General features: G+C 57.1%; 184 protein-coding genes, 9 tRNA genes and 1 pseudogene (2 of these 194 cut by a window edge). 135 read left to right on the top strand and 59 right to left on the bottom strand.

Annotation, left to right across the window (positions count from 1 at the left end; all coding sequences use genetic code 11):
- Both Q1A74_RS06355 and Q1A74_RS06350 read right to left on the bottom strand, forming a co-directional pair.
- A protein-coding gene (locus tag Q1A74_RS06355) for a carbohydrate-binding protein (protein WP_299593697.1) crosses the window boundary here: on the bottom strand, positions 1-916 show its 5' portion. Its footprint begins 3,182 nt before the window's first position; only the first 916 of its 4,098 coding nucleotides appear in the window; the start codon lies at positions 914-916; the stop codon falls past the left edge of the window.
- Positions 917-1,351: 435 nt separating this feature from the next.
- Entirely contained in the window at positions 1,352-3,781 is a 2,430-nt protein-coding gene (locus Q1A74_RS06350; RefSeq protein ID WP_299593694.1) for an agarase, read from the bottom strand.
- 291 nt (positions 3,782-4,072) lie between these two features.
- Here Q1A74_RS06350 and Q1A74_RS06345 point away from each other — a divergent pair, with 291 nt between their 5' ends.
- The 4 genes from Q1A74_RS06345 (at position 4,073) to Q1A74_RS06330 (ending at position 10,401) form a co-directional block, all read left to right on the top strand.
- On the top strand, positions 4,073-5,551 hold the full coding sequence (locus Q1A74_RS06345; protein WP_299593691.1) for an aldehyde dehydrogenase: 1,479 nt from the start codon (positions 4,073-4,075) through the stop codon (positions 5,549-5,551).
- A gap of 2 nt (positions 5,552-5,553) precedes the next feature.
- The gene (locus tag Q1A74_RS06340; RefSeq protein ID WP_299593688.1) at positions 5,554-6,546 is read left to right on the top strand and encodes a phosphotransferase; all 993 of its coding nucleotides are present in this window, start codon (positions 5,554-5,556) and stop codon (positions 6,544-6,546) included.
- The gene (gene eno, locus Q1A74_RS06335; RefSeq protein WP_299593685.1) at positions 6,543-7,859 is read left to right on the top strand and encodes a phosphopyruvate hydratase; all 1,317 of its coding nucleotides are present in this window, start codon (positions 6,543-6,545) and stop codon (positions 7,857-7,859) included. Before Q1A74_RS06340 ends, eno begins: the two co-directional genes overlap by 4 nt.
- A 79-nt stretch (positions 7,860-7,938) precedes the next feature.
- On the top strand, positions 7,939-10,401 hold the full coding sequence (locus Q1A74_RS06330) for a hypothetical protein (protein WP_299593682.1): 2,463 nt from the start codon (positions 7,939-7,941) through the stop codon (positions 10,399-10,401).
- A 163-nt stretch (positions 10,402-10,564) separates the two neighbouring features.
- Here the strand turns inward: Q1A74_RS06330 and Q1A74_RS06325 are convergent, their stop codons facing one another.
- Positions 10,565-12,376 carry a carbohydrate-binding protein gene (locus tag Q1A74_RS06325; protein WP_299593678.1) on the bottom strand — a complete coding sequence of 604 codons (1,812 nt, stop codon included), beginning with the start codon at positions 12,374-12,376 and terminating at the stop codon, positions 10,565-10,567.
- A 192-nt stretch (positions 12,377-12,568) separates the two neighbouring features.
- Here Q1A74_RS06325 and Q1A74_RS06320 point away from each other — a divergent pair, with 192 nt between their 5' ends.
- The 4 genes from Q1A74_RS06320 (at position 12,569) to Q1A74_RS06305 (ending at position 19,413) form a co-directional block, all read left to right on the top strand.
- Positions 12,569-13,873: an MFS transporter gene (locus Q1A74_RS06320; protein WP_299593675.1), complete on the top strand. Its 1,305-nt coding sequence runs from the start codon at positions 12,569-12,571 to the stop codon at positions 13,871-13,873.
- A gap of 66 nt (positions 13,874-13,939) precedes the next feature.
- A complete protein-coding gene (locus Q1A74_RS06315) occupies positions 13,940-16,327 on the top strand; it encodes an agarase (RefSeq protein WP_299593672.1) in 2,388 nt (795 codons plus the stop codon).
- Entirely contained in the window at positions 16,327-18,324 is a 1,998-nt protein-coding gene (locus tag Q1A74_RS06310) for a CRTAC1 family protein (protein WP_299593669.1), read from the top strand. The genes Q1A74_RS06315 and Q1A74_RS06310 overlap by 1 nt, the downstream gene beginning before the upstream one ends.
- 195 nt (positions 18,325-18,519) lie before the next feature.
- Complete coding sequence (locus Q1A74_RS06305) at positions 18,520-19,413, top strand: SMP-30/gluconolactonase/LRE family protein (RefSeq protein WP_299593666.1); 894 nt, start codon at positions 18,520-18,522, stop codon at positions 19,411-19,413.
- A 101-nt stretch (positions 19,414-19,514) separates the two neighbouring features.
- Here Q1A74_RS06305 and Q1A74_RS06300 read toward each other — a convergent pair whose 3' ends face one another.
- Both Q1A74_RS06300 and Q1A74_RS06295 read right to left on the bottom strand, forming a co-directional pair.
- A complete protein-coding gene (locus Q1A74_RS06300; RefSeq protein ID WP_299593663.1) occupies positions 19,515-20,957 on the bottom strand; it encodes a sulfatase in 1,443 nt (480 codons plus the stop codon).
- A gap of 52 nt (positions 20,958-21,009) precedes the next feature.
- On the bottom strand, positions 21,010-22,044 hold the full coding sequence (locus Q1A74_RS06295; RefSeq protein ID WP_299593660.1) for a hypothetical protein: 1,035 nt from the start codon (positions 22,042-22,044) through the stop codon (positions 21,010-21,012).
- A gap of 136 nt (positions 22,045-22,180) precedes the next feature.
- Here Q1A74_RS06295 and Q1A74_RS06290 point away from each other — a divergent pair, with 136 nt between their 5' ends.
- Positions 22,181-23,140, top strand: a complete 960-nt coding sequence (locus Q1A74_RS06290) for a DUF4862 family protein (protein WP_299593657.1) — start codon at positions 22,181-22,183, stop codon at positions 23,138-23,140.
- A 97-nt stretch (positions 23,141-23,237) separates the two neighbouring features.
- Here the strand turns inward: Q1A74_RS06290 and Q1A74_RS06285 are convergent, their stop codons facing one another.
- The 5 genes from Q1A74_RS06285 to Q1A74_RS06265 are packed head-to-tail and all read right to left on the bottom strand — an operon-like array spanning position 23,238 to position 29,188.
- The gene (locus Q1A74_RS06285; RefSeq protein WP_299593655.1) at positions 23,238-24,698 is read right to left on the bottom strand and encodes an aldehyde dehydrogenase family protein; all 1,461 of its coding nucleotides are present in this window, start codon (positions 24,696-24,698) and stop codon (positions 23,238-23,240) included.
- A 55-nt stretch (positions 24,699-24,753) separates the two neighbouring features.
- A complete protein-coding gene (locus Q1A74_RS06280) occupies positions 24,754-25,548 on the bottom strand; it encodes an enoyl-CoA hydratase/isomerase family protein (protein WP_299593652.1) in 795 nt (264 codons plus the stop codon).
- A gap of 26 nt (positions 25,549-25,574) precedes the next feature.
- A complete protein-coding gene (locus Q1A74_RS06275) occupies positions 25,575-26,735 on the bottom strand; it encodes a CaiB/BaiF CoA-transferase family protein (protein ID WP_299593649.1) in 1,161 nt (386 codons plus the stop codon).
- Positions 26,732-27,970, bottom strand: coding sequence for a CaiB/BaiF CoA-transferase family protein (locus tag Q1A74_RS06270; protein ID WP_299593646.1), 1,239 nt, complete (start codon positions 27,968-27,970; stop codon positions 26,732-26,734). Before Q1A74_RS06270 ends, Q1A74_RS06275 begins: the two co-directional genes overlap by 4 nt.
- Positions 27,971-28,006: 36 nt before the next feature.
- Positions 28,007-29,188 carry an extracellular solute-binding protein gene (locus tag Q1A74_RS06265; protein WP_299593643.1) on the bottom strand — a complete coding sequence of 394 codons (1,182 nt, stop codon included), beginning with the start codon at positions 29,186-29,188 and terminating at the stop codon, positions 28,007-28,009.
- Positions 29,189-29,386: 198 nt separating this feature from the next.
- Here Q1A74_RS06265 and Q1A74_RS06260 point away from each other — a divergent pair, with 198 nt between their 5' ends.
- The gene (locus Q1A74_RS06260) at positions 29,387-30,187 is read left to right on the top strand and encodes an IclR family transcriptional regulator (protein ID WP_299593640.1); all 801 of its coding nucleotides are present in this window, start codon (positions 29,387-29,389) and stop codon (positions 30,185-30,187) included.
- A 170-nt stretch (positions 30,188-30,357) separates the two neighbouring features.
- Here Q1A74_RS06260 and Q1A74_RS06255 read toward each other — a convergent pair whose 3' ends face one another.
- Entirely contained in the window at positions 30,358-31,014 is a 657-nt protein-coding gene (locus Q1A74_RS06255) for a 2-dehydro-3-deoxy-6-phosphogalactonate aldolase (RefSeq protein WP_299593638.1), read from the bottom strand.
- A 243-nt stretch (positions 31,015-31,257) separates the two neighbouring features.
- Here Q1A74_RS06255 and Q1A74_RS06250 point away from each other — a divergent pair, with 243 nt between their 5' ends.
- From Q1A74_RS06250 to aldA, 9 genes are all read left to right on the top strand, one after another.
- On the top strand, positions 31,258-32,823 hold the full coding sequence (locus Q1A74_RS06250) for an MFS transporter (RefSeq protein ID WP_299593635.1): 1,566 nt from the start codon (positions 31,258-31,260) through the stop codon (positions 32,821-32,823).
- Between the two features lie 42 nt (positions 32,824-32,865).
- Complete coding sequence (locus Q1A74_RS06245) at positions 32,866-33,639, top strand: SDR family NAD(P)-dependent oxidoreductase (protein WP_299593632.1); 774 nt, start codon at positions 32,866-32,868, stop codon at positions 33,637-33,639.
- 13 nt (positions 33,640-33,652) lie between these two features.
- A complete protein-coding gene (locus Q1A74_RS06240; RefSeq protein ID WP_299593630.1) occupies positions 33,653-34,807 on the top strand; it encodes a mandelate racemase/muconate lactonizing enzyme family protein in 1,155 nt (384 codons plus the stop codon).
- 63 nt (positions 34,808-34,870) lie between these two features.
- A complete protein-coding gene (locus tag Q1A74_RS06235; RefSeq protein ID WP_299593627.1) occupies positions 34,871-37,291 on the top strand; it encodes a beta-galactosidase in 2,421 nt (806 codons plus the stop codon).
- Positions 37,292-37,658: 367 nt separating this feature from the next.
- On the top strand, positions 37,659-40,013 hold the full coding sequence (locus tag Q1A74_RS06230; RefSeq protein WP_299593624.1) for an agarase: 2,355 nt from the start codon (positions 37,659-37,661) through the stop codon (positions 40,011-40,013).
- 101 nt (positions 40,014-40,114) lie between these two features.
- Positions 40,115-41,254, top strand: coding sequence for a mandelate racemase/muconate lactonizing enzyme family protein (locus Q1A74_RS06225; RefSeq protein ID WP_299593621.1), 1,140 nt, complete (start codon positions 40,115-40,117; stop codon positions 41,252-41,254).
- Between the two features lie 12 nt (positions 41,255-41,266).
- Positions 41,267-42,298 carry an alcohol dehydrogenase catalytic domain-containing protein gene (locus Q1A74_RS06220; RefSeq protein ID WP_299593618.1) on the top strand — a complete coding sequence of 344 codons (1,032 nt, stop codon included), beginning with the start codon at positions 41,267-41,269 and terminating at the stop codon, positions 42,296-42,298.
- 92 nt (positions 42,299-42,390) lie between these two features.
- The gene (locus Q1A74_RS06215) at positions 42,391-43,155 is read left to right on the top strand and encodes an SDR family NAD(P)-dependent oxidoreductase (RefSeq protein ID WP_299593615.1); all 765 of its coding nucleotides are present in this window, start codon (positions 42,391-42,393) and stop codon (positions 43,153-43,155) included.
- 2 nt (positions 43,156-43,157) lie between these two features.
- Positions 43,158-44,612, top strand: a complete 1,455-nt coding sequence (gene aldA, locus Q1A74_RS06210) for an aldehyde dehydrogenase (protein ID WP_299593612.1) — start codon at positions 43,158-43,160, stop codon at positions 44,610-44,612.
- A gap of 152 nt (positions 44,613-44,764) precedes the next feature.
- Here the strand turns inward: aldA and Q1A74_RS06205 are convergent, their stop codons facing one another.
- The gene (locus Q1A74_RS06205) at positions 44,765-45,373 is read right to left on the bottom strand and encodes a GntR family transcriptional regulator (protein WP_299593609.1); all 609 of its coding nucleotides are present in this window, start codon (positions 45,371-45,373) and stop codon (positions 44,765-44,767) included.
- 397 nt (positions 45,374-45,770) lie between these two features.
- Between Q1A74_RS06205 and Q1A74_RS06200 the strand changes: the two genes are divergently transcribed.
- The 3 genes from Q1A74_RS06200 to Q1A74_RS06190 all read left to right on the top strand — a co-directional run bounded on the left by Q1A74_RS06200 (position 45,771) and on the right by Q1A74_RS06190 (position 51,263).
- Positions 45,771-46,691, top strand: a complete 921-nt coding sequence (locus Q1A74_RS06200; protein WP_299593606.1) for a 2-dehydro-3-deoxygalactonokinase — start codon at positions 45,771-45,773, stop codon at positions 46,689-46,691.
- Between the two features lie 437 nt (positions 46,692-47,128).
- Entirely contained in the window at positions 47,129-48,079 is a 951-nt protein-coding gene (locus Q1A74_RS06195; protein WP_299593603.1) for an efflux RND transporter periplasmic adaptor subunit, read from the top strand.
- Between the two features lies 1 nt (position 48,080).
- The gene (locus Q1A74_RS06190; protein ID WP_299593600.1) at positions 48,081-51,263 is read left to right on the top strand and encodes an efflux RND transporter permease subunit; all 3,183 of its coding nucleotides are present in this window, start codon (positions 48,081-48,083) and stop codon (positions 51,261-51,263) included.
- 79 nt (positions 51,264-51,342) lie between these two features.
- Here Q1A74_RS06190 and Q1A74_RS06185 read toward each other — a convergent pair whose 3' ends face one another.
- From Q1A74_RS06185 to Q1A74_RS06175, 3 genes are all read right to left on the bottom strand, one after another.
- Positions 51,343-52,311, bottom strand: a complete 969-nt coding sequence (locus Q1A74_RS06185) for an L-carnitine dehydrogenase (protein ID WP_299593597.1) — start codon at positions 52,309-52,311, stop codon at positions 51,343-51,345.
- 9 nt (positions 52,312-52,320) lie between these two features.
- Positions 52,321-53,217 carry a 3-keto-5-aminohexanoate cleavage protein gene (locus Q1A74_RS06180; protein WP_299593594.1) on the bottom strand — a complete coding sequence of 299 codons (897 nt, stop codon included), beginning with the start codon at positions 53,215-53,217 and terminating at the stop codon, positions 52,321-52,323.
- 149 nt (positions 53,218-53,366) lie between these two features.
- Positions 53,367-54,383: a GlxA family transcriptional regulator gene (locus Q1A74_RS06175; protein ID WP_299593591.1), complete on the bottom strand. Its 1,017-nt coding sequence runs from the start codon at positions 54,381-54,383 to the stop codon at positions 53,367-53,369.
- 141 nt (positions 54,384-54,524) lie between these two features.
- Here Q1A74_RS06175 and Q1A74_RS06170 point away from each other — a divergent pair, with 141 nt between their 5' ends.
- From Q1A74_RS06170 to Q1A74_RS06145, 6 genes are all read left to right on the top strand, one after another.
- The gene (locus tag Q1A74_RS06170) at positions 54,525-56,735 is read left to right on the top strand and encodes a TonB-dependent receptor (RefSeq protein WP_299593588.1); all 2,211 of its coding nucleotides are present in this window, start codon (positions 54,525-54,527) and stop codon (positions 56,733-56,735) included.
- 86 nt (positions 56,736-56,821) lie between these two features.
- The gene (locus tag Q1A74_RS06165; RefSeq protein WP_299593585.1) at positions 56,822-58,423 is read left to right on the top strand and encodes a BCCT family transporter; all 1,602 of its coding nucleotides are present in this window, start codon (positions 56,822-56,824) and stop codon (positions 58,421-58,423) included.
- A complete protein-coding gene (locus Q1A74_RS06160) occupies positions 58,416-59,336 on the top strand; it encodes a dienelactone hydrolase family protein (protein WP_299593582.1) in 921 nt (306 codons plus the stop codon). Before Q1A74_RS06165 ends, Q1A74_RS06160 begins: the two co-directional genes overlap by 8 nt.
- Positions 59,336-59,758 (top strand): thioesterase family protein, encoded by a 423-nt coding sequence (locus tag Q1A74_RS06155; RefSeq protein ID WP_299593579.1) that lies wholly within the window; start codon positions 59,336-59,338, stop codon positions 59,756-59,758. The genes Q1A74_RS06160 and Q1A74_RS06155 overlap by 1 nt, the downstream gene beginning before the upstream one ends.
- Positions 59,759-59,878: 120 nt before the next feature.
- Positions 59,879-61,099: an MFS transporter gene (locus tag Q1A74_RS06150; RefSeq protein WP_299593576.1), complete on the top strand. Its 1,221-nt coding sequence runs from the start codon at positions 59,879-59,881 to the stop codon at positions 61,097-61,099.
- Positions 61,096-61,788, top strand: coding sequence for an alpha/beta hydrolase (locus Q1A74_RS06145; protein WP_299593573.1), 693 nt, complete (start codon positions 61,096-61,098; stop codon positions 61,786-61,788). Before Q1A74_RS06150 ends, Q1A74_RS06145 begins: the two co-directional genes overlap by 4 nt.
- A gap of 23 nt (positions 61,789-61,811) precedes the next feature.
- Here Q1A74_RS06145 and Q1A74_RS06140 read toward each other — a convergent pair whose 3' ends face one another.
- Positions 61,812-64,964: an efflux RND transporter permease subunit gene (locus Q1A74_RS06140; protein WP_299593570.1), complete on the bottom strand. Its 3,153-nt coding sequence runs from the start codon at positions 64,962-64,964 to the stop codon at positions 61,812-61,814.
- Positions 64,965-64,976: 12 nt separating this feature from the next.
- Entirely contained in the window at positions 64,977-66,152 is a 1,176-nt protein-coding gene (locus tag Q1A74_RS06135) for an efflux RND transporter periplasmic adaptor subunit (RefSeq protein WP_299593567.1), read from the bottom strand.
- Between the two features lie 349 nt (positions 66,153-66,501).
- Between Q1A74_RS06135 and Q1A74_RS06130 the strand changes: the two genes are divergently transcribed.
- The 6 genes from Q1A74_RS06130 (at position 66,502) to Q1A74_RS06105 (ending at position 72,201) form a co-directional block, all read left to right on the top strand.
- Entirely contained in the window at positions 66,502-67,101 is a 600-nt protein-coding gene (locus Q1A74_RS06130) for a PepSY-associated TM helix domain-containing protein (RefSeq protein ID WP_299593564.1), read from the top strand.
- Between the two features lie 24 nt (positions 67,102-67,125).
- Entirely contained in the window at positions 67,126-67,659 is a 534-nt protein-coding gene (locus tag Q1A74_RS06125) for a DUF2271 domain-containing protein (protein ID WP_299593561.1), read from the top strand.
- A 31-nt stretch (positions 67,660-67,690) separates the two neighbouring features.
- Entirely contained in the window at positions 67,691-68,524 is an 834-nt protein-coding gene (locus Q1A74_RS06120) for a DUF4198 domain-containing protein (protein WP_299593558.1), read from the top strand.
- Positions 68,525-68,561: 37 nt separating this feature from the next.
- The gene (locus Q1A74_RS06115; RefSeq protein WP_299593555.1) at positions 68,562-70,109 is read left to right on the top strand and encodes an NADPH cytochrome P450 oxidoreductase family protein; all 1,548 of its coding nucleotides are present in this window, start codon (positions 68,562-68,564) and stop codon (positions 70,107-70,109) included.
- Between the two features lie 80 nt (positions 70,110-70,189).
- On the top strand, positions 70,190-71,098 hold the full coding sequence (locus Q1A74_RS06110; RefSeq protein WP_299593552.1) for a dienelactone hydrolase family protein: 909 nt from the start codon (positions 70,190-70,192) through the stop codon (positions 71,096-71,098).
- A gap of 77 nt (positions 71,099-71,175) precedes the next feature.
- Entirely contained in the window at positions 71,176-72,201 is a 1,026-nt protein-coding gene (locus Q1A74_RS06105; protein ID WP_299593549.1) for an isoaspartyl peptidase/L-asparaginase family protein, read from the top strand.
- Between the two features lie 38 nt (positions 72,202-72,239).
- On the opposite strand, the gene Q1A74_RS06100 is transcribed toward Q1A74_RS06105, so the two are convergent.
- Positions 72,240-72,315 (bottom strand) — tRNA-Arg (locus tag Q1A74_RS06100).
- A 465-nt stretch (positions 72,316-72,780) separates the two neighbouring features.
- Between Q1A74_RS06100 and Q1A74_RS06095 the strand changes: the two genes are divergently transcribed.
- The 13 genes from Q1A74_RS06095 (at position 72,781) to Q1A74_RS06035 (ending at position 86,341) form a co-directional block, all read left to right on the top strand.
- On the top strand, positions 72,781-72,954 hold the full coding sequence (locus tag Q1A74_RS06095; RefSeq protein WP_299593546.1) for a PA3496 family putative envelope integrity protein: 174 nt from the start codon (positions 72,781-72,783) through the stop codon (positions 72,952-72,954).
- 274 nt (positions 72,955-73,228) lie between these two features.
- The gene (locus Q1A74_RS06090) at positions 73,229-73,573 is read left to right on the top strand and encodes an STAS domain-containing protein (RefSeq protein WP_299593543.1); all 345 of its coding nucleotides are present in this window, start codon (positions 73,229-73,231) and stop codon (positions 73,571-73,573) included.
- A gap of 16 nt (positions 73,574-73,589) precedes the next feature.
- Positions 73,590-75,368 carry an ATP-binding SpoIIE family protein phosphatase gene (locus Q1A74_RS06085; protein WP_299593540.1) on the top strand — a complete coding sequence of 593 codons (1,779 nt, stop codon included), beginning with the start codon at positions 73,590-73,592 and terminating at the stop codon, positions 75,366-75,368.
- Between the two features lie 36 nt (positions 75,369-75,404).
- Positions 75,405-76,091, top strand: a complete 687-nt coding sequence (gene ccmA / locus Q1A74_RS06080; RefSeq protein WP_299593537.1) for a cytochrome c biogenesis heme-transporting ATPase CcmA — start codon at positions 75,405-75,407, stop codon at positions 76,089-76,091.
- Positions 76,081-76,815, top strand: coding sequence for a heme exporter protein CcmB (gene ccmB / locus Q1A74_RS06075; RefSeq protein ID WP_299593534.1), 735 nt, complete (start codon positions 76,081-76,083; stop codon positions 76,813-76,815). Before ccmA ends, ccmB begins: the two co-directional genes overlap by 11 nt.
- Before the next feature lie 68 nt (positions 76,816-76,883).
- The gene (locus Q1A74_RS06070; RefSeq protein WP_299593531.1) at positions 76,884-77,642 is read left to right on the top strand and encodes a heme ABC transporter permease; all 759 of its coding nucleotides are present in this window, start codon (positions 76,884-76,886) and stop codon (positions 77,640-77,642) included.
- 9 nt (positions 77,643-77,651) lie between these two features.
- Positions 77,652-77,885 (top strand): heme exporter protein CcmD, encoded by a 234-nt coding sequence (gene ccmD, locus Q1A74_RS06065; RefSeq protein WP_299593528.1) that lies wholly within the window; start codon positions 77,652-77,654, stop codon positions 77,883-77,885.
- 50 nt (positions 77,886-77,935) lie between these two features.
- Entirely contained in the window at positions 77,936-78,385 is a 450-nt protein-coding gene (locus tag Q1A74_RS06060; protein WP_299593525.1) for a cytochrome c maturation protein CcmE, read from the top strand.
- On the top strand, positions 78,382-80,382 hold the full coding sequence (locus tag Q1A74_RS06055) for a heme lyase CcmF/NrfE family subunit (RefSeq protein WP_299593522.1): 2,001 nt from the start codon (positions 78,382-78,384) through the stop codon (positions 80,380-80,382). Before Q1A74_RS06060 ends, Q1A74_RS06055 begins: the two co-directional genes overlap by 4 nt.
- A 71-nt stretch (positions 80,383-80,453) precedes the next feature.
- Positions 80,454-81,035 (top strand): DsbE family thiol:disulfide interchange protein, encoded by a 582-nt coding sequence (locus Q1A74_RS06050; RefSeq protein WP_299593519.1) that lies wholly within the window; start codon positions 80,454-80,456, stop codon positions 81,033-81,035.
- Positions 80,998-81,621, top strand: coding sequence for a YigZ family protein (locus Q1A74_RS06045; protein WP_299593516.1), 624 nt, complete (start codon positions 80,998-81,000; stop codon positions 81,619-81,621). Before Q1A74_RS06050 ends, Q1A74_RS06045 begins: the two co-directional genes overlap by 38 nt.
- A gap of 513 nt (positions 81,622-82,134) precedes the next feature.
- The gene (locus Q1A74_RS06040) at positions 82,135-84,627 is read left to right on the top strand and encodes a glycosyl hydrolase family 18 protein (protein ID WP_299593511.1); all 2,493 of its coding nucleotides are present in this window, start codon (positions 82,135-82,137) and stop codon (positions 84,625-84,627) included.
- Positions 84,628-84,718: 91 nt separating this feature from the next.
- Complete coding sequence (locus Q1A74_RS06035; protein ID WP_299593508.1) at positions 84,719-86,341, top strand: glycosyl hydrolase family 18 protein; 1,623 nt, start codon at positions 84,719-84,721, stop codon at positions 86,339-86,341.
- A 141-nt stretch (positions 86,342-86,482) separates the two neighbouring features.
- Here Q1A74_RS06035 and Q1A74_RS06030 read toward each other — a convergent pair.
- Both Q1A74_RS06030 and Q1A74_RS06025 read right to left on the bottom strand, forming a co-directional pair.
- Positions 86,483-86,559, bottom strand: a tRNA-Asp gene (locus Q1A74_RS06030).
- Between the two features lie 47 nt (positions 86,560-86,606).
- A tRNA-Val gene (locus Q1A74_RS06025) sits at positions 86,607-86,682 on the bottom strand.
- A 185-nt stretch (positions 86,683-86,867) separates the two neighbouring features.
- Between Q1A74_RS06025 and Q1A74_RS06020 the strand changes: the two genes are divergently transcribed.
- The 13 genes from Q1A74_RS06020 (at position 86,868) to Q1A74_RS05960 (ending at position 105,365) form a co-directional block, all read left to right on the top strand.
- The gene (locus tag Q1A74_RS06020; RefSeq protein WP_299593505.1) at positions 86,868-87,398 is read left to right on the top strand and encodes a cytochrome c-type biogenesis protein; all 531 of its coding nucleotides are present in this window, start codon (positions 86,868-86,870) and stop codon (positions 87,396-87,398) included.
- The gene (ccmI, locus tag Q1A74_RS06015; RefSeq protein ID WP_299593502.1) at positions 87,391-88,677 is read left to right on the top strand and encodes a c-type cytochrome biogenesis protein CcmI; all 1,287 of its coding nucleotides are present in this window, start codon (positions 87,391-87,393) and stop codon (positions 88,675-88,677) included. The genes Q1A74_RS06020 and ccmI overlap by 8 nt, the downstream gene beginning before the upstream one ends.
- Before the next feature lie 238 nt (positions 88,678-88,915).
- Entirely contained in the window at positions 88,916-92,419 is a 3,504-nt protein-coding gene (gene smc / locus Q1A74_RS06010; protein ID WP_299593499.1) for a chromosome segregation protein SMC, read from the top strand.
- 25 nt (positions 92,420-92,444) lie between these two features.
- Positions 92,445-93,896: a cell division protein ZipA gene (zipA, locus tag Q1A74_RS06005; RefSeq protein ID WP_299593496.1), complete on the top strand. Its 1,452-nt coding sequence runs from the start codon at positions 92,445-92,447 to the stop codon at positions 93,894-93,896.
- Between the two features lie 97 nt (positions 93,897-93,993).
- Entirely contained in the window at positions 93,994-96,030 is a 2,037-nt protein-coding gene (ligA, locus tag Q1A74_RS06000; RefSeq protein WP_299593493.1) for an NAD-dependent DNA ligase LigA, read from the top strand.
- 231 nt (positions 96,031-96,261) lie between these two features.
- On the top strand, positions 96,262-96,696 hold the full coding sequence (locus tag Q1A74_RS05995; RefSeq protein WP_299593490.1) for a hypothetical protein: 435 nt from the start codon (positions 96,262-96,264) through the stop codon (positions 96,694-96,696).
- A 115-nt stretch (positions 96,697-96,811) separates the two neighbouring features.
- Entirely contained in the window at positions 96,812-98,248 is a 1,437-nt protein-coding gene (locus Q1A74_RS05990; RefSeq protein ID WP_299593487.1) for an aspartate ammonia-lyase, read from the top strand.
- A gap of 476 nt (positions 98,249-98,724) precedes the next feature.
- On the top strand, positions 98,725-98,931 hold the full coding sequence (locus Q1A74_RS05985) for a hypothetical protein (protein WP_299593484.1): 207 nt from the start codon (positions 98,725-98,727) through the stop codon (positions 98,929-98,931).
- A 33-nt stretch (positions 98,932-98,964) separates the two neighbouring features.
- Positions 98,965-100,029, top strand: coding sequence for an AraC family transcriptional regulator (locus Q1A74_RS05980; RefSeq protein ID WP_299593481.1), 1,065 nt, complete (start codon positions 98,965-98,967; stop codon positions 100,027-100,029).
- 298 nt (positions 100,030-100,327) lie between these two features.
- The gene (locus Q1A74_RS05975; protein ID WP_299593477.1) at positions 100,328-102,121 is read left to right on the top strand and encodes an acyl-CoA dehydrogenase C-terminal domain-containing protein; all 1,794 of its coding nucleotides are present in this window, start codon (positions 100,328-100,330) and stop codon (positions 102,119-102,121) included.
- A 103-nt stretch (positions 102,122-102,224) separates the two neighbouring features.
- Complete coding sequence (locus tag Q1A74_RS05970; protein ID WP_299593474.1) at positions 102,225-102,575, top strand: SCP2 sterol-binding domain-containing protein; 351 nt, start codon at positions 102,225-102,227, stop codon at positions 102,573-102,575.
- A gap of 412 nt (positions 102,576-102,987) precedes the next feature.
- Positions 102,988-104,625, top strand: coding sequence for an AMP-binding protein (locus Q1A74_RS05965; RefSeq protein WP_299593471.1), 1,638 nt, complete (start codon positions 102,988-102,990; stop codon positions 104,623-104,625).
- A gap of 209 nt (positions 104,626-104,834) precedes the next feature.
- On the top strand, positions 104,835-105,365 hold the full coding sequence (locus Q1A74_RS05960; RefSeq protein WP_299593468.1) for a phosphate-starvation-inducible PsiE family protein: 531 nt from the start codon (positions 104,835-104,837) through the stop codon (positions 105,363-105,365).
- A gap of 80 nt (positions 105,366-105,445) precedes the next feature.
- Here the strand turns inward: Q1A74_RS05960 and Q1A74_RS05955 are convergent, their stop codons facing one another.
- The 3 genes from Q1A74_RS05955 to Q1A74_RS05945 all read right to left on the bottom strand — a co-directional run bounded on the left by Q1A74_RS05955 (position 105,446) and on the right by Q1A74_RS05945 (position 109,654).
- The gene (locus Q1A74_RS05955; RefSeq protein ID WP_299593465.1) at positions 105,446-107,266 is read right to left on the bottom strand and encodes a M28 family metallopeptidase; all 1,821 of its coding nucleotides are present in this window, start codon (positions 107,264-107,266) and stop codon (positions 105,446-105,448) included.
- Positions 107,267-107,356: 90 nt separating this feature from the next.
- On the bottom strand, positions 107,357-108,493 hold the full coding sequence (locus tag Q1A74_RS05950; RefSeq protein ID WP_299593462.1) for a M14-type cytosolic carboxypeptidase: 1,137 nt from the start codon (positions 108,491-108,493) through the stop codon (positions 107,357-107,359).
- A 585-nt stretch (positions 108,494-109,078) separates the two neighbouring features.
- A complete protein-coding gene (locus Q1A74_RS05945; protein ID WP_299593459.1) occupies positions 109,079-109,654 on the bottom strand; it encodes a YSC84-related protein in 576 nt (191 codons plus the stop codon).
- A gap of 243 nt (positions 109,655-109,897) precedes the next feature.
- Here Q1A74_RS05945 and Q1A74_RS05940 point away from each other — a divergent pair, with 243 nt between their 5' ends.
- On the top strand, positions 109,898-110,431 hold the full coding sequence (locus tag Q1A74_RS05940; RefSeq protein WP_299593456.1) for a hypothetical protein: 534 nt from the start codon (positions 109,898-109,900) through the stop codon (positions 110,429-110,431).
- Positions 110,432-110,504: 73 nt separating this feature from the next.
- On the opposite strand, the gene Q1A74_RS05935 is transcribed toward Q1A74_RS05940, so the two are convergent.
- Complete coding sequence (locus Q1A74_RS05935) at positions 110,505-111,500, bottom strand: AraC family transcriptional regulator (RefSeq protein ID WP_299593451.1); 996 nt, start codon at positions 111,498-111,500, stop codon at positions 110,505-110,507.
- 165 nt (positions 111,501-111,665) lie between these two features.
- Here Q1A74_RS05935 and Q1A74_RS05930 point away from each other — a divergent pair, with 165 nt between their 5' ends.
- The 6 genes from Q1A74_RS05930 (at position 111,666) to Q1A74_RS05905 (ending at position 118,623) form a co-directional block, all read left to right on the top strand.
- The gene (locus tag Q1A74_RS05930) at positions 111,666-113,012 is read left to right on the top strand and encodes an NAD(P)-binding domain-containing protein (RefSeq protein ID WP_299593448.1); all 1,347 of its coding nucleotides are present in this window, start codon (positions 111,666-111,668) and stop codon (positions 113,010-113,012) included.
- A 12-nt stretch (positions 113,013-113,024) separates the two neighbouring features.
- The gene (locus tag Q1A74_RS05925; protein ID WP_299593445.1) at positions 113,025-113,984 is read left to right on the top strand and encodes a bile acid:sodium symporter family protein; all 960 of its coding nucleotides are present in this window, start codon (positions 113,025-113,027) and stop codon (positions 113,982-113,984) included.
- A 57-nt stretch (positions 113,985-114,041) separates the two neighbouring features.
- Positions 114,042-115,043 (top strand): SDR family oxidoreductase, encoded by a 1,002-nt coding sequence (locus Q1A74_RS05920; protein ID WP_299593442.1) that lies wholly within the window; start codon positions 114,042-114,044, stop codon positions 115,041-115,043.
- Entirely contained in the window at positions 115,040-115,903 is an 864-nt protein-coding gene (locus Q1A74_RS05915; protein WP_299593439.1) for an SDR family oxidoreductase, read from the top strand. The genes Q1A74_RS05920 and Q1A74_RS05915 overlap by 4 nt, the downstream gene beginning before the upstream one ends.
- Positions 115,904-116,155: 252 nt before the next feature.
- Positions 116,156-116,944: a TatD family hydrolase gene (locus Q1A74_RS05910; protein ID WP_299593436.1), complete on the top strand. Its 789-nt coding sequence runs from the start codon at positions 116,156-116,158 to the stop codon at positions 116,942-116,944.
- On the top strand, positions 116,941-118,623 hold the full coding sequence (locus Q1A74_RS05905; RefSeq protein WP_299593433.1) for an aminotransferase class V-fold PLP-dependent enzyme: 1,683 nt from the start codon (positions 116,941-116,943) through the stop codon (positions 118,621-118,623). Before Q1A74_RS05910 ends, Q1A74_RS05905 begins: the two co-directional genes overlap by 4 nt.
- Here the strand turns inward: Q1A74_RS05905 and tcdA are convergent, their stop codons facing one another.
- The 3 genes from tcdA to Q1A74_RS05890 form a co-directional block, all read right to left on the bottom strand.
- Positions 118,624-119,433, bottom strand: a complete 810-nt coding sequence (gene tcdA, locus Q1A74_RS05900) for a tRNA cyclic N6-threonylcarbamoyladenosine(37) synthase TcdA (RefSeq protein ID WP_299593430.1) — start codon at positions 119,431-119,433, stop codon at positions 118,624-118,626.
- Between the two features lie 100 nt (positions 119,434-119,533).
- On the bottom strand, positions 119,534-119,998 hold the full coding sequence (locus tag Q1A74_RS05895) for a peptidylprolyl isomerase (RefSeq protein ID WP_299593427.1): 465 nt from the start codon (positions 119,996-119,998) through the stop codon (positions 119,534-119,536).
- 208 nt (positions 119,999-120,206) lie between these two features.
- Entirely contained in the window at positions 120,207-120,650 is a 444-nt protein-coding gene (locus Q1A74_RS05890; protein ID WP_299593424.1) for a hypothetical protein, read from the bottom strand.
- 431 nt (positions 120,651-121,081) lie between these two features.
- Here Q1A74_RS05890 and Q1A74_RS05885 point away from each other — a divergent pair, with 431 nt between their 5' ends.
- The 4 genes from Q1A74_RS05885 (at position 121,082) to Q1A74_RS05870 (ending at position 125,133) form a co-directional block, all read left to right on the top strand.
- On the top strand, positions 121,082-121,513 hold the full coding sequence (locus Q1A74_RS05885; RefSeq protein WP_299593421.1) for an HIT family protein: 432 nt from the start codon (positions 121,082-121,084) through the stop codon (positions 121,511-121,513).
- Positions 121,514-121,591: 78 nt separating this feature from the next.
- A complete protein-coding gene (locus Q1A74_RS05880) occupies positions 121,592-122,386 on the top strand; it encodes a DUF2807 domain-containing protein (protein ID WP_299593418.1) in 795 nt (264 codons plus the stop codon).
- Between the two features lie 96 nt (positions 122,387-122,482).
- The gene (locus Q1A74_RS05875) at positions 122,483-123,952 is read left to right on the top strand and encodes a YcjX family protein (RefSeq protein ID WP_299593415.1); all 1,470 of its coding nucleotides are present in this window, start codon (positions 122,483-122,485) and stop codon (positions 123,950-123,952) included.
- Positions 123,952-125,133: a TIGR01620 family protein gene (locus Q1A74_RS05870; RefSeq protein ID WP_299593412.1), complete on the top strand. Its 1,182-nt coding sequence runs from the start codon at positions 123,952-123,954 to the stop codon at positions 125,131-125,133. Before Q1A74_RS05875 ends, Q1A74_RS05870 begins: the two co-directional genes overlap by 1 nt.
- A gap of 93 nt (positions 125,134-125,226) precedes the next feature.
- Here the strand turns inward: Q1A74_RS05870 and Q1A74_RS05865 are convergent, their stop codons facing one another.
- Complete coding sequence (locus tag Q1A74_RS05865; protein ID WP_299593409.1) at positions 125,227-125,778, bottom strand: hypothetical protein; 552 nt, start codon at positions 125,776-125,778, stop codon at positions 125,227-125,229.
- A gap of 287 nt (positions 125,779-126,065) precedes the next feature.
- Between Q1A74_RS05865 and gorA the strand changes: the two genes are divergently transcribed.
- Positions 126,066-127,427, top strand: coding sequence for a glutathione-disulfide reductase (gene gorA, locus Q1A74_RS05860; RefSeq protein WP_299593406.1), 1,362 nt, complete (start codon positions 126,066-126,068; stop codon positions 127,425-127,427).
- Between the two features lie 147 nt (positions 127,428-127,574).
- On the opposite strand, the gene raiA is transcribed toward gorA, so the two are convergent.
- Positions 127,575-127,943, bottom strand: coding sequence for a ribosome-associated translation inhibitor RaiA (gene raiA / locus Q1A74_RS05855; protein WP_299593402.1), 369 nt, complete (start codon positions 127,941-127,943; stop codon positions 127,575-127,577).
- 511 nt (positions 127,944-128,454) lie between these two features.
- Here raiA and Q1A74_RS05850 point away from each other — a divergent pair.
- A complete protein-coding gene (locus tag Q1A74_RS05850) occupies positions 128,455-129,480 on the top strand; it encodes a hypothetical protein (RefSeq protein WP_299593399.1) in 1,026 nt (341 codons plus the stop codon).
- A gap of 94 nt (positions 129,481-129,574) precedes the next feature.
- On the opposite strand, the gene thpR is transcribed toward Q1A74_RS05850, so the two are convergent.
- On the bottom strand, positions 129,575-130,171 hold the full coding sequence (gene thpR, locus Q1A74_RS05845) for an RNA 2',3'-cyclic phosphodiesterase (RefSeq protein WP_299593396.1): 597 nt from the start codon (positions 130,169-130,171) through the stop codon (positions 129,575-129,577).
- Positions 130,172-130,376: 205 nt separating this feature from the next.
- On the opposite strand from thpR, the gene Q1A74_RS05840 reads away from it, so the two are divergent.
- Positions 130,377-130,877, top strand: a complete 501-nt coding sequence (locus Q1A74_RS05840; RefSeq protein WP_299593393.1) for an Hsp20 family protein — start codon at positions 130,377-130,379, stop codon at positions 130,875-130,877.
- Between the two features lie 41 nt (positions 130,878-130,918).
- Positions 130,919-131,563 carry a class I SAM-dependent methyltransferase gene (locus tag Q1A74_RS05835; protein WP_299593390.1) on the top strand — a complete coding sequence of 215 codons (645 nt, stop codon included), beginning with the start codon at positions 130,919-130,921 and terminating at the stop codon, positions 131,561-131,563.
- 21 nt (positions 131,564-131,584) lie between these two features.
- On the opposite strand, the gene Q1A74_RS05830 is transcribed toward Q1A74_RS05835, so the two are convergent.
- The gene (locus Q1A74_RS05830; protein WP_299593387.1) at positions 131,585-132,643 is read right to left on the bottom strand and encodes a GlxA family transcriptional regulator; all 1,059 of its coding nucleotides are present in this window, start codon (positions 132,641-132,643) and stop codon (positions 131,585-131,587) included.
- Positions 132,644-132,874: 231 nt separating this feature from the next.
- Here Q1A74_RS05830 and Q1A74_RS05825 point away from each other — a divergent pair, with 231 nt between their 5' ends.
- The 11 genes from Q1A74_RS05825 (at position 132,875) to Q1A74_RS05775 (ending at position 148,885) form a co-directional block, all read left to right on the top strand.
- Positions 132,875-134,734, top strand: coding sequence for a beta-ketoacyl synthase (locus Q1A74_RS05825; RefSeq protein ID WP_299593384.1), 1,860 nt, complete (start codon positions 132,875-132,877; stop codon positions 134,732-134,734).
- Between the two features lie 75 nt (positions 134,735-134,809).
- Positions 134,810-135,400 carry a cupin domain-containing protein gene (locus Q1A74_RS05820; protein ID WP_299593381.1) on the top strand — a complete coding sequence of 197 codons (591 nt, stop codon included), beginning with the start codon at positions 134,810-134,812 and terminating at the stop codon, positions 135,398-135,400.
- A gap of 352 nt (positions 135,401-135,752) precedes the next feature.
- The gene (fadB, locus tag Q1A74_RS05815; protein WP_299593378.1) at positions 135,753-137,909 is read left to right on the top strand and encodes a fatty acid oxidation complex subunit alpha FadB; all 2,157 of its coding nucleotides are present in this window, start codon (positions 135,753-135,755) and stop codon (positions 137,907-137,909) included.
- A gap of 11 nt (positions 137,910-137,920) precedes the next feature.
- On the top strand, positions 137,921-139,096 hold the full coding sequence (gene fadA / locus Q1A74_RS05810; RefSeq protein ID WP_299593375.1) for an acetyl-CoA C-acyltransferase FadA: 1,176 nt from the start codon (positions 137,921-137,923) through the stop codon (positions 139,094-139,096).
- 206 nt (positions 139,097-139,302) lie between these two features.
- Positions 139,303-139,387 (top strand) — tRNA-Leu (locus Q1A74_RS05805).
- A 175-nt stretch (positions 139,388-139,562) separates the two neighbouring features.
- Positions 139,563-140,876, top strand: coding sequence for a trigger factor (gene tig, locus Q1A74_RS05800; protein WP_299593372.1), 1,314 nt, complete (start codon positions 139,563-139,565; stop codon positions 140,874-140,876).
- 298 nt (positions 140,877-141,174) lie between these two features.
- Entirely contained in the window at positions 141,175-141,819 is a 645-nt protein-coding gene (gene clpP / locus Q1A74_RS05795; RefSeq protein WP_299593369.1) for an ATP-dependent Clp endopeptidase proteolytic subunit ClpP, read from the top strand.
- Positions 141,820-142,046: 227 nt separating this feature from the next.
- The gene (gene clpX, locus Q1A74_RS05790; protein ID WP_299593366.1) at positions 142,047-143,345 is read left to right on the top strand and encodes an ATP-dependent Clp protease ATP-binding subunit ClpX; all 1,299 of its coding nucleotides are present in this window, start codon (positions 142,047-142,049) and stop codon (positions 143,343-143,345) included.
- A 376-nt stretch (positions 143,346-143,721) separates the two neighbouring features.
- The gene (lon, locus tag Q1A74_RS05785) at positions 143,722-146,127 is read left to right on the top strand and encodes an endopeptidase La (protein WP_299593363.1); all 2,406 of its coding nucleotides are present in this window, start codon (positions 143,722-143,724) and stop codon (positions 146,125-146,127) included.
- A gap of 391 nt (positions 146,128-146,518) precedes the next feature.
- Positions 146,519-146,791 carry an HU family DNA-binding protein gene (locus Q1A74_RS05780; protein ID WP_078083765.1) on the top strand — a complete coding sequence of 91 codons (273 nt, stop codon included), beginning with the start codon at positions 146,519-146,521 and terminating at the stop codon, positions 146,789-146,791.
- A 201-nt stretch (positions 146,792-146,992) separates the two neighbouring features.
- Positions 146,993-148,885, top strand: a complete 1,893-nt coding sequence (locus Q1A74_RS05775; protein WP_299593358.1) for a SurA N-terminal domain-containing protein — start codon at positions 146,993-146,995, stop codon at positions 148,883-148,885.
- Positions 148,886-148,976: 91 nt separating this feature from the next.
- Here the strand turns inward: Q1A74_RS05775 and Q1A74_RS05770 are convergent, their stop codons facing one another.
- The gene (locus Q1A74_RS05770) at positions 148,977-150,557 is read right to left on the bottom strand and encodes a LysM peptidoglycan-binding domain-containing protein (protein WP_299593355.1); all 1,581 of its coding nucleotides are present in this window, start codon (positions 150,555-150,557) and stop codon (positions 148,977-148,979) included.
- Between the two features lie 201 nt (positions 150,558-150,758).
- The gene (gene gloB / locus Q1A74_RS05765; protein ID WP_299593352.1) at positions 150,759-151,517 is read right to left on the bottom strand and encodes a hydroxyacylglutathione hydrolase; all 759 of its coding nucleotides are present in this window, start codon (positions 151,515-151,517) and stop codon (positions 150,759-150,761) included.
- Positions 151,518-151,696: 179 nt separating this feature from the next.
- On the opposite strand from gloB, the gene Q1A74_RS05760 reads away from it, so the two are divergent.
- From Q1A74_RS05760 to dnaQ, 3 genes are read left to right on the top strand one after another with little or no spacing between them, the layout of a single operon-like run.
- The gene (locus Q1A74_RS05760; RefSeq protein ID WP_299593349.1) at positions 151,697-152,515 is read left to right on the top strand and encodes a class I SAM-dependent methyltransferase; all 819 of its coding nucleotides are present in this window, start codon (positions 151,697-151,699) and stop codon (positions 152,513-152,515) included.
- A 60-nt stretch (positions 152,516-152,575) separates the two neighbouring features.
- Positions 152,576-153,013, top strand: coding sequence for a ribonuclease HI (rnhA, locus tag Q1A74_RS05755; protein WP_299593346.1), 438 nt, complete (start codon positions 152,576-152,578; stop codon positions 153,011-153,013).
- Between the two features lie 4 nt (positions 153,014-153,017).
- Complete coding sequence (gene dnaQ / locus Q1A74_RS05750; protein ID WP_299593343.1) at positions 153,018-153,743, top strand: DNA polymerase III subunit epsilon; 726 nt, start codon at positions 153,018-153,020, stop codon at positions 153,741-153,743.
- Between the two features lie 98 nt (positions 153,744-153,841).
- On the opposite strand, the gene nhaB is transcribed toward dnaQ, so the two are convergent.
- Positions 153,842-155,374, bottom strand: a complete 1,533-nt coding sequence (nhaB, locus tag Q1A74_RS05745; protein ID WP_299593340.1) for a sodium/proton antiporter NhaB — start codon at positions 155,372-155,374, stop codon at positions 153,842-153,844.
- 320 nt (positions 155,375-155,694) lie between these two features.
- On the opposite strand from nhaB, the gene Q1A74_RS05740 reads away from it, so the two are divergent.
- The 7 genes from Q1A74_RS05740 (at position 155,695) to Q1A74_RS05710 (ending at position 163,437) form a co-directional block, all read left to right on the top strand.
- Positions 155,695-157,392 (top strand): hypothetical protein, encoded by a 1,698-nt coding sequence (locus Q1A74_RS05740; RefSeq protein WP_299593337.1) that lies wholly within the window; start codon positions 155,695-155,697, stop codon positions 157,390-157,392.
- A 53-nt stretch (positions 157,393-157,445) separates the two neighbouring features.
- Positions 157,446-158,267: an NAD(+) diphosphatase gene (gene nudC / locus Q1A74_RS05735; protein ID WP_299593334.1), complete on the top strand. Its 822-nt coding sequence runs from the start codon at positions 157,446-157,448 to the stop codon at positions 158,265-158,267.
- A gap of 44 nt (positions 158,268-158,311) precedes the next feature.
- Positions 158,312-158,962, top strand: coding sequence for a cation/multidrug efflux pump (locus Q1A74_RS05730; RefSeq protein WP_299593331.1), 651 nt, complete (start codon positions 158,312-158,314; stop codon positions 158,960-158,962).
- Positions 158,963-159,009: 47 nt separating this feature from the next.
- Positions 159,010-160,227 (top strand): protease SohB, encoded by a 1,218-nt coding sequence (gene sohB / locus Q1A74_RS05725; protein ID WP_299593328.1) that lies wholly within the window; start codon positions 159,010-159,012, stop codon positions 160,225-160,227.
- A 56-nt stretch (positions 160,228-160,283) separates the two neighbouring features.
- A complete protein-coding gene (locus Q1A74_RS05720; protein WP_299593325.1) occupies positions 160,284-161,288 on the top strand; it encodes a YhdH/YhfP family quinone oxidoreductase in 1,005 nt (334 codons plus the stop codon).
- Positions 161,289-161,495: 207 nt separating this feature from the next.
- Positions 161,496-162,758 carry a patatin-like phospholipase family protein gene (locus tag Q1A74_RS05715; protein WP_299593322.1) on the top strand — a complete coding sequence of 421 codons (1,263 nt, stop codon included), beginning with the start codon at positions 161,496-161,498 and terminating at the stop codon, positions 162,756-162,758.
- A 112-nt stretch (positions 162,759-162,870) separates the two neighbouring features.
- The gene (locus Q1A74_RS05710; protein ID WP_299593319.1) at positions 162,871-163,437 is read left to right on the top strand and encodes a DUF4919 domain-containing protein; all 567 of its coding nucleotides are present in this window, start codon (positions 162,871-162,873) and stop codon (positions 163,435-163,437) included.
- 23 nt (positions 163,438-163,460) lie between these two features.
- Here the strand turns inward: Q1A74_RS05710 and Q1A74_RS05705 are convergent, their stop codons facing one another.
- From Q1A74_RS05705 to Q1A74_RS05685, 5 genes are all read right to left on the bottom strand, one after another.
- Positions 163,461-165,734, bottom strand: coding sequence for an ATP-dependent helicase (locus tag Q1A74_RS05705; RefSeq protein WP_299593316.1), 2,274 nt, complete (start codon positions 165,732-165,734; stop codon positions 163,461-163,463).
- 68 nt (positions 165,735-165,802) lie between these two features.
- Positions 165,803-167,545, bottom strand: a complete 1,743-nt coding sequence (locus tag Q1A74_RS05700) for a SulP family inorganic anion transporter (RefSeq protein ID WP_299593313.1) — start codon at positions 167,543-167,545, stop codon at positions 165,803-165,805.
- 88 nt (positions 167,546-167,633) lie between these two features.
- A complete protein-coding gene (locus Q1A74_RS05695) occupies positions 167,634-168,056 on the bottom strand; it encodes a DUF6691 family protein (protein WP_299593310.1) in 423 nt (140 codons plus the stop codon).
- A 4-nt stretch (positions 168,057-168,060) separates the two neighbouring features.
- Positions 168,061-168,504 carry a YeeE/YedE family protein gene (locus Q1A74_RS05690; protein WP_299593307.1) on the bottom strand — a complete coding sequence of 148 codons (444 nt, stop codon included), beginning with the start codon at positions 168,502-168,504 and terminating at the stop codon, positions 168,061-168,063.
- 9 nt (positions 168,505-168,513) lie between these two features.
- The gene (locus Q1A74_RS05685; protein WP_299593304.1) at positions 168,514-168,828 is read right to left on the bottom strand and encodes a helix-turn-helix transcriptional regulator; all 315 of its coding nucleotides are present in this window, start codon (positions 168,826-168,828) and stop codon (positions 168,514-168,516) included.
- A 179-nt stretch (positions 168,829-169,007) separates the two neighbouring features.
- Between Q1A74_RS05685 and Q1A74_RS05680 the strand changes: the two genes are divergently transcribed.
- From Q1A74_RS05680 to Q1A74_RS05670, 3 genes are read left to right on the top strand one after another with little or no spacing between them, the layout of a single operon-like run.
- A complete protein-coding gene (locus tag Q1A74_RS05680; RefSeq protein WP_299593301.1) occupies positions 169,008-169,886 on the top strand; it encodes an MBL fold metallo-hydrolase in 879 nt (292 codons plus the stop codon).
- Between the two features lie 16 nt (positions 169,887-169,902).
- Entirely contained in the window at positions 169,903-170,313 is a 411-nt protein-coding gene (locus tag Q1A74_RS05675; protein ID WP_299593298.1) for a TIGR01244 family sulfur transferase, read from the top strand.
- Between the two features lie 54 nt (positions 170,314-170,367).
- Positions 170,368-172,125: a SulP family inorganic anion transporter gene (locus Q1A74_RS05670; RefSeq protein ID WP_299593295.1), complete on the top strand. Its 1,758-nt coding sequence runs from the start codon at positions 170,368-170,370 to the stop codon at positions 172,123-172,125.
- Between the two features lie 20 nt (positions 172,126-172,145).
- Here Q1A74_RS05670 and Q1A74_RS05665 read toward each other — a convergent pair whose 3' ends face one another.
- The 5 genes from Q1A74_RS05665 to ahpC all read right to left on the bottom strand — a co-directional run bounded on the left by Q1A74_RS05665 (position 172,146) and on the right by ahpC (position 176,688).
- Positions 172,146-172,700, bottom strand: a complete 555-nt coding sequence (locus Q1A74_RS05665; protein WP_299593292.1) for a DUF1415 domain-containing protein — start codon at positions 172,698-172,700, stop codon at positions 172,146-172,148.
- Between the two features lie 31 nt (positions 172,701-172,731).
- The gene (locus Q1A74_RS05660) at positions 172,732-173,280 is read right to left on the bottom strand and encodes a DUF2058 domain-containing protein (RefSeq protein ID WP_299593289.1); all 549 of its coding nucleotides are present in this window, start codon (positions 173,278-173,280) and stop codon (positions 172,732-172,734) included.
- A 180-nt stretch (positions 173,281-173,460) separates the two neighbouring features.
- A complete protein-coding gene (locus tag Q1A74_RS05655; protein ID WP_299593286.1) occupies positions 173,461-174,039 on the bottom strand; it encodes a YceI family protein in 579 nt (192 codons plus the stop codon).
- A gap of 276 nt (positions 174,040-174,315) precedes the next feature.
- Entirely contained in the window at positions 174,316-175,917 is a 1,602-nt protein-coding gene (ahpF, locus tag Q1A74_RS05650; protein WP_299593284.1) for an alkyl hydroperoxide reductase subunit F, read from the bottom strand.
- A gap of 204 nt (positions 175,918-176,121) precedes the next feature.
- Positions 176,122-176,688 carry an alkyl hydroperoxide reductase subunit C gene (ahpC, locus tag Q1A74_RS05645; RefSeq protein WP_078083780.1) on the bottom strand — a complete coding sequence of 189 codons (567 nt, stop codon included), beginning with the start codon at positions 176,686-176,688 and terminating at the stop codon, positions 176,122-176,124.
- Positions 176,689-177,154: 466 nt separating this feature from the next.
- On the opposite strand from ahpC, the pseudogene Q1A74_RS05640 reads away from it, so the two are divergent.
- The 3 genes and pseudogenes from Q1A74_RS05640 to Q1A74_RS05630 form a co-directional block, all read left to right on the top strand.
- Positions 177,155-178,012, top strand: a pseudogene (locus tag Q1A74_RS05640) (RimK family alpha-L-glutamate ligase); the annotation flags it as partial.
- Positions 177,986-178,369, top strand: a complete 384-nt coding sequence (locus Q1A74_RS05635; RefSeq protein WP_299593867.1) for a cation:proton antiporter regulatory subunit — start codon at positions 177,986-177,988, stop codon at positions 178,367-178,369. The pseudogene Q1A74_RS05640 and the gene Q1A74_RS05635, both read left to right, overlap by 27 nt.
- A 189-nt stretch (positions 178,370-178,558) precedes the next feature.
- Positions 178,559-179,875, top strand: coding sequence for a mechanosensitive ion channel domain-containing protein (locus tag Q1A74_RS05630; RefSeq protein WP_299593267.1), 1,317 nt, complete (start codon positions 178,559-178,561; stop codon positions 179,873-179,875).
- A 27-nt stretch (positions 179,876-179,902) separates the two neighbouring features.
- Here Q1A74_RS05630 and Q1A74_RS05625 read toward each other — a convergent pair whose 3' ends face one another.
- From Q1A74_RS05625 to Q1A74_RS05615, 3 genes are read right to left on the bottom strand one after another with little or no spacing between them, the layout of a single operon-like run.
- Positions 179,903-180,508 (bottom strand): exopolysaccharide biosynthesis protein, encoded by a 606-nt coding sequence (locus Q1A74_RS05625; protein WP_299593264.1) that lies wholly within the window; start codon positions 180,506-180,508, stop codon positions 179,903-179,905.
- Positions 180,505-183,678, bottom strand: coding sequence for an efflux RND transporter permease subunit (locus Q1A74_RS05620; protein WP_299593261.1), 3,174 nt, complete (start codon positions 183,676-183,678; stop codon positions 180,505-180,507). The genes Q1A74_RS05625 and Q1A74_RS05620 overlap by 4 nt, the downstream gene beginning before the upstream one ends.
- Positions 183,678-184,805 (bottom strand): efflux RND transporter periplasmic adaptor subunit, encoded by a 1,128-nt coding sequence (locus tag Q1A74_RS05615; RefSeq protein ID WP_299593258.1) that lies wholly within the window; start codon positions 184,803-184,805, stop codon positions 183,678-183,680. The genes Q1A74_RS05620 and Q1A74_RS05615 overlap by 1 nt, the downstream gene beginning before the upstream one ends.
- Before the next feature lie 268 nt (positions 184,806-185,073).
- Here Q1A74_RS05615 and katG point away from each other — a divergent pair, with 268 nt between their 5' ends.
- Positions 185,074-187,305, top strand: a complete 2,232-nt coding sequence (gene katG / locus Q1A74_RS05610) for a catalase/peroxidase HPI (protein ID WP_299593255.1) — start codon at positions 185,074-185,076, stop codon at positions 187,303-187,305.
- Positions 187,306-187,430: 125 nt separating this feature from the next.
- Positions 187,431-188,588 (top strand): MipA/OmpV family protein, encoded by a 1,158-nt coding sequence (locus tag Q1A74_RS05605; protein WP_299593252.1) that lies wholly within the window; start codon positions 187,431-187,433, stop codon positions 188,586-188,588.
- Positions 188,589-188,608: 20 nt separating this feature from the next.
- Here Q1A74_RS05605 and Q1A74_RS05600 read toward each other — a convergent pair whose 3' ends face one another.
- Complete coding sequence (locus Q1A74_RS05600) at positions 188,609-189,454, bottom strand: DUF72 domain-containing protein (protein ID WP_299593249.1); 846 nt, start codon at positions 189,452-189,454, stop codon at positions 188,609-188,611.
- A 175-nt stretch (positions 189,455-189,629) separates the two neighbouring features.
- Between Q1A74_RS05600 and Q1A74_RS05595 the strand changes: the two genes are divergently transcribed.
- Complete coding sequence (locus Q1A74_RS05595; RefSeq protein ID WP_299593246.1) at positions 189,630-190,199, top strand: hypothetical protein; 570 nt, start codon at positions 189,630-189,632, stop codon at positions 190,197-190,199.
- A 55-nt stretch (positions 190,200-190,254) separates the two neighbouring features.
- Here Q1A74_RS05595 and Q1A74_RS05590 read toward each other — a convergent pair whose 3' ends face one another.
- The 3 genes from Q1A74_RS05590 to acnB all read right to left on the bottom strand — a co-directional run bounded on the left by Q1A74_RS05590 (position 190,255) and on the right by acnB (position 193,888).
- A complete protein-coding gene (locus Q1A74_RS05590; RefSeq protein WP_299593243.1) occupies positions 190,255-190,725 on the bottom strand; it encodes a hypothetical protein in 471 nt (156 codons plus the stop codon).
- 12 nt (positions 190,726-190,737) lie between these two features.
- Positions 190,738-191,169 carry a hypothetical protein gene (locus Q1A74_RS05585; RefSeq protein ID WP_299593240.1) on the bottom strand — a complete coding sequence of 144 codons (432 nt, stop codon included), beginning with the start codon at positions 191,167-191,169 and terminating at the stop codon, positions 190,738-190,740.
- A gap of 103 nt (positions 191,170-191,272) precedes the next feature.
- Positions 191,273-193,888 carry a bifunctional aconitate hydratase 2/2-methylisocitrate dehydratase gene (gene acnB, locus Q1A74_RS05580; RefSeq protein WP_299593237.1) on the bottom strand — a complete coding sequence of 872 codons (2,616 nt, stop codon included), beginning with the start codon at positions 193,886-193,888 and terminating at the stop codon, positions 191,273-191,275.
- Positions 193,889-194,266: 378 nt separating this feature from the next.
- On the opposite strand from acnB, the gene Q1A74_RS05575 reads away from it, so the two are divergent.
- The 3 genes from Q1A74_RS05575 to Q1A74_RS05565 all read left to right on the top strand — a co-directional run bounded on the left by Q1A74_RS05575 (position 194,267) and on the right by Q1A74_RS05565 (position 196,317).
- Complete coding sequence (locus Q1A74_RS05575) at positions 194,267-194,734, top strand: DUF1289 domain-containing protein (protein ID WP_299593234.1); 468 nt, start codon at positions 194,267-194,269, stop codon at positions 194,732-194,734.
- A 76-nt stretch (positions 194,735-194,810) separates the two neighbouring features.
- The gene (locus Q1A74_RS05570) at positions 194,811-195,764 is read left to right on the top strand and encodes a lipid kinase (RefSeq protein ID WP_299593231.1); all 954 of its coding nucleotides are present in this window, start codon (positions 194,811-194,813) and stop codon (positions 195,762-195,764) included.
- 97 nt (positions 195,765-195,861) lie between these two features.
- On the top strand, positions 195,862-196,317 hold the full coding sequence (locus Q1A74_RS05565; RefSeq protein WP_299593228.1) for a hypothetical protein: 456 nt from the start codon (positions 195,862-195,864) through the stop codon (positions 196,315-196,317).
- 15 nt (positions 196,318-196,332) lie between these two features.
- On the opposite strand, the gene Q1A74_RS05560 is transcribed toward Q1A74_RS05565, so the two are convergent.
- Positions 196,333-197,259, bottom strand: coding sequence for a hypothetical protein (locus Q1A74_RS05560; protein WP_299593225.1), 927 nt, complete (start codon positions 197,257-197,259; stop codon positions 196,333-196,335).
- Positions 197,260-197,445: 186 nt separating this feature from the next.
- Here Q1A74_RS05560 and Q1A74_RS05555 point away from each other — a divergent pair, with 186 nt between their 5' ends.
- Entirely contained in the window at positions 197,446-198,066 is a 621-nt protein-coding gene (locus Q1A74_RS05555; RefSeq protein ID WP_299593222.1) for a tRNA-(ms[2]io[6]A)-hydroxylase, read from the top strand.
- A 54-nt stretch (positions 198,067-198,120) separates the two neighbouring features.
- Here Q1A74_RS05555 and Q1A74_RS05550 read toward each other — a convergent pair whose 3' ends face one another.
- Positions 198,121-199,062 carry a hydrogen peroxide-inducible genes activator gene (locus tag Q1A74_RS05550; protein WP_299593219.1) on the bottom strand — a complete coding sequence of 314 codons (942 nt, stop codon included), beginning with the start codon at positions 199,060-199,062 and terminating at the stop codon, positions 198,121-198,123.
- 124 nt (positions 199,063-199,186) lie between these two features.
- Here Q1A74_RS05550 and Q1A74_RS05545 point away from each other — a divergent pair, with 124 nt between their 5' ends.
- A complete protein-coding gene (locus tag Q1A74_RS05545; RefSeq protein WP_299593216.1) occupies positions 199,187-199,861 on the top strand; it encodes a carbonic anhydrase in 675 nt (224 codons plus the stop codon).
- A 95-nt stretch (positions 199,862-199,956) separates the two neighbouring features.
- Complete coding sequence (locus tag Q1A74_RS05540; RefSeq protein WP_299593213.1) at positions 199,957-201,606, top strand: SulP family inorganic anion transporter; 1,650 nt, start codon at positions 199,957-199,959, stop codon at positions 201,604-201,606.
- Between the two features lie 146 nt (positions 201,607-201,752).
- On the opposite strand, the gene Q1A74_RS05535 is transcribed toward Q1A74_RS05540, so the two are convergent.
- Genes Q1A74_RS05535 through Q1A74_RS05525 form a run of 3 tightly spaced genes read right to left on the bottom strand, consistent with a single transcriptional unit; the run spans position 201,753 to position 204,292 of the window.
- Positions 201,753-202,922: a saccharopine dehydrogenase family protein gene (locus Q1A74_RS05535; protein WP_299593210.1), complete on the bottom strand. Its 1,170-nt coding sequence runs from the start codon at positions 202,920-202,922 to the stop codon at positions 201,753-201,755.
- A gap of 59 nt (positions 202,923-202,981) precedes the next feature.
- Positions 202,982-203,725: a UDP-2,3-diacylglucosamine diphosphatase gene (locus Q1A74_RS05530; RefSeq protein ID WP_299593207.1), complete on the bottom strand. Its 744-nt coding sequence runs from the start codon at positions 203,723-203,725 to the stop codon at positions 202,982-202,984.
- Between the two features lie 57 nt (positions 203,726-203,782).
- Entirely contained in the window at positions 203,783-204,292 is a 510-nt protein-coding gene (locus Q1A74_RS05525; protein ID WP_299593204.1) for a peptidylprolyl isomerase, read from the bottom strand.
- Positions 204,293-204,458: 166 nt separating this feature from the next.
- Here Q1A74_RS05525 and Q1A74_RS05520 point away from each other — a divergent pair, with 166 nt between their 5' ends.
- From Q1A74_RS05520 to Q1A74_RS05475, 10 genes are all read left to right on the top strand, one after another.
- Entirely contained in the window at positions 204,459-206,132 is a 1,674-nt protein-coding gene (locus Q1A74_RS05520; RefSeq protein WP_299593201.1) for a glutamine--tRNA ligase/YqeY domain fusion protein, read from the top strand.
- A 45-nt stretch (positions 206,133-206,177) separates the two neighbouring features.
- Positions 206,178-207,551 carry a cysteine--tRNA ligase gene (cysS, locus tag Q1A74_RS05515; RefSeq protein ID WP_299593198.1) on the top strand — a complete coding sequence of 458 codons (1,374 nt, stop codon included), beginning with the start codon at positions 206,178-206,180 and terminating at the stop codon, positions 207,549-207,551.
- A gap of 56 nt (positions 207,552-207,607) precedes the next feature.
- Positions 207,608-207,796 (top strand): DUF3012 domain-containing protein, encoded by a 189-nt coding sequence (locus Q1A74_RS05510; RefSeq protein WP_299593195.1) that lies wholly within the window; start codon positions 207,608-207,610, stop codon positions 207,794-207,796.
- Positions 207,797-207,822: 26 nt separating this feature from the next.
- Positions 207,823-209,265, top strand: a complete 1,443-nt coding sequence (locus Q1A74_RS05505) for a Wadjet anti-phage system protein JetA family protein (RefSeq protein WP_299593192.1) — start codon at positions 207,823-207,825, stop codon at positions 209,263-209,265.
- Positions 209,258-209,959, top strand: coding sequence for a DUF4194 domain-containing protein (locus Q1A74_RS05500; RefSeq protein ID WP_299593189.1), 702 nt, complete (start codon positions 209,258-209,260; stop codon positions 209,957-209,959). Before Q1A74_RS05505 ends, Q1A74_RS05500 begins: the two co-directional genes overlap by 8 nt.
- 53 nt (positions 209,960-210,012) lie before the next feature.
- A complete protein-coding gene (locus Q1A74_RS05495) occupies positions 210,013-213,651 on the top strand; it encodes an ATP-binding protein (RefSeq protein ID WP_299593186.1) in 3,639 nt (1,212 codons plus the stop codon).
- Positions 213,652-213,764: 113 nt separating this feature from the next.
- Positions 213,765-214,211: a hypothetical protein gene (locus tag Q1A74_RS05490; RefSeq protein WP_299593183.1), complete on the top strand. Its 447-nt coding sequence runs from the start codon at positions 213,765-213,767 to the stop codon at positions 214,209-214,211.
- Positions 214,212-214,304: 93 nt separating this feature from the next.
- The gene (locus tag Q1A74_RS05485) at positions 214,305-214,769 is read left to right on the top strand and encodes a GAF domain-containing protein (protein WP_299593180.1); all 465 of its coding nucleotides are present in this window, start codon (positions 214,305-214,307) and stop codon (positions 214,767-214,769) included.
- Between the two features lie 33 nt (positions 214,770-214,802).
- Positions 214,803-215,549 (top strand): class I SAM-dependent methyltransferase, encoded by a 747-nt coding sequence (locus tag Q1A74_RS05480; protein WP_299593177.1) that lies wholly within the window; start codon positions 214,803-214,805, stop codon positions 215,547-215,549.
- Between the two features lie 117 nt (positions 215,550-215,666).
- Complete coding sequence (locus Q1A74_RS05475; protein WP_299593174.1) at positions 215,667-216,122, top strand: hypothetical protein; 456 nt, start codon at positions 215,667-215,669, stop codon at positions 216,120-216,122.
- A gap of 48 nt (positions 216,123-216,170) precedes the next feature.
- On the opposite strand, the gene Q1A74_RS05470 is transcribed toward Q1A74_RS05475, so the two are convergent.
- Genes Q1A74_RS05470 through folD form a run of 3 tightly spaced genes read right to left on the bottom strand, consistent with a single transcriptional unit; the run spans position 216,171 to position 218,812 of the window.
- Positions 216,171-217,220, bottom strand: coding sequence for a methyltransferase (locus Q1A74_RS05470; protein ID WP_299593171.1), 1,050 nt, complete (start codon positions 217,218-217,220; stop codon positions 216,171-216,173).
- 13 nt (positions 217,221-217,233) lie between these two features.
- A complete protein-coding gene (rsuA, locus tag Q1A74_RS05465; protein WP_299593168.1) occupies positions 217,234-217,974 on the bottom strand; it encodes a 16S rRNA pseudouridine(516) synthase RsuA in 741 nt (246 codons plus the stop codon).
- Entirely contained in the window at positions 217,967-218,812 is an 846-nt protein-coding gene (folD, locus tag Q1A74_RS05460; protein WP_299593165.1) for a bifunctional methylenetetrahydrofolate dehydrogenase/methenyltetrahydrofolate cyclohydrolase FolD, read from the bottom strand. Before folD ends, rsuA begins: the two co-directional genes overlap by 8 nt.
- Before the next feature lie 255 nt (positions 218,813-219,067).
- Here folD and Q1A74_RS05455 point away from each other — a divergent pair.
- From Q1A74_RS05455 to Q1A74_RS05390, 14 genes are all read left to right on the top strand, one after another.
- Positions 219,068-219,144: transfer RNA gene (locus Q1A74_RS05455), tRNA-Pro, on the top strand.
- 17 nt (positions 219,145-219,161) lie between these two features.
- A tRNA-Arg gene (locus Q1A74_RS05450) sits at positions 219,162-219,238 on the top strand.
- A 27-nt stretch (positions 219,239-219,265) separates the two neighbouring features.
- Positions 219,266-219,341: transfer RNA gene (locus Q1A74_RS05445), tRNA-His, on the top strand.
- A gap of 205 nt (positions 219,342-219,546) precedes the next feature.
- Positions 219,547-220,170: an adenylyl-sulfate kinase gene (cysC, locus tag Q1A74_RS05440; protein ID WP_299593162.1), complete on the top strand. Its 624-nt coding sequence runs from the start codon at positions 219,547-219,549 to the stop codon at positions 220,168-220,170.
- A gap of 418 nt (positions 220,171-220,588) precedes the next feature.
- Positions 220,589-222,940, top strand: coding sequence for a DUF6351 family protein (locus Q1A74_RS05435; RefSeq protein ID WP_299593159.1), 2,352 nt, complete (start codon positions 220,589-220,591; stop codon positions 222,938-222,940).
- A 112-nt stretch (positions 222,941-223,052) separates the two neighbouring features.
- Positions 223,053-223,128 (top strand) — tRNA-Val (locus Q1A74_RS05430).
- Positions 223,129-223,176: 48 nt separating this feature from the next.
- A tRNA-Asp gene (locus tag Q1A74_RS05425) sits at positions 223,177-223,253 on the top strand.
- Positions 223,254-223,411: 158 nt separating this feature from the next.
- Positions 223,412-223,774, top strand: coding sequence for an MbcA/ParS/Xre antitoxin family protein (locus Q1A74_RS05420; RefSeq protein WP_299593157.1), 363 nt, complete (start codon positions 223,412-223,414; stop codon positions 223,772-223,774).
- Positions 223,771-224,553: an RES family NAD+ phosphorylase gene (locus Q1A74_RS05415; RefSeq protein WP_299593154.1), complete on the top strand. Its 783-nt coding sequence runs from the start codon at positions 223,771-223,773 to the stop codon at positions 224,551-224,553. Before Q1A74_RS05420 ends, Q1A74_RS05415 begins: the two co-directional genes overlap by 4 nt.
- The gene (locus Q1A74_RS05410) at positions 224,550-225,494 is read left to right on the top strand and encodes a 1-aminocyclopropane-1-carboxylate deaminase/D-cysteine desulfhydrase (protein WP_299593151.1); all 945 of its coding nucleotides are present in this window, start codon (positions 224,550-224,552) and stop codon (positions 225,492-225,494) included. Before Q1A74_RS05415 ends, Q1A74_RS05410 begins: the two co-directional genes overlap by 4 nt.
- Positions 225,495-225,729: 235 nt before the next feature.
- Positions 225,730-226,602: an NAD(+) kinase gene (locus Q1A74_RS05405; RefSeq protein ID WP_299593149.1), complete on the top strand. Its 873-nt coding sequence runs from the start codon at positions 225,730-225,732 to the stop codon at positions 226,600-226,602.
- A 21-nt stretch (positions 226,603-226,623) separates the two neighbouring features.
- A complete protein-coding gene (locus tag Q1A74_RS05400) occupies positions 226,624-228,036 on the top strand; it encodes a mannose-1-phosphate guanylyltransferase/mannose-6-phosphate isomerase (protein WP_299593146.1) in 1,413 nt (470 codons plus the stop codon).
- A 122-nt stretch (positions 228,037-228,158) separates the two neighbouring features.
- Positions 228,159-229,553, top strand: coding sequence for a glycosyltransferase family 4 protein (locus Q1A74_RS05395; protein ID WP_299593143.1), 1,395 nt, complete (start codon positions 228,159-228,161; stop codon positions 229,551-229,553).
- Positions 229,546-230,686, top strand: the 5' portion of a protein-coding gene (locus tag Q1A74_RS05390) for a glycosyltransferase family 4 protein (protein ID WP_299593140.1). 68 nt of this gene lie beyond the right edge of the window; the window shows 1,141 of its 1,209 coding nt (coding positions 1-1,141); the start codon lies at positions 229,546-229,548; its stop codon lies off the right edge, out of view. The genes Q1A74_RS05395 and Q1A74_RS05390 overlap by 8 nt, the downstream gene beginning before the upstream one ends.

The raw sequence follows: 230,686 nt of genomic DNA, 5'->3' as shown, positions 1-230,686 counted from the left end.
ACACACGGATTTGCTGGGTGCCAGCCGGCAAATACACGCTGCCAGCGGTCAGTGTCTGGAAGTTGTCCCAGCCATTGTTGGGCACGCTGGTTTGCGCCAGCGTCTGCCAGCTACCACTGCTATTGTGCTGGAAGTCGATGCGGCCACCGTCAATGGCGGTGCCGGCAAAGTAGGTAAGATCGTAGTTGCCCGCCTGCGGAACAGAAATGGTGTATTCCGCGTAGTCACCTTTGTTGACGTAGTTGATCGCCGTCGCGCCGTTAACGGCGTAGGTGCTGATCTTCTGCGGTTGGCCATCGGCGTAGGTGCCGCCAACCTGTGTGAAGCTTTCCGCTTCCACGGTGAACGCACTGCTGCCACCGCCACTGGAGCTGCCACCGCTACTGCTGGAGCTGCTCGAACCACCACCGGTGGTTACCTGAGTCAGTTCCAGCGCATCCAGGTTCCACTGCCAGTCGTTGCTGCCGGAGCCCGCCACGCGCAGGTTCACGGTGCCCGATGGGAGCGCAACATTACCCGCATCCAGAGGCTGGAAATTATCCCAGTTTCCGGCGGGAACGGCTTTCTTGACCAGTGAAGTCCAGCTGCTGCCGCTACCGATCTGGAAATCGATCTCTGCGCCGGAGGCGACACTGGTACCGATCAGGTACTGGAGGTTGTAGGTGCCTGCTTCCGCGACCTGTAAAGAATACTCCGCGTAGTCGCCGCGGTTCACATAGTTGATGGCGGTAATGCCATTGACTGAGTAGGTGCTGATTTTTTGAGGCTGGCCATCTGCGTAGGTGCCGCCCACGCTGCTGAAGGCTTCCGCTTCAATTCGATAGTCTGCAGCGGTCGCGGCAGTACTGAAGGCGATACCAGCGGCCAGCACAGACTGTGCCAGCGCCAGTGGGCGCCTGGGGTAGGGGAGTTTCATCGCTTGCTCCGAGATTTAGACACGGTACATCTGGTGTCGTTATTATTTTTTGAACCGCTCGGGCGCTTGCCGGTACCTCGGATTGGCGAAGCGCCTGGACGGCGGCTCCAGATCGACTGCAGTTGCCGCGAGTGCATCCTGTTGATGCAGGTTTTGGGGTGCGGCGCTGTTAGCGTTATGTCTGCCGTCATATTTATTAAACAATAAACTGTTAACAATCGACAATATGAGGGTGTTGGTTTGTCGTGCTTTTTTCCCTGATTCTTTCGGGGATGAGAACTGTCTCTACAAACGCGCCGGCAAACGGGAAGCAAACGGGAAGCAAGTGGGAAGCAAGTGGGAATAAAAGAAGCAGGCCGGCAGTGAGTGCCGGCCTGTGAAATGGAAGAATACTGGCGGTTTTGTTGAAATAACCGGCCGAAATCCGGTGGTTGGTTAGTCCCGTGCACCGCGCGCCAGGGTTTCGGTGGTGTTGAATACTTGCAGGGTTGCGGTGCTCACGAAGCCGCCGTCGTCCTCAAACGCGATTTCAATGTTGTTGTCTTCGCTCAAGAAGCTGAGATCGACCGGAACTTCGAGCACACCGAAATACTGGGCGCGCCCTTTACCGTCGTAGTACTGATCGTAACCCTGGTAGTCTTCCGGCACTGTGACCGCATTACCGTTGATGGTAACCATTGGCGTGAGGGATTTACCGTGATCGCGCCCAACGCCCAGGCGCAGTATCGCCTCGCCATTGCCGCCCACCGTTACATCATTAATTGCGAACTGCAGTTTGGCATCGGCACTGATAGCCTGCTTGTACTTGTCGGCGTAGTACTTGGTTTCTGTAGCATCGCCATCGATTGCAATTGCATCTGCATAGGTCAGCTGAAGAATGGTCGTGCCTTCGGATTTCAGTGTGTAGACTTCCGGCAATTCTGTCGTGTCACTTATATCCAGCACCGGCTTGCCATTGTTGCCGTAGTGCAATGCTTTGATCGTTGCGCTTTGCAGGCTGTTTCCATCTACCCCCAGTGCTGCCAGATTCAGCGCGGTATCTTCCTGCTCCAGATTGTTCAGCACCAAGAACGCCGTATTGCCATCGACATAGGCGTTTACCTGAATGTCCAGATCGCTGGCCCAGCTATCTACACGTGTGCCTTTTATGTCAGACCATAGTTGATAGAATTTTACGAACTCCGTGTAAACCCAGGCATTGCCGGTCTCGCCGCTGGCTTCCTTTTTCTGGCGCATCAGTCGATTGGTGTAGGGAATGGTTTCGGACTGGCGGCCCCATTCAGCCTTGACGGTAACGAATGGAATGGACTTCAGAATCTGGTCTGGGCGTTCCAGCATATTCATGGTCAGGCCGTTGAGGGCGCGCAGCTTGTAGCCGTCCCGCTCCGGAGACCAGGGATCATTCATCATGCTGTGCACGGTGGCACCGATCTCGGATACCAAAAATGGCATGCGCTCGCCGGTGGCCATCAGGCTGTATTGTTCCAGCATGTCGAAGGTGGCTTCGATGTTGCTACCGCGGCGCAGTTGGCGGGTGCCGTTGAAGGCAGGGAAGTCATAGAAGTGTACCGACAGGAAATCCATGTTTGCACCGGCGATGTCGATAAACAATTTGTCCCGTTCTTCCCAGCGATTGAAATTATCCTTTTCAAAATCCGGGAAGGCGACGGTGTAGCCACCGATCTGTACGTTGTCGTGGGAGGCCAAATCCCATTGGTCGCGATATGCGCGGACTTCATTGGCCACTGCATTGTGGAACTTGAATACGGCTTCTGGTGTGGTCGCGGTATTGTCATCTTTCGGATAGTCGACCAGCTCGTACAGCGGTTCGTTCATCACCTCCAGATACAACGGCTTGGGTTGGCCGTATTCGTCGCTCTCACCGCGGTTGAAATACTCGTAAAGATAGTTGGCCATGAAGTGGCCGACCGCAGTGCCGAATGGTTCAACTTCGGTATCTGTGGTTGAGAAGGACCAGCCCATGCCGGTGTCGTCGCCGTTTGGCCAGTAGGGGTGTTGTTGGCCGCCCACGACCATATCGATGGCTCTGTGCTCATGCTTCCGCGCAAGCTGCCAGCGATCATCTTCGTTTTTGGTGTAAGTCCAGCGAACACCGCCGGCGTTGGTAGCCGCCGAAGCAACGTCAATGAAGCCTGGGCGCGCGCCATCTTCCGTCAATTGGCTCAGTTGCCATTTCATGTCACCGGTATCGCGCCCGAGATAGACGTCGTAGCCTTCCAGGAAGTTGGTCATCAAGTCCGGATCTTCGTTGGGGGCGTTCTGTCCGGTGGTGTAGTCGAACCACTCATTTTCCTTGTTCGACGCGTGCATGGTAATAAATTTGCGGCGATCAAATTCTGATTCTCCGCCCACGGTGTGGCGCATATTCAGATTGAAATCGACTTTAACGGCACTCTCGGCCGGCGGTTCAGGATCCATCGGCTCTGCTTTGGTGGTTACGGTGTAATCCGCGCTGATGCCGCCAATGGTGAGTGAGGCGGTGACTGCGGTGCTGTATTCGGTGCTGGTGGTTACCCGAACCGATACGCTATCCCCATTCTCCACAGTAGCGGCGTCGCTGCTGAAGGCCCCTTCATTAATCGAGTACTCACCGCCACTGACACTGATATTTGCTGCGGTATTAATACCGGAAACCGTAATCGCACCGGAGGTATAAGCCGTACCCATTTCTGCATCGGCAACGCCAGTGAATGAAAACGCATCCGGCCGTGTGTCCTGCTGCGTTTCTCCGCCATCTTCAGGGGGCGGGTTATTGTTGGAACCGCCGCTGCCGCCACCACAGGCAACCAGTGCTGCGGTCAGTGTCAGTAAGGCAAAGCGGGCGGGCAGGGAATGGGGCTTCATCCGTTCTCTCCAAGTGTCTTATTTTTTATCGACCTGAATACTAGGGGTGAAGCGAACATCTTGTAAATGGTAAATTGTTGACAAAATTGATCTAGGTTCGAACAATCGTGCCATTTGTGTCAGTTAGTGTTCCTAATGGGGCTTTGTAACAGGCGATATAGATAGAGGAGCAGTGCGTGCAAGGTTAGAGCCTGATCCAACTTTTATGTTGTTGATTGTTGACAAAAGGGTTAGTGTTTGGATTAGTGCAGTCCCACCTTTAGTCAATAACCAACAATAATGGGTAAAGTGATGATTGAAACCAGCGCGAAAGTCCGGGCATTCCTCGGTCAGTCCCCCGTTCCTTTCTATTCCAACGGTGCCTGGGTGTCCGGCAGTAAATCCATGCCGGTGGAGAATCCTGCAGACAAGTCCTCACTAGCAACGATTGCCGAAGCCGTCGCTACCGACGCCGAGCAGGCGATTGAAGCCGCACACACCGCATTCCAGTCCTGGCAAGAAACCACACCCGCCGAGCGCGCCGCACTGCTGCGCAAGCTGGCAGATCTGTGTGAGCGCGATGCGGAAGAGCTTTCACAGCTGGAAGCACTGGATGTAGGCAAACCCGTGGAAAACGCCCGCGGTTTTGATGTGCCCTTTGGTATCGAGTGTCTGCGTTATTTCGCCGATCTGTGCGAGCAGGAACAATTTGAAACCCCGCTGGCCCTGGATGGTATGAAGCAGGCGCGCATGGTGCGACTGCCTTACGGTGTGGTCGGCTTTATCTTCCCCTGGAACTTCCCACTGACGTTGTGCCAGTGGGGTATCGCACCGGCACTTGCTGCAGGCAATACCGTGGTGATCAAGCCCTCTGAGGTCACTCCGCTTTCTACCCTGTATCTCGCGAAACTGGCGGAAGAAGCCGGCTTCCCTGCGGGTGTCATCAATGTGCTGCCCGGCGAAGGTCCGGAAGTGGGCACCGTGTTTACCCGTCACCCGAAAGTGCGCTTTGTTTCCTTTACCGGCTCTTCCCGCGTTGGCCGCCTGATCGGCGAAGCCTGCGGTGCGAACCTGAAGCCTGTAAAGCTCGAGCTTGGCGGAAAGGGCGCGTCCATTATTTGCGACGATGCCAATATCAGCGCGGCAGCGGCCGGCCTTGCCGGAGCCATCACCCTGAATACCGGGCAGGTCTGTTGTACGGCGACCCGCTGGATCGTGCACGAAAGTGTGGCCTCGGACTTTATCGAAAAGGTAAACGCCGAGCTGGACAAGGTGCTGATCAAAGCCGGTATGCATGAAGATAGTCAGATGGGGCCGCTGGTCAGTGAGCGCCAACTGAAAACCGTGAATAATTATATTCAGCAAGGACAAGAGCAGGGCGCGGAAGTTGTATATGGCGGCACGAATATCTCCGATGCGGCGCGCTCGGGTTATTACGTCAGTCCCACACTGCTCATGGGCTCGGAAGAAAATATCTGCTTCCGCGAAGAAATCTTCGGCCCGGTGGCCTATATCACCACGTTTAAAGACGATGCGGACGCACTGCGTCAGGTCAACAGCCTGGATTATGGTTTGGCCAACAGCGTTTGGACCAGTAATAACGACCGCGCCATTGCCATCGCCAAGAAAATGGTTTCCGGCAACAGTTGGGTCAATGCCCACAACGTATTCGCCTACGGACTCCCCTACGGCGCCTGCAGCGCCAGTGGTATGGGCGGCGGTGTAAACAGCCGTGAAACCATGCTGGACTACACCCGCAATCTGTCGATCGCCGAACCCGAAGAGGAATAATTGTGGATCAGGTAGCCTTATGTAATTACCTGATCGACAAAGGTCTTCTGCACTCACAGGATGCAACTTTTACCCCGCTCTCCGGCGGGGTTTCTTGTGAAATCCTGCTGGTGGATGACGGCCAGTCGCGCTTCGTAGTGAAACGCGCGCTGGATAAGCTCAAGGTAAAAGACGATTGGTTTGCGGATATCAAACGCAACATTACCGAACAGGAATACCTCCGTTACGTTGGTAAGTTCCTGCCGGAATCTGTACCCGCCATTCACTACTCTGATACGGAAAAGTATTTTTTCTGTATGGAGATGATTGAGGGTGGCCTGGAAAACTGGAAGTCCCTCCTGTTGCTCGGCGAATACGACCGTCAGTACGCGCGACTTGCCGGGGATTATCTCGGCACCATTCATCGTAGATCCCTCGGGGATGCGATTGCCCGGGATAAATTTGACACCCTCAAAGACTTCACCGAGTTGCGCCTGGAGCCCTACCTGCTGAAGACCGGTAGCCGGCACTCGCAGCTCAATCCGTACTTCACTACAGAAGCAGAGCGGATTGCTGATACCAGTACCTGCCTGATTCATGGTGACTACAGCCCCAAAAACCTGATGGTAGGCAGTGGCCGGCTGGTGATACTGGATTGTGAAGTCGCCTGGTATGGCGACCCGGTATTCGATGTCGCCTTTCTGCTGAATCACTTCCTGCTAAAAGCGCTGCACCGGCCGAAAAATGCCGCGCAGATACTCGGCCTCGGCCGGAAGGTGTGGGAGAGCTACACCGCCGCCGCAGATTCGGTTGTCGACAGCGAATTCGAAGCCCGTCTTTGCCATCTGCTGCCAATGCTGATGCTCGCCCGGGTGGATGGGAAATCGCCGGTGGAATACCTCGACAGCAGCCAGCAGCAGACCGTACGGGATTTTACTTATGCCGTAATCCCGGATTCCCCCAAAACACTCAACCAACTTGTCCACCAGTGGACGGAGCTTTTGACCGCTGAATGAATAACGGTAAGAAAACCATGAATATCCAGAGTATTGACGCCTTTCAGATTTACGACTCCCGCGGTTTTCCTACCGTAGAAGTGCAGGTCACCCTCGATAGCAGCATCACCGGTGCCGGCCTGGTACCGAGCGGGGCCTCCACCGGCCAGTTCGAAGCATTGGAGCTGCGCGACGGTGATAAAGCGCGCTTTCGCGGCAAGTCTGTATTTAAGGCCATTGAAAATATCCAGAAAGAAATCGCCCCCGCATTGAAGGGCATGCCGGTCACCGACCAGAAAGCCATCGACAGCAAGCTCGTTGAGCTGGACGGCACCGCCAACAAATCCCGCCTCGGCGCCAACGCCACCCTCGGTGTTTCCATGGCCTGCGCCCGCGCCGCCGCCAACGCACGCGGTGTACCGTTGTACGAGTACCTGAGTGCGGTAAGAGGCAAAGAGCAGGGCACCCTGTTGCCACTGAGCGAAATCCAGATTCTCGGCGGTGGCGCCCACGCCGATTGGGCCATCGATATTCAGGACTTCCTGATCATCGCGGTAGGTGCCAAAACCTACGACGAAACCCTGGAAATGACCTTCAATATCTACCACGCCGCCGGGGAAGTGATGAAGGCGCGTGGAAAAAGCGTCGGCCTCGCAGACGAAGGCGGCTGGTGGCCCGCGTTCGACAGCAACGAAGAACCCTTCGAGGTCCTGCTGGAAGCGGTACGTTTGGCAGGCTACGAAGCGGGCAAAGATGTCGCCATCTCCCTGGATATCGCCGCCAGCGACCTGTTTGACGGTGAGCGCTATCACCTGAAAAAGGACGGCACCTCATACTCTCCTTCCGAGTTCTGCGACCTGATGATCCTGTGGTGCGACCAGTACCCCATCATCTCCATCGAAGATCCCTTCGCCGATACTGACTTCGACAGCTGGAAGCGCTTTACCGCAGAAGTGGGCAAGCGCGTGCAGGTCATCGGCGACGACCTGTTCACCACCAATATCGAGCGGATCCAGAACGGTATCGACAGCCAACTGGCCAATTCGGTACTGATCAAACTCAACCAGATCGGCACCGTCTCCGAAACCATGGCCGCCATCGAAATGACCCAACAAGCCGGCTGGCTCCCCGTAGTCTCTGCACGCTCCGGCGAAACAGAAGATGCGTTTATTGCCCATCTCGCCGTTGCGACCAACGCGGGCCAGCTCAAAGTAGGTTCCTTTGCCCGCAGCGAGCGGATGGTGAAGTGGAATGAAGTGCTGCGGATTGAGCGAAGCCTGGGTAACCGGGCGCGGTTTGTGGGTGCGGCACTTTACCAGGCGATTTTCAATTAATGTGCGTTCGATAAAACGATAAAAAAATTTCAGTGCTTTGCCGGTTCTGAAACTGTGAAGTTGAATATAAGGGATTACTATGAAGGTATTTAGCCATATAAGCTGGATAATTTTGGGCGCCGCCTTGAGTGCGTGTGGCGGCGGGGGTGGCAGCGGTGGAGGAAGTGTTACGCCGGACCCCGTTCCCGATCCTGCACCAATAACTGAATTTACAGTTTCGGCTTCAGCTGGCATTGGTGGTTCAATATCGCCAGACAGTATTGTGGTGGAAAACGGCGAGAAAACATCGTTCTCGATAGTGGCCGATACAGGCTACCAAGTGAGCGGTGTAGAAGGTTGTGATGGCACACTGGACGGATTGACTTATACAACCGACGCGATTAGTGCAGACTGTGAAGTTACGGCAACCTTTAGTGCAACCGAAAACTCGGACACCGGCGCTCCGGGCGCGTCGATTCAATTTCCCTGGTCCATATCGCGCACAGGTGCCTCTACCATTACCGTTCGTGGTGTTGCCGCTGATAATGCCGGCAAGATTACGTCCGTAAGGGTGAACGGGATCGAGGCGAGCCTATCCAGAGCGGCTCAGCCGGCTGCTCAAAGCGTCTTCGGAGTACATTTCTCGCCCCCTGATGAGTTCCATGAAAATGCGATTGATGGAGACGATAGCGCAGGTACGATAGCAGCCAGCGACACCGTTGAATGGGAAGTGGAAGTCCCGCTCACAAGTGGTGAAGATACGTCTCTGGAAGTCGAGACCGAGGATGATTTCGGCAATATCGATTCAGTCGCGGATACTGCCAAGGTTCTCAGTAGAGAATTTCCGACCAGTTTCATTATTGATGAGGTCAATCGAAAACTGATTGGTATCACTACCGGGGAGCGTCTTGTTGCTATGGGGCTGGACGATTCTAGCTATCAAAGTGTCGCACTCGAAAGTAATGAATACTATTGCCACGCAATGGCGACCCGAAACCTGCCGGAAGAGGTTATATGCACAAGTATTGTGTACCGAGATGACCTGTTAAAGGTGTTCAGTTTGTCTTTACTGACAGGGGAGAAGCAACTTCTCGGTGAGCATGACCTCGGGTTTGACCCGGCTATTTGGGATTCTTCCTATCCCCAGGCCGCTCGTGTATCGGACGATGGCACATCCTTGTTCCTGTTAGTGCGGTCGATATCAGCCAGTGATTCGGTGGCTTCGAAAAATTTGATATTGCGCTACGATTTTGCGGATAGCCAGTTCACTGTTGTGGTGGATGGTGAGACCGATTCTGGAAAAACGATTCAATATACGGATTTGAGTTTGGTTGACGACGGTATATTGGTTTATAGCGAAGGCACGCTGAGTAAAGTTGATTACATGGGGAGTGACTTGGAGGCGGTCACTGCTTTAACCAGTTTTGGAACGACGATTCAAGTCAATGCGGCAGAGGACACAGCTTATCTCGCCAGTGTTGATGGGATTACCTCCGTGAACTTGTCAACGGGGGATCAGGGAGCCGAATTTTCGGATGATGATGAACTTTTGTTCACCACCAATTTGTTTGATGCCTCAGGGCTCGACGAAGCGAATAATCGTCTTTTAGTGGGGGATCTTGGTTATGACTATATCTATGCCGTAGATGTCGATACCGGTGTGCGAACTGAATTTGCGGCGAATAGTGTGGGAAGTGGGAAGCACCTGACCGGTGCAAATGCCATGGAGCTTGATGAGGCGAACGGCGTTGCCTATGTGCTTGATGACGGAGGCAACTCCAATGAGGTTCTGTTTCGCATAGATCTCGCGACGGGTGACAGAACTGTGCTGGCACGCTTCGATCTAGGTTGCTTCAACACCGCCCAGGATCTGGTACTGGATGCCGCAAACGAACGAATTTTCGCGGTGTTTTACAATGTTATTCGGTCTGTTGACTTGGCAAGTGGCGAAATCACGCACATAGCGCCCGCCAGTGAAACCGCTTGGTGCGGCGGCAGTTATTCGTTTTCTGGTGCTACTTTGGATTCCGCAAACAATCGACTGCTTGTAACGGAAACCCAGAGTGATTCGCTCTTGTCTGTAGATCTCGCCACAAACGTTTTGTCGTCGGTGTACTCTAGCTCTGTAATTGCATCTCCCGCAGATGTAGAGCTTGATTCGGATACCGGGTTACTCTACATCGCATCAGAAGAAAATGGCTCCATACTCGCGGTTGATGAAGTTTCTGGTGAGAGTACGTTGCTGGCTGACAGCTGCAACGGTGGGGAAGAGGTGGACTCCTTCGATTTTCAGTATGGAGGTATCAAGAGTATCTACCTTGACCCCGCGCGTTCTTTACTGTGGGTTTCTGCCAGTGGCAGATTGGTTCAGTATGATCTGGAAGGAGGTACCTGCACTAAAATGCCGTGGCTTAATCCAACGGGTGAGGCTCTGGATAGCGAACACGTTGTCGATATTGAGATGACGCAGTCCGGGCAGGTGATTGGTGTTCAGAACCACGTAGGAAGTCGCGTTGTTCAGGTTGATTTTTCAACAGGCAATATCGTTACTATCTCTCGATAGTAAACATCCGAGTGGGCAGTCCCATTGGTATTTATTGGGGCTGCTCTTCCAGTGCATTCATTACAATGCAACGTGTGGTGTTCGTTACGGTTAAGAGCCTTTTGATCCATACAAAAAAGCCGGCTGCAGTTACCTGTAGCCGGCTTTTTCTTGAGGGTTGCTGTTAGTTTGTCAGGCTAAACTTATCCAGGTTCCACTGCCAATCATTACTTCCCGCACCGTGTACTCGAACCTGATGAGTACCCGCTTCCAGATAAACACTGCCACCATCCAGCGCCTGGAAATTATCCCATCCCTGGTTCGGTACAGCGGTAACGGTTTTGCTGTTCCAGCTGCCGTTTTCATTTACCAGAAATTCGATACTGCCACCGGTCACGCCGCTGCCGGCCTGGTAGCTGATCTCATAGGTGCCTGCTTCCGCAACGGTCACGCTGTAGTCGGCGAAGTCGCCAGCGTTTACATAGTTGATGGCGGTGTTGCCATTGGTGGTGTAAACGCTGATCGGCTGCGCCTGGCCATCGGCATAGGTGCCTCCAACGGTGACGAAGTTTTCTGCTTCTACGGTAATGCTCGCGCCCGTGCCGGGCGGAGGCGTGGTGGTGTCGTCATCGGTTTTTGTTAAGCGGATCTCGTCGCCGTTCCACTGCCAGGCGCTGCCGCCGGAGCTCTGCACGCGAATGGTGTGGTTGCCAGAAGAGGCGATATATACCGTGCTTGGCAGGCTGAAAGTGCTGTACAGCTCCCAGGCACCGGTGCCGCTCATGGGAATGGTGCCCACATAGCTGCCATCCACCTGAATGTCTGCGCCAATACCGGACGCGGTTGGTGAGGCGGCTACCAGTTCCACGGTGTAATTGCCGGCTTCGGCAAAGTTCACGGTGTAGTCACCCCAGTCTCCGAGGGTGTTGTAGTTGATGTTGTCGCCGTTGCGATTGAAGCCGCTAATGGTGTCCCCTGCAACGGCGGCACCTTCTTTGCCGGTGGCTGAAAAGTTGCCGAGTTCCATGGTGATGGCATCGCCATTGCCAGTACCGGGATTGCCGCCATCACCGGGTTCGCCGCCGTCTCCTGGTTCACCGCCGCCATTGGTGTCGGCAACAGGCTTGTAGAAGCGCACCCAGTCCACCAGGAACTTGTTGCGGCTGGGGTCTGCCAGTTCTGCATCGGTGGGCGGTGCTGTGCCCTGTGCATCCCGCCATGGTTGATGCTCCGCATCAAAGATGACCTGCATGGGTTTGCCCAGGCCAGTGCCGTTGGTGTAGCCGTAAGGGTCAATCATTTCCGGCCCGGATACGGTCCGCACATACTCGCCGTTTACGTAGTACTCCAGCGTCCAGGGGTCTACCCAGTAGGTGCCGATTCGAATCCACTGATTGCGCCAGGTGCCGCCATTGGGATTGGGGTACCAGCTACCGGCGTCTTTGGGCTGGTAGTCCTGGAAGGGCTCGCGGATAAACACGTGATGGCTGAGGTGCAGGCGCTCGTCGAACCACGCTTCGCTGGGGCGGTCACTGCCGTAGGATTCCAGTACGTCGATTTCCTGGGTGGAATCAGAGCTCAGCAACCAGAAGGCGTTGGCCATGGTGAGGTTGGTGATCTGAACGCGCGCTTCCATATACAGGGGGTAGGTGACGCTTTCGTTGGAGTGGATAGCGCCGGCATGAACCTTGGTGGTTCCGGCTTTGCGGCTGGCTTTGATGACCAGGTTGCCGCTTTCTACGGAGGAGTTTGGGCCGTAGTACTCGGTTTCACCCGGGCCGAGCCAGGGGTTGATGAAGCCTTCGCTCCAGCGCTCGAAAAAGGGGGTGCTTTTGCCCACGGCCGGGGCGGCGTAGTTGAAGTCGTCTGACAGGGCGTGTAGTTCCCAGGTGTTGCCGGGGCCCGCATCGGCGGGAACCGGGATGCCGTCCCAGTCGGCGGCCATCAGGGGAGTGCTAAACACGAGCGCCGCCAGGGCGCACTGAGTGGTTTTCATCGCTTTGCTCCTTGCGCTCAATCCGCTACTGGATGAGCACGTTATTGTTATATCGGAGCGGTTAGGTTACTGTTAATTGTTGACAATTTGAAGTGGCCATTGATTGCGCAGGTACGGAATGGGGACTCGTTCGCATTTCCAGGCACTCAATGCCGCGGCGCGAACACATAACAACGACGATGCAGTAGCGGTATGAAAGCAGCCAATAAATTCGGGGTTCTGGCACTGATTTTTATCAGTGTGGTGATCAACTATATGGACCGCACCAATATCTCGGTGGCGGCCAATGCGATTTCTGAGGATCTGAGCCTCACATCCGTACAGATGGGGATTATCTTCTCTGCCTTCGCCTGGACCTATTCCATCATGCAGATTCCCGGCGGGATGATTGTGGATGTGGTGAAGGTGCGGATCCTGTATCCCTTCATTCTGGTGGCCTGGTCGCTGGCGACCATTGTGCAGGGACTTGTCAGTTCTCTGGCGGCGATGGTGGGGTGCCGCATGGCGATCGGTTTTTTCGAGGCGCCGTCCTATCCCGCCAACAACAAGATCGTTACGCAATGGTTCTCTCAGCAAGAGCGGGCTAGTGCCATTGCGGTATACACCTCCGGGCAGTTTATTGGTCTCGCATTTTTGATGCCGGTACTGGCGCTGATTCAGGAGTGGTTTGGCTGGCGCGGGCTGTTTATTGTCTCCGGTGTGATCGGCATCGTGTGGGCGGCGATCTGGTACTGGCTGTATCGTGAGCCGCGGAGTGACAACGGCAACGTGACACGCCAGGAGCGGGATCAGACGTCTTCGGTAAACAACGATGGCGAACGCTCGGCGGCCGTTAGCTGGGCCAATATCCGTCTGGCCTTCTCCAGCCGCAAACTCTGGGGTATCTATATCGGGCAGTTCTGTCTTGGCAGCACACTGATATTTTTCCTGACCTGGTTCCCAACCTATCTCGCCGAGTACCGCGGTATGGGGGATCTCAAAACCGGGCTGCTCGCCTCTATTCCCTTTCTTGCTGCATTCTTCGGCGTGCTGCTCTCCGGCTTCACGTCAGACTGGCTGGTGCGGCGCGGCTACTCCAATGAATTTGCGCGCAAAACCCCGGTGATCTTGGGGCTGCTGCTCTCCGGTTCGGTGATTGGTGCCAACTATGTAGAGTCTATCTCCGCGGTTACCTTCTTCCTGTCCCTCGCATTTTTCGGCAATGGCTTGGCTTCCATCAACTGGGTATTTGTATCTTTGATTGCCCCTCGCCATATGGTGGGGCTGGTCGGCGGTTGCTTCAATTTTATCGGCGGGCTCTCCGCAGTAGTGATTCCGGTAGCGATTGGTTTTCTGGTGCAGGATGGTGATTTCCGTCCGGCCCTGGCCCTTATCGGCACCTTGGCCCTGGTGGGCCTGTGCTCATATGTGTTTCTGGTGGGCAAGGTGGAAGAGATCAAAATACCCGCTGCGGAATCCGATCAAGCGGATTTGAGCCAGGCTGCTGAGCGGACATAGCGCCGGATCTTCTGCCGAGCGTTCAAGTGTTTACGTATTTATCGAATGTTAATGGAACGAGTACCTATGAATTACTCCAATCAATGGCTAACAGCATTTTTGATTTCCACTCTGTGTCTCACCGGGTGCAGCCGTTCAGACGGGGATACCCTGGCCGCGGCCGAAACGGCATCTAGCGATAAAGTATCCAGTGTTAAAGGTGCGAGTGGATCGGAACCCGTCGAAGCGGATCCGGTAGTACTCTGGGATTTCGAGAATAAGAAGCTACCGCAATCGATCAAACTGGAGAACGCGAATGGTCGCCTGGTTTCAGCGGGTAACGGCCAGGCACTTCGGCTACAACTGCAAACCAAAGCGCACTACGCGGCCTCGTTTACGTTTGCTGCCGATAAGAGTTGGGACTGGAGTAACCTGGGAAATTTTGCCTTTGCGCTGGATATTGATAATGCGCAGCGGTCCTCGGTACATCTCTATGTAAAGGCGTTTGACGGTGACGGGCGATTGCACAGCCGCAGTTTCGTGGTGCCCGAGCAATCTCAGAATACCTACTATATGGAGCTCAAGGGCCCGGACCTCTCTGTGGTAACCGGTATTCGCTCCAACCCGCCCAGCTGGAACAGCGCTTATCAAGATATTATTTTTCGCCACGGGGAAAAGCAGCTGGACGTCAGCGCCATTGAGCGCATTGAGTTCTCGGTGGTCGGTGTTCTGGAAGATAAGACACTGACTATCGACAATGTTCGGTTGATCAAGCCGGAAACACTGGACCAAAACTATCTCAAGGGCCTGGTGGATCAGTTTGGTCAAAACGCCAAAATGGAATTTGCGAACAAAGTGCATTCTGTGGAAGAGCTACGTGACTACTCTGGTGAGGAGCTGGCTGAGTTGCGCCATACACCTCTCGAAGGACGCTCGCGGTTTGGTGGCTGGGCAGAAGGTCCCAAGCAGAAGTCGACCGGGTTCTTCCGTACGGAAAAAGTCGATGGCAAATGGGCGCTGGTAGATCCGGAAGGGTATCTGTTTTTCTCCACAGGTATTGCCAATGTCCGCCTGGCGAATACATCCACGATCACCGGATACGACTTTGACAAGGCCAAAGTCCCCCAGCGCACCCCCGGTGACCTGACACCGGAGGATTCGCTCGGTCTGAACCGGGTACCTGATGCCGCCGTTCCCACCCGCGAGGTCAGTTCGCCGTTGCGTGCAGATATGTTTACCTGGCTGCCAGAATACGATGCGCCTTTGGGGCAGAACTTTGGCTACCGCCGTGAGGTGCACACCGGAGCGATAGAGCACGGCGAGACGTTCAGCTTTTACCGGGCGAATCTCCAGCGTAAGTATGACATTGCGGATGAAGAAAAACTGATGGCGAAGTGGCGGGATACGACCGTTGATCGCATGCTCAGCTGGGGGTTCACTTCCTTCGGCAACTGGATTGATCCCGATTACTACCAGATGGATCGAATCCCGTACTTCGCCAATGGCTGGATTATCGGCAACTTCAAGACCGTCAGTAGTGGCAATGACTACTGGAGCCCACTGCCGGATCCTTTTGATCCACTGTTCAAAGAGCGCGCCTATATCACCGCAGCGCAGATCGCCAAAGAAGTCGAAAACAGCCCCTGGTGTGTGGGTGTGTTTGTGGACAACGAAAAGAGCTGGGGGCAGGAGGGTTCCACCGCGTCGCAGTATGGCATCGTCATCAATACCCTGAGCCGCTCGGCGAAAGAGAGCCCAACCAAAGCGCAGTTTGTACAACTGATGCAGGATAAGTACGGTGAAGTTGCCAAGCTGAATAGCGCATGGAATATCCAGTTGCAAGGCTGGGACAGTTTCGCCGGTGGTGTAGCACTCAGCGATTTCAACGATGCCATGATCGAAGACTTCTCGACCATGCTGGAGCACTACACCGGCCAATATTTCAAGATCGTGCGGGAAGCGGTCAAACACTACATGCCGAATCATATGTACCTGGGCGCCAGGTTTGCGGATTGGGGCATGACCCCGGAGGTGCGCCGTGCCGCCGCCAAATACGCGGATGTGGTGAGCTACAACTACTACAAGGAAGGCGTCAGCGACAAGTTCTGGCATTTCCTTGAGGAAATCGATCGACCTTCCATCATTGGCGAGTTCCACAACGGCGCACTGGATTCCGGTCTGTTGAACCCTGGCCTGATCCACGCCAGCTCGCAGGCAGACCGTGGCAAGAAATTCGCCGAGTATATGAACAGTGTGATCGACAATCCCTATTTTGTCGGCGCCCACTGGTTCCAGTACATCGACTCTCCACTGACCGGGCGTGCCTACGATGGGGAAAACTACAATGTGGGTTTTGTCAGCGTGACCGATATCCCCTACACACCACTGGTAAATGCGGTTAAGGAAGTTAACGAAAATCTCTACCAGCGTAGATTTGGCGATTCTGCAGTTGGCGATGGAAAGGCGAACCGGTAATGAAACAATCAACTGCTTTGCGTCTATCGCTTGCCGTGGCTGTACTCGTTGGCACCTGCAGCGCCGCTGCGGAGCCCAATTTCACGAAGGTCAGTTTCAGGGAAGTCAGTGAGCAGCGGGGCCTGAGCACAGTGCCGACCTGGAAATACGCCGGCCCCGCCGTGGCAGACCTGAACGGTGATGGCCGTTACGACTTGCTACTGAGCAACCACGACAAGGTGCCTGCGCAGCTTTTTTGGGGCGATGATGGTGGCCGCTATCGGGAACACCATGCACCGATTATGCGCTGGGACGTACACGGGATTGCCGCCGGTGACTATGATCGCGACGGCGATCAGGATGTGGCGGTCGCCCTGGGCGGCGGCAATGGTGCTAGCCCGCAACCGCCACGGATCCTGAAAAACGACAACGGCGAATTTCGGGATATTACCGTGGGCAGCGGTATCGAAAATATGGGTGCCCGCGGGCGCTCGGTACGCTGGATCGATATGGATCTAGATGGCGACCTGGACCTGCTGCAGATCAATGCCATCATGCTCCCCGGCGAAAAAGGTCCGCGCAATATCCTGTTTGAAAATATCGGCAATGACCAATTCCGTTACCGCCAGGCGCCGAACTTCGAGAAAATGGAAGCCGAGCGCGTACTGGTTACCGATTTCAACGGCGATCATATCGACGACTTGATCGCCTTCTCGCCCGTCAGCTTGTGGGCGGGAACCGGCGATTTCGGGTTCCGCGATGTGACCGAACAGTGGTTGCCCGAGGCCACAGATCGCGAGTTTGTTATGGCAGTGGCGGAGGCTGACATCGATAACGATGGCGACCTGGACTACTACCTAGCCCGGGGAAAGACCTATTACCAGATAGCCAATAATGCGGTGTCGTTTGATGCGCAAAGCGGTCGGCTGGATCTGCGCGATGAGGGCAATCGTAGCCACGATGGGATCACCTTCTACAGTGACGGCCCATTGCAGCTCAATGAATTCTTTCACTGGCAGCGCGGGCAGGAAATTACCCTGCCGGTGTACCTGGGCGCGGGTGCGGAGAAGCTCGCTACTCCAGCGGGTGAATCACTGGTAACGGTTTCGCCGCAGGACGCCAGGGGCTTCCCCGACGAGGTGGTCGAAAATGGCTGGCATCTTGGGCTGGTGGAGCAGGGTAGTTCCGAGGGCGCTGATGTAACGACAGACGCAACGACAGGTGCGGAGACTGGCAAATACAAATGGCGTCTGGAGTGGTGTTTGAACGGCGATCTCGCCTGGGATATTCGTGCCAGCGTACATGGCGTAAAACAGATTGCGCCGGACTGGACGCCTCAGGAGTTGGGTGTTTCCGACATTCTGTTGCGTAATGATGGGCAGCGCTTTACCGATATCAGTGGCAAGCTGCCACCACAAAGTGCTGACAACAACTGGGGCGTGACCGCGGGTGATCTGGACAATAACGGCTACCAGGACTTTTTCGTCTATCGGTTCGGTGCCCTGCACCAGCGTGTTGAAGATTTGCTGCTGTTGAATCAGAACGGCCGCGCCTTCGCCCAACAATCCAATCACGGCGCTACCTTTCTCGGCCAGTCCGGTCATGGTGATATGGGTACGCTGTTCGACTCCGATCACGACGGGGATCTGGACCTGTTGAGCGGCGATGACGATCAGGGCCGTTGGCACCTGTTTGAAAACACCCTCAATCCACATCAGTCTAAGTCGCCAAAGAACAACTACCTGCAGGTTCGCGTGGGCTATTCCCAGAAGGGTACAGACCCAAAGGGAGCGGAAGTCTCTGTAAATAGCCAATATCATCGGGTAGGCTCAGGCAGTGCGACCCATTCTCAGGGCCAGTTGGATGTCGCGCACTTTGGCCTGGGGATGAGTCACGTCCCGGTAGATATTCATGTACGCTGGCGAGACGGAACAGAAGTGACACGGAGCGGCATCGCCGCAAATCAGCGGGTATTGGTAGGCGGACGGGTATTGGTAAGTGGAAAGGGCAGTGAGTAGTGAAAATGTGCCAACCGTCCAACTGTCAGCAGGAAGGAAAGTATTTTGAAAAGACTAAACAGCAGTCTGTCGCGCCGTGAAATGGTGCGGGTATTTCTGTCCAGCGCTCTCTGTGCGCTGCCAGTGAGCGCCGCGGCCCGGGCGCTCACAGCGAATGGTCGGGCAAATGATAAAGCGAATTGTGAGGAAGTTGGCGTGAGTGAAACTGCACAGAGTTCTGCCGGGATCGGTCAGGCAGAAGTATTCGATCAGCGTATTTGCAGCCTGGGGGAAGGCCCCCTGTGGCACCCGCAGCGCAAAAACCTGTACTGGGTGGATCTGCTCAACAAGCGCGTGCTCGCCAATGGCGCGGATGGTGAGCAGGCCTGGGAGTTTGATGAAATGCCCTCGGCGATTGGCTGGGTAGACCGGGACCGCGCTGTTGTCGCTTTTGAAAGTGGCCTGCACCTGATGGACCTGAACAGCGGGGAGAGAACCCTGCTGTGTGCGCTAGAGCCGGATCTACCGGGCAACCGCAGCAACGATGGCCGAGCCGACCCCTGGGGTGGATTCTGGATTGGCACAATGGGTATGGAAGGCGAGCCGGACCAGGGCAACCTGTATCGCTGGTACAAAGGTGAGTTGCGGAAGCTGGATAGCGGGATGACCGTGCCCAACGGAATCTGCTTTGATCGCGCGCGTAATTACGGTTACTACGCGGACTCGGCCAAAAGCCTGGTTTACCGGGTAGCGTTGAATGAAGAAGACGGATGGCTCGCCGGCGAGCGGGAAGTCTTTCTGGATCTAAGCGAGCAGAAGCTCATCCCCGATGGCGCGGTGATGGACGGGCAGGGCAATATGTGGTCGTCCCTGTGGGACGGTGCGCGTACCCAATGCTTTACTCCCGATGGCAGCGCCTCTGTTGCACTACAAGCACCCGTTATCCGCACTACCTGCCCGGCCTTTGGCGGTGACGATTTTACCGATATGTATGTGACGACTGCTGCGGTGGGCCTTGAAGACGCGCCAGATGCGAAAGTCCCCAATGGCGTCACCCTGGTATATCGCAATGCGATAAAAGGGCAGCCGGAACCGGCGGTGATTGTGTAGTCGGGCGTTCAATTCAGTCGGATCGAGTTAAACCTGAGTTCATCAAGAAAGGCGGCCTTGTTAATTTCAAGGCCGCCTTTTTTCGTGAAAAACGTATGCGCTCAGTGGTTACTTGAAGTCTCGGGCAATTTTGCCTTTCTAAAAGCATCCATCCGCTCCATAGCCTGTCCTTCGAACTCCCGCTTCAATTGCCATTTTGGCCGATCCAGTTGCAGTTCCCACTGGAATAGCTTTTTGTACAGTGCGGTTACTTTTTCCGGGTATTGCCGGGCCAGATTATTGTTTTCACTGGCATCGTCCACAAGATTATAGAGTTCGGCAGGCCTGTCCGGAAAACGCAGTAGTTTCCAGTCGCCATCCCGAATGGCTGCGCGGTTTTCTTTTTTCCAGTAGAGGGACTGGTGCGGCTTTCCGGTGGTTTTGGCGGTGAGGTAGGGAATAAGGTTTACACCGTCGATTCCTTCTAGGTTCGATGAATCTCCACCAGCGGCGGAATAAAACGTCGGCAGCAGGTCGAGTAGGCTGCTGGGGTGGCTAAATGTCTGCTTTGCCGGTATCTGGCCAGGCCACTGCATGACAAACGGCACCCGGATTCCCCCCTCCAGATGGGTGGCCTTGGTGCCACTCAGGGGATAGTTATTGGAGGCGTTGTGATCCGTGGGCCCGCCGTTATCGTTGGTAAACACAATCAGGGTGTTGTCGATCAAGCGTTGTTTTTCTAGTGTGTCGAGCAATTTGCCGACACCCCTGTCCAGGGCCCTGGTCATGGCAGCGACTTTCTGGCGATTGCCGGAAAGTTGAGGGAAGGCGGCCAGATCCTCTGGCAACGCATCCATGGGGGCGTGCACAGCAGTGTAGGAGAGGTAGAGGAAGAAGGGCTTGTCTTGGTTGCGCTGGACAAAGGCGACCGCTTCATCGGTCAGCGCGTCGGTAAAGTATTTTGGTGTTTCCGCGAAAACACCGAAGCCGCGCTCGAGAAAATCCTCTCGATGGTGGTTGGGGTTGCTTTCATCAAACGGGAAGTAGGAGCGGGCACCGCCACGAAAACCGTAGAATTCATCGAAGCCGCGATTGAGTGGGTGAAAACGATCTGCATTGCCCAGGTGCCATTTGCCCAGGATGGCGCTGTGGTAACCCAGTGGTTTGAGGTGATCCGCGATGGTTTTTTCGTCCAGCGGCAGTCCCATATCGTCCCCGGTGGTGCCATTTGCACTCATATAGTCGGGCACATTGTTTTCCTCATAGCCAAAGCGTTGCTGGTATTTACCGGTGATCAGCCCGGCGCGGGAAGGGCCGCAAACCGCGGCGCTCACATAGGCCTGTTCAAAACGGGTACCGCTCTTGGCAATGCGATCAATATTGGGTGTCTGGAATACTTCACTGCCCTGAAAACTGAAGTCTGCGTAGCCGGCATCGTCCGCCAGAATTAGAACGATATTTGGTTTTTTTGTGGCCGCGATGGCCGCGGACGGTATGGTGAACACGGCGATTATCGGTAGGGTGAGTAGCGCGGCAACCAATCGGCCGCTGATCCGGAATGACATGGTGACCCCCAATGCTGATTAATTGGGGTAGTGTAACGCCACTTGTATATTGTTAACAAAGAGGGGCGTTGTCGGTGCAAATCTGGAAGGACCACTGACGAGATGACCCGGGTGCAAGTATCGGTGCTGTATTTCGGTCAATCAGCTCACGCAGGCTATCGGCATTTCCGATGGCGGGTTCCAGTACCAGATTAAAGTAAGGGGTTCCCCCGTCCCCGGCCCAGCCTCCGTAGTTCAGCCATAGCGCAAGGTGCGGAACCTCCTCTGGGGCCAAGTCAAAATACAATGCTTCGCCGGTGGCCGGGTCCATGATGCCGATCCGGGCCTTTGCCCCGGGATTGGTACAGTCAAATAGATCATTTACCGAAAGTAGCTTGGCCGCAAAGCCATTTTCCGGCGCAACCTCGGGAATTACAGATAGATTGGAACCACCGGGCGTGTTGGGCCAGTAGAACGTATCGCCAGTAACCAGTGGGGCATGTTCGGAGGCAAATGAGCAGTGAAGCTGATGATTATTCGGGAGCACCAGTTCCATTCCCGGGGTTATCGCCAGGGCCGGGTGCAGGCACCAGCTGAAAGGTACTGCGGTATCGCAAAGATTGCGCACGCTGTACTGGAACTTGATGCATCCTTGATCTGGCGGCAGCGTCAGGCTGCGTTGGAACGTGACGGGAAGCGTGCTGCACTTCTGCTTGAGGATGAGGCTTACCGATCCATCGGCATGCTCCGTACATCGCACTTGCGTCCAGGGGCGCCCGTAAAGTTCTCCGTGATCGGGCAGAGTAAGCCCCGCAAACACGCCGGCGTCGGACGGAAGCTCACAGGCATCCACACTGGGAAAGCATTCGTCCACACCGCCGGTATCGTGCAGCCGGGTGTAGCAATCAGCGGGAACCGCCTTTCTGTGGCATATACGGTTATTTCTCCACAGCCATTCGCGCTGGCGCAACCCCGTTGTCACACTTACGATTTTTCCTCCGAGGGCGGGCACCACCGTCACCGCCATCGCTTCATTCTGGAGACGGTAGGCTAAGAATCGGTCAAAGCGCGTCTGTGTTATGGACGCGGAGTGGGTTGTATTGGACATATTTTGGCTGTCGGTTCTGAGAGCGGTAGCGACGAACAATTCCGGATCTAGCGACTCGGCCTCGCGGGTTTTGGCCCCGAATAGGTTCCTGTATATTATCTGCCCTTTCAAGCATCCCAGGAACCGCAATCAGCTTATGAAATACATCCTAGGCGCCTACGCCACCGCCCCCGTGACCGAAACCTGGCAGCCGGAGGTTCAGGAGGAATACCTGAACGGCATCAAACAGCTGCAAAACCTGCGTGGGCTCGAGCACCCGTTCACCGGGGAGCTGCACGCCCATGACGACGACTGGTTTCTGCGAAATATTGACCCGGAATGGGATTTTGTATTTACCGGCGTGCCCGGGGTGATGGGGCGTCTGGGCAAGAATGCGGCCTTTGGTATCGCGTCTGACGACGAGGCCGGGCGTGCGGAGGGGGTTGAATTTTACCGCCAAATGCACGCGGCGGTGCTGAAGCTCAATAAACACCTCGGGCGCAATGCGGTAGAGGCCGTGCAGTTGCACACCAGCCCCAATCGCACTGCGGCTCAGTCCTCTGTTGCATCGCTCAAGCGCTCTCTGGAGGAAATCACCTCCTGGGACTGGAGTGGTGCAAATCTGGTTATCGAGCACTGCGATGCGTTTGTGGAAGGCCTGAAGCCAGAAAAAGGCTTCCTTTCCGTGCAGGAAGAAATCGACTGTCTGCTTGAAATGAACCAGGACCGCGAACAAAAACTGGGCATTTGCATCAACTGGGGACGTTCGGCCCTGGAGACACGCAGCGTGGAAGGCCCACTGGAGCACCTGCGACTGGTGCGCGAGGCGGGACTGTTGCGCGGTCTGATGTACTCCGGCATTTCCGACGTGGAAACACCCTACGGCGTATGGCGCGATACCCATATGCCACCGGCGGAAGTATTTGAGGGCGGGCAATTTGCGGAAGGCTCACTGCTCACGCGGGAACAGCTGGCACTAACCCTGGAAGCCGCAGACTGGCAAAAGCTCGACTATCTGGGGGCGAAGATCGGTGTGCGGCCGACGGATCTGGATGCGGCTTCCCGAGTAGCCTATAACCGGGATTGCCTGGCGGCGCTCGACCTTGTGACTAAATAGCGGGATACAGCGGCAGTAGATCTGCGGTGCTGTATTTCTGATTGGACGCTTTTATAAAAAACAAAACGGGGGCATTGCCCCCCGTTTTGTTTTTGGATTAGTTGCAGTTCAAATACACCGCACGTTTCTGCAAGTATCCCTCTATACCGTAGATGCCGTCTTCACCGCCGATGCCGCTGCGTTTGTGGCCGGAGTGATAGCCCTGGACGTAGCCGACAATCTGCTTGTTCACGAATACGGTACCCACTTCAAGTCGGGAAGTACCTTCCATGATGGTGCGGTAGTCGTTGGTCCACAGGTAGCAGCTCAGGCCATCGTTGCGGCGGTTGGTGATTTCTACTGCTTCATCGAATGATCCAATTTTGACGATGGGCAGTACCGGGCCGAAGATTTCTTCTCGCGCGGCCGCCATATCTGCGGTTACGTCGGTCAGTACGGTGGGTTGGTACCAGTTGCCGTGTTCAAATTCGGCGCCTTCCGGGCGGGCGCCGCCGCAGGCGAGGGTGGCGCCGGCGTTTATGGTTTCCTGCACGATGGAATCGACCCGGTCCAGGCCCTGGGCGGTCACCGATGGGCCCATGCTGGGGTTGTCCATGGGGTTGCCTACTGTAAGCCCTTTCACTTTTTCCAGCACTTTGCGGGTAAATTCCTCCGCGACCGTTTCGTGTACCAGCACCAGCTCGGCACAGATACATACCTGGCCGCAATTGGCGTAGCGGGAGATCACCACCGCATCCACGGCTTTGTCGATATCGGCATCGTCCAGCACGATAAAGGACGCTTTACCGCCGAGCTCCAGGGATACCGCGGTAACGTTCTCGGCAACCGCGCGGCAGATGGCCTGGCCGGCGCGGATGCTGCCGGTGAGAGTGACCAGTTGGGTGACGGGGCTTTTTACCAGGTGCTCGCCCACGGCAATACCGCTGCCGCTGATGATGTTGATCACGCCCTTGGGAATACCGGCTTCCTCTACCGCTTTGGCAAATTCCATGGCGGTGAGGGGGGTGGCTTCGTGGGGTTTTACGATCATGGTGTTGCCGGTGACCAGTGCCGGGCCTACCTTGCGGCCGATGAGTGCCAGTGGGTAGTTAAACGCACACAGGCCCACGGTCACGCCGTAGGGGACTTTCTGAATCCACAGCTGTTCGCCGGCGTTATCGGATGGGAAGATATTTCCTTCGATACGGCGCGCAGCTTCGGCGGAGTAGCTGAGGTAATTCAGGGTATCGTCGAACTCGCCGTAGGCTTCATTCAGGGTTTTGCCCTGTTCCAGCACCAGCAGGTTGGCGAACAGATCCCGTTTGGGTTTCAGCGCGTCGATGAGGCGGAACAGATGGCGCCCGCGTTCGATGGCCGGCAGCATTTTCCAGCTTTGCAGGGCGGCCTGGGAGGAGGCGAGGGCGGCGTCCGCTTGTTCCAGGGTGCAGTCCGGTACGCTGGCGAACACTTCGCCGTTGGCCGGGTTTTCCACGGGCAATTTGTCCGCACTGTCGATCCACTGGCCGTCGATATAGCACTGGTAATGCTTCAGGGTGGTGGTGTTTGTTGGTGTGCTCATCATCTTCTCCATCGCATTTTGTTTTTATGTGCGTTTGATTGTTTCAGGCTTACTGCTACTGGTTGAATACCGGCGGTCGTTTTTCCACGAAGGCCTTCAGCCCTTCTTCGGCGTCCGGGGTTTCGTACAGGGAATCCGCCAGTTCTGCCTCCAGTGCCAGCGCCTGGTTGAGGGGCAGGGAGCTGCCTTCGCGCAATGCGCGCTTGGTAGCGGCGATGGCACGGCCGGGACCGCGAGCGATTTCTTCGGCGAATTCGCTGGTGCCTGCAGCCAGGGATTCCGCACTGTAGACGCCATCGAGCAATCCCAGTTCTTGCGCCTGAGCGAGTCCGAAGGTGTCGCCGGTCAGCAAAACTTCCATGGCGGCGCGACGACCAATGCGGCGTACCAGGCGCTGGGTGCCGCCGTTGCCGGGAATCAGCCCCAGCTTGATTTCCGGCAGGCCGAAGCGGTAATTGCCTTCGGCAGCGAAAATAAAATCGCAGGCCATGGCAATTTCCAGGCCGCCACCGAGGCAGTGGCCGGCGACTTCGGCTATGTAGATTTTGCTGCTGTTTTCGATGGCATTGGCATTGGTGCGGGCAGCGGCGACCAGTGCCAGGTTTTGCTGCACACTGTTACTTTCAAACACCTTGATATCGGCGCCGGCACAGAAAAATTTTGGCAGCGCGCTGTTGATCACCACCACGCGTACGCTGTCGTCCTGTTCCAGGGTACGAATGACCATGCCGATTTCCCGCAGGAATGACTCGTGATAGGCGTTCGCTGGCGCAAGCTGCAAAGTAATATGGGCCACCCCGGGGGTAGACTTTGTTAGCGAAACATTCGATTGCGAATGGCGCTCATTCATGGCCGGTTCCTCTCATTTTTCACCTCTCATCTCTCATTTTTGATTTCGTTATTAATGGCGCCCTGGTGTTGCCCCAGTTTCGGCGCTGGATGGCTTCCCCACAGGAATTGATCGTCGATACGAATGGGGCACCGGCTGGTGGTTAACTGACTGCCACCGGACATCGGCAGGGATTGCAGCATGTCGAGGGTTTTGAAACCGTCGTGTGCCAGCAGTTGATTCCAGTCCAGCACTTCCGCGCACCAGATATCCGCAGGCTCCAGTAGAGATAGCCAGTGCGCGGTGGTCTGGGAGGGGAGGTGATCTGCAAGAATCTGTTTGATGGCATCCCGCTCGGCAAAGGCGAGTGCGGGGTCGCAGTAGGGCAATAGCGCGGGGCAGTCGAGCAGTCGCGCGAGGTCTTCCACACGACCCATGGAGAGAGCGATATAACCGTCGTTGGTTTTATAGAAACCGTAGGCGCCGGCCACCAGCGCGTGGGCGCCATTGACGGCGGCGCGCTCGATGGTTTGCTGCGGATCCTGCAGTGCAATGGTGAGTGGCTCGAACTGAAAATCCACCATGGCTTCGAGCATGCTGATCTGCACCAGGCTGCCTTCACCGGTGAACTCGCGGGCGAAGGCGGCGGCGAGAATGCCCTGCACCAGTTGTGCGCCGGTAAAGATGTCCGCTACCGGTACGCCCATGGCCACGGGGCCATCGTCGCGGCTGCCGGAAAGCCAGGTGAGGCCGGAAAGGGCCTGTAACAGTAAGTCCTGTCCGGGACGATCGGCCCAGGGACCCGTATTGCCGTAACCGCTGATCTCACCGTAAATGATGTGCGGGTTGATGGCTTTTACATGGTCGTAGTCGAGCCCGAGTCGCTGCATGACGCCGGGGCGGAAATTGGCGATGAGGATATCCGCCTTGCGGATCAGTGCATTGAGATCGTCCCGCTGCGCCGGATTTTTCAGGTCAACGCAGTAGCTTTCCTTGTCCCGGTTGATGGCGTGGAACAGGGTGGATTCACCCTCCAGCACGCAGTCGGACAGATACAGATTGCGGCCGTCTTCGCCGCGCTCAGGTCGCTCGATCTTGATCACCCGCGCACCCAGGTCCGCAAGGCGCAGCGCAGCAGACGGGCCGGACAGAAACTGCGAAAAATCGAGAACCAACAGTCCGTCGAGTGGTTTATGAGTTTGGGTCATTGTGCGGTCTCCCCCTGGCTGGAATGGGCAGTGGTGGAGTTGGCCAGTAAGGTGTTGCGAATGTGATCGGTATCTTCTCCGAGTCGCGGCGCGGCCTTGTGACTTGTAAAACGCTGGCCGTTGATCCGCAGCGGGCAGCGGGTGGTATTGACGGTCAGCGACGTCTCGCCGTTTTGCGATGGGCGGGAAACCTGTAACTCCATCGCGACCGCTTTAAACGCGGGATGGTCGAGCAGCTGATCGTAGTCCACCACTTCGGATGCCCAGATGGCGGCCGCGTTCAGGCGAGTCATCCAATGGTCTGTGGTTTGGGTGCGCAGGTGTTTTGCGAGGTCTGTTTTGATCGCGTCGCGCTGGCTAAAGGCTTCGCTGTCGTTTTTGTTGATGGCCGGGCAGCCGAGCGCTTCCGCCAATGGCCCCAGTGGTCCCATGGAAATGGCAATCCAGTGGTCTTTGGTTTGATAGATGCCGTAAGGCGCACCGAGGAACGCATGGGCGTTGGCGATTGCGCTGCGGTCCGGCAACTGGCGGTCGTTGTTGAGGTAGGTGGTAAGCCCTTCAAACTGAAAATCCACCATGGATTCCAGCAGGCTGGCCTGCACTTTGGCACCCACTACGGCACCGCCATTTTTGCGGGCGCGCTGGCGGCGCACCAGCGCGGCGAGAATGCCTTGCGCCAGGTGAGTGCCGCACAGCATATCGGCGATGGCGAGCCCTAGCGGAACCGGCCCCTGTTTGCGATTTCCCGAGAGCCAGCCGACGCCAGATACCGCCTGTGCCAGCAGGTCTTGGCCGGGTTTGTGCACCCAGGGTCCTTCGTTGCCGTAACCGGAAACTTCGCCGTAAATAATCTGCGGATTGAGGGCTTTGACACTGGTGTAGTCGAGGCCGATTTTTTCCATCACGCCTGGGCGGAAGTTGTGTGTCATTACATCTGCCTGTGCGAGCAGTTGGCGCACCGCATTCAGGTCGTGCGGGCTTTTCAGGTCCGCACAAAAGGATTCTTTATTGCGGTTGATGGTGTGGAACAGCAGGCTGTCACCATCCACCCACAGGTCTTTGGTGGCGAGGCTGCGACAGGCGTCGCCGCTGCCGGGGCGCTCGATCTTGATTACCCGTGCACCGAGGTCTGCCAGACGCAGGCCCGCGTAGGGGCCTGCCAGGTACTGGCTGAACTCGAGAACGGTGAGCCCTTTAAGAGGCAGTTGTGACGCAGCGTGTTGCTTCGCAGACATAGTTTGTTGCATGGCAGACATTGGTTGTGTCATCCATTAACCCTGACGTGATTTTTTGTACAGAACATTGAGCTGATCCAGCAGCCCGTTGGCATCGCCACCGTGCATGAGGTAGTTGCGAATGGGCGCGCCGGCGTTGTCCTGGAAAAACATATGCCCATGGTAGCGTGGACGCAGGAAGGCGCGGTCCAGGGTGGGCAGGGTGTCGGTGAAGTAGTTGTTGGTCAGGTGATTGGCTGACTCACTGGTCCAGGCGTCGCGATGTCCGGGCTGACCGCCGTACTGAATGTAGAAGGACTTTTGCAGATCCGGATTGCCGGCAAATGCTACAAACTGCGCGGCAATATCGGCGTGTTTGGTGTGCGCGGAGATCGCCAGGCCAGTACCGCCGAGGGTGGTTTTCAGGTGCTCGCCTTTAGGACCGGCGGTCACGGTATCCCGGAATGCCAGCAGTTTGCGCGCGTAGCCGGCCTGGGCGTAGTTGGCGTAGCCGTAGGCAAACGGGCAGTAGGCGAAGTCGTCACTGCGGGTCATCGCTTCGTACACCTTGATCGGGTTCCAGTCGAAGCAGCGGCGGTCCAGGTTGTCGGACAGGGCCTTGAGCATGCCCAGTGCCTCAATACCCACAGCCTGGCTCACTACTTCCTCTTCGCCAACGCAGGGATCTTCCCCCATGGCGGAACACAGCATGTAGAAATTCATCAGGGTGTCCTGGGGAATGCTCGGCACTGCGACCAGACCTTTCTCGGCGAGTGCCATCAGGTGTTCCCAGGTTTTGGGTTCTTCCAGTCCCTTTTCTTGCAGCAGGTCCGGGCGTAATGACGCTACCGGGGTGGCGGCGTCCAGGGCCAGGGCCCACTGCTGGCCATCGTAGTGATAGGAGGTGTGGGAGTGCCCCACGGCGTTGTCTGCCTGGTCCTTGAGGAAGGCGGCGGGCAGGTGCTCGTCCAGGGGCAGGATTACCTTTTCCCGCGCGGCAAAACCGGTCCAGGGGTGGTCGATCACCAGCAGGTCGTAGCGGCTGGCGAGGTCGTCGATGGGGTGGTCGGCGAAGGCCTGAAGCGAACGTTTGTCCCACTGAATGGTGACGTGGGGGTTCAGTTCTTCAAAGCGCTGGGCCGCCGCCACCATGGGGGTGAAGCCGCGGGTGTGGTTCCAGGTCATGCCGCGCAGGACGATGGTTTCTTGGGAGTCGTGACTATTCTCGGAGCTGCTCATCAGTTTTCTCTCTGTATCACTCGTAAACGAGGTGCGGGTGTTGGTTGCCCGCTGGTTGGCGGCTCATCAGGATCGATTTCGTGTTTTTATATTTGAAATTGTTGTTCAAGTATAAAAATCGTTTTTTGGCGGTGTCAACCTGTGCTTAAATGCGCTGACAAAACAAATGCCAAACAATGTGTGGGTCAGGGGGAAGTGGTGCCCGAGAAAGTGAGCGTAAAAGCGGGGAATCAGAAGGATGGGGGCAACGGCAATGGCGGGAACAAGTACGCGGTGCCGGCGCTGGACAAGGCCCTGGAGATTCTCGAGTTTCTTGCGGCGGAGTCGCTGCCACTGTCCCAATCCGATATTGCCCAGGGGATCGGTCGCACCAATAGCGAGATCTTCCGGGTACTGGTAGGCCTCGAATCCCGGGGTTACCTGTTGCGAGACGAGGTGTCCGGCAAGTACCGGGTTTCCCTCAAGCTGCTGGAGCTGACCCGGACGCTGTCGCCGGTCTCGCAGCTGCGCTTTGCGGCACAGCCGGAGATGGAGGCGCTGGCGGCGCGGCTCGGCCAGTCCTGCCACTTGAGCGTGATTCACCAGGGCCAGTTGATGGTCGTGTTGCAGGTACAGAGCCCCGGGCCGGTATCCCTGTCGTTCAATGAGGGCACCTTGTTCCCACTGCTGCAGACCGTATCCGGGCGGGTGCTGCTGGCGAATTGCGAGGCGGGGCGCCGCGCCGGTTTGCTGGAAAAGATGCCGGGTGTGGACGCCCCCCTGGCCATGGAGCAATCGCTGCTCCCGGTGCGTGAAGCGGGTTTCGAGCTGCGTATCAGTGAATTGACCGATGGCGTGACGGACTGCGCGGCGCTGGTAGGGCAGCCGGATGGTGCGACCATTGCCGCGCTGGCGGTTTCCAGCCTGACCTCGGTGGTGGGCAAAAAGCTGGAGCGCGAGGAGCTGGAGCGTGCGGTACAGGAATCCGCCGCGCGGATCAGTGCCGCCCTCGGCCTCTAATCGGCAGGTATCAGACATAAAAAAAGCGCCCCTGAAAAGGGGCGCTGAAGCGAGAGAAAATGCCTTTTAGGCAACCGAGGTTGCGGCACAGGCAAAGGTCACGAAGAGTCGTTCGTAACTGACAAGGTGTAACAAAGCGCAAACTGGGGTGTGCTTCGCTACGGGAGAAATCATTTTCCAAGCGCCTGCACGCGCTTCGCCGCATCCACCATGATGCGCGCTTTGTCGGCGATCTGGCTGGCGTTGTCGCCGGCGGCATAAATGTTAGAGCCGAGGCCGAAACCGCGTGCACCGGCCTTCCAGTACTCTTCCATATTGGTATCGGTGATACCGCCCACCGCCAGGGTGAGCACATCTTTCGGAACCACCGCGCCGAGAGAGGCCAGGTACTGGGCCGGGAAGTCCGCTACCGGGAACATTTTCAGCACCTCGGCACCGGCTTTGAGCGCACTGAACGCCTCGGTGGGGGTGAGGCAGCCGGGAACGGAAATCAGATTCCGGTCATTGGTAGCGCGGATCACTTCCGGGTCACAGTTTGGCGAAACAATGATCTCTCCGCCTGAATTTTGTACACTCTGCACCTGCTCCGGGGTCAGCACGGTACCGGCGCCACAGATGGTGGTTTCACCGAAGTCGTCCATGATTTTCGCCAGCCGCTCGATACTCTTGAGAGGCTCAACCGGGGAATTCAGCGGGATCTCGATGGCGCGCACACCGGCTTCCAGCAGGGTATTGGCAACCATGTCGATCTCGTGCGGCGTGACGCCGCGGATGATGGCGATAAGAGGGCAGGCTTCCAGCGCCTGGTGAAACTGCTGCTTCAGCATGTTTGATTCCTGAGCTTCTTACGGATCTGCTTTTTAGTGATCTATTCCCGGTGACGGGACAGGATGGATGCAGTATAAAGGGACGCAGGAATATTTGTATATAGTTAATTGTTAACAAAAAAGGATTGGGGTTGTATGATGGGCCAACATCACGTGGTGGCCGACCATACTTCCTGGGGTACCCAAGCTGTTCCTTAGGTGCCAGTGGTCGGAGCGCCCATAACAATAAAAGAGGGTTATCCGATGAGAGGATTCCAGCTGACCGCCTTCAAATTTGCCGCAATCGTGGCATTTGGTGGTTTTATTTTTGGTCTCGATGCGGCGCTGATCTCCGGCACCGTGCGCTTTATTACCGCCGAGTTCACCCTGTCGGACCTGCAAGTGGGCACCGTCGTCAGTGCGCCCGGTTTCGGGGTGATCTTTGCGCTGCTGGTGACCGGGCGTATCTGTGATGCCTGGGGCCGCAAAACGGCACTGCTAATGATTGCCGCCCTCTATCTTGTATCCGCCATTGGCTCGGTGCTCGCGCCCAATTTTGAAATGTTGGTGGCGGCGCGCTTCCTCGGTGGCCTCGCATTTACCTCTCTTTCCCTTGCCTCCATGTATATCGGCGAAATTGCACCGCCGCAAATGCGCGGCAAGCTGGTGTCCATGAACCAGATCACCACCGTGGTCGGCCTCTCTGCAGCCTATTTTGCCAACTACGTTATTTTGCAGGCATCCAATGCGGATGCGGCCTGGGTGACCGCACTGGGCATCGACCAGTACACCTGGCGCTGGATGCTGGGGGTGGAAGTGATCCCGGCATTGATCTGGCTGCTGATGCTGCTCGCGATTCCCGAGAGTCCGCGCTGGTTGGTGCTCAAGGGCCGCCTTGACGATGCCCGTGCGGTAATGCGCAAGTTGTTGCCGGAAGGGCATATCGAGCCGCAGATTGTTGAGATTCAGGAGAGCGCGGCTGCCGCGCCGACCGGCAACTTCCGCCAGCAGGTGGCAGAGATCTTCAAGCCGCGTCTGCGCACCGCTTTCTGGGTGGGTTTGGTAATCGCCATCGCGCAGCCGATTACCGGTATCAACGCCATCATGTTCTATGCGCCCACCGTGTTTGAGCAGGTGGGTATCGGCACCAATGCGGCATTTATGCAGGCGGTGATCGTGGGTGTGGTGAGTGTGATGTTTACCATTCTGGCACTATTGTTGATTGACCGTCTCGGCCGCCGCCCGCTGGTGTTGTTCGGTCTCGCCTGGGGCGGCGCCAGCCTGTTTCTGTGCAGCTGGGCCTTCAGCCAGGCGACCTATGAATTGACCGCGTCTTCCCTGCAGGCGCTGGCCGCGGCCAACATCGATGTGTCTTCCCTGCAGGCGCTGGTGGGCACCGTGTTTGAAACCGATGTGGCGTTCAAGCAGGCCATGTATCAGGCGCTGGGTGAAGCCACTGCCCGCGCCAACGAGGGCGTGCTGATTCAGCACGGCATCCAGATCAATGCCACCCTGGTGCTCGCGGGCATCATGTGTTTTATCGCGGCATTTAATCTGTCGATTGGCCCGGTGATGTGGGTGCTCTTCTCTGAAATTTTCCCCACCTATGTACGCGGCGTTGCGATTCCGTTCTTTGCGCTGATCGTGAGTACCGTCAGCTACTTTGTGCAGCAGTTCTTCCCCTGGCAGCTGAACAATATGGGCGCAACCGAAATCTTCCTGTTCTACGCCGCCTGTATCAGTGTCAGCCTGGTGTTGCTGTACCGTTTGCTGCCGGAAACCAAAAACAAATCCATCGAAGAGATCGAGGCGACCATGGTGCGCGCCTGAGCGCGCACCGGGATTGATCGTTCAAGAAAGTGAGAAGTCTTCATGTCTAAAGCCTTGCTGGATCAGAAGGTTGTTATCGTCACCGGTGCCGCTGCAGGCATCGGCTGGGGTATCGCACAGGTGTGTGCCGAGGCGGGTGCCACCGTGGTGCTGGCGGATATCAACGATGCGAGCAATCGGGTGGAAACCCTGCGCGACCGCGGATTTGAAAGCGCCTACTTGCCGTTGAATGTGGGTGACGCCGCGGCGATTGCACCGTTTATCGAATCGGTGGTGGAGCGCTTCGGGCGCATCGACGGCCTGGTAAACAACGCTGGCGTCACCATTGAGGGAAACTTTCTTGAGTTTGATCTGGATAAGCTGGACTGCCTGTGGGAAGTGAATCAGCGCTCGGTTTTTCTGCTGTGCCAGGCGGCGGCGCGTCATATGCAGGCGGGTGCCGCGATTGTGAATATCGCGTCCAATCACGCCGGTGCCAGTGTCGCCGGTTACGAAATGTATTCAGCGACCAAGGGCGCCATCGTCGCCATGACTCGCGCCATGGCCTGGAGCCTGGGCAAAAAAGGCATCCGCGTAAACAGCCTCTGCCCGGGTCTGACCAAAACCGAAGCGGTCGCCAAAGTGGCGGACGCAAATCCGGCACTGGCAGCGTCCTTCGACAAAATGCATGCAGACAACAAATACAACACGGTGGAAGAGGTGGGGCATATCGCCGCATTCCTGCTTTCACCCTGTTCCGGCGCCATGACCGGTTCCAATATCACCGCGGACCACGGCCTCAGTGCCAGTCTGTGTCCCACCGACGATCTGAAATAAGCGGAGCGCAAGGATGAAGATTACCGATATCAAGGTGTATCCCGCCTGGGTAGGGCACCGTAACCTTTGTCTGGTAAAGGTGGAAACCGATGCGGGCATTTACGGCTGGGGCGAGTCTGGTCTCTCCAGCCGGGAACTGGCGGTGGCCGGCGCGGTGAAGCATTTCCGCGAATTCCTGATTGGCCGCGACGCGCGCAATATTGGCGCGCTGTGGCAGGAGATGTACCGCAGCCAGTATTTTGAAGGTGGCCGCGTGCTCACCGCGGCAATTTCGGCAATTGATATCGCCCTTTGGGATATTGCCGGTAAAGCACTGAACGTGCCGACCTATCAATTACTGGGCGGCAAACAGCGCAATGAAATTCCGTTGTTTGTGACCTCCACCAAGCCCATGGGGCCGGCGCTGCTGGACGACTTCCGCACGCTGCGCGAGCAGGGCTGGGAAGTGATCCGTGCAACCACCGGCGAACACGGCTCGCCCATCGAACCGACCACGTTTGATGTGCGTAAATCCATTGCCGCTGCAGCCGGCAGCCTGAAAGAAATCCGTCAGGAACTGGGAGATGAGTTGGTGCTGGGTATCGACTACCACCACCGCCTCTCCGTTGCCGAAACCGCGAGTTTCTGCCAGAAGCTGGGGGAGGGTGTGCTCGACTTCCTCGAAGAACCGATCCGCGATCAGTCCGTGTCGGCCTATCAGGGGCTGCGCAACATGGTGAATGTACCTTTTGCCATCGGCGAGGAGTTTTCAAGCAAGTGGGATTTCCTGCCCTATATCGAAAAAGACATTACCAACTTTGCCCGCATCGACGTGTGCAATGTGGGCGGTTTGACCGAGGCGATGAAAGTGGCCGCCATGGCAGAAAGCCATTACATCGACATCATGCCCCACGATCCGCTGGGCCCGGTGTGCACCGCAGCAACCATCCAGATGTGTGCGGCGGTGCCGAATCTGTCCTGGTGTGAAATTGCCCCCTACGACAGCAATAAATCCGATCACGACAAGTATTTCATCAACCGGCCAAAAGAAGTGAACCGGGTGTATCCGGTGGGCGATGCGCCGGGCATCGGAATCGACGTGAACGAGGAAATGATTGCCGAGCAGTCGTTTAAATTCTGGGAAGCACCACGACTGTACAAGCCGGACGGAAGCTACACCAACTGGTGAGAAATCTACTGCGCGTGCGCCTGGCGGCGTTCGGCGCATATCAATAAAAAAATGAGTAAGACGATGGAAACCAAAACCTTTGCCAAAAATTCTTCTGGACCACTGATGCGCTCCCTGTTGAGCCTCGCCATTGCCGCGGCAACTCTGGGTGGCCTGGCCGCCTGTTCCGGAGAGCAGAAGGGGAGTGAGTCCACTGCGAGCGCGGTGAGCACTGCAGATTCCAATTTGCTGGCACAGGACTTTGTGCTGGAAGGTTTCGACAAGGGTGGCATTCCGGCGTCTGTTCAGGTCAACAATGGCACCGCCAATCTGGTGGACGATGGTGCCGGTGGCAAAGCATTGCAGGTGAAGTTGAAGCTTGCGGATAACAACGGTGCCGGCCTGGTGATCAAACCGGCGGAGGCCTGGGACTGGAGTGAATTCTCCAACTTCAACCTTGCGTTTGATGTGGCCAACCACGGTGAGGAGTCGGTGCAGATCGATGTCACCATGGGCGATAAAAATGGTGATTTCTATACGCGCGGCCTGGTAGTCCCTGCGGACGGTACCTCGCGCACTTACTACGCCAAACTGCATGGCCACGATCAGGAGGATCCCAAGGCGGCGGCCCAGAACGAATTCAACTTTGCTTCCGGTCTGCGCTCCAATCCGCCTACCTGGCATTCCGACGACGTGATGCTGCATTCCTTCTGGGGTAAAAAACTGCTGGACCTTTCCGGCATCACCCAGATTTCCTTCGGTTCTGACGGTAGCCTGAGCGATCGCCAGTACACCATTGATAATCTGCGCCTGCGCGCAAACCCGGAGATGGATAAAAACTTCCTCACCGGTCTGCTGGACAAATACGGCCAGAACGCCAAGGTAGATTACGAAGGCAAAATTCACTCTGACGAAGAGCTTAAGAAGGTCGTCGAGGAAGAGCTTGCCAGCCTTTCCGGCAAGCCCAATTCCGATCGTTCAAAATTCAGTGGCTGGAAAAACGGTCCGCAACTGGAAGCCACCGGCTATTTCCGTACAGAAAAAGTAAACGGCAAGTGGGCCATCGTAGATCCGGAGGGTTACCTCTATTTCTCCACCGGTATCGACATTATTCGCCTGTCGAACTCTTCCACCATTACCGGCTACGACTACGATCAGGCGCTGATCCCCAAGCGCAGTGCGGATGAGGTGATTGCGGAAGACGACCAGCCCCTGAACCGTGTGGACGAAAAAGCCTGGGCCACCCGTGACCTGATTTCCGAGACCCGCGCTGACATGTTCAACTGGCTGCCGGGCTATGACGATGACCTCGGCAACCACTACGGCTACCGCCGTGAAACCCAGTCTGGCCCGCTCAAACATGGCGAGACTTTCAGTTTCTACAGTGCCAACCTGGAGCGCCGCTACGGAGAAACCTATCCTGAGTCTTACCTGGATACCTGGCAGAAAGTCACCATCGACCGCATGCTGGATTGGGGTTTTACTTCCCTGGGTAACTGGGCGGCGGATTCCTACTACAAGGAAGAGCGCATTCCGTTTGTGGCGTTTGCGGACATCATCGGTGAATTCGGCACTCTTTCCAGCGGCTTCGATTTCTGGCACCCCGTACCGGACCCCTACGATCCGCGTTTTTACCAGCGCTCAGTCGTGGCGGCGAAAGCGGTCAGCGAGCAGATCCAGGCGAGTCCCTGGTGTATGGGTATTTTCTTCGATAACGAGCAGAGCTTTGGTCGGCTGGAAAGCGACGATCTGCACTACGGTATCGTGATCAACGCGCTGTCCCGTGATGCCGCGGATACCCCGGCCAAGGGTGCATTCACCAAAGTGGTGAAAGAAAAGTACGGCACCATTGAGGCGCTGAACAAAGCCTGGAATAAAAACGTCGCTTCCTGGGAGGCGTTCGAGAAGGGCATGGATTCCAAACTCACGACCGACGCCCAGCGCGAAGATTACGCGACCCTGTTGTTTGAATACGGCAACCAGTACTTCGGCACCATCAACAAGGCGATGAAGTCTGTGCTTCCGAATCACCTGTATCTCGGCTCCCGTCTGCCGAGCTGGGGTATGCCACCGGAAATCGTCAAGGCGGCGGGTAAGAATGTAGACATCATCAGCTACAACCTCTACGAGGAAGGGCTGGTCCCGTCCAAGTGGGATTTCCTCGCGGAAATCGACAAGCCGAGCCTGATAGGTGAGTTCAGCTTCGGCTCCGACGATCAGGGACATTTCCACCCGGGTATCGTGATCTCCGCGGATCAGAAAGACCGTGGCCGTATGTTCAAGAACTATATGCACTCGTTTATCGATAACCCCTGGTTTGTGGGCGTGCATATGTTCCAGTACATGGATTCCCCGATCACCGGCCGCGCCTACGACGGCGAGAACTATGCCAATGGCTTTGTATCGGTAGCGGACGTGCCCTACGCGGAAATGGTCAAAGCGGCCAAGGAAGTCCACGAGGGGCTGTATGAGCGTCGCTTTGGTGATGTGAAGCCGGAGGAGTGATCTTTCCGGACGTTGTAGTTAGCTCGGTGGCGGCGACGCTGCCGGGTAGGGCTTTCCAAGACACGCCGTGAACCCATCCCTGGGGGCTCTTCCGCGAGGTCCCTCTCGCGGAAGGTCTTGGAAAGCCCTACCCGGCACCGCCGCCTTCTCGAATAGATTGGCGGTTCAATACAAACCTGCGCCAAAAGCAGGGCGATGGAGAGAAAGCGCGGCGTCCGGCAGGGCGTCGCGCTTTTTTGTTGGCAAAACAACGGTTTAACCCCATTCGCGCTAATTGAAACGTTTACATTACCCATAGATAACTGTAGATTGTTAACAAAATATTGTTAATAAACACAATAACGATCTTTCAGTCTCGGGTATTTCAATGGCAACCAACCTGTCCTCAATTCTGCCGCATTCACAGCTTTTCTATTCCATGGGTCTCGGCCTTTGTGTTGCCGCTGTGCTACTGGCGGCTTGTGGCAAGCCTGGTGGCGAACTGGGTAGTGAGTCGCCGGGTGAAGGCATTGAGCAATCGACCACTGTTGCCCACAAAGAGTACCTGCAGCCGATTCTTAGTGCCGGTAATGGAATTCCTGCCGGAGTTGAGGGATATGGAGTTTCCCTATCCCGGCTGCCGGCAGAAGGCGGCTCAGCGCCGCTGAAAGCTGTGTTCTCCAAAGATACCTACGAGCCGCGACTGGATCTTGCGCCAGAGTCTGGCTGGGACTGGAGCAACGCCGGGGACAGTATTGGTTTGTCTCTGAGCGTCGCCAACCCGGGTGATCACTCCGCGCAATTGTTTGTCTCGGTTTACGACGATAAGACCTTCGGAACCCGTTCGTTCAATGTGCCCGCCGGTGGCGCGGGCACTTACTACTTTGATCTGAATGGCCCGGCGCTGGCGTTGGATACCGGTATGCGCGACGCGCCGGCGTTGTATGACAATGCCGCAACGGCGATGACCTGGATGTGGGGCAGTAAGTCCCTGGATCTGTCCAGTATTCGTCACGTCGAATTGAATATGAAAAGTATCCTCAGCGACCGCACTCTGGTGCTCGAGGATATTGCCCTCGCCACTAACGGGGAATTCCAGCCGCAAAATCTTCACGGAATCTTTGACCAGTACGGTCAGTACGCGTCCCAAGACTATCCTGAAAAAATTCACAGCGATGACGCGCTCCGCGCAAGCGCGCAGCGGGAGGCAGAGCAGTTCTCCGCGCAGCCGACATTTGCCGATCGCTCCCGTTTTGGCGGCTGGGCTAAAGGTCCGCAATATGAAGCGACCGGCTATTTCCGCACCCAGAAAATTGATGGCCAGTGGGCGCTGATCGACCCGGAGGGTTATCTGTTTTTTGCCACCGGCGTCGACAATATGCGGATGGACAACACCGTCACCATGACGGGTGTGGACTTCGCGGAGCCGGATGCGCGCAAGGGGCCCGTGGTGGCATCCGAGTTGCGCAAAAATCTGTTCCAGTGGTTGCCGGAAGAGCAGGGTGCACTTTCCAGCCACTATGTTTACCGTCCGGTAGTGCACACAGGACCGGTGGAAAAGGGAGAGGGGTTCAGTTTTTATCGCGCCAATCTCGAGCGCAAATACGGCCCGGATTATTTACAGCGCTGGCGCGAAGTCACCATTGATCGTCAGCTGGATTGGGGCTTTACCACGCTGGGTAACTGGGCGGATCCGTCCCTGTATGACAATGGCAAGGTGGCCTATGTGGCCAACGGCTGGATTCGTGGTGACCACAAGCGGGTGAGCAGTGGTGACGATTACTGGGGGCCGCTGCACGATCCGTTTGACCCCGAATTCGTCCGCTCGGTAAAGCGCACCGTGGCGCAAGTTGCGGCGGAGGTTCAAAGCGATCCCTGGTGCATGGGCGTCTATATCGAGAATGAGTTGAGCTGGGGTAACACCAAGTCCGACGCCGGTCACTTCGGTCTCATTATTCACACCCTGACTCGCGATGCCGCAGAGAGCCCGGCCAAGGCCGCGTTTGTAGAGCTTCTGCGGGCCAGATACACCAGTGTGGAAAACCTGTCTCGTGCCTGGTCGCTTCCGCTTACTTCTAGGGATGCTTCTACGGGCACTTCTGCGGTGACTTCCTGGGAAGCCTTCGCGGACGGTTTTGCATTACCCGCGTCTGCCAACGGCAAGCCTCTGATCGATGGGGCCTTACGTGAGGACTTCTCGCTGCTGCTGGAGTCCCTGTCCGCACAGTTCTTCTCAGTGGTGCAGCGCGAGCTGGCCGCGGTTATGCCCAATCACCTGTTTCTCGGCGCGCGCTTTGCGGACTGGGGTATGACCCCGGAAGTGGTGCGCGGCGCGGCGGCCCACGTGGATGTGGTCAGTTACAACCTCTATACCGAGGGGCTGGCGGCGGGCAATTGGGATTTCCTCGCGGAGATCGACAAGCCCTCGATTATTGGCGAGTTCCATATGGGGGCGACGGATTCCGGCAGCTTCCATGCGGGGCTGGTGTCCGCCGAGAGCCAGCAGGAGCGGGGCGAGATGTTCCGCGACTATATGCACACCATCATCGACAACCCCTGGTTTGTGGGCGCCCAGTGGTTCCAGTACATCGATTCGCCGGCCTCCGGCCGCGCCTGGGATGGCGAAAACTATAACGTCGGCTTTGTCACCGTGGCGGATGAGCCCTACGGGCCGATGGTGGCGGCCGCGCAGGCGCTAAACCGGGAGTTGTACCCGCGCCGATATGGGCAAAAAAATGATTGATGTTAATTGTTAACAATATACAATGGTTCTACTGATTGAGGTTTAATCATTAGAAGTTATTTGAAGTGCTAATAAAAAATCACGGATTTTGGGGTTCCTCCATGTTGATGGAAGTAAAAGAGCAGGCCGCAGAGCTGCTGTCTTCGAGCACCATCGCCGCCACCAAGGTTGAGTATTACCAGATTCCTCTGGCCGAAGTGCTCTCCGACGCGCGCCACGGTGACCACACCCATTTTGAAGTCTTGGTGTTCCGCGTGCGCTGCCAGGATGGCCTGGAAGGCGTGGGATATACCTATACCGGCGGCCGCGGTGGCCGCGCCATCTACTCCCTGCTGCAGGACGATATCCAGCCGCTGCTGGAAGGCCGCGATGCGTCGGATATTTTCGCCATCTGGGAGGGGATTCAGTCCCATCTGCACTATGTGGGCCGCGGTGGTCTGCTGAGCTTCGCGCTGTCGGCGGTGGATATCGCTCTGTGGGACCTGCGCTGTAAACGCCTGGGCCTGCCGTTGTGGAAAGTGGCTGGCGGTGCGGGCAATACCACCAAGTGCTATGCCGGTGGTATCGACCTGAACTTCTCCGAGTCCAGGTTGCTGGACAATATTTCCAACTACCTGGCGCGCGGATTCAACGCGGTGAAGATCAAGGTGGGTAAGGAAAACTACAAGGAAGACGTTGCGCGGGTCGAGGCGGTGCGCAAGCTGATCGGTGATGACGTCACCTTTATGGTGGACGCCAACTATTCCATGACCGTCGAGCAGGCCGTGCGCTTTGGCCGCGCTATCGACCACTGCGATATCACCTGGTTCGAAGAGCCCACCATCCCCGACGATTACCTGGGTTATGGCCGCATTGCCGACGCCATCAATATTCCACTGGCCATGGGTGAGAATCTGCACACGGTGCACGAATTTACCTACGCCATTGCGCAATCCAAGCTCGGCTTCCTGCAACCGGATGCCTCCAATATTGGCGGTATCACCGGTTGGTTGAAGGTGGCGGAATTGGCCTACGCGCACAACCTGCCGGTGTGCAGCCATGGCATGCACGAGCTGCATGTTTCCCTGATGGCGAGCCAGCCCCACGCGGGCTACCTGGAAGTGCACTCTTTCCCCATCGACGAATACACCACCCGCCCGACCGTGCTGGAGAACGGCCGCGCCGTGGCTTCCAACGAGCCGGGTACCGGGGTGACTTTTGATGAAACTCTGCTGCGACCCCATCTGGTCAAGCACTCTTAATAGGTGATGTTCATGCAAGCTCAAGCTGCTCAGTATGTCGGCAACAAATCATTTGAAGTTGTGGAAGGTCGCTGTGAAGCGCCAGCGGCGGATGAGGTTCGCCTGAAAGTCGGTTATGTCGGTATCTGTGGTACCGACATGCATATCTATCACGGCGTGATGGACCAACGTGTAAAGCCTCCGCAGGTTGTCGGCCACGAAATGTCCGGTGTTGTGGATGCGGTGGGTGAAAACGTAAAAGACTACACCGTCGGTGAGCGCGTTGTCGTGCGTCCACTGGATTACTGTGGCGATTGCCCGGCTTGCGACGAAGGCCACAGCCACATTTGTCACAACCTGAAGTTTATGGGCATCGACTCCGTCGGCGCTTTCCAGAGCTTCTGGAACGTCAAAGCGCGCACCCTGCACAAGTTGCCGGAAAATGTTTCTCTTAAACAGGGCGCGTTGATCGAGCCGCTGGCGGTTGCTTGCCACGATATTTCCCGCGCGCGCCTGAAGGCCGGCGAGAAAGCCGTCATTCTCGGCGGTGGTCCTATCGGTCAGCTGGTGGCTCAGGTTGCTCTGGGTATTGGTGCCGAGGTGATGATTTCCGAACCCAGCCCGGAGCGCCGCGCGTTTGCAGAAAAAACCGGTGCGCTGGCGGTGAACCCCATCGAACAAGACCTGAAGGCCGCGGTGGAAGACTGGACCCAGGGTAAGGGTGCGGACGTGGTGTTTGAAGTTTCCGGCGTGCAGCCGGCGGTGGACGCCATGACCGAGATTGCCGCGGTACGCGGGCGTATCTGCATGGTGGCCATCCACTCCCAGAAGCCGCAGCTGGATCTGTTCAAGTTTTTCTGGCGCGAGCTGGAGCTGGTGGGTGCGCGTGTGTACGAAGCGCAGGATTTCGAGCAGGCCATTGATATGGTCGCCAGCGGCAAAATCGACCTGGTGCCATTTATCAGCAAGGTCGCGCAACTGACTGATATCGGCAGCGCCTTTGCCTCCATGGACGGCAACCCGTCCGGCATGAAGGCCCTGGTTTCCTGCGGCGCGGAAGACTGAGAAAGGTCGGCTTGCGACGCTAGTATTCGGGTCAAACAGGTGCCGGTAACAGATGCCGGTCTAACCGATAAAGAATTGAAGTGAGTAAACCTATGTTGGATAAATTCAGCCTCGCCGGCAAAAAAGCCCTGGTGACCGGTTGTAACCGCGGAATCGGCAAAGCCATGGCAGTTGCTCTGGCGGAAGCGGGTGCCGATGTGATCGGCGTATCCGCCAATCTGGATCTGAACGACTCCGCAGTGGGCCGCGACGTGGCCGCCGTGGGCAAACAGTTCTTCCCTTACCAGTGTGATTTCTCCGATCGCAGTTCCCTGTACGGTTTTATCGACAAGGTAAAAAGCGAGCACGCGCAGATCGATATTCTGGTGAATAACGCCGGTACTATCTTGCGTGCGCCGGCGGCGGAACACGGAGACGACCTGTGGGACAAGGTGATCGAAGTCAACCTGAATGCCCAGTTCATTCTGAGCCGTGAGATCGGTAAGGAAATGGTCGCGCAGGGTTCCGGCAAAATCATTTTCACCGCCTCTCTGCTGACCTTCCAGGGCGGTATTACCGTACCGGGTTATGCGGCCAGTAAAGGCGCCATTGGTCAGATCACCATGGCACTGTCCAACGAGTGGGCGTCCAAAGGTGTCAACGTGAATGCCATCGCCCCGGGTTATATCGCTACCGATAACACCCAGGCGCTGCGCGAAGACAGTGAGCGCGCGGCGAGCATTCTCGGGCGTATTCCCCAGGGCCGCTGGGGTGAACCCGAAGACTTCAAGGGACCGGTGGTATTCCTGGCTTCCGAAGCCTCCAATTACATGAACGGCAGCGTCCTCCTGGTGGACGGTGGCTGGATGGGGAGATAAGTATGGCTCTCGAATTAAAAACCAACGTCAACTTTGTGAACGGCGAATACGTCGCTTCCAAGGCCGACGGCACTATTGAAGTACTGAACCCGAGCACCGGAGAAGTGCTGGGCAGTATCCCGAAAGGCTGCGCGGAAGACGCAGACGTTGCACTGCAGGTCGCCAAAGACGCGCAAAAGCCCTGGGCCAAACGCACCGCGCGCGATCGCGCGGCGGTACTGCGCAAATTCGCGGCGGCCATTCGTGCGGAAAAAGAATCCTTGGCAGAGCTGCTGGTAAAAGAGCAGGGCAAACTGATCGGTGTCGCCCGCGATGAAGTCAATGCGACCGCGACCTTTATCGAGTATGCCTGTGACAACGCGCTGACGCTGGAAGGCGACATTCTGCCTTCGGACAACGAAGACGAAAAAATCTATATCCACAAGGTGCCTCGTGGTGTTGTGGTAGCGATTACCGCGTGGAACTTCCCGCTGGCACTGGCTGGCCGCAAGATCGGCCCGGCGCTGATCACCGGCAACACCATTGTGATCAAGCCGACTCAGGAAACCCCGCTCACCACCATGGAGCTTGGCCGCATCGCCAACGAAGTGGGCATTCCTGCCGGTGTGCTGAACATCGTCAATGGCGAAGGTTCGATTGTCGGCCAGGCCCTGTGTGAAAGCCCATTGACCGCGATGATCACCATGACCGGCAGCACCCGCGCCGGCCAGATCATTCACCAGGCCAGCGGCAAGCACATGATTCCGGTGATGCTGGAGCTGGGCGGCAAGGCGCCGTTTATCGTGATGGAAGACGCGGACCTGGATAAAGCCGCGGAAGCCGCTCTTTGGACCCGCTACGCTAACTGCGGACAGGTGTGCACCTGTGCCGAGCGCCTGTACGTGCATGAGAAAGTCTACGATGCTTTTATGGCCAAATTCCTGCCGAAGGTGCAGGGGCTGAAGGTGGGCAACCCGCTGGATGAAAGTACCCAGATGGGCCCGAAAGTGAATGCCCGCGAGATCGAACATATCCACGAGCTGGTGCAGAAAAGCATTTCTCAGGGCGCCGAGCTGGCAACCGGCGGCAAGCCTGCCCAGGTGGCCGGGTTTGAAGGTGGCAACTGGTACGAGCCCACCGTGCTGACCAACGTGCAGCAGGACAACATTCTGGTGCACGAGGAAACCTTCGGCCCGATTCTGCCGATCGTAAAAATCTCCAGTATCGACGAAGTGATTCAGTACACCAACGACAGCGAATACGGCCTGTCTGCGTATCTGTTCACCGAAAACCTGCGCTACATCCACCAGTCCATTGCCGAAATGGAAGTGGGCGAGGTCTATGTAAACCGCGGTATCGGTGAGCAGCACCAGGGCTTCCACAATGGCTGGAAACTCTCCGGTATTGGCGGTGAAGACGGTCGCTACGGACTTGAGCAGTACGTGGACAAGAAAACGGTTTACCTCTCGGAGGCTTGAGCAGCCTCTGGACTCTTCCTTTCATCTCATCAGGATGAACACCTTTGCGGGGACTTTTGTCCCCGCTTTTTTTTGCCTGTAGATCTTCAGTTGGGAAAAGCAGGCACAAAAAAGCCCGGCGCTTGGCCGGGCTTCAGAAACCGATGAGCAGGTCACTTGATGTTCGCGCGCAGTGCGGTGGTGGCCACATTGATCTTGTTGGCCTTCAGCGCCTCCAGGATCGCGCGGTGCTCGTCCACGCAGTCTTTCGGCTTGGAGATGCGCTTGTAGTTCATACGCATGCGCAGCACGATGGGGTACCAGAGGTTGATCAGCTCATCGCCACCCGCGGCGCGCACCAGGTACATATGGAAATCGATGTCTGCCTTGGTGACCTCGTTGAACTCCTGCGCGTCAAACGCGTCCTGCAGGCGGTCCAGAATATCTTCCAGTTCGGCAAAGTCCATCTCGGTCAGCTTGCCCTTCAACTGGGAAATGGCAAAGACCTCGATGCGGCGGCGGATGTCGATCATCAGCTCCTGCATGGACGGGTCCAGCACGCTGTTGACCGATACACCGCAGTTGTTCTTGGCGACCAGCAGCCCTTCTTTGGTGAGCTGTAACAGCACATCGCGCACCGGCCCACGGGATACACCAAATCGATCGGCGAGCTGTTGTTCATTCAGCTTTGTGGTAGGGGCGAGTTCTCCAGAAATGATATCGGAGCGCAATTGGTCCGCGATCTGCTGGCGAACGGGAATAATCTTTGTGGCTTCACGCATGTTCGTTTCTGCTGACCAGTTTATCTTGGGGCGGTAGGCTCGCGCCGACCGGCCGTGAAGGTTACCCATGTTGCCATTCGGTTCAGGCTCCAGCCAGAACTTCTGCTCTGCTCTGCCAGTGGATGGGCGGCAGTGTCAGACATCGGGCTACCCGAGGGTTCGAAAATGGACTTGTAGCAAATTTACAATCAGTAATCGATTTGCAGATAGTACCGCAGACTACCAGAGAAATCCCATCTTAAATGTTAACAATCAACAATTTAAGTGGTTTAATTTCAGGTATTTCAAGCGCTTGGCAGCACGACAGCGCCTGACCAGACCGGAAACAGGCCTATTATCGCCTGTTGGTCAACAATCAACCAATGACAAATAGATATGCAAGGGCAAGGTTCTCTCAATGAATGAAATTCTGGCCTGTGACTGGGGAACCAGTAGTTTTCGGTTAATGCACCTGGGCTCAAACGGAGAAATTATTCGTGAAATAGCCACCGGGGATGGAATTAAAAATCTGAGCCGGCCGGTTATGGAGGAGCACCTGGTCTCACAAGTTGAGAAGCTCGATGCTCCTGCGGGGACCCCGGTGATTCTTTGTGGAATGGTGGGGTCGACCATTGGCTGGCAAGAGGCGCCCTATACCGATTGCCCGGTTTCCATCGGTGGCCTCGCCCAGTCGTTGAGCGCCATGCCGGGTACGCGAATCACAGCCTACTGTGTGCCCGGTGTGAAGCTGGTAGTCGACAGTGGTGCTGCAAGTGGTGGTGCAGACGTCATGCGTGGGGAGGAAACCCAGGTGATTGGCTGGCTGACACAGGCCAGCGATGAGGAAAAAGAAAAAAGCACACTTTGCCTGCCGGGTACCCACAGTAAATGGGTGCACATACAAAACGGTGCTATATGCGATTTCAGCACCGCGTTTACCGGCGAGTTGTTTGCGTTACTGAGCGACCACAGCGTGTTGGTCCAGGGCGAGCAGCGTGTATCCGAGCCGGCGTTTTTCGCGGGATTGCAAGCCGCCGCCGCGTCCAGCGGATTGATCCATCAACTGTTCAGTGCACGCAGCCGCTCGGTGCTGGGTGTTCAGTCTCCATCGGCCAGTGCCTCTTATCTATCTGGGCTACTCGTAGGCAGCGAAGTGGCTGCAATGGCGAGCGAACTGCCTTCGGGTGCTACCGTCCACCTAGTATGTGGTGATCATCTGGTTGGCCCCTACGGGAAAGCATTGGAACATTTTGGTCTGCGATTCCGGCACTACCCTGGCAGCACCTATTCGGCACACGGCCTGTGGGCGATTGCAAAAGCATCAGGTCTGATGTGCTAGTGCATCCTAAACCGCAAGTTAACACTTCTTTACTGAGCGCCCGGTCATTGTGTAACGCCACATGACATTTGGACGCGAACGTGATGGCTGCGTCCGAGCCCAATAGCAGGCCCGTGGTGGCTGCGATCGGGCCAATTACCCCCGATTGACAGGCTCCTGAATGCGTAGCTCTATTGGTCATGCCACGTATGGAAACCGCAATCAAGTACCTGTAGTCTTGAGACGCCTGTCCAAGGGCCGTTGCCGTATAAAATCCTTTAATAAGCGGCATAGATTCTCGCAATGACGATTAATAATCAGTGGGTGCTGTTCCTATGTCTGTCAGACCAATTTCCGGCCGCAATACGATTTGCTCGCTGGGTGCCGTTTTCATATTTGTGTTTACCGGAGGTCTTGTCGGTTGTAGCTCTGAGGCTCCTGAGGCCCCCGGAAACGCATTGCCAGCGGCGCAACCGGTGGTAACGGAAGTGGTCCAGTGGCAGCCGCGTAAGGTGCGTATCGAAGCGGTGGGAACTTCTCGGGCACTCAAGAGTGTGACGGTTCACCCGGAAGTGAGCGGCGAAGTGGTGGAAGTGCCTTTTTCCGCGGGTGAGAAGGTCGAGGCGGGCCAGACTATAGTGCGCCTGGATGACCGCGATCAGCGGCTCGCGGTAAAGATTGCCAAAGTTGAATTGGAAGATGCCCGGCGCCTGCTAAACCGCTACGAACGTACCCGTGGTTCTGGCACGGTGACCGAAAGCGTTCTGGACGATGCGCGCAGCGCCGTAGAACGCGCCCGTCTCAATCTCGATCGCGCCCAGGTGGCGCTGGACTACCGCACTATTCAAGCGCCTTTCGACGGCTATCTCGGAATCAGTACCATCGACTCCGGTGCTCGTGTGGATACCACGACGGCAATCACCACCATCGATGATCGCAGCAAACTGCTGGTTACCTTTCAGGTACCGGAGCTATTCCTGGGCCAGATCGGTCAGGGGCAGCCTATAGCGGTTTCCACCTGGTCCAGCGGCAGCCCGGATCATACTGGCCAGCTGGTAGAGATCGACAGCCGTATCAATCCTGAGACACGTACTTTCGCTGCCCGGGCGCTGGTAGAAAACGAACCGGATCTACTGCGCCCGGGTATGAGTTTTCGCGTGTCCCTGGATCTGGAGGCGGGGCGCTATCCGCTGATTCCGGAAGTGGCCTTGCAGTGGGGTAATGATGGCGCCTTCGTGTGGGGAGTGAATGAAGGTGGCTCTGTTACGCGGATCTCTGCCACCATTGTGCAGCGGGTACAGGGTGCCATTCTGGTGGAGTCGGACCTGCCAGAAGGTATGCAGGTAGTGACCGAGGGCACCCAGCGCATGCGCGAAGGGTTGAGTGTCACCAATATCGCGGGGCTATAACATGAAGCGCGATCAGGACCTGGATCAGAGCGTCGATCAAAAAAACGCAGCAACGTCTCAACATCAGAACGACCTGGCCTCTCTGGCCATCCGCAGGCCCGTTCTGGTGCTTGTGCTCAATCTGTTAATTGCCATTGCGGGTATCGCCGCTTTTAGTGCGGTGGAAGTCCGCGAGCTTCCGGATGTGGATGTTCCTATTGTGTCTGTGCGCGGCACCTTGCCGGGTGCCTCGCCGGAAACCATGGACTCGGAAGTAACGAGCATTGTGGAAGGAGCGGTGGCACGGGTTTCCGGAATCCGCCAGATTGAATCTTCCAGCGAGGAAAACAGTTTCCGGATTCATATCGAATTCAACTCCAATGTGGACCTGGATACTGCCGCCGCAGACGTGCGCGAGGCAGTCAGCCAGGCGGAGCGAAACCTGCCCCCGGATGTGGAGCAACTGACCGTTATCAAGGCGGCAGACCAGCCGGAGCCGGTGCTGCAGCTGGCAGTTACCAGCGACTCTCTGCGGGACGAAGCGCTCACCTATATCATCGAAAAAGATATTGTTCCCGAACTGATTTCCATCCAGGGTGTGGCGGATGTGCCGATCAGCGGGCAGCGCCAACGGGTATTGCGCGTGGTGCTGGATCCGCTGAGGCTGACCAGCTTTGGCCTGTCGGTGAGTGATGTGGCGAGCATTCTCGAGGATGCGCCACTGGACGTGCCTTCCGGCAGTTTCAACTCCGAAGACCAACAGCTTCTGGTGCGCACAGACGCATCCACTGTGACTGAGCAGCAGGTGCGTGACACCACCATTCGCGGGGATATTCGCATCGGTGATGTGGCGCATGTGTCTTTCGGCCCGGAAGATGTGCAGTCGCTGGTGTATCTCAACGATCGTCCGGTGATCGGGCTCGGTGTAGTGCGTCAGGCCCAGAGTAATACCATCGAGATCAGTGATGCGGTGCACCGCAAGGTAGCCTCACTGAATAAACGCTTCGACAATCTTTCGGTCACGGTCACCGAAGATCGCGCGGTGTTTATTAAAGGCTCAGTGAAAGAAGTAGTCACCAGCCTGTTTTACACGGTGCTGATTGTGATTGCGGCCATCTGGCTGTTTTTCGGCAATATTCGCACCACCCTGGTGCCCAGTACCGCCATTCCGATCGCCCTGATCGGCACTCTGGCAGGTATCTGGATGATGGGTTTTTCCATCAACATCCTGACTCTGCTCGCCATCGTGCTGGCTACTGGCCTGGTGGTGGATGATGCGATTGTGGTGCTTGAAAATATCCAGCGTCTGCGCGGCATGGGAATGGGCGCGCGTGCAGCCGCGGTACTCGGCACTCGCCAGGTCATTTTTGCCGTACTGGCGACCACCGCGGTATTGATCAGTGTGTTTATCCCCATAGCGTTGTTACCGAGCACTGCCGGGCGTATGTTCCGAGAATTCGGCATGGTGCTGGCAACAGCAGTTGCTTTGTCCTCGATTGTGGCTCTGACACTGGTGCCTATGCTGACCGCTCGGGTTACCCGCAATGAGAAAGAGCAGAGTAGCAATAGGTTTTACCAACGTGTGGCCGGGTTCGGTGCCCGGATTGCGGGAGTGTATCAGCGTAGCCTGGCGGTGTGCCTGCGTCAGGGCTGGGCGAGTTTTGCCGTGGCGATGTTGCTGGCAGTGGGTGCTGGCGGTCTGTACACGATGCTCGGCAAAGAGCTGTTGCCGCCGGAAGACCGCGGCATTCTCTATATCAGTGCCACTGGCCCCGACGGCGTTGGACAGAACTATATCGCCCGTCAGGCGGAGCACATCGAGGATGTGGTCCGGCCTCTGGTGCAGCGGGGTGATGCCACTGGGATCATGACGCAGATCGGAAAGTGGGATCCGAACCGCGCGCAGGTCACCTTGCCGCTGGCGGACTGGGATCAGCGCACCATTTCCCAGCAGGATGTGATAAGAGAAATCCAGGGGCCACTGGAGCAAATTCCCGGTGCGCGCATTCGCGTTGGCAGCCCCAATAGCTTGTCCATTCGCGGCGGTGGGGGCGGTATTGAAGTGGCGCTATTGGGCAACGACTACCCGTATATTTATCAGGCGGCGCGTGACATGGCTCGGGCCATGGAAGATCGTCTGCCACATCTCGGTCGACCGGAAATCAGCTATCGTCCTACCCAGCCGCAGTTGTCTATTGAGATCGACCGCCGCCGAGCGGCAGACCTTGGCGTGCCGCTGGGTAATATTGCCACTACGTTGCGCACGGTGGTGGATGGCCTCGATGTGGTAGACCTGAATGTCGGAGATCAGGCGGTGCCCATCATGCTGGAAACCTCGAACACTACTGTTTCCTCACCGGAAGATCTGGTAAATCTCTATGTGAAAAGTGAACGGGGAGATCTCCTGCCTCTGTCCAGTATGGTACGCCTGAGAGAAGAGAGTGTTGCTGCGGAGTTGGACCGCCAGGGCCAGCGCCGCGCTATTGAAATTGATGCGGGACTGGAACCGGGCTACCCATTGGCCAGTGCAGTGGCGGATATAGAACAGCTGGCCGACGAAATCCTACCGGACGATATCGGCATCGCGTTTCTCGGCGAAGCGAATTCCCTGGAAGAAAGCTCGCGGGAAGTGGCCATGACCTACGCCATTGCGGCGCTGGTGGTTTTCCTGGTGCTCTGTGCGCAGTTTGAAGGCGTAAGCAGCGCAGTAATTGTGATGGTCACCGTGCCGTTTGGCCTGGCTGCTGCGGTTTACGCGCTGTTTTTTACCGGCACCACGATCAATATATTTTCCCAGATCGGATTGGTGATGTTGATTGGGTTGATGGCAAAGAATGGCATTCTACTGGTGGAGTTTGCTGATCAGCTGCGCGACCGCGGATACAGTGTCTACGACGCGGTCACCGAAGCTGCCAGCGTGCGCCTGCGCCCCATTGCCATGACCATGCTCTCCACGGTGCTGGGTGGCCTGCCATTGATCCTCAGCAGTGGCCCCGGTGCAGAAGCTCGCTCTGCGATTGGCTGGGTAATGTTTGGTGGCTTGGGGCTGGCTGCGCTGTTTACGTTGTACCTGACGCCGGTGGTATACCTGGGTCTGGGCCGATTCCACAAACCGCGCTCGGTGGAAAGCAGTCGACTGGATGCGGAGTTACTTGACGCCGGCAGAGGCACTGGTAGAGAAGAGCGGGATGTAAAAGCGGTTTAAGTCTCGCAGGGTTTACGGCGTTATACCGTAAACCCTCCGGGCAATCAGCGCGCGTATGCATTAGCGCGCTGAATTGCCTTTACGCATCCAGGCGTTTGCGATGCGCCGCCAGCACTTCACCGGCGCCCATTTCGAACTCACTCAGCGCTTCCATAATCCGCACCAGGCAGTTGTCACGCAGTCCTTCTAGTTCGCGGATGCTACGATCTCCGGCCTGCTCCCGAGTGCCTTCCACCATACGGTCGATCAGCTGGTCGTTGAGCTCCGGAGCTTCCAGTTTGGTCCAGGGCAGTTTCAGGGCCGGGCCAAATTGTTCCAGCATGTGGCGCATTCCCGTTTCGCCGCCGGCCAGGTGATAGGTCAGGTTGGTCCCCATAAACGCCCAGCGCAGGCCCGGACCGTAAGTGATGGCCTGATCCAGTTCGCCAGTGGTGGCAACGCCGTCATTGACCAGATGCAGGACCTCTCGCCAGACCGCTTCCAGCAGTCGATCCGACAGGTGCCCGTCGATTTCATTGCGCACATGCAGCGGGTGCATACCGATCTCGCGGAAGAATGTTTGCGCGCGCTCGATGGTGTCTGCGGAGGTCTGCTCACCGCCTACCACTTCTACCAGTGGCAACAGGTACACCGGGTTGAACGGGTGGCTCACCACAAACCGCTCCGGTGCGACCATTTTCTGCTGCAACACACTGGGTTTGAAGCCGGAGGTGGAAGAACCTATCAGCGCATCGATGGGCGCCGCGCGGCTGATATCCGCGAGCAGGTCCACTTTCATGGATTCCCGCTCAGGCGCGTTTTCCTGAACGAAATAGGCTCCCTCACAGGCTTCCGCCAGTGAACCGGCGAAGTGCAGACGGGTGCGGCAAGCGCCTTTCACCAGGCCGACTTTTTCCAGGGCCGGCCAGGCGGTGTCGACGCTCTCGCGCAGCTTGCGCTCGGCGTCTGTGCCGGGATCCCAGGCCACTACATCGTGGCCCTGGGCCAGCAGGCGGGCGACCCAACCGGCGCCGATAACGCCGGTGCCAATAACGGTTGCGTGTGACATATTGTTCGCTTACCCCTGTTTTTTAAGGTTCAGTCGCTCACGGGTTTCCGCTGGCGTTGCCACGCGGCTACCCAGAAGCTCAATGATGCTGCGGATTTTTTCCACCAGCTGTGCATTGGTGGCGAGTTCGCCGCGCTTCAGGTAAAGGTTGTCTTCCAGGCCTACGCGGATGTTGCCGCCCATCAGCATGACCTGTGTAGCCATGGGGAATTGGTGGCGGCCGATTCCAAAGCCGGCCCACTGTGCGCCCTCTGGCAGGTTGTCCACCATAGATTTCAGGGTGCCGATATCCGGTGGAGCGCCCCAGGGAATGCCCATGCACAGTTGGAATAGCGGTGGCTGGTCGAGCAGTCCCTCTGCCATCATCTGGTTGGCAAACCACAGGTTTCCGGTGTCGAAAATTTCCAGTTCGGGTTTAACACCCAGTTCCTGCACTTTGGCGGCGCCGAGGCGCAGCATTTCCGGCGAGGAAACGTATACGAGGTTCTGGTTGCCGAAATTCAGCGAGCCGCAATCCAGGGTGCAGATTTCCGGGCGCAGTTCTTCGATATGTGCGAGCCGTTCCAGGCCGCCCACCAGATCGGTGCCGTCGGCAAAATCCATCGGGTTTTCGTCCGGGCCCAGTAGCAGGTCACCGCCCATGCCGGCGGTGAGATTGATCACCACATCAGTGTCGGATTCGCGGATGCGCTCGACGACTTCACGGTAGAGTGCAACGGAACGGCTGGGCGCACCGGTTTCCGGGTCGCGCACATGAATATGTGCAACCGCAGCGCCGGCTTTGGCGGCGGCGATGGCGTCGTCGGCGATTTGTTTCGGGGTTACCGGTACGTGCGGGCTTTTTTGGGTCGTTGCGCCGGCGCCGGTAAGGGCAGAGGTGATGATCACCTTGTTGTTGATCTGCATTCGCTTTCGCTCCTGATCGGGGGAGGGGAGTTCGGCGGTAATGCTAGTGGGCGGGTGAAAAATCTCTCGCGCAAACCCGCGGTCGAGTTTTGATATTTCGACAAAAGGTAAAATTACAGCGGGAGTAGCTGCTGTGACTGTGTAGGCGTTCAGTCCTGGGAGGCGCCGCGGTCCTTACTGGGGCTGATGCCGAAGTCTTTGCGGTATGCGGAACTGAAATAGGCGGCGGACTGAAAACCACAGGAAATGGCGATGTCCAGCACGGTCATCTCGGTCTGCCGTAGAAGCTGCCGGGCCTTGTCCAGGCGCAGCTTGCGGTAGTAGCGCTTCGGCGGTGTGCCCACTTCATTTTTGAACAGGCGCTCCAACTCTCGCACGGAGGTTTCGCAGTACTCGGCAACCTGTAGGATGGACAGCGGTTGGGTAATATTCTTTTCCATCACCTGCACTGCACTGATCAATCGCTTGTTGGTGGTCGCCAGGCGGCCGCGCAGGCTCATGCGTTGTGCGTCGGCAGCGCTTTGAACATGAGTGTAAGTAAATTGCTCCGCGACCTCGGTGGCCAGCTTCTGGCCGTGGGCGGCGCCAATGATATTGAGCATCATGTCCAGACTACTGAGTCCCCCCGCCGCAGAAACCCGGTTTTCTTCGATCATGAAACGTTCTGGTACCACCTGGATGGTGGGGTAGTTCTCCTGAAAACCACTACTCGCCTCCCAGTGGACCACTGTACGCTGCCCATGCAAGAGGCCAGCGCGGGCAAGGATATGCGCTCCGGTATCCACACAGCCGAGACTGGCGCCGTTGGCTGCTAATCTTCTCAGCTCCGAGTACAGGGAGTCGGAACAGCCGTGCAGTGGGTCGAATCCCGATACCACCACCACGGTCTGATAGTCGTCCGGGCAGTCGGCGATCGCGTATTGGGCATCGAAAGGGATACCGTTGGAGGCTTTTACCGGTGCCCCATTTTCCGAGAGGAAGGTGAACTGGAATAATTGCTTGTCTGCGAGCCGGTTGGCCACGCGCAGCGGTTCAGAGCAGCAGGCGAGTGCAAAAAAAGAAAAGTCCGGAATCAGCAAAAAACCGATATGCACCACGTCGCTCTGCCCAAACCGCGGTGGCTGGAAAGTATCTAGGGCGTCGAACTCGGGCGAACTACCGGTCATGTCGGAATTGAGAAAGAAAGCATCGCATTTTGAAAAGTATATGTCACGTTAGACAGTAGGATAAGCCCAGCTTTACCGGAAGGCCGGCATTTTTTGAAGTGCACATGCGCCTTTTCTTATAAATAACCTACTGGAAGTTGAATGCGACCTAATAGTCAAAAAAGAAATTCCCACCCCAAACTGAAACCCATCGCCCATATTCTCTCCGCCAGTATCGCTGCCTTCATCAGCCAGGCGGCAACTGCACAGCAAGTGGCAGCTGACCGCGCGGACAATAACGGAAATCTCGCTCTGGAAGAAGTCACCGTGACTGCCCAGAGAAAATCCCAGAACCTGCAGAGCGTCCCTATCGCTGTGTCCGCATTTGGCGAAGAAGCCATGGAGCGGGGCAATATGCTAGACGTGGAAGATGTCTCCGCAATGACTCCGGGATTTTCTTTGTCTTCCTACAACCCGGTAACTCCGCAACCGTACATTCGCGGCGTGGGCACCAACTCCAGTTCGGTTGGTGATGACGCCTCCGTCGGTGTGTTTATCGACGAAGTTTACGCGGGCCGTGCCGGTGGCTATCGCGCCGATATGTTCGATATCGAGCGGGTGGAAGTGCTGCGTGGGCCGCAGGGCTCATTGTATGGCCGCAACGTGGCCGGTGGTGCGATTAACGTAATCACCAAAAATCCAACCGATGCGTTTGAAGCCAAGGCGAAAGTGACTGGTGGTAACTACGACCTCAAAGAATTTCGCGGCATGCTGAACGGTGCTCTGAGTGACAACGTCAACGGACGAATTGCCGTTTCCCGCCGTACCCGCGATGGCTGGATTGAGAATGTGGCGACTGGCAACGAGCTTGCCAATCAGGACAACCTCTCTGCCCGCGGTAAGCTCGCTATAGTACTGGGTGATCGCACCGACTTGCTGTTGAGCGTCGATTACGCCACTGACGACCTGATTGGTTCTGGTGCGCGCAGTATTGTCGGCTATGAAGAGGTGTTTGGTGTTGAGCATCCCACCGAAAACCGTCCGGACAAGGTGGATCTGTTTGTGGACGGCTTTGCCGAGCGGGATATGCACGGAGTGTCTGCGAAATTGACCCACTCCCTTGAAACGGTAGACCTGGTCTCTATTACCGCTTACCGCGCACAGGAATACGCATTTAACGACGATCTGCTGGGTACCTATCTCGCTCCAGCGGGCGCGGCCATGACCAACGATGCGGAAGAGGATTCCACTCAGTTCAGCCAGGAGTTCCGGATTCAGTCAGCCGGTGCGGAAGCACTGGAGTGGACGGCAGGCCTCTACCTGTTTCAGGAAGAGGTCAATCGAGTGGAGAGTTTTGACTCCTCCCTGGTTTACGACCTGATGGGGGCTCCGGGCCTGAGCTCACGCCCAGTGTGGGATGCCAGCAACGAGGCCACCAGTTACGCCGTCTTCGGTGAGGCAACCTACCACTTTTCTCATGCCTGGAGTGCGACCTTCGGTGGCCGTTATACCTATGACACCAAAGACTTCAGCAGCCTTGCCAGTGGTAGCGGTGATCTGTTCGGGTTTCTTGCGGAAGACTACGAGGTGTCTGCCAAAAAAAGTTGGAAGAAAGTCACTCCCAAGGCCACGCTCACCTATACCACAGAAAATGCGGACATCGTGTACGCGACCATCTCCGAAGGCTATAAGGCCGGTGGATTCAACGGCATTGCTGCAACAGAGCAGGGTGCAACGGTCGCCTTCGACCCGGAGAACGCCACCAACTACGAGCTGGGTTTCAAAACCAGCTTGCTGGATCAGCGCGTACGCCTGAACGGTGCCGTGTTCTACCTGGATTACACCGACCTGCAGAGCTTTACCGTCGATCTCGCGACCGGTCAGGTGGAGACTGCCACCGGGGATGCGGAAATCCGTGGTGTGGAACTTGAAGCTTCCGCCTTCGTGACCGAAGGATTACTGCTGGCACTGAACTACGGCTATACCGATTCTGAATATGTACGTTTCGATTCACGCCCGGAAATTGTCGGGAACCACCTTGCGCGCACACCCGAGCACAGCGCCTCTACCAGCCTCAATTACGAGTGGGCGCTGGACAACGGTTCCGCGATCAACTTCAACACCAATGCCATGTACCAGAGTCAGGTGTACTACAGTGTGGGGAATGACGATGCGGCTTCTGACGACGCCCGCACCCTGGTCAATGCCAACGTGACCTGGGATAACTACGCCGGCCTCAAGGTCGCACTGTGGGGTAAAAATCTGACGGACGAAGAGTACATTGCCCATTCATTTGACCAGTCAGGCATGGGCTTGGCGATCATGGGTGAACCCACCACTTGGGGTATCAGCGTAACCAGAGAATTTTTCTGATTGCGACAGCACTCGGGGGGTAGCGATGCAAATCACTGCCCCCGATTTTTTATTCCGAACCGTTCATTTTGAACAGGAAGATAAGAGTGAATTTATCCCAATCTCCCGCCCCGGCTAACCGGCCGCGGCTGGATCTCCCGGTTTTTATTCCCGCTTTCACCCTCGCGGTGATTGCCGCCGCTTTTCTGGTGTTCCGCCCTGTGCTGGCGGAGGCCTGGGCCGCACACCTGATGTCGCTGGTTACCAGCCAATTTGGCTGGCTGTTTGTGCTATTTGGTTTTGGCACTTTTGTATTTGCGTTGTGGCTGGCGTTTGGCCGTTTCGGCCAGGTGAAGCTTTCGCGTACCAACGAGCCACCGGAGTATTCCGAACTCAGCTGGGCGGCGATGATGTTTTCCGCGGGTATCGGTATTGGCCTGGTGAGCTGGTCGTTCGTCGAGCCCATCTATTACCTGTCGACTCCGCCGATGAATATCGAACCGCACTCCGCACGCGCCGCCGAGTGGGGGCATATGTATACCCTGTTCCACTGGAGCTTTGTGCCCTGGGCGCTATACGCAGTGCCTTCTGTTGCCGTCGCCTACATCCTGCATGTGCGCCATCGCCCGCTGCTGCGGATTTCCGAAGTGTGTCGGCCGGTGCTGGGAAGCCGGGTCGATGGCTGGATCGGGTCTGTTATTGATACCTTGATCATTCTCGGCTTGATCGCGGGTGCCGGTACCTCGCTGGGTCTCGGTGTGCCGCTGGTTTCAGCGTTGACTACATCGACCTTGGGCATTGAGGAAAACCTGTACACCCGCCTCGGTGTGATCGGCGTGTGGACCCTGATTTTTGGTGTCAGTGCCTACAAAGGCTTGAAAGCGGGCATCCGTATTCTCAGTGATATCAATATATTTCTCGCCATCGCTCTGGTATTGCTGGTGCTGTTTGTGGGGCCGACCGTGTTTATTCTGTCGCTCTCCGCCAATAGTATCGGCCTGATGCTGGATCATTTTCCCCGCATCAGCTTCTGGCTGGACCCGATTAAAGATGGTGGCTTCCCGGATGCCTGGACCCTGTTTTACTGGGCATGGTGGATCGCCTACGCACCACTGATGGGGCTGTTTTTTGGGCGTATTTCCCGTGGGCGCACTATTCGCCAGACGGTGCTAGGCATCATTCTTTGGGGCAGCCTCGGGTGTATTTCTTTCCTGAGTATTTGCGGTGGCTATGCACTGCACCTTGAGTTGGATGGTGTGTTAGACGTCTCTCGCCTGCTCAGTGAAAGCGGTATTCCTGCAACCGTGGTGGAGATCGTCAAGACCCTGCCATTCAGCCAACTGCTGCTGGGGGCCTTCACCATATTGAGTTTTGTGTTCCTCGCCACCACGCTGGATTCCTCGGCGTATGTGCTGGCGAGTATCAGTACCAGAAACCTGTATGGGGAAGAAGAGCCGGGCAAGCGCAATCGCCTGGCCTGGGCATTTGCGCTGGCGATGATTGCCGTGGGTCTGTTGTTTGCCAGCGGCCTGCAGACGGTCAAGTCTCTCACCATTATTCTCGCGTTGCCGTTGACGGTTGTTCTTTTCATCGTCTTCCGTGCTCTCACCCGTGCGCTAAATCAGGACTTTGGGGATCGTGTGCGCGAACCGACGCTGATTCTCGAGCCGAAAAAAAATGATTCGAATAAGGAGTCTCAAGATGTTTAGAAAATTTTCAATGCTGGGTGTATTGCTCGGCGCGGCCCTGTTGAATGCGGGCAATGTGCTGGCATCGGATGAAAGTCGCCAGGAACTGGAAGCAGTAGTGGAGGAGGGCGGTGCCGCCCAGTTTATTGCGCAAGCCTACGCGCACGCCAAGGCCACGGTGAAAGACACTACGCTGGAAGCGATCAGCAAGGATCTCCGTCCTCACGATCACCGCTTCTTCCCCGACGGCGGTGGCGCCGTACCCACGGTGTTGTTTTTCCACGGCTGCAGCGGTCCCACGGAGAGCCATGAGCAGGATTGGGCCGATCGCCTGAATAAAGCTGGTGTCGGCATGATAGCCGTAGACAGCTACAAAGGTCGCGGTATCGACTGGCAGAAGGCGTGTAACTTTCAGGCGATGACGCCCTGGCAGCGCTCTGCTGATATTTTTGCCACAGTCGAAGACGTGAAAAAAGATCCGCGAGTGGATGCAGATCAGCTGTACCTCGCTGGCTTCTCCCACGGTGCCGTTTCCATCTGGGCTGCATTGGGCCAGGCCTCCGGGAAATCCGCCCCGATCAGCCTGACCGAGTGGCCGTCTGTGGATTTTGATCAACATGTGCAGGGTGCCTTCATGTTTTACGGTACCTGCATGCAGCCATGGACGGTGGATGTAGATGCTGTGATGTTCCTGGGCACGGAAGATCGCTATATCGATGAACAGGTGTGCCAGGCCTATGAATCCAATCATCCGAAAGACGCCGGTGCGCTCGATCTGGAGATCTATGACGGCGCCACCCACACTTTTGATCATGCCGAACCTAATCAGGCCAATATCGATGCGGGATCCGTTTACGATGCAGCGGCAACCGAAGATGCCTGGCAGACCATGCTGGAGATGATTCAGGCCGGACGCAAAAAGGACGGGAAATAATGGCCGCGGTGCGAACCTTCTCCGGTGTAGCGCACACCTGGCTGTGCGACGAAATGGGCCACATGAATACCCGCAATTATGTGGGCATGTTTGACGATGCCATGCAGCACTTCATGCTGATACTCGGGCATAAAGCCACCGTCGATGGGGAGCGTCGCCTCGGTTGGGCCGATGTTCGTCACGAAATCGACTACAAGGCGGAAGTGCCCGAAGGTGCGCTGGTGCACGTGGACTGCGAAGCGGTCAAAATCGGCAATAGCGCCATCACATACCTGCAGACGCTGGTGTTGAGTGAAAGTAGTGAAGTGGCTGCGGTCAATCGGGCTACGTCGGTGTTGTTTGACCTCAAGCAACGGGGCACTGCGCGTATTCCCCAGGCTATGCGGGATAAGGTTGTTGATTACATGGTGGCGAGCGACTGAGGAGAAACTTCAGTGACGGAAAGCCGGGGTGGTGGTTTTGTCCGGTTCCCTCCACTCGTGTGATTCTCTATCCTTGTGTTCCTTTGATTTTGCGCTCAGCAATTCCGGTAACACAACGCTATGGCCTTTGAAGTTCTGAAAGACCGCAACTACGGACTCTACCTGGGAGGCAATACCGTCTCCTGGGTTGGTACCTGGATGCAGCGCACTGCCATCGGCTGGCTGTCGTGGGAGCTGACAGAGTCTTCGAGTTGGGTGGGCCTGATCGTGCTTGCCCAATACCTGCCACTGGTGTTTATCGCGCCCCTGTTTGGCGTGCTGATCGATCGTATGGACCGCCGGCGTTACGCCATCGCCTGTCTGCTGATGCAGATTCTGCTGAACGCCGGCCTGTTTGCCATCTATGCCCTCGGGTTTCTCAACATCTATGCATTGCTCGCCTGCTGTGTACTGCTGGGCATTGGCAATGCCGCCTATCAGCCGATCCGGCTCACATTGATCCACGACATCGCGCCAAAAGACCTGCTTACCCAGGCGATCAGCCTGAACGCCGTAATGTTCAACGTCACCCGTATGGTGGGGCCGGCACTCGGTGGGCTTTCCATCAGTGCCTTCGGTGTCGGGGGTACGTTTCTGATCAATACACTAACCTTTCTCGGCACTCTGTTTTCCCTTCTGATCGTGCAGATTCGTCCTACAGCGCGCAGCAGCAAGGGCGGGAGTGTGTTGTTCCAGCTCGCAGAAGGGCTTCGCTATATAAAAAGCGTGCCGAAATTTCTCGAACTGTTTATTTTATCGGTGGCGATTGCAGCTTTCGGCCGTGGCATGCTGGAACTCTTGCCGGCATTCGCTGGCGGTGTGTTTGACCGTGGCAGTAGTGGTCTCGCCACACTGATGGCGGTGGCCGGCGCCGGTGGCATTGTGGCCGGGGTATTGCTCTCCGGAACCACCAGGCGCAGCACGTTGGTGACGTTCATTACGGTAGGGTGCAGCTTGCAGGGGATCTTTGTAGTGCTGCTGGGGTTTTCCGGCACCTTCCTGTTGGCCATGCTCAGCATTTTTGGCATTGCCGCTATGTCCACCCTCGCCAGTATTGGTATGCAGGCGGCCCTGCAGGCCGATCTCGATAGCCAGTATCGCGGTCGTGTGGTGAGCCTGTGGGGTATGACCACAGTAGCAGGGCCGGCGCTCGGTGCGTCCCTTCTGGGTGTATTGGCCCAGGCGACTGGTCTGCCGGCAGTGGCCGTGTTGAGCGGGGTCCTGTGTACAGTGGTTTGTATCGGAGTGATGTGGCGCAGCCGCTTTTTTTCATTTGGTGGGCGAGGGCGAAAAATCCAGTGAATAGTACTTCAACCTCTGTAGCGTTGATTCCAGGTTTTATGCTGGATCACACCCTATGGAGCGATTTTAGAGAATATCTGCCCTCAGAGTGGCGGGTGTTCAACGGGGCGCTCGGCGAGGGGCCAACCATACGTGATATGGCGCGGTGTATCGCGGAGCAATTACCGCCGCGCTTTGTACTGATCGGATTTTCCCTGGGCGGGTACATTGCCCGGCAATTGGCCGCGGATTATCCGGAGCGAGTGCAGGCGTTGATCCTTGTGGCAACTTCTCTACGTGAAGACACCGAGCAGCAGAAAAAATCAAAGCTGCAGGCGGTGCAGGCTTTAACCCCAGCGCGCTTCAGGGGGCTCAGCAACGCTACCATCGCCCGGTCACTACACCCCCGCAATGCTTCCGATGCCGCGTTGGTCTCCTATATCAAAGAGATGAGCCAGCGCCTGGGTTACCAGGCGCTGGCTACGCAATCGGCACTGGACAGGTCGGAAGTTCCCGCGTCCACAATTGGCTGTCAGACGTTAGTCATCGCGAGCGCAAACGATGCGCTGCGCTCACTCCAAGAAGCGGATGAGCTGGTTGAGGCAATACCCAGCGCCACCCTTGAGGTCATTGACGCGTGCGGTCACATGATACCTCTGGAGCAGCCGCGAACCCTGGCGGAAACCATTATTCGCTGGTTGCAACAGTGACCAACATTCTGCTTATCCGAACACTAGCTATTTGTCTGATCTTGCGGCCGCAGCGGTTGTGGATTCGCGCTGATTTTATTGAGTAACGCCAATTTCACCTGGCCTGCGAGGCGGTTGATGTCCACTCCAATACCATACATGGCGGGCACCAGTAGCAGTGTCACAAAGAAGGCGACGAATACGCCGAATGCCAGTGCTACTACAATGGGCTGCAGAAATGCCGCTTGAATACTGCGCTCCAGCATCATCGGCAGCAGACCGACGATGGTGGTGACGGTAGTCAGCAGGATCGGACGGAAGCGGGCAACTCCGGCTTCTACGACGGCTGTCAGTGGTGCCATGCCTTTTTCCCGCAAGCGGTTGCAGTGATCCATCAGAACCAGGTTGTCATTGACGACGACGCCCGCCGCGGCTGCGATACCAAAATAACTGAAGATCGCCATGGTCATGCCTGTCGCAGCGTGGCCAAAGATGGCGCCGGTAAAGGCAAACGGGATCGCAATCAGGATTAGGATAGGTTGCGAATAGCTGCGGAATGCAATGGCCAACAGGCTGTACATGCCGAAGAAGGCCATGATGTACAGGCCCAGCACTTCTTGAATAAAGCGTTTCTCACCCTCCGCCTGGCCTACCGCACCGCGGATGATACCCGGGTGGCGTTTTTCCCAGGCCGGGAAGAAGTTTTCGTCCAGGTCCTTCATGATATCGCCGCGCACATCGTCCTTCAGGTCCGCCATCACACGCGCTGCGCGGTTACCGTTCCAGCGTTGGATACGTTTGATACCTGGTGCATAGTGCAGGTCGGCGACCGCGAGCAGGGGCACTTCGCGGCCGTCCGCGGTGCGTACGCGGAAGTTTTTCAGGCTCTCAATAGAGCGACGGGATTCCAGCGGGTAGCGCACCATCACTTTTACGTCCTGGCCCGCACGTGGCAGCCGTTGAACTTCCTCACCGAAGTAGGCCTGGCGCACCTGGTGGTTCACATCTGCGAGTGTCAGCCCGAGCTTGGTTGCCCCGGGTTTCAATTCAATGCGGATTTCCTCGGAGGCACCTTCCAGGTTGTTGCGCACGTCGTACAGGCTTTCGTAGGAGCGCAGTTGCTCTTCCAGATCGGCTGTCGCTGTTCGCAGTACATCCAGGTCCGGGTGGCGAATGGAGAGTTCAAACCCGGGGCCGTCATTGTTGAACGAGTACTGTACGGAGACTTCTTTTGCATCGGGGATATCACCCAGCAGCTCGCGCAATCGCAGGGCCGCATCTTTGGCGGACATGTCACGCAGTTCCGGCGGTGCCAGTTTGACGATGGCCATGACGCTGTCGCGACGGGAGCGCGTATACCAGTTTTCGATCAGCACGCCTTTCCCGTCCGTGCGCTCATTCACCTCTTGCTCAAGGCGCTTCTCCGCATCTTGTAGTTGTTCCAGCACTTCCAGTGCACGGCTATAGGGCGCACCTTCGGGCATGACCACGTTGACGATCACTTCATCTGACTCGATTTCCGGCATAAAACCTTTTTTAACCCAGCCACTGCCGAACATGCCAAAGCCGATCATCATTACTGCGATAAAAATGCTCAACGTCAGGTAGCGACGATCCACCGCCCACTGGCCGATACGGCGATAGTGGTTTTGCGCGAAGTAGATAATGCGGTCGGCAATACCTTTTTGGATACGACCAAAGCGGCCCAATTTAGTACGCTGCTTCAGGTTGCGCAGGTGTGCCGGCAGAATAAACAGTGACTCAACCAGAGAGAATACCAGTGCCAGAATAACTACCCAGGTGATATGACGGGTGAATTCACTGGTGGAGCCGCTGATAAATATCCAGGGCAGGAAGGCGAAGATGGTTGTCACTACTGCAAAGATCACGGGTTTGGCGACGAGCTGGGTGCCGAGTACCGCGGCGCCCAGGCGCCCCTTCTCATCATTTCCGTGTTCCGGGCTATGAGACTCCGTGTGGATACTTTCACCCACCACAATTGCGTCATCGACCACGATGCCGAGCACCAGCAGGAAGGCAAATGTGGACAGCATATTGAGGGAAACACCCACGGTGGGGAGCAGAACAAATGCGCCAGCGTAGGCAGTGGCAATACCGAAAGCGACCCAGAAGGCAACCTTCGGGCGCAGGCTGAACACCAGTACCAGCAGCACCAGGAACAGCCCCAGCAGCGCGGATGAGCCGATGGTTTCAAGGCGGCCCTTAAAGTCCACGGCGTTGTCGGTCCAAAGGGTGAGCTTTGCGCCTGCAGGCAGTGTTTCGTTGCGCTGGGCGATCCAGTTCCGGATGGACTCAGAAGCCGTGAGAATATCCATGGTCTCGGTGCTCATCACTTGCAGCAGCACCGCCGGTTCCCCGTTCAGGGTTGCGAGAATCTCATTGTCTTCAAAACCGTCCACGACATTGGCCACATCACCGACGCGGATAGTGCCGCCATCGGCAGTCTGGCGCACGATGATATTGCCAAACTCCTGCTTTGAATCGGCCTGATTGCGGACCTTTAACTGGTAGGCGCCCACCTCGGTGCGCACGGTGCCGGCGGACTGGTTGATGGAACTGGTGCGGATTGCGTCCGCGACCTGCTGAAAGGTCAGGCCGTAGCGGCGAAGGGCTTCTTCGCTGACCTCAATGGAGACTTCCTCCATGCGTGTGCCGAACAAGTTGACCACGGAAATCGCGGGCAGGGTCGCGGCTTCGCGTCGCAGCTGTTCTGCCAGCCGCTTGAGTTCCCGTTCGCCGAGGTCACCGTGGACCGCTACCCGGATAAATTCTTGTCGATTTACCCATTGATGAACCTGCGGTGGCTCAATATCCCGCGGGAAGGACGAGATACCGTCGACACGGATCTTTACGTCGTTCATAAACCGGGAAAAGTCTACGTTGCTCTCCGCCAGGATATACACCTCACCGGAGCCCTCCGATGAGGAGGAGCGCACCCATTCGATATTGTCCATGTCGCTAACCGCTTCTTCTATACGGGCGACAATCTGTTCTTCTACTTCCTGCGGCGCAGCGCTGGGCCAGGATACGCGAATCTCCAGGCCGGGAAAGCGCACCTGCGGGTCCATCTCCCGCTCCATGCTTCCAAACCCAATCAGGCCCGCCACGAAAATAAATACCATGGCGAGATTGGCGGCCACCGGATTGCGGGCCCACCAGGCAATCAAACTATTCATCGTCGGGCTCCGTTAGTTGCTGGCCAGGTGGGTAATAGGTTGTACCTTCATTCCGTCGACCGCATTGGCAACGGTGGAGGTAACCACCCGCTCGCCGTCCGCGATGCCGGCCGCGAGTACTACGCGGTTATGGGAGGTAGACAGCACGTCGACGGTGCGAATACTTAATTGATCGTTGTCATCCACTACGTAAACCTTGTCGGCGCTGCGTAATGCGGTTCTCGGTACAACCACTGCCTGCTGTTCCTGCACACTTTCTGCCTCGGCAGTGACAAACAGGCCTACTGCCAGTGGTGCGCCATTGCTGGCGCCGGCCCCGTATGGGTCTGCGACTTCTGCCACCGCGTAGATGAGGCGCGTCTGCTGATCGATCGCGGCCTGCGTGCGGACAATTCGGCCCTGCCAGGATTGCTGATGCGCGCCGATCTGGGCAGAGAGTGCCACTGCGGGCCCCGGGTTTTTGTCACTGGCGACAAATCCCATGGGAAGGGCCAGCTCCATCAATTGCGTGTCGGTGAGTGGAAGGCGAATCTCCACGCGATCCGTTGCGAACACGCGGCCAAGAACTGTATTGGGCGTGACATATTGCCCGACGCCAATGCTGCGACTTGCTACCCGGCCACGAAATGGCAGACGGATTTTGGTACGCGCGAGGTTCAGCTTGGCATCGTCGAGTTCGGCTCTGGCGGAGCGCAGGTTCGCCTCAGCTTCGAGAACCTGTGGCTTGTTGACCTGCAGCGGTGTGGGTTCTTTATTTGGGCTCAGGTCCAGCCACTGCTGACGTTTGATCTTCGCAGCCGCCTGGGCCTGAAGAAGCAGGACTTCCGCCTGCGCCACGCCGGCTTCTGCCTGTGCGAGAGCGAGACGGTAGTCCGCGTCATCCAGCTGGATCAGGGTTTCCTCAGGTTCAAAGCCGGCACCTTCGGCAAAAGCGTGGGATATGGACACGACGCGGCCGGACACCTCCGGTGTGAGGTCAATTTCCGTATGTGCGCGCACTTCGCCCTGGGTGGTGACCGCCAGATGGACGGCTTCTTTTCTGGCTTCGGTATAGACGAGGGAAACCGGGCGCTGCTCTTCTTCTTTTTTTTCAGGGGCGGGCTTGGACGCCGACATCAATTGCACCGCGCTAAAGCCCAGCACGAGTACCAGGGCGGGCGCTGCCGTCTTGAGGATTTTTTTGTTCATCGGTCTCATCTTGCCTGTTTTGATTTATTCGCCAACGGTCCTGTTGGTGTGTTGCCCATAAAACAACGGAACCTCAAAGCCTGACAACGGGGGGGAAGGCAGGGTGAGAGGGTTCTACGGCGAATTCCATAGTGGTAACGATGACATTGACCGCTCGGCTAGCGGTTTTGGATGCAGGGCGGTGCGATAAATTTGCGAGGAGGGATTCTGCGACTGCCTTACAAAAGTTTACGCACGGGATTCCGCGGGCCACTTAACAGGGCAAATGAGATGTATTATCATTCTCTGCTGTTTCGATAGACGGCTGACCGGAAATCCGTTGCTGGCCATAAGAAGGATCAATTCAAGCGTGGCTTTCTCTCTCGGCTCAGTGCGCCAGTGGCACTGGATCAGTTCGGCATTGTGTCTGGTGGGGATGCTGCTGTTCGCAATCACAGGAATCACCCTGAACCACGCCGCCGAGATCCCGGCGGAACCCGTTCTTGTCAGTCACGAGGCTGTTGTCCCCGCACCTCTTCTGGACGGCTGGGATACCGGCGCATCGGCCGAGCCCAGGTTGCCGCGGAAGTTGATCGATTGGCTCGCCAGCGAGTACCACGTGCATATACCCCGCGGCCATCAGGGGGAGTGGGACAGTGGCGAGTTCTATCTGGCCATGCCGACCCCCGGTGGCGACGCCTGGTTATCCCTGGATATCGAGACCGGCGATCTCGTCTATGAGAGTACCGACCGCGGTTGGGTTGCCTACTTCAACGACCTGCACAAAGGGCGCGATACCGGCACCGCGTGGCGTTGGTTTCTGGATGTCTTCGCGGTGGTCTGCGTGGTGTTCTGCCTCACCGGATTCTGGTTGCTGTGGCAGCAGTCGTCTCGCCGGGTTTCGACCTGGCCGGTGACTGCCCTGGGCGTATTGATCCCTCTGGTGATTGCACTGGTTTTCATTCACTGACTGTTTTTGTTATCGGGAATAAACATGGAAATAAAGTTGTTCAGAAAAATCGCCGGCGCAGCGGCATGCGCGGCACTATTTTTTACCGCGGGTGCCCAGGCGCAAAGTCTGCAGCTCAGTATCGAGATTCCCCGGCTGAACGTGGCGGAGTACCACAAACCGTATGTGGCCGTGTGGCTGGAAGACGAGTCTCGCAAGGCCACCCAGGTTGCCGTGTGGTACGACCTGGAAATGCGTAATAACGAAGGCGAGAAGTGGCTAAAGGATTTACGCCAGTGGTGGCGTCGCGGCGGGCGCGGGCTGGATGTGCCAGTTGACGGAATTACTTCTGCCACCTACGGCCCCGGCGAGCACGCGCTGGAAGTCGCCATTGCCGAGAGCGACCTCGCCAAACTGGCACCGGGCAAGTACCGCCTCCGTATCGAAGCGGCGCGGGAAGTGGGCGGCCGTGAGCTGGTGGAGATTCCCCTGACCTGGCCGCTGGAAAAATCCAGTCTTCCGCTTTCCGCTGCGGGAAAGGAAGAGCTGGGCACTATTAAAGTCGCTCTGCTTCCCTGATAGCGCATTCAACACAAATAAGGAGATTTCCATGAACAAAAACGTATTTAAAACAACCCTGCTTGCGGGCCTGATGGCCGCAGGTATCGCTATGCAAGCGGAAGCACACCGTGCCTGGATCCTGCCGAGTTCTACGGTGCTGTCCGGTGATGATCCCTATGTAACCTTCGATGCGGCGGTGTCCAACACCATTTTTTTCCCGGACCATGTAGCACTGGGTGCGGATCGCGTTTCGGCATTCGCGCCGAGCGGTAAAAAAATCGAACTGGAAAACTCTGCAAAGGGAAAATATCGCAGCACATTTGATGTGCAGTTGAAAGAAGAGGGTACCTACCGAATCGGTGTCGCCTCAGCAGGGCTGCGCGCCTTCTGGAAAGACGACGAGGGCAAGCGCCAGATGTGGCCGGGCCGCGGTCAGCAGGCGGACGATTCGGAATTTGATACCGCCGTGCCGAAGAATGCCAAAGACCTGCGTGTTACCCAGAGCTCCCACCGTATTGAAACCTTTGTCACCCTGGGTGCACCGTCCGATTCCGTGCTGAAGCCTCAGGGAGTCGGTCTGGAGCTGGTGCCGGTTACCCACCCGAATGATCTTTACGCGGGTGAGAGCGCCAGTTTCAAATTGCTGATCGACGGTGAGCCGGCAAACCAGGCGGAAATCACGTTCGTTCCTGGTGGCAGCCGCTACCGCGACAAACAGGAAGAAATCAAGCTGACAGCCGACGCCGCGGGCCTGTTCAGTGTTACCTGGCCGAGCGCCGGTCAGTATTTTATGGAAGCGGACTTCGAAGACGGTAAGGCGAAGGCTCCAGCTACCATTCGCCGTGGCTCCTACTCTGCCACCTTTGAAGTGCTGCCGCTGTAAGGTCGCACGTTTCCATCGTTAACCAGGGAGCCCGGTTGTGACAGAGTATCAGCGCATTGCCATTGCAGTTGTCTGTTCTCTGTTGTGGCTCCTATGGGTTGTCTTCCTGGTTGTGCGGCAGCGCCGTGTACAAAACGCTGCCCGCCGGCAGCAGCATACGCAGGCAGCGGGCGGCGTGCTGATTGCTTTTGCCAGTCAAAGCGGTACCGCCGCCTCGCTGGCACATCAGAGTGCGGCGCATATCGGGGCCTCGCAACCGGTCACGGTATTACCCCTGAGTCAGGTGTCTTCACAGACATTGCAAACGGTGCACAAAGCACTGTTCGTCGTCGCTACCTATGGTGAAGGAGAGGCGCCGGATAACGGTCGGCGTTTCGCGCGCAATTATCTGAGTGGTGCAGGTAGTGACGCCGTCACATTGGATCTCTCCCACCTTTCCTATTCTGTCGTCGCCCTGGGCGACAGCACCTACGAGCGCTTCTGTGCCTTCGGTCAGTTATTGTTTGACGGTATGGCGCAGCTCGGTGCTAAAGCGCTGGAGCCCCTGCATAAGGTCGACGGGGCCCGCGAAGATACCAGCGGCGTTGCCAGTGTCATGCCCACCTGGTTCCGCCCGTTGCAACCCGCTGAGTCGACGACGGAAAGTTCCGTCAGTCAGCCTGTTATCTGGTGGCGCCTGTCCGAGCGCACGTTGCTGAACTCCGGCAGCCCCGGTGCACCTCTGTTTGCATTGACTCTGCGGGCAGTCAACGACTGGCCCATGTGGCGCGCGGGCGATGTATTGGAGGTGCAGCCACGGCATCCACGTGAGGTTGTAGTGGCGTGGCTGGCCCTGCACCAGCTGGAAGCGACCGAGTGGATCGCTCTTGGCGGGCGCGGTCAGACACTGCAGGCCTGGTTGCGCGACCGTGTTTTGCCAAATGCCGACTTTGACCGGGAAAAACTGCTGCGAGGGGATTTCTCGGAATTTCCTCTGCTGCCTGTGCGGGAATATTCCGTTGCCTCCAGCTGTGAGGAGAAAGCGCTCAAGCTGATCGTGCGGCAGCAGTTTCGTGAGGGTGGTCAGCTCGGGCTCGGTTCTGGCTGGCTCACGGAGCACTGCGAGTCCGGCGAACTGTTTGCGGGTAGGCTGCGACAAAACAGCAACTGCCACACCCCGGATCATAGCCGGCCGATGGTATTGATCGGTGCCGGCAGCGGGCTGGCAGGATTGCGCGCACAACTGGCGGAGCGCGCCGCCCGGCCAAATTCTGGCCCGGTGTGGTTGGTTTACGGCGAGCGTTGCCCGGAAGCCGACCGGCCCCTGGCCAGGGAAATAGACAACTGGCTGAAGCAGGGCACCCTCACGCGCTGCGACCGGGTTTTTTCTCGCGGGAAAACAGAGCAGCCCCGCTATGTGCAGGAGTTTCTTGCCACCCAGCAGGATGCCCTGCACGCATTTGTCGCTCGCGGTGCGGATATCTATGTCTGCGGCAATCGCAGCGGTATGGGTGTTGGCGTCCACCGGGTGCTTAATCAGCTGTTGGGTGAAGCAGAAGTATCGTCCATGCTGGACGCAGGCCACTACCGTCGGGACCTCTACTGAGCTGGACTTGCCCGGAAAAATCCTGTTGAGTAATGGTTGCTGGAGCGGTTATCCAGACCATCAATCAAAAGGAGACGGGAATGTGTGATGAACTGAATACGAAAGATGCCGAGGCCTACTTCCTCAAAAAAGGCAGCGGTGCCGGGGTGAGTCGGCGCGGCTTTGGGAGAATCGGCGTGGGCACCGCACTCTTTGCCATGTTGCCCTGGCGCGCGTCCGCGAACAGTGGAATCAAGGTGGTGGAAAGTGAAGTCACAGTGCCGACCCCCGACGGTGAGGCCGACGCCTACTTTGTACACCCCGCTGAAGGGCGCCACCCGGCGGTAATTCTGTGGCCGGATATTTTCGGCATGCGTCCGGCCTTTCGCCAGATGGGCAAGCGCCTGGCAGAGTCTGGTTATTCCGTACTGGTGGTGAACCCCTACTACCGCACCATGAAAGGTCAGCTGATCCCGGACGATGCAAAAATCATCGGCCCGGAACTGCGCAAGCAGGTGTTCCCGAAAGGCCGCGAACTCGCCGGCACCCTCTCCCCGCAAACCTGCGTTACCGACGGCAAAGCCTTTATTGAATGGCTGGATAAACAGGCGTCGGTAGACCCGGCGAAAAAAGCAGGCACCGCCGGTTACTGCATGACTGGCTCCTACACCTTTCGCCTGGCTGCGGCAATGCCCGAGCGCTTTGGCGCTGGTGCTTCCTTCCACGGCGGTAGCCTGGTGACCGATAAGAGCGACAGTCCTCATCGCCTGATCCCCAAAATCAAAGCCGGCTTCCTGGTGGCGATTGCGGAAAATGACGACGAGCGTCAGCCTGAGGCGAAAGACGAATTGCGCAACGCCTTCAAGGCTGCCGACCTGGATGCCGCCGTAGAAGTCTACGAAGGCGCCATGCACGGCTGGTGCCCGCCGGATTCCATGGCTTATAACCAGGCCCAAGCGGAGCGCGCCTGGAGCGAAATGCTGGCCTTGTTCAAGCAGCGCATGAGCTAATCTCGATAGTTGTACATCTAAGCCGTACACCGAATTTGTACGGTGAACAGGAAAGGCGGAACCGAGGGAGGCAGGGAATGTTGCGAAGACTGTTGGTTGTCTGGATCGGACTGTTGATCAGTGCGGGCGCATCGGCGGACAAGCCCACCTTTGCGATCGCCATCCACGGCGGTGCCGGTACCATCGAAAAGTCGGCGATGACACCAGAAAAGGAACGGGCCTATCGCGCCAAACTGGATGAAGCCATTAACGCGGGATACCAGGTACTGGAAAAGGGCGGTTCCAGCCTGGATGCGATCGTCGCCGCCATCAACATCATGGAAGATTCCCCCTTGTTCAATGCTGGCAAGGGTGCGGTGTATACCTATGGCGGCACCCATGAGCTGGACGCCTCGATCATGGATGGCCGCAACCGCGAGGCGGGGGCCGTGGCAGGCGTAAAACACATCGCCAACCCCATCAATCTCGCGCGCATGGTAATGGAAGACTCCCCGTTTGTGATGCTGGCGGGGCAGGGAGCGGAAGACTTTGCCAAAAGCCGCGGTGTACCCATGGTGGATAACAAAACCTTCGATACCGAGCAGCGGCGCAAGCAGCTGGACAAAGCGAGAGAAAAGCTCGACAGGAAAAACCAGCAGGACAAGGATTACCAGGCCTCGGTCGAGGCGCTGCCGGAGCCTTTCCGTATGGGTACCGTGGGTGCAGTGGCGCTGGACAAGCGGGGCAACTTGGCTGCGGGCACCTCCACCGGTGGTATGACCGCCAAGCGCTACGGCCGTATTGGCGATTCCCCGATTATTGGCGCCGGCACCTTTGCCGACAACCAATCCTGTGCCGTTTCAGCCACGGGCCACGGCGAATACTTTATCCGCTATAACGTGGCTGCAGATATCTGTACCCGCGTTGCCTACCAGGATAAGTCCGTGGCGCAAGCGGCGGATGAGGTGATCAACAAGGTGCTGTTGCCGGTTGGTGGCACAGGTGGAGTAATCGCGCTGGATGCCGAAGGCCATATCGCGCTCATCTTCAATACCAAGGGCATGTACCGGGCCAGCCGCCGTAGCGGCGAGGCAGCGGAGATCGCCATCTTCAGGGACGAATAAAACATTGCATGAAGTGCGCGGCGACACACCTGGAAAGTTGGCGCCCCCGGCAGGACTCGAACCTGCAGTCCGGACTTAGGAGGTCCGTGGTTTATCCTGTTAACCGACGGGGGCCATCGGAAGGGCGCTCATTCTAACCACTGTCGCTGCGGCTGTCATGGCCCGATCTCTACCGACTCTGACCGCGGCTTTTTCGTTGCCCATCTCACCTGAAGTGCGAAGTGCTTCCACTCCCTCTGATCAATTGTCACCAAGGGTAACGCCAAGGTTGTCATGGTTACCAGAATCCACCGGAGAATCGTCGGGAAATCCGGGATCATTTCAATAAAAATTTTGAGGAAAATTGTCGCGATTTGGTAACAAATTGCCGGTATTTTTGCGCCAGCTGCGGGCTGTAAAGGAGAGGCTTTGCCTGACGTCCGGCTGTGTACCGGGCGTCGGTGTAACCCCGTAAAAAAACTTGTTTCCGCAGTGTAAAAGGTGCTTGACCGGTGAAGTCTGTGCTGGCTAATCTGCGATTGCACGACAAAAACAGACAAAGTGTTTCTGCCTTGGCAGATCGAGATTATGGAGTTTTCTATGAGCGGCAACGTTATCGAAAATGACATGGATTTTGATGAGAGCGATTCCTCAGTGGCCGAGGAGCTACTGTATACGCCTCAGAACCCAAGAGATGCTCGCCGGATGGTCGAAGACCGGCTGGAGGAGATGCGTCTCAGGCGGGAGCTGTTGGATTATCAGTACGAGTTCTAGGCCGGCGGGCATCGACAGGCCTGTTGACACCGACCGGGGGTTTATCCGGGTTTATCATTAAGAAATACTGCCCGACTCCCATGTGCATTGTGCTACATGGCTCGCGGCAGGCCCCACAAAAAGGGTGCCTTGGGCACCCTTTTTCATTGGTCAGATCATTGCCGGTTCGGGCGAGCGGGGCGCTCGGCTCGTCCCGTCGCCAGTTTGCACACTCCCCGGAGGGGTGTATATTGGAACGCAATCGTCAGGAAAGGGAAGGAAAAGGGACCTTCAGATGGTAGTTTCCGACAGGTTTGAAAGCAGGGTGACTTCGGCAGTGTCCGAAGGTGGTGATACGCTGGTTATCCGCGTTGCGGGTAATTTTGATTTCAATATACACCGGGAATTCCAGCGGGCGTATCGCAATGTGATGCCGCCGCCCAGGACCTTTCTGGTTGATCTCTCCGAAACCGACCACCTGGACAGCGCGGCGCTGGGGATGCTGCTGTTGTTGCGGGATTACTGTGTGGAGTCCGGCGGGGAAGGTGCCCAGCCCGCGGTTGAACTGATGAATGCCAACGCGCATGTCTCCCACATCCTCTCGGTCTCCAATTTCGATCGCATTTTCAGCATCCGCTGAAGATCCTCCATCCCTGATGCCTGCCTTCCGAGTCCTGATTGTCGAAAGCGATGCCGGCGAACTGGGTGAGCTGCGGCAGTTGATCCACAACTCGGAATACACCAGTTCTACCGGCTGTGTGCTTCCGACCTCCATCCACGCGGTTCCGTCCGTAGACATGGCCGTGGGCGCGTACGACGAATTTCATCCCAATCTGGTGATTTTTGGACCCGTTGCCGCCAACAACACCGTCGCTGACGAGATTCGGCAGTTGCGGCAAAGCGGCGGCGTCGAGCTGGTGCCGATCCTGTTCGTGCAGGACCTGACCGGCGAAGCGCCTCCACCGGCCCCACCAACCATTTGCGATGATATTCTCACCAAGCCGTACAGCCCGCCGCTGGTGCAGCTTAAGCTGGCGTCTATCCGCCGCTTCTGTGAATTCAGCCGTTCATTGATGGCGCAGCGGGACCGCCTGCGGCGGCATCATGCGGACTTTCTACAGGAGCAGGCGAACGCGCGTGAGATTTTCGGCAATCTGGGCAATGAAAGTTGCCTGGATGACACCCCGGCAATCCGTTACCACCTGTCTCCGCGGGCGGTACTGAACGGGGACCTGCTCGCCGCCACCCATACCCCGGATGGAAAACTGGTGCTGATGCTGGGGGATTTTGCTGGCCACGGCCTCGCCGCCGCGGTGGGTGCGGTACCGCTTACTTCCATCTTTTATTCCATGATGCCCCGGGGTTTTTCCATGAGCCGGGTGCTGCGGGAAATCAATCGCAAACTTTACGATATCCTGCCGCGGCAGATGTTCTGCTGCCTGGTGATGCTGGAGCTGGACCCGCGTCGCAACCACCTGCGTATTCTCAATGCAGGGATGCCGAGCCCCTGTCTGAAACGCACCAATGGCGAACTGCATATGCTGGAGTCGCGCCACTTGCCGTTCGGTGTGCTGTCCTCTGATCAGGTTGATACCTCGATCGTCAATGTGCGCGTGATGCCGGGGGACCGTTTGTATCTTTGGAGTGACGGTATTCACGAGGCGCGCAACAGTCAGGGGGAGCACTTTGGTGAGAGCCGCCTGATCAACTTGTTGCGCGAGGACGGCGACGAGGGCTTCCAGGCGTTCGACCAGATTCTGGTAGCGGTCAATGCCCACGCGGCGGAACAGCATGACGATCTGTCGCTGGTGGAGCTGGATCTCACTCATGCCTCCCTGCGCAAAAGTGGTTGCCTGGCAGTGGATCACGGAGGGAGCCGCAAAGGGGGGCGGGTCGGTGACTGGTCTATGCAGTTGCACCTGTCGCAGCAGGAGCTGCGCACGACGGACCCATTACCACATCTATTGGGCGTATTGGCGCAGATGCCCGGAGCCGTGCGCTTTCAGGAAGATCTGGCGATTGCGCTGGGCGAACTGTTCCGCAATGCGCTGGAGCACGGGGTGCTGGAGTTGGACTCGTCCATCAAGGCCACGGATGACGGCTTTGTACGCTATTACGACCTGATGGCGGAGCGCCGCGGTCAGTTGACCGAGGGTTGGGTGCGAATCTCCCTCAGCTGTAGGGAGGGGGAAGCAGGAGGCGAGCTGACTCTGGAGGTGGAAGACAGCGGCGTTGGTTTCCCTGAAGTGCGCGAGCACACCGGGGTCTACGCAGGGCGGGGGCTCAATTTGCTCCACACGATATGTGACGAGGTGCACTACCACCCCGGTAGTAGCCGTGTGGAGGCGACTATTCGCTGGAATGGTGCTGCGGAGCAACACAGTGCAAGTGAATCCTCCGGGAAGGCCATGCAAAACCCGCCACTCCCGGTATAATGCCGGCTAGTTTTTCATCAACTGCGGTGGGCGATGGTGTCTGCACAATCTGGTACAGCAACAGACTCGGCGCCAGGGCTTGCCCTGAGTGCGCGCGGGCTCACCTGTGAGCGGGACGGCAGAATCCTGTTTGAGGGGCTCGAGTTTGCACTGAGCGTCGGAGCTGCACTGCAGATTGAAGGCGCCAACGGTGCCGGCAAGAGTACGCTTATCCGTACGCTGATTGGCACTGCCTCCGATTACCAGGGCCATATTCTGTGGCGGGGCGTGCCCCTGCCCAAATCTCTCCCATCACTGCGTGAATCACTGCTGTATATCGGTCACAACGCCGGTGTCCGGCGCGGCCTGACCCCGCTGGAAAACCTGGCGTGGTACGGCGCCAGCCACACCGACGCCCTGGTAGCGCTGGATGCGGTGGGGTTGTACGGATTTGAAGATGTGCTGTGCCAACAGCTATCCGCCGGCCAGACCCGACGCGTTGCGTTGGCGCGTCTGTACCTGCCTGAAACCCCGTCACTGTGGATTCTTGATGAACCTCTGGCCGCACTGGATGTGGCCGGTGTCGCAAGCCTGGAGACCCAGATGACCCGGCACTTGCAACGCGGGGGCAGTGTGTTACTGACTTCTCACCAGCCGGTGACCATTGCTCCACTGGCGAAGATCAATCTGGCCGACTTTCAGGCCAGCGCGCATGATTCCCTGGAGCACTCCTATGCGGGTTGACTCTCTGGCGTCCTCCCCTGGCGCGGCGGAATCGGGGGCGACCGGTTCCGTACGTCCCCCTGGTTTTTACACCCTGTTCCGTACGGAATTCATCCTGGCGGTGCGACGCCGTTCGGATATCGTCAATCCGCTGCTGTTTTTTGTTACCGTGCTGGCGATGATGCCACTGGGGATTGGCCCTGATCCGGAAATGCTCGCGCGCATGGCCGGGGGCCTGATCTGGGTGATGGCGCTGCTGGCGACCCTGCTGTCTCAGGAATCGCTGTTTCGTGGGGATTATGAAGACGGATCCCTGGAGCAGCTGGCGTTGCAGACGCAGCCACTCTATTTCTCGGTACTGGCAAAAGTGCTGGTGCACTGGTTGGTGACCGGCCTGCCACTGGCCGTGTTGTCTCCTTTATTGGGCATGATGCTGAACCTTGGCGAAGCGGGGTACTGGCCGCTGTTTATGTCCCTGGCGCTGGGGACCGCGAGTCTCAGTCTGATTGGTGCCGTGGGCGCCGCATTGACGGTGGCACTAAGGCGGCCCGGTTTGTTGTTGGCGTTGATAATTATGCCGCTTTATGTGCCCGTGTTAATCTTCGGCACCGGAGCGGTGCAAGCGGCACTGGATGGGTACGGATACGGCCCACAAATGGCGATTCTTGGTGCCATTCTGGCTGCAGCGGCCGCATTGGCGCCGCTGGCGGCGGCAGGCGCCATCCGTATCAGTCTCGAAAACTGACCCTTCCACGTACCTTTCGTAACAGCAGTACGGCAAATGGGTGAGAGAAGGGCATAGGAGTACTTATTTTGTCCTGGCAATGGTTTCACAGATTGGGCTCACCGCGCTGGTTTTATCAGAAAACCAGCGGTTGGCTGCCGTGGCTGGGCGCTGCCAGTTTGCTACTGCTTGCGGTAGGTATGGCCTGGGGTCTGGGTTTTGCCCCGCAGGATTCCAAGCAGGGCAACAGCTACCGCATCATCTATATCCATGTGCCCGCGGCCTTTCTCGCTCTGGCGGGCTACTACATCATGGCGATCTGCGGGGCCGTCGGCCTGATCTGGAAGATGAAACTGTCCTTCGTGGTCATGCGTGCGGCGGCCCCCATTGGCGCAGCGCTGACCTTTATTGCACTCTTTACCGGTGCCGTGTGGGGTAAGCCCACCTGGGGCGCCTACTGGGTGTGGGATGCTCGCATCACTTCCATGCTGATCCTGTTTTTCCTGTATCTCGGTGTGATGGCCCTGTCTGGCGCCTTCGCGCGGGAGCAGTCCGGCGATAAGGCCAGTGCACTCTTGGCACTGGTGGGCACGGTCAATATCCCGATCATCTACAAATCTGTCGACTGGTGGTTCACCCTGCACCAGCCCGCTACCCTGAAACTGACCCAGGCCAGCACCATCGATCCCAGTATGTTTTATCCACTGATCACCATGATCGCCGGCTTCTATCTGTTCTACGCCTGGGTACTTATCCTGCACACGCGCAGTCTGGTCTTGCAAAGAGAGTGGCGTACCCAGTGGGTGCGCGAACTGTTGGAAAAGCCTGCCCCCGCGGCCAGAGCCTGAGGAGGCAATATGCAGTTCCAGTTTGAAAATTTTGCCAGTTTCCTCACCATGAATGGGCACGGCCCTTATGTGTGGGCCGCCTATGGTGTGGCTGTGATGGTTCTGGTTGCGCTGGTTGTGGCTCCACTTTTGCGCCAGAAAAAACTGCGCAAGGAGTTCTCTCGGCAGCTGCGCCAGGAAGAGGCCCGCCACCGTGCGGCGGCGCAGCGCAAAGCGCAATCCGAACCGGCGGCCACCGCCTGAAGCGCACGCGTAACTGATACCGTTTTTAATCGATTGATAACAGGTCAACCATGCACCCAGCCCGTAAACAACGCTTGATCCTGGTGGTACTCCTGGTGGCACTTTCCAGTGTCGCCGTAGGGTTCATCACCTACGCGATGCGCTCCAATATGGACTATTTTTATGCGCCCAGCGCGTTTGTCGCAGGTGAAGTACCATTTGAAAAACGCATCCGTGCGGGTGGCTGCGTGGTGCCGGGCAGTATCGTGCGCGATGGCGATTCCCTCGATGTGCGGTTTGCATTGACGGATGGCGAGGCCGAGCTGGAAGTGGTGTTTAACAAGATCCTTCCGGACCTCTTTGCCGAAGGCGAGGCCGCGGTAGTGACCGGTCAATTGCAGCAAGATGGCTACGTGCGCGCGGATCAGGTACTGGCCAAACACGATGAATCCTACACCCCGCCGGAAGTCGCAGAGACCATGGTCGGCAAGGCAGACTGCCACGGAGATGCCAAGATATGACACCTGAACTGGGTCACTTTGCCCTGATTGTTGGTCTGCTGTTGTCGGTAGCGCTGTCTGTGGTGCCGCTGGCTGGCACCTACACCGGCCGCGTTCTCTGGATGGATACCGCGCGCCCTCTGTCCATGGGGGTGCTCACCTTTACCGCAGTCTCCTTTGCCTGCCTGGTGGTCGCATTCGTAAACAGCGATTTCTCCGTTGCGTATGTTGCGCAGAACTCCAACAGCATCCTGCCAATGGCCTACAAGGTCACCGCCGTATGGGGCGGCCACGAAGGCTCGGTATTACTCTGGTTGCTGATGCTGGCGGGATGGACCTCGGCGGTTGCGCTGTTCAGCCGGCAGCTGCCGGATGTACTGGTTGCTCGAGTGCTGTCCGTGATGGGCATGCTGCTGATCGGTTTCTTCCTGTTTATCCTGCTGACTTCCAATCCGTTCGACCGCATCCTCCCGTTTCCGCCCGGTGATGGCAGCGACCTGAACCCGCTGCTGCAGGACCCGGGCATGATCATTCACCCACCATTGCTCTACATGGGTTATGTGGGTTTCGCCGTTGCTTTTGCATTTGCCATCGCCGCCTTGCTGGAAGGGCGTCTCGACAGCGCCTGGGCTCGCTGGGCGCGGCCGTGGACAGCGATCGCCTGGTCTTTCCTGACCCTGGGTATCGCATTGGGAAGCTGGTGGGCCTATTACGAATTGGGCTGGGGCGGCTGGTGGTTCTGGGATCCGGTGGAAAACGCCTCCTTTATGCCGTGGCTGGTGGGAACGGCGCTGCTGCACTCGCTGGCGGTGACCGAGAAGCGTGGACTCTTCCGCAGCTGGACTATTTTGCTGTCGATCTTTGCGTTCAGCCTCAGCCTGCTGGGTACCTTCCTGGTGCGCTCCGGTGTGCTGACCTCCGTGCACGCCTTCGCTACAGATCCGCTGCGCGGTGGATTTATCCTCGCATTCCTGGGAGTGGTTGTGGGCCTGTCGCTGTTGCTGTTTGCTCTGCGTGCACCGACCGTCAGTGCCGGCAGCGTCTTCTCAGCAAAATCCCGCGAAACCTTCCTGCTCAGCAACAATATCGTGTTGATGCTGATCATGGGTGTAGTGATTACCGGTACCCTTTACCCGCTGCTGGCGGATGCGCTTGACCTTGGCAAAATCAGTGTGGGCCCGCCGTTCTTCAATATGTTCTTTGTGCCGCTGATGCTGGTATTGAGCCTGTTGCTGGGCCTCGGCATTCACGCTAACTGGAAAGATAGCCAGACGAGCAAGCTGCTGAAAGCCTGGGGATTGCCGGCGCTGGTGGCCGCCATTGCTGCGCCCATCGTTACCCTGCTTGCCGGGGACTTTCACTGGGGTGCAATGCTCGGCGTGTTTGCGGGGCTCTGGGTCGTCGCTTCGAGCGCGGCCGATATTCTGGCCAAATCCCGCAATGCCGATACCCGCTGGGCGGGGCTGAAGCGGCAGCGCGCGAGCTACTACGGAATGCACCTGGGGCATATCGGCCTCGCTGTTTCCATTCTGGGCGTGGCGCTGACCACGGTGTATAGCATTGAGCGAGACCTGCGGATGTCGCCCGGGCAGAGTGCCGAAGTGTCTGGTTACGAATTTACCTTTGAAGGTGTGCGTCAGGTTCGGGGGCCCAATTACCAGGCGTCTGAAGGCGTGCTGATGGTGCGCCAGGGTGGGCAACTGGTGGCCGAGTTGCGCCCGCAGAAGCGCAGCTATTTTTCCGGCGGCAATATCATGACCGAAGCGGCGATCGACACCAGCATCTTCCGCGACCTGTATGTCGCCCTGGGTGATCCCATGGACAAAGAAAATCTCAGCGGAGATTGGGCGGTGCGCCTGCAGTACAAGGCGTTTGTCATCTGGATCTGGCTGGGCTCGGCGCTTATGGCACTGGGTGGGGTAATTGCAGTGGCGGACAAGCGCTACCGCAAAGTAAAAGCAGTGCGACTGCAAAAAGCGGTCGCAACCCCCGGCGATGGCTCACTGGCCGGGACCTGATCCCGGCCGGCCGGGAAGCTTGTCTTCCCCCGGATTGAAGCTGGATTGATTTAGAAGGATTGCTAACCTTGATGGCCAGGTTGAAACTGTTTCTTCCCTTGATTATTTTCGCCGCGCTGGCACTGCTGTTCTGGCGCGGCCTTTCGTTGAACCCACAGGATATGCCGTCTGCACTGGTTAACAAGCCGGTACCCGAATTTGCGCTGTTGGATGTGGAATCCAACCGTGAGCTGAAAAAATCCGACCTGCCGAAAAAGCCGCTGCTGCTGAACGTGTGGGCTACCTGGTGTATCTCCTGCCGGGTGGAGCATCCGTATCTCAATGACCTGGCGGCCGGGGGCGTGCCGATCGTTGGCATCAACCTGAAAGACGATAATGAGGCCGCGCAAAAGTGGCTGGAAAAATTCCACAACCCCTATCTGTTTTCGGTTTCTGATGTAGAGGGGCGCCTGGCAATGGATCTCGGTGTTTTTGGCGCACCGGAGACGTTTCTGGTCGATGCTGGCGGAACCATCCGCTGCAAACACGTCGGTGTAGTAGACGACAAAGTGTGGCAGACCAAACTACAACCCCTCTACGAACGTTTACAGAGCCAGGAATGGGACGCGTTTTCCGGTGAGTTATCAGATTCCCTGCTCGCCCGTTGTCACTGAAACGGAAGAAAAAAAGAGCCGCTTTATCTGCTGGCTGGGGCCAGTAACCGATAAAGCGGCTTTTTTGCGTGAGCTCGACAGCATCCGTGCCCGTTACCCGGACGCGTCCCACCATTGCACCGCGCTGGTCATCGGCAGCCCCGCCAACCCCGAGGTAATGCAGTCCGATGACGACGGTGAGCCCGGCGGCAGTGCAGGGCGCCCCATGCTCGAGCTGCTGCTGAAGCAGGAGGTAGGTAATGTGGGCGCCATTGTCACGCGCTATTTCGGCGGAACCAAGCTGGGTGTCGGCGGATTGATGCGGGCTTACCGGGGTGCAGTGGGGGCTGCGCTGCAGTCGGTGGCGCTGGAGATTCACGTGCCGTTGTTGAGCCAGAATATCGGTTGCGATTTCGCGGGCGAATCCCGCGTCCGTTTTCTTGTTTCTCAGTACGGTGGTGTCTGTGGCGACGTGCATTACAGCGAGCGGGTACGCGTAGACGTCGAGTTGCCTGCGGATCAATGGTCCGCCCTGCGGGAAAAACTGGTTTCTGAGGGTTTTACCTTTGACGATGTTCCGGGCTACCCGGAGCCCGGTTGCCACTGACTGGTTTGCCATACCGGTTGTCCTCCTTGTCGATTCACTCTTCCACCGTTCAAAGCGGTTAGCGCAAATTCGCCGGTGTGTCTGGCACGCCCGTGCAGGCTATGTCGCTTGTGAAGATCTCTGTTGGCAATACTGAAAATTCCTGGCGCAGGACCCCTCCATCGTGTTGACAGCGTTGTCACCTGCTGGGTAGTTTGACAGCGCTGTCGATCAAAAGCCGACAACACAGCCATCAGCGCACCTTTTATCCAGGGCTGCGTACGCCGATGGAAGGTGCCGGCGCCCGTTGTGGCGCTGGCTCTGCAACCGCAGTGGTACCGCGGCGGGGTGTGGGGCGCTGGGCCTCGCTTCCGAGTCTCCCGGTTTCATTCTCGTTTGTGATCGCTATTCCCCCCTTTTTTATCTCTCCGCTTTCTACCCGGTGATGTCCCATCAGGACGACACGTGAGTTTCCCCTTCTGGTACGGCCTTGCGCCTTGCCGCCACAACGACTTTTCGACTCGGAGAAGATACATGGGAAAAATAACAATAAGAGCCATTTTGCACGCCGGCGTATTGGGCTTCAGCCTGGTGGGCAGCGGGTTCGCAACCGCCTACGACTGTTCCACTACGCCGGAATATATCGACGGCGAAAGCTATGGCACGGGTGCCGAGGTGCGCAGTGGAGAAAATGCGTACCGGTGTGAGGTTGGTGGCTGGTGCAGCCAGGGCGGTGCCTATGCACCCGAATCCGGGTGGGCCTGGGCAAATGCGTGGTCTGGCCTCGGGGCTTGCGATGCCCCCGGGTCCAGCAGCAGCTCAAGTAGTTCGAGTTCCGGTAGCTCGAGCTCAAGCAGTTCGGGTTCCGGTAGCGGTAGTTCCAGCTCGGGCTCCAGTTCGGGTTCCGGCAGCTCGTCCGGGGGTGGTGATTGCCCTGTTTACGTTGCCGGAGATACCTATACCTCGGGCGCTGTGGTTGCCCATGGCAGCGGATTTTACCGCTGTGATGTAGCCGGTTGGTGCTCATCTGGAAATGGTGCCTATGAACCGGGTATCGGCTGGGCCTGGGAGCACGCGTGGAGCGCAAGTAGTGCGGCAGCCTGTGCAGGCGGGAGCAGTAGCGGCGGAAGCAGCAGTGGTGGTGGTTCGGTACCGGACGTCTATTTCTGTGCAGTGGAATGGCAGACTGGCACCCTGTACACGCAGGGAACCATTGTTGCTTATCAGGGAATTGCCTACCGCGCGCTGGTGGATACCCATTCCATTGCGCCCGATAACACCGCCTATCCCGGTCAGTGGGAAACAGCCGGTTACCCCGATGATGCGCTTTGTCCGGTGCCGATTCCCAATGACATCGATTACGGCGAAGCGCAGCCGGTGGAAGGTAATCTGAATGCCGGGGTGGTGAATCCAACCGGCGCGATTGGCAGTGCGCGCATCGCTGCATCCCAATCCGCTTTGGCGGGGAATCAAGGTGGCGTCGATCCCGCCACGGATAACGGGGGAGATCACGGCGGGCTGGATGTCGACAACGGTGCGCGCGGCTCAAAGCTGGTTCCGGGTAACCTGCCCCTGCATCACAACACCTACGACCTGAGTGCGGGGACGGAGATCGTAACTTATATCGGTGACTGGGCCATTTACGGCCGCCGCTATGATTTCACCAAGCTTCCGGCATCCAATCTGGATCGCATCGTCTACGGGTTTGCCGGTATCTGTTACCCGGATGCGAAAAACGAGCAGGATGGTGGCTTCCCAACCTCCGCCCCGGCAGCGGTAATGCGCACCTGTAACCAGAGTGCATTGCCTGACGGTGCCATGGCAGTGGCCGATTTCGAGGCGGCCTTCCTGCGGGATGTGGGGGTTGCACCCAACGGGGTGGTTGGTACCGAGAGTATGTACGCGCTGGATAAAGACAAGGTCGGTGGCGTGTTCGGTGTGCTGTACCAGTTGCGGGAGCAAAACCCGCAGTTGAAGCTGGATCTATCCATTGGTGGCTGGACGCTGTCAGAGGGATTCCCGTGGATGGCGCACGATCCAGAGCGCCGCAAAGTCTTTGTCGATTCCGTAGTCCACTTTCTGGAGCGATACGATTTCGATGGGGTGGACATCGACTGGGAATACCCGGGCAGCGATGGCGCTGTAGTGGGTATGGCTCGTGAAGACGATGGCGAAAACTACGCAATCTTGATTCGCGAGCTGCGCGCTGGCATGGACTGGCTGAGCGAAAAAACGGGTAAGCCTTATCGTCTCTCGTCGGCGATCCCCGCGGGCCTCGGTCGTCTGGAAAAAATCGACTGGTCTCAGGTGCACCCATATATGGACCGCCTCTATGCCATGACCTATGACCTGACCGGCGCCTGGGAGCGGGAGCTCTCTCACCATACCCCGCTGTACATCAACCCGATGGCCGTCGGATCGTCAGCCGGTACATCGGCGAACTGGACGCTGAACTACCTGCGCAGCCTTGGCGTGCCAGCCAATAAACTGATGATCGGTGCCGCTAACTACCACCGCTCGAAGGCCACCAACCCGGGGGATGTTTCTGAGTACACCTACGGTCTGACCGGAACCAGTAGTTATGGCGATGGCAACTGGAGTGGGGCAGATCTCATCCTCGGTGTTGCTGGTCTCGGCTCCTGGGAGGCGGGTGTCATTGAGGGGTATGACCTGTACCAGAATTATCTGGACCGCAATATGGCGCCGCGCAATGGCTTCTGGCTGTATACGGATAAGGAGGCGAATGCGGATTACCTCTATAACGACAGTATCGGTGCCTTTATTTCCGTAGAGACCCCGCGCACGGTTGCGCTCAAGGCCCAGTATGCGAAAGACAACGGCCTGGCCGGGATCTTTTTCTGGATGGCGGAGCAGGACAATGGTTACAACCTGAACACCGTCAACCACGTTCTTGGTAATGCGCGGACCGGGAACAGTGCCGACGCCGATCCTGCGGATCAGATACCGGTATGCGGGCGCAACATTACCGAGTCGGAGTGTGAGGCCCTGATCGCACCGCTGCGGTAATTGCCGTTGAACATTTCACTACGCGGAAGTGGTGGCCCAGGTTATCGGGCCACCCCTGTTCACGCTTAAAAATAAATATAAAGGTGATCGAATGAAATACATTATAAGTGTGGCGGCTCATCGCTACCTGTTTGGTTTTCTGGCCTCGATCCTCAGTGGGGCCGCATTCGCAGTGGACTGCACTGGTCTCGCGGACTGGGATAGTGGCAGCGCTTACCATGGCGGTGCTCGGGTTCAGCATCAGGTTGCCGCCTATCAGGCGAACTGGTGGAACCAGGGCAAGAATCCTGCGCAGTTTTCTGGCCAGTGGCAGGAGTGGACGGCACTCGGCGCCTGCGATGACGGTGGCTCATCGTCCTCATCTTCCAGCTCTTCATCCAGTTCCTCCTCAAGCTCCTCCTCGAGCTCATCATCCAGCAGTTCTTCCTCGTCCAGCTCTTCTTCTGGTGGCAGTACCTGTAGCTCGCCGCAGTATGTTGCGGGTGCCAGTTACAGCGCGGGTCAGCGGGTACAGAATATTGGCAAAGAATATATATGCGATGTGGCCGGTTGGTGTTCGTCGGAATCTGGCTGGGCGTATGCGCCGGGGGAGGGGGCCTATTGGGATCACGCATGGACGCTGGCAGCCAGTTGCGGGTCGTCCTCGAGTAGTTCTTCATCTGGTTCGTCCAGCGGCTCTACTTCCAGTTCTTCTGGCGGCTCCAGCGGCAGCAATAGTAGCCGCCTGATTTCCGGCTACTGGCACAACTTTGATAACGGCTCCGGCGTCATCCCTATTGGTGAGGTGTCCGATGCGTTTGACGCAATCAATGTTTCCTTTGCCGAACCCACCGGAGCTGCGCCGGGGGAAATTGGTTTTGTTCTGGATCCACTGTTTAACGAGCAGGACTTTATCGCTGGTATTCAGGCCAAGCAGGCCGCCGGTAAAAAAATCATCATCAGTATCGGTGGCGCTAATGGTCAGGTACGCCTGGAAAGCCCGGCCGCGCGGGATAATTTTGTCGCTTCCATGATTGAGATTATCGACCGTTACGGATTCGATGGGCTGGACGTGGACTTTGAAGGGCACTCTTTGGAACTGGATGCAGGCGATGCAGATTTCCGTAATCCGACGACACCGGTCATTGTGCACCTGATCGAAGCTCTGCAGGCGCTGACATCGCATTACGGTGAAGACTTTATGCTCACCATGGCTCCGGAAACGTTTTTTGTGCAACTGGGCTACAGCTTTTACGGTGGGTCCTGTTCCGGCTGTGATCGCCGTGCGGGTGCGTACCTTCCGGTGATTCACGCGATGCGTGATCAGCTCGACTGGCTGCAGGTGCAGCACTACAACTCGGGCTCAATTATCGGTCTGGACGATCAGTATCACAGTATGGGTGTGGCGGATTTTCATATCGCCATGGCGGATATGGTTTTAACCGGGTTTAACATCGGTGGAAATCCAGATTACTACTTTCCACCATTGCGTCAGGATCAGGTACTAATTGGCTTGCCCGCGAATGTAAACGCCGGAGGCGGATTTACATCGGTCAGTGAGGTGCACGCGGCATTGAACTGTCTTGTGAAGCTGGAGGGCTGCACCACTTATACGCCGCATACCGCTACCGGCTGGACGGGGCTGGGTGGCTTGATGACCTGGTCGATCAACTGGGATAAATTCAATAACTTCGAGTTCTCGACCGAGCACCGAGCTTTTCTGGATGACCTCTAAAGAACACTGAAGCCCGTTAACAGAAAATGCCTGCGCTCCGGTGCGGGCTTTTCTGGCGGTGGTGTGCACCTGATGGTGTGAATCCGGGAGAGAAACACATACAAAAAAGGCCCACACTTTCGTGTGAGCCTTTTCTGTATATGGCGGACCGGACGGGACTCGAACCCGCGACCTCCGGCGTGACAGGCCGGCATTCTAACCAACTGAACTACCGGTCCGCATTCCTGATCTTCCTTTGAAAAATCTGCCAAGCAGATGAAAGGAGTGGTGGGTGGTACAGGGGTCGAACCTGTGACCTACGCCTTGTAAGGGCGCCGCTCTACCAACTGAGCTAACCACCCCGCGTCAGGAGCTGCGTATAGTAATGATATTTTTTTGGGCGTCAACGCTTTTTGAAATTTTTTTGTGATTCAAAGAGTTAAGCCCACTATTGGGCTTTGGAAGGCGGTTGCGGTGGGTGCCGGCAAAGCGTGTCGGGGCGTCATTGCGCTGCTATAATCCGCGCAGTTTCCGCCGGAGAAATTCAGTGCCGATTAAATTCTACAGAACACCGCTGTTGCTTGTGCTGACCTTATTGGTCGCTGTGGTCATGCCCTTTTCTTCCGCCCGCGCTTCGGTGGAGGTGGAGAAATTGTCCAGCCCCGAGCTGCAGGCGCGCTACCAGGTGCTGATTGAAGAAATGCGCTGCCCAAAATGTCAGAACCAGAATCTAGCCGGTTCCGACTCAATGGTGGCCACGGACCTGCGCCGTGAAATCCGGCGGTTGCTGGAAGAAGGCTTCAGCGATCAGGAAATTAACGAGTATATGGTGGCACGCTACGGCGACTTCGTATTGTACCGTCCGCCGCTGCAGCGCAATACCGTCGCTCTTTGGGTCGCCCCGGGAATATTTGCCGCGCTGGGGCTTTTGACTCTGATCGTGATCGTGGCGCGCTCGCGCAGTGGTCGCGGTAACCGGCAGGATGACGAGACGGACCAGTTGAGTGTGGAAGAGCAGCAGCGTCTGGCGCAGTTGCTGAGCAGTAGCGAACAGGGTGGAAGTAAACACAATGATTGATCTCTGGTTGATTCTGGCGCTGCTGCTGTTGCCGCTGGCTGCATTTATTGCCTGGCCCATGTTCCGGACCAGGCGCCAGAGGCAAGAAGAAAGCCCCGGCAAAGACAGTGCGCAGGCGGTGCTCTATCGCGAACATCTTGCGGAGCTCGAGGTCTCTCGTGCCAGTGGCGCGGTGGATGACGCCCAGTATGCGTCGCTGAAGACCGAACTGGGGCGCAAGCTGCTGGCGGAAGAGGGTAAGGCTTACCAGCTTTCGGCGGCCCGCACTGGTGGTCGCGGGCTGCTGTTTGCCTTGGCGTTTGCCGTGCCATTCGCTGCGGTGGGTCTGTATTTCTATTGGGGTGCGTACGACGACCTGGCTCTGTACCGGGATATCGCCAGCAGCCACTCCGGTGCATCTGACATGGTGGTGGAAGCACGTATTACCCAGCAGCTGCAGGAGCGGGCGAGAACCCATCCCCAGGATCTGTCCAGCCGCTATGCGCTGGCTCAGCGCCTGCTGGTGAGCAACGATATTCAGGGCGCCGTCACTCAGTACCGCTATATCGTGGCGCACGAACCGGAAGCGGCGAACGTGCGTGCGGAGATGGCTCAGGCGCTGTTTTTTGCCAATGGGTCAAAAATGTCGCAGGAGGTGTTGAGTGAAGTCAGTCAGGTGCTGGACGTCCAGCCCAACAACACCACGGCGCTCGGCCTCGCCGGTATTGCTGCGTTCGATCGCGAAGACTTCAGTGGTGCAAAATCCTTCTGGCAGCGCGCGTTGGCGCAGCTGACGCCGGGTAGTAACGCTGCGCAGGCGCTGGCCGCAGGTGTGGCTCGTGCCGAGCAGGCCATGGCGGAGTCGGGCGGTCAGGTGGCGGTGGCTGATGCGCCATCAAGCGAGTCTGAGCCGGCAGCGGAACAGCGAGGACAGGGCGAAGTGACCGGTGAGGCGGGCGCAGCCAACCGTATCGTAGTGAACGTCACGCTCGCCGATACTGTTCAGTCATCACCGGATACCCCGGTGTTTATCTACGCCCGCACTGCCGATAGCCCCATGCCGCTGGCGATCGTTCGTCTGAGCGCGGCGGACCTGCCTGCGGAAGTGGTGCTGGATGAATCCCGCGCGATGATGCCCGGCCGCAGCCTCAAAACTGTCGATGAGGTGCAGGTAGTGGCACGGCTGGCGATTGGCGGCAATGCTCGCCCCGCGCCGGGCGACTGGCAGGGTGAGATCAAAACGCTGCCCCGCGCCGACTGGGGTAAGCCTCTGCAAATTCTGATCGACCAGAAAATCTAACCAATCTGCCCGCGACCGGCCCGTGGCCCTTCCCCTTTGGTGGGGAGTGAGTTGGGAGCGGGGCGGTCAAAAATAGCGCTGAAACCGCGCCCGCAGCCATGTACAATCGGCGGTTTGCAAAGACAAATCGGCGATCTGGCGGCGTGACGGCCGGGTCCCTCCTGAGATTACAACGAAGAGCGCGCGGCGGCGGTGAATGTGACCGTACGGGCGACGGGTATTACCGAGTTTCAAGACCATGCGTTTGAAGTGCATCAAGCTGGCCGGGTTCAAGTCTTTTGTCGACCCGACCACCGTCTACTTCCCCTCCAACCTAAGCGCCGTGGTCGGCCCCAACGGTTGTGGTAAATCCAACACCATCGACGCGGTGCGCTGGGTGATGGGTGAATCCTCCGCGAAGAACCTCCGCGGCGACTCCATGACGGACGTCATTTTCAATGGCTCCAGCGGGCGCAAGCCAGTAGGGCAGGCCTCCATCGAACTGGTATTCGACAACTCCGAGGGCAAGTTGACCGGGGAGTACGCTGCGTTCAGCGAAATCTCCGTCAAACGTAAGGTGACCCGCGAATCGCAGAACAATTATTACCTCAACGGTGAAAAGTGCCGTCGCCGGGATGTGACTGACCTGTTCCTGGGTACCGGCCTCGGTCCGCGCAGCTATGCGATCATCGAGCAGGGGATGATCTCCAAGCTGATCGAAGCCAAGCCGGAAGAGCTGCGGGTGTTTATCGAGGAAGCGGCGGGTATCTCCAAGTACAAGGAGCGCCGCCGCGACACCGAAAACCGCATGCGCCGCACCCACGAAAACCTGGAGCGTCTCACCGATATCCGCGACGAGCTGGACCGCCAGTTGTCGCGCCTCGAGCGTCAGTCTGCGGCAGCGGAAAAATACAGCCGTTTCAAAGATGAAGAGCGCACCCACAAGGCCCACCTGCAGGCCCTGAAATACAAAGACCTGGACGATCAGGCCAAGGCCAAGCAGCAGCAGATCGGCGAGCTGGAGCTCACTGTGGAAGAGCTGGTTACGCGCCAGGTGAGTTGCGATACCGGCATCGAAGAGCAGCGCGTGGCCTACCACGACCTGTCCGATGCGTTTAACGAAGTACAGGGCCGTTTCTATTCTGTTGGTGCGGATATCGCGCGCCTGGAGCAGAGCATCTCTCACGCCCGTGAGCGCAACACCCAGCTACAGACGGATTATTCCCGCACCGAACAGGAATACAACGAGTCTCAGTCACTGCTGGCGGCGGATCAGGGCAAGGCCGTCGAGTTCGAGGCGGAGCTTGAAGTCATCGTGCCGGATCTCGAGATGGTTCAGGCTGCCGAAGAAGAGTCCGCGCAGACGCTGCTCACCGCTGAAGACCAGATGCGTGAATGGCAGAACGAGTGGGACCAATTCAACCAGGGGGCATCCGGATCCCGCCAGAAGGCCGAAGTCCAGCAGTCCCGCATTCAGCACCTCGAAACATCCACCCAGCGCCTGCAAGACCGCATCAGCAAGCTGCAGAGCGAGCGAGAAAGCCTGTCTGGCTCCGAAGATGACAGCGAGCTGGAACAGCAGAACGAAGAGCTGGCCGAGCTGGAAATGCAGCTGACGGAGCTGCGTGAGTCCATTTCCGAGCAGGTGGAGCAACTTTCTGAACTGCGCCGCCGGGAAACCGATATTGCGTCAGAGCTGGACAAAGAGCGTCTACAGCTCCAGACCAGCCGAGGCCGTCAGGCATCCCTGGAAGCGTTACAGCAGGCTGCTATGGGGCAGGGCAAGTCGGTCGCGAACTGGCTGGAGCAGCAGAACCTGCAAGACCGCCCGCGCCTTGCAGAGCAGATCCGCGCCCAATCTGGCTGGGAAACCGCCGTGGAAACGGTACTGGGCGCCCAGCTTCAGGCCGTGTGTATTGAGCAGATTGAGTCTCTGCAGGAATCCCTCGCGAGTTTTAACGGTGGTCAGGCTGTTTTTGTGGACGGCCAGAATGTTACCGCGTCGGCAACTGGCGGCCTGCCCAAACTGGCGGACGTGGTTGAGGGGCCTGGATCCCTGGTCGGCCTGATCGATGGTATCTACACCGCCGAAGACCTTACTTCGGCTTTGGCCCAGCGCGCTCAATTGCGCGCGGGAGAATCCATAGTGACCCGCGATGGTCTGTGGATTGGCGCCAACTGGCTGCGCGTCAGCCGCGGTGCTGACGCGGAAGCCGGTGTGCTCGCGCGCAAGCAGGAGCTGGAAAGTCTGGAAGAGTCCCTGGAGGCGTGCGAAGCGCGCATCGAGGAACTCTCTGAGCAGCGTCAGCAACTGCGCACCCGCGCCGGCGAGCTGGAGTCCGGTATTGAACAGGCCCGCAACAATGCGGAACAGCTGAACCGTCGTACCGGCGACCTGCGCAGCCAACTTTCTGCACAGCGTGCGCGCCAGGAGCAGATGGACGAGCGCCGTCGTCGCATTGAAGCGGAAATCAGCGAAGTGAAAGAACAGAAGGAGATGGAAGCTGAAGCCATTTCCGAAGCGCGCATGGAGCTGCAGGAAGCAGTAGAGGCCATGAGCGACGACACCGATCAGCGCGAGACCCTGCTGGCCCGCCGCGAAGAGTTGCGCGAGGCACTGGACACAGCGCGTCAGCGCGCCCGTGAAGACAAAGACCGCGCCCATGAGTTGGCCATGCGCGAACAGTCCGTGCGCACCCAGAAAGTCTCCCTTGAACGCACATTGCAAGTGCTGCGCGAGCAGGTTGAACGCCTGCAGGAGCGGCGCGAGCAATTGAAGTTGCAAATGGAAGAGGCTCAGGATCCATCCCAGGACTTCCAGGCGGAACTCGAAGACAAACTCGCCCAGCGTATTGAAGTGGAAAACGAACTGGGTGAAGCGCGCAAAAAACTCGAAGAAGTGGAGTCCAGCCTGCGCAATCAAGAGCAGGATCGGCACAAGGCGGAGTCCGCACTACAGGGCGTGCGTGCACAGCTTGAACAGCAGCGACTGGTCGCCCAGACCCTGGAAACCCAGCGCAATGGTCTGGTCGAGCAATTGCAGGAAGCCGATCACGATCTCGAGTTGCTGCTGGAGGAACTCCCTGAAGAGTTGACGATCGAAGCAGTACAGCAGGATATCGAACTGGTAGCGGCACGGATCTCCCGTCTCGGCCCCATCAACCTGGCGGCCATCGACGAGTACAAGCAGGAGTCCGAGCGTAAAAACTACCTCGATCGTCAGTACGACGACCTGACCGATGCGCTGGAAACCCTGGAAAATGCCATCCGCCGCATCGACAAGGAAACCCGCACTCGCTTCAAGGAGACCTTCGACCAGGTTAATACCGGTTTGCAGGAGCTGTTCCCGAAAGTGTTCGGCGGTGGTCACGCGTATCTGGAATTGACCGGGGATGACCTGCTGGATACAGGTATCGCGATCATGGCGCGCCCGCCGGGCAAGCGAAACAGCACTATCCACCTGTTGTCCGGTGGGGAAAAAGCACTCACTGCGATCGCGCTGGTATTTTCCATCTTCCGTCTCAACCCGGCACCTTTCTGTATGCTGGATGAGGTAGACGCCCCGCTGGACGATGCCAACGTGGGCCGCTATGCGCGCATGGTGAAAGAAATGTCCGAACACGTGCAGTTCATCTACATTACCCATAACAAGATTGCCATGGAGATGGCCGACCAGTTGCTGGGTGTGACCATGCATGAGCCGGGTGTATCCCGTCTGGTATCGGTGGATGTGGAAGAGGCCGCGGAACTGGCGTCTGCGTAACGGGCTCAGGGAGAGGGGCGTAAACATGGATAACTGGCTGATCAATTTACTGGCACTGGTACTGCTCGGCGTGGTGCTGGACGGTGCGCGCCGCGCCTACCTGAAGCACCGCGATACTGTAAAAGTATCCCGCAATCTGTCCCGCTCCATGCGCCGGGATCTGGATGACCGCAACGAAGATATTCTCTCTGCGCCGCGCCCGGTCGATGCGCCGGAGCGCTCTGGGGCAACCGCGGCGCAAAAACATCCCCGCACAACACCAACTCCGCGTAAATCCGCGAATCTCACCGAGTCGGAGCTGGAATATATCGATCCGGAAGAGGCGGAAAAGCGTCGCCAGATTTCCCGTGAATTACCGGGTTCTGTGCGGGTTGTGCAGCGTCGCAAACCGGAAGACGCCACTCAGGTGAACCGTCAGGTACAACAGAATTTCCAGTCTTCTCGCAAGCCTCTGGCGGGCAGCAAGCCCGAGCGTGAGCAAGATGGCGAGTCCACAACTGTGGAAGCCGGACAGCGCCCGCATGTGCCAGAGCAGGTCGCTCTCAACCTGGAAGAGCAGGTTCCGATGCTGATGGATTCGGTAGCGGATGCCCTGGTGGAACCCGGTGCCGTGGTGGAAACACGGATGGAAAATACGTTGGAATCACAGGTTGAGACCAGCGTTGAAGCCAGTGTTGAAACCTGGGGAGAAGATGCCACCCAGTCGTCCGCCGATCCCATGGCCGGGCTTTCCGAAGAGCCCGTGGCCAGTGACCGCCGCGAGCCCTCTCTGGATGAGTCGGTGAGCTTGGAATCTTTGCAGACGGTTTCCGAATCCAGCGATGAGGCGCCCGCGGAAAGCGAAGAACGCAGTGCCCCAGCCAGGTCCGGTTGGTCGGCCCCGGAACTCAAGCTCCCCGAACTGAAATTCCCCGATCTTAAAAAGGCCGTTACGCCTGCTCGGGAATCCCGCTCTGCGAAGCAGGCGGAAAGTAGAGCGGGCAGTGCGAAGAAGGCGGGCAATCGCAATACGTCCAGCGAATCGCGCAAAGAGCGCGCAGTGGAAGAGGTGCTGATCCTCAATATCATGGCGCCCGCCGGTGACTGCTTTGAGGGCAATGACCTGTTGCGGGTGCTGCTGTCCAGCGGATTGCGCTTCGGTGAAATGAATATTTTCCACTACCACTGTGGCGATGCGGGCGAAGGCCCGGTGCTGTTTAGTCTGGCCAATATTGTTGTGCCTGGCACTTTTGATATGTCCGAGATGGAAGATTTCACTACCCCGGGCATCAGCCTGTTCCTCGCGCTGCCCGCAGAGGTGGAAGCCGTGAAAGCATTTGATACCCTGCTCTCTACCGCGCGCAATATCGCCGAGCAACTGGGTGGTGAGCTGAAGGATGAAAACCGCAGCGTATTCACCGCCCAGACTGCCGAACACTATCGCCAGCGCGTGATGGAGTTTCAACGGCGCAAAGCCCTGGCCCGCGCTCAGGCCTGACCCAGAACATAATTCACCCGTAGGAGCTTGCAGGCAGGCTCCTACAAAACCCTATATCTTCCCACCGGCAAGAATTCCCTATTTTTGCGGATGAACAATGACAAAAAATATCCCCCAGCAAACTCAGCAGCGTGCGCAACAGCTGCACGAAATTCTTAATCGCGCCAATTATGAATACTACGTACTCGACGCCCCGGAATTACCCGATGCCGAATACGATCGCTGTTTACGTGAACTGCAGGGTCTTGAAGGTGAATATCCGCAACTGATTACTGCGGACTCGCCTACCCAGCGGGTAGGCGAAAAGCCGCTGGCGGCGTTTACCCAGATCCGTCACGAGATGCCCATGCTGTCGCTGGACAATGCGTTCAACGACGAGGAGATGGTAGATTTTGATCGCCGAATTGGTGATCGCCTGAACAGTAGTGAGCCGGTGGAATATGCCTGTGAGCCCAAGCTCGATGGTATTGCTGTGAGCCTGCTGTATCGCAGTGGTGTTCTCGAACGCGCGGCTACCCGCGGTGATGGCACCGTGGGCGAAGATATTACCCAGAATGTGCGCACCATCTATTCAGTGCCTCTGAAGCTACTTGCACAGGATGTTCCCGCCGTGCTCGAAGTGCGCGGTGAAATCTATATGCCCAAGGCCGGGTTCAATGCGCTGAACGAAAAAGCGCGCGAGGCCGGGGAAAAAGGGTTCGTAAACCCGCGCAACGCCGCCGCGGGCAGTCTGCGCCAGTTGGATTCTCGTATTACCGCGCAGCGGCCTCTGGAATTGTGTGTATACAGCGTCGGTGTCGTCGAAGGTGGGGACTTGCCGGAGCGTCATTCGGACGTGCTCGAACAGCTGAACCGCTGGGGTTTCCGTATCAACAGCGAAATGGCGGTGGCGAAGAATATTGGCGAGTGTCTGGCGTATTACCGCAGTCTCGGTGAAAAGCGCGCACAGCTTCCCTACGACATTGACGGCATCGTGTTCAAGGTCAACAGCATCCCTTTGCAGAAACGACTGGGGTTTGTAGCGCGGGCCCCGCGCTGGGCCACTGCGTATAAGTTCCCCGCACAGGAAGAGATGACCCGGCTTCTGGACGTGGAGTTTCAGGTGGGGCGCACCGGTGCTGTCACACCGGTAGCGCGCCTGGAGCCGGTGTTTGTGGGTGGTGTGACCGTTTCGAACGCGACCTTGCACAATCGCGATGAGATTGCGCGTCTCGGGGTGAAAGTGGGCGATACGGTGGTGATTCGCCGCGCCGGCGATGTGATCCCACAGGTGGTGTCCGTGGTTGAGAGCCGTCGCCCCGCAGACGCCCGCGATATCGAATTTCCTGCGCACTGTCCGGTGTGTGACTCTCCGGTAGAAGCGACACCGGGCGAGGCGGTTGCGCGCTGTAGCGGCGGCCTGATCTGTAGTGCCCAGTGCAAGCAGGCGATCAAACACTTTGCCTCACGCAAGGCGCTGGACATTGACGGTCTCGGCGACAAGATCGTGGAACAGCTGGTGGACGAAGGGTTGCTTAAATCCGTGTCCGGTCTTTACCACCTGTCCCTGGAACCTCTGGTCGCACTGGAGCGCATGGGCGAAAAATCCGCGCAGAATCTGCTGGATGCCCTCGAGGCCAGTAAGAGCACCACACTGCCCAAGTTTCTATACGCACTGGGAATCCGGGAAGTTGGTGAGGCCACAGCGCGCAACCTGGCACAGCATTTTGGTGATCTGGATCAGCTGATGCAGGCCGACGCAGAAGCGTTGCAACTGGTGGACGATGTGGGCCCCATCGTTGCACATTATGTGGCAGAGTTTTTCGAGCAGCCGCACAACCTGGAAGAAATTGAAGCGCTGAAACAGGCCGGCGTACACTGGGCGCCGGAGGTGCAGGAGGCGGGTACACAGCCGCTGGCGGGCCAGACCTGGGTGCTCACCGGAAAGCTGGAAACCCTCTCCCGCAGTGAGGCCAAGGACTACCTGCAACGCCTGGGTGCCAAAGTGGCGGGCAGTGTCTCCGCGAACACGCATACCGTCGTTGCCGGCCCCGGTGCCGGGTCTAAATTGAACAAGGCCCGCGACCTCAATCTACCCATTCTCGACGAAGAGGGGTTGATGGATATGCTGCGTGAACGGGGTATCGAGATTTAACGCGTTCGGCTGTTTTCTGCACAATCTGTAGCCTGGATAGGCACAGCGCATCCACTGCCGGCGAATTGATCACCCGTCGTTATAGAAAATGCGACCGGAATACGAATTTGTCGGATTGCGGCAGTAGAATTCTGGCTGCTGCGCCGTTACAGTTGGCTGAATTAGTTTTTTGAATTGGCCTGCTGGCGGCACCGAGTTGTGTTGCGGTGGCAGCGTAGGGGTTAGCGCAGAGTGATTCAGGGCGATCAGGAATCCATTGTTTACGGCTGTATCAAAGACAGTAACAGCCTGACCGGGGGCAGTGACCGCCGCCGGACCAATCGCGAGGCCATTCTGGCTCTTCCCGGTGCCGACGAGTGGCCCTTTCTGTGCCGCGATATGTTTGCGGTTCCCACCATCAAGGTCAAACAATCCCAGTATCAGACCGACGTCATCCACTTCGGCGCGTCCTATTGCGCGGTGGAATACGAGTGGAATCACTGGATCCAGAAGTTCGAAGAACTGCTGCAAAGCATGTATTGGGTGTCGGCAACGGTGCACCTGGAAACTGAGCTTTCTGGTACTCACTCGTTTACATGGGAGGCCGCCGGCCTTTACCATGAGCCCGGCTGCGGCGAGATGCAGGTACGCTGTGAGTGGACCCAGGAAGGGCGCGTCAGCATGTAATGCGGCCGATTTTTTCTCTGTGCACACCCGTGTGACCTGGCCGTACTCGACGCTATCCTGTTTCTGATCAATACTTCCTATTCTATTCAGTCTACCGCTCGACCGGGGGTTTCCCATGTCCGACAAGTTGCCTGAAAACACTTCTCAAACGTCCCCAGAAAAGTCCGCACGATTTCGTGTTGAAAAAGACAGCCTGGGTGACGTCCAGGTACCAGAGAGCGCCTGCTACGGCGCTCAGACTCAGCGCGCCGTAGAAAATTTTTGTGTCAGTGGGTACCCATTACCGGAAGAGTTTTTAAGCGCGGTAGTTGCAATTAAAAAAGCGGCGGCGGAAGCCAACCAACAGTTGGGCTTGCTCGACGGACAAATGGCCGGTGCGATTATCCGGGCCTGCGACCAGCTCGACACGGCCGACTACGCCGAGCAATTCCCCGTGGATGTGTTTCAGACTGGCTCCGGCACCAGTACCAATATGAATGTGAACGAAGTGCTGGCGCACATTGCCAGTGCACAGAGTGGCCTCGAGATCGGGGCCAATGATCACGTCAATATGTGCCAGAGCAGTAACGATGTGATCCCCACGGCAATTCACCTGTCCGCACTTCTCGCACTACAGAACAAGCTCCTGCCAGCCCTGGTGCATCTGATCGAAGTGATCGAGGATAAAGCGGCTTCGGTAGAAGGTGTTGTCAAAACCGGTCGCACGCACCTGATGGACGCGGTGCCCGTCACGCTCTCCCAGGAATTAAATGCCTGGGCGGCGCAGATGCGCCTGTGCAAGGCGCGTGTCGAAGACGCACTTCCACGGTTGGAAGAACTGGCACAGGGCGGTACTGCCGTGGGTACCGGGCTGAATGCACACGAGGAATTTGCGGAAATTTTCGCGCGTCGCCTGAGCCGTGAATGCGGCGCATCACTCCGGCCCGCCGCCAATCCGTTTGCAGCGATTGCCAGCCAGGATACCGCGGTGGAAGTATCGGGCCAGCTGAAAACCCTCGCCGTCGCCGTGATGAAAATCGCCAACGACCTGCGCTGGATGAACAGTGGCCCTCTCGCCGGTTTTGGCGAGATAGCCTTGCCGGCGCTGCAGCCGGGCAGCAGCATCATGCCGGGCAAAGTCAACCCGGTGATTGCCGAGTCGGTGGCCATGGTGGCGGCGAAGGTGATGGGGAATGACACCACGATTACAGTGGCCGGGCAGAGTGGTAATTTCCAGTTGAATGTAATGTTACCGGTGATTGCGTTTTCCCTGCTGGAAAGTATCCGGATTCTCTCTACCGGCACGCGCATGCTGGCGGACAAGGCCATTGCCGGCTTTACCGTTGATGAAACACATATGCAGGATGCGCTGGCGCGCAACCCGATACTGGTGACCGCGCTCAATCCGGTTATCGGCTATGGTAAGGCCGCCGAAATCGCCAAGGCCGCTTACGCCAGTTGTCGGCCGGTGCTGGATGTGGCCGTGGAAATGACGGACCTGTCGGAGGCTGAGCTCAAGCGCCTGCTGGACCCTGCGCGGTTGAGTCGCGGCGGCATTGTGGATGGTGAGTAGACGCAACCGCTCGTCACAATTGTGCATGTACTCATGCACTGCACCCTTGTCGGTGTCCGCTAAGCGAGGACAAGAATACCCAGCAGAACGGTGCCGGTAAAAAGCATCATACATTCAATCCAGATTGCCATCCTGCGCAGAACCTTCCTGTCTTCCCTTCGGTAGAGCAGTCGTTTGTGCATGATCTGCTACTCCCTGCCTGGTGGTAGATTGGTTGCCCGCCTGCTTTGCGGGCAGTAGAGCGCGAGCCCCGAACAGCGGTTTCGTTGACAGCGTGCGGTCGATGCTGCACGATTCTGCGCCGTTGGCGCCTGACTTCGCAGTACCCAGCCCGAGTGCACCCCGACGAAAATGTAGTGTGGCTGTACCCGGTACGGCCCGGATGGGTACTTTTAGAGAGGTACCCCTATATTGATAGGGTAGTGTTGTAGAGATTCGTCGACCAATCATTCATTTTCCAGTCAAAGTGTTTTGTTATGGCCAAAAAACGCCGCCGTTCATTTATCACCAGTGTACTCGCCTGTCTTGCTTTTATCGCAGCGGCGGTCTGGAGCTGGGATCTGCCGGTGGCAGACCTGCTGAGCTACCTGGTGCTGATGCTGGTTTTTCTCGCTGTCATCGTCGCTGCGGCGTTCGGGTTTGGTGCGCTGCTGAACTGGCTGCGCAATCGCCGCAATAAATAATTTATTACTACTGATCGGATTGCCCGCGCCAGAATGGAAAATACCAACGAAGATATCCGCATTCCCATCGCCTATGTGCAGCGTTTGCTGGACGAGGCCTCTGGCCACGGCTGTGATCGCGGGGACTTGCTGGCGTCGGTAGGAATCTCCGAGGCTGACCTGGAAGACACCGCGGCATTTTCCGCAGTGAAGTACGGCCGCTTGTACCAGCGAGTGATGTGGCTGGCCCAGGATGAATGGTTTGGCATGCTGAGCGGTGGACGCGTGCGCTCCGGTTCATTCCGCCTGCTTTGCCTGACAGTGGTGAACTGTGCAACGGTACGCCAGGCGATCACCCTTAGTGCGGAGTTTATGGAGATCTGCCGCGGATTCCGGGTAAAACCTGTGCTGCACTCGCGAGGAGATAAAGACCGGGTGGTGATTGAGGGCATCAGTGCCCTGCAGCCCGGGGAGTTCGATCAACTGATCGCAGAAACCACACCGGGGGTGATCCGCACTACATTGGCCGTGTGGCACCGCTTCTATTGCTGGCTGGTGGGGCGGGAAATCCCCCTGGCCAAGCTGCATTTCTCTTTCCCCTGTCCGGAAGAGTTCCTCGCTCTGGCGCAAAGTGAAGCGGGTGAACTGTTGTTCGATCAGCCCGGGAATGCACTGGAATATGAGAATCGCTACCTGGATTATCCCATCGTACAGAGTTCGCAGACGGTAGAAGATTTTATCCGTACCGCGCCCTATCACCTGGTGATCAGCGATGGCAGTGCCAACGGTATCAAGACCAAGGTGAAGACCATTCTCAACCGGGATGTGAGCGAGTCCATGCCCGCCGCGGAAGCGGTGGCGGACCGTTTGAACATGTCAGTTACCACACTCCGTCGCAAGCTCCAGCAGGAGAAAACTTCTTACCAGAAACTGAAAGATGAATGTCGTATGGAAGCGGCATTTCACTATCTCAGTTGTCCGGATCTCTCCAATACCCAGATTGCGGAAATGCTCGGTTTCGATGAGGCCAGCGCGTTCTTTCGCGCTTTCAAAAAGTGGACCGGTGTTACTCCAGGTGAATACCGCAAGAGCCCGCGCTCCACTTCCGCCGGTCTCTGATTTCCGCCCCGGTTTATCGCCTGTTTCCCGGCGCACCAGTCTGGCGCATGGCCTTTTTTGGTGAAGGCGGCGTGAAGCTTTTGACTGCTGCGTCAGCCATTTCCCTGTCATCTGCCCGCCGTATTTTGTTAGTGCTTTGGGCACTTTTCGCCATGGTGAGTCTTATTGATTTGCTACTAATATGAATAAAAGCAAAAGTTGAGTCACCAGCCGGCGCGGCGATTTCGCTGTCCAGCCGGGGCTCCCGGGAAGCAAGGCCCGGTCCACCGACGACAAATATCGAAAGAGGGTACACAGGATGAGCGAGATCAAGATTCCGCTGCGTGACATGCGCTTCGCCATGCGCGAGCTGTTTGGCTGGGATCAGCACTATGCAACGCTGGGTTACGAAGATGCGAGCCCGGATGTAGTGGACGCCATCCTGGAAGAGGGCGCCAAATTCTGTGAAAACGTGCTGGCCCCCCTGAACCAGATCGGTGACCAGCAGGGCTGTACCTGGAATGACGGTGAAGTCAAAACTCCGGAAGGATTCAAAGAAGCCTATCAGCAGTTTGTTGAAGCTGGCTGGCCGTCGCTGCCACATAAGGAAGAGCATGGTGGGCAGGGTCTGCCGCCGTCGCTGGGGACCATTCTGAGTGAAATGATCGGCACGTCCAACTGGTCTTGGGGTATGTACCCGGGGCTGTCCCACGGTGCCATGAATACTCTGGAAGCCCACGGTACCGACGAGCAGAAGCACGCCTACCTGTCGAAGCTGGTAGAAGGCAGCTGGACCGGCACTATGTGTCTGACCGAGCCGCACTGCGGTACCGACCTGGGTATCCTGCGTTCCAAAGCCGAGCCGAACGACGACGGCTCTTACTCTATTACCGGAACCAAAATTTTCATTTCTGCCGGTGAGCACGACATGGCGGAAAACATCGTACATATCGTTCTTGCCCGCCTGCCCGATGCACCTGTAGGCACCAAGGGTATCTCCCTGTTTATTGTTCCTAAGTTCCTGCCCAGCGAAGACGGCTCTGCCGGTGAGCGCAACGGCGTGAGCTGCGGCTCCCTGGAGCACAAGATGGGCATTCACGGCAACGCTACCGCCGTGCTCAACTTTGACGGCGCGAAAGGTTTCCTGATCGGCCCGCCCAACAAGGGCCTGAACTGCATGTTCACCTTTATGAACACTGCGCGTCTGGGTACTGCCCTGCAGGGCGTGGCGCACGCGGAAGCTGGCTTCCAGAAATCTCTGGCGTATGCCAAAGACCGCCTGCAGATGCGCTCCCTGAGTGGCCCGAAAAACCCGGAGGGTGCGGCAGACCCGATTATCGTGCACCCCGATGTGCGCCGCATGCTGTTGACCCAGAAGGCTTTCGCCGAGGGTGGCCGCATGCTCATCCTGCTGTGTGCGCAACAGCTGGACCGCTCACAGGCCGGTTCCGAAGAGGAGCGTAAAGAAGCCGACGACCTGATGGCCTTCCTGACACCGATCGCCAAGGCATTCCTGACCGAAACCGGTTATGAATCTGCCAACCTGGGCATGCAGTGTTTCGGTGGTCACGGCTATATCGCCGAGTGGGGTATGGAGCAGAACGTACGCGATGCCCGTATCTCCACCATTTACGAGGGTACTACCGGTATCCAGGCACTCGACCTGTTGGGCCGCAAGGTACTGATGAGTCAGGGTGAACTGCTGCGCAAGTTCACCAAGATCGTGCACAAATTCTGCCAGGCAGAAGCGGACAACGAAGCTTTGGCTCCGTACGTGACCAAGCTCCAGGCGCTCAACAAGGAGTGGGGCGACCTGACCATGAACGTGGGCGTCAAGGCGATGGAGAACCCGGACGAAGTGGGTGCTGCTTCCGTAGATTACCTGATGTACTCCGGGTACGCGGTACAGGCCTACCTGTGGGCACTGTCTGCCAAAGTGGCGAACGAAAAAATCGCCGCGGGCACTGAGGAAGAGGACTTCTATCGTGCCAAGTTGGCGACTGCGAGATTCTATTTCGATCGGATCCTGCCGCGCACCGCAACCCATGCCAGCGCTATGCAGAGTGGCGCCGACAACCTGATGAGCCTGGACGCGGATCACTTCGCCTTCTGAGCTTGATGTGAATAAAAACACCGCCGCTGGCAACATCGGCGGTGTTTTTGAATCCGGCTTTTGCCAACGACGGTAACAGCGGGATGTTTAATCCGGAGCACCGATGCAATTACCCGCGCAAATCATTGAGCGGCTACAGCAGCTGACTTGTCTGCCCAATACCGCTCGGGTACAGTTTCGACTACCGGACGGCAGTGATTTTTACCTGCAGGTGCAGCGTCGAAATGATGACCAGTCTGCCGTCGGAGATACGCTTGTTAAAATCGAGGCGGAACAGGTTTCCGGCTTGACCGAGGACGCGGATCTGGAGCTGGAAATGTCGTACAACACCTTGAAAGACATTACCGATGGCCAGCTGAGTGCGCGGCACGCATTCCTACTTGGGGATATCCGCTATACCGGCAATCGAGAGCTGGCAGCGGCGCTGGCAGACCTTTTTTCCGCACACGCTTGAGCGTGAGAGAGGGCCGGGGAGGAATAGAATTTCGGCAGCCGGAGTGCTCCAATATTCGCCGCGGTGATTGCAGAAGCTGGCGGCGCGGAGATCTGGCGGCTGGTTCAGCAAAATCGACGGCATCGAGCGGCTTATAAAAAAACAGGCGTGCTATTTGCTTCTCGCAGCGACATTCACCGAATAACTATCAAAACTTACAATAATTATCTGTCCGAATGGCTCTTGCCCTGAAGATTTCGTCTATATACGGACATGGGTACCATAAAGAGATTGGCAACCGCGGAATACCGGTGGTTGGTTAATTTTGGCGTCATGGTATCTTCGGTCTGTAACCTGATTGATAATCCCGGGTTAAGGGGCGCACCGTACCAGGCGGGCAGCACCACAAAAACAACATATTGGGAGAAATAAGTTGGACATCGAACGCAGTATTCTTGACGTGTTTTCCGCCGCTACGGCCAAATTCGCTGATCGACCGGCTTTCACCTGCCTCGGGCACACATTGAGCGTCCGTGACATAGACCGGCTCAGCGCCAACTTCGCCTCCTACCTCCAGAACAAAACGAATCTCAAGCCTGGCGACCGGATCGCGGTACAGCTGCCCAACGTTCTCCAGTACCCGGTTGTCGTATTCGGCGCACTGCGTGCCGGGCTCACTGTGGTTAATACCAACCCCCTGTATACCAAGCGCGAACTTAAGCACCAGCTGAATGATTCCGGTGCCAAGGCGCTGGTGGTGCTGGCAAATATTGCGGACACGGCTTCCGAAGTCATTCCGGAAACTGGCGTCGAACAGGTGATTGTGTCCGAAATTGCCGATCTTCATCCGCCGCTCAAGCGCATCCTGATCAACAGTGTCGCCAAATACATCAAAAAAATGGTGCCGGAATTCAGCTTCACCAACCGCGTGGATTTCCGCGATGCCATGTCCGCAGGCACCGCGCAACCGCATCAGGAAGTACAGCGCACCCCTGACGACCTCGCGGTGCTGCAGTACACCGGCGGCACCACAGGTGTCGCTAAAGGCGCCATGCTGACCCACCGCAACCTGGTTGCCAATATGGAGCAGGTACGGGAAGCGCTGGGTGATTCCATGCGCGAGGGCGAGGAGTTCTACATTGCGCCGCTCCCGCTCTACCACATCTACGCCTTTACCCTGCACTGCATGTGCCTGTTTACCACCGGTAGCCATTCTCTGCTGATTCCGAATCCACGGGATATTCCGGGCTTTGTGAAAACCCTGAAAGGCAAACGCTTTACCGGTTTCTGCGGCCTGAACACCCTGTTCAACGGTCTGATGCGTAATCCGGAATTTGCCGATCTCGACTTCAGCAAACTGCACACCACCTGCTCCGGTGGCATGGCGTTGACCCGTGCTACCGCAGAGAAGTGGAAACAAGTGACTGGTTGTGTCGTGACCGAAGGTTACGGCATGACTGAGACGGCGCCGGTCGTTTCTTTCAATCCTGTCGAAGCCGTACAGCTGGGTACCGTGGGGCTGCCCGTACCGGACACCGAAGTGAAGGTGATTGACGAGAACGGCAATGACCTGCCCAACAATACCCCTGGGGAGCTCTGTGTTCGCGGGCCGCAGGTCATGAAGGGCTACTGGGAGCGCCCAGAGGCCACAGCTGAGACCATCGATTCTGAAGGCTGGCTGAAAACCGGCGATATGGCGGTCATCCAGGACGACGGTTACATCAAGATTGTCGACCGCAAGAAAGACATGATCATCGTGTCGGGTTTCAATGTGTATCCCAATGAAATCGAAGATGTTGTGGCGGCGCACCCGAAAGTTGCCGAGGCCGCGGCCGTGGGTATTCCCGACGAGCGCAGTGGCGAAGCGGTAAAACTGTTCGTAGTGAAAGCGGAAGAGTCCCTGACGGCTGACGAAGTCGTTGCCTTCTGCCGCGAAAACATGACCGCCTACAAGGTGCCGAAAAACATCGAGTTCCGCGACGATCTGCCGAAAACGAATGTGGGCAAGATTTTACGCCGCGAACTGCGCGATGAAGAGCTGAAGAAGCTCGAGGAAACGACGGCTGCCTGATCTGGAGAACAATCTTGGCCCCGGGTGTTGTGCATAGCAACCGCCCTCAAAAACCCGCTGCTTGCAGCGGGTTTTTTTATGGGAATTTTGGCGAATTTCTACTCTTCAAAGATTGCGAAGCCCAGCTCGCTAACACTGATGGACGATAGCTGGTGCGCTATAACTAAGGTTAACCAGAGGTGCACCGATTTCTACCGCAGAGGCGAGCGATGGACAAGCAGAATAGAAAGCCCTCAATTCTCCATGACGAGTTGCCTGCGGAACATGAAGACCCGCTGATTCGGGTGCTACATATCATCATCCGCGCGTCTATCCGTTTTCTCGCGATACTCATGGCCATGGTAATCATGTGGAGTGTGGCGGATGTGGTTTGGGTGCTGTACCAGCGATTGTCTGTCGAGCCAATATTGTTGCTGGACCACGGCGACCTGTTTGATGTTTTCGGCGCCATCATGCTGGTGTTGATCTCGATCGAAATCTTTATCAATATCCGCCTCTACCTCGGCTCCAACGTGATTCCGATTCAGCTGGTGGTCGCCACGGCACTGATGGCTATCGCGCGAAAAGTCATTGTGCTCGACCTGGATGACACCGGGCCGATTTACATACTGGGGATTGCGGTAACGACGCTGGCCCTGGGTATTACGTATTGGCTGGTCTCGAGAAAAGAAACGCTGACAGTCGAAGCGCATTCTCCCGTACCGCACGATGTGCAGAAGGGGAAAGTGCAAGATGAGTGAGCGCGCGGAGTGTTCTGCGCGAAAAAAAGGGGCGCCATTTTGGCGCCCCTTGTTTATTTTACATGTGACGGAAGGTGGAATTACTTTCTGGTTTCCGAACTCTTGTCGCGAATTGCCCGAAACTCATTGCCTTCATACCAGTTCGGCCAGTCGCGACTATTGGCCAGCGCGAGGCCGATATCGAGGCCAAGTGCCAAGTCCAATGCCGCGCCTTCCAGGTTCCACTCGGGATCGTACTCGTCACCTGGCTTGTGGTAGTGCTCTGCGGTGTATTCCTCACCTTTCTTCTGCGCCCACTCACGGCCGTGCTCAAAACTGTCGGTACCGGAATCAAAGTAGAGCATCGGCACGCCTTTTTTCGCCAGGCTGAAATGGTCTGAGCGGTAGAAATAGCCGCGCTCCGGGTGATCTTCCGGCGCCAGGTAGCGGCCCTGAGTGCCGGCTACCTTCTCCAGTATTTTTTCCAGCTCACTATTGCCGTATCCCATCACGATCACATCGCGCATGGGGCCGAGCACGCCCATGGCGTCAAAGTTAATACCGGCGACGGTCTTTTCCAGTGGGACTACCGGGTTGGCCGCATAATATTTTGAACCCAGCAGGCCGGATTCTTCAGCGGTAACCGCTACGAACAGAAGTGAGCGCTCTGGTGGCTGTTCCATTTTGGAAATCTGATGGGCCATCGCCAGCAGGCCGGCGGTGCCGGTGGCATTATCGACCGCACCATTGAAAACATGGTCGCCACCCTCTGCATGATCATTTACGCCGAGGTGATCCCAGTGCGCGGTGTATATGACAGCTTCATCCGGATATTTGCTGCCTTCGACTTTTGCTACCACATTGCGGGAGTTGGACGTGCGCACTTCACTTTTGAGGTCCACCGAGGCGGTGAGGTTCAGTGGCTTGGGTTTGAAGCCCTGTTGCTTGGCGGCTTCCATCTCCTGTGTCAGGTCCAGGCCCGCGGCGCTGAACAGCGATTTTGCCGCGTCGCTGGTAATCCAGGACTCGACCGCAACCCGGTCGGCGTTTTTGTCTTCGGCTTCGAGGCTGATCTGAGCGCCGGACCAGCTGCCGCTCACCACTTCCCACGGGTAGCCGGCGGCACCGGTCTCGTGGATGATGATGGCGCCGTCAGCGCCCTGGCGTGCGGCTTCTTCGAACTTGTAGCTCCAGCGGCCGTAGTAGGTCATTGCGTTGCCGTTAAACAGGTTTTTGTCCTGTGTGGCATAGCCCGGATCATTCACCAGAATAACCGCTGTTTTACCTTGCATATCCAGGCCGGCGTAATCGTTCCAGTCGTTTTCCGGTGCAACAATACCGTAGCCCACGAATACCAGCGGACTGTCTTTCAACTGGCTTTCTGGTGTCTGGCGCTGGGTGAAGGCCACCATGTCGCTGCGTGGCTGCAGGGATTCTGAGAAGTCTTTGCCCTTGATTTCCAGCGGGGTGCTTTCAATCTGCATCTCCACCACTGGAACCTCCTGGAACCAGCTGGGATTGCCGTCCGCATCGGTGGCGCCGGGCTTCAGGCCCAGCTTCTTGAATTCATCAGCCAGGTAATTGACGGTCAGCTCTTCACCTTTGGTTGCCGGGGCGCGACCTTCAAATTTGTCGGATGCCAGCACGGCAATGTGCTTGTGCAGATCCTTGGCGATTTCGGCAACTTCGGCTTTTTCTGCATCGCTGAGCGGCGGTTCGCTGATCACATCGACGGTAGGCATTTCCTTGGGCTGCGGTATTTCCCGCTCGCCGGCCTGTGCCGTTGGCGCTTGCTCTGCGGCCGGTGACCCTTCGGTTGTTGGCGACTGGGGCGCGTCGGTGCTTTTGCCGCAGCCACCAGCGATGGCTGCTGCCAGGGCCAGCGGCAGGGCCAGCCGTTGCCAGTAGGTGTTTTTCTGCATCTGAGTTCCTCGATGGTTCGTTATGTTTTTTGGTTTCCAGTGTTGGATGCGATTTTTTCTGGTGTGAAAGTGTCTGTTTAACGAGGCCCGTTATTTTTCTGCCTCATCCATATAGGCGAGGGTTTCCCGGATCGGAAAAAGCATATCGCGCGCGAGGCTGCGGCACCGGGCTGGAGACCAGCCTTCGATCGGGTCCGGTAGCGTATCGTTGTCTTTAAAGGGCATCTCGAGGGTCAGCGCCAGGGTGCGGAACTGGTGGCCGCACCAGTTGGTGCCTACCGTCATGTTTGCCTCGCCGGGTTTGTCCAGCGGGTATCCCTGCTCGGTCTGGAAATCCGGGCTGGCCTTTTCAAAGGCGTCTTTGAAGATGTTTTCCAGTGTTGCGTGTTTTTCATCGTACCCCGGAACACCTTCACAGGCCGCGACAAAGTTGTATGGCAAGGCTTCGTCCCCGTGTATATCCAGGAACATATCGCCGCCGGTGGCCAGCATGCGTTCGCGCACGAGGTAGACTTCCGGACTGCGTTCCATGCTCGGCGATTGCCACTCGCGGTTCAGGTTGGCGCCGGCGGCATTGGTGCGCAGGTGGCCGCGCACACTGCCGTCGGGGTTCATATTGGGCACCACGTAAAACACTGTATCTTGCAGGATGCGCATGGCGGCAGAGTTGGATTCATCCAGCAGAGTTTCCAGGAAGCCTTCCACAAACCACTCGGCCATGGTTTCGCCGGGATGTTGGCGGGCAATCATCCAAACTTTGCGCTTTGCGGTGTCCGGGTTGCCGATGGTGAGCAGCGTCATGTCCCGGCCATCCAGGGTCAGGCCCAGAGTTTCCGCCTGTACGCGGTCGTCGGACTGTGCCCAGGCAATCAGGTCCAGGTGCCGTTCCCAGGAGAAGGGGGCGAAGTAGGCCAGGTAGATACTGGGCTGTTCCAGGTCGACGGTGAAATCCAGTGCTTTACCGTCGTATTCTGCGTCGATACGGAACCAGTTGTGGCGATCGTAGGAGGCGCAGACCCGGTAGTTCTCCCAGCCTTCCGGGTAGGCGGCTTTGCCCGCATTGGATATGCGCAGTGGGTATTCGTTACCGACCTCACCTTCGAGGCGGAAATGAAACCACTGGTAGAAGTCCGACTGGTTGTCGATACGGATCGCGAGCTCGACAGGGGTGCTCTTTTTGTCGATGACCTTGATATTACCGCTGTCAAAAGCGCTGCTGATATGCATGCGTAGGCTCCGCATTAATCGTTGTCGAAAAGGGTTGGTGCAGGATACTTTTGGCGCACCCGGCATTTTTATACGCTGGTCGCTGCAGGATACAGATTCGAATTAAAAATTCAGGATAGCCTAAGGCAGCTTGAAGGAAATATCTGCCGGGCAATTGATTTTGAGAATAAAATACTGGGAGCGGGGGGCGCTGAGGGATTTTCGGTGATCGAGCCGGCAGCGCTGGCGCGCGTGCGATGAAAATAAAGAGATACTCTAAATAAGCTGCAAATAAAAAGGCGCGGTGCCCTTATGAACACCGCGCCCCTGCCAATCCATGGCGGCACCTGCTGAGACTACTGCTCCCTGAAATTTCTGGCGTCAGACCTATGACGACTTCTCACTGCCCGGTCAATGCGCGGTGCGAACCACAACCGCACCATCAGAAACGTTGTACTGCTCCCTGACATTCCTCAGCAGGTGCTGTTTAAAGTTTAGGCAGGCTATTTCCGAGCCGCCGCGGCAGATCGAAAAGTTGGCGCACGATTGGGCAACTTTTGTACAGTTGCGTCGTGTGTTTCTGCCAGGCGCCGGCGGTGCTGTCTCTCACTCAAAATTCAGATCGCGATCCTTCCAGTATTTCGTTCCTTTTAAGGTCGCCTGCAGCGCGATCCCGCTTTCCGTAAGCTGGTAAACCCGCATGCCATCCGCCACAACTTCGCCGCCAACGGCTGCGCCTTTATCCTGAGCTTTGGCTGCCGCGTCTGCATGTCCCCCAAATGACCAGCCGTGCTCTACAAAGCGGTTCATTACTTCTGGTGAATCAAAAACGAACAGGGCGCGAAAGTCTTTGACTCCAAACCCGAGACCGACGCCAACTTCCCCCATTTTCATATAGGTGCGCTCGCCGGACTTGCTGACTGCCACACCGTAGCCCGTTGATGCGCTGGCCAGGAGCAGGTTGACATTGACGTTACTGAATACGGCATAGCCTGGCGCGCGGGCCACATCTGTGCGCAAATCGGGTTTCAGCTGATACAGGGCGTCCAGAACTTCGCGCTCGGTTTGCTGAATATGCTGGCGCTGATCATCTCGGGTCTGTCCCGGCGCGGCACAGGCGCTGATTAGTAGTGCTTGTGCGAGTAGGATCAGGAGGCCGCAATATCGAAAATAGGTCGGCATGGTGATGTCTCCATTGCGGCCACAGAGGCCTGCGCATTTGAATGTTAGGGGGCAGGTGCTTCGGTTACCTTACAAACACCGCTGGGGTTTGCCACCAGCTGTGCCCAGAATACCGACGAAGTATTGGTGTGCCTGAGACCTGGTCCACAAAGATATAATTGGCGCCACTTTCGGCGCAGCCGGCAAATAGGTATTCTTCGGCCCTGTATTATTGCCGAACTGTTCCAACAAGGAATCAATCCAATGAACAAATCCATCAAGCGCGGCGTGGCCGCAACCTGTCTGTTGACCCTAATGCTTAACCTGACGGCTTGCGGGTACTTTCTGTATCCCGAGCGCAAAGGGCAGACCGGGGGGCGGGTTGATCCGGTGGTGGTTATCCTGAATGGGGCGGGCCTGCTGTTTGGTATCCTGCCGGGCGTAGTGGCGTTTGCTGTGGACTTTACCAATGGCACCATCTATCTGCCGTCCGGTGGCTCTTCCGCAATCGATCGCCATATCAGCGCGGCGGATCAGGCTGAGTCGGACGACAAGCTGGCTAGTTTGCTGAAAAGTGGAAAGCCGGTAATCGATCAGAATGGCCAGGCCTGGGTTGAGCTGCCGTTGGAAGCGCTGAGTGGCGCTGACAACTCCGGCAGCGTCACTGTGGATCAGGTGCGTATGGCGCTCGGCGAATACACCGGCCAGCAAGTTGCGACGACCGATATTGTGTGGCTGCAAGATCTGGCAGCGCTGACCCAGGCGCGCGCGGCGCAGCAGGCAACAGCGGCGCGCTAACGCGCGAAGGGTGCTTGATGGTTGTCATGGCACCAGTTGACGTCGCGGCGCGGATTTTGCCGGTGCTGCGGCGTTATTCTTTACTCTCGGCTTTAAACGCTTTCGGGGAGAGGCCGGTCCAGCGCCTGAATGCCTTACCGAAGGCGCTCTCATCGCAGTAGCCCAGTGCTGCGGCAATATCTACATTGGTTTTTTCGCCTTCCCGCAGCCACTGACACGCATAGTGGCTGCGCACCTCATCCTGAATGGCACGAAAACTCGCTTCCTCTTCCAACAGTTTGCGCCCCAGGTGCCGTGGGCTGATACACAGCCGTGCGGCCACCTGTTCGCGGCTGAGCTGCGGTTCCTGTTGCAGTAGGTGGGCAACGCGGAGTTGCAGGCTCTTGCTGGTGAGGGCCTTGAGGAGCGCGTCTGCTTCCGGTTTCAGGCGTGCCATGACCTGGCGGTCGGCGGCCACCAGTGGAATCTCGAGATCCTGCGGTCGCAGCCGGATACCGGAAGATTCCGCATTGAATTGCACGGGCGCTTGCAGCAACTGCTGGTACTGTTGTTGCACGGCCAGTGACGGTGTGGGGTAGGCGAACTGCACGCTCTGGGGCTGGAACTCGCGCCCGGTCATGGCGCGGGCCTGCGCCAGGCAGATGGACAGTACGGTTTCCACCCGCAGGCGCGCGCAGCGCAGATAATTCGGGCGGTAGCAGAAGTCCACGTAAAAGCTGCCGCGACGCATTTCAAACTGGCCACCTTCTCCCAGCAGCGGGTGATAGATCAGCAGCTGGTCGAGCGCCGCGCCCAGATTCTTCTGGGTCATCAGCAGGTAGCCCACTAGCCCCATCTGGCTGCCCTGCATCGCCTGGCCGAGGCGAATACCCAGCAGCGGGTCCGGGTGAGCCGCTTCCACGGCCAGCCAGATCTCCTCCTGGACCTGCATCGGGACTCGCTCTTCCTCGTCAATGGCGGTCAGGAGAGCCTGAGCTTCAGCGGGGAGCTTCAGCTGCAGCCTGTCCAGAGCGCTTATAACTGCGCGTGTGTAGCTTAAAGTTACGCTTCTGCTATCTGTTGTATTCAAAACGCCTGTCCGAAATTAACCAGAGACTGCCCGATTATGACGACGGCACCTCCTGATGTCACGTTATATTGATTGGCAACGGAATTTGGCAGCTTGCCAGCCACCTGATTAGAAAAATGTCGCGTGAACGGTCGTGTCAACGGGACAAGACCCGGGAGAAGAATAATGAAGCCTTTCGCAGTCATCGGCGCCGGTCCCATGGGACTGTGCAGTGTACGCAACCTGGCCAAGCACAATATTCCCTGTGTGGGCTTTGAGATTCACAGCGATGTGGGCGGCCTGTGGGATATCGACAGCAGCACCAGTACCATGTACGAGTCTGCGCACCTGATCTCGTCGAAAAAGATGACCGAGTTCGCCGAGTTTCCCATGGGTGACGATGTAGCACTCTTTCCGCATCATAGCGAGTTGCGCGATTATTTTCGTGCCTATGCCAAAGAATTCGACCTTTATCGTCACTACGAGTTTGAGACCGAAGTGGTCAGCTGCGAGCGGGTAGGGGACGACTGGCGGATTACCACCCGCCAAAACGGCGAAGAGCAGACCCGTGTATTCGGTGGGCTGTTGATTGCCAACGGAACACTGCATCATCCGAATATGCCTTCTCTGCCTGGAGACTTTGCCGGCGAGTTGCTGCACTCCTCCGAATACAGGGACCCGGCCACCTTCGAAGGCAAGCGCGTGCTATTGGTCGGTTGTGGCAACAGTGGGGCGGATATTGCGGTGGACGCGGCACACCGCGCAAAAAGCGTGGATATCAGCCTGCGCCGGGGCTACTACTTCCTGCCCAAATTTATCGGTGGCAAGGCCACGGATGCCGTTGGTGGGCGGGTCAAGCTGCCGCGGTTTATCCAGCAGCGAATCAGTGCGGCGCTGTCGAAATTTATGTTGGGCACACCGGAGCAGTACGGCCTGCCCAAGCCGGACTACAAGATGTTCGAATCTCATCCGGTGATCAATTCCCTGATCCTCCATCATATCGGTCACGGGGATATCAAGGCGCGCAAGGATATTGCCGAAGTGAGCGGGCACAAGGTGACCTTCACTGACGGTTCCTGCGGCGAGTACGACATGATCCTGATGGCCACTGGCTACAAGTTGCACTACCCGTTTATCGAACGCGAACACCTGAACTGGGAAGAATTTGCGCCTCGGTTGTACCTGAATGTGTTTCATCCCGAGTACGACAATTTGTTCCTGATGGGGATGGTGGAAGCGGCCGGCCTGGGTTGGGAGGGGCGCAACAAACAGGCGGAGATGGTGGCGCTATACATCAGGCAGCTGGCTGCTGGAGCCGAATCTGCGCGCAAACTGAAAAAGACCAAGCTGGCTGAAGCCGGCAACCGCGCCGATGGTGGAATGAACTACCTGAAGCTTGAGCGCATGGCGTACTACGTGCACAAGGATACCTACCTGAAGGCACTGGCTGGTCACACCAAACACTTGCTCAAAGACCTCCCGGTTGCGGATACTGGACACTTTTCAGCCAATCCGGCCGCGGCGACCCGCTGAGGTCGCCAGGTCATGAGTCAATTGAACCCTGTAGTCACTGCGTCTATCGACACCTTCCAGATGTCGCCCGTAGCGTTGGTCGCCCTGAACGCGGTGCTGGCGTTTATGATGTTTGGTGTGTCCCTGGGCCTGCGCACCGCGGACTTCCGCCGCGTTCTCAGTCGTCCTGTTGCACCGGCCACCGGCCTGGTGGCGCAGTTCCTGCTTCTCCCGGCGATCACCTGCTTTGGCACCTGGGCGCTGGATATCAGCCCGGGTCTGGCGCTGGGCATGATTCTGGTGTCCTGCTGTCCTGGCGGTACCTTCTCTAACGTGATGACCTGGATCGGGCGTGCCAATGTGGCCACCTCGGTCAGTATGACTGCCGTGTCGAGTCTCGCGGCGGTGGTCATGACACCATTCAATTTCGCTCTCTACGGTAGCCTCAACCCCAATACCCGTGAAGCCCTGCAGGCGATTGCCTTGCCGGCGGAAAACATGGTGATGATGGTGGTGCTGGTACTGGCCGTGCCGATGGTGCTGGGGATGATTGTCGGTGCGCATTTCCCGCGTTTCGCCGAGCGCAGTGAGCGCTATTTCCGTACCGCATCGCTGCTGGTGTTCCTGCTGTTTGTGGTCATCTCGTTCAGCAAGCACTGGCAGACTGCGTTGCAAGTTGCAGGGTCGGTCATGGTGCTGGTGGTTGCACACAATGCGCTTGCATTTCTGATTGGTGACCTGTCGAGCCGTGCGGCGCGCTTGCCCCGGGGAGACCGGCGTGCGGTCACCATGGAGGTGGGTATACAGAACTCGGGACTGGCTCTCGCCATCCTGTTCACCTTCTACCCTCAGGCGGGGGAAATGCTGGTGATCGCCGGCTTCTGGGGTGTCTGGCATCTTGTTTCCGGGCTGAGCCTGGCGGGGTACTGGAACTTTGCGCAGCGCCGGTCGGGGCGGGCGGCGCATGGGGATGCTGTCGATTGTGCGAACTAGCGCAATTCGAACGCTGTAAAAAACAATAAGACGTAGAACAATAAGAGTTGTACCGAAATGAGTGAACGAAGGGTCTTGATTACCGGCGCGGCCGGCTATGTGGGCGGCCAGCTTGGCACATTGCTGAGCAAAGAGATGTCGGTTGTGGGGGTAGACATCCAGCACCGGGAGACCCCCTTTCCCCTGTTTGTCATGGACATCTGTGACGGTGCGCTCCCTGAACTGATGCGCGCTGAGAGGATCACCCATGTGGTGCATCTGGCATCGGTGGTGTCCCCCGGGCGCGATCGCGAGCGGGAATACCGGATCGATGTGGAAGGCACGCGCAATGTCCTGGATGCTTGTATAACCGCCGGTGTGGAGCACCTGACTCTGACCAGCAGCGGCGCTGCGTATGGTTACCACGCCGATAATCCGGCCTGGCTGCAGGAAAGCGATCCTCTGCGCGGCAATCCGGAGTTTGCCTATTCCGATCACAAGCGTCTGGTAGAAGAAATGCTGGCGGACTATCGCCAGAAGCACCCGCAACTCAAACAACTGATATTTCGCCCCTGTTCCATTGTGGGCGCCACCACCAACAGCAAAATCAGCGACCTGTTCGCCGGCGGTAGCATTCTCGATCCGGGCGGGCACAACTCGCCGTTTGTGTTTATCTGGGATGAAGATGTCATCGGTGCGATCGAGTACGGCGTCAGCCGCAGCGCCAGCGGTGTTTACAACCTGGCCGGCGACGGCGCGCTCACGCCGGAAGAAATCGCGCGACTGCTGGGCAAGCCGCTACGGCGCCCGCCGGTGTGGTTGTTGAAAGCCATATTGGGAGTCCTTTTTCACTTGCGGCTGGGCAAGGTGCAGCCGGCTCAGGTGATGTTTCTGCAGTACCGTCCGGTATTGTTGAATACCCGCCTGAAAAACGCATTGGGCTACCGGCCCAGAAAAACCTCCGCCGAGGCCTTTGCTTATTTCGCTAGCGAAGCGCTGGGCGTTCCGGTCAGTGCCGACGCCGCGCGGGTGCATTTTTCCGATACCGCTACAGAAGCCGCGGAAGGGCAGCCGGTATGACCGTGTTAGCAGATCAACAGCGTGTAAAAAATTTCGTGGTGACCGGTGCCGCTGGTGGCCTGGGTTGGGCGCTGGTACAGGCGCTTGTGAAGGCACATGCACATGGGGGGCCGGTGCGATTTGCACTGGTGGATGTCAACGAGGGCGCCCTGGCTGCGAAATGCCGAGAATTGGAGGCGCAGGACATCGATGCGGACATGTTTGCGGCGGACCTGTCTTGTGAGCGCTCGGTCGAGGAGTTGTGCACACGCGTGCGTGCACAGTATCCGGCCATTGATTTGCTGGTTAACAATGCGGGCATTACCCATCGCAGCCTGGCATGCCAGACGTCCAATACCGTTATCCGTCGAGTGATGGCGGTCGACTATCACGCACCGGTAGAGCTTGCACAGGGCTTGTTGGCACCGTTGCGTTCAGCGGGCGGATGCGTGATTAATATCAGCTCCATGGCTGGCTGGATGCCGGTGCTGGGACGTGCTGGTTACTGTGCCGCGAAAAGCGCGCTGCATCAGTATTTCGAGACGTTTCGTGAAGAGGTGCGCGAAGAGGGTGTCCGCGTGCTGATGGTATACCCCAGTTTTGTCGCTACCAACATCGATGCCAATGCGCTGTCTGGTGACGGCGGACGCGCGCAGCACGCACAGAGCACTATCGGGCCGATACGCAGTGCAGACTGGATGGCAGAAAAAATTGTGGCGGCGGAAGCGGCGGGCAAGGAGCGCCTGTTCCCGCGGGATAAATCATTGCTGGGGGCCTATCTGTACAAACTGGCTCCGCGCCTGTTCCTGCGGCAGATGGTGAAAAACTTCCAGGTGGAACTGGAGGCAGGGCGAAAGCTTGCACAGGAAGGTAACCACTAGGTACCTCTGAATATCAGTTCACATTGAGGCTCTTCACTAAGGCTTGTCAGCGCAACCCGCGGTGGGGAGCCGCTTATCAGAGCTCGCTGCCGCGCTTGTCTTTTCCTCGCTCCTTTTCCCCTTCTGCTTTCCTCTCTTTCTCTCGTAGTCGAATTTGTACCGCGCAGACCCTACAATGCCACCGATACGCCTGTCCCGTGTTCTCGGGGCATTTTCTTTCGTACTGGTGAACCCGCCACACAGGTGATCGCGATGCCGCTGGTCGACAGCCACTGCCACTTCGACTTTGACGCGTTTGCACCGGACCGCGCTGACGTCTGGGCACGGAGTATTGCTGAGGGCGTTGAAGCGATGGTGATTCCCGGTGTGAGTATTCCTCAATGGCGTCACCTGTTTGCCCTGGTCAACAGTCAGCCCGGTTGGTATGGCGCCGTGGGTATCCACCCCTGGTGGGTCAAAGAGCTGGCGATTGCCCCGACTCAGGTCGCCCGTGCGGTAGTGGAGCGGGTTGAGCATGAGCGCAGGGAAAATGGTGGGCGCTGCGTGGCGGTGGGAGAGTGCGGCCTGGATGGGCAGATCGATACGTCGCTTGCGCAGCAGATACCGGTATTCGAGGCGCAGCTGGATGCGGCCAACCGGGTGTCGCTACCGGTGATTGTCCACGCTGTCCGTGCGCACAATGAGGTGATCCGCATACTGAAGAATACCCGCCCGCAGTGCGGCGGTGTGATTCATGCCTTCGCCGGCAGCCGGCAAATTGCCGAGACTTACATTGAACTGGGGTTTCGCCTGGGGGTGGGCGGCACCATTACGTACGAGCGCGCCGCGAAAACGCGCGATACCCTGGCGGCGGTTCCACTGGAGCATCTGCTGCTGGAATCTGATGCGCCGGATATGCCGCACGCCGGGCGCCAGGGTGAGCGCAATAGCCCGGAATATTTGCCAGCAGTGGCAAAAACCCTGGCGGAACTTAGAGGAGTTTCCATGGAAACTGTGATCACCCAAACCGAAAAAAATGCGCGGGCTCTGTTCACGATATGAGCTTTTCTGCCGAGCAATTCAAGCAGGATTTCCCGCTCTTCGCACAGCGCGAAAACCGCGACTTGGTGTACCTGGATAACGCGGCCACCACGCAAAAGCCCGCCTGTGTAATCGAGGCGATCACCGATTTTTACCTGCACGCCAATGCCAATACCCACCGCTCCAGTCATCGCCTGGCGCGGCGCGCGACGGAGATGATGGAGAAGGTGCGGCGGGATGCGGCTGGCTTTCTCGGTGCTGCGTCCCCCAGAGAAATCATTTTTACCCGCGGCGCGACGGAAGGGTTGAACCTGCTGGCGAACAGCCTGTGCAGTTGCCTGAGTGCCGGGGATGAAGTGGTGCTGTCCACCGCCGAGCACCATGCGAATCTGGTGCCCTGGCAGATGATGGCGGACAGTCGCGGTGTGCAACTGCGTTTCGTGCCCGATGTCGGCGGTATTCCACAGTTTGAGCGCATTGGTGAAGTGCTTTCGGAGCGCACCAGGATTGTTTCCGTTACTGCTGGCTCCAATGCCCTGGGGTTTCGCACCGATCTGAAGGCATTGCGGCAGGCGCTGTCGGGGCGGGATCTATGGTGGGTGCTGGACGGTGCGCAACTCGCCGCGCACGATCTGTTGGATATACAGGATATCGGCTGCGATTTTTTTGTATGTTCCGCGCACAAGTTTTATGGGCCCACCGGCATTGGTCTGGTTTACGGGCGCGAAGAATTACTGGGGGAAATGCCACCCTGGCAGGGAGGTGGCGAGATGATCGCCAGTGTCGACCTGCTGGCTAGCGAATTCGCCGCGCTCCCACACCGATTTGAGGCGGGCACATCGTCACTGGCGGCTATTGCGGGCCTGGGTGCCTGTATCGAATTTCTCGGTCGGCAGGATCGATTGGCTATGGCCCGGCACGAGCAGTCACTACTGCAGGCGCTGCATCATCGGCTTGAGCAGATTCCGGAGCTTCGTCTGCTGAGTGCTGGCAACAACAACCTTGGAATTGCCACTTTCGTCCATCCCCGATGCGCGGCCATTGACCTTGCACAGTGGCTGGATGGGAAGGACATTGCAGTGCGTGTGGGGCACCATTGTGCCCAGCCACTGCTGCGGGCCGCCGGGCATGTTGCCACCTTGCGCGCCTCTGTGGCGGCCTACAATACGACGGAGGATGTGGAGCGCTTTGTTGTTGAGGTGGAAAAGTTTGTTGCGCAACTGAATGCAGAAAATGCATGCAGCGCGCCCGCGCCTTCTGAAGTTTCTTCAGAAAATGACACGGTGAGGAAAGACTGGGTAGCGGATGATCTCTCGGCGCTGGATCTCGAAACCCTGCGCAATACCCAAACTTGGCAGGACCGCTACCGAATCCTGATGGGGTGGGCAAAAGTTATTTCCCGTAAAGAGGGTGTCCGCACTCCCGGGAACCTGGTGCGGGGCTGTGAGTCCAGTGCCTGGCTGGTGCACCGGAGAGAGCAGGGTGTGCACCGGTTTGCCATCGACAGCGATAGCCGGATTGTAAAAGGGCTGGGGGCACTACTGCTTACCATGCTGGACGGAAAGCCGGACACGGGTGTATCAAAGCAGCAAGTAGAGGAGACTTTTGATGCGCTTGGGTTGGCACAGCAATTGAGCGAGTCCCGCAGTAACGGTTTTCGCGCGCTACTGGAGCGGGCCTTTGAGCTGATGAATACCTGATCAGTTGGCCTTGTCTGCGTGTCTCAGAATGCGCTCGATGGCTTTTGCCGCGGCCACCAGGCCAAAGGTGCCGGTGACCATGGTGGCGGCACCGAAGCCACCACTGCAATCCAGCTTTACCCCATCCCGCATGCCACTTTTTTGTTGGCACACCTCGCCATCCGGCTGCGGATACACCATCGGTTCGCTGGAATAGATCGCGTCTATGCCGAACTGACGCTTGCTGGATTTCTGGAAATTGTGAAAGCGATACAGGTGCTGGCGCACCTTGGCCAACATCGGGTCGCTGATGGTGCGACCGAGATCGGCAGAGGTGATTTTTGTGGGGTCTTTCTTGCCACCGGCAGACCCTACTGTCACGAGCCGAATCTTGCGCGCCTTGCAGTAGGCGATCAGCGCCGCTTTGACCCGAGCATTGTCGAAGGCATCCACCACAATATCGATCGTGTCTTTCTCCGGATTGAGCAGCTCGCCAAAGTTATCACTGGCAATAAAGTCTTCGTGGGTGTGGACGGTAATTTCCGGGTTGATTGCACGCAATCGCTCCGCCATCACTGAGACTTTGATGTCGCCCACCGTGTCCGTGAGGGCATGAATCTGGCGATTGGTGTTGGTGATGCAGATATCGTCCAGGTCGATCAGGGTGATCTTGCCGATACCACTGCGCGCCAGCGCCTCGGCCGTCCAGCTACCCACACCGCCAATACCGATTACGACAGTATGTGCGTTGTGCAATACCGTCAGTGCCGATTCACCGTAAAGCCGGGCGATGCCGCCGAATCGCTGCAGGTAAGATTCACTGAGGGACATGTGAGGTTCCGAAACACCTTCGCAGGGAAGTTCAGTATCAATATAAGGTGGGGTTCGAGGGAGAGAGCAGGGCCGGGGAGGCCCTGCGCAAATCGATCAATCAGTGCACGTGGCCGTGATCGACTTCTTCCGGAGTGGCTTCACGTACGGCGACGACTTCGATTTCGAAGTGCAGCTCAACGCCTGCCAGCGGGTGGTTGCCATTGATGGTGACCTGGTCACCGTCAATGTCGATGACTTCCACTTCGATCGGCTGGCCTTCGGTGCTCTGGGCGCGGAACGCCATACCCACTTCCAGTTTTTCCACACCGCCAAAGGCGCTGCTGGGCAGGGTCTGAATCAGTTCCGGGTTTTGCGGGCCGTAGCCTTCTTCCGGCGGAATGACGACAGTGAACTTGTCACCGGCGCTCTTGTCGAGCATTTCCTTTTCCAGACCGGGGATGATGTTGCCTACACCCTGCAGGTATTTCAGCGGCTGGCCACCTTCGGAGGAGTCGATCACGGTACCTTCGGCATCTTTCAGGGTGTAGTTGATCTCCACCACACTGTGGTTAGCAATTTTCATTGGCAATCTCTTGTATCTTGAGAGTGGGTTGTAGCGCTTACCGCTTACGGAAGGAAAGCAAACGGGGGATAAAGGCTGTGTGAGGGCGCATTGTATGGGGCGGCCCCGGCCGTCGCAACCGAGGGGCTTTGGTCGCCGCGAATTTTGGTGCAGTGGTGGAGCCCGCTGGCTGCGAGCTCGCGGAGGGCGGAGAACGGTGGGCGCCTGCTCAGCAGGCGATGGACAGCGGTTCCTGGCAGTTGTCGTAGAGGTCGCTGGCGGTGCGTACCAGTCGGTCACTGATGGCAACCGGGAAACCGATTTCCAGCAGCCGCGCTTCAAAGTATTCGAGCAGCGCTTCGAACAACATGGGGTTCAGGCCACGGGCGAGAAAGTTGGCGCGGGCGGTATGCATCGGCTCCGGCTGGCCGGCAAAGGCATGGCTGAGGAATTGAGCCTGACGGCTGAGTTGTTTTGCGTGGTCTTCACTATCGTCGGCGGTCAGGTATTTGCCGATGGCTTGGTAAAACTCGCCTGCGGTCTCCTGGATAAACTGTCGTCCGCCCATCTGGGCCAGAAGCCCCTGTTCGGCTACCGGGCTGGATTCGGCCACAGCGGCTGGGTGTCCGGGCGCTGTGGCGAGTGGTGTGAGTGCTGGCACTGCTTTCGGCATTGGTGGGTCCCCCTGTGAGATGGAATCTGGTCTATTGCGGTGGCGCCCGGATTGCCTCGTTTCTTTGTGTTCATCCGGTGGCGGCTTTAACGCTCTGCCGTCGCAGTAACCGGATGAGGGCTTGGGGCTGCCTGTCGCGATATGGGCGGCAAGATTACGGGATGGAAATACTGCTGCCAATCAATCGGCATGAAATTGTCACACTCTTCCACGGGTTGTGTGCCGGCGGTTTAATTAGGTGCAACTTTCGGGCGCGCTATGCCTCTGGTGCTGTTTTTTAAGGCATTTTCGATCCGTTAGCCGAAATTTTGGCGCGGCAATGAAAGTGTGCTTTGGCACTAAACTGCAGGCTGCGGACCGTGGCGCGAAGAACAATGGCACTGGTAGACTTGCCGGTTCACTATACCGGCAGAACCAAGAGGCATATCAAGATGGCGAGTATTTTCACCCAGATCATCAACGGCGACCTGCCGGGGCATTTTATCTGGCGCGATGACGTGGCGGTTGCCATCATGACCATTGCCCCAATCAAGCCGGGCCATTGCCTGGTCATACCGGTGGAAGAAATCAACCATTGGGATGATGTGCCCGAAGAAATCACCGCGCATCTAATGGCGGTGGCGAGCAAACTGGCCAAGGCGCAAAAGAAGGTGTATTCCCCTGAGCGGGTGGGCATGATGGTGGCTGGAATTGAGGTGCCCCACACCCACTATCACCTGGTACCGATGGATGAAATTGCTGACCTCGATTTCGCCTTGCAACAGCAGGCTGAGCCGGAGGCGCTGGCCGCCGAAGCGGCCAAGCTGCGCCGGGCGCTGGAGGATCTGGGATTCCGGGACGCTTCGGCGCCAGATTTAGACTGAAAGATCGCTCCTTCGCTGCATCCAGAACCAGTATTGGCGTCGTCCTACTGGCATTGAACAAGAACAGGTAACCGGATCATGTTTCGCAGATTGTCTATTTTCATGTCCTCGGCATTGGTATTCGCGCTTTTCCTAACGGCCGGGGCCGCTCACGCCCAGCAGGGCAGCAGAAGCTTTCCTCTGGAGGGCTTTACGGCCATCGCGCTGAAAGGAAGTTCTAACCTGAAGGTGGTTCAGGGGGCCGAGTTCTCTGTTACTGCGCGGGGGGAGGAAGAGGATCTGGTTCACGCCAAGGCGGAAGTCAATGGCGACACTCTTGAACTCTCCGTTGAGCCCGAGAGCAAAAGCCTGTTTGGGGTGGTCACCGTGAGCAGCGAGCCGGAAGTGAATTTCCGGGTTACCTTGCCGGTGATCGATGGAATTCGCGTCACGGGCTCCGGCGATGCCACCGCAGATACCCTGGAAAGCGAAAATCTCGATTTGCGCGTCACCGGGTCTGGCCTGATTCGTGTGGAAAAGGTCGCGGCCGAGTCGCTGAGCACCGGTGTGACCGGCTCTGGGGACCTGATTCTGGGCACGGTACTGGCAGTACACGGCTCCGCCGGTATCACCGGTTCCGGCGATGTCCGTATGGACAACTTTATTGGCGAGGACTTTTCCGGACAGATCAAGGGTTCCGGCGATATGGCCATCGGCGGCAAAGTGGCCAATCTGAATGTCACTGTGATGGGCTCCGGTGATTTTATGGGGCGCAGCCTGAGCGCCACCAACGCCGGTGGCTCGGTGATGGGGTCCGGCGATATTGTTCTCAAACGCCCCGCCAACGAGTCTTTCTCTGTGATGGGGTCGGGCGACGTGGCCCTGGTCGACTAGCCGTACACAACCGCGATGGCCCGGCTTGCCTGCACGGGGCAAAAAAATGGATTTCACCACCCGCGCCGCAACGGACGGTGGAAGTAGGGAGAAGGCATGAGCGAATCTGACGGCGAGAGCCGCAGTTCCGATACGGATGACAACCGACCAAAGGGCTCCGGAAGCCGGCTGCGAGCCCTCCGGCAGCAGTGGCGGCACCTGCGTAAGGAAGCGCGGGATAAGTCCCACTGGGCTGCAGAGCGCCTTCTGGACAAGCGTATCTGCATCGGCATTACCGGTCTCAGTGGTGCCGGCAAGTCGACGCTGATTACCAGCCTGATTTACCAGCTCAGTCATCCCGACCGCGCCCAACTGCCGGGCTTTGCCCCGGCGCTTAGCGGGCGTCTCCTGGGCGCCGAGCTGCACCCGGCACTGGATACTGGCCTGCCGTTGTTTGAATATCAACGCTGCCTGGATGCTCTCACCGCCAATCCCCCACGCTGGCCGGAATCCACCCGTGACCTCTCTGCCCTCGAGTTACATGTGCACTTGCAGGGGCGTCGCCTCGGGCGCGATTACCGGCAAAAGCTGGTTCTGGAGCTGCGTGATTATCCCGGCGAATGGCTGATGGATCTGCCGCTGTTGCAGATGGATTTCGCCACCTGGTGCCGCCACCAGCGTGACCTTTTAGATGGCGCACCGCGCGCGGACCTGGCCCCCGAGCTACTCGCAGAATTGCACAGCCTTTCACCGGAGTCGGTGGTGGACTCGGGGAAGCTCGACAGCCTTTGGCAAAACTATCGACAGTTTCTGCGCGACTGCCGCAGTGCGCGCAAGCTGAGTTATCTGCAGCCGGGAAGGGCGCTACTCGATCATGAGGAGTACGGCTTTTTCCCGTTGCCGGGTGTGGGCCATCAGCCGGAAAAAGAGTTGCAGTCGCTGCCCGATGACAGCGTCTACAAGGCGCTTGAGGCGCGCTACCGGGCCTACGTGGAAGAAAAAGTTGCGCCGTTTGTAGAGGGGCATTTCCGTCATCTGGATCGTCAGTTGGTGCTGGTGGATCTGATCGGCACCCTGTTTGCCGGCGAGGAATCGCTGGAAGATATGCGCAAGGCATTTGGCCATATCGCAGACACCTTCCGCTACGGCAGCAACGGCCTGTTGCGTAAATTGTGGCGCCCGCGTATCGACCGACTGTTGTTTGCCGCCACCAAGGTGGATCAGGTGCTGGCGGCCGATCACGATGCGCTGCGGCAACTGCTGGGGCAACAGCTACAGCAGGTATTCTCCGGCGCTCGCCATCGGGGTTTACCGCTGTATTGTGAAGCGATCGCGGCGGTCCGCTGCTCCAACGAGAGTGTGCGCGATGGTCGGCGTATGCTGGTGGGACACGGCATGGACGGAAGTTACCTCGGATTTGAGAACGCCGAGATCATGGCGCACTTGCCACAGGACGGTGAGTGGCAGCACTACACCGGCGGTCTGCCGCCGCAGCTGCGACCGCCTGTGGGCATAGGCCGGGAAGGGTATTTGCCGCATATTCGCATGGATGCGCTGTTGAATTTACTGCTGGGAGACAAGGTGTAATGGCTGCGCCTGACGATCATTCAGAACAGATAGACTCGGCCAATGGCGCTCCCCGCCCACGCCGCCAGACGCGCATCGAAAATCTCGAGTCTGAAGAGCCAGCCCTGCGCGACCGGGCCAGCACCCGGGTAGAATCACTGGCCGAAGAGCCTGGTGAGCTGCCGCGCTCGATTACCACCGGCGAATCCCTTCCCGACAAAATCTCGTTTTCCGAACTCCGGTTACCCATGTTCCGCTTGCGCATGTGGAAGCCCGCATTGCTCGCGGGTCTGGCGCTGGCGTTTGGCGCGGTCTTCTGGGAGTTGCGCCAGTTCTTTATTTGGGCCGCGGATATGCACTGGTCCCTGGGAGTGCTGGCGGGCGTTATTATTTCCGCACTGGTACTCACTATGGCCAGTGCTGTGTGGGAGTACTTTCGCGCGGGCAAGCCGTTACGCAAACTGCAGAAAACTCAGGAGCTGGCGGCAGAAGTGCGCGACAGCCGCGCCACCGATGCGGTGGCGCCGCTGAACCAGCAACTACGCGAACTGTTTGCAGGCAAGCCCCAGGGCGCGTTGCTGGCACGGGTGCAGGAGGAGACACCGGACTATTACGACAACAGTGAATTGCTGCGTCACCTGGAACTGAATTTTTTCGAGGCGCTAGACCAGGAGGCGCTGCGGCGTATTGTCCGCCACGCGACCACCACCGGTGCATTGGTTGGCCTCAGCCCATTTACCACCCTGGACGTGCTGGTGGCACTGCGCCAGTCCATGCGTATGATCGACGACGTGGCGCAGATCTACGGCGTGCGCCCGTCGGTTGTGGTGCGCTGGCGCCTGTTCAAAAAAATTCTCGCGCTGGTGGCCTACAGTGGAGCCAGCGAATACGCAGTAAGCGAACTGTGGCCGGAACTGGTGGGTGACAGCATGCTCAGTACCGTGTCGGCCCGTTTGGGGCAGGGCATGGGTGCCAGTCTGTTTATGGCGAGAATTGGGCTGGCGGCGGTGCACAGCTGCCGGCCTATTCCATTTTCGGAAAAGCAGCGTCCCCGCCTGGGCGCACTGACCCGCAGAATTGCCAGTAGCCTGAAGGAGCGCCTTCTGGGGCGTCAGCAGAATCAGTGGCCAGAGGGTGTATCCGAGGTTGGCCTTGAACGTGAGGCGGTCAAGGCAGAGAGAAAACCGTCATCGGGGGGCTGAGCCGGGCGCTCAGTGCAAAACGCCAGAGACGAACGTTGTGCGAAGAGAGGCCCCGAATACGGGGCCGGATCATTGCGGAAAAAGGGGTTCGATTTACTGGAACTGCTTTTTCATCAGCATCCGTGTGTGGTGCTGATCAACCAGCTCGGCCAGGGTTTCGAAACGGCTCACGATAAATGGGCGTGGATTGTTCGCGCCGGTCTCGTCCGGGTATTCAACCCCTTCCCGTACCATTTGCAGCTCTTTGGCCAGCGCCTGCATGGCATCAAAAATGGCTTTGGTATTCTGCTCGTCGTGAAAAAGACGGGTGCTGGCAGTATCGGCCAGATAGCTATCGCACTCACCCAGCCATTCGGTACGCTGGTTTAGAAAGTTGATGGTGTTGCGAATGCCGCCCTTGTACTTGGGTTTAAAGTTTTCATTGACGTACTTTCCCAGGCTCCGCATACCGGAATCCACAAACTGTTCCACCAGAGTATTGCAATAACTGTCGGTAAGATAGGAAGGGTGGGTTTTGGCGGTTGCGCCGGATGTCGCACAGGTGGCGATCACGCCTGTTATCACGGCGGCCTTGAAAGACAGGCGCAGGCGCTGGAAGGATGCTCTGGAAGTAGAGGTTGATTTTGATTTTTCTGGCGTTTTCATCGTTGAATGCCCTGGTGTTGTTTTCGCTATCAGGCTTTTAATTGTGATATACATCACATGAATAACGAAACGCCAATCTTATGTCAACGGCTTTTAAGTATGATTTGTCACTATTGTGCTAATTGCAGAACCAGTACGCGTTTTTACCCGTAATTTACGTGTATTTGGGGGCGTATCCCGGTATTTATTGGTCAGATGGCTGAAGGTTTTTTGAGCGCTGTCTCGCAGAATTGTGCCGGGCTTAAGTTGGCGGTTTTCCAACCAGTGCCCGGTGAAAGGAGTAGATTTTGTCTGAATTTGATTTTGACCTGTTTGTGATTGGTGCAGGATCCGGTGGTGTGCGCGCGGCGCGTATGGCGGCGGCTGCCGGTATGCGCGTGGCCGTAGCGGAAGACCGCTATATGGGCGGCACCTGTGTGAATGTCGGGTGTGTACCCAAAAAGCTCTTCGTATACGCCAGCAGCTATCGGGAAGCGTTTGAAGATGCGCAGGCCTATGGGTGGGAAGGGCAGGCCGGTGCCACCTTTGTGTGGCCGACACTGCGGGATAACAACGCACGGGAAATTACCCGCTTGAACGGTATCTACCGCAACCTGCTCAGTAATAGCGGTGTACAGATTATTGATGGTCGGGCAAAGCTTACCGGTCGGCAGCAGGTGAGCGTGGGGGAAGATTGCTACAGCGCCGAGCGGATTCTGGTCGCTACAGGCGGCTGGCCCTATGTGCCAGAGTTCCCCGGTAGCGAGCATGCCATCACCTCCAATGAGGTCTTTTCTCTTGAAGTCTTCCCTCGCCGGGTACTCGTAGTTGGCGGCGGCTACATCGCAGTGGAGTTTGCCGGTATTTTTGCCGGGCTGGGCGCGGAGACACACCTCTCTTACCGTCGCGATTTATTCCTGCGTGGGTTCGACAAGGATATCCGCCATTTCGTGCGTGATGAAATGGCAAAAAAGCAGGTGAACCTGCATTTCAGCCACGATGTGAAATCTATTGAAAAGCAGGCGGATGGCAGCCTGAACGTACACGCGGCCGATGGCAGTGTGTTTGAAGTTGACGCTGTACTCTACGCCACCGGACGCAAACCGAACACCGCCGGCCTGGGGCTGGAGAAGTTGGGTGTGGTCCTGCACAAAGATGGCACCATTGGCGTTGACGACAATTTCCGCAGCAGTGTCACATCGATCTTTGCGCTGGGGGATGTTACCGGGGGCCCGGAGCTGACTCCGGTTGCGCTCGCCGAAGCCATGGCGCTGGTGAAACACTGGCAAACCGGGAAGACGGCGGAAATCGACTACAACAATATCCCTACCGCTGTATTCTGCCAGCCGAATATCGGCACTGTGGGCTTGAGCGAAGAGGAGGCGCGCCAGTCGGGTGTGCCGGTCGTCATTTACAAATCCGATTTTCGGGCCATGCGTCACTCGGTAAGTGGGCGGGACGAGCGCACCCTGATGAAGCTGATTGTCGACGGCAGCAACGACCGGGTGGTTGGTGCGCATATGGTGGGCCCTGACGCCGGGGAGATTATTCAGGGGATTGCGGTGGCGATGAAAGCCGGGGCAACCAAAAGTGTGTTCGACCAGACCATTGGCATCCATCCGACGGCGGCGGAAGAATTTGTCACCATGCGCTCGCCGGTGGCGGATTGACAGGCGCCTGAAGGTTGCGTGAGCGTGGCGTGCAAAGCCGGGACGCATAAAAAAGGCCGTGCCAGATGATCTGGCACGGCCTTTTTACATGAATTTTTTTGCCCCCAATTCAAAAATTAACGGGTAAGGCAGGCTTGGTACACTGCGTTATTCGTCGACTTCAACTTCAACTGGGGTTTCCAGGGGTGGTACCTGATGCCGGCGGGCCTTGCGGCGGTCTCCACGCTCCTTGAGGCAGCGTTCTACGGAGTTGAATGCACCGGTGACCGCGCGATGAATGGAGTCGCTTTCATTGGTAATGGTGACCGGGTTACCGCTCAGGGCAAGTTCTACGGAAGCTTTGTATTGCTTCCCTTTGTGCTTGTGTTGGTGGGGGGCTTCGAGGACCACACGGCTTCGTATGATGTCGCCACAATAACGTTCGAGCTTGTTGAGTTTCCTGGATACGGTGTCGGCCAGAGCGGCAGATTTATCGATATCGCGGAACACAATGTTATCGTAAGGCGCAGATTTCATGGGCACATACCTCCGGTTATAACGGGTCCATGCAGGCCGCAAAATGCGGTTTGCTGAAAGTAGGTAGGGCGCCCTGTAGGGAGAAGGCCTGTTCAGCAGGAAAAACGGATCACCAGAGGTCGCAGATTCAATATTTGCCGTATTGGCAATGTGTGTGTTTTGCGCCCGGGCCGGTTTCCCAACTGGGTCAGGAGTAACTCCCTGTAGGTCATAATGCGATTCTCAGGAAAAAAATCAAGCGTTGAAATCAATAAAATGTCATAAAAATTTGTTAATGACTGGGGAACTTTTTTGGTGCGCGCAAAGTGCGATTTTGAGGCATAAGTCACTGAAGGTGTATCAATCTTGTTGGCATGGTCATTGCTGCGTATTTGAGTCTGGGGTACATTGGCTGGCCTCGCGCGAGGCCCGATTCTTCTCGGTATACGCTGGGGGATGCCGAGTATCCCGCGGCTGGCGCTGCAGCCTCTTGCGAATTCTGAAGTAAAAATCAAACAACGGACTTTTGACTATGGCGGTAAACCGTGGCTGCGCTCTTGTTTTGACGAGCGTATTGGGGGTGTTTGGCTGGAGTGGATTGGTGCTGGGGGCATCATCTCTCACTGTTGAGCAGAACAAACTTGCACGCATGGAGCAATCTCAGGAAAACCGGCTGGTTGCGCTGGAAGATGTTGAGAATGAAATGCTCGCCTACGAGTACAAGCTTCAGCGGGCTGAAGAGTCATTGTCAAAAGCCCGGGCTAACTACGAAGAGAGCCTGATGGCGTTCAAGGTGGCGGAACGGGAGCACAAGACGGCTGCCAGCTCCGACACCGAGCGCGCATTGCACAAGGCGAAGCACGCCTATGCCATGGCCGAGCGCGGTGTCGACAGCCGCAAGCGCCGGGTAGATATTGTTCAATCTACCTTCGGCGATCTGGAAGCCCGACTGCAGGACGCTCGCGAGTCTGTTTCTTCTGGCGAGACCCGCCTAACTGGCCAGCAGGCACTGGTCGACAAGCTGGTCCAGGCCATGCTGGTCAAGGCGGAGGAGCAGAAACAAGCGGCCAAGAGCACGGCATCGGCTCCGGCCGTCGAAGCGCCGGCGGTAGCGAAGCCCAGTCTCGCGTCGCTGGAACCGGTTGAGCCGACCATGCCCGAGTTGGCAGCACCCTCTGCCGATAATGAGATTGCCGCCCCAGAGCGGGACATTGACCCTGAGTTGTTGGAGTACGTGCGAGGCGAGCGCGACCGGCTGGAAAAACTCCTGAGTGAACTGGATGAAGATGAAGAGGGGCGCCAGACATTCCGCAACCTGTCACTCCGACCGTCCGGGGAAGATTCCATTGAGTTCGAGTTTCTTGGGCAGAATCAGTATCGTCTGGTGGCGCCGGTGAGCGCTGGTCGCCAGACATACAAAATCAATTCCTGGCGTTTCCGTCGTACCATCCCATCCGACGATGATGGTGAACGCTATGTATTTGTCTTTGATGCCCGGCGCTTGTCGCGTCCGCGACTGGTGATGTATCCCGAATACGTACTTTCACGGCTGGACTAGATCACCCGCTAATTGAAAAAGCCCGCATCGCGGGCTTTTTTTATGCGTACTGGTTTTGTCGCCGCGCGCGCTTTGCACCAGGCCGGTCAATCAATCAGCCCTTCAGCGGAAGCGACAGCAGAGGCTGGTACTGGCTGCCGCCGGGCGCCAAAAGGCTGTGGTACAGGGTGAGGTTGTCCAGTGCGCAGATAAAGTCGGCCGGCACGGCGGACATTCTGGAAAAACCGGTGCGACTTCGCGCAAGGGTGAAGTGCGGGCGAAACGACTTGCGCTCTGGTTGCTTGCCGATGGCGCGCACCATCGCCCGACACTTTTCGTGCAGGCCTGTCAGGGGTGGGGTAGGGGGCAGCTCCGCGGCCAGCATTTTGCCTCGGTCTCTAGGGAACGGGTGTGTACTGACGATCTGCCCGGTACACGCAGGGGTTGAGAGGGCGACTTCCTGAAGTATCTGCTCGATCGTCGCCAGGTGGCGAAGCTCGGTGTCGCCGAGAAATACCAGGGTGAGGTGCCGGTTGGGTTCGCTGATCCAGCGAGAATCTCGTGGCAGCCGAAGACTCTCAAGGTGCATGCATGTGATATCCAGAAAGCGTTGGGTCGCGCGGTTGGGCGCAATGCCGACAAAGAGCCGGACCGCTTCGCGTTCACTGGTGGTGTCTTTCATTGTTTCCATCAAAGTTCGTATTTTTTTCATTTTTTTTTGCATGAATCCCTTGAAGGCAGTTGTGCAGCCCCTATATCTGATTGTGAGGGCGGCAGGCTCGACAGAGGTGCCACCCCTCAGCCCCGGTAACTTGCGTTGAATGACAGATGTTTCAGACGTTTTACCGGTAATAGACAGCCTGGTGCATCGTGCACAGGCATTTTTCAATATTGCTCTGAATTGAGGATATACGACAATGCGTAACTTAGATCTCTCCCCGCTGTATCGTTCTGCTATTGGTTTTGATCGTCTGGCGAACCTGCTGGATAACATGACCACCACGGAGCAGAATCAGCCCGCGTATCCCCCATACAATATAGAATTGACTGGTGAGGACGCCTACCGAATTTCCATGGCCGTCGCCGGTTTTGACGAATCTGAGCTGGATATTCAGATGGAGCAGAATCGCCTGACGGTAAGCGGCAAAAAGCCTGCTGAAGAAGGCAAGCGCAACTTCCTGCATCGCGGCATTGCTGCGCGCAATTTTGAGCGGCGGTTCCAGCTGGCCGATCATGTGCGGGTTACGGGTGCCCAGTTGGCCAACGGACTCTTGCATGTCGAACTGGTGCGCGAAATCCCCGAAGCGATGAAGCCGCGCAAGATAAGCATTTCCAGCGGTAATCTGCTGCAGTCCAGTCAGTCTGAAGCGCCACGGGCGGATGGGGAAAATGCACAGGCCGGTGAACAAGCTGCCTGATTGTGCCCCCGCTTTCCGCTGAACCCGAATCAGCAGACACGATGTGTTCGGGTTCCTGTCCACTGTGCCGCCACCCGGCGGCACAGTTTTATCACCGCGATAAATTCCGCGAGTACTTCCAGTGCGCCCAGTGCGCACTGGTATTCGTCCCTCCCGAGTTTCACCTTTCAGTAGATGCCGAAAAAGCGTATTACGAATTGCATGAGAACAATCTCGAAGATGCGGGATACCGGCGTTTTCTGGGGCGCTGTGCAACGCCATTGCTGGCGCGGCTGAAGCCGCAATCCCGCGGCCTGGATTTCGGTTGTGGCCCGGCGCCGCTGCTTGCGAAAATGCTCGAAGAAAATGGTCACCAGGTCGCCACCTACGACCTATTTTTTCAGCCCGATATCTCTGCGCTGGATGATCGCTTTGACTTTATCGTGAGTACCGAGGTGATGGAGCATCTGGCAGACCCAATGGCCGTATTGGCGTCGCTCTGGCGCCGGCTCAAGGCCGGGGGCGTCCTGGCGTTGATGACCAAGTTGGTTGCTTCGCCGGAGCGCTTCGCCAACTGGCACTATATTCGTGATCCGACCCACATCGTATTTTTCAGCATTGAAACGTTTCAGTGGCTGGCTGGGCAGCTTTCTGCACAGCTGGAATTCAGCGGCTCCGATGTAATTTTCTTTACCAAACGTGGGTAGCGCTTACGCACTTTTTGCCGTTCAGGTATTAACCCGGAAAAGCTTTGCGCGCACGGTGGTGCGGTACTCACTGGGTGTGGTGGAGAGGAATTTCTTGAACAGGGCGGTGAAATGCCCCATGTCCTGATAGCCCACCCTCTCGGCGATTTCGTTGACCGACAGGTTGCTCGACTGCAGCAGGTCGCGGGCCATGTCCACCCGTACATTCTGTAGGTACTGCAGTGGCGTCTGACCGGTGGCGAGTTTGAAGCGGCGGTTGAAGGAGCGCACGCTCATATCAAAGTGTCTGGCGACTTCGCTGAGTTTTACATCTTCACTGCAGTGCTGCTTCAGCCAGGTTTGCGCCTGTACGATCTCCTCGTCGGGGTGCAGGTGTACCGCGCCTTCCGAATAGGCGATTTCTTCGAAAGGCCGGCGGATTTCGTGGGAAAAGTTGCGCTCTACGTGGCTCGCAATGGCCGGTCCGTATAACTGTCGAATCAGGTGCACGGTAACATCCGCCAGCGCGTTGACGCTGGCAGCGCAAAACAATTTGCTTGCCTGAGTGATGAAATACTGCCGCTTGAGTTTTACTTCCGGGTAGTCCGCTGCGAACTGGTCAAAGTAGTGCCAGTGTGTTGTTGCGGGCTTGCCATCGAGCAAACCGGCTTCCGCGAGAAAGCAGACCCCGGTGCCCACTGCGCTGATGGCCGCGCCTTTTTCCGCCTGCTCGTTTAGCCATTGCAGCAGGGGTTTGCTGCGCCGCAGGGCGGGGCGGGGATTTCGCCAGAGTGCCGGTAAGTAGATGATGTCGCTGTCGGGTGCATCCGCCAGTGCCACGTCCGGCGCCAGTGAGAAGCCGGAGCGGGACTGCACCGATTTTCCATCAATACTGGCGGTGACCAGGTTCAGCGCGCCGTGTTTCCTGTCTGTCCTCGTCTCCATGCCAGCGCTACTTTCCAGATGTGCGGCCTCTGTTGTGCGTTCCCCCCGCTTGTGTTCAACCCGTGCACGACTCTCGGCGCCGCGCAGCATTTCGAGGGGCAGCACCGTACCGGTGGAAAGCATTTGATCAAGGAGCATGAAGGTGACGGTAGGCATGGGTAACTCTCTGAATGCTGCATTCGACGATTCCACGGTCGAAGTGTGGATGCCCTGGGGGTTTCAGTCGGTCTAACCTGATAAGGGCACTGCAACGGGCCGGATTGGCCAGATGCTCAAAATTGCTGGCCAGTATGCCCATAGCGAGGCCGAATCGCCAGCCCCTACACTGGCGCTCCATCGGATTTGCTCAGAAATTCGATTTGTTTCCGAATCAGGCTGGAGGTCAGGATGCAGCGCCTACCCGTAATAACCGCGTTTGGGGGATTCAATCCCGCTGGTCGCAGTTCGTTCCATCGTGGCTACAAACGGTTGGTGCTCGACAGTCTCGGCGCATCGGAACGTGTTGATGTGCTGTCTGATCTCGCCGCGCTGATGGGGTTGCGCACCGGTGACGCCGCGGAAGGGCCCCTGAGTCCAGAGCTGGAGCAGCAGGTGCTGCAGGGGACTCTGGTGCGGGAACTGGAGTCGCGTTTTTACGACTACCGCAAATGCCACTTTCACCAGTCTGCCGATCTGAAGAGCGACAGCGGATTTACCTTCGAGATGTCCGCGCGCCAGCTACCGACGCCGTTGCCCCAGGACTGGACGGTTGAGACGCTCGACAACGGTCGTGTGCGTGTTCAGGCCGCCAGCCTTTCCGTCATGCTGGATAGTCACCGGGAAATTGCCGTGGCCTCTGCTGGGCAGCTGCCTACCGGTTTTGAGCCGGGTCAGCAGTACAACTCCCGCTTTCATCCTCGCGGCCTGCAGCTTGCCATCCTGGGCGCTTCTGACGCAGTCCAGTCCCTGGGTATCGACTGGGATCTGGTGGCCGAGAAGGCCGGTCCTGAGAATATTTCTGTGTACGCCAGCTCCGCCATGAGCCAGTTGGATGCGAACGGCAATGGCGGCCTGCTGCAGTCCCGTCTGCGTGGTGGTCGGGTTAGCTCCAAGCAGCTGGCCCTGGGCCTTACCAGTATGCCAGCGGATTTTGTAAACGCTTATGTGTTGGGGAGCGTTGGCACTACCGGTGCCATTGCCGGCGCCTGTGCTAGCTACCTGTACAACCTGCGTGCTGCAGTCGAGGATATCCGCAGTGGCCGTGCGCGGGTTGCCGTTGTGGGTGCAGCGGAAGCGCCGCTGGTGCCCGAAGTGGTAGATGGCTATGCGACCATGGGCGCGCTCGCCAACCTGGATGGATTGCGCAAGATTTTTGGCGGCGACATCGATTTTCGACGCGCAAGTCGCCCGTTTGGTGAAAACTGCGGTTTTACCCTGGGTGAGGGCAGCCAGTGGGCCGTATTGATGGATGACGAGCTGGCGCTGGAACTGGGTGCGCCGATTCACGGCGCGGTGGCGAATGTCTTCGTCAACGCCGACGGCCCCAAAAAATCCATTTCTGCGCCGGGTCCGGGCAACTACCTGACCGTGGCGCGTGCGATGGCAGAGGCTCGCGCGATACTCGGCGAAGACAGCCTTCGTCAGCGCAGCTTTGTGCAGGCGCACGGCTCCAGCACGCCCCAGAACCGGGTGACTGAGTCGGCGATCTTTGACCGCCTGGCTGGGGACTTCGGTATCGAAAACTGGCCGGTGTGTGCGGTGAAGGCATTTGTCGGTCATACCGTGGCTGCGGCCAGTGGCGACCAGTTGATTTCCTCGCTGGGCATCTTCAACCGCGGCATTCTGCCGGGTATCACTACCATCGACCGCATTGCAGACGACGTACATCACGAGCGGTTGTCTCTGTCCCTGAGCCATGTGGAACGCGACCCGGCGTCACTGGATGTGGCGTTCCTGAACTCAAAGGGCTTCGGTGGCAACAATGCGACCGCTAGTGTTCTGGCGCCGCATATCACTGAGAAGATGCTGGCAAAACGCCACGGCGAGAAGGTGATGAGTGCCTACCGCAAGCGCAGTGAAGCGCCAGCGGAGCGCGCTGCGGCCTACGACGCTCGCGCCAGCCGCGGAGACCTGGATGCAATTTACCGTTTCGGTGAGGGATTGATTGACGAGTCCGGTATCTCCCTGGAGGGCTCGCAAATGACCTTGCCGGGCGTGGCTGGCAGTATTTCTCTGCCGGATGAAAATCCCTTCGCTGATATGGTGTAAGAGTCTGGAAGGTGCTGTGCGGCAGGGCCATCTGGCGGTAGACTCTCTGCTCGTGTCCCAGGCTGGAAGGATTGGATGACGGAGAAGGATGCAAATTCGCCGCCGGTAGAGGCTGCCGGCAGCGACGATGTCGGCGCGCGGCTTAAGTCGGTGCGGCTAATGCACGGCTGGTCACAACGGGAAATGGCCAAGCGTGCGGGGGTAACCAACGCCACCATCTCCCTGATCGAGCAGGGGCGTGTCAGCCCTTCTGTCGGCTCCCTCAAAAAAGTACTCAACGGCATCCCCATGTCGCTGGCCGACTTTTTCACCTTCCAGTTCGATAGTCAGCCCCAGGTTTTTTTTCGTGCCAGCGAAATGCCGAACGTGGGGCCGGGCCCCATTCAATATCGTCTGCTTGGCGCGGGAAACACCCAGCGCAGTATGTCGATCCTCCATGAAATTTACCCGCCGGGCGAGGATACCGGCCCCGAGCTTCTGAGCCATGACGGCGAGGAAGGGGGTATTGTGGTGTCTGGACAGCTCGAAGTCACCGTGGGGGGAGAGGTTGCCGTCCTGGGGCCTGGTGATGGTTACTACTTCAGCAGCCGGCGTCCGCATCGTTTTCGCAATCTTTGGGACTGTGATTGCGTGTTGGTTAGCGCCAATAATCCGCCCAGTGTCTGAGCGGTTTCCTATATTTCTTCCGTCTTTTCTGCATATTGTCTGTGTCCTGACCGAGTGACCGATGATTGCCGTATCTTGCGACGATTCGGTCAAATTTTGATCTCGGGGGCCGCAGAACCACAATTCGGCATCAAACCGGACAGTGGATATGGCGGAAATGGTATTCAAACGCGCGTTTTAATCTCGCTATACTTGAGCCCTGACCGATTTTGGTAAAAGCGTCATTAGCTGGTTACAGTAGCGGCGTAAGCTGGCCGAAAGGCAATCCCGAAATCTGTCTTGCACAACCCGACCCCCCGGACCGGTGTATTCCCCAGGGTTGCACCCCGGTCACCAATCAATGAGGTCAATAATGTTATTTAGTGGCAAAGCGCTATCCGTGCAGATGCTTGACAACGGCATCGCGGAACTGAAATTCGATCTGGAAGGCGAGTCCGTCAACAAATTCAATCGTCTCACCGTATCGGAGTTTTCCGAAGCACTGGACGCGATTGAAAAGGCTGGCGATATCAAAGGCCTTTTGCTGACGAGCGGTAAGAGTGTATTTATCGTCGGTGCGGACATTACCGAGTTTGGTGGAGCATTCTCCGCCGGGCCTGAAGGTATTGCCGAACTGATGAACAAGAACAACGTCAACATCAACCGCCTGGAAGACCTCCCTTTCCCTACCGCGGTTGCGATCAACGGCTACGCCCTGGGCGGCGGCTTTGAAGTCTGCCTGGGTTGTGATTTCCGTGTGATGGGCGATAAGGCCAAAGTAGGGCTGCCGGAAGTCAAGCTCGGGCTGCTCCCGGGTTGGGGCGGCACCGTGCGTCTGCCGCGTGTGATTGGCGTCGATGGCGCTGCCGAGTGGATCGCTGCGGGCAAAGAGCAGCGCCCGGATGCGGCATTGACCGCTCAGGCTGTGGACACCGTTGTTCCCACTGAGCAACTGAAAGACGTGGCGCTGAAGTTACTGGCACGCGCAATCGATGGCGAGCTGGATTACAAGCAGCGCCGCGAAATCAAGAAGTCCCCGATTCCCCTGAACGACACCGAAGCCCTGATGGCCTTCTTTACCACCAAGGCGTTTGTCGGTCAGCAGGCGGGTCGCAACTATCCTTCGCCGGTCAATGCCGTGACCTCCATCGAGCAGGGCTACAAGGTTGGCCGTGACGAAGCTTTGAAGATCGAGCAGCAGCAGTTTATTGCCAGTGCTCAGACTGATACCGCGAAATCCCTGGTGGGCTTGTTCCTGAGTGACCAGAAAATTGGCAAGGTCGCCAAGGAGTGGGAGAAAAAGGCCGACAAGAAAATCGAGCGTGCGGCTGTTCTCGGTGCTGGCATCATGGGCGGCGGTATCGCTTACCAGTCTGCCTATAAAGGCACTGGTATCAAAATGAAGGACATCAACCAGGATGGTATCGACCTTGGCCTGAAAGAAGCCAATAAGCTGCTGTCGAAACTCGTTGAGCGCGGCCGTATGGGCGCTCGTGAAATGGGTGAAGTACTCAATCGCATTGAGCCGACCCTGAGTTACGACGGGTTCGACGATGTCGACGTGGTGGTTGAAGCGGTAGTGGAAAACCCCAAGGTAAAACATGCTGTGCTGACAGAGGTCGAAGGTAAAGTTTCTGACGACACTGTGATTGCTTCCAATACCTCCACCATCTCTATCGATTCTCTGGCTGAGCCTCTCAAGCGTCCGGAAAATTTCCTGGGTATGCACTTCTTCAACCCGGTGCACAAAATGCCGCTGGTGGAAGTGATTCGCGGTGAGAAGACCTCCGATAATGCAATCGCCCGCGTGGTGGCTTATGCCAACAAAATGGGCAAGAAGGCGATTGTCGTTCGCGATTGCCCTGGGTTCCTGGTGAACCGGGTTCTGTTTCCGTATTTTGCGGGTTTCGCCATGCTGGTGCGCGATGGCGCCGATTTCCAGCAGGTCGACAAGGTCATGGAGCGCTGGGGCTGGCCAATGGGTCCGGCATACCTGATGGATGTTGTGGGTATCGATACCGGTGTGCACGCAGAAAAGGTGATGGCTGAAGGTTTCCCCGAGCGTATGGGCAAAACCTTTACCGCGGCATCCGATGTGATGTACGAAGCCGAGCGTTACGGCCAGAAGAATGGCAAAGGTTTCTACGACTACGAGGAAGACAAGAAGGGTCGCCCGAAGAAGGTGGTTTCGGAGAAAGCCTACGAGTTGCTTAAGCCACACGTGGCCGAGCACCGTGAGTTTGAAAATGACGAAATCATCGAGCGTATGATGGTGCCGATGGCCACCGAGCTTGCCCGCTGCCTGGAGGAGGGGATTGTCGATTCCCCCGCAGAAGCGGATATGGCGCTGATTTACGGTATTGGTTTCCCGCCGTTCCGCGGTGGCATTTTTGCCTGGCTGGACAATATCGGCCTGGATAACTTCGTGAAGATGGCCGAGAAGCACAGTGATCTGGGTGAGCTGTATAAGCCCACTGAAGGTATGCGCGAAATGGCCGCCAGCGGCAAAACCTACTACGGCGACAAGTAAGGAGAGTTTCCATGAGTCTGAATCCTAGAGATGCCGTAATCGTCGACTATGCACGTACTGGTATGGGGCGATCCAAGAACGGTGTGTATCGTCATGTGCGCGCCGACGATATGTCTGCAGAGCTTCTGAAGAAGTTTCTGCAGCGCAATGAAAAACTGGATCCGAAAGAGATCGACGACCTGATCTGGGGCTGTGTCATGCAGCGCGATGAGCAGGGCTTCAACGTTGCTCGTTTTATCCTGTTGCGCGCCGGGTTGCCGCACACCATCCCCGCACAGACGATCAATCGTCTGTGTGGTTCTTCCATGTCTGCCCTGCATACCGCAGCGGCGAATATTCAGGCCGGTCTCGGTGATGTCTACGTAGTGGGCGGTGTCGAGCACATGGGGCACCTGAATATGATGGAGCATGTCAGCCCGAACCCGATGCTGGGCCGTTATATGGCCAAGGCCGCCGGGTCCATGGGGATGACAGCGGAATATCTGGCGATGATGCACGGCATTCAGCGCCAGCAGATGGATGAGTTCGGCGCTCGCTCCCATCAGCGTGCGGCCAAGGCCACCGAGGAAGGAAAGTTCAATCGCGAAATCATCGCCATTGAAGGTCACGATGACGACGGCGTGCCGATGCTGGTGGAGACAGATCAGACCATCCGCCCGGATACAACCGTCGAAGCTTTGTCCAAGCTGCGGCCTGCATTCGATCCCAAGCACGGCCAGGTAACGGCTGGCACCTCTTCACAGATTACCGATGGTGCGTCTGTGATGCTGGTGATGTCTGCTGAGCGCGCCCAAGCGCTGGGCCTGACGCCGATTGCCAAAGTCCGTGAAATGGCACTGGCCGGTGTGGATCCGTCCATCATGGGGTACGGTCCAGTACCGTCTACCCAGAAGGCGCTGAAGAGTGCTGGTTTGACTGTCGAGGATATCGACAAGGTTGAGTTGAACGAAGCCTTTGCGGCGCAGGCGCTGCCAGTGCTCAAGGATCTCAATCTGCTCGACGCGATGGACGAGAAGGTCAACCTCTACGGCGGCGCGATTGCACTGGGGCACCCGTTCGGCTGTTCCGGCGTCCGTATCACCGGCACGCTGCTGTCTGTGATGCAGAACGAGGGCGGTGACTTGGGTGTATCGACCATGTGTATTGGTCTCGGGCAGGGTATTACCACTATCCTCGAACGGGTTTAATGCCCGATTGATTCGACCGAGTCTGACCAAAAACGGGGCGCCCATCTGGGCGCCCCGTTGTATTTCAGGCTTGCTGCGCCGATAGGAGGTGCAGTTTTGTTGAAGCCCTGTGTCCACTGTGGCACAATCTGCTCCCCTCGTTGCAGGCCAGCTTGGTTTTTTATTAAAAATTCAAGCAAATCAACGGCTTAGAGCAGCGAGGTTGCGGGGACGTGGTGGAATTGGTAGACACGCCAGATTTAGGTTCTGGTGCCGCAAGGTGTGGGAGTTCAAGTCTCCCCGTCCCCACCAAACAGGTTTTTGCAGTCCGTGCCCAGATACATACTTCCTCTTGAGGGGGCGTGTGTGGCGCGGGCTGCTTGTATTTGGCGGTCGGCCAGTGATTGCCGGCGCAACGCTAGTCGCTGGTGCCGGGGCTTCCCGAAGCCCAGCATCTGTGAAGAGAACAAGTCTCACGAGGATTATCATGCAGGTTTCCATTGAAACAACTTCCGGTCTGGAACGTCGATTAACGGTCAATTTGCCGGCAGAGGTCGTCGATAAGGAAGTTGACAAGCGCCTTCAGCAGGCGTCCAAAACCGTGCGCATCAACGGCTTCCGCAAGGGTAAAGTGCCGATGAAAGTCGTCCGTCAGCGTTTTGGCGCTGGTGTGCGTCAGGAAGTCCTGGGTGAAGTGATGAGTCGCTCTTTCTACGACGCCGTGCAGAAAGAGCAGGTAAAGCCGGCTGGTCAGCCGAGCATCGAAGCGAAAAACGTAACCCCGGGTGAGAACCTGGAGTACGTTGCGACCTTTGAAGTTTACCCGGAAGTTGCTCTGACCGATCTCGGTGAAGTGACTATCGAGCGCCCGAAAGCAGAAGTGACTGACGCTGACGTCGACAACATGATCGACGTGCTGCGCAAACAGCAGTCCAGCTGGAAAGAAACCAAGCGCAAAGCCCAGAAAGGCGACCGCGTAACCATCGACTTCGTTGGCCGCAAAGACGGTGAAGAATTTGAAGGTGGTAAGGGTGAAGGTCAGCAGCTGGTACTTGGTTCTGGCAGCATGATCCCCGGTTTTGAAGATGGCATCCTGGGTATGAAGCCCGGTGAAGAAAAGGAAGTGGAAGTCACTTTCCCGGAAGACTACCAGGCGGAAAACCTGGCAGGCGCCGAAGCCGTGTTCACCATCAAGGTAACCGCGTCCGAGAAGCCGGAGCTGCCTGAGCTGAACGACGAGTTCTTCGCCGGTTACGGTGTGGAAGAGGGCGGTGAAGACAAGTTCCGTGAAGAGGTTCGCGGCAACATGCAGCGCGAACTGAAAAACGCCGCGCTGAATAAGGTCAAGACCCAGGTCATGGACCAGCTGTTTGAAAAGCACGAAGTAGAAATTCCTGCGGCGCTCGTTCAGGGTGAAGTGCAAACCCTGCGCGGCCAGATGGTTCAGCAGTTCGGCGGTCAGATCAATCCGGAAGATGCGGCCAAAATGCTGCCGGACACCATGTTTGAAGATCAGGCCAAACGCCGCGTCGTTCTCGGTCTCGTTGTTGGTGAGATCGTTAAAGAGAACAAGCTCGCCGTAGATGGCGATCGCGTAAAAGCGAAAGTGGAAGAGCTGGCCTCTACCTATCAGCAGCCGGAAGAAGTGGTTGAATACTACTTCAACAACCGCGAGTTACTGGCTGGTGTCGAGTCTGTCGTGCTCGAAGATCAGGTTGTGGATTTTGTCCTGGATAAGGCCAAAGTCAGTGAAGTGGAAAGCACCTACGACGACGTGATCAAGCCTCAAAAACAGGCTTGATAGCGTAAAAAACGGCCACCTCAGGGTGGCCGTTTTTTCTTTGATCGCAAGACTCGGAAATGCACAACGCCCCTGCTAGTGCTTCCTGGTTCTGAGCCCCCCGCCTTCATTTGAATCTATCTTTCCCTGTCCTTTTATTTTCCCGCTGATCCCAAACTGGCTTTATAGCCAATGAGCAGTTAAGCTCAGATTGAATCATTCTTGAACCTATATTGACCCTATGTTTCAGGGTTGTGCCTTTTTTGAGCACACCCGTTCTGTAGTCGCCTAGTACGCCGAAAAAGGAAGCATCGTATCCATGGCATATATTGATAATTCCGCAAACCCCAAAGAAATTCTCGCCACTGGTGGCCTGGTGCCCATGGTGGTTGAGCAGACCGCGAGAGGGGAGCGCTCTTTTGATATTTACTCCCGTCTATTAAAAGAGCGGGTGATTTTTATGGTAGGCCCGGTGGAAGACCATATGGCCAACCTGGTTGTTGCCCAGCTGTTGTTCCTGGAGGCGGAGAACCCCGACAAGGATATTCACCTGTACATCAATTCGCCGGGTGGATCCGTTACTGCCGGTATGTCCATCTACGACACTATGCAGTTCATCAAGCCGGATGTGAGCACCATGTGTATCGGTCAGGCCTGCAGCATGGGTGCTTTTCTGCTGACCGCCGGTGCTGAAGGTAAGCGCTATGCCACGCCCAACTCGCGGGTGATGATTCACCAGCCCAGCGGTGGTGCCCAGGGGCAGGCATCGGATATTCATATCCACGCCCAGGAGATCCTCAAGATTCGCGCGCGCCTGAATGAGCTGATGGCGCACCATACCGGGCGCACCGTGGAGGATATCGAGCGCGATACTGACCGGGATCGCTTCCTGAGCGCCGACGAGGCAAAAGAGTACGGCCTCGTGGATGATGTGTTGGCGAGCCGTCAGGCTATGGGCAAGTAACGCTGGTTTTTTGAATACCGGGCATCTATCGCCTAACAATCCAGTGGAAGCCGGGGTCCTGTTCTTGTGAACAGGGAGGTGGTGAGTACTTCTTCTAGGTCCACCTCTCCCGGACTTCCGCCGGGTCAGATAAAAAAGCTTGAAAAACCTGCCAAAAGGCCGCATCTTGCTTATGAACCCTATTTGCCGCCGCATTTCGGCTGGCTGCCAGACCACGGAGTACATAGATGACTGATCAGAACAGCGGAGAAGAAAATGGCAAACTCCTTTACTGTTCCTTCTGTGGCAAAAGCCAGCAGGAAGTACGCAAGCTGATCGCGGGCCCATCTGTCTACATTTGTGACGAGTGTGTCGAGCTCTGCACAGATATCATCCGCGAAGAAGTCCAGGAATCTGTTGACGGTGAGGATTCCCGCCTGCCTACACCGCAGGAAATTACCGAAATTCTCGACCAGTACGTGATTGGTCAGTTGCGCGCTAAGCGCGTGCTGGCGGTAGCGGTGTACAACCACTACAAGCGTCTGCGTTCTAACAGTAAGGGTGTAAAGGGTAAAGACGATGTTGAGCTCAGCAAGTCCAATATCCTGCTGGTAGGTCCTACCGGTAGTGGTAAGACCCTGCTGGCAGAAACTCTTGCCCGCCTGCTGAATGTGCCGTTCACCATTGCAGACGCCACCACCCTGACCGAAGCCGGTTACGTGGGTGAAGACGTTGAAAACATTATTCAGAAGCTGCTGCAAAAGTGCGATTACGACGTAGATAAGGCCCAGCAGGGCATTGTGTATATCGATGAAATCGACAAGATCTCTCGCAAGTCCGATAACCCGTCCATTACCCGCGACGTGTCCGGCGAGGGCGTACAGCAGGCGTTGCTGAAGCTGATTGAAGGTACTGTGGCTTCTGTACCGCCCCAGGGTGGTCGCAAGCATCCTCAGCAGGAATTCCTGCAGGTGGACACCTCCAATATCCTGTTTATCTGTGGCGGCGCATTTGCCGGCCTGGATAAGGTGATCCGCGACCGCTCTGAGAAGGGTGGTATCGGCTTCTCCGCGGAAGTGAAATCCAAAGATGGCAAAAGCAACTTCGGTGAAGTGCTGCTCGACCTGGAGCCGGAAGACCTGGTGCGTTACGGCCTGATCCCGGAATTTGTCGGCCGTCTCCCGGTGACAGCGACGCTGGAGGAGCTGGATCGTGCTGCTCTCGTGCAGATTCTTACGGCACCGCGCAATGCGCTTACCAAGCAGTATGCGAAGTTGTTTGATATGGAGGATGTTGAGCTCGACTTCCGCCCGGATGCACTGGATGCGGTCGCAACCAAAGCCATGGAGCGCAAAACCGGCGCCCGCGGCCTGCGCTCCATCATGGAGTCGGTGCTGCTGGAGACCATGTACGACATTCCCTCTATGGATAACGTCGCCAAAGTCGTTATTGACGAAGCGGTAATCAAGGGTGAGTCCGCACCGCTGCTGGTCTACGAGCAGCCGGAGCAGTCGCAAAAGACCCAGAAGGCCGCCCCTGAGGAATAGGCAGCACCGCGGTGACCGGATTTGATCTGGCCGTCTGATCCGGCCCTGGTATTGCACAAAAAAGCCCCGTTCCGGGGCTTTTTTGTGCCTGCTAGAAAAGGGCGCTCGACCCGTTGGGCAAAGAATACTCCGGCCTGTAGATTTCTGTGCTAATACAAGGTGTTGCACGGGAATTTGCATGTTCCATGACCATCAATCAATGCGCTGAATTAAACTAATTTTGCTGCGTCAATCGGGGCGGGCTTGTTATTCTGAGGCTTGCCCCCAAGTTAGGATCTGAACTGGCGCATACCGGTAGCTTGCACAGCCTGCTGCCGATGACGAATAAGTCGCCAAACTGGTGGCCGAGAGCCACCTGAAGGCCGAGAGGAGTTTTATGGACCAGCCATCCGAGACCTTGAACGAATACCCCCTGCTGCCACTGCGTGACGTGGTCGTGTATCCCCATATGGTGATTCCATTGTTTGTGGGGCGAGAGAAGTCCATCGATGCGCTGGAAGAGGCCATGCGCAGTGATAAGCAAGTACTCCTGGTCGCCCAGCGCCAGGCATCGGAAGATGACCCGGGCGCAGACGATGTGTATCGAGTGGGTACTGTGGCCAGTGTGCTGCAATTACTCAAACTTCCGGACGGCACCGTCAAAGTGCTGGTCGAAGGTGGCCACCGAGTAAAGGTGGAGGAGATTCAGGAGGGCGATGGACACTACCGTGCGACCGTTTCCCCGCTGGATTCCGAGGACCTGCCCGAGGCGGAAGCCGAGGCGTTGGTACGTTCTGCCATGTCGCAGTTTGAACAGTACGTGACCGTCAGTAAAAAGGTGCCGAACGAGGTGATGACCTCGCTGTCCGGGATCGATGAGCCCGGTCGCTTGGCGGATACTATCGCTGCACACATGTCGCTGGATCTTCCGCAGAAGCAGGAATTGCTCGAGACGGTCAGTGTCAAAGAGCGCCTCGAGCATTTGCTCGGCCTGATGGATTCCGAGATCGACCTGATTCAGGTGGAAAAGCGTATCCGCGGGCGTGTCAAAAAGCAGATGGAAAAGAGCCAGCGCGAGTACTACCTGAATGAGCAGATGAAAGCCATTCAGAAGGAGTTGGGCGAAATCACCGAAGAGCCCAATGAGATTGAAGAGCTCGAGCAGAAAATTGCCGACTCCGGTATGTCTGCGGAAGCCGAGAAGAAAACCCGCGCGGAATTGGGCAAACTGAAAATGATGTCGCCTATGTCTGCAGAGGCTTCTGTGCTGCGCAGTTATATCGACTGGATGCTCAGTGTCCCGTGGAAAAAAACCAGCCGGGTGCGCCACGATCTGATCAAGGCAGAAGAGATCCTGAATAAGGATCACTACGGCCTGGAAGAAGTGAAAGAGCGTATTCTCGAGTATCTTGCCGTGCAGAAACGGGTCAAGAAAGTGAAGGGCCCGATCCTTTGTCTGGTGGGCCCGCCCGGTGTTGGTAAAACCTCCCTGGGTGAATCCATTGCCCGTGCCACCAACCGCAAGTATGTGCGCATGGCGCTCGGTGGTGTGCGTGATGAAGCAGAAATTCGCGGCCATCGCCGCACCTATATCGGTTCGCTCCCGGGCAAGCTGGTACAGAAAATTTCCAAAGTGGGTGTGAAGAACCCGCTGTTCCTGCTCGACGAAGTGGACAAAATGGGAATGGATCACCGCGGTGATCCGGCGTCTGCATTGCTGGAAGTGTTGGACCCCGAGCAGAACAAATCGTTTAACGATCACTATCTGGAAGTGGATTACGACCTTTCCGATGTCATGTTCGTCTGTACGTCCAACTCCATGAATATTCCTGGACCGCTACTGGACCGCATGGAAGTTATCCGCATCCCCGGTTACACCGAGGATGAAAAAATGAATATCGCCCAGCGCTATCTGATTCCCAAGCAGCGCAAAGCTGCGGGGCTCAAGCCCGAAGAGCTGGAATTGACCGATGAAACCGTGCGCGATGTGGTTCGGTACTACACCCGTGAAGCCGGTGTGCGCGGGCTGGACCGCGAGATGGCAAAGATCTGCCGTAAGGTGGTCACCGAACATGTGCGTAAGTCCACCACCAGCAAGGTCGTGGTCAAGCCGGAGCAGTTGGAAGAATTGCTTGGCGTGCGCAAATTCGATTACGGTCGTGCCGAAGATGAAAACAAGATCGGTCAGGTCACGGGTCTGGCCTGGACTGAAGTGGGGGGAGAGCTCCTTACCATTGAGTCATCTGCGGTTTCGGGCAAAGGGCGGGTGATCAAGACCGGTTCTCTGGGCGATGTCATGCAGGAGTCAATTCAGGCTGCGCTGACTGTGGTGCGCGCCCGCGCGCAGGCACTGGGTATACCGCCGGATTTCCATGAAACCCGGGATATTCATATCCATGTACCAGAAGGCGCTACCCCCAAAGACGGCCCGTCTGCGGGTATTGCCATGTGCACAGTGCTGGCTTCGGTGCTGACCAACATTCCGGTGCGTTCCGATGTCGCTATGACTGGGGAGATTACGCTGCGCGGTGAAGTGTTGCGTATTGGTGGTCTTAAAGAGAAGTTGCTCGCTGCTCATCGCGGCGGAATCAAAACCGTTTTGATTCCCGCAGACAACGAGCGGGACCTGAAGGATATCCCCGACAACATCCAGCAGGATCTCGTGATCAAGCCGGTGAAGTGGATCGACCAGGTGCTGGAATACGCTCTGGAAAAAATGCCGAGCCCGTTGAGCGATGAAGAATACTCTGCGCTGAAAAAGCAGGCGGAAGAGCGCTCGCAAAGATCAATCCAGACACACTGATCACACTACTGCAATTACACTTTATTACAGCGACCGTTCCCGGGTAGGAAAAATCCGGGGTGGTTGTTTTAACGCGTGAAAAAAAGCGTTGAATAGAGTGTGTGAACTCGCGTAGAGTACGCAGCCTGCTTAACTGCAGGTTAAAAAATGATCTCGACGGACATTGCCTGAACAAGTGTGGTTCAAAAATGTCCAACTCCCCGCAAAGCCGCATGGTTCCTTGACCCACCAACAGGCAGTTGGTATAAAACGGGGCTTGTTGCGCTGCGGGGAACCGCAGGCGATCAAAAATTAACTGCAAAAAATTGCACAATTGCGCCTTGTTGATCGAGGCTGCAATAGACCAAACATACACACCTAGAAACCTAGATAAAGAACAGAGGGATATAGCGTGAACAAGTCCGAACTGATTGAAGCCATTGCCGCATCTGCCGACATTCCAAAGGCAGCCGCTGGCCGTGCTTTGGACGCCATGGTAGACAGCATTACCGACGCACTGAAACAAGGCGATCAGGTAGCCCTGGTTGGCTTTGGCACTTTCGCCGTTAAAGAGCGTGCTGCGCGTACTGGCCGTAACCCGCGCACCGGTGATCCCATCGAAATCGCTGCGGCTAAAATCCCTAATTTCAAAGCCGGTAAAGCTTTGAAAGACGCGGTAAATTAAGAAGCCTTGTAACCTGCAATGCTTCAAAGAGGCGTATCAGATGGATGCGCCTTTTTTGTTTCTGAAAGATCGAATTTTATCTGGTTCAGCGTATATGCGCCGTATTCAGTCAGAGCTGGGCGAAGCCCCAATCGTTCTGCTGCAATAACAATAATCAACGATCCAGATGTGTACAGACAGAGTTAAATTTCGGAGCTGAATATGCTTCAGTCCATGCGTGACAACTTGAAAGGAACGGCGGCGATTATCGTGGCGGCGTTCTTTGGATTTATCATGGTGATCGGTGGGATTGATTTCTTCACCGGTGCCAGTGGCGGGTCGGCGGACCAGGTGGCCGACGTCAATGGAGAGAAGATCTCCAATCTTGATCTGCAGCGGGCGATCCAGAATCGCCGCTCGATGATCGAGAGCCAGTACGGCGAAAATGTACCTGCCGATCTGCTCACCGACGAGCAGCTTCGTGGCCCGGTGCTGCAGCAGCTGGTGAACAGTTCTGTGATGCGCCAGGCGGCGCAAGAGCGCGGCATGGTCATGAGTGCAGCGTCGGTAGACCGGGAAATTGTGCAGATGCCTGGTTTCCAGGTAAATGGCCAGTTTGATCAGCAGATGTTCCGCGATGGTCTGCGTCGGATGGGCTACAGCCCCGCCGGTTTCCGCCAGTTGCTCGAACAGGAAATGGTCATGCAGCAGTTTATCGGAAGTATTTCCGATAGCGCCTTTGCCACCCGCGCTGAAGCCGAAGAAGTAGTTTCCGTTTCCATGGAAGAGCGCGATTTTGACTATCTGACGCTGTCGGCCTCGCCACTGTTGGCCGATATTCAGGTGAGTGACGATGAAATTCAGGCTTATTACGATGAGAATCAGCAGAATTTTCAGCGTCCAGAGCAGGTGGCCATCGAGTATGTTGAGCTGACCCCTGAACAGTTCGCTGCAAATATCGATGTATCTGAACAGGATCTGCGTGCGCAATACGATCAGGAAGTGAAAAATTTCCAAGCGAATATTCGCCGACATGCGGCGCATATTCTGATTGAAGGCGATGACGAAGCGGCGCAGAAAAAAGTCGATGAAGTGCAGGCCAAGTTGTCAGAGGGGCAAGCCTTTGATGCGCTGGCGAAGGAGTATTCCGACGATATTGTTTCTCGTGAAGAGGGCGGTGATGTCGGCTTCACCAGTGGTGATGTTTTCCCTGAGCCTTTCGAGGATGCTTTGACCGAGCTGGAAGTTGGCCAGGTCTCCGGTGCGGTCAGAACCGATGCCGGCACCCACTTTATTAAGTTGATCGAAGTGGCAGATGCAGAGCCGCCAACTTTTGAGGAGCGAAAGGCGGCGATCGCAGCGCGTCTGCGTAACGCTGAGGCCGAGCGCGAGTTCGTTGGTGCAGTCAGCCGTCTGGGCGATCTCACGTATAACGCCGAGTCGCTGTCCGGGCCGGCAGAGGATTTGAGTGTTCCAGTGCAGAAATCTCCGCTGTTCTCCCGTCAGGGTGGGGCAGGCATCGCTTCAGAAGGCAAGGTAATCGAAGCCGCTTTCTCCCCGGAAGTGCTGGAAGATGGCAACGCATCGGATGTCCTCAACCTGTCTGAAAACCACGCTGTGGTACTCAAGGTGGTGGAGCATAAGCCCGCGGGCGTGAAGCCACTGGAAGAGGTGAAGCAGGAGATTACCCAACGCTTGAAGCGTGATAATGCCGGTGAGCAGTTGGCCGGTAAAGCCACTACTATCCAGTCCCAGGTGGAATCTGGTGAAGCGCTTGCCGATGTGGCTGAAGCTGAAGGCTTGACCCTGGAAACCAGTGACAAGACTCGTCGCGGCGGCTTTGGCGCGCGGGGCGAAGTGGTGAATCATGTTTTCGCTATGGATGCACCCAAGCCGGGCGCGAAGAATCTGGGGCAATTTACCCTGGGTACAGGGGATGTGGTTGTCGTGCAGTTGCGAGATGTGCGCGCCGGTGACCTGTCTCGCCAGAGCAAAGAGCAGCGTGAAGCGCTGATGCAGCAGCTGGCATCCATGCAAGGCACTTCTGAATTGACAGCCGTGCAGACGTATCTTGCGAGCAGGGCCGATATTGAGGTGTCTACCCCGGGGGATTGATCCTCTTGGGGGCATCCTCAAATACAGGCACAAAAAAACCGGCGAATACGCCGGTTTTTTTGTGCCTTCTATTCGGGGATTCCTGTCGAGGTCAGCCTCTGGAGGCGCTGTCCACAAACAGGGTCAGCCGCTGGCCAGGCTGCAGGTAGCTGTTCTTGCTGATCTTGTTCCAGCGAACGATGTCGCTGATGTCGATACTAAACTTGCGCGCGATACGGTACAGGGAGTCACCGCTGCGTACGCGGTAAGACATCTTGCGGGTGGTGCGGCTGCGCTCATCACTAGTGCTGGAGCTGCCGGAGCTGGAGTAGGCCACCAGTTTGCGGCCCGGGCGCAGGGTGTCGCCGGGGGCCATGCTGTTCCAGCTGGCCAGGTCGCGCACTTTGACGTCCATAGATCGGGCGATGGCCCAGAGCGTGTCGCCGGGGCGCACTGTGTAGCTGGATTTTTTGCCTTTTCCGGATGCCTGCTTGTTCTGCACACGTTGGTCGATGGAGTAGGCATATTGCGCGCTGGGACCGGATGCGCTGGGAATCAGCAGTGTCTGGCCCGCGCGGATACGGCTTCCGCGAAGCTTGTTGGTTTGCTGGATGGCTGCCACGGTGGTTTCGTAGCGCCGCGCAATCACCGACAGAGAGTCGCCACTGGCAACTTTGTAGCGTTGCCAGCTGACCCGTTGATCAGCGGGAAGCTTCTCCAGTTCTTCAATAAAGCGTGCGCTTTTGTCATTCGGGATCAGCAGGCGGTGGTTGCCATTGGGGTCGGTCGCCCAGCGGTTGTATCCGGGGTTCAGAAGATAGAGTTCTTCGATTTCCACACCTGCCAGCTCTGCGGCCTGGGCCAGGTCAATCTGGCTGCCTACATTGACGGCGGTGTAGTAAGGCGTGTTGCCTACATCGTGAAGGGGAATGCGGTAGTGGTCTGATCGCGCGACTACTTCGGCAAGCGCCAGCAGCTGGGGTACATAGCGTTGGGTCTCGCGGGGGAGTTTCAGATCCCAGAAGCTGGTGCCTTTACCCTTGCGACGGTTGCGCTCCATAGCGCGCCGTACCGTACCTTCGCCGGCATTATAGGCGGCGAGCACCAGAAGCCAGTCACCGTCGAATTTTGCCGATAGGTAGTTGAAGTATTCACTTGCGGCACGGGTGGACTCCACCACGTCGCGGCGGCCGTCGTACCACCAGTTCTGGTTCAGTCCAAAAGAGCGGCCGGTTGCGGGAATGAATTGCCACATTCCAGACGCCTGGGCATGAGAGTAGGCGAAGGGGTCGTAGGCACTCTCCACGATGGGTAACAGGGCAAACTCCATCGGTACATTGGACTGCTCAAGCTGCTCGGCCACATGAAAAATGTAACGGCGCGAACGCTCGGTCACCCGGGCCATATAGCCCTGGTTGGAGGAAAAGTAGCTGACGTAGTCCTTCACTTTCGGCCGCCCGGTCTCGCGATCCAGGGAGAAGCCCTGGCGCAGTCGCTGCCAGATGTCTTTTGGCGGCAGGGCCGGCTCGGGCACCTGCATGATGTTCTGGCTGATGGCCGTCAGCTCACTGCTTTTACCGTCAGTATCTGATTCAGCCGGTGTGGTGCTAGCGGATTGTGGCGCGTGATCGATTTGCGCGCAGGCCCCCACTGCCGCTGCCAGTAGGGCAACGGCAAATTTTTTATAAACCATTCTGGTGTCCGCAGTCTGTTGTTATCTTTCTGCTCTGGTGATCTGACAATTTTTTATGGCTGCCCTGCGTTCCTGTCGGGCCTGTGTTGGGCCGCGGCGGGTGCGGGTCTATTGCCTCTGTTATCGAGTAAGACGCATGAGCTTTGATTTGTAATTGTCTGATTCTAAAGAGGGAGTTTGGTTCCGGTCAATGCAAATTGCTTAAAAAGTGTCCTTCCAATGGCGCAAAGTGGCGAATATTTCTACAGCAGATCCCTCAGGGTTGGCTCCCTGTGCCGCGGACTGCGATCGAATCTCTGCAGACTGGGTGCGCAGGAAGGGGTTGGTCTGGAGTTCTTCGCCAATGGTGGAGGGGAGGGTCGGATGGTCTTTTGCCCTCGCTGCCCGTGCTTCTTCAATACGCTCGTCCAGTGCCGGGTTCCGCGGCTCGGCCGCCTTGGCGAAAGCCAGATTGGCGAGGGTGTACTCGTGTGCGCAGTAAACCTTTGTGTCCCGGGGGAGGGATGCCAGCCGGGACAATGAGTCGTGCATCTGTTCCGGTGTGCCCTCGAACAGGCGTCCACAGCCCCCAGCAAAGAGGGTGTCGCCACAAAACAGGTGTCTGCCGTCCTGTCCGTCGAGAACGAGTGCGATGTGGTCGAGGGTGTGCCCCGGTACGGCGAGCACGGTCCAGTCGCGTCCCATCAGGGAAAAACGGTCGCCGTCAGTCAGGGGCGTAGTGACGCCTTCAATGGATCCGGGCCCGTAGACTTCGCAGTCATATTTGGCTTTCAGGGCTTTCACACCACCGGTATGATCGAAATGGTGGTGGGTGAGTAGAATACCGCTAAGTCGCGCATCCCCCAGTGACTGGATGACAGGTTTGGCATCTCCCGGGTCTACCACCCAGTGTTCGCGATCCTGTTGTAAATACCAGATATAGTTGTCGGTAAATGCTGGTATCGGGCGGATTGTGATCATTGGTGCTCCCCGCTAACCTACCTTTGTGTAGAACCCGGTTTCGATCGGGTAACCTTAACATAGGGCCCAAGCGCGGGCCGAGAGGTGCTGTGGCTAGCGCGGTCGAATAATACTCGGGCGCTACCTGTGCCAGGTTAGTCGAGCAGAGCAAGAGCGCCTTTAAGGGGCAGGAGCTGCAGATGAGAAAAACACCGGGGCGGACCCCCCTGTTCAACCGCGGTAAAGATCAGAATGTCTCGCTGGCGCAGTCCTGTGCCAGCCTGGGAGACTGGTTTGAGTCTGCGCTGGGTCAGGAAATCCTCACCCAGCAGCTCGCACTTGCCCAGCCACTCGTGGAGGGGCTGTTTGGTTACCACCTGATGCAGGCCAGTGTGGCGCGACAGGTCGATTTTGCTGCCTGCAGTCGTATCAATCACCGGTTTCGCTTGAGTCCGTGTGCCGACAGCGGTGGTGCGGCAGTGGTCGAGTTTGAGCAGTTGCCTCTGCCGTCTGAATCGATTGACGTTGCAGTGCTGCACCACTTGCTGGACTTTTCGCCGCAGCCGCACCAAGTGCTGCGCGAGGCCGCGCGGGTGTTGATCCCCGGTGGTCACATGGTGTTGATCGGCTTTAACCCATACTCGTTGCTGGGCTTGTCGAGAATTTTCCGATCGTCCAATGCGTATCAGAAGGGAAATCAGCTGCGTGCGGCACGCATTGCCGACTGGATGAATCTACTGGATCTGCAGGCGGGGCCGGTTGAGCGCGGTTTTTTCCGCTTGCCGTTACAGCACTCTGAGTTCCTGGCCAAGACGTCCTGGATGGAGCGCATGGGCAACCGCTGGCACTTGCCCTGTGGGGGCTTTTACATCATAGTCGCGCGCAAAGAAGTGGCGCGGATGCGCACCATCAAGCTCAACTGGAATGGCGATAAAAAACCGGCCCTGAGCGCAGTGCCCAGTAGCCCGCGGGTGGCCGCCAAGCATCGCCACGAGCGTCGTCGTCAGCAGAAACGATAGGCAAGCATCTACCGCTGCGATAAGCGCCGCTGAATCCAATTCGAATTACAAGAGTCCGACTTGAAACAGGTTACCATTTATACCGATGGCGCTTGCCGGGGCAACCCCGGCCCGGGCGGCTGGGGCGCGTTGCTATTGAGCGGCGATGCGGAAAAAGAGCTGTGCGGCGGCGAGTCCATGACCACCAATAATCGCATGGAATTACTGGCGGCCATCAAGGCGCTGGATGCGCTCAATCAGCGTTGCCAGGTGGACCTGCACACTGATTCCCAGTATGTGCGTCAGGGCATTACTGCCTGGATCCACAACTGGAAGCGCAACGGCTGGAAAACAGCGAGCAAGAAGCCGGTAAAAAACGCTGATCTCTGGCAGGCTCTGGATGTCGCGATTACCAATCACGATGTGGAGTGGCATTGGGTTAAAGGGCATGCTGGCAACTCGGGGAATGAGCGGGCAGACGCGCTCGCGAACCGCGGTATCGATGAGCTGGGGGAATAATTTTATGCGTCAGATCGTACTCGATACAGAAACCACCGGCCTGGATCCGAAATCGGGGCACCGTATCATTGAGATCGGCTGTGTGGAACTGGTCAATCGAAAGCTCACCGGCAAGCACTATCATCAGTACATTAATCCCGAGCGGGAGGTTGATGATGGTGCGATCGAAGTTCACGGGATCACCAACGAGTTCCTGGTCGACAAGCCGGTCTTTTCCCAGATTGCGGACGAGTTCATGACGTTCTGTGATGGTGCAGAGCTGGTCATTCACAATGCCCCGTTCGACGTTGGCTTTATCGATGCAGAGCTCAAGCGCCTTCGGAGTCCGCGCTGGCAGATGGTTGCGGCTCATTGCAGTGTGCTTGACACGCTCACCATGGCGCGGGAAAAACACCCTGGGCAAAAAAACAATCTGGACGCGCTGTGCAAGCGGTACTTCGTAGACAATTCCCAGCGGGATCTGCACGGCGCTTTGCTGGATGCGGAGATTCTCGCCGACGTCTACTTGCTGATGACTGGCGGGCAGACCGATCTGGCGCTGGCGGGTAGCGGAAGTGGCGGTGAAGACGGAGACAGTAGTGAGACCGAGCAGGCCGAAGCGGGGTCTATTCGCCGCCTGACTGCGGACCGTGCACCGCTCAGTGTGGTGCGGGCGAGTGCGGATGAGCAGCAGGCACACACAGAGTTTCTTTCGCTGCTGGAAAAGGCCGCGGGCAAACACTACTGGTAAAAATCCAGAAGCCGAACGGCGCATGTAGCTGAAAACAAAAAACGGGGCCCTTTCAGGGGCCCCGTTTTTTGTTGGGTAACCGGATTCGTCGGTCTGATCTAGAGGGCGTTGACCACGAAGAAGAGAGCAACGATGGTGAGCACGACGGTATACGGCAGCGCCATGATCACCATGCGCCCGTAAGACAGGCGAATCAGCGGCGCCAGTGCCGAGGTCAGCAGGAACAGGAAGGCCGCCTGGCCGTTCGGAGTGGCAACACTGGGCAGGTTGGTGCCGGTGTTGATCGCGATTGCCAGTTTGTCGAAGTGTTCGCGGGTGATGTCGCCGGCATCCAGAGCGGTTTTGACCTCGTTGATATATACGGTGGCAACGAAGACGTTGTCACTGATCATGGACAGAACGCCATTGGCGAGAAACAGCATACCCGGCTGTTGTTCCGGCTCGAGGCTCAGTACGAAGTGGGTGACTGGCTCAAACAGATGCTGCTGATGAATCACCGCGACGATCGCGAAAAACACAACCAGCAGTGCGGTGAAGGGGAGCGCCTCTTCAAATGCGTGGCCGATACGCGCCTCCTGAATGATGCCATTGAAGGAGGTCAGCAGCACGATAATCATCAGGCCGATAATGCCCACTTCCGCCACGTGAAATGCGAGAGAGAGAACCAGAATTACGGCGACTACGGCCTGTACCCACAGCTCCACCACGTCGCGCTTGGTGCGCTTGCGTTCTTGTTCGCTGGCAAAGTTGGACAAAACTTCGCGCACTGCGTCCGGTAGCTTGGCGCCATACCCGCAAATCTTGGTTTTCTCGAGCAGGAAGCAGGTCGCCAGCCCTGCGACAAATGCGGGCATGGTAACCGGCAGCATGTTGACGAAAAATTCCAGGAAGTCCCAGCCCGCTTTTTCCGCAATCAGCAGGTTTTGTGGCTCGCCGACGAGGGTGCAGACCCCGCCCAGCGCGGTACCGACGGCCCCGTGCATGATCAGGCTGCGCAGAAAAGCGCGGAACTGGTCCAGGTCGGAGCGGTGGTACTCGACTACATCGTCATCTTTGGAGTGGTCGTGTTCCGGGTGCGCCTGCCGGTTGGAAGCAGTCTTGTGGTACACCGCATAAAAACCCACGGCTACGGCGATTAGTACGGCGGTGACGGTCAGGGCGTCGAGGAATGCGGACAGAATGGCCGATACCCCGCAAAACAGCAAAGATAGCGTGGTTTTTGAGCGAACTTTGATCAGCAGCTTGGTAAACACATACAGCAGCAGGCTCTTCATAAAGTAGATGCCGGCGACCATAAACATCAGGAGCAGGATTACCTGGATATTTTCCTTCACCTCGTGGAATACGGCATCACTGCTCGTCATTCCGAGTAGCACCGCTTCAATGGCCAGCAGGCCGCCGGGCTGCAGCGGGTAGCATTTGAGTGCCATGGCGAGGGTGAATATAAATTCGGCGATCAGTACCCACCCGGTAACAAAGGGTGAGGTGGTATAAAGAATAATTGGGTTGATGAGCAAAAATGCAGCAATGGTCAGCTTATACCAGTCGGGAGCCTCACCGAGAAAGTTGGCAGTGAAGGCGCGGCTAAAAGTGCCGCCGGGGGTGGAGTGGGTATTATTGGGGGGGGTCATTTTGTTACAACTTCCTTAATTCGCCTTTAGCCCCGATCTGCTGCTGCCGGGGGCGCGGGGAAACTACCCATTTATTGCGAAAAATTCAATTGATTTTATGTGACTGGACCGTTGCACTTCGAATTTGTCGATTGTTCGGTGGAAATCGCGGAGGTAAAGGTGGAATATCGGGCAGTTTGGTATAAATTGCTTTTCTGCCTGAAGATACCTTGCCAATAGAGGTACCTGCGGCGCACGATGTGCGTTTGCGGGATTGTCACCCAGGGAAGGAAGGGTGGCTGGGGCTAAATAATATTAAGAAAATTGCAGTGGTGTAGGCAATGAGTGAATTGCGCGAAATCAATCTGACTTCCGTCAGCCTGGTAAAAGAAGAGCTGGTCGCTAGTATCGAGGGAGCCACCGGCTACCTGGACCAGTTTGCCGCTGACCACGGGAACAAAGCCGCTCTGGAGCAGTGTATCCAGAGGCTGCGGCAGGTGACTGGCGTACTGCAAATGGTGCAGCTGGCGGCGGCAGAGCTTCTGGCTCAGGAAATGCTGGTGGCCATGGGAGATCTGCTGCAGGACCGTCAGCAGTCCCCGGACGAATTGCTGGAGGGTGTCGGCACGGCTTTTTATGTGCTGACCCGCTATTTGGACTTTGTCCAGAATCGGGCAACGCCGCGCCCGGAACTGCTGGTTCCCTATATAAACAACCTGCGTCTTGCCCGCGCCCAGGCGCCGGTACCGGAAAGTCATTTCCTGCGCTGCCGGCTGGACGCCAATGTTCCCGGCGTCGTCTCTTCGGCAGTGATGTCGGAAGACCTCAAGACCTTTGTGCGTCGTTTCCGGCATATGTATCAAGTGGGGCTGTTGGCCCTGCTCAAGGGTAAGCCCCGCGGGCCTGCCTACACCATGATGGCCCGGGCGCTGCAGCGAATCGCCAGTGTCTGCGCAGGTCGCCCTAATGGAAAACTTTGGACCGTCGCCGGCACCGCGATCAGTGCCATGGCATCAAAAGAACTGCTGGTCAATCGGCAGCGCGTGATGGTGTTCAGCATGCTGGATCGCCGGTTGCGGACGATCTGTCGCGAGGGCGATGTAGCCCTGGATCAGCCTGCACCACCGGTGCTGATCAAAGAGTGTCTCTACTGGCTCGCACTGGCCGGGCCGGCAGAAAAGGGCGAAAAGCTGCTGCAGGTTTTCGGTATGAAACCGCTGCCGTACCGCGAGCCCGAGCTGGAACGCGATCGTGCGAGCCTCGGTGGTCCCGGTGCCACCGCCATTGCCGCGGTGGCCAACGCGCTGGATGAAGAGCTTTCTGGTGTGCGCCGGATGCTGGACGATGCCGACACCCTCGGCGTTACCGACCTTGATGAAGAGGGCGGGCTGGTAGAGACCCTGCGCCGAATCGCCAATACCCTGGTGCTACTCAACTTTCGTCGTATCGGCGAAAACCTGTCGGGCTCGCTCACTGCTTACCAGAGTTGCGTACACACCGGCGGCCGCGCGGCAGACAACGCCCTGCAGCAGCTTACCAACCAGATTCTTACTGTCGACAGCACCATTCGCGCTTTGCGCCAGAGCTCCAGCATAGAGTTAGATGAAACCGGGCAGGCGGATATAGCACTGGAGCGCAGTCAGCTGGCAGAGGCCGAGCTCGCAGTATTGAAGGAGGCAGAGTCCGGCTTGTCACTGATCAAGCGCGCGCTCGGTTCCTACGCAGAATCCGGGTTTGATCACGGGCACATCCGCAACGTTTCCACCACTCTGAACAGTGTCCGCGGTGGGCTCGTTGTGCTGAGCCTTGCGCGAGCCGCTGCGGTGGTGGAGCGCTTGGCACATTTTGTGGACGCCGTGATTGATCAAAAAAACGTCGCTCCCGCAGTCGAGCAGTCACTGGAGATTTTTGCCGATGCGATTATCAGCTTGGAGTACTATCTGGGCGAGGTGAAACTCCACCGTCAGGCGGACAAGCAGTCTCTGGATCTGGCGGTTGAGAGCCTGGAAGCCCTCGGCTATCCGGTGGAGGTTGCCTGATATCCCACGATGATTCAGTCTTGGACCCGATATCCAGCCAACCTAAACGTGTTATGACGCCATTCAGTCCCGCCGGGTGTGTATTGCCGCACCCGGACTTTCAGCAGCATATCGTCGTTTCCGGCGGTGAAGTGCTGTGCTCTGCGCAGGGTCCTCTTCACCGCGCACTCCCTGTTCAGATCCCCGCCGCCCGTCCGTCGCCAGAGCAGGGTACTGCCGCCAGCCACTACCTCGGCGAGTGGTGCGGTGAAGCCTGTGCTGTCCACCATTTGCCTATTCGTGTCGATATCCCGGGCTTTGAGTGGTTGGGGCTGCGGAGCCTGCTGGGCGCGGTGGAAGAGCCGCTGTTCTTTCTGGTGGGGCGAGCGATGCAGGTTGTGAACTGGGATCTCGACCACCGTTTTTGCGGCCGCTGTGGACTGCAGACGGAATATCACCCGCGGGATCGTGCGCGAGTCTGCGACCACTGCTCGCTGGTGGTGTACCCCCGTATCTCGCCCTGTGTCATTATGCTGGTTACCCGTGGCAATCAGTGCCTTCTGGCCCGCCATACCCGGCACCGCAATGCGCTGTATACCGCACTGGCCGGATTTATTGAGCCGGGAGAAAATGCGGAGCAGGCGCTGGCGCGAGAAGTGCGAGAGGAAGTGGGGCTTGAAACCGGCGCAGTGCAGTATGTTGGTAGCCAGTCGTGGCCATTCCCGGGGCAGCTGATGATCGGCTATCTGGTAGAGGCTTCTGGTGGCGCGCTGGTGCCGGACCTGGAAGAAATTTCCGAGGCTCACTGGTTTGACCGGACGCAAATCCCCCAGGCCATCCCACCCGTTGAGACCTTGTCGGGACAATTGATTCGCACCTTTATAGAGAAGGGTTGACCCATGGGCGTGGTATTGGCCCGTCATAAATCGAGGCAAAAATAATGTATATCGCCATTACGTTTCTGATTGCCTTTGTCGCTCTGTTGCTGGTGTTCTGGGGCGGGAAAGTGCTGTTAAAAGGCAACTGGCTATTGGGGTTTCTGCGCGGGGCAGTCGGTTTGTTGCTGTTGGCGGGTGCCCTGATGATCGTCCTGGTCGCGTTGGATGTCTATAGTTACCGCAACCTGGCGAATGAGCACAGCGTGGGTACGGTGAGCTTTGAGCGCATGGGTGACCAGCACTTTATGGTGAAATTTGCCGATGAAGACGGCATCTCTCAGGAGTTTGAATTGTACGGCGACCAGTGGCAGCTGGATGCGCGGATGTTGAAGTGGAAAGGGGTATTGGCCCGCTGGGGAATCGAGCCCGCTTACCGTCTGGATCGTCTCAGTGGTCGCTATCTCACTCTGCAAGACGAACGCAACAAGGAGCGTTCCGTCTATGCCCTGGGCGACAGCGATCACGGTGTAGACGTTTGGAACATGCTGCGCAATATGGATAACCGGGTGCCGATGGTGGATGCGGTGTACGGTAGTGCAACCTTCCTGCCCATGCAGGACGGTGCTGTGTACGAAGTGCGAATCAGTCATACGGGGCTGCTGGCGCGGCCACTGAATCAGCAGGCGCGTTCTGCGCTAAATGAGTGGCAATAGCCGTTGTGCCTGAGCAAAAAAATCAGATAACCGGAATTGGGGGTTGAGTGGAATTTCTCAGTGAATATGGATTGTTTCTGGCCAAAGTAGTGACCATTGTGGTCGCGTTACTTGTAGTGATCGGGATCATCGTGGCCAATCGGGCGCAGATGAAAGACCGGCAGCCTGGGCATATCGCGGTGACACATCTGAACGATCGCTACGAGAATATGAAAGAAGCCCTGCTGGAAGCGGTAATGGATGAGGGCGATTACGCCGAGCGCAGAAAGCAGCAAGATAAAGATCGCAAAGCGGAAGCCAAGGCGCAGGCAAAAAAGCGTAAAGCAGAATTGAAGGAGCAGGCAAAAGCGCAGGCGAAAGCACGCAAGGAAAACAAAAAATCCGAAACCGGCGACGCTCCCGAGGTAAAAGTACCAGAGCAGGCCGCGGCAGACGCGGAAGCGGGTACTGAATCCTCGGCTACGGCAGAAGGCGAAGCAAGCAGCCCGGATAGCGATACCAAGCGCAAGCGCCTGTTTGTGGTTGAGTTTGATGGTGATATCAAAGCCAGCGCGCTCGATAACCTGCGCGAAGAAATCACTGCTATTTTGCAGATTGCCCAGAAAGACGACGAAGTGGTGGTCTGCCTGGAAAGCCCCGGCGGCATGGTAGCCAATTACGGACTTGCGGCCAGCCAACTGGCCCGGGTACGGAGTGCCGGCGTGAAGCTCACCATCGTGGTAGATAAGGTCGCCGCCAGCGGTGGCTATATGATGGCCTGTGTCGCCGACCGCATTCTAGCAGCGCCTTTCGCCATGCTCGGTTCGATCGGTGTGGTGGCCCAGCTGCCAAACTTCCACCGTTTGTTGCAGCGTAATGATGTGGATTTTGAGCTGTTCACCGCCGGGGAATACAAGCGCACCGTGACCATGTTTGGCGAAAATACTGAGGAAGGTAAGGAAAAATTCCAGAGTGACCTGGAAGAAATTCATACCCTGTTTCAGCATTTTGTCTCGGAATATCGTCCGCAGCTGGATATCGCAAAGGTCGCTACTGGCGAAGTGTGGTTTGGGCAACGCGCACTGGATCTCGCGCTGGTGGACGAGCTGAAAACCTCCGACGAATACCTGACGTCGCGGGCGCAGAACGCCGACCTCTACCAGGTGGCGTACAAGGAGCGGCAGAATATTGCCAAGAAAATAGGCTTTGCCACCCAGTCTGGCATCGAGAGCGCACTGGCCCGGTTATTTTCCCGACTGGCCGCCTGGCGACATCAGGCCCAGTGAGTCCCAGTGTAGCCCGGTAGCTAGCCTGTTGAATCGGATCGGATTACGGTTTGTTTATGTCTGACAACACGTTTCGTGCAATGCTGGTAGAGGAAGTTGCCGCGGGTAAATACGATCAAACGATTGTTACCCGCACATCGTCCGACCTACCGCCAAACCCCGTCAGAATCGGGGTTTCCCACTCATCGTTGAACTACAAAGACGCGCTATCGGCATTTGGCAATCGAGCGGTCACCAAGGATTACCCCCACACACCGGGCATTGATGCCGTTGGCACTGTGCTTGCGGACGAGAGCGGTACCTTTTCCGCGGGTGATCAGGTGATTGTCACCGGCTACGACCTGGGCATGAACACGTCCGGCGGTCTTGCCGAACAGATCGCTGTACCGGCAGAGTGGGTGGCGCCACTGCCTGCAGGGCTCACAGCCCGGGAAGCCATGGTGCTCGGTACCGCGGGCCTGACGGCGGCGCTGTGTGTGGAGAAATTACTAGAGGCCGGCGCGCGCCCCGCGGATGGCGAAGTGTTGGTGACCGGAGCCACCGGTGGTGTCGGTTCGATAGCGGTCGCTCTGTTAGGCAAGCTTGGCTTCAAAGTGGCGGCGGTAACCGGCAAACTCGAATCTGCCGAATTTCTTACCAGTCTCGGTGCGTGGAAAGTACTGGATCGGGAAACCCTGGCGCCTTTTGCCAACAAGGCCATTGCGAAGCCACTGTGGGCCTGGGCGGTGGATACGGTGGGTGGCGAAACCTTGTTCAATGTCATCAAATGTCTCAAGTACGGCGGTGGCGTTGCCGCGTGTGGTATGGCGTCTGGCGCGCAATTTCAGGCGAATGTCTTTCCGTTTATCCTCCGCGGTATCAGCCTGCTTGGCGTCGACAGCGTCGAGCTGCCGCTGCAGAAAAAGTCTGATGTCTGGGGCAGGCTCGCCGGAGACTGGTATATTGGCGAGCAACTGAAAAAAATCGCCGAAGATATTTCCCTCGAGCAGGCGCCAGAATTTCTAGCCCGGCTGCATCGCGGACACGGTATCGGGCGCTATGTTGTGGATATGACCCGGTAGCGCAGTTTGGGTCAAAACTGTGGAGTAGTGCGCAAACCGCGCCAATCGAGTGCCGTGATGGCAGTATCGGGTCACGATGTTGGCTGCTATCCTGACCTACAATGTTCTAAAGGCTTAATGGCCACAATAATTTTCGATGGGATGGATCGCTCGTAAAATGGGTGAATCAGAAATAATGTCCCGGATTTCTCGATCTGGTAGCAAGCTTTGTCGGTGAACACCCCGCCTACTCCTCAAGTACTCGATGCCGGCGCACTCGTGCTGTCTGGCGGTGGCGCGCGCGCGGCTTATCAGGTCGGCGTTCTGAAGGCGCTCGCCGAGCTGACTCCGGAAACCGAAGAAAACCCATTCAAGATTATCTGTGGTACCTCCGCTGGTGCCGTCAATGCGCTGGTACTGGCGACCCACCCGGGTACCTTTAAAGAAGCTGTGGCGCGCCTGTATGACCTCTGGATGGGGCTTACGGTGGACCGTATCTACCGCAGTAACTGGACCAGCCTGCTGGGTAATGTGCTGACCATTTCCAGTTCGTTTTTTAATCAGGGCGTAGCCCGGCGCAAACCGCTGGCGCTGTTGGATAATCGCCCCCTGCGGGATCTGGTGACCGAAGTGGTTCCCTTCGGCAACATCCAGCGCAATATTGACGAAGGGCGCCTGCGTGCGGTCAGCGTTAATGCCATGTCTTACAGCGAGGGGGAGTCGGTCAGTTTTTTCCAGGGCAGCGACGACCTGCAGGAGTGGCGGCGATTCCGCCGTTGTGGTGAACGTACCGATCTTACGGTGGAGCACCTGATGGCTTCTGCTGCCATCCCCACGCTGTTCCCTTCGGTGAAAATTGGCGACGAATACTTCGGTGACGGCGCTGTACGCCAGCTGGCGCCCATCAGCCCCGCACTGCACCTCGGCGCCTCGCGGGTTTTCGTGGTTGGGGTGTCCGACAACCGCTCCCCGGTGCACTGGGGTAAAAACCGCAAGGTGGCCAGGCACTCTCCGTCTCTGGCGCAGATTGGCGGGCAGTTGTTCAACGCGGCGTTTATTGACAGCCTGGAAGGGGATCTCGAGCATCTGGACAGGGTCAACCTGTTACTGGACTCGGTGGATGAAAAAGACTTGCCGGGGCTGGCGCCTCTGCGTGCGGTAGAGTCCGCGGTAATTGAGCCCAGCCAGAGTCTGGATCGTATCGCCGGGCGCAAGGTGCGCTACCTGCCTCCGGCACTGCGCTGGTTGTTCCGCTCTACCGGTGCCACCACCTCGGGAGGTGGTGCCTCTGCCGCCAGTTATCTCCTGTTTGAAAAGCCCTATTTGGGTGAGCTGATCGAATTGGGATATCAGGATGCTATGTGGGAGCAGGAAAAATTACGGGATTTCATGCGCCCGCGGACGCAACTGGTATCTACCCAGCAGAAAAGTCTTTTTGGAATACGGGTCAAACCCGCAACGGAAGCAAGTAATGGCAATACACCCCTCTAACCACTCGCTCAACTTTCGCGGTTTAGCACTGCGTGGATTTGCTTTGACGCTCGCTGCCATATTAGCGGCTTGTAGTGGCCAAGGCGTCAAGGATACTGATGGCGAGCCAGGCTTGCGCCAGCAAAACCAGAGTGAATACCGCCAGCTGCTGGAAGAGGCCTACCAGCTGAGTTTCACGCTGGATTTTGATCGCTTGCGCAAGGCGTACGTCGAGTCGTCTGAGTACAACCCGTACGGCGGTGTGAAGCTGGAAGGTTTACCCCAGGCGTACAGCTCTGTGGAGCAGGCGGATTTTGACGATTGCCTGCGCAATGTCGACAAGGTACTCAAACACAATTATATGAGCCTGGAAGCACACATGATCGGTGTGTTGTGCAGTGGGCAGGCGGGCGAATTTGAGCGGGAAGACCAGCACCGCTATATGGTAGAGGGGTTGATGACCTCTATCGAAAACAGTGGCGATGGCAAGTCTCAGGAGAGCGCTTTTCTCACCATCAGCACCTCAGAGCTACGAGGCTTTGTGCGGCTGAAAGGGCTGCAGGTTCTGGATCAGTCCATCGTTTATGACAAGCAGGGTATCTACGACAAAATGCAGGTGCGCGATCCGGAGTCCGGTGAAGAGTATCCGCTGTTTTTCAATGTCAGCCAGCAGTTTGCGCAGGGTTCCAAGGGGGAGTGATTCCCCCTTTAAATATTGATTTTTTATACTAAAAACTGCGCAAGTTTTTCCCACTCAAAGCGACGTGTCTTGCGGTCGCTGAACAGAATTTCCACCTTCGAGTCCTCCCATCTGGTCACCCGCCCGTAGCCCAGCTTCTCGTGCTGAATACCTTCCCCCAATTCCGGTTTTCGCAGCGCGGCGCGCGGCGCGTTGATTTCCGGGTTGTAGTCACAGGCCTCCAGATACCGCAGAGCCAGACGGGTCACTGGGACCTGAGTCTTGATGTTCTGGGGGCGCGTCTGCAGGGTTTCGCCCAGCAGGTTACTGAGGGGCAGGTGCATCTCGTCGAGAAAAAGAGAAGGTTTCTGATCCGAGTCCATGCTGTTTACACTGGGTTTGTCGGTTTCTACCGGTGGTGTCAGCAGGTATAGCTGCTTGCGAGCGCGGGTCATGGCCACATACATCAATCGGCGTTCGCTCTCGGTGGACGCGGGCGTCGAGAAGTCCCTCTGGGGCTGGTACGGCATGTTGTGTACGGTCAGTGAGGGAAGAATAACGTGATCCCACTCCAGCCCCTTTGCCTGGTGCATGGTGGTGATCTGGATGACGTCCGCCGGCGCAGAGTGTTCGCCGTGGTTCTCTTGTAGATCTTGTTGCTGATGTTGTTGTTGCAGCTGTTGCAGGTGCTCCAGGGTTTCTTTCGCTGGCAGTCGCAATTGATCCAGGTACTGGCAAAACGCCAGAATGGTGTGCTGTTTTTCCTCGGCCTGCTGACGGTTGAAGGCGTCGTCACCAATACCGCTCAGGTAGTCGAGCTCTCCCAACTGGCGGCGCACCAGCTCGCCGCCATGTCCGCGCCATTTTTCTACCTGTTGTAGCAATTCCGCGCGCTGGCGCAGGCGTTTACTTTGAGGTTGGCTGAGGGACTCCGGGATCAGTTTGAGCAATTGCTTCCCCCAGCCTTTCTCATGCTGGCTGAGCCGTTCGCATATTGGTTCCAGTACTGCGCGGGCAATCCGGATATGCGGTGCGGTCAGCCACTCGTACAACCCCTGGGCGCGACGCGTGCTGGTCTGCTCCGCAAATCGACCGGCGGCAATATTCAGGCTCCAGAACAGGGGGCGCAGTTCGCGCCGGGAAAGCACCGTGTTGCGGTTGCCGGAGCGGTAGGGAATATTGTTGGCCAGCAGTGCCAGTTCCAGCGGTGCGGCCAGTGACCACAGACGCACCAGTATCGCGATTTCCCCCAGCGAATCCCCCCGCCGCTGGCAGCGGAGGATGTGCTCGACCAGCCACTTTCCTTCGTTCGCGGTATTAACCTGCTGTAGCTGTGTTTGCGCCTCGGCTTTGCCGGAGACACAGAAAATATCCGCGCGCTCACGGTTGTTGTGAATGAAGTGGTTGGCGGCGAGAGCGAGGCTGTGGCCGTAGCGAAATGTGTGGCTTAGCTGATACACGTTGGACGGCGGAAAATCGCCATCGAACAGCCGCAGCAAAAATTCGGGCCGCGAACCGCGCCATTCGTAGATGGTCTGGTCCGGGTCACCGATGGCGATCACATTGCCAGACTTGCCGTGCAAGACGCGCAGGAGGTGATGCTGGATCTCGTTGATGTCCTGGTATTCGTCCACCAGGATGTCATCGTAGAAGCCGCCATACTGCTCGGCGATTTCCGGTTGCTGGCTGAGCAGCATGGCTGGATCGTAAATCAGGTCGGCATAGGTAACGGCGTTTCTCTCTCGCCGCCACTCTTCGAAATGGCGGAAGACTTTCAGGAAGTACATGTATTCATCGCCGAGCTTGAGCCGCTGGAATGCGCTCAGGTCTCCGCTGAGAATGGTTTTGGTGTAGTCGATGAAAAACTCAGCGGCCTCAGTCTCAGACTGTTTACGCGCGCGGATATCTTCAATGTCCGCCGGCGGCGCACAGGCTTCGATGGCTTTCCAGACTTGCAGCTGAACCAGGGACTGGGGCAGGGGAGTAAGGTTGGCGCTCTCCAGATGGCCGCGGGCAATCATGCGTTGATAAAGTTGAAAGCCAAGGCTGTGGAAGGTGTTGACGCGAGGTATCCGGTCGCCACACAGCGCACCAAGGCGCCGAGAAAAATCCTCCTTGGCATTGCGGTTGTACATCAGTACCAGCATACGTTGGGGTGCCGTACCGGACGCCAGCCGGTTTTTGATGTAGTGCAGCAGGGCGGTGGTTTTACCGGAGCCCGCGACCGCGATGATCTTTGCATGACCACCCGCATGGCTGGCTATGGCCTGTTGCTCTTCCGTGAGCGCTTCCTTGAAATCGGACTCTGTGCCTGACATGAAAACTCTGCAATCGCTGGGTGAAACACTGTATATATTGCCAGTGTGGGGCGCGAGGGTACAGGGGTTTATACGGGCGGCTCTTCCTGATCGGGTGCAGGTGGGGCGTCTGCGCGTAGCAGCGCAAGTTCGGCAATGTAGGAGGAGAGAAAAATTCGGCCGCTCAGTTTTTCCAGAAGCCGTGAGCGACTCAGGCGATCCAGCACCGGGCCTTTGACTTCGGCAAGATGCAGTCGGATTTCACGGTTTTTCAGGTCCTTATTAATCTGGTGCATGCGTTCCAGTGCTGTGCCGTCGATACGGCTGACTGACGACAAGATCAGCACCAGTTCACGGGTGTCCGGGTGGCGTTTCAGCTCACTCAGCAGTCGATCTTCTACCGCGCTGATATTGCTGAAAAACAGGCTCTCATCAATGCGAAGAAAAAGAATCTCGCTGTGGGTCTCCACGTCGTAGCGCAGCACGTTTCGGAAATGTTCGGTACCGGGCATCCGTCCCACCACGGCGATATGTGGCCGGCTACTGCGCCATATGAGTGTGGCGAATGAGAGACCGATCCCCAGCGCGATACCCACCTCGACCCCGAACAGCAGTACCCCGAGAAAAGTGCACAGCATGGCGATGCCGTCGGTGCGGTCGTAGCGCCAGTTGTGGATGAAGCCGCGATAATCGAACAGGCTCGCCGCGGCGACAATGATAATGGCGGCGAGCACTGTCAGCGGCAGCTCGCTGAACATTCCGGTGAGGTACAGCAGCACCGGTATCATCAACAGCGCAGCCAACACCCCGGCCAGTGGCGACACCGCGCCGGCTTCGGCATTGACCGCCGTGCGAGAAAAGCTCCCCGCCACCGGCAGTCCGCCCGAGAAGGCACTGGTGATATTGGCTGCACCCAGGCCAAGTAGTTCCCCATCCGCATTCAGCCGCTCACCGCGGCGGGCCGCCAGTGCCTGGGCAATGGAAAGGCTCTCGACAAAGGTCAGCAGGGCAATGATCAGAGCTGGTAACAGCAGCCGGTAAACCAGGCTTCCGTTCCACTCGGGAATGACGATTTTGGGGAGCCCCGCGGGAATGTCGCCTACGATTTTCAGCTGGTCGCCGAGTTTCAGCCAATGAACCAGCGCGATCGCGCACAACACCAGCAGCATCGGCGTCACCTTTGCCGCCAGTCGTGCTATCTGTTTGGGTGCGCCGAGGCGGAACAACAGCATCGGTAACCACAGGCGGCTGAAGATCAGCAGCAACGCAGTGGCGACACCAAAGGCCATGGTGGGCAAATGCGCATCCGGCAGACGCTCCACAACGTGAAACAGCTTGAGTGACGCGGTATCACCTTCCGCCTCGATACCCAAAAGTGCGGGCAGCTGACCGACAATAATGAGTGCCGCGGCACCGGACACGAAGCCGCTGATCACCGGATGGCTGAGCATGTTGGAAAGGGCGCCCATTTTGAACAGCCCCATGGTGAACAGGAAAAGCCCGCTCAGCAGGGTCAGTACGATGGCGGCGCCGATATATTCGGGGCTGCCGATCGTCGCCAGCGGTGTAAGTGCCGATACGGTCATCAGGGACAGGACCGCCGCCGGCCCTACCGACATGGCGCTGCTGCTGCCAAATGCGGCGTAGGCAATGAGAGGGATCAGAGAGGCATAGAGCCCGAAATGCGGTGGAAGCCCTGCCAATAGCGCATACGCGAGCCCCTGCGGCACCAGCAGCATTCCCGAAACCAGTGCTGCGGTCATATCTGAGGGCAGCAGCTGGAGGCGATAATTTCTAAGCCAATGGGGAATTAGTCGGTTTGCCCGAATCACTTACGCAGTTTTCATCCGTCGGTGGGAAACGTTTCTTCAGGATAGCCGCTGCTGATCGCGCAGGGCCAGTTGCTGGTGCCCCGGTCGATCAGCTAGTGCGGCTGTTGAGCAAGCGGAATACAAACATGCCCGCAAGCATTGCGAGCACAAACACCAGTCCGCCTGGTTCCAGTGCGCCCGTAGCGACAATACCCGGACCGGGGCAAAAGCCGGCCAGGCCCCAGCCGATGCCGAACACCAGGCTGCCGAGCAGCAGACGCCGGTCTAGTTTTCGATTGCCGGGCAAGTGAACAGGTCCGCCCAGTACTGCGCGCTCACGTTTCCTTGCGATGGTAAACGCTGGTAACCCCACGGCGATGGCGCCGCCCATCACCAGTGCCAGTGAAGGATCCCAGGCACCAAAGAGGTCGAGGAAGCCGAGTACTTTCTCTGGATTGGCCATGCCAGAGAGCAGCAGGCCAACGCTGAAAATCAGACCGGCAATGAACGCGGAAATCGTCGCTTTATTCATGGCTTCAGCCCCCCAACAGATGACGCACGATATAGACGGTGGTAAAGCCACCCAACATGAATGTCATGGTGGCGGCCAGCGACCGCGGTGACAGTCGCGATAGCCCACAGACGCCGTGCCCGCTGGTGCAGCCCGACGCATAGCGGGTACCAATACCCACCAGCAGGCCGGCGGTAATAAGAACCGGGTAGCTTGCGTGGATCTCGATGAGTGGCAGGGCGTAGAACAGCCCCCAGATCGCCGGGCCTGTCAGTAGGCCGAGAATAAAGGCCAGCTGCCAGCCGCGATTGCCCTGGGTATCGTGACCGTTATTCATCAGTCCACCGAGAATGCCCGAGATACCAGCTATGCGTCCGTTCATCAGGATCAGCCACCCACTGGCGAGTCCAATCAGGACGCCACCGGCGAGGGCGGATAGGGGGGTAAATGCGTTCCAGTCTATGTTCATGGTGGCGTGTTACTCCGCGCAATACAGTTGATACAGGGTTTGCAGTAGGGCCAGGACTTTCGGGTCGGCAACTTGGTAGTAGACCCGCTTGCCTTCCTTGCGAGAGGTAACCAGGCCTTCCCGACGCAAAATGCCCAGCTGCTGCGACAGGCTTGGCTGCCGTATATCCAGTCGCTCTTCGATGTCACTCACACACAGCTCCTCCTGGCTTAGCTGGCAAAGCAGCAGCAGTCGATCCTGGTTTCCCAGTGAGCGCAGCAGGAGCGAGGCCTCCCCCGCGGCATCGCGCATTTTGTCTAGCTGGAGCTGGCTGGTATCGGGCATGGAGGCAATTGCTCACTGATTGAGAGAGATCGATAGCGATACGCTAATAGTTGCGGAAAAAATATTATATTGAAAAGTATAGTATTGGAAGATATATTTCTCAGGGTTATTATCTTATATCTAAATTGCATAACTTGTTTTTGCGATAGATTTTTGCGACAGACAGACCGGAGCCGACCATGACCGCAACTGAAGCTCGCCCGCAGGTACAGGCCTTCCTTGATCCCGGGACCGAAACCTGGAGCTACGTGATTTACGACCGGGTTGGTGGGAGTGCCGCGGTGGTCGATGCGGTGCTGGACTTCGACCAGGCGTCCGGTCGTACCTGTACCGGTGGCGCGGAGAAGATCGTCGCTTTTGTGCGTGACAATGACCTGACCGTTGAGTGGGTGCTGGAAACCCATGCCCACGCCGATCACCTGTCTGCGGCACCGTTTATCCGCGAACAGCTCGGCGGCAAGATCGCGATCGGCGACCATATTCGCCAGGTGCAGGGCATTTTCCGCGAGGTGTTTAACCTGGAAAAAGAGTTCCTGGTGGATGGCTCCCAGTTTGACCACCTGTTTCACGATGGCGACACCTTCAATATCGGCACGCTGGAAGGGAAGGTGATCTACGTGCCGGGCCACACGCCTGCGGATATGGCGTGGCTTATTGGCGACGCGCTGTTTGTTGGCGATACCCTGTTCCTGCCGGACGTGGGCAGCGCTCGCTGCGACTTCCCCGGTGGCGATGCCCGGGCACTGTACCAATCGGTGCAGAAACTGCTGTCGCTGCCGGAGGACACGCGCATGTACATGTGTCACGACTACCCGCCAAACGGAGCCCGCGAACATCAGTGTGAAACCACCGTGGGCGCGCAGAAACGCGACAACATTCACCTGCATGACGGTATCAGCGAAGACGAATTCGTGAAAATGCGCAGCGCCAGGGACGCAACCCTGGGGATGCCGCGCCTGATCCTGCCGTCCATTCAGGTCAATATCCGTGCAGGACAAATGCCGCCGGCGGAAGACAACGGCACCGTGTACTTGAAAGTGCCAATCAACAAACTGTGATAACGGGAGTGCTCGAATGATGGATAGAAAGCAGTTGGACGAACAGGTATCCGTATCTGCGGAACCCGCACTGGAAGAGATGGCGTCTCTGGCTGAGACCGGAGTGGAGGTCGTCGTGTGCAATCGCCCCGAACAGGAGGCGGAGGGGCAACCTTCCTTTGCCGAGCTGGAGCAGGCGGTTAGCGCGGCAGGCATGACGTTTGTCGCCATACCTTTTTCCCGTGGCCAGATGCAACAGGCGCACAGTGAGGAATTTGCCAGCCTCTTGCGCAGTGGTAAAAAAGTCCACGCCTTCTGTCGTACCGGTAACCGCTCTTGCAACCTTTGGGCGGCAGCGGGTTGCCTGAACGGAATGGATAAAAAAATACTGCATCAGGCTGCACAACAGGCGGGCTTCGATATCAGCGGCATACTGGTGACCTACTGAAGCGCGCGTTCTGAGAAACTATGCGGTGGGGAATGCCCCCGAGGATTTACGCTGGTGAGAGAAGTTTCCAATAACGGTTTGCAGCGCAGCATTGGTCGGTTTCTTCCCGCCGCCAATTGGTTGCCCGTATATTCAATGGGATCCCTGCAAAGGGATCTGCTCGCGGCCGTCATTGTCACCATCATGCTGATTCCGCAGTCTCTGGCCTATGCATTACTGGCTGGATTGCCGCCTGAGGTGGGGCTTTACGCGAGTATCGCACCGCTGGTCGCTTACGCGATGTTTGGCTCCAGCAGCACCCTGTCGGTGGGGCCGGTTGCTGTTGCCTCGTTGATGAGCGCAGCGGCTCTTGGCCAGGTTGCCGCTCAGAATGCCGCAGACTATCTTGTGGCAGCGACGCTGCTAGCTACCTTGTCCGGTCTGTTTCTCCTGTTGCTGGGCGTGTTGCGCTTGGGCTTCCTGGCCAACTTCCTTTCTCACCCGGTGATCTCCGGATTTATCACCGCCTCCGGTGTGCTGATCGCATTTAGCCAGCTGAAGCACCTGATGGGGATTCCGGCAAACGGAGATAACTTGCCGGCATTCCTGCACTCCATGTACACCGGTATGGGCGAGACGAATTTGTATTCGCTGCTGTTGGGCGGGGGTGTCGTCCTCTTTTTATTCTGGTCACGTGCCGGTGCCGTGCGCTTGCTGCAGCGTCTCTCTGTGTCAGAAAGCACTGCCGCGCTGCTGGTGAAAGCCGCACCCGTCGTGGGAGTGCTCATTACCATTCTGCTTGCCAGCGGACTGGACCTGGAGGCCCGGGGCGTAAAACTGGTGGGAGAAATACCCAGCGGATTGCCGAGTTTTGGCTGGCCGAATTTTTCCATGGAACTCGTTCGGCAACTGTGGCTGCCCGCCGTCATGATCTCGATCATTGGTTATGTGGAATCCATCTCCGTCGGCAAAACCCTGGCGGCCAAGCGCCGCCAGAAGGTGGACATGAATCAGGAGCTGATTGGGCTCGGTACCGCCAATCTGGCATCCGGTGTGTCTGGCGGCTTCCCGGTTACCGGGGGCTTTTCCCGTTCCGTGGTCAACTTTGATGCGGGTGCGGAAACGCAAATGGCCAGTGTGTTTACCGCACTGGGCATTGCGCTGGCGGCAATGTTCCTAACCCCATTTCTCTACTATCTGCCCAAGGCAACACTGGCGGCGACCATTATTGTTGCGGTGCTGGCCCTGGTGGATTTTTCCATTTTGCGGAAAACCTGGCGCTTCTCGCCCAGCGACTTCTTTGCGGTGTTGGTTACCATCGTCGTCACTCTGTTGTTCGGGGTAGAGGCGGGGGTTTCCTGCGGTGTCGGCGCATCTGTGGTGTTGTTTCTGTACCGCACTTCCAAACCGCATATTGCCGAAGTTGGCCTGGTGGAGGGCACCGAGCACTTTCGCAATATCAAACGACACAAGGTTGTTACGGTGCCCCAGGTTCTCGCGATCCGCGTGGACGAGAGCCTGATGTTTTCCAATGCCGCGTTTCTGGAAGAACGAATTTATGCGGATGTTGCCGCCAATGCGGACATTCGCCACGTGATCCTGATTTGCAGCGCAGTCAATGAGATTGACTGGAGTGCATTGGAAACGCTGGAATCCATCAATATCCAGCTGGCGGAAACCGGGGTTTGCTTACACCTTTCGGAGGTGAAAGGGCCGGTGATGGATAACCTTGAGCGCTGTGGCTTTCTGAGGGAAATCTCCGGGAAAGTGTTTTTTACACAGTTTCAGGCATTTAACGAACTGCGTGAGAACACCGAGGGGTGCTCAAGGTGAATGCCATAGTTTAACTAGGGTTATGATGAAAACAGATAGGGAAACAGTGCCTGTTTTTCTTCATCGCTGAGTGATTCGACCCGCACAATATTGTTGTGAGGAATGGATCCCGGGTCCGGGTAGTTTTTCAGTCCGTGCTCAAGGCTCACCTCGCGCAGTATGTGCAAAATAGGGTAGGGCGCGCGGTTGGTCAGGTTCTCCGCGTCTTCCGGTTGTGTATCCGCAAACTGGTAGTGAGGATGGAAGCTGGCAATCTGGTAAGTGCCTTCGTGGCCCTCGCGTTTGAGCAGTATTTCCGCCTCGCCAAGAAAAAAATTGTAATCGTGAAAGTCCTGCAAGTGGTTTGGGACGACCAACAGCGAAGTTTCCACCTCGGTTTCGCCACAACGATCCAGAACCTCAAACTCCTGTTGTAGATCTTCCAGCAATACCTCATCACTAGTGGCATCGCTCACGACAAAACGTATCTGACCTGCGCGCATTGGTTTGCGCGCGAAAGGGCAAAGATTGAGGCCCACCACCACATCCTGCAGCCAGCGCTGCACCTGGGCGATGACAGGGTCGCTGTCAGTCATGTTTGTACCAGTTGCCAATCCAGGTGCCGGGTTACCACATCAGATCGTCGGGGATTTCGTAGCCCGCGTAGGGGTCGTCTTCCTCTGGTGCGGCGCTGCTGTTTTCCGGTGGCTGTACCACCATGGCGGGATTGCGCTCGGCAATCTTGTCGGCGACGATTTTCGGTACCAGCTCAAAGTGTTCGCCTTCGCCCACAATAAGCAGTCGACCGGCAACCAGGTGGTCCTGTACGGCGGCGGACACATAGATCTTCTTGACCTTCTTGTCGAAGGTAAAGTGGTAGGCAATATCGTTTTTGCCGTTGGCACCTTTGGGCTGCTTGTTGCGCTCGATCAGCTGTTTGACCTGGGCGAGGATAGCCTTTTCCTGGGCGGCGGCTTCGCGCTGGGCGTTTAGCTCGCGGTCACGGGCGATCTTGGCGGCGCGAGCCTGTTCGGCGGCGAGCTTGGCCTCGTCAACCTGGGCCTCGCCAGACTTCTTGGCCACCTTGTTCTGTTTGCGCTTTTCTTTGCTGATTTTCTTGGCTTTCTTGCCGTCTACCAGACCTGCATTGAGCAGTTGGTCCTGGAGTGATGCCATCTCTGTTTACCTGCTGGGGATCTTCTGGCGGGAATTCTAGCGGATTTGGGGTGGGGAGCGCAGTAAGTTAGACGATCTTGGCGTTGTTCGGGGTGCTGGCGGTGCCGCTACCGGGCCCTGGCTTGTGCGGTGGTCCCGGTAGTAGCGCCGCCACGAAAGTGCTTCAAAGCGACAGATCTTTTAGTTCTGGGTAAACACCAGCTTGGCTGTTATCGGCACAATCGGGCTGATGCTGTCGAGACCAGCGACTTCGCGCAGTTTTTCGATGCCTTCGAGCAACTTGTAATTGCCGGCGTTAACGATAATTGGTGCGCTGGTGGTTACCAGTAGCTTGCCGCCTTCCAGGCCAGTGACCTGCAGGGCTGCTTTTTCAGTTTTTGTCTCACCGTGGACGTTAACAGTAACATCCGCGTCAACGGCCATGCTCTGGCCGGCTTTCAGCGCTTTCAGTTTTGCTGTGTCGACACTGGTACTGATGGTCGCTTTGGCGAATTTCGTGGTGTTGAACAGCATCTTCTGCATGCGTTCGTTACGGATCGGGATGTTGGTCTCAACCGTGGCCAGATCAATGGTCAGCTCTGCCTTGCCATCATCGGAGATGCTGCCGTTCAGGCCTTTAAAGTGGTGCATCTCGGCAATATTCGCTTTTTTCACGGAAACAAAGTTCACGCTGGAGGCGTCGCCGGCCAGTTGCCAGTCGGCGAGCGCAGAAACGGGTAGTACAAGCAGGGATGCCAGGGCAATGGACTTGAAAGACATGGTGATTCTCCTGTTTCAGCGCACAGTTGTAGTCCGCTGTTTCAACCAATGGTAGCTAAGGTCGACCAGAATCGACCCAACAGTTCCAAGTGAGAAACACTATCAGTCAGTGTGCCTGCTGGCCAGAGATAGTCGGTGTTTGCCGCAAAAAAAGCCGGCAAATGCCGGCGTAAGGTTGAGGATGTTTCCCGTAAATGACAGAAGGTGTTCCCCACAGGGAGGGGTCGGGTATCGACCGGAGGCCGATACCCGGGATGCGCTGTTAGAGCGGCGCGATCAGCTTGCCATCGCCACTTCCGTGGGTTCGCTGGGCGTGTTGTCGACGGGGTCATCCACAGAGTTGCGGATCAGATAGTCGAAAGCACCCAGCGCCGCAGAGGCGCCCGCACCCATGGAGATGACAATCTGCTTGTAGGGCACAGTGGTGGCGTCACCCGCGGCAAACACGCCGGGCATGGAGGTGGCGCCGCGACTGTCGATCTCGATCTCGCCGACCCGGTTCATTTCCAGCTCACTGCCTTTCAGGAACTCGGTGTTGGGCACCAGGCCGATCTGTACAAATACACCAGCCAGCTCCAGCTTTTTGCTGTCGCTGCTCACACGGTCGGTGTATTGCAATCCATTCACCTTACTGCCGTCGCCGAGTACTTCGGTGGTCTGGGCGTTGGTAACGATGTCGATATTCGGCATAGAGCGCGCCTTGCGCACCAGCACTTCGTCGGCGCGCAGGGTGTCGGCAAATTCCAGCACGGTGACCTGCTTGACGATACCGGCGAGATCAATCGCCGCCTCGATACCGGAGTTGCCGCCGCCGATCACGGCCACGTGTTTGCCCTTGAAGAAGGGGCCGTCGCAGTGGGGGCAGTAGGCCACGCCCTTGGTGCGGTATTCCGCCTCACCGGGGACGCCCAGCTCGCGCCAGCGGGCACCGGTAGCAAGCACCACGGATTTGCTTGCCAGCGTCGCGCCGCTCTCCATTTGCAGCTGGATCAGCTTGTCGCGCTTCAGCTCGGCGGCACGCTGACCGGTGATGATGTCCACACCGTACTCTTTGACATGCTGCTCCAGGCTCGCGGCCAGTTTCGGGCCCTCGGTGTAGGGCACGGAGATAAAGTTTTCGATCCCCACGGTATCCATCACCTGGCCACCGAAGCGCTCGGCGACAAGTCCGGTGCGAATGCCTTTCCGGGCCGCGTAAATCGCTGCAGCGGCACCCGCCGGGCCACCGCCCACAACCAGTACATCGTAGGGTTCGCGTTCGTTCAGCTCTTCCGCTTTGCGCGCCTCGGCGCCGGTATCAATCTTGGCGACGATTTCTTCCAGATCCATGCGGCCCTGGCCGAAGTGTTCGCCGTTCAGGTAGACCGCGGGTACCGCCATGATCTGGCGCTGGTCCACTTCTTCTTGGAACAAAGCACCGTCGATCATTTCGTGGGTGATGCTCGGGTTCAGTTTCGCCATCAGGTTCAGCGCCTGCACTACGTCCGGGCAGTTCTGGCAGGACAGCGAGATATAGGTTTCAAAGTGGAATTCACCCTGGAGTTTGCGGATCTGCTCCTGCAGTTCCGGGGCCGCCTTGGACGGGTGACCGCCGGCTTGCAGCAGGGCGAGCACCAGGGAGGTGAATTCGTGTCCCATGGGGATACCAGCGAAGCTGACCCGCGTGGTTTCTCCTGCGGGCGCAATGGCCATGCTCGGGGTGCGCTTGCGGCTCTCTTGCTTCAATTCAATCTTGCTGGAGAGGCCGGCAATTTCGCTGGCGAGATTGTTCAGTTCAACAGCCTTGGGGCTGCTGTCGGCGGACACACTGATCTCGATCGGAGTGACGATATTCTGCAGATAGGTGTCCAATTGTTTCTTTACGTTTGCGTCCAACATCGGTGTGTCCTGAAGTTCGGTAATTCGTGGTTTTTGCGAAGTCTTGGGGCGGTACTGCTGACGGGTGCAGCCTTGCGAAACACGCCGTGAACCCATCCATGGGGGCTCTTCCGCGAGGTCCCTCTCGCGGAAGGTTTCGCAAGGCTGCCCCCGTCATCAGCACCTGCTCGGGGACTTCACTGCTTCGTAAAAGCGAAGTAGTACTTAAATTTTGCCTACGAGGTCCAAGGAAGGAGCGAGGGTTTCTTCACCTTCTTTCCACTTGGCCGGGCAAACTTCACCCGGGTGGGCGGCAACGTACTGGGCGGCCTTGATCTTGCGCAGCAGGTCCTGAGCGTCGCGGCCAATACCGCCAGCGTTGATCTCAACGATCTGGATCTTGCCTTCCGGGTCGATCACGAAGGTGCCGCGGTCGGCGATGCCTTCTTCCTCGATCATCACACCGAAGTTGCGGGTGATGGTGCCAGTGGGGTCGCCGATCATCGGGAATTGGATCTTGCCGATGGTGTCGGAAGTGTCGTGCCACGCCTTGTGGGTGAAGTGGGTGTCGGTAGACACGGAGTAGATCTCGACGCCCAGTTTCTGGAATTCGGCGTAGTTGTCCGCCAGGTCACCCAGCTCGGTGGGGCATACGAAGGTGAAGTCCGCCGGGTAGAAGAAGACCACAGACCACTTGCCTTTCAGGTCCGCGTCAGACACATCGAAGAAGTCACCAGACTGGTAGGCCTTGGCGTTGAACGGTTTGATTTCGCTGTTGATGTAGTTAGCCATGGTATTTCCTTATCTCCTGAGAGAAATTTTGCCCTGTGTTTTGGGCATGGGTTGTTGGGTACGAGGGAAATACTATTAGCGATTGATTGTTAATTAAAATTATTGATTTATATGGCGGTGATTGCTGTTGGCTATCATGGTTGCCATTCGGATAGTTTTTGCGTTCTGGAAGGTGAGGCGCGCATGCCCTGGTCTGGGTGAGGGGCGGGCCCACTTGCAGCGGCGCTGAGGGCGCTAGAGAGCTGGCGGCGCTGTTTTTGTATTCGGCGGGTATTGATCTACGCTTGTCAGGCGTGTTTACACGCACGGCGAGTCCGGTCAGATAAAAATGATAAAGTGCGGTAATCGCCGACTGCCCCGGTGGCGCTCCCGCCACTTGGCAACCTGAAAACAAAAAATATCTGGCCTACCCGCGCTCGTCGGAAAATCACCGCACGTTACTCGCCATGTAGCCAAGGAGCGCGTTATGAAACTTGCCATACTCTCTCGAGGCCCCAACTGTTACAGCACCCGTCGTTTGAAGGAGGCCGCGGTCAATCGCGGTCATGATGTCAGCGTGCTGGATACCATTAAATTCGCCATCGACCTTGAGCGCGGCGCCCCCGACCTCTACTACCGGCAAAAGCAAATTGCTGATTTCGATGCGGTATTGCCGCGTATCGGCGCCTCCATTACCTATTACGGCACGGCGGTTGTACGCCAGTTTCAGGAGATGGATGTCTTTTGTGCAAATACCGCCCACGGTATCAACAACTCCCGCGACAAGTTGCGCAGCCTGCAACTACTTAGCCGGCATCAAGTCGGCATTCCCCGGACCACCTTTGTGCACAACAAAAAAGACGTATTGCCGGCGATCGAGCGCGTGGGCGGGGCGCCGGTGGTGATCAAACTGATTGAAGGGACCCAGGGTATCGGCGTCCTGTTGGCCGACACCGTTAAACAGGCGGAAGCCATCATCGAGTTGCTGCAGGCGCAAAAGCAGAATGTGCTGATCCAGAAATTCGTTGCCGAGAGCAAGGGCAAGGATATCCGCGCGTTTGTGGTGGGCGACCGGGTGGTGGCCGCCATGCGCCGAGTGGCGCAGGGGCAGGAATTTCGCAGTAACGTGCACCGCGGTGGTATAGCGGAGCCCGTGGACTTGCCGCAGGAGTATATCGACACCGCCGTGCGAGCCACCCAGATTATGGGGCTGCAGGTGGCGGGGGTGGATATGCTGGAAGGCAGTACTGGCCCGCAAATTCTCGAAGTGAACTCCTCTCCCGGGCTCGAGGGTATCGAAACCTGCACCGGCCTCGATGTGGCGGGTGCGGTGATTGAATATATTGCCGCGCAGGTGGATTTCCCCGAGATCGATGTGCGCCAGCGGCTGACGGTCAGCCGAGGCTACGGTGTCAGCGAAATCTATATCCCGGAAGGGTCCAGGTTTGTGGGCAAGACGATTGCCGAGACTCAGCTGGATGAACACGACATCAATGTGCTTACCCTGTACCGCGGTGCGAAGATCATTCCAAACCCCAAGCACTCGAGAGAGCTTGAACCAAACGACAAACTGTTGTGTTTTGGCAAGCTGGAAGCCATGCGTGGCATGGTGCCCGCCAAGACTCGCCGCCGCCGTCAGCCAGAGGTTGCGGACCTGCCCGCGGATGCCTATAGCACTGCGGATGCCGAGGTGCTGGAGTAGCCGACAGGGCTGGACTGAGTGCTCGGGTGAGCGCCGGCTATTTGTGCCAACGGTTCGCTATCCGGGCGGCGCGGCCTGTGATTCACTCTTCCCGTAAAATCGGAGCGCTGGCCAGCCCCATGGCGGCCGGCGCGATCACGCGAGCGGGTCGCTGGCGCTGATCCACAGACAGTTATCTGGATTTAAGCAATGGACACCGAGTTCGATTTAGCAAGCACGTGGCCGCATTGGCAGGCCGCACTCACTTCGCCAGAGGCGTTCAGCCAGGCCGTCATCATTCTGCTGGTCTACGGGCTCGCCTGGGTTTTGGCTCAGCGTATTCTGAAGCTGCTGCCGGTGTTGGCAGGTCCGCCGGCGTCTCCGGAAAATCAGCCTTTTCGCCTGTTGCTCTTCCGCTGCGGAAAGTTGCTGTTTCCACTCCTCGCGATTTTACTGCTGAAAATAGCGGCGGCGTTTGTCCCTATGGTGAGCGGCGGTAATTGGCTGGTGCAGTTTGCGCTGGCAGTGGCGCTGGTGCTGCTATTCCGCTCGTTCGTGCGCACGGTGATCCGCAATGGCACGGTGGCGAAGCTGTTTCTCTGGGTGGGGATGCCGATCCTGTTCCTCTATGTGCTGGGGGTGTTGGATGACGTGGTACAGGTGTTGGACTCAATGGCCATACAGGTGGGGAATATTCGCCTGACCGCCTATGGCATTGTGCGCACCGCCATCTTTGGCTCGCTGTTGTTTTGGCTGGGGCGGGTCTCCAATTCCACCGGGCAGACCATCATTCGCAAGCAGGAAACCCTGGATTTCCGCACCCGTGAAGTTGTGGCCAAACTGTTTGAGATTGGCCTGTTCGTCATTATCGCGGTGCTGATTCTGCAGTTGATGGGGATCAACCTCACTGCGCTTGCCGTGTTCGGTGGCGCGGTAGGTGTGGGTATTGGCTTTGGTCTGCAGACAATTGCCTCGAATTTCATTTCGGGGATCATCATTATCCTCGATCGCTCGGTATCCGTCGGTGACTACATCGAGATGGAGGATGGCCGTAAGGGGCTGGTGACGCAGCTCAATATGCGCTCGACTACACTGGAAACCTTCGATGGCAAAGACATCGTGGTGCCCAATGAAAAGTTCGTATCGAATTCCTTTATCAACTGGACGCACAAAAATAAGAAACAGCGCTACCGTGTGGACTTCGGGGTTGGCTACAACACCAACGTCCGCGAGTTAGTGGAAATCATCAAGGAAACCGTTACCAGTCATCCCAAAGTCTTGAGCGGCCCTGAGGTGGCCTTTGAAGAGCGCCCCGACTGTGAAATCGACAGTTTCGGTGATAACGGGGTGAATATGTTTGTGGAGTTCTGGATGGAGGGGATCGATGACGGGCGCAACCGGGTCGGTGGTGACCTGTTGTTGATGATCCTCGAGACTCTGCAGGAACATGGCATCGAGATTCCATTTCCGCAACGCGATGTGCGCCTTGTTAGTGTGCCGGAAAAGAAGGTTCCGGTGGACGCCTGATTCCCGTGGGTTGTTAACCCGCGCCCTTCAGACCCACGTCAGCATCGCCAGCCCGGCCAGTGAGCCCATCACCGCCAGGGCGAGCAGAGCAACCAGTCCGTCCTGGGCAACCAGCGCCAGCCCGAATGCGGTCAGTGCTAGCCCGGCGATGGTGGCGGAGAAGGGCAGTAGCTCCATAACCGGTAGCGCCGCCGCGATCGCCGTACACAGAAGTGCGGTGAGGTAGGTGCCAACGCGATGCACCAGTGCGGGCAGGCGGGGTTTCAGCCAGCGGTCGATGAACGAAGCCGGCCGTTGCAGCCAGCGCAGGGCGCGGTGGAAGCGGGGGCCGGCAATGGATTTCCTTAGCAGCCACTGCGGTAGCCACAGGTGGCGCCGCAGCATCAGCATTTGCACCGAGGTGAGCAGTATCAGAAGCCCCATCAGGGTGGGAACGCCGGGGATACCTGAAAGCGGGGAGAACAGAATGAGCCCGGCAACCAGCAATAGCGGGGCAAAAGAACGCTGCCCCAATGCCTCAAGGACCTGTGCAAGAGACACACGACCCTTTGCACGAGTTCCCTGCTCCAGTTGAAACAGCAGTTGCGTCAGGTTCCTGATTTCTTCCTGCATTTCCGGGCGCTGTGGTTTCATGGCTGATGGGTCTGAGTGTGGCGCTGGTGCCACTCCAGGGCAAACACCGTCAATGATGGCAGCATGGTCAGTGTTACCACCGTTGCACCGATAATCCCCGCCATCACAATCACACCCACCCCGCGATAGAGTTCCGTACCGGCCCCGGGCAGAAACACCAGTGGGGCAAGGCCAAAGATGGTCGTGAGTGTAGATATCGCAATCGGGCGCAGGCGGGAGTCCACGGCCTCCTGAACCGCCGCTACTGCCTCCATTTCGTCTTCCTTCACGTTGGCTATGGCCCGGTGCACGATCAGGATCGGGTTGTTGACCACGGTACCCATGAGTATGAGAAAGCCCAGCATGGAGATCATGTCGAACGGCTGATGGACCCCTTCGAAACCCATGCTGCGCAGAATCGCGCCCACCAGATTCAGCAACGCGAGACCGGCGATACCCCCGGCAATGCCCAGGGGAATGGTGGTCATGATTAGCAGCGGGTAACCCCAGTGGGCAAAGATGGCGACCATCAGCAGATAGATGATGGCGAGTGCCACCAGGTAGTTACTGCTGAGCGAGGCGCGGGTGGCATCCAGTTGATCGGCAGCGCCGGAGATATTCAGGGATACGCCGCGGGGGATCTGTCCGTTGTCCCGCATGTACTGGACCAGTTGCGTACGCACCGCGGCCACGCCGGTTTCCAGGGCCACAGAGCGGGGCGGGATAATATTCAGGGAAACGGTGCGACGGCCGTCGATACGGCGCACCGTGGCGGTGTCTACGGACTCTTCGATATGGGCCAGCTCCGACAGCGGCAGTACGGCGCCGGTGGGGGTGTAGACGAAGATCTGTTCCAGGGTCTCGACCGTGGCCTCCGGCCCCTGCTGGTTGTAGAGGTAAATATCGATCTTGTCGTCGTCCAGAAAGAACTCATTGACGAAGGCACCATCGGTCAGCGCGGCCACCGCAAAGCCGATATCTTCCGCACTCATGCCCACTTCCGCGGCACGCTCCCAGTTCGGTTTTACTTCCAGTAGTGGCTGGGCCAGAGACAGGCTGGCGGGCTGGGTCTGAATATTCGGGTTGTCGAAAATTTCCTGCGCGCGGCTGTAGGCGGTGCGGGCAACCTGATACAGGTCTGCCAGGTTGGCTCCAGAAATATCCAGGTTCACACTGCGGGTGCCGCCATCATTGCTGCTGATAATTGAGCCGCGGGTGGCGAAGGCACGCATGCCGGGGTAACTCTCGTATTTGCGCACGATGGCGTTCATCAGCTCGTCGATGTGCCGCGGGTCTTTGGTTTCGGCAATAATGCGCAGGCTCTGGGGCGAGACCCGGATGATGAAAAATCTCATTGCCGGTACTTCCGCCTCACCGCGCTCAAACACCTCTGGTTGCTGATCCAGAAATGGCAAAAAGTACTCCTGCAGCTCCAGACCGATTTCTTCCATGGTGGCCAGGTTGTAGCCCGGCGGCGCGTTCATACTGGCAAAGGTTTTGGCTTCTTCGCCCTCCGGCAGGTACTCAGCGGGCGGGGTGAGTAATACAACGATGGCCAGGCTGGATAGCGCGGTGATGGCGATACAGAAAAGCCGGCGTGTGGGCGACGCCAGTAACCAATGAATCCGGTCGATTACACCGCGGCGGAGCCTGCTGTGTGCCAGCTTGTCGGTGGTCTGTTTTTTGGGGTTGCTATCCAAGGTGCTGTCGAATTTCAGGCGTGCACTGGCGGTGGGGATTACCGTAATTGCCACCAGCATAGACACCAGAATCGACGCGGAAATGGCGATTGCGATATCCGAATAGAGCTGGCCGGCTTCCTCGGCTATAAACACCACTGGCAGAAATACCATCACCGTAGTGAGCGTAGACGCGAGCACGGCGGGCCAGACTTTTTTAACGCCGCTGATGGCGGCCTGCAGTCGATCCAGGCCGCGGCGGCGCTCCAGCTCGATACTCTCCAGCACCACGATGCTGTTATCCAGTGTCATGCCAATTGAAAAGGCGACCCCGGCGAGCGAGATCACATTGATGGTGCGCCCTGCAATCAGCAGGCCGATAAACGCGGCGATGGTACAGATGGGAATACCCACCACACCCAGTGCGGTGGTTCGGAGGGAGCGCAGGAAGGCATACATGATGGCGGTGGCTAACAGGGCGCCCAGCGCCAGGTTCTTCCACACGTTGAATACCGACGACTCGACATAGCCTACATCGTCGGCGGTCAGCGCCAGCTGCATGCCCTGGGGTTCCAGCAGTTCCTTATTGATCTGTGTAACCGCCTGCATCATGGCTCGCTTGATGGCTATCACGTTGGAACCACTTTCCCGGCGAATGGAAAGAAAGATCACCGGCTGCCCGTTAACGTAGGCACTGCTGCGAACCTTGAAGTGGTCCAGCTTGATCTCGGCCACATCCCCAAGGCGCACAATACCGTCGCCATCGCGGCGCAGGATGAGCGCGCGCAGCTCCTGGAGGTCTTTGAAGCGCCCCAGGGTGCGCAACAGGTAGCGTCGTTTACCGCTTTCCACCTCGCCACCGGATATATCCCGGTTGCGGGCGCTGATCGCCGCCCGCACTTCGGTAAGCGTGAGGTTGCGCTCGGTCAGGCGTTCCGGCTTGAGGCGAATCTGGATCTGGCGCTCCGCGCCGCCATATACATCCACCTGCGCCACCCCGGGCACGCCAGACATACGTGGGCGCACATTGTCTTCCACATAGTCCCGCAACATATCCATATCCAGTTCGCGCGGATTGCCCGGCAGGGGCGCGACTCGATAATACATAAACGCATTGGAGGAAAACGAAGTCGCGTAGACCCGTGGTTCGTCCACATTTTCGGGGTAAGAGGGTACTTGGGTGAGGGCGTTGTTGACGCGAATCTGGGTCTCCAGAATGTCCACACCGAAGGGGAATTCGAGTTCGATGTCGGCCGAACCCAGATCGGCGGTGGACTGAAGTTCCTGTAAATAAGGAATGTTGCGCAGATATTCTTCTTGCTCGATCAGGATTTCCTTTTCGATATCCTGTGGTGTAGCTCCGGGCCAGCTGGTACGGATGGAGATGGTGCGCACCTCCAGATCGGGAATCATCTGTACCGGGATACGGAAGGCGGCAACCAGGCCGAGGATGGCGATAATCAACACCGATACCGTCACCAGAATGCCGTTCTTGATGATCTGTTCGAACATCAGCGGCTGCCTGGCCCGGGATCGGATTTTGTTGCGCGCGTGAGCACCACCTTCTGCCCGGGCTGCAGGCTTTCGTTGCCCCGTACTATCACCCGCTGGCCTGCTTCCAGGCCGGATTTGATTTCGATCAGCCCGTTAAAACCGAGTCCGGTGGTCACCTGCCGCTCCTGCACTTGAGCGGTTGAGCCCCAGGTACTGTCTGGCGCTGCAGTCCATACGGTGACGCGCCCATCCGGGTAGCGCAATACCGCATCCCGGGGCACGGCGACCCCCTCTCGGTCGCTTTGCAATTGCAACACGGCGGACACAGACATGCCCGGTATCAGGGTATGGCGATCTTGTGTGTTGGGGGTGATGCGCGTACGCAACAGAAACGTGCGGCTGCCGCTGCGGCTCACCGGGATTTTGTGTTCTACCCGGGTATCCAGCGTGTGGCCGGTGTCGAGGGTGGCGCGTACACGGGTTTGCGGGCGAAGGCGGGGAAAGAAGCGCTGTGGCACCTGAAAGTCTGCGCGCAGGGACTCCGTATCGACCAGCTCGAACAGAGCGGTCCCCGGTTCCACCCACTCTCCCAGATCCACCTCGCGCAGGCTGATGGTGCCGGAGAACGGTGCTTTTACCTGGTGGCGCTGGAGCAGGGCACCCAGGCGCGCGGTTTCCACCTGGGCCGCCTGCAGTTGTGCGCTGCGCTCGCGTACTTCTGACCCCAGGCTTTCCACTTCCGTCTCGGCCACATGATTGTCGCCCACCAGCCGTTGCAGTTCCGCCAGACGCCGCCGGCTGTCTGCCAGTGTCTCCCGCACCCGATCCACCTCGGCCAGTGCGGCATCGCGGCTGATACTGGTGAGTTCCGGGTCCAGTTTCAGCAGGGGGGCGCCTTTTTGTACCCGGTCGCCGATATCTGCGTGGATATCCTCAATCAAACCTGCCACTTCCGCGGAAATCAGCGCCTGCCGCAGAGGGTTGATGGTACCGGTGACAGGCACCTCTTCAACGATTGGCCGCTGTTGCGCTACAACGGCCTCAACGGCAATGGGGGCCGTTGCGGTGATGTCGTCTGCCGCTCGCACTGGAAAAGTGGCGAGGGCAACGCACAGGGCTGCAGTGAAGAGTTGGAATGGCCGCATGAGAAAGAATCATTAAAAGACTCACGCTAGTGTAGTAATCACGCGACAGGCCGTAGCCCATGAATAAGCAAAACCAATAAGGTTGATTTGCGGTATTTATCGATGAGTCGTGAGAATTGCGAATTTCCAATGGAATGCTATTTGTTGGCGCGAGATGACCTTTGTTGCACCGTCAGTCGCAATGTTAGTGCCTATATTCAAGACCAGCGAAATCCAAGAATAGAAAAACCCAGAGCGAATCTGCGACCTATTTTCCGGAGGCACTGACATGTTCAAAAACGCGATTCCATTATGCACGGCCATTGCAATGACGGTGGCGACACTTTCTGCCAGCTTGCCAATTTGGGCACAAGAAAAGCCAATGCCGGCGGTGCCCGCAGGTGAGCCCAAACCCAATAGCTTCTGGTGGCCCGATGAGCTGGATCTCTCGGTACTGCGCGCCAATGGCCCGTCCTCCAATCCGCTGGGTGAGGACTTCGATTACGCCAAGGCATTCAACAGCCTCGATTACAACGCCCTGAAAAAGGATATCGAAAAAGCCCTCACCACCTCCCAGGACTGGTGGCCGGCGGACTACGGTCATTACGGCCCGTTGATGATCCGCATGTCGTGGCATGCCTCGGGCACCTATCGCGTCGTGGATGGCCGTGGGGGTGCCGGCGGTGGTCAGCAGCGCTTTGAGCCTCTGAACAGCTGGCCGGACAATGTGAGCCTGGATAAAGCCCGCCGTCTGTTATTGCCCATCAAACAGAAGTACGGCAACAAGATCAGCTGGGCGGACCTGATGGCGCTCACCGGTAATGTGGCCATGGAATCCATGGGCTTTGAAACCTACGGCTTTGCCGGCGGACGCGAGGACGACTGGGAAGCGGACCTGGTGTATTGGGGCCCGGAAACCAAATGGCTGGACGACAAACGCTACAAGGGTGATCGGCAGCTGGAGAAACCATTGGCCGCAGTGCAGATGGGACTGATTTACGTCAACCCGGAAGGTCCCAATGGCAACCCGGATCCGATCGCTGCGGCAAAAGACATCCGCGAAACCTTCGGGCGGATGGCCATGAATGACGAAGAGACGGTGGCACTGATTGCCGGCGGTCACACCTTCGGCAAAGCCCATGGTGCGGTCAAACACGATTGTGTGGGCAAGGAGCCCGCCGCTGCAGGTCTCGAGGAGCAGGGTTTTGGCTGGCAAAACAAATGTGGTTCCGGCAAGGGTGTGGATGCCTTCACCAGTGGCCTTGAAGGCGCCTGGTCGGTAAATCCCATTCAGTGGAGCAATCAGTACCTGGAGAACCTGTTCAAGTTCGAATGGGTAAAAACCAAAAGCCCGGCGGGCGCCACCCAGTGGATTCCCAAAGACGGGCAGGCGGCCAACCTGGTGCCAGACGCCCACGACAAGTCCAAGCGCCACGCACCGATCATGTTCACCACGGATCTGTCGCTGAAGATGGATCCGGAATACAAAAAAATCTCCCAGCGGTTCCTGGAAAACCCCGATGAACTGCAAAAAGCCTTCGCCAAGGCCTGGTTCAAACTGCTGCACCGGGATCTTGGGCCGAAATCCCGCTACCTGGGCCCGGAAGTCCCCAAGGAAGATCTGCTCTGGCAGGATCCAATTCCCGCGGTGGATTACACCCTGATCAGCGAAAGTGACGCGGCCAGTCTCAAGAAGAAAATCCTGGCATCGGGCCTGACGGTACCGGAGCTGGTGCGCACCGCCTGGGCGGCCGCCGCCTCGTATCGTGATTCTGATGCGCGCGGCGGCACGAATGGTGGGCGAATTCAGTTGGCACCACAGAAAGATTGGCCGGTAAATACGCCGGCGGAATTGTCCAAGGTGCTCTCCAAACTGGCGAGTATCCAGGAGGATTTCAACGGCTCTCTGGGCGGTGGTAAGAAAGTTTCTTTCGCCGATACCGTGGTCCTGGCGGGGAATGCGGGCGTGGAAGAAGCGGCGAAAAAGGCCGGCTACAGCGTAACCGTACCGTTCAAGCCCGGTCGCAATGATGCCACCGCCGAGCAGACGGATGTGGAGTCTTTCGGCTGGCTGGAGCCCCGCGCAGATGCCTTCCGCAATTACTACGGCAAAGGCAATGTGCTGTCGCCAGCGGAAGCCATGGTCGACAAGGCCAGTATGCTGGATCTGACGGTGCCGGAAATGGCGGTGCTGGTCGGTGGTATGCGTACCATGAATACCAACAGCGACAAGTCCGCCAATGGCGTGTTTACCGACAAGCCCGGCTCCCTCAGTAACGACTTCTTCGTCAACCTGGTGGATATGTCCACGGTGTGGAGCAAGTCCGGTGAAAACCTGTATGAGGGTAAAGACCGCAACACAGGTAAGGTCAAATGGTCCGCCACACCGGTGGATCTGATTTTTGGCTCTAACGCGGAGTTGCGCGCCGTGGCGGAGTTCTATTCGGCCGACGATGCCAAGCAGAAATTCGTCGATGATTTTGCCAACGCCTGGCACAAGGTGATGAACCTTGGGCGTTAACGCTTTCGGCTCTTTATTGAATCCAATGGGCGCCCTGAGGGGCGCCTTTTTTTTAGCGCCAGCAGTGATCCAGCCACTGAAATTTGCGTACCATACTGAGAAATTCCCGGGGAAACGGAGACTCGATGTCTGTCCTGCACCAAGTACCAAAAACAGTACCTAAAAAAGTACCAAATCTGGCCATCTTGAGTTTTGTGGCAATCGCTCTGGCCATGTTGCAAGTGAGCGGCGTCTCGGCGGCAGAGCTGCAAGTGCGCGTGCTGAACCCACCGACCGAGGGCGCCCTGGTTTTTCAGGTCTATGACGACCCGGATGCGTTCGGCGATTTTCGCAACCCAATCCGGGAAGTTGTGCAACCAGTCAACTCGGAGGGCGTCTACCAGCTCACGGGTTTACCCTCTGGCGCCGTGGCATTGCTTGTCTACGCCGATCACAACAATAATCGTGCGCTTGATCGCACGTTTATCGGTATTCCCAAAGAGCCAATCGGCCTGTCCAACGGGTACCGCCCAAAAGGTCCACCCAGCTTCCAGCGCGCGAGTTTCCCGCTGGCGGAGACAGAAACCAAATCTGTCTCGGTCGAGCTGTATCAGGTTCTTGGTGAGTCGGGCCAGTGGGGTGTGGGTCTCGGGGTGATTGGCCGCAGTAGCCCGTATGTGGGTTCAGACTCCACAGTGACTCAGGTGATTCCCGCTATTACCTATTTCGGCGAGCGCCTGCAGTGGGTCGGCCCCAGCTTGCGTTATGGTCTCTGGGGCAGCGATACGTTCCGCTTCGCGGTCAATGCTACCTATCGGGTTGGCGCTTACGAGGAAAACGACAGCCCGGCTCTTGTGGGGTTGGGTGACCGGGATGGCACACTGATGGCCGGGGTCGGGTTGGTCTACGACGGCCCACACAGAATCGATGTGGATTTTCGCTATCAACACGACGTACTCGACCGTTTCGGCGGTGGCACCGCCGAACTGCGGCTTTCCAGAGGGTTTCAGACCGGCACTGTCAGCTGGGCGCCGTCCATTGGGGTGAACTGGTTGAGTAGCGATCTTGCCAACTATGATTTTGGCGTGCCAGCCTGGGCCGCTTTGCCCGGCCGCCCCGTTTACGATGTGGGCAGTACCGTAACCGTGGAAGCGGGTATTGGCGGTATGCTGGAAATAACCGAGCACTGGCGGCTGGTGTTGGATGTCAATGCCGAGTATCTCGGCGATGATATATCGGATAGCCCCATTGTGGGCGACGATTATGTGCTCAAGGGCTTTGCCGCGTTGACCTATACGTTCTGACTGTTTGGCCTGCGATGCTGTTAAAACAGCCCCATCTGGGGCTGTTTTGCGTTGAAGTTCAGCACGGGTGCTTGCGGTAGGCGGGCGTGCAGCAGTTCGCTCCAGAGGGTGACCAGATTCAGTGCGTCCCCATTGTCCGGCATATGGATAAACATAAACGGCCGTTGTCCCTGCTCGATCCACTGCGCCACGCGCTCGACCCAGGGCGTTAGATATTCCCGGTTGCTCTCCAGGTCAGGGTGGCCGATATAGCGAATTACCGGTGGCGCATCCACCGGCAGCAGGTGCACCGGTACATTGGGTTTCTTGCGCTGGGCGTCGATCATCGACGGAGACTCCGCTTTTGCCGCAAACAGACCGCGGCTGTCCAGGCATACTCGGGCACATTTGCGCTCCCGCAGCCCGCGGTTCAGCGTGCGCTCTGCATCGCCTTTGTGAAAAAACGCAGGGTGGCGGACTTCCACCGTACAGGTCAGCGGCGGTGGCAATTCATCGATAAAGCGCCACAGGTTACTGAGGTGCTGAGGCCCGAAATTTGCCGGCAGCTGCAGTAGAAATGGGCCCAGTACATCGTATAGCGGCGAAACAATTTCAAAAAAGTCCCGTACGTCCTTTTCCGGTGGCGCCAGCAAATGGTCGTGGCTGATACTGCGCGGGAATTTCAGCAAGAAGCGAAAATCATCGGAAACCTGACTCCGCCACTGTGCACATTGCGCCTGACTCGGGGTGGCGTAGAACGTCGTATTCCCTTCCACGCAGTTCAACACCTGACTGTAGCGTTCGAGAGGCGCCGAGCCCGCGGGCAAGCGGGCATTCCACGCGGGGTGTTGCCATTGGGGGCAGCCGAGGAAATAGGGGAGATTCATGGTTTCGCAGTGATAAATATTCTCGCGCAAATGTAATGAGGTCGATCTACAAGTCAAGTCTGCACTTTTACTTTTATATCATTAGAATGCGCGGCCTTTTGGCAGGTCATAATTGTGCATGTTCGCGTCACATTTGACCTGTGCGTTTGAGCTTGAAGAGGTTGACTGAGATTCTATGATCGTATTTACCCTGACCAATGAAGATACGGATCAAGTATGGGTGGGCACCGCGCGCGAAGGGATTACCCCGGAGGACCGCTTTCAGCAGATCCAGGCTGCGCTTCCGTTGGGCATCGATCACCCCTTTTTTGACGAGCTAAAGAAATTCGGTGCATCCTCCTTTACCCCAAGCCTGTTTGCCGTTGCTGAAGACCGCATCGAGCTGCTGGAGATGGTGGACGAGGCGCTGGACTCGCTCAACGCCAAAAGCCTCGTTGGCATCAAGACTGTAAAGCCCGGCACTACCCAGTCCGCCCTGGCGCCCAAGCCGAAGCCACGAGCGAGTCGTGTCAAGGCCACGTCCGGCGCATCCGCGAAACCCAAGACCGCAAAGCCAGTAAAAGAAAAGCTTGCGACCGGCCGCACCGGCAGTGCCGCCAAAGAGCGCGCAATCAAGGAAGGTATTGAAGCGGAAAAAGCGCGTATTGCTGCCGCGAAAGCGAAGAAGGTGCAGGAAGAAGCGGATGAAATGAAGCGTATTCTCGCAGGGCTGGATGCCCGCGGATCGACGCTCTCCCGTCGTTGATTCAGCATTGCTGTTAATGCCCGACTATCTCAGGGGCTGTTGCTGAAAATGGCCCCTAAACCGGTGTATAGAAGCCCTCTTTATCCAGCGCCGCGCGTATCTGGCTTACCTTTGTATTGCTGATCTGACGGTAGTCGGGGTAGGGCGTCAGAAGTATCCGTTTTTTACAGTCGATGGCTATGTCAGGGGCTTCTGGCAGCGGTGGCGCGTTCAGGCCATCGAGATCGAAACGCTGTATATTTTCTTTCCCACCAATCCAGTGCCATGTACTCCGATCCACCAGTGCTTCGGCAAAGCACAACGCGGTATGCTGAAACAAGGCGCCGTCGCGAAAGCGGCGCCAATCCTCATCCGGGCTGGCTACCTTGGCCAGAAGCGTCACAATTTTACGCCAGTGGTTGGAATTGTTCTCCATCAATAGCCCGGCATCGGGCGTGTTTACCAGTTGATCCAGGCCCTGTGGGCGATGGGGAAGGTAGAGCACCAGTGATGGGGTGTCAGTACCCAGGTAATTGAACGTAGGCATTGGCGTTCCCGATCAAAGTAGTGTGCAGGTTGCTCTGGTGTTTTGATGAAATGCCGCAATCAGCGAATAACGTAAAAATTCGGAGCAGGTTGTCAGGTAGTCTTTGATCCAGAATTGAATATCTTCGGTATCGAGCTGCAGATCGTTCGTGACGAAACGACACAGCACCACATCTTCGGAGTCCCGCACTTTGTCGTCGTCGGTGACGACAACGGTTAGCGTTGACGTGTCGGCCGCCCAGCCGAACAGCAGATACCTTGAATCGTCCTGAACGGAGCGCTCCAGAAGTTCACAGGCCTTCGCAATACTGGCATCGATGGCACTCTGCACCTCCTGCTCCGATGCGCAATTGATCATCGAACGATGAATGATTTGTTCGCGATCCTTCCCCTCTGCAGCATCCGTCGGCCCAGACTCTTTACTGATTTCCCAGTTCAATTTCATAGTCGCTCTTCTCCGTCAAAGGTTTGTCAGCAGCGAAAAAAAAGCCCCGCTTTTACAAGCGAGGCTTTCTGTAGAGCTTCAGCTCACGATTTAGGTGAAAACCTTAAACCGCAACATCCTGAATCTCGGTCGCGGCAATGCGCTTACCTTCTTCGGCAGACTTCTGGAAGTCTTCAATCTGGTCGAAGTTCAGGTAGCGGTAGATTTCCGCAGACATGGAGTTCAGGTTCTGGGCGTATTCCTGGTATTCCGCCGGGGTCGGCAGTTTGCCCAGGATGGCGCCTACAGAGGCCAGTTCCGCGGAGGTCAGGTACACGTTGGCACCGTCGCCGAGGCGGTTCGGGAAGTTACGGGTGGAGGTGGACAGTACGGTGCTGTTCGGGGCTACACGTGCCTGGTTACCCATGCACAGGGAGCATCCGGGCATTTCGGTGCGTGCACCGGCTGCGCCGTAGATGTTGTAGTAGCCTTCTTCCATCAGCTGGTGCTCGTCCATCTTGGTAGGCGGCGAGATCCACATGCGGGTGGAGATACCACCTTTATGTTGCTGCAGCAGTTTACCTGCGGCGCGGAAGTGACCGATGTTGGTCATGCAGGAGCCGATGAACACTTCGTCTACCTTGTCGCCGGCCACGTCAGACAGCAGCTTGGCGTCGTCCGGGTCGTTCGGGCAGCACACGATGGGCTCTTTCACTTCTGCCAGATCGATTTCGATCACGGCCGCGTACTCCGCGTCGGCGTCGGCGCTCATCAGTTCCGGTTTTTCCAGCCAGGCTTCCATGGCGCGTGCGCGACGCTCCAGGGTGCGCTTGTCGCCGTAGCCTTCCGCAATCATCCAGCGCAGCAGGGTGATGTTGGAACGCAGGTACTCGGAGATGGAGTCTTCCGGCAGCTTGATGGTACAGCCAGCGGCGGAGCGCTCGGCGGAGGCGTCGGACAGTTCGAACGCCTGCTCTACGGTCAGAGCGTCCAGACCTTCGATCTCGAGGATGCGGCCGGAGAAGATGTTCTTCTTGCCTTTCTTCTCGACGGTCAGCAGGCCTTCCTGGATCGCGTAGTAAGGAATGGCGTGTACCAGGTCGCGCAGGGTGATGCCCGGCTGCATTTCGCCTTTGAAGCGCACCAGTACGGATTCCGGCATATCCAGCGGCATTACGCCGGTGGCCGCGGCAAAGGCAACCAGACCGGAACCGGCCGGGAAGGAGATGCCCATGGGGAAGCGGGTGTGGGAATCACCACCGGTACCGACGGTGTCCGGCAGCAGCATGCGGTTCAGCCAGCTGTGAATGATGCCGTCGCCCGGACGCAGGGAAACGCCGCCGCGGTTCATGATGAAGTCCGGCAGGGTGTGCTGGGTGTCGATATCAACGGGCTTGGGGTAAGCCGCGGTGTGACAGAAAGACTGCATGGTGAGGTCGGCCTGGAAGCCGAGACACGCCAGGTCTTTCAGTTCGTCGCGGGTCATCGGGCCCGTGGTGTCCTGGGAACCGACGGTGGTCATCTTCGGCTCGCAGTAGGTGCCGGGGCGAACGCCGTCGATACCGCAGGCTTTACCGACCATTTTCTGTGCCAGGGTGAAACCCTTGCCAGTGTCGTTCGGCTGCTCCGGCAGGCGGAACAGGTCAGACGCCGGCAGGCCCAGAGATTCGCGGGCCTTGGTGGTCAGACCGCGGCCAACGATCAGGTTGATACGGCCACCAGCCTGCACTTCGTCCAGCAGTACGTCAGACTTCAGTTCAAACTCGGACAGAACCTTGCCGTCTTCGGCGAGGATTTTACCTTCGTAGGGGCGGATCTCGATGATGTCGCCCATGTTGAGGTCGTCAACCGGCGCTTCGAAGACCAGTGCACCGGCGTCTTCCATGGTGTTGTAGAAGATCGGGGCTACTTTACCGCCGATACAGATACCACCGCCTTTCTTGTTCGGTACGCCCGGCAGGTCGTCACCGAAGAACCACAGTACGGAGTTGGTGGCGGACTTACGGGAAGAGCCGGTACCCACAACGTCGCCCACGAAGGCAACCGGGTAGCCTTTTTCCTGTACCTCGGCAACCTGCTTCATCGGGCCGGTTACGCCGTGTTCTTCAGGCGTGAGGCCGTCGCGGGTCATTTTGTACATGGCGCGCGCGTGCAGGGGGATGTCCGGGCGGGACCAGGCATCCGGAGCCGGAGACAGGTCGTCGGTATTGGTTTCGCCGGTCACCTTGAATACGGCAACCTTGATGCTCTCGGCAACCTTGTTGCGCTTGGTGAACCATTCGCCGTCGGCCCAGGACTGGATTACGGCCTTGGCCACTTCGTTGCCTGCTTTGGCTTTCTCTTCCACGTCGTGGAAGGCGTCGAACATCAGCAGGGTGCCTTTCAGCTGCTCACCGGCGAGTTCTGCCAGGTCTTTGTCGTCCAGCAGGTCTACCAGGGTGGCGATGTTGTAGCCGCCGAGCATCATGCCCAGCAGTTTGGTGGCGTGTTCTTTATCGATCAGCGGGGACTCGGCCTCGCCCTTGACGATGGCGGTGAGGAAACCGGCTTTAACGTAGGCGGCCTCGTCCACACCCGGCGGTACGCGGTTGGTGATCAGGTCCAGCAGTTCCTGCTCTTCACCGGCGGGTGGGCTTTTCAGCAGTTCAACCAGCCCGGCAACCTGTTCGGCGTTCAGGGGCTTGGGTGGGATATCTTGTTCGGCGCGCTCGGCGACGTGTTTGCGATAGGCTTCAAGCACGGATAATTCCCTCTTTGGTGTATGGGGTGGAACCAACAGCTTTCCTGGAATCCGGATGGGATTTTTCGTCAACCAGACTCCGATTTACATCGATGGCCGCTGGAAGCGGGTGGCGAATTCTACATTAATCGCTTGGTGCTGTTAAGTTCGTTGAAAAATCAATAACTTACGCGAATTGTGGTCATTCATTTCGTGAATAAAGGTCGATAAATTCCCGCTTTGATCCTGAGAATCAATCGCATTTGTCGCCCCCAATATCCATAAGGTGAATGGACGAAACCCGCCATCAAAAATGCTATTCTGTGCCGCTTACTTTCACACTGTTTTATTTCGGCCCGCGGGAAGATGTTCGGGCAGAAGATGAGGTATTCCCGCCGCATGGCAATCTATAAAAAAGTGCGCACGCCCTGTATCGGGGTCTGTTCTACGGGAATCGGTGACGACGTCTGCCGGGGCTGCAAGCGCTTTGCCCACGAAGTGATCGACTGGAACGCCTATTCCGAAGAGCAGCGCCGTATCATAGCGGAGCGCCGTGACGGTTATCTTGCAAATGCCGTGCGAAGTCAGCTGGAGATCGTCGATCAAAACCTGCTGCTGTCACAGATGCGCCATCAGCAGATCCGTTTTAACGAAGATCAGAATCCCTATTGCTGGGTGTTTGAATTGCTTCGCGCTGGTGCCAGCCAAATCGGGGAGCCGGCCGCCTATGGCCTGTTGCCCACGCCGATGGCGCGCGGTGTATCCCTGGTCGAGCTGCGGCGGCGTATAGATGAAGATTTTTACGCGCTGTCATTGGCCTATTATCAGCGCTTTGTGGCGCCGGGACTCGCGAGTCAGGCCGGTTGATTCGACTTTCGGCCGTTGGCTGAATTGTTCCGCGGGCGGTGGGTAACCGGCTGCGATATGAAATGGAGTTTCGCTCTTGACCCTGCAATGTGCCTTCTCAGGTAAGAACGTCCTTCTGTTGCTCAATCCATCCAGCCGTAGTGGCGGTGAGGGCGAGGCGGAAGTCACCCGCGGTATCGAGGCATTACGGCGCGCGGGTTGCAGTGTAGAGGTCATCGAAACCGAGAGCCCTGACCACGCTGAGCGAACCATTCGTGAACAATGCGACCGAGTAGACCTGGTCGCACTGGGTGGTGGTGACGGTACTATCTCCGCCTGCGCGGGTGTCCTGAAGGACTGTAAGCTCCCTTTTGCGGTGCTCCCTCTGGGAACGGCTAATGACCTGGCGCGCTCCCTGGGCATTCTGACGCTGGAACAGGCGTTTTCTGCCATTCTTTCCGGCCATACCGCAACCATCGACCTCGCGGAAATCAACGGCCAATATTTCTTTAATGTCGCCAATTTGGGGCTGGGTGTACGGGTAACCGAAGCGCTGACCCCGGAGCTTAAACGACGTTGGGGCGTGTTCAGTTACCTCAAGGCGGTCAGCGAAGCATTGACCCATCGGCACCAGTTTCGCGTAGATCTTGATGTGGATGGCAAGCGGCATCATTTCCGGTCCATCCAGTTGGCGGTGGGCAGTGGCCGCTTTTATGGCGGTGGGAATGTGATTGATGAGGCGGCCGCAATCAACGATGGCCTCCTGCATATGTACAGTGTTAAACCACAGGGGGTGATGGAGTTGCTGACGTTGGCTCCAATGCTTCGTCTGGGGCAGCACAGGGTTTCCGCACGGGTATTTTCTGCCTCGGGAAGGAAGATGCGTATCGATACGCGTCCTTCCGCGATGGCGGTACACGCGGATGGAGAGCCCGTGGGGCAGACGCCGGTAACCATTTCGGTGTGCGCGGATGTATTGACGGTGGTGGTGCCAGAGCAGCCTGCCGCGGCGCTTCAGGATGCCGATGAAGCCAAAGCAGACAGTGAGTAGCGCTCGACGTTAGCTACTATTCGAGCTGCAATTTGATCTATATGGTTCAGTCGGCCTCGCCCCTGCTCTCCCTCAATTTCAGGTAAGGAGTCCATTCATGAGTTTGTTGCGCACCGATACCCAGGCTGCCCTGCAGGCCTTGCATAAAGTGATTCGGGAGAGTGCAGCGCACTACCGTTTTGTGGTTGAGCACTGCGCCCGAGGGGAGGGCGCCAAGCGCTGTGATGAGCTGGCCGAAGAGCGTGATCAGCTGGCGGGCCAGTTGGCGGAGGCGATCCGAAAGACCGGGGACTTGCCGGCGGAGCCGGACCGTGACCTGGAGGCCGCCCGACAACTGCAGGATGAGCTGGTCAGCCAGCTATCAGGCTTGTTCGATGAAAATGGTGCGGCGGCGATGATAGAGCACTGTCAGCAAATGGAGCGGCAGTTGCAGACGGTGGTTCAGGAAGACGCCGCAGTATTGAGCGGTAGCGATCACGAGTCTTTGCGCGGCGCCTGCGCAGACAGCGCTGAGCGTGCCCGCAGAATCCTGGATGAAATTGTTTCCGGTTAAATGGGTGCTTCGTCGTCATTCCGACACTAGGTGCACCCTGAGTGCTGCGAGAAAAGGCGTCTTTTCGATCTTCAGGTCCCGGCGGGTCCTGCGTTGGCTGGTCGGCGGGTTGTGATCTACCCGGGTAAAGTCCGGCAATAACCGATCTTTGCCGCCGTGTACCAACACAGGCATGGCCGAATAGCCCACCTGTCGATATTGCTCTTCCTCGTCATTCCGGAATATCTCGGCGACCTGTAGATTGGGCCGGCTCTGTATCTGCACCTGGCGCAGGCTCTGGTGCCGGCTCCCGGGCAGGTCGGCTAGTAACTGTCGTTGATACTGGATGCCGGTGTCCTGCCCCTGAGCGTCCAGCTGGACCAGTTTACGCTCGCACCAGTCCACGGTGACCTTGCGAATGGATTTTCGCGCCTTGATCCAACTCAGCGTGAGTGCATCCGGTTTCTCCGGGCACAGCAATACCTGTCGATAGCACTGCCGCAGGTGGGCTCGTGGGTAGCCTGCGTCGGCGAGCATTTCCCTCAGTTGCCGGTCCCGTTCCAGTGTAGGGCGGGGCGCCAGTGCAGCCTTGATTTCAGTGGTCAGATTCTGAAACTCAGCTTTGGCTTTATTTAGTGCCTGGGCCTGCGTGATGGCTTGCGGTGGCACAGCCAGTAATCCGGGAATTTGCAGGGTGTTGCGCGCGTCGCTGTGCCCGGGCTCTTCCTCGTAATCGAGGCGCGCCAGCAGTGCGGCAGCAAGCCGGAAAGGCGTATCGAAGGGGTGCCCCAGTTGCTCGGCGGCAAACTGGGCAAAGGTCGGCTGTAGTAGATAGTGCTGCCAGGGCCGCGTGGCGTTTTCCTGTTGTGCCAGTATTTCGGCCAGTTGTGCGGCTTCTTGGTGCAGAGCGCTAAGTGAGGCGGGCAGTTTCAGGGCTAGCTTGTTTGGGCTGGGTTTGGTCACCGGCATGGCCTCGGGTATTTATGCACTTGGGTGGTAAATATAATCCACTTAATAAGTCGTTATCAAATATGGCGGGCTCCATTCTTACCCACCCCTGGCTGAATCGGTTAAACAAGAGCGGGGGAGGGGCGTTATACTGCGCCACCGGATTTACACCCGTCCATTCACTTATGCGCCGGTCTTGATATGAGTTACGAAGTGCCCGACCTCTCCGCCATTCACGAGTTTCTGCTGTGCGAGACCCCCGACGCCTGGGTGCAGGCGGCACTGGCCGAGCCGGAACTGATGCTGGTGGACCATGCCAATTGTGAAAAGAAAGCGGCGGGAACGGCGTTGAATCTGATGTTTCGTTACCTCGACAATTTCGAGTTGCTGAACAAAATGTCACGCCTGGCACGGGAAGAGTTGCGGCATTTTGAGCAGGTTATCGCGATCATGAAAAAGCGCGGCATCCAGTACCCGCATATCAGTGCGTCGCGCTATGCCGCGGGCCTGAGGGATCAGGTTCGCAAGGTAGAGCCGGGCCGTCTGGTGGATACACTGATTTGCGGCGCGATTATCGAGGCGCGCTCTTGCGAACGGTTCGCCCGTATTGCGCCGCATCTGGACGATGAGCTGCAGAAATTCTACCTGTCACTCCTGAAGTCCGAAGCGCGCCATTTTCGCGATTACCTGGCTCTGGCACAGAAGGCGGCCGATGAGGATATCGGCCCGCGCGTCCAGGCATTGTTGGAAGTTGAACGGGGATTGGTGCAGAGCGGAGACGGTGACTTCCGTTTTCACAGTGGCGTACCGGGCACAGCCTGAGCCATTTATACCTGGGCCGGGGCTAGAATCCGGCCCGCCTGGCAATCGGCCGGGTTAGCGATCTACCGTGACCACATCCCCCAAGCGCTCTTCGATGATTTCCCGCAAATCAGCGGCTAATCCGCGGTAAAACCCCCTGGCTGGCGCGCTCGCGCGCCACACCAGTCCGTGCTGGCGACGAATCGGTTTTGATTTGATTTCGCTGACATGCAGGGCTTCCGGGTCGTGCATTTCGGAGTGGACGTACAGTCCAGGTAAAAATGCCACGCCCAATCCCATCACCACCATCTGGCGCAGTGTGTCCAGGCTGGTGCCCTCGTAATCCCTTTGTAAGTGCGCTCCTACAAGCTGGCATATTTCCTGCACCTGATGGTGAAAGTGGTGTTGGCCTTCGAGAGTCAGAACCTGCTCGCCGCGCAGCTGAGACGATGTGACCTGAGCCTTTCCTGCCAGGCGGTGGTCCGCGGGCACGACGAATTTCAGCGGTTCCGTAAACAACGGTTCGACCGCGAGTTCATCGCGCGTGACCGGTAGGGGCACGATGGCGAGATCGTAGGTGCCCTCCATGAGTGCTTTTTGCAGTTGCCTCGGCGGTGCCTCACGCACGTAGAGTTTCAGTTTTTGATGGCGGGCGTGCAGGGCGGGCAGGACATTGGGAAGAAGGTAGGGGCCCAATGTGGGAGGAACCCCCAGTTTGTAGGTGCTCTGGTGGCCTTGGGAAATCAGCTCCGCATGCTCGCCGAATTCGCGGATTCCGAGTATGAGCTGGCGCGCCTGGACCAGCAGTTCCCGGCCTTCGGGGGTGAGCAGGGTGCCCGCCCGGGAGCGCTCGAACAGGGTGAGCCCAAGGGTACTTTCCAGCGTTCGAATCTGCGTGGTGAGCGCCGGTTGGCTGACCCCCAGCTCTTCGGAAGCGCGGCGGAAACTGGAGTGTGACGCGATGGTCACAAAGTATTCCAGCTGCTTGAAACTCGGTGTTTTTCTCGAGGTTGGCACGTGCGTTCCACAATTTTTAGTTAACGTTATGTTATCAGCAATTAGTGTTTTAACTTATTAAGCTATCACAAAATAATGCTTTCCAACCTGATTGCCCAGTCTTGTTCATCAGTAAGGAGTATTCATGGAACATGTGATTTCCGGTGTGGCGAAGTTTCAGAAGGAAGTTTTCCCCACCAAGCAGGCCCGTTTTTCTGAGTTGGCAGACGGGCAGAGCCCCGAAGTTCTATTCATCACTTGCGCGGATTCCCGCATCGATCCGAACCTGGTCACACAGACCGAGCCCGGTGAACTTTTCATCTGCCGCAACGCCGGCAACGTGGTTCCACCCCACAGTAGCCAGACTGGCGGCATGACCGCTTCCATCGAATTTGCCGTGGCAGCACTCGGCATATCCCACATTGTGGTTTGCGGTCACACCGACTGCGGCGCAATGAAGGGCGCTATCCATCCGGAAAACCTCGATAGCCTGCCGCACGTTAAGGAGTGGTTGGGCCACTGCCGTTCCGCCACCGAGGTAGTTCGCGATCGTCACGGCAGCCTGTGCAAAGATCATCTCGACGAAGTGACCGGAGAGAATGTGATCCAGCAGATGCAACACCTGCGCACCCACCCCTCGGTTGCTGCGGGCCTCGCCAGTGGTCGTATTACCCTGCACGGCTGGGTGTACAACATCGGCAGCGGTGAGGTGCTCTGCCTCGACGAAGAAACACGTGAGTTCACACCCATGGACGAAGCCTACCGCGCGAAGTTCGGCGAGCTGCCTGCGGCAGTTACCGGAGAGGCCTGCGGTAGCTGATTTGCCTGTGAAAAGCGTTTAGTGAGTGCCCCGAGAATTGATCGGGGCGTATTGCGTGTTCACGGAAGTATGAGAAGTACAAAAGGTTTCAGTTCATGAAGTTTGATTTATCTAATTTGCGCGGTGACATCACCGGTGGCGTGACTGCCGGCGTGGTTGCGCTGCCCCTCGCGCTGGCGCTGGGTGTGGCCTCTGGGCTTGGCCCCATGGCCGGTATGTACGGCGCCATTGCGGTGGGCTTTTTTGCTGCGCTCTTCGGTGGTACCGGGCCGCAGATCTCAGGTCCTACCGGGCCGATGGTGGTGGTGCTGGCCGGTCTCTTCGCCAGCCTGTCTGGCGATGCCTCGCTGATTTTCACTGCGGTTATTCTCGCCGGCCTGTTGCAGGTCGCCTTTGGTATTTTCGGCATAGGGCACTATATCCGCCTGGTGCCATACCCGGTGATTTCCGGTTTTATGACCGGTATCGGGGTCATCATCATCATCCTGCAGTTGAACCCACTGCTTGGGCACGCGTCTCCGAGCGGCACCCTGGGGGCATTGGGTAATATCCCGGAAGCGCTGTCGGATATTCACCCGATTAACCTGCTGCTGGGTATTGGTACTCTGGCAATGGTCTATCTGTGGCCGGCCAAGTGGGGGCGCTATGTGCCCAGCCCGCTGGCGGCTCTGGTGGTCGGTACTGTGATTGCGTTCTTCGCGCTGGATGTTCCGATCCTCGGCACCATTCCGACGGGACTGCCGGAATTGCACATGCCAGTACTCGGTGGCGAGAACATGACGCTGGTGATTGAAGCGGCGATTATCCTGGCGATCCTCGGCTCGCTGGACAGCCTGCTCACCTCGCTGGTGTCCGACAACATGACCCGCACCCGTCACCACAGTAATAAAGAGCTGATTGGTCAGGGTATCGGTAACACGGCAGCCGGTTTCATCGGCGGTATTGCTGGCGCTGGCGCCACCATGCGTACCGTGGTCAATATTCGCTCCGGTGGTCAGACCCGTATCTCCGGCATGGTGCACGCGATGGTACTGCTGGCCGTTGCCCTGGGGCTCGGCCCCCTCGCGGAGAATATCCCGCAGGCGGTGCTGGCCGGTATCCTGGTGAAAGTGGGTATGGACATTATCGACTGGAAATACCTCAAGCGTGCGCACCAGGGGCCTCGTTGGGACCTGCTGCTGATGGTGCTGGTACTGGGCCTGACGGTATTCGTCGACCTGATTACCGCGGTTGGTGTTGGTGTAGTTCTGGCCGCGCTGGCCTACGTAAAGCAGGTGGCCAGCCTGCAGATCGAGCACCTGCGTAACCTGCCTGAGCACCTCGACAGTGACGAAGAGAAGGCGATTCTCGAACGCAATCGCGAGCGCATTGCCCTGTTTGAATTCAGCGGCCCGTTGAGCTTCGGTGCAGCTGCAGACCTCGGCCACCATGTGCGCGAACAGAGCAGTTCCGGCTCCCGGGTACTGATTCTGAACTTCTCATCGGTACCTTTTCTGGATGTGTCCGCGGCTCTGGCGGTGGAGACCATCGCTTCAGACGCGAAGGACAGCGGTAAGCAGTTGTTCCTGGCGGGCATGAATGCGGAGGTCAAAAAGGTGCTGGAAGGCTTGAATGGGCGTGTGCCAGCCCAGGGTAGCTACGAGACCCTCGGTGAGGCTCTGCAGGCGGCGGAAAGCTTCCTGAAGAGCGCGCCGGAAAGTGGCCGTGGTGAGAACGGCGGTGCGCATCCCGCTCCCGCTGGCTGATCGTTCCCAATCAGCAAATAGCTGGTAATTGGCTGGTAGTCAGCTGGTAAGTAACCCGCAAAATGGCGTCCGATTTTTATCGGGCATCGTTTTGCGGGTTTTTTTGTGCTGTCAGTGTGCGGCTTCACGCTCTGCGCTTGTGAGTGTCACGCGTTGGGCAGCTCAATGGAGGTCACGACCGCGTAGGATTCCAGCTCTGCGAGAATCTCGGTGAGAGAGAGCAGCTGCCAGCACGGGTAGGCACCGCTTCGCTGGACTTCCCCGCGAACAAGTTTCCGCGCCATGGCGGCGGCGGGGGCTGCGGGAATCCAGGGGCCGTCACCATTTAGTCCGAGAATCTGCCAGCGGGCGCGGGCAGGTTTCCCACTATTTGTGCCGTTAATCTCAACCAGCATGCCACCGTGTTCATTCCCTCCCGGCCAGCGGGCGGTGAGCCAGTGTCCGAGGCGGGCGAGCGGCGGGAGAGGGTCCGGCAAGCTTGCTGGCCGTTGTATGCGTGCCAGTCGCGCACAGAGCGCGAGCCCGCGCTGCAATAATTTAGGTTGTACGCCGGTGCCAAATCGGAGGTTTTTTACCTCCGGGATCTGCTCTGGGACCAACCGCAGGTCGGGCACATCGAAATTGCATACCTGGCGCTCGCCCACTGGGTGGCCCAGAGTGATCGTGCGCAGCTCATCCCCGGCGTAGCTGGAAATCGTTTGTCCGTTGCGCAGCAGGAACAGGTTTTTCCCCAGAGACTCGAAACCCGCCCGCACCGTGGCGAAACCCCGGCTGATTCGGTGGGCCGGGGCGATATTGATTTCGATATCGTCTATCTGCTGAATGTGCTTGCCGAGCACCTGAATGACCGCAGAGCTCAATGCGGGCAGGCTGCTGACTCCGCTGATGACGGTACTTGCGGCGTTGATGGCGCTTTGATTGAGTGTGCCGATATCGCCGACAAATGCCGTGGCATCCGCGATGTCCAGGTAGTGGATGCCGTGTTCGATACAGGCGCTGGGGACGTGATAGTCCTGTTGTTGGAAGGGCCCTGCGCAATGGATCACCAGGTCGAGGTTCAACCCCTGCAATTGCGCCGCGAGGTTCACCGATTCGTGGTCTAGGCGCAGGCCTTCGAAGGTGCTGTTTGAGGGGTTGGTATCGGGAAATTGCTGCTGCAGGCGGTTGGCGAGGAGTTCGGCCTTGAAGCGGTCGTGGCCCGCGAGAAGGATATGGGTGCTGGGCTCGCTGCCGAGCATCTCCGCAATACGGCTGCCAAAGGTGCCGTAGCCCCCCAGGATCAGTATCCGCTTGCGCAACATCTTGATGGGTGACAACTGGCCGACTCCTGATCCCTGGCGCGCACTGATTTTTGGTGCACAACTTGCGTGAACTGCTAGTCTGCCGTGGGCCAGTGGATGAGTTCAAGTCCCTTGTTGTCTGTAACGCTGTCGTCAGCGCGGATGCACCAGCCCAACTCGCCCCAGTCACCAAGTACGATGCGCTCCCCGGGTAGTCCGTCGATCGACAGGCTGTGCCGTGCGGGGCGGTGGGTGTGGCCGTGAATCAGGGTCTGCACCTTGTGCTCGCGCATCACTTTGACCACTTCATCCGGCGTGACATCCATGATGTCTTCCGCCTTGCTGCTGTTCATGGAGGTGGATACGGAGCGGATCTGCGCGGCGATCTGGCGGCGTTCTTCCAGTGATTTGGCCAGGAGCGCCTGCTGCCACTGCGGATTGCGCGCCTGCTGCCGAAACGCCATGTATTCCTGATCCAGCGTGCACAGGCTGTCGCCATGCATCAGCAATACTGGCTGGCCGGCGAGGGTGACAAGGCTGGGATCGGAGAGCAGGGTGGCACCACAGCGTCGGGCGTAATCGTCACCAATCAGGAAGTCGCGATTGCCGTGCATCAGGTATACAGCGGTACCCCGATCGCTGTAGCGCTTCAGTTGGCGTGCAACTTCGTCTGCGAGTGGAGCATCATCGTCATCGCCGATCCATACTTCGAAAAAGTCGCCCAGAATGTACAGGGCTTCGGCACCGGCGGCGGGGCCTTCGAGAAAATCAAAAAAGGCCCGGGTGATGGCCGGGCGGGTCTCGTCCAGGTGCAGGTCTGAGATCAGGAATGTTGCCACTGGTGTCGCCACTAAGTCAGTTCGAGTTGGTTTCGCCCGGTCAGTATCGACTGGCTGTTACTTGTCCGCGTATGCGTCGGAGATGGTAACGCCGGTGATTTCGATGGACTCGGTCGGTACGTCCTGATGGAAGCCGTTGCTGCCAGTGGGGACTTCTTTAATCTTGTTGACCACATCCATACCGTCAGCCACTTTGCCAAACACGCAGTAGCCCCAGCCGTGCGCGTCTTTGGCGCGGAAGTTCAGGAAATCATTGTCGTTCACGTTGATGAAAAACTGAGCAGTGGCAGAGTGAGGGTCCATGGTGCGCGCCATGGCCAGGGTGCCGGTGTCGTTCTTCAGGCCGTTGTCAGCTTCGTTTTCGATGGCGTCACGAGTGGGCTTCTGATCCATATTCGGGGTCATGCCGCCGCCCTGAACCATGAAATTGTTGATCACCCGGTGGAAGATGGTGCCGGTGTAGAAATCATCGCGACAGTACTGCAGGAAGTTGGCGGCAGTCTTGGGTGCCTTGTCAAAGTCCAGTTCGATGTTGATGTCGCCGTAAGTGGTGTGCAGAGTGATCATAAAATGTCCTGTCCGGGATCGGTTTGGGGCGGCATGATACTCTGTTCACAGTCCGACGCAAGCGGCTCCCGGGCTCAGGCCCGGCCTCGAGGAAAACCCATGCGGCGGCGGTCATCTGCGTTATAATCCGCCGCTTAGTTTTGTGCAGCTGTATATAGAGAAAGCCATGACATCCGAGAGCAAGCCCGCTCACTTTTTACAGAACATCATCCGCGAAGATCTGGCCGAGGGCCGGGTCAGCCAGTTGAGCACCCGTTTCCCCCCGGAACCCAACGGATATCTGCACATCGGCCATGCCAAATCCATCTGCCTGAACTTCGGTCTGGCCAAGGAGTTCGGCGGTCAGTGTAATCTGCGCTTTGACGATACCAACCCCGCCAAAGAAGAGGAGGAGTACGTCGGCGCGATCAAGCGCGACGTATCCTGGCTGGGTTTCGAGTGGGCCGGTGACGTCAAGTACACCTCGGACTATTTCGATCAGTTGCACCAGTGGGCCATCCACCTGATCAAGGAAGGCAAGGCCTACGTCTGTGACCTGAACCCGGAGCAGGCCCGCGAGTACCGCGGTACCCTCAAAGCACCCGGCAAGAACAGCCCCTACCGTGATCGCGCTGTAGAGGAAAACCTGGACCTGTTTGCCCGCATGGCTGCCGGTGAGTTCGATGAAGGCAGCTGCAGTCTGCGCGCCAAAATTGATATGTCTGCACCGAATATCAATCTGCGCGACCCGATCATCTACCGCATCAAAAAGATGGCGCACCACCAGACTGGCGATAAATGGTGTGTCTACCCCAGCTACGATTTTGCCCACGGACAGTCTGATGCCATTGAGGGCATCAGCCACTCCATCTGCACTCTGGAGTTTGAGGATCACAAGCCGCTGTACGACTGGTTTATCGAAAACCTGCCGGTTCCGGCACGCCCGCGCCAGTATGAGTTTGCCCGCCTGCACCTGAATTACACCGTGGTGTCCAAGCGCAAACTCAAGCAGCTGGTGGACGAAGGCTTTGTTGATGGCTGGGACGACCCGCGTATGCCGACCATTTCGGGACTGCGCCGCCGCGGTGTTACTCCTGCGTCTATTCGCCAGTTCTGCGAAATGATCGGTGTCACTCGTTCCGACTCCACCGTGGATGTGGGAATGCTGGAATACGCCATCCGCGATGACCTGGACAAAAACGCCCCTCGCGCCATGTGTGTGATCGAGCCGCTGAAGGTGACCCTTACCAACTATCCGGAAGGCCAGCAGGAAATGCTGAGTGCGCCCGGCCACCCGGTGCGCGACGACCTGCCTGCGCGGGAACTGCCGTTTGGTAAAACCCTGTATATCGAGAAAGAGGATTTCCGCGAGGAAGCCAACAAAAAGTACAAGCGGCTGGTACTTGGCAAAAAAGTGCGCTTGCGCAATGCCTATGTGATTCTCGCGGAAGACGTGGTCAAGAATGATGCCGGCGAGATCATTGAAGTGCTGTGCTCCGTCGACTTGGATACCTGCGGTAAAGATCCGGCAGACGGCGTGAAGCCCAAAGGCGTGATCCACTGGGTATCGGCTGAAAACAATGTGGACTGCGAAGTGCGCCTGTACGACCGCCTGTTCAACGATGAATCGCCAGATGTAGGTGACAAGAACTTCCTGGAATCCGTAAACCCGGACAACCTGCAAATTGTCAGCGGCTGTAAAGCAGAGATCGGCCTTGCCGAAGCACAGCCGGAGCAGGGCTACCAGTTCGAGCGCAACGGCTATTTCTGTCGCGACAGTAAATATGGCACGCCAGAAAAGCCGGTGTTCAACCGCACCATTGGCTTGCGCGATTCCTGGGCGAAAGAACAGAACAAGTAATTTACAGATACTGACAGTAACTGACAGATTAAATAGCGAGAACAGATGTCTCTCAAGGTCTACAACACCTTCTCTGGTGAAAAGGAAACTTTCAAGCCCATTCAGGAAGACCGCGTGCGCATGTACGTATGTGGCCCGACCGTGTACAACCGTGTGCACATCGGCAACGCACGCCCGGCGGTGGTGTTCGATACTCTCTATCGCGTACTGAAAAACCTCTACAGCGATGTGGTTTACGCGCGCAATATCACCGATATCGACGACAAGATAATGAACACCGCGCGGGAAAATGGTGAAGAGATCGGTGCGCTGAGCGCGCGCTTTGCCCAGGCTTATTTCGAAGACATGCAGGCCCTGAATACCCAGCAGCCGGATATCACGCCGTATGCCACCGAGCACCTTCCGGAAATGATCGCGATGATCGAAAGTCTGGTCGAAAAGGGCAACGCCTACGCAGCGGAAGGTCACGTACTGTTTGCGGTCCAGTCCATGGACGACTACGGCAAGCTGTCCAAGCGCTCTCTCGACGACATGCTCGCCGGTGCCCGCGTGGAAGTTGCCCCGTATAAAAAATACGCCGGTGACTTTGTCTTGTGGAAACCGTCATCCGACGACGAGCCCGGCTGGGAAAGTCCCTGGGGCCGCGGCCGCCCGGGCTGGCACCTGGAGTGCTCGGCGATGATCAAAAAACACCTCGGGGATACCATCGATATTCACGGTGGTGGTCGCGACCTTACTTTCCCACACCATGAGAATGAGCGCGCCCAGAGCTGCTGCGCCAACGGTGTGGATTTTGTGCGCTATTGGATGCACAACGGCTACGTCAACATTGATGGCGAGAAGATGTCCAAATCTCTGGGCAACTTCCGCATGGTCAACGACCTGTTGCAGCAGTATCCCGGTGAAGTACTGCGCTTCGCGCTACTCTCGGCCCACTACCGCTCCGAGCTGAACTTCAGCGCAGACCTGCTCGATCAGGCCTGGCGTACCCTCGATGGGCTCTACGGTGCATTGCGTGAGACCCAGAACATCGAGGTTGCTGCGGTTGACCTGAGTGATACCGCATTTATGGCAGCGTTGTACGACGATCTGAACACCCCGATTGCGATCAGTGAGCTGCACCAGATCGCACGGGAGCTGAACAAGGCTGGAGATGTAGAGAAGCCGGCGTTGAAAGGGCAGTTACTGGCCGCCGGTGAACTGCTCGGCATCCTGCAGTTGGATGCGGAAGCCTGGTTCAAGCAATCCCGCGGTGGCGACGAAATCAGTGAAGCCGATATCGAAGCCCTGATCGCCGAGCGCCAGCAAAGCAAGAAAGACAAAAACTTTGCCCGTGCCGATGAGATTCGCGAGGAACTCAAAGCCAAAGGTGTCGTGCTGGAAGATAGCCGCGAAGGGACCAAATGGCGCAGGGAATAGCCCTGAAATATAACCAAGGCTCCTGCGAAGACAGAACAAAAAAAGAGAACAAGACCATGAAAAAAATCCTCACCGTGGCCACCGCAATCACTGCTGTCCTTGCCCTCACCGCCTGCGAGCCCAAACGCGGCTCCGAAGCCTGGTGTAAAAAAATGGACGAGACCCCGAAAGGCGAGTGGAGCTTCAATGACGCCGGTGACTACACCAAGTTCTGCGTCCTGAACCAGAAGCCTGAAGACCAGTAATCGCGAACGCCAAGGAACCCTGCCCGTTGTTTTTTGCAGATTCCTACCAGCACTTTTTCCGCCCACTAACCGGTAAATACCGGGAACAGGTGGTCGAGTGCCTGCGCCTGCTGTACGAGCGTCTGTACACCGCCAAGGCTGACTACGGTGAATCGCTCACCCGTGAACAGATCCTGGAAACTTTTGCGGAGGCGCTTACTCGCGCCCCGCAACTGGATGGTGACAGCGGAGCGGAGCCGGAAGGCCGCTTCCGCAACTTGCGTGAGCAATCTGTCTGGGTCCTGAACAGCCTGGTGGAATTCGGTTGGCTGGAAAAGTTGGTCGACAGCGCCACACTCACCGTTTCCTACCCCTTCAGTCGTCGCGGCCGTTTGTTTACCCAGCCGCTGGTCGAGCTCAACAGCACCCGCGTGCGCACCCGCCACCGCAATACCCGCAATACCCTCAATGCACTGGAAGCCTTTGCGTCCCGTGGTGAGGTGTATGACCTGATCGATGCATGGGAATATTCCGAGCGTATCGTGGCGGACTTCACTGATATGGTCGCGGAGCTGGAAGAGCGCAAGCGCGAGCTGGTGCGGGAAGTGGAAGCGCAGATACTGGTGCAGCAGGCGACAGATGAATTCTTTTCGTTTATGGAAAGCCGCTTCCAACCGGATCTGGCGATTCGCCTGTCGGCCGATAGCGTTGAAAAGCATCGCGATAGTATCGGCCGTGTTATCAGTCAGATTCGTCGCAAGGACAACGCCAAAAAAGCGGAGTGGGAGCGCCGCCTGCGGCAGCAGTTGCCGGAATTGCACGCCGATGGGCAATCCGTACTCTGGTTGATGCTGGATACCATCGAAGACCGGATGCGCCGCGCCTGCGAAGTTAAATTACCGGCATTGCGGCAAGCGCTGCAGGGTTTTACCAAGCGTGCGGAAATCATCATTCGCCAGCTCAGCTATTTGCAAAGCAGTACCGAAGGCGCTTTCACGGACCTGTGCCAGGATCTTGGTAAGGCGGACAACCGGAATCAGTTGTTGTCGCAGCTGGGTGATCAGCTCGCGGCGTTTCAGTTGCGTCTGTATGACCCAAAGCAAACCCAGTTGTGGCAACGCAGCCGCCGGCAGCCCGTGAACACCCTGGTTGAAGACGAGGCGTCGATCAGCGACGACAGTCAGCGCGACATCTTGTTGCAGCAGTTGCTGGATCAGGCCTTCAATTTCAATAGTAGCGACCTACGTAATTATCTTTCCATCGCTCTCGGTAGCGGTCAGAAAGTCAGTAGTCGTGACCTGCCCCTAAAAGATGCGCGAGATCTGCTGGCCATGAGCCACGCACTGGAAGCCGCAGCGGTCTCCCAGGATGGCAGTGGCCCCTTTATGCAAGTGGAATTTACCGGTGAAGTCGCCAGTAATGACTATTTCCAGCAGTTTGATGAATACACCCTTGAGTTAAGCGACCGAGAGTTGAAAGACCGTGATTGAACAGGCATTGGAAGAGGCACTGGCCCAGTGCAAGCTGACTCGTAGTGAGTTTTCCGAGCTGCTGGTGCGGCTACTGGATTACGGCGTGATCTGTCGAGACGAAAGCAACATTGAAACCGTGTTGTACGACCGCTTTCAGCGCTGTGAACAGCTGATTCGCGACTGGGTCGCGCCGCTAGGGTTGCGCCTGCAGCACGACAGCCGGTTTCAATTTATCCGCGTGTATCCGCCGGGCGCGGAAGTGCCGGGATTGCCGGATCAGGAGGAACCCCACCACGGCGGTTTCCGCGGGCGGCTTTCCCAGCAGGAAGTAGCGGCGATTCTGGTCTTGCGGGTGGAATACGACAAATCCCTCCGCGAAGGGCAGGTGGACGACCAGGGTTGCGTGGCACTGACACTGGAAGCGCTTGAGCTGGGCCTGCGCAACCTGCTGAAAATGTCTCTGCCAGATAAGTTGGCGGAGCGGAAACAGCTGCTAAAAAAACTGCGCCAGCTGCGCCTGATTCAGTTCAATGGCGAAGACAGCGAAGCGGTGGTCGAGACCCTGCTTCGGGTGCGTCCGACCATTGCGCAGTTTGTCAGTGAAGCGGCGCTGGCACAGTTGCTGGAAAGTGACGCACCGAATGGCGAAACCGGGCAAGGCGAGCGGATTACCCCGACGAGCGAAGATCGCAGTCTCTTCGCCGAATCGTAATTCGAGGCTCTTACAAGAAAACGACTAAATTTATTGCTGAGCACACGAAACGTATGTTTCTGAAAAAACTCATCCTCATCAATTGGGGCAACATTCCCCAACTGGAATACGAATTCGGGCCCATCAACCTGTTTTCTGGCGGCAATGGCTCCGGTAAAACCACCGCGGCCGACGCCATCCAGACTCTGATGACCGCCGCGCACGATACTCTGTTTACCTTCAACCCCGGGCAGGACGAAACGACCCAGCGCGGTCGCGGTGGCAAACAGGTGCGCACGCTTGCTTCATACGTGCTCGGCTGTGACGACGGCAGCTACGCCCGTCTGAAACCGACTGATTGCTATATCGTAGGTAACTTCTACCCCACCGAAGGCGAGGACGGTGAACCCTTCACTGCCATCATGGGCATCCGCGCCCACCTGGACACCAGCACCAAGCCTGCCCAGGCGCGCCAGGACAGCCTGAAATTTTTCGTGATCCCCGGCGAACAGCTGGCGATGAACGATTTCATCAAAGAATATAAAGACGGCAAGCACCTGCTGCCGCTGGACAAGTTTTACAGTGTTGTCGGTAAACAGTTTGGCAAAGTAGAGCAGTACGACAAGAAAAAAGCTTACCTGCGCCGTCTTTATGGCGCACTGCGCGGTCGCGCAGATGCCGTTCCAGACCGGGAAGCCACCCACGCCGCGCGTACCTTCGCCAATTTTATGGCGTACAAGCCGGTAAAAAGCATCAACGACTTTGTTGCTCAGGAAGTGTTGGAAAAACGAGATCTGGGTGAAGCTATCCGCTCCGTTTCCGAGCTGATGAAAACCATTCACGGCATGGAGCTGGAAGCGCGTGAGATTGTGGAACGTGTGGATGCATTGCAGCGCATCGCAGAGTCCGCGGATCTGTATACCGAGCAGTGGTTGCAACTGCGCGTGCAGGAGTACCTGCAAGCCAAGCATCAGCAGTTGCGGGTGCAGAAAACCTATCTCGAAGGCAAAAACCGGCAGAAAGAAACCCGCTCTGAACTCGAGCGCACCGGTCAAGAAATCCAGCAGTCCGAGAGCCGAACTCGCCATCTAAGCGAACAGCTGGTGTCTGTTCAGGCCCAGCGCCAGGGCATTTCTGCACTGCGTACAAAAGACGACCTGGACCAGAAAATTGCCGAGGCCAATCGCACCCTGTCTTCGCTGGCTGCACCACTAGCCGCACAGCAGCAATTGGTTGCCGCCAATCAGGCGGCCGCAGGAGAGCTGCTTTCTCTGCTTAGTACCACTTCTGTTTCTCTGGAGATTCCGGCTTTCAGCGACGGCGGTCTGGTGAAGTCCCTCAAGGCAGTTGGGCGAGGGGAAACCTTGGTGCAACTGGATAGTCTCCTGGCCAAGGACTGGATTGATCTCTCTGCACAGGAGTCCGTGCGTGAGCAGGCGGCGGCAGCCGACGCGGCGCAAAACCGGCTTGTGCGCCAGATGACCGAGTCGGAGCCCGGTGAAGTCACCCTGCGGGATCAGGTCAACGACCTGGTATCCCGCGGCGAACTCAAAGTGCAGCAGCTGCAAAAACAGTTGCATGCTCAGGAGTCCCGAATCCACCACCTGCAGTCCAACCGTGTGCGTTATCCGCAATATGTGGATCAGGCACTGTCGGCGATTCGCGAACAGTGCCCGCAGGCGGAACCACAGGTACTGTGTGATTTTGTCGAAGTACTGGACGATCGGTGGCAGATGGCAGTGGAAGGCTACCTCGGTGGGGCGCGCTTCTCGATTATTGTCGATCCGGATCACGAGGCCGAAGCCATGGCTATCGTGCGCGCCATGCCCGGCCGAGGTAATCGCGCCCGGGTCATTCAGGGGGATAAGGCCCGGCGGGATGCGGAGCGGCTGGAATCACCACAAAAATCCATCGTTGAATTGATGTCCTTCAATCACAAAACCGCGGAATATTACCTGCGTGCCTCTTACGGCACCGTACTGCAGGTGCGCGATGCTCAGGAGCTGCGTGGCACCCGGCGGGGTTTGACCCCGGAAGGGCTGGCGAGCGGCAACTACAGTATGTGGCGCTGTGATATCGACGACAGCGAACTGGTCTTCGGCCAGGGCGCTCGTGCCCGGGCACTGGCGGCCCAGGAGCGTGCACTGCAACAATTGTTGAAGGAAGCGGGGCAGCTTCACGAGCAGCAGCAACAACTGCGCAATCTCGCTCAGGCCGTACGCAGCCTGTCGGCACTGAAGCTATTGGACTCAGTCGACGCGGCGCTCGATGCTCAGCGTCAGGGGCGCAATGCCGAACAGGCACTGGCGAACCTGGATCTCGATGACGGTCTCGAGCTGGAGCAGCAGGCCAACGAACTGCACGAAAAACTGGAGAGCGAGCGCCAGCAAGGTGCTGGTTTACAAAAGCTCGCCGGTAAACTGGAAACCAATCTCGACAATATCGGCAAGCAATTGAACGCGCTTTCCGCACAGCTGGATCAATTGGACGATGCGCTGACCGATAGCGAAGCAGCAGTGCAGCGGATCGCACAGATCACTCCCGACTTTGACGTGGAAGTCGTGTTGCAGCAGGCAGATGAGCAGGCCGCGCAGGCGGATGATGGTTTTGATTTCTCGCTGGATGTGGCGGAGTGGCGCGGGCTGTTACAGAAATACAGCCACCATCTATTGAAAGCGGTGATGGATTACAACAGCAGCTGTAGTACTGGCGATACGCTGTCGTTTGATCCGGATTTTGCCGGCGGCCACAACGAGGCCCAGTTCAAGTTGGTATGCCAGCTGGTGGAGCAGGTCACCGCACTGCGCAATCGCCTCAAGAACAACCTGCTGGTGGATCGCCACGAGCAATTGCAGGGGCTGAAAAAGTCGTTCAACACCACCTTCGTCACCCACCTTTGCCACGCGATCTACCAGTCGATCAATGATGGTAAGCGGGTACTGGATGACCTGAACGGCGAGCTGGAACATCATCGCTTCGGCGCCGATCGTGAGCGCTTCCGCTTCGATTACCGATGGGTGCCAGAGTTCAAAGAGTACTGGAACTTCTTCAAGGCGGTAATTGAGCTGCCCAATCTGGGGGAGGAGCAGAGCCTGTTCGATGCAGATCTGGATCCCAAGCATCAGCAGGTGCGGGATAAGTTGCTGAACATGTTGTTGAGTGAAGACGAACAGGTTGCCCGTCGTGAGCTCGACCGCATCAGTGACTATCGCAATTACCGCAACTACGAAATCTACAAGGAACCGCAGGGTAAAGAACCGATTGCGCTGAGCCAGTACGGCACCGGCTCCGGCGGCCAGTTGGAAACGCCGGCCTATATCATCCGTTCTGCGGCGGTCACCTCCGCTTTCCGTTTCAACGACGGCAACAGCCACCTGAAAATGGTGCTGGTGGATGAGGCCTTCTCGAAGATGGATGAATCCCGTTCCCGCGAGGTGATCCGCTATCTGACGGAAACACTGGGGCTGCAGCTGCTGTTCATCATGCCCAGTAGTAAATCCGGGCCGTTTATGGATCTGATTTCCAACCAGCTCGTGTTCAGCAAATGTCCGAGCCCGAAACCGGTGGGGGAGTTGAATACCCGGGTCTACGTAGACCGCAAGGTCTGTAACCAGGAGAAAATTGCCCACCTCTGGGCCAACCACCGCCGGACGATACGTCAGCAGGCGAGCCTGGAGTTTCTGGACATGCTTGAAGAGCCGGTCACTATCTGAGCTTGCGTTTTACACGCCAGTTCACGGAACATATGCTGAATTACGGTACCATTTGCCGATTAACGATACGTTTGGTAAATAACAGATTTCACGCTTGAGCAGGGGAGGCTTGGATGCGTCAATTTTCGATTTTGTTGGTCTTTGTGGTGGCCTTTGGTGGGGCTGCGGTGCTGTATGAGCAGGAAAGTCGCAAGGTGAAAGGGGTCTTGTCCCAGATTACCGACCTACAGGCTAAGGTGGGTGATATGCAGGCGGAGATCAACCGGCTGAATGCGGAGCTTGAGTCCGTAAAGTTGGCGGAGCGCCGCCGGCCGAACCTCAACGGTATCGCCAGTCGGGTTCTGAAAAACCAGCCGACCGCACCTGTGTCCAAACCGACACCCGCGCAACAGCAGCGCCGCGGTCTGGTCGCTGGTGATGTGACCACGGCAACCCCCGCTATCCGCGGGCGCGGCGAGCCGGCGGAAGACGGGGAGTGGGCCAAGCCCACCGTCGATGCGGAAGCCTATGAGCCCCAGTCTGCCGAAGAGGACACGGCAGTCGTGGATCCCTACCAGTAACGACCGGGTTCGGAGACGCACAGACTGTTTAACAGGGAGCCCGCTTTTCAGCGGGCTTCTGATTTTCAGAGAGCCAGAAAGATACACTAGCCCATGAATGTAACTGCCTTCTACGAATCCCTTTGCGCCCAGCTCGGCGGCCTGCTGACCGACGAGCGCGACTGGCTCGCCAACACAGCCAATGCCAGTGCTTTGCTGTTCCTGGAGATGGAAGATATCAACTGGGCGGGCTTTTATTTCCTGCACGGCGATGAGCTGCGGCTGGGGCCTTTCCAGGGCAAACCTGCCTGTACGCGCATTGCGGTCGGCGCCGGTGTCTGTGGCACTGCGGTAAAGACCGGTCAGTCGCAGCTGGTTGAGGATGTACACCAGTTTCCCGGGCATATCGCCTGCGATGCGGTATCTGCGTCTGAGGTAGTAGTGCCTCTTTACAATGGCGACCGCTGTCTCGGGGTGCTCGATATCGACAGCCCGCAAATTGCCCGTTTTACCGAGCAGGATCTCGCCGGAGTGGAAGCTTTTGCCAAGACCCTGCTGTCGCATTCGGACCTCCCGTAAGTTCGGTTTATCGTCTGGTCGTGAGGAGCAGGGATGGCGCTGGTGTGGCACAAGCAGGTGGGAGATAGCCGCTACGAGGTGCGCAGCCACGGGGCGACGGTGCGGTTGTATAGCAATGGTGTCTTCCACTCCCAGTGGAACCCGAATGATCCCCTGAAAGGCTCCCTGTGGGAGCTGTTGTTCCTGCCGGTATTTTTCCTACCCCAGGGGCAGGTGCGCAGGGTGCTGATTCTTGGTGTTGGCGGCGGTGCGTTGATTCGCTTGTTGCAGCGCTTTATTGCGCCAGAGACGATTGTAGGTGTGGATATAGATCGCCATCACCTGACTGTCGCACGCCGATTTTTTGGCGTGCGCGGTGCCGAGCTGATCTGTGCCGATGCGCGGGAGTTTGTCGCTGAGCAGGGGGCTGACGAGGGTTCAGCACCTTTTGACGTGATTGTGGACGACCTGTTTGGCCACAGCGACGGCGTTGCCGAGCGTGCGATTGCGGCCGATCCGGCGTGGTGCATGCGCTTAATGAACCTGTTGTCTCCAGATGGACTGGTAGTCAGTAATTTTGGCAGCCGGCAGGAGCTGCGCGCGAGCGGCTGGCGCACCCCGGCACTGCGCCAGCAACTTCAGGGCGCCTGGAGCGCGGAGCTGCCGGAGTACGAAAACAGCATTGGTATTTTCAGCCGTAGCCCCCTGCACCGCAAAGCGTTAGCCGAGCACGCGCCTGGCGCGATCAATCCTGGCAATCCCTCGCGCAGGCTTTCTGCCCGTCTGACACGGCTGCGCTGACTTCTCTTTCCCGGCATTCTCCACGTAAACTCACATGAGCCCCAGAAATCCAGTTGGCGTGCTAATGATCCCTGTGTCTATACTGAATTTAGGCGGTTGTTTTCCCGGGATTAGTTGATGCGGTACAAGACCTTGGAAGATGTGATTCAGGAGGGAAGGGAATTTCATCTGAAGCTGAGTCGGCAGTACGAAGAGTTCGAGTTGATATCCGCGGACGCGCGCGCCCGGTTGTTGCTTGACCAGCTCAAGCGGCGGGAAGTGTCCATGACCCACACGCTGGAAAACTTCCGCGAAGATGTGGGCGAAGGGGCATTGCACACCTGGGTGCAGTTTGCGCCAGAAGGCCGGGAGCCAGAGTTACTGCAGCGATTGCGCAACACCGATATTGGCGACCCCGATGCCATCGGCAAGGTAGCCATGGATATCGAAATGTATCTCGCAGATCAGTACCGCGATTTATTGTTGGTAGCGGATTCACCACCGGCCAAGCATGCACTGGAGCGGCTACTGGAGCTGGAGCAGCTGGAAGAGCATACGCTTTCGATCAATCTTTTTAATCTGCGGGATTACTGAAGGCCGGTCGGGAAGGTCTTCTTTAGTGGTGTCCGGAGTTTCAGTTTCTCACTTCGTCAGGCGGTATACGCAGAACCCTTTCTCTTTGTTCAGCATGTCGACCTGCTGGAACAACCCCTGCGCCTTTTTCCCCAGCGGAATAAATTCGTTCACCACAAACAGTGCGGTGCCGCGGGTGCGAAGAATGCGCGCGGCCTGTGTCAAAAAGCGATCCGTAAGGTCGCCCTCCACCTGAAACCCCTGATGGAAGGGCGGGTTGCAGATCACCAAGTCTGCGCTGCCACTTTCTATTTCAGACCCCGCATCACCCGGGATTACACGCCCTTCAATTTCCCGTAATTCAAAATTTTTCTGGCAGGCGAGCATGGCCGCCGGGTTGTTATCCGTCGCACGGATAGATAGTTGAACCGGGTTTCCGGCGATTTCCGCCAGTCGGCAGCTCAGGTACCCATAGCCACAGCCGAGATCCACCACACGAAGTTCGTCAGCGGGCAGGTCGTTGAGAGGGGTATTGGGAAGATAGTCGGCAAAGTGGCAGGCCAGAATGGCGCTTCCGGTATCGATTTTATTCCAGCCAAACAGGCCCGGCTTGGAATAGAGGCCGCCGACCGTATCGAGTTGTCTCAGTTGGGTGTAGTCACTGTCATCCAGGCTGTGGTGCTCTGACTGCGCCTGCAGCGAGCTGATGCTCAGGTAATCATTGCCATGCTTTTTTAGCTGTTTCCCGCAGCCAAAACACTGAGCCGCTTTTTGCGCGTAGGTTTTAATACCGCTGGATTTTTCGCCCAGCAGAAACAGTTCACCACCTTCTTGCAGTAGGTCCGCCGCGCGATTGATGACGTGATGCACAGCGGCTTTTTCTTTGGAAACCGGATACACGATTCGGGAGTAGGTCGCCTGCATGGTGGCGAGATCGAAGTCGCCAAAATGGCTGCGAATTCCGTGCGCTTCAGCAGCCTGTGCAATATCCCAGCGATTGCTGATCAGCAATCCGGCAAAGCCCAGGCCCCCGTTTAGCAGGGCTTTGCTGTTTTCGTCTGCGATCCAGAGGGTATTGGAATCACTGTCGCGCAGCAGTTGAGAAAGTAGGGCTTGCATACGGGGCCGTCGCTCAGGCGTTTTCGGAGCCAACGCTGGTGATTTCTTCCTCGGTCAACGGGCGGTAGTCGCCTTCCGGCAAATCTTCATCCAGCGCGATGTTGCCGATACGTTCCCGGTGTAGTTCCAGGACCCGGTTCTCCAGTGCCGCGAACATCCGCTTTACCTGGTGGTAGCGGCCCTCGCTGATCGTAATGCGCACTTCGTTGCGGTAGAGGATTTCCAGCTTCGCCGGTTTGGTGCGCTTTTTCTCGTTGTTGAGCCAGATACCTTTCTCGAACTTGTCGATGGCGCTGTCTTCGATGGGGTCTGCGAGGTGCGCGTAGTAGGTTTTATCGCAGTGGTGACGCGGTGAGGTAATACGGTGGGACCACTGGCCATCATCGGTCACCAGTACTAATCCAGTGGTGTCGATATCCAGGCGGCCGGCAATATGCAGTTTGTGCGCATTCGGTTCATCCAGCAGGTCGAGCACTGTCGGGTGCTCGCCATCTTTGGTCGCACACACATACCCCAGTGGCTTGTTCACCATAAAGTAGCGGGGGCCAGCCTCGCCCAGCAGCTCGCCGTCCAGGCAGAGTTCGTCTGACGGATCTACTTTGCTGGATGGGTCGGTCACCGCCACGCCATTGACGGTGATCCGCTCCTGTTTCGCTGCACGCTTTACTTCCGCCCGGGAGAGGTCGGTGACCTGGCTGATGGCCTTGTCGAGGCGTTGGGGCTTGTCGAACTGCTGGGATTTGTGATCAGCCAAGTTTTTTCTCACCGGAATCAACGGACTGATAGATCAGGGTGTTGATAGTCATGGGGCCGACGCCGCCGGGCACCGGAGTATAAGCCGCGGCGCGCTCTTTCAGCGGGCCGAGTTCGATGTCGCCCACGCCGCCGGGGTGGTAGCCAGCGTCGACAACCACGGCGCCGTCTTTGATCCAGTCAGCCTTGATGAACTCCGGGCGACCAACAGCGCCGACCACGATGTCGGCTCGTTTGATGTGTTCGGCCAGTTCCTGGGTGCGGGAATGGCAGATGGTCACGGTGGCGTTGGCATTCAGTAGCATCGCCGCCATTGGCTTGCCGAGAATCGGGCTGCGGCCAACCACAACGGCGTGCTTGCCGGCGAGCTCGATATTGTAGGCTTCCAGCAGGCGCATGATGCCTTTGGGCGTGGCGCAGCCGTAGGCTTCTTCGCCCATCGCCATACGGCCGAAGCCAAGGCAGGTAACGCCGTCCACGTCTTTCTCCAGCGCGATGGCATCGAAACAGGCCCGCTCGTCGATCTGTTCGGGAACAGGGTGTTGCAGAAGGATGCCATGGACGTTGACGTTGGCGTTCAGCTCTTCGATCTTGGCCAATAGTTCTTCAGTGGTGGTTGAAGAGGGCAGTTCCACCTGCATGGAATCCATGCCGATACGGCGGCAGGCATTTCCCTTCATCTTTACATAGGTCGCGGAAGCGGGATCGTCACCCACCAGAATGGTAGCGAGGATGGGCGTCTGGCCAGCGCTCTTTTCCTTCATGGCAGCAACGCGGGCAGACAGTTCTTCTTCGGTTTTCTGGGCAAGGGCCTTGCCGTCCAGAACCAGTGCAGACATAGGGATTTCTCAACCTGAACAGGGAGCGCAGCGCGGGAATCGGCGCTCGCTCGTGATAGTGAGCTAGAAGCTTAATTTAGGCGCGGCATTTTCGCACAAGCGGCGAACATTTTCCCTATTCAGTCATCGCTTGTGCCACAAGTTTGGTGAAAGGCTAAACTACTTTAAAAAAGAATGGCTTAGCGGCGTTGACACCCTCGGGGGGCGCAAGTAATATGCGCGCTCTCGAACGGGGGCTACCCCGCGAAAGAATATCGGGGCATAGCGCAGTCTGGTAGCGCGCCTGCTTTGGGAGCAGGATGTCGGGGGTTCGAATCCCTCTGCCCCGACCAATTTACCGGGTTTTATTGCGCCCGTAGCTCAGCTGGATAGAGCATCCGCCTTCTAAGCGGATGGCCGCAGGTTCGAGTCCTGCCGGGCGTGCCATTTATGGCATCAATCAGTTTTTCGATGGTGACTGTAGCTCAGTTGGTAGAGCCCCGGATTGTGATTCCGGTGGTCGCGGGTTCGATCCCCGTCAGTCACCCCATATTTGACCTTCTGGTCCCGATAACCCGGCTTTATGCCGGGTTTTTTGGTTTTTGGGCTTTATTGTTCTATGTGTTGCCTTTACCTGCACCCGGGCGATCTAGGATAATGCGCGCCAGTTCTCATCTTATATCGTCTTTCCGGCCACGGAACTGGCTGGTATTTATTATTTGATACTTTTACTAATCAAGACTTAGGGGAAGAAAGTGACTGAAGTAGTCGAGCGTAAGGCAACCAATGTTCATTGGCATGACGGCGAAGTAAATCGCGGTGACCGTGCTGCAATGCTGGGTCATAAGGGTGTCACCCTGTGGTTTACCGGCCTGTCCGGCTCTGGCAAGAGCACCGTTGCGGTTGCGGTAGAAAAAGCGCTGGCTGCACGCGGTGTACTCAGCTATCGCCTGGATGGCGATAACATTCGTCTCGGCATCAACTCCAACCTGGGTTTCTCCGCGGAAGACCGCCAGGAAAATATCCGCCGTGTGGGTGAGATCTCCAAGCTGTTCGCCGATACCGGCGTAGTGGTACTGAGCAGCTTCATCAGCCCGTACGCGGAAGATCGGGATCAGGTGCGCAAAATGCACGAAGCGGGTGACCTGCAGTTCATGGAAGTCTTCATTGACTGCTCCCTGGAAGCCGCCGAAGAGCGCGACCCCAAAGGCCTGTACAAGAAAGCCCGCGCCGGCGAAATCCGTGGCTTTACCGGCATCGACGACCCCTACGAAGCTCCAGTGAAGCCAGAGCTTCACCTGCGCACCGACCAGATGAGCCTCGAAGATGAAGTAGAAGCCGTCATCAAGTCCCTGCAAGAGCGCGGCATCATCGTCTAAGCCACCGCGCTCCCGACGAGTAGGAGCTTGCTTGCAGGCGAACCTTTCCACGCCCGGACTGGTTCGTCTACAAGCAGGCTCCGACGAAGACGACAAGATATACTCTCGAGCTCCTGCCCATCAGCAAAAAATCCCTTGCCATCCCCAACACTCGGATCCCTATCCTCCGCCTGCACACAATCCCGGCCCAAATAACAACCGCCCAATTCCTTCAACAATTTCTCTTCAAGTAAACTCCTCCGCCAACTCCCCGACGCTTCTCCCGGCGCCACATATACTGTTGCTGTGCCCGCTCCATTCGGCCGGTTTCAGGTAACGAGAGCGTGGCATAGGGAATACATCGCGTACGGAGGCGACTATGGCTTGGAGCGCACGGAAACTGTTTGTCCGGTTCAATACACGGCGGATAGTGACGGGAGTGGTAGCTTCATTTTTCATTCTTCTTGGCCTGGGCGGCTGGTATGTGTACGAGAAACTGCCAAGAATCCCTGGGGTGCCAAAAGCTCCGGTAGTCGGTGTGCCGGCCGGTGCGCTGGATCACGCTCCGCAGCAGGCTTACCGCGGCGATCATCCGCGTAAAAGCGGGCGCCCCACGGAATACTTTCCTTTCCCCATTGCCATTGGTGAAACCGGCCCAGTAGAAACGCTGTTTGCCGGGCCGTCTACCTATCCATTTTTGTGTGGCGAAAACCGGGTGACCGGCGAGCAGCCAATGGTGGATAACCACAACGAAGAGGGAGTACCCGTATTTTCCCTGGACGAAGATGGTCAGAAAACCGATGAGGTGATCGGCTACAGCCGCGACTGCAGCCACCCGACCGCCGTTTCGTATTTCTACCGCAGCACCGTCGATGGCCAGTTCCATCCGCTGGAAGATGCGCAAAACGATATTGATCAGGTTACCGTCAACGGCAAAACCACCGATTTTGTGGTGCGGCTTGAAACGGGCACCATTAACCGCTTTTTCTATTCCATCGCCGCACTGCGCGGCGAAGGTGAGACCACGGAAAAACCCAACACCAGCAATTGGAACAAGCGGCTGATCTATCAGTTTCGCGGCGGAGTGGGCGTTGGTCGCAGGCAGGGCAACATGGCACGCAAGTCGATCATCGATCGTCGCGCAGACCAGCTTGCGCGGGGCTATGCGGTGGTATATTCCACGGCCAATCAGACCAGTAACCACTACAACATCTGGCTCGCCGAAGACACCGCCCGCCGGTTGAAAAAACAGTTTTCCGCACTTTATTCAGAACCGCTCTATACCGTCGGTATCGGTGGGTCTGGTGGCGCGATCCAGCAATACTTGCTCGCACAGAATGCCCCCGGCGTTTTGGATGCCGCACTTCCTCTGTATTCCTACCCGGACATGGTGAGCCAGACCATTTACGTGTTTGACTGCGAGCCGCTGGAATATTTCTTTGACGTGGTGGCTGCGGAAGATCCCCGCTGGCGGGATGTTTCTGAGCGCGAGGCCGTTATCGGTCTGGCGACCAAGGAAGAGTTCGACCACCGCTTTAAAATTCTGGAAAACGCCGCCGCCCTGTTTGACGGTCGCTATCGCGCAACTGCCAATGGTGCCTCCGAATGTGTGCAGGGATGGCGCGGCCTGGTGCCACTGGTCAACAACCCGAACTTTGTGCACTTCAGCAAAAGCTTCGCTGACCCCGTTGCCAAAAATACACACTGGTCGCACTGGGAAGATCTGCGGGATTTCTACGGTGCCGACCAGAATGGCTATGCCAACAGTGCCTGGGATAATCAGGGTGTGCAGTACGGCCTGGATGCTCTTAAGCAAGGCCACATCAGCGTGGATGAATTTCTGCGTCTGAACGCCACCATCGGCGGTTGGAAAGACCCTACAGAGCAGGGCGGAGAAAAGCTCTGGTTTATGAACGGGGATATTTTTCCGATGGAGCTCTCCATCTGGAGCGAACACAACATGAACCTGGGTAGCCTCGACAACCCGGCACCAAGAAATGTCGCCAGTGTTGAAGCCATCGAGGGGATCTATCGTTCCGGCCATGTCTTCCTGGGGGATGTAGAAATCCCGATTGTCGATGTTCGTCACTACCTCGAAGGCGAGCTGGACATGCACCACAGCCTTGCATCTTTCTCCAGCAGAGAGCGTATTCGTCGTGCACGGGGGCATGCAGACAATCAATTAATCTGGATGAGCCACAAAGGCTACAACCCAATTGACGAAGCGCTGGACATCATTGATCACTGGATGCAAAAAATTGTCGAGCACCCTGAGCTGGGCGTGGCAGGGAACAAACCGGTAGAGGCAACCGACCGTTGTTTTGATAAAAATGGGAACGTACTCGCCGCCGGTCCGAGTGTCTGGAATGGCAAGTGGAATCACAAGTCTGACGGTGCCTGTATGCAGGAGTATCCGATTTACAGCACACCGCGCCAGATGGCTGGCGCCCCGATTACTGGCGATGTTTTTAAATGTGCGCTGCAGCCGATTGAGCGTGCGGTGGCCAAAGATACCTACGGCCACGCGACCGCAGCGGTCGTTGAACGGGTTGACGATCTGCGCCGAATTTTTCCGCAGGGCGTGTGTAACTACAACGCGCCGGATACCGGTCGCCCCAAGGATCAGTTGTTCCAGCACGGTGGCGACGTCATTATCGCCGGGCACCCGGTGGGCGCAGATTATCGGCAACTTCCTGCTGAATTCGCACAGGACGCAGAGCCAGAAACAGAAGAAATTCAACCCACACCGGTCTCCGTCGAAGACCCGGATGCGGCTGAAAATAATTTGTAATTTTTGGCGTCATTTTTGTTGACACAAAACTACAGTCCGGTAACATGCGCCTCGCTCTCGGGGGACAAGCCCAGAGCAAAAACGGAAACCTTCGATAAGAAGTTACCGATGTGGGTGGTTAGCTCAGTTGGTAGAGCGGCGCCCTTACAAGGCGTAGGTCACAGGTTCGACCCCTGTACCACCCACCATCTCTCACTCTTACCTGGTAAGAGTTGAACCGAGAGATGCACTACCGCGGACCGGTAGTTCAGTTGGTTAGAATGCCGGCCTGTCACGCCGGAGGTCGCGGGTTCGAGTCCCGTCCGGTCCGCCATATACGAAAAAGGCCCTGTTCGAAAGAACAGGGCCTTTTTCGTATATGTGAAACTCTCCAGCTCGCACGCTCATCAATGTTGCCTTATGTCCGAAAGTTGAATATATTTAGGTCATGTGTCCCATAGGTTTTCTTCAAGAATCAAGCCTGGAGGCAAAATGGCCAACCCCGCCCATACCCCACAGCCCACCGAAGACCAGGTCCTGCTGGAGGCCACGCTCAGCACCGCCAGCCACCTGGGCCTGAAAAAGAAAGAACTCAGCGATATCATCCACCTGGATGACCGCACCCTCCGTCGCAGAAGTGGGCTCGCCCCCCAAAGCGCCGAAGGCCAGCTGGCCCTGCTGTTGGTGCGAGCCTACCGCTCCGCCTTCGTATTGATGGGCGGGGAAGAGGGCGCCAAGACCTGGTTCGCCACCGCCAACCGGGCACTGAATGGTATCCCTAAAGAGCTGGCTCATCGTATTGATGGACTGGTACGTATCGTCACCTACCTGGATGCCATGCGGGGCAAGGTGTGATCGACCTGCGTGATAGAGTCCGCGCAAGCTCCACGCGCCTGATTGGTCGCCTGTATCGCATTATCGAATCTCAGGAAGAGGTTGCCACCAGAAGCCTAGTAGACAGCCTGCAAAAGCAGGAGGTCCTGGAAAACCTGCTGGAACAAAGCAAGCCCGCGAGGCTCCCGGGGAGCGAAGACCTGCACTACCTGCTCGCCACCCCGTTCCGCTACCCACCTTTACCCTGGGGCTCCCGCTTCGGTGGTACCGCAGAAAGCGGCATCTTCTACGGCAGTAAAACCATTCCCACCGTACTTTCCGAGGCCGCCTACTATCGCCTCCTGTTTCTGAACGACATGGAAGTACCACCGGCCAACCCGATCACCAGCTATCATCAGGTATTTTCAGCCAAATACTGCGCCAACCCGGGTGTGCGCCTGCAAAGTGAGCAATGGCAAGAGTATTGGCTGCAACTCACTCACCCATCGGAATACGCGTTTTGTCAGCAACTGGGTGCCCAATTGAGGGAGTGCGAAATCCATGGCCTGGAATCCCCTTCGGCCCGTGCACTGAGCGCCGGTATAGCCCAACTGCCGGTAAATGGCGGGGAGGGTACCAACGTCGCACTGTTTGACCCCCGAGCACTCCTCCGCCGCCCGCCCACCATTGAAGCTGAAGTCACCGCTGAGTCCACAAAAGAAGGGATCACCTTTCTGGTGAAATCCGGCAACGGTGTGGATACCGTCAGTTTTTCCAGAGATGCATTTCTGACCTCCGGGGAACTACCACAGCCCGCATGATCCGCTACCTCACCGAACTGAGCCTCGAACACTTCACCGAGGCCGCCAGAAATATCCCGTACCAACAGATCCACTCCGACCTGTTCCCGGGCCTGAACGTCTGGATCCGCCGCGACGACCTCATCGACCCGCTGATCTCTGGCAACAAAGCCTATAAGCTGATCTACAACCTGCTGGAAGCCAGAAAGCAAGGTAAAGACACCATCGTCACCTGCGGCGGTGCCTGGTCAAATCATATACACGCCACCGCCGCGGCAGGGCAGCGGTTTGGGTTCAAAACCATCGGTATCATCCGCGGTGAGCGGCCGCCGAAGCTGAGTGCCATGCTGCAGGACGCGGAGCGGTTTGGGATGGTGTTGCGGTTTATTTCCCGAAAGGAATACCGCAATCGGCACCAAGCGGAATTTCTTGAGCCAATTGGTTTCGATCCGGATTCCAGCTGGTTTGTGCCAGAAGGCGGCGCGAACAGCGAAGGGGGCAGAGGTGTTCAATTATTAGGTCGAATCATAACCGAGACAGCCCCGGTGATCTTTGACGAGTGCTGGTTGCCTTGTGGCACCGGCCTCACAGCGGGCGCCCTTGCGAGTGTACTACCGCAAACTACAAGCGTTACCGGTGTTGCGGTGGTGAGAGATGAGCCGGGCATTCGATTGGAGATCAAAAAATGGGCAGATCAGGTTGAAGATCAGAGTAAAGTAGATTTGATTCTGGGGGGGCACCATGGCGGTTACGGGCGGGTCAGCGAAAGCTTGCGGCAAACCATGACTGAGAGTGAGCGAAAAGAAAAACTAGCACTTGATCACGTTTACGGTGCAAAACTCATGTCTGCCCTGACACATTGCGCCGCCGAGCCTTTCAACGAGGAAAATAAGCGCCAAAAAAACATACTCATACTGCACACAGGCGGTGTGCAGGGTAAAAGAGGCCTGACGAATAATTAAGCGAATTTTGATTGTTAAATCACCGCTTAAAAATGAGACAAATTACCGACTTTCCAGACAGCTTCGTTCCTAATCCATGTTCGACTCGTCTTACCTCCTCAGGCATAATCAACTGTCAGTTCTGGCACGAATAGATGGGATCTAGCCAGTAAGAATCGGACGCGCGTTGCACGCTTGCCGAAGATAGTGAGAAGAACAAGCAGCACTGCCCAAATTCGGGCACCTTGGAGGAGCGGTGTCGGAATTTCAGAATATCGGCTTGATAGGACGAACCGAAAGCGAAAGCGCAGTCCTCTCGCTCAAGCGCCTGATGGCGTTTCTAGAGCGCGAAGGCTATTCCGTAGTGCTCGAAAAAAATACAGCGAATGACGTAGTCGATCACAACGCCCGTGTCTCCAGCAAAGACAAACTTGGCGAACTCTGCGACCTCGTGATCGTAGTCGGCGGTGACGGCAGTCTTCTTGGGGCAGCACGTGCCCTTGCTAAATTCAGTGTCCCCCTCCTGGGGATCAACCGTGGTCGCCTCGGTTTCCTGACTGATATCACTCCAGATGAAATTGAACAGAAAGTAGGTGAAGTCCTTTCCGGCAAATATATGGCCGAAAGCCGCTTTCTACTCGACATGTCGGTCACCCGCGAAGGCAAACCGATAGGTAAAGGATCATCGTTAAACGACGTGGTTATTCACCCGGGTGAATACATTCGCATGATTGAGTTCGATCTGTTTATTGATGGGCAGTTTGTTTATACCCAGCGTTCAGACGGGTTGATTGTTTCCACTCCAACTGGGTCAACCGCGTATGCGCTCTCTGGTGGTGGCCCCATCATGCATCCGAAACTGGATGCGATCGCGGTTGTCCCCATGAACCCACACACTCTCAGCAGCCGGCCGATTGTGGTTGAAGGCAGCAGCGAATTCAAAATTGTAGTAGGTCAACACAATACGACACATTCTTACGTTACCTGTGATGGCCATGATCAGGTCATTACTGAGCCGGGAGATGTTATTCGTATCCATAAGAAGCCGCACCGGCTCACGCTCATCCATCCGATTGATCACAATTTTTACGAGACCTGCCGCTCCAAGTTGAACTGGCAAAACAACTAATTCCAAGAAGTGAGAAGACTAATGACGAGTATTACCCCCGTTATTCTTTGCGGAGGCGCCGGAACCCGGCTCTGGCCAAAGTCTCGCAAAATGCTTCCTAAACAATTGCTGAGCCTCACTGGTGAGCAAACAATGCTGCAGCAAACGTTGGAGCGGGTTAGGGGATATGAGAAACCGGTTATTGTCTGTAATGAGGCCCACCGTTTTATGGTTGCGCAACAGGCGCAGGAAATCGGCTTCGAGTCTTTCACAATGATTACCGAGCCTGTGGGCCGTAATACCGCGCCGGCAATTGCATTTGCCGCACTCGTCGCCGCTAGTCAAAACAAGTCAACCAATTTGTTGGTGCTACCGGCGGACCACCTGTTGGAAGTCGTAGAAGAATTTCACCGTGCGGTCGACATTGGCCTGCAGGCGTCGAATAATGGTGGACTAGTAACGTTCGGTATCGTCCCTACCGCACCGGAAACGGGGTATGGCTATATCCAAAAAGCCGCCGGCGAAGTAGAGGATATTTGCCCAATCACGCAATTCGTCGAAAAGCCGAATAAAGAAACTGCCACAAAATATATCGAGAGTGGTGAGTACTACTGGAATGCAGGCATGTTCCTGTTCTCCCTACGAAACCTGATTGACGAGTTAGCTGAGCATGCGCCCGAGATTTATCGCGCTTCTGTTAAAGCGATGGATAATGCCAAAATAGAAAGCGATTTCATAAAGCTTAACCTGGACGATATCAACGCTATTCCGGCAGACAGCATCGACTATGCCTTGATGGAGAAGACAAGCCGAGGTTTTGTGATTCCTCTGGCTTGTGGGTGGTCTGACGTGGGTTCGTGGCCTTCGCTTTGGGAAGCACTAGATAAAGATGAGCAGGGTAATGTTGCCCTCGGTGATGTCATCATGGAAGATTGCAAGAATTCCCTGGTGTTTGGCGAAGATCATCTGGTTGCGGCGGTTGGTATTGAAGATCTAGTCGTTGTTGACACCAAGAACGCCACGCTAGTTGCGCCTAAAAGTCGTTGTCAGGAAGTAAAGGCCATCGTCAGAAAAATCAGCTTAGCTGGTCGCGACGAGCACGAAATTCACCGAGAAGTCGCTCGTCCGTGGGGTAAATACGACTCAATCGGTAATGGTGAGCGATTTCAGGTAAAACGCATCACTGTAAATCCAGGAGCGAGTCTATCATTGCAGATGCACCTTCACCGAGCGGAGCATTGGGTTGTCGTATCTGGTACTGCCGTTGTTCAGCGTGATGAAGAGGAAATTTTGCTCTCCGAGAATGAGAGCGTGTATATCCCGATTGGAGTGAAACACCGCCTAACTAACCCGGGTTTACTTCCCCTTGAGATAATCGAAGTACAAAGTGGAAGCTATTTGGGGGAGGATGATATTGAGCGATTTAATGATATTTATGGCCGAGCTAAAAATTAAATAATTTACCTACTGCGATCAACAATTTCTAATTGCCTATTACAGCTCTGTGGATGTCGTGATTAATTAAGAAGCTTAGTCTTCGTGAGAAATGAGTTGATTTATCTGGTTTTGGGGAAAGAATGTTCTATAAAACTGTTTTAGTTGTCACTGATAAATTTCCGCCGGAAGTATCCGGTGGGGCGGAAATAAGTCTTAATAATATGCTCTCAGAAATGAAATATCACAATATGAGAGTTGTAATTGCAGCTTTGTCTCCCGGAAGATATCAGCTCAAAAAAGAAGTTTATCGTGATCGCATAGTGTATCGAGTCCCATTTGAAGATTCTTGGCCGGTAAGCACAGTCTCGGCTGGAAAGATCAGGTTGGGATACCGGCTGTTCAAGTATCTTGCTCGGAATTTTTCAAAAGGAAATGTAAGAACTATTTATCGGTTAGGTCTCGCTGCTATAGTTCGTAAACTATGGCGGGGGCAAGCTGGAGCTTTGCCCTTGATGGATGCTGATTACCTGGTTAATTCGCGAGCGGCAAATATATTAAAGCAAGTTATTCTTGAAGTTAATCCTGATGTCATACATGCGGATAATTACCGAAGTATTGTATTAGCGAATAATTGTGGTTTGTCGATACCAGTAGTGGCATATGTAAGGGATAATCGATTCTTTTGTGCCCATAAAAATCAAGCTACAAATGTGCGAGGTAATGTTTGTGTTGTATGCGATAAAAGTTGTGTGGATAGGCGGTTTCCATCTGGTATTGAGAAAAGAGTGAAGCTTCTCATGTCGGAATCCTTACGGATACGACAACAAGCACTTGAAAAGTCTTCAGTTATCGCAACGACCAGTCAATTTCTGTGTGATCAAGTTCAGCAAGTCTTGCCGGGAAGGGAGATAATAAAGATACCAAACTTGATTGAGTCATCAGCAGAAATTGATGCTGCCCAAAAGGGAATTAAAGCATCGTCAATACCAGAGATACTTGTGGTCGGTATGATAGGCCTGAATAAAGGGCAGAACCAACTTGTTGACATCGCTAAATATCTGCGTGACTTGGTTGGTGAATTTAGAATTGTTATCGCAGGGCGAGGACAGTTGGCAAGCAAGATTCTTTCAGATGCAGAATCTGAGGGGATGAGAGATTATTTTTGGGTTACCGGGTTCATGGGGCGTGAAGAGCTTTATCGAGCATATGCGCGGTGCACGGTTGTCGCTTGCCCAACCGTTTGGCCTGAACCGTTTGGGCGCGTCCCCTTCGAAGCTGCAATGTCAGCCAAGCCTGTCGTGGCTTACGCTGTCGGTGGACTTAAGGAGAATGTTATAAATGAGGGCACTGGTATTTTAGTTCCACCGGGTGACCGAGAAAGCTTTTCTCGTGCAATTGCGGACCTGGTAAATAACAAGTCTGCGGCGGAAGAAATGGGGCGCCGCGCGCGAACTCATATCCAATCATTATTTGCGCAACAAAATTCTGCAGAAAAACTAAGCAGAGAGTGGGAGGCTTTGGCGTTTAATGAATAAGTTGCTAATTCTAAGTGTAGATTATTTCCCGAAAATCGGCGGAATTTCTTTAATGACTCATCACCTTGCAAATGGTTTCTGTCAAATTGGTTGGGATGTTACTGTGGTCGCGCCGAGGGACGCTCTTGTTCCTGCTGATTACAAAGCATCTTACAGTCTGGCAGTGGATTTTGAGTCTAAACCCAATTGTCGCGCAAATTTTAGTGGGTTGAAAGAGAGGAAGCGAATTTTTAAATATTTAAGCTCATTGGGTAGGTTTGATCATATTTTATTATTACACCCGTTTTACTATGGCTCAGCTGCGCTGGAGTATGCAAGAAAATCGTCAACAAAAATTTCTTGTTATTTTCATGGCTTTGAATTGAATAGCCAATTAATTCACCGCGATAAAATTACCCAAAAGGTACTGGGTTTTTTAACTAATGTAAAATCTTTAAAGCAGTTGACCCTAGGTTTGGTTAAAAAAGTAGATTTTATTTTTACAAATAGTAGTGAGACTGCTGAACTAGTAAGAAAGGTTAGAACTTCGAATTTATACATTACTGGCTGTGGTTTAGATGTGGATACTGTATCAGAAAAATTGCTGAGCAGGCGATGTCTAAGTCAGACAGGTCGTGGGAGTCTAAGTGGTAAAACACTTGGATTTATTGGCCGCTTGGTCGAGTCAAAGAATGTAAGATTTTTGCTCGATCTTCTACGTTTCCTGCCTGATTTTTCTTTAATTGTTGTTGGTACTGGGCCAGAAAGGGAGAGCCTAGAAGAGAGGGCGCTAACCTTGGGTGTGGAAAAGCAGGTAAAATGGTTGGGGAAAGTGGCTGAAGAGGATAAGTGGGATGCGATTGATCAGATGGATTTATTGTGTCTTCCTTCGCGGCGACTTGAGGGTGGGCAGGTAGAAGGTTTCGGAATAGTGATGTTGGAAGCTACTCTTCGAGGTGTGCCAATTGCTGTATCCCACGAGGGGGGCATGAAGGACTTCGTGCTTTGTAATAACGGTATATATCTAGATATTAAGAATAAGAAAAATAGTGCGGAGGTGATTTCTTCATTTTTGGCCGACCACGATAGGGTTGATAGGGCTGTAAATAATGCGCAACTTTTGTTAACAGAAAAGCTGACTTATAAAAAAATTG

Origin of the sequence: uncultured Microbulbifer sp. (genome assembly GCF_947504145.1) — a bacterium.
Lineage (GTDB): Bacteria > Pseudomonadota > Gammaproteobacteria > Pseudomonadales > Cellvibrionaceae > Microbulbifer.
The sequence above is the reverse complement of the archived record's forward strand: the minus strand, read 5'-3'. Positions and strand labels throughout refer to the sequence as shown.

Excerpts from the sequence above, each read along its gene's own strand:
- Q1A74_RS06110 (WP_299593552.1), top strand. The coding sequence starts at position 70,190 with ATGTGTGATGAACTGAATACGAAAGATGCCGAGGCCTACTTCCTCAAA.
- Q1A74_RS05905 (WP_299593433.1), top strand. The coding sequence starts at position 116,941 with ATGAGCTTTTCTGCCGAGCAATTCAAGCAGGATTTCCCGCTCTTCGCA.
- nhaB (WP_299593340.1), bottom strand. The coding sequence starts at position 155,374 with ATGACCCCCCCCAATAATACCCACTCCACCCCCGGCGGCACTTTTAGC.
- Q1A74_RS06280 (WP_299593652.1), bottom strand. The coding sequence starts at position 25,548 with ATGAATGAGCGCCATTCGCAATCGAATGTTTCGCTAACAAAGTCTACC.
- Q1A74_RS05695 (WP_299593310.1), bottom strand. The coding sequence starts at position 168,056 with ATGAATAAAGCGACGATTTCCGCGTTCATTGCCGGTCTGATTTTCAGC.
- Q1A74_RS05705 (WP_299593316.1), bottom strand. The coding sequence starts at position 165,734 with ATGTCAGGCACAGAGTCCGATTTCAAGGAAGCGCTCACGGAAGAGCAA.
- Q1A74_RS05730 (WP_299593331.1), top strand. The coding sequence starts at position 158,312 with ATGTATATCGCCATTACGTTTCTGATTGCCTTTGTCGCTCTGTTGCTG.
- nudC (WP_299593334.1), top strand. The coding sequence starts at position 157,446 with ATGACGCCATTCAGTCCCGCCGGGTGTGTATTGCCGCACCCGGACTTT.
- Q1A74_RS05920 (WP_299593442.1), top strand. The coding sequence starts at position 114,042 with ATGAGTGAACGAAGGGTCTTGATTACCGGCGCGGCCGGCTATGTGGGC.
- Q1A74_RS05475 (WP_299593174.1), top strand. The coding sequence starts at position 215,667 with ATGCGGTACAAGACCTTGGAAGATGTGATTCAGGAGGGAAGGGAATTT.
- Q1A74_RS05950 (WP_299593462.1), bottom strand. The coding sequence starts at position 108,493 with ATGCATATCAGCAGCGCTTTTGACAGCGGTAATATCAAGGTCATCGAC.
- Q1A74_RS06215 (WP_299593615.1), top strand. The coding sequence starts at position 42,391 with ATGTTGGATAAATTCAGCCTCGCCGGCAAAAAAGCCCTGGTGACCGGT.
- dnaQ (WP_299593343.1), top strand. The coding sequence starts at position 153,018 with ATGCGTCAGATCGTACTCGATACAGAAACCACCGGCCTGGATCCGAAA.
- lon (WP_299593363.1), top strand. The coding sequence starts at position 143,722 with ATGGACCAGCCATCCGAGACCTTGAACGAATACCCCCTGCTGCCACTG.
- Q1A74_RS05770 (WP_299593355.1), bottom strand. The coding sequence starts at position 150,557 with ATGGTTTATAAAAAATTTGCCGTTGCCCTACTGGCAGCGGCAGTGGGG.
- Q1A74_RS06300 (WP_299593663.1), bottom strand. The coding sequence starts at position 20,957 with ATGTCATTCCGGATCAGCGGCCGATTGGTTGCCGCGCTACTCACCCTA.
- Q1A74_RS05825 (WP_299593384.1), top strand. The coding sequence starts at position 132,875 with ATGCAGCGCCTACCCGTAATAACCGCGTTTGGGGGATTCAATCCCGCT.
- Q1A74_RS05525 (WP_299593204.1), bottom strand. The coding sequence starts at position 204,292 with ATGATCACTCTGCACACCACTTACGGCGACATCAACATCGAACTGGAC.
- Q1A74_RS05540 (WP_299593213.1), top strand. The coding sequence starts at position 199,957 with ATGAAGTTTGATTTATCTAATTTGCGCGGTGACATCACCGGTGGCGTG.
- Q1A74_RS06295 (WP_299593660.1), bottom strand. The coding sequence starts at position 22,044 with ATGTCCAATACAACCCACTCCGCGTCCATAACACAGACGCGCTTTGAC.
- Q1A74_RS06085 (WP_299593540.1), top strand. The coding sequence starts at position 73,590 with ATGCCTGCCTTCCGAGTCCTGATTGTCGAAAGCGATGCCGGCGAACTG.
- Q1A74_RS05600 (WP_299593249.1), bottom strand. The coding sequence starts at position 189,454 with ATGAATCTCCCCTATTTCCTCGGCTGCCCCCAATGGCAACACCCCGCG.
- Q1A74_RS06035 (WP_299593508.1), top strand. The coding sequence starts at position 84,719 with ATGAAATACATTATAAGTGTGGCGGCTCATCGCTACCTGTTTGGTTTT.
- Q1A74_RS05410 (WP_299593151.1), top strand. The coding sequence starts at position 224,550 with ATGATCCGCTACCTCACCGAACTGAGCCTCGAACACTTCACCGAGGCC.
- Q1A74_RS05510 (WP_299593195.1), top strand. The coding sequence starts at position 207,608 with ATGAAAAAAATCCTCACCGTGGCCACCGCAATCACTGCTGTCCTTGCC.
- cysS (WP_299593198.1), top strand. The coding sequence starts at position 206,178 with ATGTCTCTCAAGGTCTACAACACCTTCTCTGGTGAAAAGGAAACTTTC.
- Q1A74_RS05925 (WP_299593445.1), top strand. The coding sequence starts at position 113,025 with ATGAGTCAATTGAACCCTGTAGTCACTGCGTCTATCGACACCTTCCAG.
- Q1A74_RS05885 (WP_299593421.1), top strand. The coding sequence starts at position 121,082 with ATGGCGAGTATTTTCACCCAGATCATCAACGGCGACCTGCCGGGGCAT.
- Q1A74_RS05420 (WP_299593157.1), top strand. The coding sequence starts at position 223,412 with ATGGCCAACCCCGCCCATACCCCACAGCCCACCGAAGACCAGGTCCTG.
- Q1A74_RS05975 (WP_299593477.1), top strand. The coding sequence starts at position 100,328 with ATGAGCGAGATCAAGATTCCGCTGCGTGACATGCGCTTCGCCATGCGC.
- ccmB (WP_299593534.1), top strand. The coding sequence starts at position 76,081 with ATGCGGGTTGACTCTCTGGCGTCCTCCCCTGGCGCGGCGGAATCGGGG.
- Q1A74_RS06270 (WP_299593646.1), bottom strand. The coding sequence starts at position 27,970 with ATGTCTGCGAAGCAACACGCTGCGTCACAACTGCCTCTTAAAGGGCTC.
- Q1A74_RS05490 (WP_299593183.1), top strand. The coding sequence starts at position 213,765 with ATGCGTCAATTTTCGATTTTGTTGGTCTTTGTGGTGGCCTTTGGTGGG.
- Q1A74_RS05665 (WP_299593292.1), bottom strand. The coding sequence starts at position 172,700 with ATGACTGACAGCGACCCTGTCATCGCCCAGGTGCAGCGCTGGCTGCAG.
- Q1A74_RS06315 (WP_299593672.1), top strand. The coding sequence starts at position 13,940 with ATGAATTACTCCAATCAATGGCTAACAGCATTTTTGATTTCCACTCTG.
- Q1A74_RS05470 (WP_299593171.1), bottom strand. The coding sequence starts at position 217,220 with ATGCAAGCCCTACTTTCTCAACTGCTGCGCGACAGTGATTCCAATACC.
- Q1A74_RS06105 (WP_299593549.1), top strand. The coding sequence starts at position 71,176 with ATGTTGCGAAGACTGTTGGTTGTCTGGATCGGACTGTTGATCAGTGCG.
- Q1A74_RS05595 (WP_299593246.1), top strand. The coding sequence starts at position 189,630 with ATGATCGTATTTACCCTGACCAATGAAGATACGGATCAAGTATGGGTG.
- tcdA (WP_299593430.1), bottom strand. The coding sequence starts at position 119,433 with ATGTCCCTCAGTGAATCTTACCTGCAGCGATTCGGCGGCATCGCCCGG.
- ccmD (WP_299593528.1), top strand. The coding sequence starts at position 77,652 with ATGCAGTTCCAGTTTGAAAATTTTGCCAGTTTCCTCACCATGAATGGG.
- ahpF (WP_299593284.1), bottom strand. The coding sequence starts at position 175,917 with ATGTTGGACGCAAACGTAAAGAAACAATTGGACACCTATCTGCAGAAT.
- Q1A74_RS05760 (WP_299593349.1), top strand. The coding sequence starts at position 151,697 with ATGAGAAAAACACCGGGGCGGACCCCCCTGTTCAACCGCGGTAAAGAT.
- Q1A74_RS06245 (WP_299593632.1), top strand. The coding sequence starts at position 32,866 with ATGTCTAAAGCCTTGCTGGATCAGAAGGTTGTTATCGTCACCGGTGCC.
- thpR (WP_299593396.1), bottom strand. The coding sequence starts at position 130,171 with ATGAAAAAAATACGAACTTTGATGGAAACAATGAAAGACACCACCAGT.
- Q1A74_RS06230 (WP_299593624.1), top strand. The coding sequence starts at position 37,659 with ATGGCAACCAACCTGTCCTCAATTCTGCCGCATTCACAGCTTTTCTAT.
- Q1A74_RS05575 (WP_299593234.1), top strand. The coding sequence starts at position 194,267 with ATGGCAATCTATAAAAAAGTGCGCACGCCCTGTATCGGGGTCTGTTCT.
- Q1A74_RS05875 (WP_299593415.1), top strand. The coding sequence starts at position 122,483 with ATGAGCGAATCTGACGGCGAGAGCCGCAGTTCCGATACGGATGACAAC.
- Q1A74_RS05495 (WP_299593186.1), top strand. The coding sequence starts at position 210,013 with ATGTTTCTGAAAAAACTCATCCTCATCAATTGGGGCAACATTCCCCAA.
- ccmI (WP_299593502.1), top strand. The coding sequence starts at position 87,391 with ATGATTGATCTCTGGTTGATTCTGGCGCTGCTGCTGTTGCCGCTGGCT.
- folD (WP_299593165.1), bottom strand. The coding sequence starts at position 218,812 with ATGTCTGCACTGGTTCTGGACGGCAAGGCCCTTGCCCAGAAAACCGAA.
- Q1A74_RS06190 (WP_299593600.1), top strand. The coding sequence starts at position 48,081 with ATGAAGCGCGATCAGGACCTGGATCAGAGCGTCGATCAAAAAAACGCA.
- Q1A74_RS05630 (WP_299593267.1), top strand. The coding sequence starts at position 178,559 with ATGGACACCGAGTTCGATTTAGCAAGCACGTGGCCGCATTGGCAGGCC.
- Q1A74_RS06095 (WP_299593546.1), top strand. The coding sequence starts at position 72,781 with ATGAGCGGCAACGTTATCGAAAATGACATGGATTTTGATGAGAGCGAT.
- Q1A74_RS06310 (WP_299593669.1), top strand. The coding sequence starts at position 16,327 with ATGAAACAATCAACTGCTTTGCGTCTATCGCTTGCCGTGGCTGTACTC.
- Q1A74_RS06060 (WP_299593525.1), top strand. The coding sequence starts at position 77,936 with ATGCACCCAGCCCGTAAACAACGCTTGATCCTGGTGGTACTCCTGGTG.
- Q1A74_RS06185 (WP_299593597.1), bottom strand. The coding sequence starts at position 52,311 with ATGTCACACGCAACCGTTATTGGCACCGGCGTTATCGGCGCCGGTTGG.
- fadB (WP_299593378.1), top strand. The coding sequence starts at position 135,753 with ATGTTATTTAGTGGCAAAGCGCTATCCGTGCAGATGCTTGACAACGGC.
- Q1A74_RS05830 (WP_299593387.1), bottom strand. The coding sequence starts at position 132,643 with ATGCCTACCGTCACCTTCATGCTCCTTGATCAAATGCTTTCCACCGGT.
- Q1A74_RS05615 (WP_299593258.1), bottom strand. The coding sequence starts at position 184,805 with ATGCGGCCATTCCAACTCTTCACTGCAGCCCTGTGCGTTGCCCTCGCC.
- Q1A74_RS05850 (WP_299593399.1), top strand. The coding sequence starts at position 128,455 with ATGGCGGTAAACCGTGGCTGCGCTCTTGTTTTGACGAGCGTATTGGGG.
- Q1A74_RS06040 (WP_299593511.1), top strand. The coding sequence starts at position 82,135 with ATGGGAAAAATAACAATAAGAGCCATTTTGCACGCCGGCGTATTGGGC.
- Q1A74_RS06120 (WP_299593558.1), top strand. The coding sequence starts at position 67,691 with ATGAACAAAAACGTATTTAAAACAACCCTGCTTGCGGGCCTGATGGCC.
- Q1A74_RS05660 (WP_299593289.1), bottom strand. The coding sequence starts at position 173,280 with ATGGCATCACTCCAGGACCAACTGCTCAATGCAGGTCTGGTAGACGGC.
- Q1A74_RS05545 (WP_299593216.1), top strand. The coding sequence starts at position 199,187 with ATGGAACATGTGATTTCCGGTGTGGCGAAGTTTCAGAAGGAAGTTTTC.
- Q1A74_RS06150 (WP_299593576.1), top strand. The coding sequence starts at position 59,879 with ATGGCCTTTGAAGTTCTGAAAGACCGCAACTACGGACTCTACCTGGGA.
- Q1A74_RS05400 (WP_299593146.1), top strand. The coding sequence starts at position 226,624 with ATGACGAGTATTACCCCCGTTATTCTTTGCGGAGGCGCCGGAACCCGG.
- Q1A74_RS05985 (WP_299593484.1), top strand. The coding sequence starts at position 98,725 with ATGGCCAAAAAACGCCGCCGTTCATTTATCACCAGTGTACTCGCCTGT.
- Q1A74_RS06135 (WP_299593567.1), bottom strand. The coding sequence starts at position 66,152 with ATGAACAAAAAAATCCTCAAGACGGCAGCGCCCGCCCTGGTACTCGTG.
- Q1A74_RS05970 (WP_299593474.1), top strand. The coding sequence starts at position 102,225 with ATGCAATTACCCGCGCAAATCATTGAGCGGCTACAGCAGCTGACTTGT.
- Q1A74_RS05940 (WP_299593456.1), top strand. The coding sequence starts at position 109,898 with ATGAACAAATCCATCAAGCGCGGCGTGGCCGCAACCTGTCTGTTGACC.
- eno (WP_299593685.1), top strand. The coding sequence starts at position 6,543 with ATGAATAACGGTAAGAAAACCATGAATATCCAGAGTATTGACGCCTTT.
- Q1A74_RS05685 (WP_299593304.1), bottom strand. The coding sequence starts at position 168,828 with ATGCCCGATACCAGCCAGCTCCAGCTAGACAAAATGCGCGATGCCGCG.
- Q1A74_RS06155 (WP_299593579.1), top strand. The coding sequence starts at position 59,336 with ATGGCCGCGGTGCGAACCTTCTCCGGTGTAGCGCACACCTGGCTGTGC.
- Q1A74_RS06180 (WP_299593594.1), bottom strand. The coding sequence starts at position 53,217 with ATGCAGATCAACAACAAGGTGATCATCACCTCTGCCCTTACCGGCGCC.
- Q1A74_RS05590 (WP_299593243.1), bottom strand. The coding sequence starts at position 190,725 with ATGCCTACGTTCAATTACCTGGGTACTGACACCCCATCACTGGTGCTC.
- Q1A74_RS05915 (WP_299593439.1), top strand. The coding sequence starts at position 115,040 with ATGACCGTGTTAGCAGATCAACAGCGTGTAAAAAATTTCGTGGTGACC.
- Q1A74_RS05960 (WP_299593468.1), top strand. The coding sequence starts at position 104,835 with ATGGACAAGCAGAATAGAAAGCCCTCAATTCTCCATGACGAGTTGCCT.
- Q1A74_RS06220 (WP_299593618.1), top strand. The coding sequence starts at position 41,267 with ATGCAAGCTCAAGCTGCTCAGTATGTCGGCAACAAATCATTTGAAGTT.
- Q1A74_RS05565 (WP_299593228.1), top strand. The coding sequence starts at position 195,862 with ATGAGTTTGTTGCGCACCGATACCCAGGCTGCCCTGCAGGCCTTGCAT.
- Q1A74_RS06285 (WP_299593655.1), bottom strand. The coding sequence starts at position 24,698 with ATGAGCACACCAACAAACACCACCACCCTGAAGCATTACCAGTGCTAT.
- Q1A74_RS06250 (WP_299593635.1), top strand. The coding sequence starts at position 31,258 with ATGAGAGGATTCCAGCTGACCGCCTTCAAATTTGCCGCAATCGTGGCA.
- Q1A74_RS06200 (WP_299593606.1), top strand. The coding sequence starts at position 45,771 with ATGAATGAAATTCTGGCCTGTGACTGGGGAACCAGTAGTTTTCGGTTA.
- Q1A74_RS06320 (WP_299593675.1), top strand. The coding sequence starts at position 12,569 with ATGAAAGCAGCCAATAAATTCGGGGTTCTGGCACTGATTTTTATCAGT.
- Q1A74_RS05655 (WP_299593286.1), bottom strand. The coding sequence starts at position 174,039 with ATGTCTTTCAAGTCCATTGCCCTGGCATCCCTGCTTGTACTACCCGTT.
- Q1A74_RS06225 (WP_299593621.1), top strand. The coding sequence starts at position 40,115 with ATGTTGATGGAAGTAAAAGAGCAGGCCGCAGAGCTGCTGTCTTCGAGC.
- Q1A74_RS06330 (WP_299593682.1), top strand. The coding sequence starts at position 7,939 with ATGAAGGTATTTAGCCATATAAGCTGGATAATTTTGGGCGCCGCCTTG.
- ligA (WP_299593493.1), top strand. The coding sequence starts at position 93,994 with ATGACAAAAAATATCCCCCAGCAAACTCAGCAGCGTGCGCAACAGCTG.
- smc (WP_299593499.1), top strand. The coding sequence starts at position 88,916 with ATGCGTTTGAAGTGCATCAAGCTGGCCGGGTTCAAGTCTTTTGTCGAC.
- Q1A74_RS06240 (WP_299593630.1), top strand. The coding sequence starts at position 33,653 with ATGAAGATTACCGATATCAAGGTGTATCCCGCCTGGGTAGGGCACCGT.
- Q1A74_RS05605 (WP_299593252.1), top strand. The coding sequence starts at position 187,431 with ATGTCTGTCCTGCACCAAGTACCAAAAACAGTACCTAAAAAAGTACCA.
- Q1A74_RS05485 (WP_299593180.1), top strand. The coding sequence starts at position 214,305 with ATGAATGTAACTGCCTTCTACGAATCCCTTTGCGCCCAGCTCGGCGGC.
- Q1A74_RS06235 (WP_299593627.1), top strand. The coding sequence starts at position 34,871 with ATGGAAACCAAAACCTTTGCCAAAAATTCTTCTGGACCACTGATGCGC.
- Q1A74_RS06205 (WP_299593609.1), bottom strand. The coding sequence starts at position 45,373 with ATGCGTGAAGCCACAAAGATTATTCCCGTTCGCCAGCAGATCGCGGAC.
- Q1A74_RS06140 (WP_299593570.1), bottom strand. The coding sequence starts at position 64,964 with ATGAATAGTTTGATTGCCTGGTGGGCCCGCAATCCGGTGGCCGCCAAT.
- Q1A74_RS05625 (WP_299593264.1), bottom strand. The coding sequence starts at position 180,508 with ATGAAACCACAGCGCCCGGAAATGCAGGAAGAAATCAGGAACCTGACG.
- Q1A74_RS05675 (WP_299593298.1), top strand. The coding sequence starts at position 169,903 with ATGATGGATAGAAAGCAGTTGGACGAACAGGTATCCGTATCTGCGGAA.
- katG (WP_299593255.1), top strand. The coding sequence starts at position 185,074 with ATGTTCAAAAACGCGATTCCATTATGCACGGCCATTGCAATGACGGTG.
- Q1A74_RS06325 (WP_299593678.1), bottom strand. The coding sequence starts at position 12,376 with ATGAAAACCACTCAGTGCGCCCTGGCGGCGCTCGTGTTTAGCACTCCC.
- Q1A74_RS05930 (WP_299593448.1), top strand. The coding sequence starts at position 111,666 with ATGAAGCCTTTCGCAGTCATCGGCGCCGGTCCCATGGGACTGTGCAGT.
- Q1A74_RS05835 (WP_299593390.1), top strand. The coding sequence starts at position 130,919 with ATGTGTTCGGGTTCCTGTCCACTGTGCCGCCACCCGGCGGCACAGTTT.
- Q1A74_RS05585 (WP_299593240.1), bottom strand. The coding sequence starts at position 191,169 with ATGAAATTGAACTGGGAAATCAGTAAAGAGTCTGGGCCGACGGATGCT.
- fadA (WP_299593375.1), top strand. The coding sequence starts at position 137,921 with ATGAGTCTGAATCCTAGAGATGCCGTAATCGTCGACTATGCACGTACT.
- Q1A74_RS06090 (WP_299593543.1), top strand. The coding sequence starts at position 73,229 with ATGGTAGTTTCCGACAGGTTTGAAAGCAGGGTGACTTCGGCAGTGTCC.
- Q1A74_RS05840 (WP_299593393.1), top strand. The coding sequence starts at position 130,377 with ATGCGTAACTTAGATCTCTCCCCGCTGTATCGTTCTGCTATTGGTTTT.
- Q1A74_RS05740 (WP_299593337.1), top strand. The coding sequence starts at position 155,695 with ATGAGTGAATTGCGCGAAATCAATCTGACTTCCGTCAGCCTGGTAAAA.
- Q1A74_RS05890 (WP_299593424.1), bottom strand. The coding sequence starts at position 120,650 with ATGCCGAAAGCAGTGCCAGCACTCACACCACTCGCCACAGCGCCCGGA.
- Q1A74_RS05990 (WP_299593487.1), top strand. The coding sequence starts at position 96,812 with ATGTCCGACAAGTTGCCTGAAAACACTTCTCAAACGTCCCCAGAAAAG.
- Q1A74_RS05775 (WP_299593358.1), top strand. The coding sequence starts at position 146,993 with ATGCTTCAGTCCATGCGTGACAACTTGAAAGGAACGGCGGCGATTATC.
- Q1A74_RS06255 (WP_299593638.1), bottom strand. The coding sequence starts at position 31,014 with ATGCTGAAGCAGCAGTTTCACCAGGCGCTGGAAGCCTGCCCTCTTATC.
- Q1A74_RS05520 (WP_299593201.1), top strand. The coding sequence starts at position 204,459 with ATGACATCCGAGAGCAAGCCCGCTCACTTTTTACAGAACATCATCCGC.
- Q1A74_RS05820 (WP_299593381.1), top strand. The coding sequence starts at position 134,810 with ATGACGGAGAAGGATGCAAATTCGCCGCCGGTAGAGGCTGCCGGCAGC.
- Q1A74_RS05480 (WP_299593177.1), top strand. The coding sequence starts at position 214,803 with ATGGCGCTGGTGTGGCACAAGCAGGTGGGAGATAGCCGCTACGAGGTG.
- Q1A74_RS05870 (WP_299593412.1), top strand. The coding sequence starts at position 123,952 with ATGGCTGCGCCTGACGATCATTCAGAACAGATAGACTCGGCCAATGGC.
- Q1A74_RS06175 (WP_299593591.1), bottom strand. The coding sequence starts at position 54,383 with ATGACCGGTAGTTCGCCCGAGTTCGACGCCCTAGATACTTTCCAGCCA.
- Q1A74_RS06055 (WP_299593522.1), top strand. The coding sequence starts at position 78,382 with ATGACACCTGAACTGGGTCACTTTGCCCTGATTGTTGGTCTGCTGTTG.
- raiA (WP_299593402.1), bottom strand. The coding sequence starts at position 127,943 with ATGAAATCTGCGCCTTACGATAACATTGTGTTCCGCGATATCGATAAA.
- Q1A74_RS05980 (WP_299593481.1), top strand. The coding sequence starts at position 98,965 with ATGGAAAATACCAACGAAGATATCCGCATTCCCATCGCCTATGTGCAG.
- aldA (WP_299593612.1), top strand. The coding sequence starts at position 43,158 with ATGGCTCTCGAATTAAAAACCAACGTCAACTTTGTGAACGGCGAATAC.
- Q1A74_RS06125 (WP_299593561.1), top strand. The coding sequence starts at position 67,126 with ATGGAAATAAAGTTGTTCAGAAAAATCGCCGGCGCAGCGGCATGCGCG.
- Q1A74_RS05620 (WP_299593261.1), bottom strand. The coding sequence starts at position 183,678 with ATGTTCGAACAGATCATCAAGAACGGCATTCTGGTGACGGTATCGGTG.
- clpX (WP_299593366.1), top strand. The coding sequence starts at position 142,047 with ATGACTGATCAGAACAGCGGAGAAGAAAATGGCAAACTCCTTTACTGT.
- Q1A74_RS06275 (WP_299593649.1), bottom strand. The coding sequence starts at position 26,735 with ATGACCCAAACTCATAAACCACTCGACGGACTGTTGGTTCTCGATTTT.
- Q1A74_RS05865 (WP_299593409.1), bottom strand. The coding sequence starts at position 125,778 with ATGAAAACGCCAGAAAAATCAAAATCAACCTCTACTTCCAGAGCATCC.
- Q1A74_RS06345 (WP_299593691.1), top strand. The coding sequence starts at position 4,073 with ATGATTGAAACCAGCGCGAAAGTCCGGGCATTCCTCGGTCAGTCCCCC.
- Q1A74_RS05680 (WP_299593301.1), top strand. The coding sequence starts at position 169,008 with ATGACCGCAACTGAAGCTCGCCCGCAGGTACAGGCCTTCCTTGATCCC.
- Q1A74_RS05955 (WP_299593465.1), bottom strand. The coding sequence starts at position 107,266 with ATGCAGAAAAACACCTACTGGCAACGGCTGGCCCTGCCGCTGGCCCTG.
- Q1A74_RS05895 (WP_299593427.1), bottom strand. The coding sequence starts at position 119,998 with ATGAAAATTGCTAACCACAGTGTGGTGGAGATCAACTACACCCTGAAA.
- ahpC (WP_078083780.1), bottom strand. The coding sequence starts at position 176,688 with ATGGCTAACTACATCAACAGCGAAATCAAACCGTTCAACGCCAAGGCC.
- Q1A74_RS06290 (WP_299593657.1), top strand. The coding sequence starts at position 22,181 with ATGAAATACATCCTAGGCGCCTACGCCACCGCCCCCGTGACCGAAACC.
- Q1A74_RS06170 (WP_299593588.1), top strand. The coding sequence starts at position 54,525 with ATGCGACCTAATAGTCAAAAAAGAAATTCCCACCCCAAACTGAAACCC.
- Q1A74_RS06050 (WP_299593519.1), top strand. The coding sequence starts at position 80,454 with ATGGCCAGGTTGAAACTGTTTCTTCCCTTGATTATTTTCGCCGCGCTG.
- Q1A74_RS05910 (WP_299593436.1), top strand. The coding sequence starts at position 116,156 with ATGCCGCTGGTCGACAGCCACTGCCACTTCGACTTTGACGCGTTTGCA.
- Q1A74_RS06350 (WP_299593694.1), bottom strand. The coding sequence starts at position 3,781 with ATGAAGCCCCATTCCCTGCCCGCCCGCTTTGCCTTACTGACACTGACC.
- Q1A74_RS05690 (WP_299593307.1), bottom strand. The coding sequence starts at position 168,504 with ATGAACATAGACTGGAACGCATTTACCCCCCTATCCGCCCTCGCCGGT.
- Q1A74_RS05555 (WP_299593222.1), top strand. The coding sequence starts at position 197,446 with ATGAGTTACGAAGTGCCCGACCTCTCCGCCATTCACGAGTTTCTGCTG.
- Q1A74_RS05720 (WP_299593325.1), top strand. The coding sequence starts at position 160,284 with ATGTCTGACAACACGTTTCGTGCAATGCTGGTAGAGGAAGTTGCCGCG.
- tig (WP_299593372.1), top strand. The coding sequence starts at position 139,563 with ATGCAGGTTTCCATTGAAACAACTTCCGGTCTGGAACGTCGATTAACG.
- Q1A74_RS05945 (WP_299593459.1), bottom strand. The coding sequence starts at position 109,654 with ATGCCGACCTATTTTCGATATTGCGGCCTCCTGATCCTACTCGCACAA.
- Q1A74_RS06160 (WP_299593582.1), top strand. The coding sequence starts at position 58,416 with ATGTTTAGAAAATTTTCAATGCTGGGTGTATTGCTCGGCGCGGCCCTG.
- Q1A74_RS06265 (WP_299593643.1), bottom strand. The coding sequence starts at position 29,188 with ATGAGCAGCTCCGAGAATAGTCACGACTCCCAAGAAACCATCGTCCTG.
- Q1A74_RS05880 (WP_299593418.1), top strand. The coding sequence starts at position 121,592 with ATGTTTCGCAGATTGTCTATTTTCATGTCCTCGGCATTGGTATTCGCG.
- zipA (WP_299593496.1), top strand. The coding sequence starts at position 92,445 with ATGGATAACTGGCTGATCAATTTACTGGCACTGGTACTGCTCGGCGTG.
- Q1A74_RS05395 (WP_299593143.1), top strand. The coding sequence starts at position 228,159 with ATGTTCTATAAAACTGTTTTAGTTGTCACTGATAAATTTCCGCCGGAA.
- clpP (WP_299593369.1), top strand. The coding sequence starts at position 141,175 with ATGGCATATATTGATAATTCCGCAAACCCCAAAGAAATTCTCGCCACT.
- gloB (WP_299593352.1), bottom strand. The coding sequence starts at position 151,517 with ATGATCACAATCCGCCCGATACCAGCATTTACCGACAACTATATCTGG.